General features: G+C 35.1%; 241 protein-coding genes, 3 tRNA genes, 1 other RNA gene and 1 pseudogene (2 of these 246 cut by a window edge). 95 read left to right on the top strand and 151 right to left on the bottom strand.

The features are described 5' to 3' along the window. The 4 genes in view from folD to lpxK are tightly spaced (each overlapping or abutting the next) and all read right to left on the bottom strand, a layout consistent with a single transcriptional unit that may run on beyond the window. On the bottom strand, positions 1-519 hold the 5' portion of the coding sequence (folD, locus tag AC5YGD_RS02295) for a bifunctional methylenetetrahydrofolate dehydrogenase/methenyltetrahydrofolate cyclohydrolase FolD (protein WP_416652795.1). 315 nt of this gene lie to the left of the window's left edge; only the first 519 of its 834 coding nucleotides appear in the window; its start codon is at positions 517-519; the stop codon falls past the left edge of the window. Beyond that, a complete protein-coding gene (gene kdsB / locus AC5YGD_RS02290) occupies positions 516-1,253 on the bottom strand; it encodes a 3-deoxy-manno-octulosonate cytidylyltransferase (RefSeq protein ID WP_496141946.1) in 738 nt (245 codons plus the stop codon). The genes folD and kdsB (AC5YGD_RS02290) overlap by 4 nt, the downstream gene beginning before the upstream one ends. Further along, entirely contained in the window at positions 1,253-1,423 is a 171-nt protein-coding gene (locus AC5YGD_RS02285) for a Trm112 family protein (protein ID WP_416652793.1), read from the bottom strand. The genes kdsB (AC5YGD_RS02290) and AC5YGD_RS02285 overlap by 1 nt, the downstream gene beginning before the upstream one ends. Beyond that, positions 1,420-2,388: a tetraacyldisaccharide 4'-kinase gene (gene lpxK / locus AC5YGD_RS02280; RefSeq protein ID WP_496141945.1), complete on the bottom strand. Its 969-nt coding sequence runs from the start codon at positions 2,386-2,388 to the stop codon at positions 1,420-1,422. The genes AC5YGD_RS02285 and lpxK overlap by 4 nt, the downstream gene beginning before the upstream one ends. 53 nt (positions 2,389-2,441) lie before the next feature. Here lpxK and AC5YGD_RS02275 point away from each other — a divergent pair, with 53 nt between their 5' ends. Next, positions 2,442-3,677, top strand: a complete 1,236-nt coding sequence (locus tag AC5YGD_RS02275) for a lipoprotein-releasing ABC transporter permease subunit (RefSeq protein WP_496141944.1) — start codon at positions 2,442-2,444, stop codon at positions 3,675-3,677. After that, a complete protein-coding gene (locus tag AC5YGD_RS02270; RefSeq protein WP_496141943.1) occupies positions 3,670-4,347 on the top strand; it encodes an ATP-binding cassette domain-containing protein in 678 nt (225 codons plus the stop codon). Before AC5YGD_RS02275 ends, AC5YGD_RS02270 begins: the two co-directional genes overlap by 8 nt. 49 nt (positions 4,348-4,396) lie before the next feature. Here the strand turns inward: AC5YGD_RS02270 and AC5YGD_RS02265 are convergent, their stop codons facing one another. From AC5YGD_RS02265 to AC5YGD_RS02235, 7 genes are all read right to left on the bottom strand, one after another. Then, positions 4,397-5,527: a sodium ion-translocating decarboxylase subunit beta gene (locus tag AC5YGD_RS02265; protein ID WP_416652786.1), complete on the bottom strand. Its 1,131-nt coding sequence runs from the start codon at positions 5,525-5,527 to the stop codon at positions 4,397-4,399. Between the two features lie 2 nt (positions 5,528-5,529). Continuing rightward, a complete protein-coding gene (gene oadA, locus AC5YGD_RS02260; protein WP_496141942.1) occupies positions 5,530-7,326 on the bottom strand; it encodes a sodium-extruding oxaloacetate decarboxylase subunit alpha in 1,797 nt (598 codons plus the stop codon). Between the two features lie 4 nt (positions 7,327-7,330). Then, positions 7,331-7,564 (bottom strand): OadG family protein, encoded by a 234-nt coding sequence (locus AC5YGD_RS02255; protein ID WP_271541590.1) that lies wholly within the window; start codon positions 7,562-7,564, stop codon positions 7,331-7,333. 22 nt (positions 7,565-7,586) lie between these two features. Continuing rightward, positions 7,587-7,673: transfer RNA gene (locus AC5YGD_RS02250), tRNA-Leu, on the bottom strand. Between the two features lie 110 nt (positions 7,674-7,783). Next, on the bottom strand, positions 7,784-8,002 hold the full coding sequence (gene infA / locus AC5YGD_RS02245; RefSeq protein ID WP_018402165.1) for a translation initiation factor IF-1: 219 nt from the start codon (positions 8,000-8,002) through the stop codon (positions 7,784-7,786). 124 nt (positions 8,003-8,126) lie between these two features. Continuing rightward, positions 8,127-8,567, bottom strand: a complete 441-nt coding sequence (locus AC5YGD_RS02240) for a hypothetical protein (protein ID WP_496141941.1) — start codon at positions 8,565-8,567, stop codon at positions 8,127-8,129. A 60-nt stretch (positions 8,568-8,627) separates the two neighbouring features. Beyond that, positions 8,628-9,347 carry a uroporphyrinogen-III synthase gene (locus AC5YGD_RS02235; protein WP_496141940.1) on the bottom strand — a complete coding sequence of 240 codons (720 nt, stop codon included), beginning with the start codon at positions 9,345-9,347 and terminating at the stop codon, positions 8,628-8,630. 147 nt (positions 9,348-9,494) lie between these two features. On the opposite strand from AC5YGD_RS02235, the gene AC5YGD_RS02230 reads away from it, so the two are divergent. From AC5YGD_RS02230 to AC5YGD_RS02220, 3 genes are read left to right on the top strand one after another with little or no spacing between them, the layout of a single operon-like run. Then, the gene (locus AC5YGD_RS02230; protein ID WP_496141939.1) at positions 9,495-10,439 is read left to right on the top strand and encodes a calcium/sodium antiporter; all 945 of its coding nucleotides are present in this window, start codon (positions 9,495-9,497) and stop codon (positions 10,437-10,439) included. Continuing rightward, positions 10,430-10,888, top strand: a complete 459-nt coding sequence (gene tsaE, locus AC5YGD_RS02225) for a tRNA (adenosine(37)-N6)-threonylcarbamoyltransferase complex ATPase subunit type 1 TsaE (protein ID WP_496141937.1) — start codon at positions 10,430-10,432, stop codon at positions 10,886-10,888. The genes AC5YGD_RS02230 and tsaE overlap by 10 nt, the downstream gene beginning before the upstream one ends. Then, complete coding sequence (locus AC5YGD_RS02220; RefSeq protein ID WP_496141936.1) at positions 10,873-12,015, top strand: N-acetylmuramoyl-L-alanine amidase; 1,143 nt, start codon at positions 10,873-10,875, stop codon at positions 12,013-12,015. The genes tsaE and AC5YGD_RS02220 overlap by 16 nt, the downstream gene beginning before the upstream one ends. 18 nt (positions 12,016-12,033) lie before the next feature. On the opposite strand, the gene dsrK is transcribed toward AC5YGD_RS02220, so the two are convergent. From dsrK to AC5YGD_RS02200, 4 genes are read right to left on the bottom strand one after another with little or no spacing between them, the layout of a single operon-like run. Next, on the bottom strand, positions 12,034-13,566 hold the full coding sequence (dsrK, locus tag AC5YGD_RS02215) for a sulfate reduction electron transfer complex DsrMKJOP subunit DsrK (protein ID WP_496141935.1): 1,533 nt from the start codon (positions 13,564-13,566) through the stop codon (positions 12,034-12,036). 2 nt (positions 13,567-13,568) lie between these two features. Then, the gene (locus AC5YGD_RS02210) at positions 13,569-14,342 is read right to left on the bottom strand and encodes a respiratory nitrate reductase subunit gamma (RefSeq protein ID WP_496141934.1); all 774 of its coding nucleotides are present in this window, start codon (positions 14,340-14,342) and stop codon (positions 13,569-13,571) included. Between the two features lie 48 nt (positions 14,343-14,390). Further along, positions 14,391-14,714 carry a TusE/DsrC/DsvC family sulfur relay protein gene (locus tag AC5YGD_RS02205; protein WP_271556437.1) on the bottom strand — a complete coding sequence of 108 codons (324 nt, stop codon included), beginning with the start codon at positions 14,712-14,714 and terminating at the stop codon, positions 14,391-14,393. 16 nt (positions 14,715-14,730) lie between these two features. Beyond that, a complete protein-coding gene (locus tag AC5YGD_RS02200) occupies positions 14,731-16,170 on the bottom strand; it encodes a glutamate synthase small subunit (protein ID WP_496141933.1) in 1,440 nt (479 codons plus the stop codon). Between the two features lie 162 nt (positions 16,171-16,332). Here AC5YGD_RS02200 and rplS point away from each other — a divergent pair, with 162 nt between their 5' ends. Together rplS and xerD are read left to right on the top strand one after the other, a co-directional pair. Beyond that, entirely contained in the window at positions 16,333-16,683 is a 351-nt protein-coding gene (gene rplS, locus AC5YGD_RS02195; protein ID WP_271541566.1) for a 50S ribosomal protein L19, read from the top strand. 83 nt (positions 16,684-16,766) lie between these two features. Next, positions 16,767-17,648: a site-specific tyrosine recombinase XerD gene (xerD, locus tag AC5YGD_RS02190; RefSeq protein ID WP_496141932.1), complete on the top strand. Its 882-nt coding sequence runs from the start codon at positions 16,767-16,769 to the stop codon at positions 17,646-17,648. Between the two features lie 16 nt (positions 17,649-17,664). On the opposite strand, the gene AC5YGD_RS02185 is transcribed toward xerD, so the two are convergent. The 6 genes from AC5YGD_RS02185 to carA all read right to left on the bottom strand — a co-directional run bounded on the left by AC5YGD_RS02185 (position 17,665) and on the right by carA (position 24,921). Further along, the gene (locus AC5YGD_RS02185) at positions 17,665-18,378 is read right to left on the bottom strand and encodes a GNAT family N-acetyltransferase (RefSeq protein WP_496141931.1); all 714 of its coding nucleotides are present in this window, start codon (positions 18,376-18,378) and stop codon (positions 17,665-17,667) included. A gap of 16 nt (positions 18,379-18,394) precedes the next feature. Then, positions 18,395-18,838 (bottom strand): GNAT family N-acetyltransferase, encoded by a 444-nt coding sequence (locus AC5YGD_RS02180; protein WP_496141930.1) that lies wholly within the window; start codon positions 18,836-18,838, stop codon positions 18,395-18,397. Then, positions 18,838-19,968: an aminotransferase class V-fold PLP-dependent enzyme gene (locus AC5YGD_RS02175; RefSeq protein ID WP_496141928.1), complete on the bottom strand. Its 1,131-nt coding sequence runs from the start codon at positions 19,966-19,968 to the stop codon at positions 18,838-18,840. Before AC5YGD_RS02175 ends, AC5YGD_RS02180 begins: the two co-directional genes overlap by 1 nt. A gap of 114 nt (positions 19,969-20,082) precedes the next feature. Then, positions 20,083-20,559, bottom strand: a complete 477-nt coding sequence (gene greA / locus AC5YGD_RS02170; RefSeq protein WP_271541555.1) for a transcription elongation factor GreA — start codon at positions 20,557-20,559, stop codon at positions 20,083-20,085. A gap of 5 nt (positions 20,560-20,564) precedes the next feature. Further along, positions 20,565-23,774, bottom strand: coding sequence for a carbamoyl-phosphate synthase large subunit (gene carB / locus AC5YGD_RS02165; RefSeq protein ID WP_496141927.1), 3,210 nt, complete (start codon positions 23,772-23,774; stop codon positions 20,565-20,567). Between the two features lie 25 nt (positions 23,775-23,799). After that, positions 23,800-24,921 carry a glutamine-hydrolyzing carbamoyl-phosphate synthase small subunit gene (gene carA, locus AC5YGD_RS02160; RefSeq protein WP_496141926.1) on the bottom strand — a complete coding sequence of 374 codons (1,122 nt, stop codon included), beginning with the start codon at positions 24,919-24,921 and terminating at the stop codon, positions 23,800-23,802. Between the two features lie 122 nt (positions 24,922-25,043). Here carA and thiS point away from each other — a divergent pair, with 122 nt between their 5' ends. Further along, positions 25,044-25,244, top strand: a complete 201-nt coding sequence (gene thiS, locus AC5YGD_RS02155; protein WP_271557052.1) for a sulfur carrier protein ThiS — start codon at positions 25,044-25,046, stop codon at positions 25,242-25,244. A 28-nt stretch (positions 25,245-25,272) separates the two neighbouring features. On the opposite strand, the gene prmA is transcribed toward thiS, so the two are convergent. From prmA to AC5YGD_RS01940, 43 genes are all read right to left on the bottom strand, one after another. Further along, positions 25,273-26,151 carry a 50S ribosomal protein L11 methyltransferase gene (prmA, locus tag AC5YGD_RS02150; protein ID WP_496141924.1) on the bottom strand — a complete coding sequence of 293 codons (879 nt, stop codon included), beginning with the start codon at positions 26,149-26,151 and terminating at the stop codon, positions 25,273-25,275. 43 nt (positions 26,152-26,194) lie between these two features. After that, positions 26,195-28,792 carry an alanine--tRNA ligase gene (gene alaS / locus AC5YGD_RS02145; RefSeq protein ID WP_496141923.1) on the bottom strand — a complete coding sequence of 866 codons (2,598 nt, stop codon included), beginning with the start codon at positions 28,790-28,792 and terminating at the stop codon, positions 26,195-26,197. A 48-nt stretch (positions 28,793-28,840) separates the two neighbouring features. Continuing rightward, positions 28,841-29,155 carry a type II toxin-antitoxin system PemK/MazF family toxin gene (locus tag AC5YGD_RS02140; RefSeq protein WP_496141922.1) on the bottom strand — a complete coding sequence of 105 codons (315 nt, stop codon included), beginning with the start codon at positions 29,153-29,155 and terminating at the stop codon, positions 28,841-28,843. Between the two features lie 8 nt (positions 29,156-29,163). Then, positions 29,164-29,364 (bottom strand): AbrB/MazE/SpoVT family DNA-binding domain-containing protein, encoded by a 201-nt coding sequence (locus AC5YGD_RS02135; RefSeq protein WP_496141921.1) that lies wholly within the window; start codon positions 29,362-29,364, stop codon positions 29,164-29,166. A gap of 41 nt (positions 29,365-29,405) precedes the next feature. Continuing rightward, complete coding sequence (locus AC5YGD_RS02130) at positions 29,406-30,020, bottom strand: L-threonylcarbamoyladenylate synthase (RefSeq protein WP_496141920.1); 615 nt, start codon at positions 30,018-30,020, stop codon at positions 29,406-29,408. Further along, complete coding sequence (locus AC5YGD_RS02125; protein WP_496142339.1) at positions 30,020-30,844, bottom strand: PHP domain-containing protein; 825 nt, start codon at positions 30,842-30,844, stop codon at positions 30,020-30,022. Before AC5YGD_RS02125 ends, AC5YGD_RS02130 begins: the two co-directional genes overlap by 1 nt. Before the next feature lie 51 nt (positions 30,845-30,895). Then, positions 30,896-32,770 (bottom strand): polysaccharide biosynthesis protein, encoded by a 1,875-nt coding sequence (locus AC5YGD_RS02120; protein ID WP_496141919.1) that lies wholly within the window; start codon positions 32,768-32,770, stop codon positions 30,896-30,898. Beyond that, entirely contained in the window at positions 32,767-33,327 is a 561-nt protein-coding gene (locus AC5YGD_RS02115; protein WP_496141917.1) for a sugar transferase, read from the bottom strand. The genes AC5YGD_RS02120 and AC5YGD_RS02115 overlap by 4 nt, the downstream gene beginning before the upstream one ends. Continuing rightward, positions 33,324-34,337, bottom strand: coding sequence for a glycosyltransferase (locus AC5YGD_RS02110; RefSeq protein WP_496141916.1), 1,014 nt, complete (start codon positions 34,335-34,337; stop codon positions 33,324-33,326). The genes AC5YGD_RS02115 and AC5YGD_RS02110 overlap by 4 nt, the downstream gene beginning before the upstream one ends. A gap of 113 nt (positions 34,338-34,450) precedes the next feature. After that, on the bottom strand, positions 34,451-35,365 hold the full coding sequence (locus tag AC5YGD_RS02105; protein WP_496141914.1) for an NAD-dependent epimerase/dehydratase family protein: 915 nt from the start codon (positions 35,363-35,365) through the stop codon (positions 34,451-34,453). Further along, complete coding sequence (locus AC5YGD_RS02100) at positions 35,362-36,279, bottom strand: glycosyltransferase (protein WP_496141913.1); 918 nt, start codon at positions 36,277-36,279, stop codon at positions 35,362-35,364. Before AC5YGD_RS02100 ends, AC5YGD_RS02105 begins: the two co-directional genes overlap by 4 nt. Positions 36,280-36,282: 3 nt before the next feature. Beyond that, the gene (locus tag AC5YGD_RS02095) at positions 36,283-36,678 is read right to left on the bottom strand and encodes an SGNH hydrolase domain-containing protein (protein WP_496141912.1); all 396 of its coding nucleotides are present in this window, start codon (positions 36,676-36,678) and stop codon (positions 36,283-36,285) included. Between the two features lie 26 nt (positions 36,679-36,704). Further along, complete coding sequence (locus AC5YGD_RS02090; protein ID WP_496141910.1) at positions 36,705-36,857, bottom strand: hypothetical protein; 153 nt, start codon at positions 36,855-36,857, stop codon at positions 36,705-36,707. Then, entirely contained in the window at positions 36,854-37,801 is a 948-nt protein-coding gene (locus AC5YGD_RS02085) for an NAD-dependent epimerase/dehydratase family protein (RefSeq protein WP_496141909.1), read from the bottom strand. Before AC5YGD_RS02085 ends, AC5YGD_RS02090 begins: the two co-directional genes overlap by 4 nt. Continuing rightward, positions 37,768-38,532 carry a glucose-1-phosphate cytidylyltransferase gene (rfbF, locus tag AC5YGD_RS02080; RefSeq protein ID WP_496141908.1) on the bottom strand — a complete coding sequence of 255 codons (765 nt, stop codon included), beginning with the start codon at positions 38,530-38,532 and terminating at the stop codon, positions 37,768-37,770. The genes AC5YGD_RS02085 and rfbF overlap by 34 nt, the downstream gene beginning before the upstream one ends. Then, positions 38,532-38,963, bottom strand: a complete 432-nt coding sequence (locus AC5YGD_RS02075; RefSeq protein WP_496141907.1) for a dTDP-4-dehydrorhamnose 3,5-epimerase — start codon at positions 38,961-38,963, stop codon at positions 38,532-38,534. The genes rfbF and AC5YGD_RS02075 overlap by 1 nt, the downstream gene beginning before the upstream one ends. Beyond that, the gene (rfbG, locus tag AC5YGD_RS02070) at positions 38,956-40,059 is read right to left on the bottom strand and encodes a CDP-glucose 4,6-dehydratase (RefSeq protein WP_496141906.1); all 1,104 of its coding nucleotides are present in this window, start codon (positions 40,057-40,059) and stop codon (positions 38,956-38,958) included. Before rfbG ends, AC5YGD_RS02075 begins: the two co-directional genes overlap by 8 nt. 10 nt (positions 40,060-40,069) lie before the next feature. Then, positions 40,070-41,296: a glycosyltransferase gene (locus tag AC5YGD_RS02065; protein WP_496141905.1), complete on the bottom strand. Its 1,227-nt coding sequence runs from the start codon at positions 41,294-41,296 to the stop codon at positions 40,070-40,072. Beyond that, the gene (locus AC5YGD_RS02060; protein ID WP_496141903.1) at positions 41,283-42,221 is read right to left on the bottom strand and encodes a class I SAM-dependent methyltransferase; all 939 of its coding nucleotides are present in this window, start codon (positions 42,219-42,221) and stop codon (positions 41,283-41,285) included. Before AC5YGD_RS02060 ends, AC5YGD_RS02065 begins: the two co-directional genes overlap by 14 nt. Continuing rightward, on the bottom strand, positions 42,202-43,311 hold the full coding sequence (locus AC5YGD_RS02055) for a hypothetical protein (protein WP_496141901.1): 1,110 nt from the start codon (positions 43,309-43,311) through the stop codon (positions 42,202-42,204). Before AC5YGD_RS02055 ends, AC5YGD_RS02060 begins: the two co-directional genes overlap by 20 nt. 230 nt (positions 43,312-43,541) lie before the next feature. Then, positions 43,542-44,093 (bottom strand): methyltransferase domain-containing protein, encoded by a 552-nt coding sequence (locus AC5YGD_RS02050; RefSeq protein ID WP_496141899.1) that lies wholly within the window; start codon positions 44,091-44,093, stop codon positions 43,542-43,544. Further along, on the bottom strand, positions 44,080-44,721 hold the full coding sequence (locus AC5YGD_RS02045) for a 4'-phosphopantetheinyl transferase superfamily protein (protein ID WP_496141897.1): 642 nt from the start codon (positions 44,719-44,721) through the stop codon (positions 44,080-44,082). Before AC5YGD_RS02045 ends, AC5YGD_RS02050 begins: the two co-directional genes overlap by 14 nt. After that, on the bottom strand, positions 44,718-45,974 hold the full coding sequence (locus AC5YGD_RS02040) for a 2-oxo acid dehydrogenase subunit E2 (protein WP_502319135.1): 1,257 nt from the start codon (positions 45,972-45,974) through the stop codon (positions 44,718-44,720). Before AC5YGD_RS02040 ends, AC5YGD_RS02045 begins: the two co-directional genes overlap by 4 nt. Beyond that, positions 45,971-47,917 (bottom strand): thiamine pyrophosphate-dependent enzyme, encoded by a 1,947-nt coding sequence (locus AC5YGD_RS02035; protein WP_496141894.1) that lies wholly within the window; start codon positions 47,915-47,917, stop codon positions 45,971-45,973. The genes AC5YGD_RS02040 and AC5YGD_RS02035 overlap by 4 nt, the downstream gene beginning before the upstream one ends. Further along, positions 47,910-48,368 carry an acyltransferase gene (locus AC5YGD_RS02030; protein ID WP_496141893.1) on the bottom strand — a complete coding sequence of 153 codons (459 nt, stop codon included), beginning with the start codon at positions 48,366-48,368 and terminating at the stop codon, positions 47,910-47,912. The genes AC5YGD_RS02035 and AC5YGD_RS02030 overlap by 8 nt, the downstream gene beginning before the upstream one ends. 151 nt (positions 48,369-48,519) lie before the next feature. Further along, a complete protein-coding gene (locus AC5YGD_RS02025) occupies positions 48,520-50,367 on the bottom strand; it encodes a CDP-glycerol glycerophosphotransferase family protein (RefSeq protein WP_496141892.1) in 1,848 nt (615 codons plus the stop codon). A 170-nt stretch (positions 50,368-50,537) separates the two neighbouring features. Further along, positions 50,538-52,385, bottom strand: a complete 1,848-nt coding sequence (locus AC5YGD_RS02020) for a hypothetical protein (RefSeq protein ID WP_496141891.1) — start codon at positions 52,383-52,385, stop codon at positions 50,538-50,540. After that, positions 52,382-53,404 carry a GNAT family N-acetyltransferase gene (locus tag AC5YGD_RS02015; protein ID WP_496141890.1) on the bottom strand — a complete coding sequence of 341 codons (1,023 nt, stop codon included), beginning with the start codon at positions 53,402-53,404 and terminating at the stop codon, positions 52,382-52,384. The genes AC5YGD_RS02020 and AC5YGD_RS02015 overlap by 4 nt, the downstream gene beginning before the upstream one ends. Positions 53,405-53,409: 5 nt before the next feature. Beyond that, positions 53,410-54,630: a DUF4915 domain-containing protein gene (locus AC5YGD_RS02010; protein ID WP_496141888.1), complete on the bottom strand. Its 1,221-nt coding sequence runs from the start codon at positions 54,628-54,630 to the stop codon at positions 53,410-53,412. A gap of 36 nt (positions 54,631-54,666) precedes the next feature. Beyond that, positions 54,667-55,881, bottom strand: coding sequence for an N-acetyl sugar amidotransferase (locus tag AC5YGD_RS02005; RefSeq protein WP_496141887.1), 1,215 nt, complete (start codon positions 55,879-55,881; stop codon positions 54,667-54,669). A gap of 12 nt (positions 55,882-55,893) precedes the next feature. After that, positions 55,894-56,700: a HisA/HisF-related TIM barrel protein gene (gene hisF / locus AC5YGD_RS02000; protein WP_496141886.1), complete on the bottom strand. Its 807-nt coding sequence runs from the start codon at positions 56,698-56,700 to the stop codon at positions 55,894-55,896. Further along, positions 56,697-57,317: an imidazole glycerol phosphate synthase subunit HisH gene (gene hisH, locus AC5YGD_RS01995; protein ID WP_496141885.1), complete on the bottom strand. Its 621-nt coding sequence runs from the start codon at positions 57,315-57,317 to the stop codon at positions 56,697-56,699. Before hisH (AC5YGD_RS01995) ends, hisF begins: the two co-directional genes overlap by 4 nt. Before the next feature lies 1 nt (position 57,318). Next, positions 57,319-58,377, bottom strand: a complete 1,059-nt coding sequence (pseI, locus tag AC5YGD_RS01990) for a pseudaminic acid synthase (RefSeq protein ID WP_496141883.1) — start codon at positions 58,375-58,377, stop codon at positions 57,319-57,321. A gap of 8 nt (positions 58,378-58,385) precedes the next feature. Continuing rightward, positions 58,386-59,126: a WbqC family protein gene (locus tag AC5YGD_RS01985; RefSeq protein WP_496141882.1), complete on the bottom strand. Its 741-nt coding sequence runs from the start codon at positions 59,124-59,126 to the stop codon at positions 58,386-58,388. 23 nt (positions 59,127-59,149) lie between these two features. After that, the gene (locus tag AC5YGD_RS01980) at positions 59,150-60,022 is read right to left on the bottom strand and encodes a hypothetical protein (RefSeq protein WP_496141880.1); all 873 of its coding nucleotides are present in this window, start codon (positions 60,020-60,022) and stop codon (positions 59,150-59,152) included. Next, positions 60,019-61,023: a glycosyltransferase gene (locus tag AC5YGD_RS01975; RefSeq protein ID WP_496141878.1), complete on the bottom strand. Its 1,005-nt coding sequence runs from the start codon at positions 61,021-61,023 to the stop codon at positions 60,019-60,021. The genes AC5YGD_RS01980 and AC5YGD_RS01975 overlap by 4 nt, the downstream gene beginning before the upstream one ends. A gap of 21 nt (positions 61,024-61,044) precedes the next feature. Next, positions 61,045-62,319 (bottom strand): aminotransferase class III-fold pyridoxal phosphate-dependent enzyme, encoded by a 1,275-nt coding sequence (locus AC5YGD_RS01970; RefSeq protein WP_496141876.1) that lies wholly within the window; start codon positions 62,317-62,319, stop codon positions 61,045-61,047. Beyond that, a complete protein-coding gene (locus AC5YGD_RS01965; protein WP_496141874.1) occupies positions 62,312-63,082 on the bottom strand; it encodes a cytidylyltransferase domain-containing protein in 771 nt (256 codons plus the stop codon). Before AC5YGD_RS01965 ends, AC5YGD_RS01970 begins: the two co-directional genes overlap by 8 nt. After that, a complete protein-coding gene (locus AC5YGD_RS01960; protein ID WP_496141873.1) occupies positions 63,070-63,918 on the bottom strand; it encodes an aldo/keto reductase in 849 nt (282 codons plus the stop codon). The genes AC5YGD_RS01965 and AC5YGD_RS01960 overlap by 13 nt, the downstream gene beginning before the upstream one ends. Next, a complete protein-coding gene (gene pseC, locus AC5YGD_RS01955; protein WP_496141871.1) occupies positions 63,915-65,018 on the bottom strand; it encodes a UDP-4-amino-4,6-dideoxy-N-acetyl-beta-L-altrosamine transaminase in 1,104 nt (367 codons plus the stop codon). The genes AC5YGD_RS01960 and pseC overlap by 4 nt, the downstream gene beginning before the upstream one ends. A 2-nt stretch (positions 65,019-65,020) precedes the next feature. Continuing rightward, positions 65,021-66,019, bottom strand: a complete 999-nt coding sequence (gene pseB / locus AC5YGD_RS01950; protein ID WP_496141870.1) for a UDP-N-acetylglucosamine 4,6-dehydratase (inverting) — start codon at positions 66,017-66,019, stop codon at positions 65,021-65,023. Between the two features lie 13 nt (positions 66,020-66,032). After that, on the bottom strand, positions 66,033-67,709 hold the full coding sequence (locus AC5YGD_RS01945; RefSeq protein WP_496141868.1) for an ATP-binding cassette domain-containing protein: 1,677 nt from the start codon (positions 67,707-67,709) through the stop codon (positions 66,033-66,035). Between the two features lie 62 nt (positions 67,710-67,771). Beyond that, positions 67,772-68,437, bottom strand: coding sequence for an HAD hydrolase-like protein (locus tag AC5YGD_RS01940; protein WP_496141867.1), 666 nt, complete (start codon positions 68,435-68,437; stop codon positions 67,772-67,774). Between the two features lie 327 nt (positions 68,438-68,764). Here AC5YGD_RS01940 and glmS point away from each other — a divergent pair, with 327 nt between their 5' ends. Continuing rightward, positions 68,765-70,606, top strand: coding sequence for a glutamine--fructose-6-phosphate transaminase (isomerizing) (gene glmS / locus AC5YGD_RS01935; RefSeq protein WP_496141865.1), 1,842 nt, complete (start codon positions 68,765-68,767; stop codon positions 70,604-70,606). On the opposite strand, the gene AC5YGD_RS01930 is transcribed toward glmS, so the two are convergent. The 3 genes from AC5YGD_RS01930 to AC5YGD_RS01920 all read right to left on the bottom strand — a co-directional run bounded on the left by AC5YGD_RS01930 (position 70,589) and on the right by AC5YGD_RS01920 (position 72,499). Continuing rightward, positions 70,589-70,999, bottom strand: coding sequence for a hypothetical protein (locus tag AC5YGD_RS01930; protein WP_496141863.1), 411 nt, complete (start codon positions 70,997-70,999; stop codon positions 70,589-70,591). The genes glmS and AC5YGD_RS01930 overlap by 18 nt on opposite strands. A 308-nt stretch (positions 71,000-71,307) precedes the next feature. After that, positions 71,308-72,102 (bottom strand): methyltransferase domain-containing protein, encoded by a 795-nt coding sequence (locus tag AC5YGD_RS01925; protein WP_502319134.1) that lies wholly within the window; start codon positions 72,100-72,102, stop codon positions 71,308-71,310. 184 nt (positions 72,103-72,286) lie between these two features. After that, positions 72,287-72,499, bottom strand: a complete 213-nt coding sequence (locus AC5YGD_RS01920) for a recombinase family protein (RefSeq protein WP_496142338.1) — start codon at positions 72,497-72,499, stop codon at positions 72,287-72,289. A gap of 304 nt (positions 72,500-72,803) precedes the next feature. Between AC5YGD_RS01920 and AC5YGD_RS01915 the strand changes: the two genes are divergently transcribed. Continuing rightward, positions 72,804-73,058 (top strand): hypothetical protein, encoded by a 255-nt coding sequence (locus tag AC5YGD_RS01915; RefSeq protein ID WP_496141860.1) that lies wholly within the window; start codon positions 72,804-72,806, stop codon positions 73,056-73,058. 67 nt (positions 73,059-73,125) lie between these two features. Further along, entirely contained in the window at positions 73,126-73,899 is a 774-nt protein-coding gene (locus AC5YGD_RS01910; protein ID WP_496141858.1) for a hypothetical protein, read from the top strand. A gap of 214 nt (positions 73,900-74,113) precedes the next feature. Here the strand turns inward: AC5YGD_RS01910 and AC5YGD_RS01905 are convergent, their stop codons facing one another. From AC5YGD_RS01905 to AC5YGD_RS01855, 11 genes are all read right to left on the bottom strand, one after another. Next, complete coding sequence (locus tag AC5YGD_RS01905; protein WP_496141857.1) at positions 74,114-75,529, bottom strand: hypothetical protein; 1,416 nt, start codon at positions 75,527-75,529, stop codon at positions 74,114-74,116. A gap of 3 nt (positions 75,530-75,532) precedes the next feature. Beyond that, positions 75,533-76,546 (bottom strand): class II aldolase/adducin family protein, encoded by a 1,014-nt coding sequence (locus tag AC5YGD_RS01900; protein WP_496141856.1) that lies wholly within the window; start codon positions 76,544-76,546, stop codon positions 75,533-75,535. Further along, positions 76,543-77,298 (bottom strand): HAD-IA family hydrolase, encoded by a 756-nt coding sequence (locus tag AC5YGD_RS01895; protein ID WP_496141854.1) that lies wholly within the window; start codon positions 77,296-77,298, stop codon positions 76,543-76,545. The genes AC5YGD_RS01900 and AC5YGD_RS01895 overlap by 4 nt, the downstream gene beginning before the upstream one ends. Beyond that, a complete protein-coding gene (locus tag AC5YGD_RS01890; protein WP_496141852.1) occupies positions 77,295-79,346 on the bottom strand; it encodes a uridine kinase in 2,052 nt (683 codons plus the stop codon). The genes AC5YGD_RS01895 and AC5YGD_RS01890 overlap by 4 nt, the downstream gene beginning before the upstream one ends. Continuing rightward, the gene (locus tag AC5YGD_RS01885; RefSeq protein ID WP_496141851.1) at positions 79,343-79,948 is read right to left on the bottom strand and encodes a phosphatidylinositol-specific phospholipase C/glycerophosphodiester phosphodiesterase family protein; all 606 of its coding nucleotides are present in this window, start codon (positions 79,946-79,948) and stop codon (positions 79,343-79,345) included. The genes AC5YGD_RS01890 and AC5YGD_RS01885 overlap by 4 nt, the downstream gene beginning before the upstream one ends. After that, entirely contained in the window at positions 79,945-80,643 is a 699-nt protein-coding gene (locus tag AC5YGD_RS01880; protein WP_496141850.1) for a glycosyltransferase, read from the bottom strand. The genes AC5YGD_RS01885 and AC5YGD_RS01880 overlap by 4 nt, the downstream gene beginning before the upstream one ends. Beyond that, positions 80,640-81,044: a GtrA family protein gene (locus AC5YGD_RS01875; protein ID WP_496141848.1), complete on the bottom strand. Its 405-nt coding sequence runs from the start codon at positions 81,042-81,044 to the stop codon at positions 80,640-80,642. The genes AC5YGD_RS01880 and AC5YGD_RS01875 overlap by 4 nt, the downstream gene beginning before the upstream one ends. Beyond that, the gene (locus AC5YGD_RS01870) at positions 81,041-82,711 is read right to left on the bottom strand and encodes a sugar phosphate nucleotidyltransferase (protein ID WP_496141847.1); all 1,671 of its coding nucleotides are present in this window, start codon (positions 82,709-82,711) and stop codon (positions 81,041-81,043) included. The genes AC5YGD_RS01875 and AC5YGD_RS01870 overlap by 4 nt, the downstream gene beginning before the upstream one ends. A gap of 274 nt (positions 82,712-82,985) precedes the next feature. Continuing rightward, positions 82,986-83,876, bottom strand: coding sequence for an FkbM family methyltransferase (locus tag AC5YGD_RS01865; protein WP_496141845.1), 891 nt, complete (start codon positions 83,874-83,876; stop codon positions 82,986-82,988). Between the two features lie 39 nt (positions 83,877-83,915). Further along, entirely contained in the window at positions 83,916-84,686 is a 771-nt protein-coding gene (locus AC5YGD_RS01860; protein ID WP_496141844.1) for a hypothetical protein, read from the bottom strand. Beyond that, positions 84,670-85,440 carry a hypothetical protein gene (locus tag AC5YGD_RS01855; RefSeq protein WP_496141842.1) on the bottom strand — a complete coding sequence of 257 codons (771 nt, stop codon included), beginning with the start codon at positions 85,438-85,440 and terminating at the stop codon, positions 84,670-84,672. Before AC5YGD_RS01855 ends, AC5YGD_RS01860 begins: the two co-directional genes overlap by 17 nt. A gap of 289 nt (positions 85,441-85,729) precedes the next feature. Between AC5YGD_RS01855 and AC5YGD_RS01850 the strand changes: the two genes are divergently transcribed. The 4 genes from AC5YGD_RS01850 (at position 85,730) to AC5YGD_RS01835 (ending at position 89,123) form a co-directional block, all read left to right on the top strand. Beyond that, complete coding sequence (locus AC5YGD_RS01850) at positions 85,730-87,340, top strand: hydroxymethylglutaryl-CoA lyase-like TIM-barrel protein (protein ID WP_496141841.1); 1,611 nt, start codon at positions 85,730-85,732, stop codon at positions 87,338-87,340. Next, on the top strand, positions 87,341-88,078 hold the full coding sequence (kdsB, locus tag AC5YGD_RS01845) for a 3-deoxy-manno-octulosonate cytidylyltransferase (RefSeq protein ID WP_496141840.1): 738 nt from the start codon (positions 87,341-87,343) through the stop codon (positions 88,076-88,078). Further along, a complete protein-coding gene (galU, locus tag AC5YGD_RS01840) occupies positions 88,071-88,901 on the top strand; it encodes a UTP--glucose-1-phosphate uridylyltransferase GalU (protein WP_496141839.1) in 831 nt (276 codons plus the stop codon). The genes kdsB (AC5YGD_RS01845) and galU overlap by 8 nt, the downstream gene beginning before the upstream one ends. 96 nt (positions 88,902-88,997) lie before the next feature. Then, positions 88,998-89,123, top strand: coding sequence for a hypothetical protein (locus tag AC5YGD_RS01835; protein ID WP_496141838.1), 126 nt, complete (start codon positions 88,998-89,000; stop codon positions 89,121-89,123). Positions 89,124-89,362: 239 nt separating this feature from the next. Here the strand turns inward: AC5YGD_RS01835 and AC5YGD_RS01830 are convergent, their stop codons facing one another. The 4 genes from AC5YGD_RS01830 to AC5YGD_RS01815 form a co-directional block, all read right to left on the bottom strand. After that, positions 89,363-90,601 (bottom strand): O-antigen ligase family protein, encoded by a 1,239-nt coding sequence (locus AC5YGD_RS01830; RefSeq protein ID WP_496141837.1) that lies wholly within the window; start codon positions 90,599-90,601, stop codon positions 89,363-89,365. Positions 90,602-90,665: 64 nt separating this feature from the next. Then, positions 90,666-91,769 carry a GDP-mannose 4,6-dehydratase gene (gmd, locus tag AC5YGD_RS01825; protein ID WP_496142336.1) on the bottom strand — a complete coding sequence of 368 codons (1,104 nt, stop codon included), beginning with the start codon at positions 91,767-91,769 and terminating at the stop codon, positions 90,666-90,668. Positions 91,770-91,796: 27 nt separating this feature from the next. Continuing rightward, positions 91,797-92,780: an NAD-dependent epimerase/dehydratase family protein gene (locus AC5YGD_RS01820; protein WP_496141836.1), complete on the bottom strand. Its 984-nt coding sequence runs from the start codon at positions 92,778-92,780 to the stop codon at positions 91,797-91,799. 42 nt (positions 92,781-92,822) lie between these two features. Next, complete coding sequence (locus tag AC5YGD_RS01815) at positions 92,823-94,217, bottom strand: mannose-1-phosphate guanylyltransferase/mannose-6-phosphate isomerase (protein ID WP_496141835.1); 1,395 nt, start codon at positions 94,215-94,217, stop codon at positions 92,823-92,825. Between the two features lie 204 nt (positions 94,218-94,421). On the opposite strand from AC5YGD_RS01815, the gene AC5YGD_RS01810 reads away from it, so the two are divergent. Next, positions 94,422-96,089, top strand: a complete 1,668-nt coding sequence (locus AC5YGD_RS01810) for a glutamine--tRNA ligase/YqeY domain fusion protein (protein WP_496141833.1) — start codon at positions 94,422-94,424, stop codon at positions 96,087-96,089. On the opposite strand, the gene surE is transcribed toward AC5YGD_RS01810, so the two are convergent. From surE to lptG, 5 genes are all read right to left on the bottom strand, one after another. Further along, complete coding sequence (gene surE, locus AC5YGD_RS01805) at positions 96,083-96,829, bottom strand: 5'/3'-nucleotidase SurE (protein WP_496141832.1); 747 nt, start codon at positions 96,827-96,829, stop codon at positions 96,083-96,085. The two genes, AC5YGD_RS01810 and surE, sit on opposite strands and share 7 nt — an antisense overlap. Continuing rightward, positions 96,829-99,048, bottom strand: a complete 2,220-nt coding sequence (gene clpA / locus AC5YGD_RS01800; RefSeq protein ID WP_496141831.1) for an ATP-dependent Clp protease ATP-binding subunit ClpA — start codon at positions 99,046-99,048, stop codon at positions 96,829-96,831. The genes surE and clpA overlap by 1 nt, the downstream gene beginning before the upstream one ends. 100 nt (positions 99,049-99,148) lie before the next feature. After that, on the bottom strand, positions 99,149-100,252 hold the full coding sequence (locus AC5YGD_RS01795; RefSeq protein ID WP_496141830.1) for a trimethyllysine dioxygenase: 1,104 nt from the start codon (positions 100,250-100,252) through the stop codon (positions 99,149-99,151). 70 nt (positions 100,253-100,322) lie between these two features. Next, complete coding sequence (locus AC5YGD_RS01790; protein ID WP_496141829.1) at positions 100,323-100,622, bottom strand: ATP-dependent Clp protease adaptor ClpS; 300 nt, start codon at positions 100,620-100,622, stop codon at positions 100,323-100,325. 4 nt (positions 100,623-100,626) lie between these two features. Next, positions 100,627-101,709: an LPS export ABC transporter permease LptG gene (gene lptG, locus AC5YGD_RS01785; RefSeq protein ID WP_496141828.1), complete on the bottom strand. Its 1,083-nt coding sequence runs from the start codon at positions 101,707-101,709 to the stop codon at positions 100,627-100,629. 46 nt (positions 101,710-101,755) lie between these two features. Between lptG and guaA the strand changes: the two genes are divergently transcribed. The 4 genes from guaA to tadA are packed head-to-tail and all read left to right on the top strand — an operon-like array spanning position 101,756 to position 104,697. Then, the gene (gene guaA / locus AC5YGD_RS01780) at positions 101,756-103,330 is read left to right on the top strand and encodes a glutamine-hydrolyzing GMP synthase (RefSeq protein WP_496141827.1); all 1,575 of its coding nucleotides are present in this window, start codon (positions 101,756-101,758) and stop codon (positions 103,328-103,330) included. A gap of 39 nt (positions 103,331-103,369) precedes the next feature. After that, positions 103,370-103,573, top strand: a complete 204-nt coding sequence (locus tag AC5YGD_RS01775; RefSeq protein WP_496141825.1) for a hypothetical protein — start codon at positions 103,370-103,372, stop codon at positions 103,571-103,573. 24 nt (positions 103,574-103,597) lie between these two features. After that, the gene (locus tag AC5YGD_RS01770; protein ID WP_496141824.1) at positions 103,598-104,218 is read left to right on the top strand and encodes a LysE family transporter; all 621 of its coding nucleotides are present in this window, start codon (positions 103,598-103,600) and stop codon (positions 104,216-104,218) included. A gap of 29 nt (positions 104,219-104,247) precedes the next feature. Continuing rightward, positions 104,248-104,697, top strand: coding sequence for a tRNA adenosine(34) deaminase TadA (gene tadA, locus AC5YGD_RS01765; RefSeq protein ID WP_496141823.1), 450 nt, complete (start codon positions 104,248-104,250; stop codon positions 104,695-104,697). 36 nt (positions 104,698-104,733) lie between these two features. On the opposite strand, the gene fabG is transcribed toward tadA, so the two are convergent. From fabG to rplU, 4 genes are all read right to left on the bottom strand, one after another. Beyond that, on the bottom strand, positions 104,734-105,474 hold the full coding sequence (gene fabG, locus AC5YGD_RS01760; protein WP_496141822.1) for a 3-oxoacyl-ACP reductase FabG: 741 nt from the start codon (positions 105,472-105,474) through the stop codon (positions 104,734-104,736). After that, a complete protein-coding gene (fabD, locus tag AC5YGD_RS01755) occupies positions 105,467-106,402 on the bottom strand; it encodes an ACP S-malonyltransferase (RefSeq protein ID WP_496141821.1) in 936 nt (311 codons plus the stop codon). The genes fabG and fabD overlap by 8 nt, the downstream gene beginning before the upstream one ends. A 77-nt stretch (positions 106,403-106,479) precedes the next feature. Next, positions 106,480-106,737 (bottom strand): 50S ribosomal protein L27, encoded by a 258-nt coding sequence (gene rpmA / locus AC5YGD_RS01750; protein ID WP_271541775.1) that lies wholly within the window; start codon positions 106,735-106,737, stop codon positions 106,480-106,482. Between the two features lie 10 nt (positions 106,738-106,747). Next, positions 106,748-107,059, bottom strand: a complete 312-nt coding sequence (rplU, locus tag AC5YGD_RS01745; RefSeq protein WP_496141820.1) for a 50S ribosomal protein L21 — start codon at positions 107,057-107,059, stop codon at positions 106,748-106,750. 118 nt (positions 107,060-107,177) lie between these two features. On the opposite strand from rplU, the gene AC5YGD_RS01740 reads away from it, so the two are divergent. After that, positions 107,178-107,666 carry a peptidylprolyl isomerase gene (locus tag AC5YGD_RS01740; RefSeq protein WP_271541773.1) on the top strand — a complete coding sequence of 163 codons (489 nt, stop codon included), beginning with the start codon at positions 107,178-107,180 and terminating at the stop codon, positions 107,664-107,666. A gap of 36 nt (positions 107,667-107,702) precedes the next feature. Beyond that, entirely contained in the window at positions 107,703-108,410 is a 708-nt protein-coding gene (locus AC5YGD_RS01735; protein WP_496141819.1) for a UDP-2,3-diacylglucosamine diphosphatase, read from the top strand. Here the strand turns inward: AC5YGD_RS01735 and AC5YGD_RS01730 are convergent. Genes AC5YGD_RS01730 through AC5YGD_RS01720 form a run of 3 tightly spaced genes read right to left on the bottom strand, consistent with a single transcriptional unit; the run spans position 108,387 to position 111,116 of the window. Then, positions 108,387-110,198 carry an RNB domain-containing ribonuclease gene (locus tag AC5YGD_RS01730; protein ID WP_496141818.1) on the bottom strand — a complete coding sequence of 604 codons (1,812 nt, stop codon included), beginning with the start codon at positions 110,196-110,198 and terminating at the stop codon, positions 108,387-108,389. The genes AC5YGD_RS01735 and AC5YGD_RS01730 overlap by 24 nt on opposite strands. Positions 110,199-110,248: 50 nt before the next feature. Continuing rightward, positions 110,249-110,908, bottom strand: a complete 660-nt coding sequence (locus AC5YGD_RS01725; protein WP_496141816.1) for a septation protein IspZ — start codon at positions 110,906-110,908, stop codon at positions 110,249-110,251. A gap of 4 nt (positions 110,909-110,912) precedes the next feature. Then, on the bottom strand, positions 110,913-111,116 hold the full coding sequence (locus AC5YGD_RS01720) for a PP0621 family protein (RefSeq protein ID WP_496141815.1): 204 nt from the start codon (positions 111,114-111,116) through the stop codon (positions 110,913-110,915). A gap of 172 nt (positions 111,117-111,288) precedes the next feature. On the opposite strand from AC5YGD_RS01720, the gene AC5YGD_RS01715 reads away from it, so the two are divergent. The 13 genes from AC5YGD_RS01715 to AC5YGD_RS01655 all read left to right on the top strand — a co-directional run bounded on the left by AC5YGD_RS01715 (position 111,289) and on the right by AC5YGD_RS01655 (position 121,777). Next, positions 111,289-112,206: an alpha/beta fold hydrolase gene (locus tag AC5YGD_RS01715; RefSeq protein ID WP_496141814.1), complete on the top strand. Its 918-nt coding sequence runs from the start codon at positions 111,289-111,291 to the stop codon at positions 112,204-112,206. 83 nt (positions 112,207-112,289) lie between these two features. Next, positions 112,290-112,377 (top strand) — tRNA-Leu (locus AC5YGD_RS01710). Positions 112,378-112,470: 93 nt separating this feature from the next. Continuing rightward, positions 112,471-113,196, top strand: coding sequence for a glycosyltransferase (locus AC5YGD_RS01705; protein WP_496141813.1), 726 nt, complete (start codon positions 112,471-112,473; stop codon positions 113,194-113,196). A 16-nt stretch (positions 113,197-113,212) separates the two neighbouring features. Further along, positions 113,213-114,094, top strand: a complete 882-nt coding sequence (gene rfbA / locus AC5YGD_RS01700) for a glucose-1-phosphate thymidylyltransferase RfbA (protein ID WP_496142335.1) — start codon at positions 113,213-113,215, stop codon at positions 114,092-114,094. Further along, positions 114,091-114,645, top strand: a complete 555-nt coding sequence (gene rfbC, locus AC5YGD_RS01695; RefSeq protein WP_496141812.1) for a dTDP-4-dehydrorhamnose 3,5-epimerase — start codon at positions 114,091-114,093, stop codon at positions 114,643-114,645. Before rfbA ends, rfbC begins: the two co-directional genes overlap by 4 nt. A 10-nt stretch (positions 114,646-114,655) precedes the next feature. After that, positions 114,656-115,777, top strand: a complete 1,122-nt coding sequence (locus AC5YGD_RS01690; RefSeq protein WP_496141811.1) for an aminotransferase class V-fold PLP-dependent enzyme — start codon at positions 114,656-114,658, stop codon at positions 115,775-115,777. Beyond that, the gene (gene rfbB / locus AC5YGD_RS01685; RefSeq protein WP_496141810.1) at positions 115,774-116,832 is read left to right on the top strand and encodes a dTDP-glucose 4,6-dehydratase; all 1,059 of its coding nucleotides are present in this window, start codon (positions 115,774-115,776) and stop codon (positions 116,830-116,832) included. The genes AC5YGD_RS01690 and rfbB overlap by 4 nt, the downstream gene beginning before the upstream one ends. A 3-nt stretch (positions 116,833-116,835) precedes the next feature. Then, positions 116,836-117,420, top strand: coding sequence for a methyltransferase domain-containing protein (locus tag AC5YGD_RS01680; RefSeq protein WP_496141809.1), 585 nt, complete (start codon positions 116,836-116,838; stop codon positions 117,418-117,420). 116 nt (positions 117,421-117,536) lie between these two features. Further along, positions 117,537-118,517 (top strand): glycosyltransferase, encoded by a 981-nt coding sequence (locus AC5YGD_RS01675; RefSeq protein WP_496141808.1) that lies wholly within the window; start codon positions 117,537-117,539, stop codon positions 118,515-118,517. Beyond that, positions 118,507-119,247, top strand: a complete 741-nt coding sequence (locus tag AC5YGD_RS01670; RefSeq protein WP_496141806.1) for a hypothetical protein — start codon at positions 118,507-118,509, stop codon at positions 119,245-119,247. Before AC5YGD_RS01675 ends, AC5YGD_RS01670 begins: the two co-directional genes overlap by 11 nt. Then, a complete protein-coding gene (locus AC5YGD_RS01665; RefSeq protein WP_496141805.1) occupies positions 119,248-120,033 on the top strand; it encodes a glycosyltransferase family 25 protein in 786 nt (261 codons plus the stop codon). 88 nt (positions 120,034-120,121) lie between these two features. Continuing rightward, positions 120,122-120,985 (top strand): methyltransferase domain-containing protein, encoded by an 864-nt coding sequence (locus AC5YGD_RS01660; protein ID WP_496141804.1) that lies wholly within the window; start codon positions 120,122-120,124, stop codon positions 120,983-120,985. A gap of 18 nt (positions 120,986-121,003) precedes the next feature. Beyond that, a complete protein-coding gene (locus AC5YGD_RS01655) occupies positions 121,004-121,777 on the top strand; it encodes a glycosyltransferase family 25 protein (protein ID WP_496141803.1) in 774 nt (257 codons plus the stop codon). A 76-nt stretch (positions 121,778-121,853) separates the two neighbouring features. Here the strand turns inward: AC5YGD_RS01655 and AC5YGD_RS01650 are convergent, their stop codons facing one another. After that, the gene (locus AC5YGD_RS01650; RefSeq protein WP_496141802.1) at positions 121,854-122,645 is read right to left on the bottom strand and encodes an FkbM family methyltransferase; all 792 of its coding nucleotides are present in this window, start codon (positions 122,643-122,645) and stop codon (positions 121,854-121,856) included. Between the two features lie 430 nt (positions 122,646-123,075). Here AC5YGD_RS01650 and AC5YGD_RS01645 point away from each other — a divergent pair, with 430 nt between their 5' ends. The 15 genes from AC5YGD_RS01645 (at position 123,076) to AC5YGD_RS01575 (ending at position 139,142) form a co-directional block, all read left to right on the top strand. Next, a complete protein-coding gene (locus AC5YGD_RS01645; RefSeq protein ID WP_496141801.1) occupies positions 123,076-124,464 on the top strand; it encodes a solute carrier family 23 protein in 1,389 nt (462 codons plus the stop codon). Positions 124,465-124,821: 357 nt separating this feature from the next. Further along, the gene (locus AC5YGD_RS01640) at positions 124,822-125,910 is read left to right on the top strand and encodes a polyamine ABC transporter ATP-binding protein (protein ID WP_496141800.1); all 1,089 of its coding nucleotides are present in this window, start codon (positions 124,822-124,824) and stop codon (positions 125,908-125,910) included. Positions 125,911-125,938: 28 nt separating this feature from the next. After that, positions 125,939-127,024, top strand: coding sequence for an extracellular solute-binding protein (locus AC5YGD_RS01635; RefSeq protein ID WP_271558765.1), 1,086 nt, complete (start codon positions 125,939-125,941; stop codon positions 127,022-127,024). A 122-nt stretch (positions 127,025-127,146) separates the two neighbouring features. Continuing rightward, positions 127,147-128,541 carry an ABC transporter permease subunit gene (locus AC5YGD_RS01630; protein WP_496141799.1) on the top strand — a complete coding sequence of 465 codons (1,395 nt, stop codon included), beginning with the start codon at positions 127,147-127,149 and terminating at the stop codon, positions 128,539-128,541. A 2-nt stretch (positions 128,542-128,543) separates the two neighbouring features. Next, positions 128,544-129,449, top strand: a complete 906-nt coding sequence (locus tag AC5YGD_RS01625) for an ABC transporter permease (RefSeq protein WP_271558777.1) — start codon at positions 128,544-128,546, stop codon at positions 129,447-129,449. Between the two features lie 49 nt (positions 129,450-129,498). Further along, a complete protein-coding gene (locus AC5YGD_RS01620) occupies positions 129,499-130,683 on the top strand; it encodes an MFS transporter (protein WP_496141798.1) in 1,185 nt (394 codons plus the stop codon). A 73-nt stretch (positions 130,684-130,756) separates the two neighbouring features. Next, positions 130,757-131,164, top strand: coding sequence for a Rid family detoxifying hydrolase (locus tag AC5YGD_RS01615; protein WP_496141797.1), 408 nt, complete (start codon positions 130,757-130,759; stop codon positions 131,162-131,164). Between the two features lie 4 nt (positions 131,165-131,168). After that, positions 131,169-133,235, top strand: a complete 2,067-nt coding sequence (gene recG / locus AC5YGD_RS01610; protein ID WP_496141796.1) for an ATP-dependent DNA helicase RecG — start codon at positions 131,169-131,171, stop codon at positions 133,233-133,235. Between the two features lie 50 nt (positions 133,236-133,285). Further along, positions 133,286-133,762 (top strand): chorismate--pyruvate lyase family protein, encoded by a 477-nt coding sequence (locus AC5YGD_RS01605; RefSeq protein WP_416652511.1) that lies wholly within the window; start codon positions 133,286-133,288, stop codon positions 133,760-133,762. Then, positions 133,755-134,468: a carboxy-S-adenosyl-L-methionine synthase CmoA gene (gene cmoA / locus AC5YGD_RS01600; RefSeq protein ID WP_496141795.1), complete on the top strand. Its 714-nt coding sequence runs from the start codon at positions 133,755-133,757 to the stop codon at positions 134,466-134,468. Before AC5YGD_RS01605 ends, cmoA begins: the two co-directional genes overlap by 8 nt. A 34-nt stretch (positions 134,469-134,502) precedes the next feature. Next, positions 134,503-135,087 carry a glutamine amidotransferase-related protein gene (locus tag AC5YGD_RS01595; protein ID WP_496141794.1) on the top strand — a complete coding sequence of 195 codons (585 nt, stop codon included), beginning with the start codon at positions 134,503-134,505 and terminating at the stop codon, positions 135,085-135,087. Positions 135,088-135,089: 2 nt separating this feature from the next. Next, positions 135,090-135,503, top strand: coding sequence for a rhodanese-like domain-containing protein (locus AC5YGD_RS01590; RefSeq protein ID WP_496141793.1), 414 nt, complete (start codon positions 135,090-135,092; stop codon positions 135,501-135,503). Positions 135,504-135,508: 5 nt separating this feature from the next. Further along, positions 135,509-136,483, top strand: coding sequence for an NAD(P)H-dependent glycerol-3-phosphate dehydrogenase (locus AC5YGD_RS01585; RefSeq protein WP_496141792.1), 975 nt, complete (start codon positions 135,509-135,511; stop codon positions 136,481-136,483). A gap of 37 nt (positions 136,484-136,520) precedes the next feature. Next, positions 136,521-138,290 carry an ABC transporter transmembrane domain-containing protein gene (locus AC5YGD_RS01580; RefSeq protein ID WP_496141791.1) on the top strand — a complete coding sequence of 590 codons (1,770 nt, stop codon included), beginning with the start codon at positions 136,521-136,523 and terminating at the stop codon, positions 138,288-138,290. A gap of 126 nt (positions 138,291-138,416) precedes the next feature. Continuing rightward, positions 138,417-139,142 carry a glucosaminidase domain-containing protein gene (locus AC5YGD_RS01575; protein WP_496141789.1) on the top strand — a complete coding sequence of 242 codons (726 nt, stop codon included), beginning with the start codon at positions 138,417-138,419 and terminating at the stop codon, positions 139,140-139,142. Between the two features lie 73 nt (positions 139,143-139,215). Here the strand turns inward: AC5YGD_RS01575 and rpsI are convergent, their stop codons facing one another. The 3 genes from rpsI to AC5YGD_RS01560 all read right to left on the bottom strand — a co-directional run bounded on the left by rpsI (position 139,216) and on the right by AC5YGD_RS01560 (position 141,768). Beyond that, the gene (gene rpsI, locus AC5YGD_RS01570) at positions 139,216-139,611 is read right to left on the bottom strand and encodes a 30S ribosomal protein S9 (RefSeq protein WP_271541311.1); all 396 of its coding nucleotides are present in this window, start codon (positions 139,609-139,611) and stop codon (positions 139,216-139,218) included. Between the two features lie 11 nt (positions 139,612-139,622). Beyond that, on the bottom strand, positions 139,623-140,051 hold the full coding sequence (gene rplM / locus AC5YGD_RS01565; protein ID WP_271541310.1) for a 50S ribosomal protein L13: 429 nt from the start codon (positions 140,049-140,051) through the stop codon (positions 139,623-139,625). Between the two features lie 124 nt (positions 140,052-140,175). Continuing rightward, entirely contained in the window at positions 140,176-141,768 is a 1,593-nt protein-coding gene (locus tag AC5YGD_RS01560) for a phosphoethanolamine--lipid A transferase (RefSeq protein ID WP_496141788.1), read from the bottom strand. Between the two features lie 56 nt (positions 141,769-141,824). Here AC5YGD_RS01560 and AC5YGD_RS01555 point away from each other — a divergent pair, with 56 nt between their 5' ends. From AC5YGD_RS01555 to AC5YGD_RS01520, 8 genes are all read left to right on the top strand, one after another. Further along, positions 141,825-142,520, top strand: a complete 696-nt coding sequence (locus tag AC5YGD_RS01555; RefSeq protein ID WP_496141786.1) for a TatD family hydrolase — start codon at positions 141,825-141,827, stop codon at positions 142,518-142,520. Beyond that, positions 142,520-143,257: a ThiF family adenylyltransferase gene (locus AC5YGD_RS01550; protein WP_496141785.1), complete on the top strand. Its 738-nt coding sequence runs from the start codon at positions 142,520-142,522 to the stop codon at positions 143,255-143,257. The genes AC5YGD_RS01555 and AC5YGD_RS01550 overlap by 1 nt, the downstream gene beginning before the upstream one ends. 22 nt (positions 143,258-143,279) lie before the next feature. After that, positions 143,280-143,828, top strand: coding sequence for a thioredoxin family protein (locus AC5YGD_RS01545; protein WP_416678478.1), 549 nt, complete (start codon positions 143,280-143,282; stop codon positions 143,826-143,828). A gap of 99 nt (positions 143,829-143,927) precedes the next feature. Continuing rightward, positions 143,928-145,748 carry a DEAD/DEAH box helicase gene (locus AC5YGD_RS01540; RefSeq protein ID WP_496141783.1) on the top strand — a complete coding sequence of 607 codons (1,821 nt, stop codon included), beginning with the start codon at positions 143,928-143,930 and terminating at the stop codon, positions 145,746-145,748. A gap of 176 nt (positions 145,749-145,924) precedes the next feature. Then, a complete protein-coding gene (locus tag AC5YGD_RS01535) occupies positions 145,925-146,131 on the top strand; it encodes a cold-shock protein (protein ID WP_114114942.1) in 207 nt (68 codons plus the stop codon). Between the two features lie 189 nt (positions 146,132-146,320). Continuing rightward, entirely contained in the window at positions 146,321-147,748 is a 1,428-nt protein-coding gene (gene sbcB / locus AC5YGD_RS01530; RefSeq protein ID WP_496141782.1) for an exodeoxyribonuclease I, read from the top strand. 77 nt (positions 147,749-147,825) lie between these two features. Continuing rightward, entirely contained in the window at positions 147,826-148,458 is a 633-nt protein-coding gene (gene nth, locus AC5YGD_RS01525) for an endonuclease III (protein ID WP_416678472.1), read from the top strand. 16 nt (positions 148,459-148,474) lie between these two features. Next, entirely contained in the window at positions 148,475-148,894 is a 420-nt protein-coding gene (locus AC5YGD_RS01520; RefSeq protein ID WP_496141780.1) for a DUF1841 family protein, read from the top strand. A gap of 4 nt (positions 148,895-148,898) precedes the next feature. On the opposite strand, the gene hisH (AC5YGD_RS01515) is transcribed toward AC5YGD_RS01520, so the two are convergent. The 10 genes from hisH (AC5YGD_RS01515) to folB form a co-directional block, all read right to left on the bottom strand. Then, positions 148,899-149,513 carry an imidazole glycerol phosphate synthase subunit HisH gene (gene hisH, locus AC5YGD_RS01515; protein ID WP_496141778.1) on the bottom strand — a complete coding sequence of 205 codons (615 nt, stop codon included), beginning with the start codon at positions 149,511-149,513 and terminating at the stop codon, positions 148,899-148,901. Between the two features lie 21 nt (positions 149,514-149,534). After that, positions 149,535-150,116, bottom strand: coding sequence for an imidazoleglycerol-phosphate dehydratase HisB (gene hisB / locus AC5YGD_RS01510; RefSeq protein ID WP_271541288.1), 582 nt, complete (start codon positions 150,114-150,116; stop codon positions 149,535-149,537). 14 nt (positions 150,117-150,130) lie between these two features. Further along, positions 150,131-151,156, bottom strand: coding sequence for an aspartate-semialdehyde dehydrogenase (locus AC5YGD_RS01505; RefSeq protein ID WP_496141776.1), 1,026 nt, complete (start codon positions 151,154-151,156; stop codon positions 150,131-150,133). 128 nt (positions 151,157-151,284) lie between these two features. Next, positions 151,285-152,190 (bottom strand): aldo/keto reductase, encoded by a 906-nt coding sequence (locus AC5YGD_RS01500; protein WP_496141775.1) that lies wholly within the window; start codon positions 152,188-152,190, stop codon positions 151,285-151,287. A 23-nt stretch (positions 152,191-152,213) separates the two neighbouring features. Next, the gene (locus tag AC5YGD_RS01495) at positions 152,214-152,954 is read right to left on the bottom strand and encodes a Nif3-like dinuclear metal center hexameric protein (RefSeq protein ID WP_496141774.1); all 741 of its coding nucleotides are present in this window, start codon (positions 152,952-152,954) and stop codon (positions 152,214-152,216) included. After that, the gene (gene hisC / locus AC5YGD_RS01490; RefSeq protein ID WP_496141773.1) at positions 152,947-154,008 is read right to left on the bottom strand and encodes a histidinol-phosphate transaminase; all 1,062 of its coding nucleotides are present in this window, start codon (positions 154,006-154,008) and stop codon (positions 152,947-152,949) included. The genes AC5YGD_RS01495 and hisC overlap by 8 nt, the downstream gene beginning before the upstream one ends. Then, positions 154,005-154,784, bottom strand: coding sequence for a hydroxymethylpyrimidine/phosphomethylpyrimidine kinase (gene thiD, locus AC5YGD_RS01485; RefSeq protein WP_271541280.1), 780 nt, complete (start codon positions 154,782-154,784; stop codon positions 154,005-154,007). The genes hisC and thiD overlap by 4 nt, the downstream gene beginning before the upstream one ends. Positions 154,785-154,789: 5 nt before the next feature. Beyond that, positions 154,790-155,416: a DsbA family protein gene (locus AC5YGD_RS01480; protein WP_496141772.1), complete on the bottom strand. Its 627-nt coding sequence runs from the start codon at positions 155,414-155,416 to the stop codon at positions 154,790-154,792. 11 nt (positions 155,417-155,427) lie between these two features. Then, entirely contained in the window at positions 155,428-155,922 is a 495-nt protein-coding gene (folK, locus tag AC5YGD_RS01475; protein ID WP_416687439.1) for a 2-amino-4-hydroxy-6-hydroxymethyldihydropteridine diphosphokinase, read from the bottom strand. Beyond that, complete coding sequence (folB, locus tag AC5YGD_RS01470; protein ID WP_271541275.1) at positions 155,922-156,275, bottom strand: dihydroneopterin aldolase; 354 nt, start codon at positions 156,273-156,275, stop codon at positions 155,922-155,924. The genes folK and folB overlap by 1 nt, the downstream gene beginning before the upstream one ends. Positions 156,276-156,406: 131 nt before the next feature. On the opposite strand from folB, the gene plsY reads away from it, so the two are divergent. Then, positions 156,407-156,988, top strand: coding sequence for a glycerol-3-phosphate 1-O-acyltransferase PlsY (gene plsY / locus AC5YGD_RS01465; protein WP_496141771.1), 582 nt, complete (start codon positions 156,407-156,409; stop codon positions 156,986-156,988). 77 nt (positions 156,989-157,065) lie between these two features. Beyond that, entirely contained in the window at positions 157,066-158,229 is a 1,164-nt protein-coding gene (locus AC5YGD_RS01460; protein WP_496141770.1) for a tetratricopeptide repeat protein, read from the top strand. 32 nt (positions 158,230-158,261) lie between these two features. Here the strand turns inward: AC5YGD_RS01460 and AC5YGD_RS01455 are convergent, their stop codons facing one another. Then, positions 158,262-158,804 carry a lipocalin family protein gene (locus AC5YGD_RS01455; protein ID WP_496141769.1) on the bottom strand — a complete coding sequence of 181 codons (543 nt, stop codon included), beginning with the start codon at positions 158,802-158,804 and terminating at the stop codon, positions 158,262-158,264. 163 nt (positions 158,805-158,967) lie between these two features. On the opposite strand from AC5YGD_RS01455, the gene AC5YGD_RS01450 reads away from it, so the two are divergent. Both AC5YGD_RS01450 and AC5YGD_RS01445 read left to right on the top strand, forming a co-directional pair. Next, positions 158,968-159,213 (top strand): hypothetical protein, encoded by a 246-nt coding sequence (locus tag AC5YGD_RS01450; RefSeq protein ID WP_271541271.1) that lies wholly within the window; start codon positions 158,968-158,970, stop codon positions 159,211-159,213. Between the two features lie 54 nt (positions 159,214-159,267). After that, on the top strand, positions 159,268-159,564 hold the full coding sequence (locus AC5YGD_RS01445) for a transposase (RefSeq protein ID WP_496141767.1): 297 nt from the start codon (positions 159,268-159,270) through the stop codon (positions 159,562-159,564). Between the two features lie 88 nt (positions 159,565-159,652). Here AC5YGD_RS01445 and AC5YGD_RS01440 read toward each other — a convergent pair. The 3 genes and pseudogenes from AC5YGD_RS01440 to AC5YGD_RS01430 all read right to left on the bottom strand — a co-directional run bounded on the left by AC5YGD_RS01440 (position 159,653) and on the right by AC5YGD_RS01430 (position 160,429). Next, positions 159,653-159,835, bottom strand: a pseudogene (locus AC5YGD_RS01440) (DUF3565 domain-containing protein). A gap of 16 nt (positions 159,836-159,851) precedes the next feature. After that, positions 159,852-160,043, bottom strand: coding sequence for a zinc ribbon domain-containing protein (locus AC5YGD_RS01435; protein ID WP_416652466.1), 192 nt, complete (start codon positions 160,041-160,043; stop codon positions 159,852-159,854). A gap of 17 nt (positions 160,044-160,060) precedes the next feature. Beyond that, a complete protein-coding gene (locus AC5YGD_RS01430) occupies positions 160,061-160,429 on the bottom strand; it encodes a DUF2237 family protein (RefSeq protein ID WP_496141766.1) in 369 nt (122 codons plus the stop codon). A gap of 87 nt (positions 160,430-160,516) precedes the next feature. On the opposite strand from AC5YGD_RS01430, the gene AC5YGD_RS01425 reads away from it, so the two are divergent. Further along, entirely contained in the window at positions 160,517-161,656 is a 1,140-nt protein-coding gene (locus AC5YGD_RS01425; protein ID WP_496141764.1) for an agmatine deiminase family protein, read from the top strand. 98 nt (positions 161,657-161,754) lie between these two features. Beyond that, on the top strand, positions 161,755-162,036 hold the full coding sequence (locus tag AC5YGD_RS01420) for a hypothetical protein (protein WP_496141763.1): 282 nt from the start codon (positions 161,755-161,757) through the stop codon (positions 162,034-162,036). 330 nt (positions 162,037-162,366) lie between these two features. Here AC5YGD_RS01420 and AC5YGD_RS01415 read toward each other — a convergent pair whose 3' ends face one another. The 4 genes from AC5YGD_RS01415 to AC5YGD_RS01400 form a co-directional block, all read right to left on the bottom strand. Next, positions 162,367-162,534 (bottom strand): hypothetical protein, encoded by a 168-nt coding sequence (locus AC5YGD_RS01415; protein WP_496141762.1) that lies wholly within the window; start codon positions 162,532-162,534, stop codon positions 162,367-162,369. 28 nt (positions 162,535-162,562) lie between these two features. Continuing rightward, positions 162,563-163,204, bottom strand: coding sequence for a hypothetical protein (locus tag AC5YGD_RS01410; RefSeq protein ID WP_496141761.1), 642 nt, complete (start codon positions 163,202-163,204; stop codon positions 162,563-162,565). Between the two features lie 156 nt (positions 163,205-163,360). After that, positions 163,361-164,122: an ABC transporter permease gene (locus AC5YGD_RS01405; protein WP_496141760.1), complete on the bottom strand. Its 762-nt coding sequence runs from the start codon at positions 164,120-164,122 to the stop codon at positions 163,361-163,363. Between the two features lie 8 nt (positions 164,123-164,130). Continuing rightward, a complete protein-coding gene (locus tag AC5YGD_RS01400) occupies positions 164,131-165,039 on the bottom strand; it encodes an ATP-binding cassette domain-containing protein (RefSeq protein ID WP_496141759.1) in 909 nt (302 codons plus the stop codon). A 155-nt stretch (positions 165,040-165,194) separates the two neighbouring features. Between AC5YGD_RS01400 and AC5YGD_RS01395 the strand changes: the two genes are divergently transcribed. The 10 genes from AC5YGD_RS01395 (at position 165,195) to AC5YGD_RS01350 (ending at position 176,164) form a co-directional block, all read left to right on the top strand. Further along, entirely contained in the window at positions 165,195-166,418 is a 1,224-nt protein-coding gene (locus tag AC5YGD_RS01395; protein WP_496142334.1) for a 2-oxo acid dehydrogenase subunit E2, read from the top strand. Then, on the top strand, positions 166,415-167,821 hold the full coding sequence (lpdA, locus tag AC5YGD_RS01390) for a dihydrolipoyl dehydrogenase (protein ID WP_496141758.1): 1,407 nt from the start codon (positions 166,415-166,417) through the stop codon (positions 167,819-167,821). Before AC5YGD_RS01395 ends, lpdA begins: the two co-directional genes overlap by 4 nt. Before the next feature lie 7 nt (positions 167,822-167,828). After that, positions 167,829-168,482, top strand: a complete 654-nt coding sequence (locus AC5YGD_RS01385; protein ID WP_496141757.1) for a methyltransferase domain-containing protein — start codon at positions 167,829-167,831, stop codon at positions 168,480-168,482. A 16-nt stretch (positions 168,483-168,498) separates the two neighbouring features. Further along, positions 168,499-170,790 carry an MMPL family transporter gene (locus AC5YGD_RS01380; RefSeq protein ID WP_496141756.1) on the top strand — a complete coding sequence of 764 codons (2,292 nt, stop codon included), beginning with the start codon at positions 168,499-168,501 and terminating at the stop codon, positions 170,788-170,790. A 146-nt stretch (positions 170,791-170,936) separates the two neighbouring features. Continuing rightward, entirely contained in the window at positions 170,937-172,496 is a 1,560-nt protein-coding gene (nadB, locus tag AC5YGD_RS01375; RefSeq protein ID WP_496141755.1) for an L-aspartate oxidase, read from the top strand. Continuing rightward, positions 172,493-172,990, top strand: a complete 498-nt coding sequence (gene def, locus AC5YGD_RS01370; RefSeq protein ID WP_496141754.1) for a peptide deformylase — start codon at positions 172,493-172,495, stop codon at positions 172,988-172,990. Before nadB ends, def begins: the two co-directional genes overlap by 4 nt. Before the next feature lie 4 nt (positions 172,991-172,994). Continuing rightward, positions 172,995-173,963 (top strand): tRNA dihydrouridine synthase DusB, encoded by a 969-nt coding sequence (gene dusB / locus AC5YGD_RS01365; RefSeq protein ID WP_496141753.1) that lies wholly within the window; start codon positions 172,995-172,997, stop codon positions 173,961-173,963. 56 nt (positions 173,964-174,019) lie between these two features. After that, positions 174,020-174,190, top strand: a complete 171-nt coding sequence (locus tag AC5YGD_RS01360) for a helix-turn-helix domain-containing protein (protein ID WP_496141752.1) — start codon at positions 174,020-174,022, stop codon at positions 174,188-174,190. A gap of 48 nt (positions 174,191-174,238) precedes the next feature. Continuing rightward, the gene (gene purH, locus AC5YGD_RS01355) at positions 174,239-175,780 is read left to right on the top strand and encodes a bifunctional phosphoribosylaminoimidazolecarboxamide formyltransferase/IMP cyclohydrolase (RefSeq protein WP_496141751.1); all 1,542 of its coding nucleotides are present in this window, start codon (positions 174,239-174,241) and stop codon (positions 175,778-175,780) included. A gap of 33 nt (positions 175,781-175,813) precedes the next feature. After that, positions 175,814-176,164, top strand: a complete 351-nt coding sequence (locus AC5YGD_RS01350; RefSeq protein WP_496141750.1) for a rhodanese-like domain-containing protein — start codon at positions 175,814-175,816, stop codon at positions 176,162-176,164. Positions 176,165-176,197: 33 nt separating this feature from the next. Here AC5YGD_RS01350 and AC5YGD_RS01345 read toward each other — a convergent pair whose 3' ends face one another. Genes AC5YGD_RS01345 through AC5YGD_RS01335 form a run of 3 tightly spaced genes read right to left on the bottom strand, consistent with a single transcriptional unit; the run spans position 176,198 to position 180,698 of the window. Next, positions 176,198-176,962, bottom strand: coding sequence for an arginine deiminase family protein (locus AC5YGD_RS01345; RefSeq protein ID WP_496141749.1), 765 nt, complete (start codon positions 176,960-176,962; stop codon positions 176,198-176,200). A 28-nt stretch (positions 176,963-176,990) separates the two neighbouring features. Next, positions 176,991-178,169 carry an amidohydrolase gene (locus AC5YGD_RS01340; RefSeq protein ID WP_496141748.1) on the bottom strand — a complete coding sequence of 393 codons (1,179 nt, stop codon included), beginning with the start codon at positions 178,167-178,169 and terminating at the stop codon, positions 176,991-176,993. 3 nt (positions 178,170-178,172) lie between these two features. After that, the gene (locus tag AC5YGD_RS01335) at positions 178,173-180,698 is read right to left on the bottom strand and encodes an FAD-dependent oxidoreductase (RefSeq protein ID WP_496141747.1); all 2,526 of its coding nucleotides are present in this window, start codon (positions 180,696-180,698) and stop codon (positions 178,173-178,175) included. Positions 180,699-180,833: 135 nt separating this feature from the next. Between AC5YGD_RS01335 and AC5YGD_RS01330 the strand changes: the two genes are divergently transcribed. Then, entirely contained in the window at positions 180,834-181,133 is a 300-nt protein-coding gene (locus AC5YGD_RS01330; RefSeq protein WP_496141746.1) for a virulence factor, read from the top strand. Between the two features lie 7 nt (positions 181,134-181,140). Here AC5YGD_RS01330 and AC5YGD_RS01325 read toward each other — a convergent pair whose 3' ends face one another. Together AC5YGD_RS01325 and AC5YGD_RS01320 are read right to left on the bottom strand one after the other, a co-directional pair. Then, positions 181,141-182,265, bottom strand: a complete 1,125-nt coding sequence (locus AC5YGD_RS01325) for an amino acid kinase family protein (RefSeq protein ID WP_271537747.1) — start codon at positions 182,263-182,265, stop codon at positions 181,141-181,143. A 105-nt stretch (positions 182,266-182,370) separates the two neighbouring features. Further along, on the bottom strand, positions 182,371-182,958 hold the full coding sequence (locus tag AC5YGD_RS01320; protein WP_271537746.1) for a MarC family protein: 588 nt from the start codon (positions 182,956-182,958) through the stop codon (positions 182,371-182,373). A 124-nt stretch (positions 182,959-183,082) separates the two neighbouring features. On the opposite strand from AC5YGD_RS01320, the gene ssrS reads away from it, so the two are divergent. Together ssrS and AC5YGD_RS01310 are read left to right on the top strand one after the other, a co-directional pair. Next, positions 183,083-183,263: non-coding RNA, 6S RNA (gene ssrS, locus AC5YGD_RS01315), on the top strand. Positions 183,264-183,335: 72 nt separating this feature from the next. Further along, the gene (locus AC5YGD_RS01310) at positions 183,336-183,890 is read left to right on the top strand and encodes a 5-formyltetrahydrofolate cyclo-ligase (protein WP_496141744.1); all 555 of its coding nucleotides are present in this window, start codon (positions 183,336-183,338) and stop codon (positions 183,888-183,890) included. Here AC5YGD_RS01310 and AC5YGD_RS01305 read toward each other — a convergent pair whose 3' ends face one another. The 9 genes from AC5YGD_RS01305 to AC5YGD_RS01265 form a co-directional block, all read right to left on the bottom strand. After that, entirely contained in the window at positions 183,891-185,060 is a 1,170-nt protein-coding gene (locus tag AC5YGD_RS01305) for an FAD-dependent monooxygenase (RefSeq protein ID WP_496141743.1), read from the bottom strand. Further along, positions 185,061-186,377: a metalloprotease PmbA gene (pmbA, locus tag AC5YGD_RS01300; RefSeq protein ID WP_416695774.1), complete on the bottom strand. Its 1,317-nt coding sequence runs from the start codon at positions 186,375-186,377 to the stop codon at positions 185,061-185,063. A 44-nt stretch (positions 186,378-186,421) separates the two neighbouring features. Then, positions 186,422-187,288, bottom strand: a complete 867-nt coding sequence (locus AC5YGD_RS01295; protein WP_496141742.1) for a CBS domain-containing protein — start codon at positions 187,286-187,288, stop codon at positions 186,422-186,424. A gap of 27 nt (positions 187,289-187,315) precedes the next feature. Then, on the bottom strand, positions 187,316-187,627 hold the full coding sequence (locus AC5YGD_RS01290) for an RnfH family protein (RefSeq protein WP_496141740.1): 312 nt from the start codon (positions 187,625-187,627) through the stop codon (positions 187,316-187,318). Next, on the bottom strand, positions 187,617-188,354 hold the full coding sequence (gene hisA, locus AC5YGD_RS01285; RefSeq protein ID WP_496141739.1) for a 1-(5-phosphoribosyl)-5-[(5-phosphoribosylamino)methylideneamino]imidazole-4-carboxamide isomerase: 738 nt from the start codon (positions 188,352-188,354) through the stop codon (positions 187,617-187,619). The genes AC5YGD_RS01290 and hisA overlap by 11 nt, the downstream gene beginning before the upstream one ends. A 97-nt stretch (positions 188,355-188,451) precedes the next feature. Beyond that, positions 188,452-189,474, bottom strand: a complete 1,023-nt coding sequence (gene tsaD / locus AC5YGD_RS01280) for a tRNA (adenosine(37)-N6)-threonylcarbamoyltransferase complex transferase subunit TsaD (protein ID WP_416652421.1) — start codon at positions 189,472-189,474, stop codon at positions 188,452-188,454. Next, positions 189,467-190,198, bottom strand: a complete 732-nt coding sequence (gene lptB / locus AC5YGD_RS01275) for an LPS export ABC transporter ATP-binding protein (protein WP_416652419.1) — start codon at positions 190,196-190,198, stop codon at positions 189,467-189,469. Before lptB ends, tsaD begins: the two co-directional genes overlap by 8 nt. A gap of 37 nt (positions 190,199-190,235) precedes the next feature. Beyond that, positions 190,236-190,991, bottom strand: a complete 756-nt coding sequence (locus AC5YGD_RS01270) for a biotin--[acetyl-CoA-carboxylase] ligase (RefSeq protein ID WP_496141738.1) — start codon at positions 190,989-190,991, stop codon at positions 190,236-190,238. Beyond that, positions 190,970-191,332, bottom strand: coding sequence for a diacylglycerol kinase (locus tag AC5YGD_RS01265; RefSeq protein ID WP_416678378.1), 363 nt, complete (start codon positions 191,330-191,332; stop codon positions 190,970-190,972). The genes AC5YGD_RS01270 and AC5YGD_RS01265 overlap by 22 nt, the downstream gene beginning before the upstream one ends. 98 nt (positions 191,333-191,430) lie before the next feature. Here AC5YGD_RS01265 and truA point away from each other — a divergent pair, with 98 nt between their 5' ends. Both truA and AC5YGD_RS01255 read left to right on the top strand, forming a co-directional pair. Beyond that, complete coding sequence (truA, locus tag AC5YGD_RS01260) at positions 191,431-192,174, top strand: tRNA pseudouridine(38-40) synthase TruA (RefSeq protein ID WP_496141737.1); 744 nt, start codon at positions 191,431-191,433, stop codon at positions 192,172-192,174. 7 nt (positions 192,175-192,181) lie between these two features. Then, the gene (locus AC5YGD_RS01255) at positions 192,182-193,360 is read left to right on the top strand and encodes an SRPBCC family protein (RefSeq protein WP_496141735.1); all 1,179 of its coding nucleotides are present in this window, start codon (positions 192,182-192,184) and stop codon (positions 193,358-193,360) included. A gap of 53 nt (positions 193,361-193,413) precedes the next feature. Here the strand turns inward: AC5YGD_RS01255 and AC5YGD_RS01250 are convergent, their stop codons facing one another. From AC5YGD_RS01250 to purB, 4 genes are all read right to left on the bottom strand, one after another. After that, a complete protein-coding gene (locus AC5YGD_RS01250; protein ID WP_496141734.1) occupies positions 193,414-195,225 on the bottom strand; it encodes a sulfate permease in 1,812 nt (603 codons plus the stop codon). Positions 195,226-195,324: 99 nt separating this feature from the next. After that, a complete protein-coding gene (rimM, locus tag AC5YGD_RS01245) occupies positions 195,325-195,843 on the bottom strand; it encodes a ribosome maturation factor RimM (RefSeq protein WP_416687367.1) in 519 nt (172 codons plus the stop codon). Positions 195,844-195,847: 4 nt separating this feature from the next. Further along, on the bottom strand, positions 195,848-196,462 hold the full coding sequence (rpsP, locus tag AC5YGD_RS01240) for a 30S ribosomal protein S16 (protein WP_496141733.1): 615 nt from the start codon (positions 196,460-196,462) through the stop codon (positions 195,848-195,850). A gap of 56 nt (positions 196,463-196,518) precedes the next feature. Next, entirely contained in the window at positions 196,519-197,883 is a 1,365-nt protein-coding gene (purB, locus tag AC5YGD_RS01235) for an adenylosuccinate lyase (RefSeq protein WP_496141732.1), read from the bottom strand. Between the two features lie 93 nt (positions 197,884-197,976). On the opposite strand from purB, the gene acnB reads away from it, so the two are divergent. Continuing rightward, entirely contained in the window at positions 197,977-200,535 is a 2,559-nt protein-coding gene (gene acnB, locus AC5YGD_RS01230; protein WP_416687360.1) for a bifunctional aconitate hydratase 2/2-methylisocitrate dehydratase, read from the top strand. 61 nt (positions 200,536-200,596) lie between these two features. Here acnB and rpmG read toward each other — a convergent pair whose 3' ends face one another. Together rpmG and rpmB are read right to left on the bottom strand one after the other, a co-directional pair. Beyond that, positions 200,597-200,752: a 50S ribosomal protein L33 gene (gene rpmG, locus AC5YGD_RS01225; protein ID WP_271556915.1), complete on the bottom strand. Its 156-nt coding sequence runs from the start codon at positions 200,750-200,752 to the stop codon at positions 200,597-200,599. Positions 200,753-200,762: 10 nt separating this feature from the next. After that, a complete protein-coding gene (gene rpmB, locus AC5YGD_RS01220) occupies positions 200,763-200,999 on the bottom strand; it encodes a 50S ribosomal protein L28 (RefSeq protein ID WP_271556916.1) in 237 nt (78 codons plus the stop codon). A 113-nt stretch (positions 201,000-201,112) separates the two neighbouring features. Between rpmB and AC5YGD_RS01215 the strand changes: the two genes are divergently transcribed. Continuing rightward, positions 201,113-201,202, top strand: a tRNA-Ser gene (locus AC5YGD_RS01215). A 266-nt stretch (positions 201,203-201,468) separates the two neighbouring features. Here AC5YGD_RS01215 and AC5YGD_RS01210 read toward each other — a convergent pair. Then, a complete protein-coding gene (locus AC5YGD_RS01210) occupies positions 201,469-202,485 on the bottom strand; it encodes a hypothetical protein (protein ID WP_496141731.1) in 1,017 nt (338 codons plus the stop codon). A 253-nt stretch (positions 202,486-202,738) separates the two neighbouring features. Between AC5YGD_RS01210 and AC5YGD_RS01205 the strand changes: the two genes are divergently transcribed. The 4 genes from AC5YGD_RS01205 to AC5YGD_RS01190 all read left to right on the top strand — a co-directional run bounded on the left by AC5YGD_RS01205 (position 202,739) and on the right by AC5YGD_RS01190 (position 207,308). Continuing rightward, positions 202,739-203,470: a phytanoyl-CoA dioxygenase family protein gene (locus AC5YGD_RS01205; protein WP_496141730.1), complete on the top strand. Its 732-nt coding sequence runs from the start codon at positions 202,739-202,741 to the stop codon at positions 203,468-203,470. 121 nt (positions 203,471-203,591) lie between these two features. Next, positions 203,592-204,221: a methyltransferase domain-containing protein gene (locus AC5YGD_RS01200; protein WP_496141729.1), complete on the top strand. Its 630-nt coding sequence runs from the start codon at positions 203,592-203,594 to the stop codon at positions 204,219-204,221. Between the two features lie 52 nt (positions 204,222-204,273). Next, positions 204,274-204,861, top strand: a complete 588-nt coding sequence (locus tag AC5YGD_RS01195) for a CIA30 family protein (protein WP_496141728.1) — start codon at positions 204,274-204,276, stop codon at positions 204,859-204,861. An 11-nt stretch (positions 204,862-204,872) separates the two neighbouring features. Continuing rightward, complete coding sequence (locus AC5YGD_RS01190; RefSeq protein WP_496141726.1) at positions 204,873-207,308, top strand: FAD-dependent oxidoreductase; 2,436 nt, start codon at positions 204,873-204,875, stop codon at positions 207,306-207,308. 53 nt (positions 207,309-207,361) lie between these two features. On the opposite strand, the gene AC5YGD_RS01185 is transcribed toward AC5YGD_RS01190, so the two are convergent. The 5 genes from AC5YGD_RS01185 to AC5YGD_RS01165 all read right to left on the bottom strand — a co-directional run bounded on the left by AC5YGD_RS01185 (position 207,362) and on the right by AC5YGD_RS01165 (position 211,015). Further along, entirely contained in the window at positions 207,362-207,796 is a 435-nt protein-coding gene (locus AC5YGD_RS01185; RefSeq protein ID WP_496141725.1) for a type II 3-dehydroquinate dehydratase, read from the bottom strand. Beyond that, positions 207,797-208,267: a type II 3-dehydroquinate dehydratase gene (locus AC5YGD_RS01180; RefSeq protein WP_496141723.1), complete on the bottom strand. Its 471-nt coding sequence runs from the start codon at positions 208,265-208,267 to the stop codon at positions 207,797-207,799. Between the two features lie 95 nt (positions 208,268-208,362). Continuing rightward, positions 208,363-208,926 carry an HD domain-containing protein gene (locus AC5YGD_RS01175; RefSeq protein WP_496141722.1) on the bottom strand — a complete coding sequence of 188 codons (564 nt, stop codon included), beginning with the start codon at positions 208,924-208,926 and terminating at the stop codon, positions 208,363-208,365. Then, positions 208,919-210,073 carry a gamma-butyrobetaine dioxygenase gene (locus tag AC5YGD_RS01170; protein ID WP_496141721.1) on the bottom strand — a complete coding sequence of 385 codons (1,155 nt, stop codon included), beginning with the start codon at positions 210,071-210,073 and terminating at the stop codon, positions 208,919-208,921. Before AC5YGD_RS01170 ends, AC5YGD_RS01175 begins: the two co-directional genes overlap by 8 nt. Before the next feature lie 51 nt (positions 210,074-210,124). Further along, positions 210,125-211,015, bottom strand: a complete 891-nt coding sequence (locus AC5YGD_RS01165; protein ID WP_496141720.1) for a phytanoyl-CoA dioxygenase family protein — start codon at positions 211,013-211,015, stop codon at positions 210,125-210,127. Between the two features lie 91 nt (positions 211,016-211,106). Between AC5YGD_RS01165 and AC5YGD_RS01160 the strand changes: the two genes are divergently transcribed. Next, positions 211,107-211,544, top strand: coding sequence for an NfeD family protein (locus AC5YGD_RS01160; RefSeq protein WP_496141719.1), 438 nt, complete (start codon positions 211,107-211,109; stop codon positions 211,542-211,544). Between the two features lie 40 nt (positions 211,545-211,584). Here AC5YGD_RS01160 and pyrE read toward each other — a convergent pair whose 3' ends face one another. After that, positions 211,585-212,226 (bottom strand): orotate phosphoribosyltransferase, encoded by a 642-nt coding sequence (pyrE, locus tag AC5YGD_RS01155; protein ID WP_496141718.1) that lies wholly within the window; start codon positions 212,224-212,226, stop codon positions 211,585-211,587. Positions 212,227-212,257: 31 nt separating this feature from the next. Here pyrE and AC5YGD_RS01150 point away from each other — a divergent pair, with 31 nt between their 5' ends. The 9 genes from AC5YGD_RS01150 (at position 212,258) to fabB (ending at position 220,863) form a co-directional block, all read left to right on the top strand. Further along, the gene (locus AC5YGD_RS01150) at positions 212,258-213,022 is read left to right on the top strand and encodes an exodeoxyribonuclease III (RefSeq protein ID WP_496141717.1); all 765 of its coding nucleotides are present in this window, start codon (positions 212,258-212,260) and stop codon (positions 213,020-213,022) included. After that, entirely contained in the window at positions 213,019-213,714 is a 696-nt protein-coding gene (trmB, locus tag AC5YGD_RS01145; RefSeq protein ID WP_496141716.1) for a tRNA (guanosine(46)-N7)-methyltransferase TrmB, read from the top strand. Before AC5YGD_RS01150 ends, trmB begins: the two co-directional genes overlap by 4 nt. Then, complete coding sequence (locus tag AC5YGD_RS01140) at positions 213,715-214,170, top strand: FxsA family protein (RefSeq protein WP_496141715.1); 456 nt, start codon at positions 213,715-213,717, stop codon at positions 214,168-214,170. A 38-nt stretch (positions 214,171-214,208) separates the two neighbouring features. Then, positions 214,209-215,426, top strand: a complete 1,218-nt coding sequence (locus tag AC5YGD_RS01135) for a glutamate ligase domain-containing protein (RefSeq protein ID WP_496141714.1) — start codon at positions 214,209-214,211, stop codon at positions 215,424-215,426. A gap of 52 nt (positions 215,427-215,478) precedes the next feature. Beyond that, positions 215,479-216,375 carry a CvpA family protein gene (locus AC5YGD_RS01130; RefSeq protein ID WP_416687315.1) on the top strand — a complete coding sequence of 299 codons (897 nt, stop codon included), beginning with the start codon at positions 215,479-215,481 and terminating at the stop codon, positions 216,373-216,375. A 3-nt stretch (positions 216,376-216,378) separates the two neighbouring features. Next, positions 216,379-217,896, top strand: a complete 1,518-nt coding sequence (purF, locus tag AC5YGD_RS01125) for an amidophosphoribosyltransferase (RefSeq protein WP_271556940.1) — start codon at positions 216,379-216,381, stop codon at positions 217,894-217,896. A gap of 13 nt (positions 217,897-217,909) precedes the next feature. Further along, positions 217,910-219,067 carry an O-succinylhomoserine sulfhydrylase gene (locus tag AC5YGD_RS01120; RefSeq protein ID WP_496141713.1) on the top strand — a complete coding sequence of 386 codons (1,158 nt, stop codon included), beginning with the start codon at positions 217,910-217,912 and terminating at the stop codon, positions 219,065-219,067. Positions 219,068-219,130: 63 nt separating this feature from the next. Beyond that, positions 219,131-219,643 carry a 3-hydroxyacyl-[acyl-carrier-protein] dehydratase FabA gene (fabA, locus tag AC5YGD_RS01115; RefSeq protein WP_271537339.1) on the top strand — a complete coding sequence of 171 codons (513 nt, stop codon included), beginning with the start codon at positions 219,131-219,133 and terminating at the stop codon, positions 219,641-219,643. Further along, positions 219,643-220,863 carry a beta-ketoacyl-ACP synthase I gene (fabB, locus tag AC5YGD_RS01110; protein ID WP_496141712.1) on the top strand — a complete coding sequence of 407 codons (1,221 nt, stop codon included), beginning with the start codon at positions 219,643-219,645 and terminating at the stop codon, positions 220,861-220,863. Before fabA ends, fabB begins: the two co-directional genes overlap by 1 nt. Positions 220,864-220,871: 8 nt before the next feature. Here the strand turns inward: fabB and secF are convergent, their stop codons facing one another. From secF to AC5YGD_RS01070, 8 genes are all read right to left on the bottom strand, one after another. Next, positions 220,872-221,798 (bottom strand): protein translocase subunit SecF, encoded by a 927-nt coding sequence (secF, locus tag AC5YGD_RS01105; protein ID WP_416695746.1) that lies wholly within the window; start codon positions 221,796-221,798, stop codon positions 220,872-220,874. Then, the gene (gene secD / locus AC5YGD_RS01100; protein ID WP_271537333.1) at positions 221,795-223,642 is read right to left on the bottom strand and encodes a protein translocase subunit SecD; all 1,848 of its coding nucleotides are present in this window, start codon (positions 223,640-223,642) and stop codon (positions 221,795-221,797) included. Before secD ends, secF begins: the two co-directional genes overlap by 4 nt. Before the next feature lie 16 nt (positions 223,643-223,658). Next, positions 223,659-224,012 (bottom strand): preprotein translocase subunit YajC, encoded by a 354-nt coding sequence (gene yajC / locus AC5YGD_RS01095; protein WP_271537331.1) that lies wholly within the window; start codon positions 224,010-224,012, stop codon positions 223,659-223,661. Positions 224,013-224,037: 25 nt separating this feature from the next. Next, on the bottom strand, positions 224,038-225,327 hold the full coding sequence (gene serS, locus AC5YGD_RS01090; RefSeq protein WP_496141710.1) for a serine--tRNA ligase: 1,290 nt from the start codon (positions 225,325-225,327) through the stop codon (positions 224,038-224,040). A gap of 107 nt (positions 225,328-225,434) precedes the next feature. Next, positions 225,435-226,706: a Tat pathway signal protein gene (locus tag AC5YGD_RS01085; RefSeq protein ID WP_496141709.1), complete on the bottom strand. Its 1,272-nt coding sequence runs from the start codon at positions 226,704-226,706 to the stop codon at positions 225,435-225,437. A gap of 9 nt (positions 226,707-226,715) precedes the next feature. After that, positions 226,716-227,636 carry an outer membrane lipoprotein-sorting protein gene (locus AC5YGD_RS01080; RefSeq protein WP_496141707.1) on the bottom strand — a complete coding sequence of 307 codons (921 nt, stop codon included), beginning with the start codon at positions 227,634-227,636 and terminating at the stop codon, positions 226,716-226,718. Next, on the bottom strand, positions 227,633-230,221 hold the full coding sequence (locus tag AC5YGD_RS01075; RefSeq protein ID WP_496142333.1) for an efflux RND transporter permease subunit: 2,589 nt from the start codon (positions 230,219-230,221) through the stop codon (positions 227,633-227,635). Before AC5YGD_RS01075 ends, AC5YGD_RS01080 begins: the two co-directional genes overlap by 4 nt. Positions 230,222-230,398: 177 nt before the next feature. Further along, a protein-coding gene (locus AC5YGD_RS01070) for an MBL fold metallo-hydrolase (protein WP_496141706.1) crosses the window boundary here: on the bottom strand, positions 230,399-230,686 show its 3' end. It continues 657 nt past the right edge of the window; the window shows 288 of its 945 coding nt (coding positions 658-945); its start codon lies beyond the right edge, outside the window; it ends in the stop codon at positions 230,399-230,401.

Below are 230,686 nucleotides of genomic sequence, written 5' to 3'. Positions count from 1 at the left end.
AAGCTCCATTGCCATTGGCCTACCGACAATATTTGAAGCACCAATAACTACACAATTCATACCTTCCACCTTACAATCAACTGATGCCAACATAGTCATAACGCCCTTTGGAGTGCATGGCCTTAAATGGGATTTATTTTGCATTAACTTTCCAATATTTTCACTGTGGAATCCATCAACATCCTTATATGGTGAGATGTGCTCAATAACTTTATTTGCATCTATATGTTTAGGCAACGGAAGCTGCACTAAAATGCCATCTATATAAGGATTATTGTTAAGTCTCTCCACCTCTTCTAATAACTGTTCTTCTGTAATATTCTCTGATTTAATAATCTTATCTGAAAAAAATCCTGCCTGCTTACATGCTAGCTCTTTATTTCTTACATAGACTGCTGAGGCAGGGTCTTCACCTACTAAAATTACAGCAAGACCAGGAGGTCGTTCAAGCATTTTTACTTCTTCAGCAATTTTTAAACGCAGATTTTTTGCAATCTCTTTTCCATCAATAATATTCATTTTTTTAATTCCTCTTTAACTTTTTTCAAATCAAATTCTGTATCAATACCATAGCCAGTTGGAGCGCAAGAAATATCAACATTAATATCGATTCCTTGGTTTAATATAGTTAACTGCTCCAATTTCTCAGCGAGTTCTAACTCAGATTTACCCATTTGTAAATATTGCTTTAAAAAACTAACTCGATATGCATATAAGCCAACATGGCGAAAACAAAAATCCAAATTAATCTCACTACTATTCCTAAAAGCAGGAATCGGTGATCTTGAGAAGTACAATGCGTTGCCGCGCGAATTATATACGACTTTAACGCAATTTAAATCAAAGTAAGACTCTTCACTTTCAATTTTTTCGCACAACGTTGCAACACTCATTCCACTTTTAATCAAGTTAGAAGCAACTTGATTTATTGCATTAGGACTCATCATGGGCTCATCACCCTGAACATTAACAACCACTTCATCCTCATTAAAATCTAGCGAGGTGACTGCCTCTGATAAGCGAGAAGTACCAGATGTGTGACTTGAGTCAGTCATACAAACTTCAGCACCAAAATCCTTAGCAACCTTGCTTATTCTTTCATCATCCGTTGCAATAATTACACGCTTAGCAGAACTCATAACTGCATTTGAATAAGTATGTTCAATAAGTGTTTTGCCATTTATTTTTTCTAGTAGCTTTGCCGGTAAACGGCTTGAGGCATATCGAGCAGGAATAATTACTGAAAAATCCATTACTTTTCAGAATTAGTTTTTCGAGCCTCTTCTAAAAGCAGAATCGGAATGCCATCGATGATAGGATAGGCTAACTGACTTTTTTCACACACTAATTCTTCACCAACTAACTTAAGAGGCGCTTTACTTTCTGGGCAAACTAACATTTTTAATAAATTTTCGTCAATCATAATTTAGACTCGAGTTGCTGATAAAAGTCAGAACTAATTTTTGCATCCACAGACAAATACCACATTTGGCTTCTTGCAAACTGTTTACATTTTACACAATCCTTGGCTGTCATTAAGATTGGATAATCACCCTTAAATTCGAAATCCTTCTCAATAAATTTATGATGATCTGCAAATGTTTTAGTAATTAAATTAACTCCAAGCTCCTCAAGTAATGAATAAAAATTATCTGGATTTCCAATTCCAGCGATAGCAAAGCATTTTTTACTTTTAAAAAAATCAAGATCTTTTTTTTCATTAGTAGCTAGATTAATATAACAGTTTGCTTCAATTTTGCTTGATATCTCTCCTTCCATATGCGAACCATTATTGATAATAAAATCAACTGACTTGAGCCTTTTTTTTGATTCTCTTAGAGGTCCTGCTGGAAGAAGCCAGCCATTTCCTAATCGCTTGTGTCCATCTATAACTACAATTTCAATATTGCGTCCCATAGCATAATGCTGAAGACCATCATCACTAATAATTAAATCTACTGAATAGTTTTCAGTTAAAAATTTTACTGCATTGCTTCTTTTTTTAGCCACTACAACAAAAGCTTCAGTTTGTTGCTTTATTAACAAAGGCTCATCACCGCAATCAATTGGATCACTTTTCGAAGTAACCTCTAATGATTCTTGAGCGTACTCTCCACCATAGCCCCTGGAAACAACTCCTACCATTTTATTGCGAGATGCAAAATAATTAGCGACTGCAATTACAATTGGCGTCTTTCCAGTTCCACCTGCTGTTATATTGCCTATAACAATAACTGGAACTGATGACACGCTTACTTTTAATAACCTTACTTTGTAAAGACAAAGACGTATATAACTAAAAATGAAAAAAATAACGGAAAAAGGCAAAAGCAAAAAATTAACCAGGCCAAACTTACTGTGATTGATAAAACTTGTAATACTTAGCATTTTGATAATTTTAATCACTTTTAAAACATTAATTATGACAAAATATTCCGACCATGAGTGTTGAATTTCATATTTCTAACCAATATTTAAGATCCAATCGAAAAAAAGGCTTTGTTTCTTTTATTTCTGGCGTTTCTATGGTTGGTCTTGTTCTAGCTGTTATGTCTCTTATTACTGTCTTGTCAGTAATGAACGGCTTTCATGAAGAGTTAACAAATCGAGTTTTAAACACGATTTCTCACTCCTACATAACAGAAACTGATGATACTCTCGATAATTGGCAAGATCTTAGAAAAAAAATTGACACACAGGACCAGATTATTGCATCCTCGCCTTTTGTTGAAGACTTTGCCTTAATGACTTCAAAAAATGCCTCACAAGGCATTAGTGTTAGAGGCATCCTTATAGATTTAGAATCAACAACCTCTGCCTTATTAGATGATATTAAATATGGAAGCCTTAGCCTTAATGAAGACGATTCATCAATATTAATTGGTGTTGGCCTTGCAACACTAATGGGAACAGGGATTGGGGATAAGCTTACTCTGATAGCCCCCTCTAGAAATTCAATTGGTAAACTAGTCCCCCAGTCACAAGCTTATACAGTGAGTGGTATATTTAATGCTGGCGTAAATGATTTTAACAATAATCTTGCATTTATACACCTTTATGACGCTCAAGATTTATTTGCTCTTGGAAATCAAGTATCTGGAATTCGCCTTAAAGTAGACGACTTATTTGAAGCTAATAAAATTACAGCTAGTGTAATTAAATCGCTCGGGAATGGTTATTATGGGGTTGATTGGATGCAACAACAGCGAAACTTTATTAGAGCTTTAAATCTTGAAAAGCAAATGATTGCAATTATTCTTTCTTTGATAATTGCTATTGCTGCTTTTAATATAGTAACTATGATGGTTATGGTGGTTAATGACAAAAAGTCTGACATTGCAATTCTAAGAACCATCGGAATGACTCCAAAAAGAATTGTTAGAATATTCTTCTACCAAGGCCTCAGTATTGGTTTTATTGGTATTACTATAGGAACAATTCTTGGGTTACTATTGGCTCTTAATATCGAGTCTGTAATTTCTGGAATTGAAAGTATTATTGGCTTCCAATTTTTCCCTAAAGATTTATTTTATATTAGCCGATTTCCATCAAAAATTCTACTAAGTGATGTGGTTAGTATTGTTCTGGGAGCTTTTATATTAGTAATTATTGCTGCTATTTATCCAGCAAAACGTGCTGGAAAGGTTAATATTTCAGAGGTTTTAAGACATGAGTAATATAATTGAATGTCGCTCTGTTAGCTTTTCATATAATGAGGGTAATAATCAAACATCTGTTTTAAAAAATTTAAATTTTGAAATTAAGTCTGGAGAAACAACTGCAATTATTGGTCAATCAGGATGTGGAAAATCAACGCTACTTAATTTAATGGCTGGCCTTGATTCTCCTACTGATGGTGATGTGCTCATCGCTAATACCAATATTTCAAAAATTAGCGAAAAAGATAGGACAGAGTTGCGAGCGAAAAATCTTGGCTTTGTTTATCAATTTCATCACTTACTAAATGATTTTTCATCATTATATAACGTTGCCTTGCCTTTGTTAATCATGGGTGTTGATAAAGGCGGTGCACTCTTAAAATCTAAAAAAATATTAACAAAGGTTGGGCTAGAAAATCGATTGAATCATAAGCCATCAGAGCTGTCAGGTGGAGAAAGGCAAAGGGTTGCAATTGCAAGAGCTATGATAACTGAACCAACTTGTCTCTTGGCAGATGAGCCAACAGGTAACCTAGATGCGGCAAATGCAAAGGACGTCTTAGAACTTATCATAGAGCTAAACACAGATAAAACTTCCGCACTGTTAATTGTTACTCATGACCTGTCTATTGCAAATAAAATGAGTAGAAAGCTTACCTTAACTAATGGCGAAATAAACGAAACGTAAAGCTAGTTTGTTTTATGGGGTTAAAAACGTAAGGGTTCTAAATTTTTTACTAACCTAGAAATTGAATCATTATGCCTGCAGCGATTGCTGACCCTATAACACCTGCAACATTAGGCCCCATTGCATGCATAAGAAGGAAATTATTTGAATCAGCTTCAAGGCCAACTTTGTTAGAGACACGTGCAGCCATTGGAACTGCTGAAACTCCTGCAGAGCCAATTAATGGGTTAATTTTATTTTTACTAAATACGTTCATTAGTTTCGCCATGAGAAGTCCGCACATAGTACCAATAGAGAAGGCAACTAAGCCAAGCAATAAAATTCCTAAAGTATCAAGTTGAAGAAACTTATCTGCCATTAGCTTTGACCCTACTGCAAGGCCAAGAAAAATCGTTACTATATTAATCAAAGCATTCTGAGTAGTATCGCTCAAGCGATCAACAACTCCAGATTCTTTCATTAAATTACCAAAAGCAAACATACCTAATAGAGGAGCTGCTGCAGGCAGAAGAAGAGCAACAAGTAATAACAAAATAATTGGGAATATAATTTTTTCAACCTTAGAGACCTCACGTAACTGAACCATCTTAATTTTTCTTTCTTTTTCAGTAGTCATCGCTCTCATAATTGGCGGTTGAATTAGAGGAACTAATGCCATATATGAATACGAAGCAACAGCAATTGCTCCGAGTAATTCTGGTGCAAGAATTGAAGCAACATAAATAGATGTTGGACCATCAGCACCCCCAATAATTCCAATTGCAGCAGCTTGCTTCAAGCTAAAGTCAAATACACCAATTACTGATAATCCTACTGCCCCTAAAAGTGTCGCAAAAATTCCAAACTGAGCAGCAGCTCCAAGTAAAAGAGTTTTAGGATTTGCAAGAAGTGGGCCAAAATCTGTTAAAGCGCCAACACCCATAAAAATGATCAAAGGAAACGCGCCAGACTCAATACCAACAACGTAGAATAGATGCAAAATTCCACCATCAATAGCTAAATTAGCGCCTGGAATATTGCTTAAAAGAGCGCCAAACCCAATAGGCAGAAGTAAAAGAGGTTCGAATTTTTTTACAATTGCTAGATAGATTAACAGGATGCCCACAAGAAGCATAAGACCTTGGCCCCAATCCATCTGATAAAGGCCTGTATTAACCCAAAGTAGCTTTAGTTGTTCCATAGTTAACCTAAAGAAAGAAGGAGTTGACCAACAGTTACCGCATCACCCTCTTTAACGCCAACATTTAAAACAACACCAGATTGTGTTGCTTTGATCTCAGTTTCCATCTTCATAGCCTCTAAAATAAGCAAAGTATCGCCTTTTTTAACATTCTGATTAGGACTAACTAAGATTTTCCAAATAGTGCCCGATAGTGGCGCTGAAATATCCTCTTTTCCATTCACCAAAGGCTCTGAACTGACTTGTGAGTCTTCGGAACTTAATTCTGAAGTATCTGAGGAAGTGCCCACAGATTTTATCGTGCCGCCTGCTGAAACGTTAACTGTGTAAGACTGCCCTTTAAATGAAACAGTATATATTCCTTCATCTTCCTCGGAAGTTGAAGAACTGATTGGCGCCTGTGGAACTGGCTCAAAGAAATCTGGATTATCTCTATTTTCTAAGAACTTAATTCCCACCTGAGGAAATAGAGCATAAGTCAATAAATCATCAATTTTCTCATCTGCTACTCTAATACCCTTCTCTAAAACAAGCTTATCAAACTCAGATTCAAGAACATCCAGCTCAGGCTCAATATTATCTGCAGGCCTACAAGTAATTGCTTCTGCGCCCTCCAAGACTCTCTCCTGAAGTTCTTTGTTTACTGGGGCAGGAGCAGAACCATACTCACCTTTAAGTATTCCAGCTGATTCTCTGGTAATAGTTTTATAGCGCTCACCAGTTAGAACATTGAGCACGGATTGAGTACCTACAATCTGAGAAGTAGGAGTTACTAAAGGTATGTAACCTAAATCTTTTCGAACTCGAGGTATCTCCAACAAAACTTCGTCCATTTTATCAAGTGCATTTTGCTCTTTTAATTGGCTTTCCATATTAGTCAGCATACCGCCTGGAACTTGAGATGTAAGAATTCTTGAATCGACACCCTTAAGTGACCCCTCAAACTTAGCATATTTAGCTCTGATTGGCTTAAAGTACTGATCAATTTCTTCAAGTTTTTTTAAGTCTAGGCCAGTTTTACGTGGGCTCGCCTCTAAAATAGAAACAACAGAGTTAGTTGCAGAATGGCTGTAAGTCATACTCATCGAACCAATACAGGTATCAACTCGATCAATCCCAGCTTCAACTGCTTTGATAATGCAAGCAGTAGAGAGACCAGTAGTTGCATGAGCATGCAGCTGAATAGGAATATCAATCGCTTTTTTTAATTTTTTAACTAAATCATATGCAACATAAGGCTGTAATAAGCCAGCCATATCCTTAATGCACAATGAATGTGCACCCATATCTTCAATTTTTTTAGCCATCTCAATCCATAATTCAGTTGTATGGACTGGACTCACTGTATATGAAATCGTACCTTGAGCATGCTGGCCAACTTTAACTGTTTGATCAATGGCAATTTTAAGATTGCGCGTATCATTCATCGCGTCAAATATTCTTAAGACACCAACACCATTATCGGCGCATCGATCAACAAATTTTCTAACTACATCGTCACTATAGTGACGGTAACCCAACAAATTTTGGGCCCTAAGAAGCATTTGTTGAGGAGTGTTAGGCATAACTTTTTTGATTTCACGTATTCTCTCCCAAGGATCTTCTCCAAGAAAACGAATACAAGCATCAAAAGTAGCACCACCCCAAGACTCCATTGACCAATAACCTATTTTGTCTAATTTTTCTGCAATAGGAAGCATGTCATCAATTCGCATTCTAGTTGCAAAAAGTGATTGATGTCCATCCCTAAGAACTAGCTCAGTTATTTGGACTGGTTTATTATTTTCTTTGTTAGACATATAGTTATCTCTGTGTATGCATTTTTATTGCTGCCTCAATAATTGCTCTTGTTTTTTCATCAATCTCAATTATTGGATCAGAATCCAATGCTGAAGCATCGTTAGTTGCGGGTTGAATTTTTGCAACAAGCAAGGACATTACATTTGTGACGAAAACCATCAAAGCAAGAAAAACAAAAACGAATCCCATCCCAAACATGGTTAAATTCAGCGCTTCACTTACAAAGTTGTTGTCCATTTTATTTAGTCCTAAACAAGTTTGGTACCAGTGGCCGGGCTCGAACCGGCACTCCCGTGAAGGAACCGGATTTTGAATCCGGCGTGTCTACCAATTCCACCACACTGGCTTATCTATGGCTTGAAAATATTATCTCAGAATTTCTGAAACTATTTTTTTAATAAAATTCATATCAAATTGAGATTATATATAGTCAAAAACCTCAATGTTAGAAAACATTTATTTGTGTCTGAAGGTAATTCTTCCTTTAGTTAGGTCATAAGGAGTCATTTCAACAGTTACCTTGTCGCCAGGTAGTATGCGTATGTAGTGCTTACGAATCTTTCCAGAAATATGAGCAAGAACGCTGTGTCCATTTTCTAATTCAACTTTAAAAGTTGTATTAGGTAATTTTTCTTTTACGACGCCTTCTAACTCAATGTAATCACTTTTTGACATATTTATTTAATAAGAATATTAATTTAAAAACCAAGTAGCATTATACCTAATTACTTTTCATTTTTACAAAATGAATCAAGTCGAGAGCGACTCATCAATAGTAATAAAAACTAAAGATTAAAGATTAATGGAAGTGTCTTTTTGAATGAACCCAGCCCTGGAGCTTTTGAAAGTCAGTTTTCTTACCAGGCTGTACGATTTTTTCTAACTCAACTAACCTCTCATTTAACTCATTAAAAGCATTCGTGTAATGCTTGCTTTTGATAGACTCTTGATATAATTTTGATTTCAAAGTAGCAATTACAGATACTAGATCTTGACCATTAGTGGCATCACTAACTTGCTCTCCATGACTTAATTTGACCTGAGTATCTTGAAAGCGCCTTAAGTGACGTGTAGCTTCTGAATCATCAAAATCATGAACAGCTAAATTGCTAGGATTAAAGGGAATAATCCTTTCAGAAATATTTAAATCTTGGAGGGAGCCACGAGTTGTTGGTTGTTGGACGGTAAAACCACTGACGCCTAGTAAGCGTGCTACCCATGAAATACCGAATCTAATCACTTGAACTCCAGATATAGTTTAATGTATGTTACCCAATCATTTTCTACTTGTGAGTTTTTTTTAAATTATTAATTCATTTATTAGATCTTGGTCAGAAGGATTTAGTGTGACTTTTATATTTTCAAAACCTAGACTCTCTGCCAGAACCTTAATTTTTTGACTAAAAACAATAAGTTTTCTAGTCTTAAATTTATTAAAAGTATCAGATGAATCAAAATTCAGTAGGCGAACAATGTTGGAAAGGCTTTCATTACTGCCTGCCATTAGCACACCATTTGTAGAATCTAAAAATACCTTAATCGACTCAGCATGAAGTGATGAAAACTCACAAGGCACTCGCTCATAAACTTCAAGATAATCAACCTGATTAAATTTTCCCAAATTATCCTTTAAAGTTTCTGACCCACCCTTTCCTCTAACAATTAGAATTCTCTTATCAATCAACTCTGAGCACTTTTGCATTGCCAATAACTCCATACTTGAAGCATTAAATTTAGGAAAACAATCAACTTTAATATCTTTATCAATTAATCTTTTAGCAGTAATGGGGCCCACTGCAAATACCTTATGTGCCCCAGTAAAGATTTTATTAAAGTAATCTTCGGCAAAGCTAACCGCATTAACACTTATAAAAATAATGACGTCATAATGCTGCTTTAAAACTTCAGATCTTATTTTTTTTACTTCAAAAGTGGGGAAAAACGCATACTCAATATCAGATGCTTCTAAAAGCATTTTAAGATTTGCAGTCTGAGCTAATGGTCGAGTTATAAGTATCATTGACTCATTATAAATACATGCTTTTGAGATTGTCTTTAATGTTTATTAAAAAACATTAATCTATTATTACTAAATTAGAAGTTCTGTTTTCTAAATTCTAACTTAGATAACTTTATAATAGACACCATAATCATTCTATATAACTAAATGTTACTACCAATTTTATCTCTGCTAGCGGGCTTTATCTTACTAATGTGGAGCGCAGATACTTTCACTGATAATGGCGCCAAAATTGCACGAATATTTAACATCTCGCCTCTAGTCATTGGCCTACTCATTTTTGGATTTGGCACGTCAGCTCCTGAAATGTTAGTCTCTGGCCTTGCAGCATATGATGGTCACCCTGAGATGAGTATAGGAAATGCATTTGGTTCAAACATTTTAAATATAGGCTTAGTTCTTGGAGTTACAGCAATTATCCTTCCAATTACAGTTGAAAAATCTGTATTAAAAAAGGAATGGTTATTCTTATTTTTATCAACTCTAATTGTAGGTTTTTTATTATTAGACGGTTTTTTAAGTTTTACCGATAGCTTGATACTCATATCCTTATTAACACTATTCCTTATTAATGTATTTAGAGAATCTAAGAAAAATAACCTAACTGATAGTGATAATGATAGTCTCGAAAATAACTCGCAGAAAAATGATAAGGGAAGAACTTGGCTCCTCTTAATTGTGTCTCTTATTATATTAGTTTCTAGTGCACGTCTTGTAGTCTGGGGCGGAACTAGTCTTGCACTATCCTTTGGTGTTAGTGACCTAATTATTGGCCTAACCGTTGTAGCTCTTGGAACAAGCCTTCCTGAACTTGCAGTTTCTATAAGTAGCGCATTGAAAAAGCAACATCAAATGGTTATTGGAAATATTATTGGATCAAATCTTTTTAATACTCTTGGAGTCCTTGCAATTCCAGGTTTAATTCTGCCTTTTCAAATTCCAACAGAAGTAATGAGTCGTGACTACCTCTTTATGCTAATGTTTACTCTTCTAGTTCTCATTCTCTCGATGAGACTTAAAATTAGTCGTTTTGGTGGCTTCATTCTATTAACTGCATTGGCTATTTATTTGTATCAATTGTTTTGGATTTAGTTCTTAAAAATCTTCAAGAAACCCAAGAGCTTGCTAAAAAGCTTGCTCAATGCTGCTCTGACTTACAAAACTCATGCGTAATATACTTAATTGGTGATCTTGGGGCTGGAAAAACTACGCTAGCGCAAAGTTTTATTGGGCACTTTGGGTTTGATAAAGTTAAAAGCCCCACTTATACTTTAGTTGAAAGTTATCAAAATGAATCAATAGATATTCACCATTTTGATTGCTACCGACTTAGTGATCCTGAGGAATTAGAGTACATTGGTATTCGTGAATACCTTAAACCAAAAAGCCTTCAACTGATCGAGTGGCCAGAGTTAGGCAAAGGTGCTATTGCACACTCTGATTTATCTATCAATATTAGTGGAAATGGCGACATAAGAACAGTAAATATCACGTTTCAAACTAAAATAGGAAAATTAATTTTAGAATGCGCTATTGGATAAGTTTGATTATTGCTGTATTTGCTACCTCTTCATTTAGTGAAGAAAAGACTACACTCTATGATTTTAGATACTGGACAGCGCCGGATCAAACTCGAATTGTTATTGATAAAGAGCAGGACACTCTCTTTAATATAACCAACACTGACAAGGTAGTGATTATCAGTTTTGATGATGCTGAAGTATTGTCTGAAACTTTTTCAAATATTTTTTTTAAGGATGACAGGATAAAAAAAGTTCTTATAAAACGTGATAAAAAAACTATTAAGTTAATCGTGCATATTAATAAAAAATTCAGAGTAAAGCACTTCACCCTTAAGCCTAACACAAAATATAAGTTTCATCGACTCGTAGTAGATATTATTGACCTCGAGTCTCAGGAAAAAACACAAGACATAAAAGTTACAAAAGCAGTAAAAAATATAGAAAAATCAGCTCAAATAAGTCAAAAAATTATCTTAGTTGATCCTGGTCATGGCGGTGAAGATTCAGGAGCTATTGGTAAAAATAAATCACAAGAAAAGTCTGTAAATTTAGCAATTGCCAAAAAACTTGTAGCAATTATTAATAAAAATAGCGATCTAAAAGCTATTCTGACTAGGAGTGGAGACTACTATATACCGCTGACTAAAAGAATAACAATAGCGCAAAAAGAAAATGCTACCATGTTTATTTCTATTCACGCAGATTCTGTAGAAAGTACAACTGCGAAAGGTGCTTCTATCTACACCTTAAGTGAGAAAGGAAATAACAGCAAACTAGCTAAACAGTTAGAACAATCTCAAAATCTAGTGGATCAGTTTGGAGGCGTTGAAACTGTAATTGATAATGATCAATTTTTGAAAAATATTTTGACAGATTTTTCAAGAAAAGATCGAGACATGCAATCATTTAACCTTGCCAAGGAGATAATCGGTGAACTTGAAAAAATTGGGCCAATCCATAAAAAAGTACCTCAAAAGGCTAACTTTGTAGTTCTAAAATCTCCCGCTATACCTTCAGTTTTAGTTGAAACTGCCTTCATATCAAACCCAACTCAAGAGAAACGTTTAACCAATAACAAGCAGCAGCAAAAGATTGCGGCCTCAATATATCAAGGAATACTTAATTACTACCAAAAACTAGAATAGTTATTTATAGCTTCTAGCTCAAGTTTCTGAATCTTTAGTTAAAATAATTGCATCACTTACTAATTGATGAACACTTACAATCATGTATGGATCAAAATCATAATTAGGTAGTACCTTAGAAAACTGTGATTTACATATAGCGCAGATTGCAGCCAATGTGTTTACGCCATTGTCTTGTTCACTTTGCTTTAGGGCATGCATTCTTGGTTTTGCTCCCTTTATTCTTAAATCAATAAGATCATCGGTAAGAAGTCCGCCGCCGCCGCCACAACAAAAGGTAGCAGACTTTATTGTGGATTTATGCATATCTGAAAAGTTATTACATGCGGCCTTAATGACCTCTCTTGGAAGAATAAACTGGCCATTTTCAATATCGCCCATATTACTTCCACGCGCAACATTACATGAGTCATGAAAAGTTACAACTCGATGATCATTTTTGGACTTGTCAAATGACAATTTATCTCTTTGGATTAAATCATACGTAAATTCAATCATATGTTGTGGCTGAGGATAATTACTATCTAATTGGTTTTGAAGTTTTAATGAATATTCATCACTCCCTCCACTACCCAAGCCAGTAAGGGTATTCCAAAAACTGTAAGCTACTCGCCATGCATGTCCACACTCACCAACCACAACACGTTTAACATTCAAGTCAAGTGCTGCCTTACGAATTCTCAATGCTCCCTGCCTCATAACATCATAGTTACCAATAAACATCCCAAAATTTGCAGCCTCAGAGGCATAAGAACTTAATGTCCAGCTTACACCACTTTGATGAAAAACTTTAGCATAACCAATAAGCCCATCAATATGGGGTTCAGCAAAGAAGTCTGCTGAAGGAGTGACCATTAAAACTACAGAATTTTTAATATCAAGAGGCAACTTAACACTGACACCAGTCTCCTCTTCAATCTCCTCCTCTAAGTCAGCTAAAGTATCTCTAAGAGCTGGCTCTGGCATCCCTAAATTATTGCCAATTTTATTAATTTTTCCTAAAATTTGATTCGGGTATTTTTGTCCCACACCAATTGCATTCATTACCTCACGAGCTGCCATTGAAATTTCAGCAGTATCAATTCCAATCGGGCAGAATACCGCACATCTTCGACATTGTGAGCACTGGTGAAAATAGTTATACCAATCATCTAGCATATTCTCATCAAAGTCTTTAGCACCTACTAGTTTTGGAAAATACTTCCCAGCAAAAGTAAAGTGCCTCCTATAAACACTTCTAAATAAATCTTGCCTAGCAACTGGCATATTTTTAGGATCAGCCGTTCCTAAATAATAGTGGCACTTATCAGTACAAACACCACACTTCATGCAGGAATCCAAAAATACTTGTACAGACCGATATTTGGATTTAGTTTCCGCAATTTTATTGATTGCTACTTGCTGCCAGTTATCTATTTTTTCGCCTGGAAATCCTAGGTCTTTTTGAATATCTATACTCGCCTTAAAAGGCCCTTTACCAGCCATTGAGTCTTTTTTTAATGGCGGAATCGCAAGATAGGTAGGAAGTTTTTCAATACTATTTTTAGACATAATTAGCTCCCTTTATCCTTAGTGTGCTCGAGATCAATTTTGGTATTTTTTTCTTTTTGCATAGCCCAATGGGAGATATGCCTCTTTTTACGTGCATCATCTACTTGATTAAGCGTTGGGGCAAAAAATATACCTGGGCCATGTAATAATTTTGATATTGGGAAAATAGCTATAAGAAAGAAGACTGGAGCAATATGAGCTAAGAAAATCGCTTCTGATGGCAATTCAGACCACTTAAAAGTAATTAAACCTTCTGCAAAATTTTTCACAAGGAGCATGTTTGGATGATTATTTGCAAAGGTCATTATCATTCCACTTGCACCAATAAAAATTATTAATAGCAACATAAGATAATCTGATGGTGCTGAAATATATCTAATCCTATCCACAAAAATCCTTCTACCTAGTAATCCAAGTAAACCAAAAATAAGAGGATAAGCAGCGTATTTTAATGGTTCAGTTTTAAGCAATATTAATGGAATTTCACCAGGCCAAAAATAAACCAAATGACGAAAAAAAAGAAGGACTAGAGCAAGATGAAAACTCCAACCAAAAAGCCAAGTCCACTTACTTGATTTAAAAAGAGTTGCAAATAAAAAAACTTCTTTAATAAGTCTTAAAAATACTCCAGATTTTGTTAATGGAGCAGGCGCAATAGGTATTTTAAGCGGTGCAGGGGTATTCCAATATTGAACAATCTTATAAGAAAGTCCTGTAATAAAGATTAATACAGAAAAGTAGAAAAAGAGTGTAAAAAAAATGCTGATTGATGACATATGACTTATTTTTTATCTCAAAATGAAAGTCAAGATTAATTTTTCATGCTAAACACAGCCTGTTGGTTTAGGGAGGCCAGCGAATCGACATCCCTGCTTCGCAGGACCATATGGAAAAAGCGAGTAGAGGTAACGAGAATTTCCTTTATCATTACCCAGTTTCTTAGCTATTGCCTTTGTAAGAACTCTTACTGCAGGGGCAAACTCATATTCTTTATAATACGCCTGAAGAAAATTAATAACTTCCCAATGCTCAGTGGAGAGATTTATACCATCCTCATCAGACATCGCATTTGCAATCTCAACACTCCAATCTGAAACATTTAATAAGTAGCCCTCTTCATCTACTTCCGCGCCTAGTATTTCAGCCATAGTATTTCTCAATCCTTTAAGAGTTTAATAGAAAATTATTTACACTATTTGCAACGCCACGGCCTTCATTGATTGCCCAAACCACTAGTGACTGACCTCTTCGGCAGTCTCCAGCAGAGAAGATTCCTTTTTGGGAAGTAGTATACTCACCATGCTCAGCTTTATAATTTCCACGTTCATCAATATCAATATTTGCATCATCACTTAGATAGTGCTCGGGAGAAAGAAAGCCCATTGACAGAAGAACCAGCTCAGCATCCCAGGTTTTTTCAGTTCCATCTATTTCATTTAATTTACCATCTACAAGTTCAACATTAACTGTTTTAATTCCACTCACATGTCCATCCTTATCTTTAATGAAAGACTTTGTGAGTAGTTGATATTGCCTTGGATCTTTACCAAAAACTTTGTTAGACTCTTCATGACCATAATCAACACGAAAAATTACTGGCCACTCTGGCCAAGGATTAGTTTCAGAGCGAACCTCTGGGGGCTGACTCATTAATTCAAAATTGGTTATAGACTTAGCACCCTGGCGAAGAGAGGTGCCTATGCAGTCAGTTCCTGTATCGCCGCCACCAATTACAATTACATTTTTGCCTTTAGCAGAGAGCTCACTGTTGTCTGCATAGCCATTATCCAAAAGACTTTTAGTATTGGAAGTCAAGTACTCCATAGCAGGATAAATCCCAATAGCATTTCGATTTTCAGCTGGCAAGTCTCTTGCCTTTGTTGCGCCAGTTGTAAAAACAACAGCATCAAATGATTTTTTCAAATCTTTCGTTGAAATATCTTTACCAATATCAGTATTAGTAATAAACTCAACGCCCTCTTGTCTTAATAAATCTACGCGGCGATCAACAACATCTTTGCCTAGCTTCATATTAGGAATGCCATACATTAGAAGGCCGCCAATTCGGTCACTTCGCTCATAAACAGTTACAGAGTAACCTATTTGATTAAGCTCATCTGCAGCTGCTAAGCCTGCTGGCCCAGAACCTACTAGAGCCACTTTTTTTTCAATTCGAGAATTAACTGGTCTAGGCTTTATCCACCCCTCTTCAAATCCTTTGTCAACTATAGCTAACTCAATATTTTTGATTGTAACCGCTGGATTATTTAATCCAAGAACACATGAACCCTCACAGGGAGCAGGACAAACTCTTCCTGTAAACTCTGGAAAGTTATTTGTCTTTTCTAATCGCTGTAATGCCTCTTCCCATTCATTATTGTAAACAAGGTCATTCCATTCAGGAATCAAATTATCTATTGGGCATCCACTTGAAGACTGGCAGAATGGAACTCCGCAATCCATACAACGAGCCCCTTGCTCTTTAAGCTGATCTAAATTATGGGTATCAGCAAATATCTCACCAAAATCCTTTATACGAATTTCTACCTCACGATAGGATTCAACTTGCCTATCTAGCTCTAAAAATCCCGTTACTTTGCCCATTATTTGTTTTTTAAAAATATTATTTTCATTATCTCATATTATGGTTAAAGCATTTAAAAAATAATATGATTAATATCTATTTAATACCCCTTAGCTTCTTGTGTAGGATAGAAAAAATATGTATAATTACGGCTTTTTCAGAAACCCTTAAAAGGTAGAAACGTGAATTTAATTGATCAAATCGAAAGTGAGCAACTAAGATCAGACATTCCTGAATTTTCTTCAGGAGATACTGTAGTAGTTCAGGTAAAGGTCCGAGAAGGAACTCGTGAGAGATTACAGGCCTTTGAAGGTGTTGTTATTGCAATAAAAAACCGTGGTATAAGCTCTGCGTTTACTGTACGGAAAATATCTCATGGTGAAGGAGTTGAAAGAGTCTTTCAAACTCATTCCACTATGATTGATAGCGTAACAGTTAAACGAAGTGGTAAAGTTCGCCAAGCAAAATTGTATTATCTTAGAGGACTTACAGGTAAAGCTGCCCGTATTAAAGAAAAACTTAAAAAGAAATAATCATTTTATTTAAGTTCTAAATGCCAGTTTTACTGGCATTTTTTTTGCCCCATTTACAAAATACTCACGTAGAATAATCCTCAATGAATAGTGATCTGATAGACCAATTTATTGATTTCTACTGGCTAACAACTGGCGCCAGTAAAAATACCTTAAGTGCGTATCGCTCTGATCTTAAAATTTTTAGTAAGTGGCTTAATAATAATTCGCTTATAGATGTTGACAAGAAACAGATACAAGATTATTTTTCATATAGAAAAGATTCAAATATAAGTGCCTCAACCCAGTCTAGAATGCTAACTTGTCTTCATTCTTTCTATCAATTTTTATCTGATAAAAAGAACTTAGCAGTTGACCCAACTGAACAATTAGATTATCCAAAATTAGAAAAAAAATTACCTATATTTTTAAATGTTCAAGAAGTTGAACGCTTGCTAGAGGCGCCAAATAGTAAATCATTATTTGGTCAGAGGGATCGAGCAATGCTTGAATTGCTATACTCTTGCGGGCTCCGCGTCTCTGAGCTAATTAATTTAAGTTATCATAACATTAATCTAAAAGATGAATTTATACGCATTCATGGGAAAGGAAATAAAGAAAGATTACTGCCAATGGGCGAAATTGCAATTGATTATTTAACAAAATATGAGCTCAATTCAAGGCCAGCACTATTAAAAAATGGTCAGAGCGATAGCTACTTTTTATCAAATAGAGGCAAGGCAATGTCTCGACAAAATTTCTTCTATATTATTAAAGATTATGCATCAAAAGCAGGAATAGATAAGCCACTCTCACCTCACTCTCTAAGGCATGCCTTTGCCACTCACCTTGTTCAAAAAGGTGCTGACCTTCGCTCTGTTCAATTGATGCTTGGACATAGCGATATTTCAAGCACTCAACTCTATACACATATTCAAAATGCACAGCTTAAGGCGCAGCATCAAAAGCATCACCCAAGAGGATAAAACACCAGACTAAAGTTTACGAGCAATCAAGATTGTCTAACTTGTATAGCAGGGGCTTTGTTAAAGCTGAAAGTGAGACTATTGGCCGCCCTTCTTTATCAAAATTGCTACTGGATAGGAACTTCTTAAAGCAATCTTCAACTTTTTCCCAATCCTTATCTATAAGTGCAAACCAAGCCGTATCACGATTTTGACCCTTTACGATAGCCATTTGCCTAAAAACGCCTTCATATGAAAAACCGAGTCTTTGAGCTGAGTTACGTGATCTTAGATTAAGAGCATTACACTTCCACTCATATCTTCTATAGCCATTATCAAATGCCCACTTCATCATTAAAAACATTGCTTCAGTTGCTTCAGTCGTTCTTTGAAGAAGTGGGGAATAGTTTATATGACCCACTTCAATTAAACCATCAGCTGGATTAATTCTTAAATAACTTGCAATACCAATCGCTTTATTGAGTTTTTTACTTATAATTGCAAAAAAGACAGGATCGTCTTTTTTTTCAAATGATTCTATCCATTTATGATATTCAGGCTCAGCTTTGAAGGGTCCATAGGGAAGATAAGCCCAGTTAATATTCTCCTTATCTAATGCATTAGACAAAAAAAGCTCTTTAGAAAACTTGTCTGCAACCAAAGGCTTTAAACTAACCAATTTTCCTTCAATTGAGATGCCTCTTGGATGTGGAGGCTCTGAAAAATTATTTACAATTTCACCAAATTTCATAAATAAGTCCTTGAAACTATTTTGACTGCATTTGATAAGTTACAAAATCGATTGTTCCTGAAATCTTATCATAAACTGCTCGCGCTCTATGATTATCACTTGCAGTAATCCACCTAACATACGGCCAATCTTTCTTTTCAGCAAGTGATTTAAGTTCTTTAAATAAAGACTGAACTACGCCAGACCCCCTGTGATCTGGATGAACATATAAGTCATCTAAAAAACCAATTAATGAGCCTCTTAATGGAGATGGCATTTCTCTAAAATGCATAAAACCAACTAAATTTCCCTGGGAAGATCTAGCGCCAATAGCATAAAACTTATTTTCTTCATCAAATATCCATGACCAGACTGTATCAAGAATATCATCATTCATTGGCATTTTATAAAAGTCAGCATAACCTTGATAAAGTTCGCACCATTGCTTTTTATCATTTATTTTTAGACTCTCTACTCTCATTATGCCATTAATTGTTTAAAGGCAACCTCAAGCCTGACCACAGCAGCATCAACATCTTTAAGTTTATCTAGTCCAAACAAACCAAGTCTGAATGTTTGATAATCATCTCCTTCATCACACTTTAGAGGAACGCCAGCTGCAATTTGCATGCCCATATCTTTAAATTTTGCACCATTGTGTATTTCTTTATCAGAGGTATAACTCACAACAACTCCTGGAGCAAGAAAGCCATCAGCTGCAACGCTAATAAAATTATATTTACTTACTAGCCCTCTTACTCTATCTCCAAGCTCTTGTTGTTTTTGACGCGCATTATCAAAACCAAATTCAGCAGTTTCATTAATGGTATCTCGAAAGTGCTTAATTGCATCTGTAGGCATTGTCGCATGATATGCATGCCCACCATTTTCATAGGCCTGCATAATCTGAAGCCACTTAAGAAGGTCACATGAGTAGCTTGTACTTTGTGTCTCATGTATCTTTTTAGAGGCATTTGATGAAAGCATTACCATTCCAAATGATGGCGATGCACTCCAACCTTTTTGAGGGGCACTCACTAAAATATCAACTCCAAGTTTCTCCATATCGATCCATATAGCGCCTGAAGCAATGCAGTCTAGAACAAACATTCCACCAACTGAGTGAACCGCTTCTGCAACAGTTTGAATATAGTCATCAGGAAGAATAATTCCGGCTGATGTTTCTACATGAGGCGCAAAAACCATAGCTGGTTTTTGACTTTTAATTTGATTTACAACTTCATTAACATCTACAGGAGCAAATGGAGCTTGAGATCCATCACTGATTTTGCTAGCTTTTAAGACTACTTGCTCAGAAGGAATATCGCCCATTTCAAGAATCTGTGACCAGCGATAGCTAAACCATCCGTTTCTCAAAACTAAACAACTTTTATCAGTTGCAAATTGTCGAGCTACAGCTTCCATTGCATAGGTGCCTCCGCCAGGAACTAAAACAACTGCTTCAGCGCTGTAGACCTTCTTTAGTGATGCAGAAACCTCATTCATTACGCTTTGGAATGAATTAGACATGTGATTAAGCGATCTATCCGTATAGACTACTGAGTATTCTAAGAGTCCATCAGGATCAATATTTGGTAATAAACCTGGCATTTTATAACTCCATTAATTGTAATTAAATAAAAGAATACAACAATTCTACACAGAATTGAAAAAAAAATATGAGGAAAAAACTGAAATAACTAGAGAGCTAAAAGATGAATTAAACTATATATAAAGAACTTCAAGAATTTCATAAAGAATGTCACCTTTAGGAGCCTTAACAGTGACCTCATCGCCTTCTTCATTTCCCAATAGAGCATTAGCTATTGGTGAATGACAAGAAATTTTACCAAGCTCAATATCAGCCTCATCTTCTCCAACAATTTGATAAGTAGTTTCAGTATCATCAGAAAGATTCAAAAGCTTAACTGTGGTTCCAAATACACATCGGCCATCCTGGTTAAGCTGCCTAACATCAATGACTTGTAATCGAGATAACTTAGACCCAATATCTTGAATTCTTCCCTCAATGAAGCCTTGCTCTTCTTTAGCAGCGTGATATTCAGCATTCTCTTTTAAATCACCATGCTCTCTGGCCGTAGCAATGTCACTTACTATTCTTGGACGCTCTTCATCTTTAAGTCTTAATAACTCAACTTCAAGAGCTTTTGCCCCACTAACGGTTATAGGTATTGTATCCATAAAAATTATTTGTGTATAGATTGTAAAGATCTAACAACTAGCTTATCAGGACTCATTAGTCCATCAAGCATAGCAAATGCAGCTGCAACAGTTGTTGTGCATGGAACCTTATGAATTAATGCTTGGCACCGAATCGCTGTAGCATCTTCTTGGCCCTGAGTATCTTCAGTTGAATTAATAATTAAACTGATTTCATCATTTTTAATCGCATCAACAATGTGCGGCGAACCCTCTGAAACTTTATTAACCATTGTACATTCAAGGCCAGCTTGTTTGAGAATTTCTTGGTTCGTGCGTGTTGCAACAATTTCAAAGCCATGACTAGTGAGTCTTTGGCCTAACTCCACAAGCCTGTCCCTATCTAAAGTTCGAAGACTTACTAACACTTTGCCACTATTAGGAATTATATCGCCCGCAGCAAGGAGAGCCTTATCAAATGCTGAAGGAAAATCAGGACCAACTCCCATGACTTCACCAGTTGATCTCATTTCTGGACCTAAAAATGGATCAACTCCTAGAAATTTATTGAATGGAAAAACTGATTCTTTAACTGAGTAATGCTTAGGAATGATCTCTAATGTAAAGTTTTGCTCTTCCAAGGATATTCCAGCCATTACGCGCGCCGCAATATTTGCAATTGGAGCGCCAGTTGCTTTAGAGACGAATGGAACAGTTCTAGAAGCTCTTGGGTTTACTTCAATTACGTAAATCTCACCATCTTGATATGCAAGCTGAGTATTCATTAAACCAACTACATTAAGCTCCTTAGCCATTAGCTTAACTTGCCTTCTCATCTCATCAAGAACGTCTCCAGGAAGTGAATGCGGCGGTAATGAGCATGCAGAGTCTCCAGAATGAATTCCCGCCTGCTCAATATGCTCCATAATTCCGCCAATAACAATATCTTTGCCGTCACTTATTACGTCAATATCGACCTCAATTGCATGATCTAAAAATGAATCTAACAATACTGGAGAGTCGTTAGAAACCTGAACCGCAGTTTTCATATAACGCTCTAAATTTTCCTTGTTATACACAATCTCCATTGCGCGGCCACCTAGAACGTATGAAGGCCTTACAACCAGAGGAAATCCAATAGAATCTGCAATCTTAACCGCCTCTTCTTGTGATCGAGCAGTGCCATTTACAGGCTGCTTAAGATTAAGATTTTGAATCATTTTTTGAAAGCGTTCTCTATCTTCAGCCAGATCAATCGAGTCTGGGCTCGTTCCTATAATTTTTGCCCCACTTTTTTCCAGAGCTGCAGCAAGCTTGAGCGGCGTTTGTCCACCATAATGAACAATAATACCTTCAGGCTTTTCAACGTCAATTACTGCCAAAACGTCTTCAAGTGTTAGTGGCTCGAAATATAACCGATCCGAAACATCATAATCCGTAGATACAGTTTCAGGATTACAGTTAACCATAATAGTTTCAAATCCATCTTTTTGAAGGGCTAGGGAGGCATGAACGCAGCAATAATCGAACTCTATGCCTTGTCCAATTCTATTTGGACCACCACCTAAAATGATAATCTTTTTATTATTTGTTGGCTTTGCCTCACACTCAGACTGATAGGTGGAATATAGATAAGCCGTTTGTGTATCAAACTCTGCAGCACAACTATCCACTCTCTTAAAAACTGGCTTGATATCTAAAGATAATCTTTTATCTCTAAAAACTTCTTCAGTGCAATTTAGAAGCTCCGATAATCGTTTATCCGAAAAACCTTTTTGCTTTAATTTATATATTGTTTCAGAGCTAAGTTTGCCTAAATCAGAGCCTTCGATTTTTTTTTCTGATAGGACAAGATCTTCTACTTGGGATAAAAACCAAGGGTCAATTTTAGAAAGATCAAATGCATCTTTTAAGCTCATACCCATCCTGAATGCATCAGCTAAATAAAATATTCTATCTGCTCCAGCAGATAAAAGCTCGCTCCTAATTTTTCCCTTAGCATCTTCAGCATTAATATCTACAATTGGGTCTAAACCTGATTTGTCTGTCTCAAGACCTCTTATGGCTTTTTGAAAAGACTCCTGAAAAGTTGAGCCCATTGCCATCACCTCGCCTACAGACTTCATTTGAGTTGTAAGTCGGTCATCGGCTTGAGGAAATTTTTCAAAAGCAAATCTTGGGATTTTTGTAACAACATAATCAATAGATGGCTCAAATGATGCAGGTGTTTTACCGCCTGTAATATCATTATCCAGTTCATCAAGCGTGTACCCAATTGCTAGTTTAGCAGCTACTTTTGCAATAGGAAATCCAGTTGCCTTTGATGCAAGCGCTGATGACCTTGAAACTCTTGGGTTCATCTCAATAATTGTTAACCTTCCATTCTCAGGATTTACAGCAAACTGAACATTAGAGCCTCCTGTGTCAACTCCAATTTCCCTAAGAACCATAAGTGAAGCGTTTCTCATTACTTGGTATTCTTTATCAGTCAAAGTTTGAGCTGGAGCAACTGTGATTGAGTCACCTGTATGGATTCCCATTGGGTCAAAATTTTCAATAGCGCAAATGATAATACAGTTATCCTTACTATCTCTAACAACCTCCATTTCAAACTCTTTCCAACCTAAGATTGATTCTTCAATTAAGAGTTCATTAGTGGGTGATAAATCAAGTCCTCGCTGACATATTTCTATAAATTGCTCTTTATTATAAGCAATTCCGCCACCAGAGCCGCCCATTGTAAATGACGGCCTAATAATGGTTGGATAGCCAACTTGCTCTTGAACTTTAAGCGCCTCATCAATAGTATGCGCAATGGCTGCCTTTGGCATATCAAGGCCAATTTTTAACATGGCTTGGCGAAATAATTCTCTATCTTCTGCCTTATCAATGGCCTCTTTATTTGCACCAATCATCTCAACATTATGCTTTTCTAATACGCCATGACGATCCAGATCTAGGGCGCAATTAAGTGCTGTCTGGCCACCCATAGTTGGTAGCAAGGCATCAGGCTTTTCTTTTTCAATAATTTTTTCAACTGTCCTCCACTCGATTGGCTCAATATAAGTCGCGTCAGCCATTTTAGGATCAGTCATAATGGTTGCAGGATTTGAATTTACCAAAATTACTCGATATCCCTCTTCTCGAAGAGCCTTACATGCTTGTGCGCCAGAGTAGTCAAACTCACAGGCTTGACCAATAACAATTGGCCCTGCTCCAATAATTAAAATACTTTTAATGTCGTGTCTTTTTGGCATGTTTATTCAAATGTAAGATTTAATTTCATTTTGCCATGAGTCCTATAAATTCATCGAACAGGTAACTTACGTCATGGGGCCCAGGTGATGCTTCGGGATGACCTTGAAAGCTATAGGCAGGTTTATTCTTTACCCTTATGCCTTGAATGCTTTTATCAAACAATGATCTATGACTTACTTCAATATTATCTGGAATGCCCTTTTCTGAAACCGCAAAGCCATGGTTTTGGGAGGTGATCATCACTTTTTTTGATTTAAGGTCTTGGACTGGGTGGTTTGCGCCATGATGACCGAATTTCATTTTCTCTGTTTTAGCGCCAGACGCAATTGATAAGAGTTGGTGACCAAGGCATATTCCAAAAATTGGAATATTTTTTTCTAATAATTGTTTAATACTTGTAATCGCATAATCGCATGGCTCAGGATCTCCAGGACCATTTGAAAGAAAAACACCATCAGGATTTATTGCTAGTAAGTCGTCAAGAGGAGCCTTTGCATTAAAGACTGTAAGCTCACAACCTCTATCAACCAACATTCTTAAAATATTTTTCTTGACTCCATAGTCATAGACTGCAACTTTAAACTTTGGAAGTGTCTTGTTAAAAGTAGAATTTTTTATGTTGAAAGATCCTTGATTAAAGGAGTAAGTTTTAGGAGTGGATACTACTTTGGCCAAATCCATATTTTTAAGCCCCGAAAAATCTTTTGCTTTTTGAATGGCCTTATTCGAATCTATTTTATTAGAGGCCATTATGCAGCCTTTAAGGGCGCCATGTGTTCTTAGGTGGCGAGTCAATGCCCTTGTATCAATGTTTGAAATTGCAACTATATTATTACTCGATAGGTAGTTATCAAGACTCATCTCAGAGCGCCAGTTGCTATAAGCAAGTGGTAAGTTTCTAATAATTAATCCAGAGGCATAAACGCTTGATGATTCTTCATCAACTATATTTATTCCAGTATTGCCGATATGAGGATAAGTGAGTGCAACGATTTGCTGATTGTAAGATGGGTCAGTTAGTATTTCTTGATACCCCGTCATTGCAGTATTAAAGACCACCTCGCCAACTGTTTCGCCAATAGATCCAATAGATTCTCCCCAGAAAACAGTACCATCTTCTAGAGCTAATATGGCAGTTTGAGGCAAAACTTTACTCCTAATAGGGGTCAAAAAACTTCGCAAATTTTACCATGTGTTTAAGCTTAACTTATCCTGAATTTTGTAATCCAATGTTATAATTAGCTTGCCTATAACAACTTAATGCATTTGTGGAAATTTTAGTAAACGGTGAAAAAATATCACTCCCTGAAGATTCAAATATTGAAGATCTAATTGTTCATCTAGGTTATCAAAATCAGCGAATTGCAATCGAAATCAATGAATCAATTATTCCAAAATCTAATCATTCTTCTTTTCTACTTAAAGACCTAGACAAGGTTGAAGTGATTAATGCAGTTGGTGGTGGCTAGGCAGACGTGATAAATTTAACGATGGTTTTTATTTTCTTTTTCCATAAATTCTAAACCATTCACCCTTATTGGCAACTTCAATATTAGAAAAATTGATTGAATAGCATTTAACCACCCTATCAACTTGTTCTTTTAAAATTCCAGATAGTAGAAGCATTCCATTAGTATGAACTAAATCTGAAAATAATGACTCCAACTCAACCAATGGATTGGCCAAAATATTAGCTATTAATAAATCACATTTCCTATCACTCCCCTGGTTTATTGAATGAATTGTTGTAATTGTATTTTCACACTTATTTTTAGCTACATTTTCTTTGCTTGAAAGTACTGCTTGAGGGTCGTTATCAATAGCGATAACACTTTTAGCACCGAACTTTGCAGCTGCTATTGCCAATATTCCAGTACCGCAACCAAAATCAATAACATGAAGATTTTTTGGTGGATTTGAATCTAAGTATTCGAGGCATAGACTGGTTGTTTGATGTGTTCCAGTTCCAAAAGCCAGCCCTGGATCCATATGAATTACAATGGAGTCATTTGAAAGGATAGATTCAGTATCCCATGAAGGGCAAACCCAAAGTCTTTTACCAAAGCGCATTGAAGGAAAATCTTTTTGGCACTCCTCTTCCCAAACTCTATCTTTAAGCGTTACAGTATCTATAACAACAATATTACAGATGTCTGAAATTGAAGTTTCAATAGATTTTTGATTTACCTCTGAAGAAAATAAAGCATTTACTTTAACGTTATCCCACAAAGGCGTTTGCCCAACTGGAGGCTCATAAATTGCATCATCAAGAGCATCAGAGTAGGTTATTGATACACTTCCCAAACCCATCAAAACCTCTGAAACAAGATCTGTTTCAGATTTTTTAACTTCAAAAGATATTTGTTTCCAAATCATAAAAAAATTATATCTAGCATTATGTTTGGCTTAATTAATCCGCTTAGAGTAAATCTTTAATTGAACTTAATGCCATTGGCAATTTTTCAGGCTCTGTGCCCCCGCCTTGAGCCATATCCGCTCGGCCCCCACCTTTACCGCCAACCTGAGTAGCAACATGGTTCAAAATATTACCCGCTTGGTATTTATCCATCAGGTTCTTTGTAACCGCTGCAACAAGAGACACTTTTTTGTCAGAAACAACTGCCAATACAACTATAGCTGAGCCAAGCTTATCTTTTAGTTTATCTGCCAAATCTCTTAAATCTTTTGCAGGAACGCCTTTCACTTCAGTCGCTAAAATCTTAACACCTCTAACTTCTGTAGCTTTGGATAAAAGTGAGTCACCTTGATCACTTGCTAATTGTTTCTGAAAAACTGCTATCTGCTTCTCAAGGTTTTTTTGATTACTAATTAACTGCTTTACTTTATCTAAAGCCATTGAATTACTTGATTTTGTAAGACTTGCAATCATACTAAGAGTATTTTCATTTTTTTTATCAAGCTGATAAGCGTCAATCCCTGTAACTGCCTCTATTCTTCTAACTCCTGCAGCAATGCCGCTCTCAGAAATAACTTTAAACCTACCAATAGCTCCTAGCCTTTGAACATGGGTACCCCCACAAAGCTCAACAGAAAAATTATCATCTCCCATTGAAAGAACTCTAACCATATCCCCATATTTTTCACCAAAGAGAGCCATTGCGCCTTTCTTCTTAGCGGTCTTGATATCAGTCTCTTCAGTTATCACTTGTGTGTTGCCTAAAATTTGCTGATTAACTATCACCTCAACTTTGTCTAAATTAGCTCTTGATACGACCTCATCATGTGAGAAATCAAATCGTAGTTTTTCAGATTCAACCAGAGAGCCTTTTTGGTTTACTTGATCACCAAGGACTTGCCTTAAAGCTTCATGTAAAAGGTGAGTTGCTGAGTGATTATTCATGATTTTTTTGCGTCTATCTTGATCAATTGATGCTTCAACCTTGTCCCCAACTTGGAGCGCGCCTTTTGCTTGGATACCATGATGTTCAAATGCATTTGAAGCCTGCTTTTGAGTATCAGTAACTTTAAACTGTGCACCATTTTTTGACAAAGTTCCATGGTCACCACTTTGACCTCCCGATTCGCCATAGAAGCTACTTTTATCGATAACTACAATGGCCTGTTCACCTTCCTTAAGAGAATCTACAGATTTATTGTCTTTAATAATAGCACTAATAATTGCGCTATTTTTGAATTGCTCATAACCTAAAAACTCAGTTGAATTTTCGATGGTTATAGTGGATTTTTTAGAGTCAAAATCACCCGCTTTACGGGCACGCTCTTTCTGGAGTGTCATTTCAGTCTCAAAGCCGTCCATATCGACAGTAAGGCCTCGCTCTCTTGCTACGTCTGCCGTTAAGTCAACTGGGAAGCCATACGTGTCGTAAAGTTTGAAGGCCATGATTCCACTTATTTCTTTTCCAGAAATTCCCTCGATTGCGGTCTCAAGAATTCCCATGCCCGTGTCTAAAGTCTGTATAAATCTGTCTTCTTCCTTTTTGAGAACTTTTTCAACATGAGATTGATTAGCACTCAATTCTGGATAGGCATTCTTATTTTGACTTGCTAAGAATGAAGCGAGTTTGTAAAAAAATATTTCTTCAATTCCTAATTTATGACCATGCCTTATCGCCCTTCGAATTATTCTTCGAAGTACGTAGCCTCTGCCTTCGTTAGAAGGAATGATGCCATCAACAATCATAAATGCAGTAGAGCGGATATGATCAGCTATTACTCTAACGGATGCATGGCTAGCTTGGATTTTTTGAGCCTTGGGTATAAGATTTACAATCACGCTTGTTAGCTCTTTAAAAATATCAATATCATAGTTATTATTTTCGTGTTGCAAAACAGCAGCTAGTCTTTCAAGACCCATTCCTGTATCAACTCCTGTTGACTTCAGGGGCACCAATTCTCCGTCTTGCTGGCGATTAAACTGCATAAAGACCAAATTCCAAATCTCAATAAATCTGTCACCATCTTCCTCAGTTGTGCCTGGGGGGCCGCCCTGTATATGCTCACCATGGTCATAAAAAATTTCACTGCATGGACCGCATGGACCTGTATCGCCCATCTGCCAAAAATTATCTTTAGCACCGCAGCGTGAAATTCTCTCTATAGGGAAGCCTATCTCGTTGACCCAGATATCAGCTGCCTCATCATCATCCTCAAAGACGCTAACCCAAAGCTTATCTTTTGGGAGTCCAAGTTCTACTGTTAAAAAGTCCCAGGCAAAGCGAATCGCCTCACTTTTGAAATAGTCACCAAAGCTAAAATTACCAAGCATTTCAAAAAATGTGTGGTGGCGAGCTGTATAGCCAACATTATCTAAATCATTGTGCTTTCCACCTGCCCTAACGCACCTTTGAGATGATACCGCGCGATTGAATGAGCTTTTTGTCGCACCAGTAAAAATGTCTTTAAAGGGCACCATCCCAGCATTAACAAATAACAAAGTGTTATCGTTATGCGGCACCAACGAAGCGCTCTGCTGAATTGAATGGCCATGACTCTCAAAGTAGCTTAAAAATTTCTGTCTTATTTCATCAGTTTTCATTTCAAAATTGATTTATTAAAAATAAATATTATTATACTCATGGGTCAATTAGAGGGCAAAAAACTCTTGAAGACAGTCACATAGATTTACCTGAACACCTAATTCAAGCTTGCCTAATTTCTTGATGAAGCAAAATTTTTCTACAGATCTAATCTGGTCAACCATGATATACCCTTTTGAGCCTTCAAATTGGCATTCAACTCTACTTGGAAGCTCTTCACTCGAAGTCGTCATTGGGGCAATAATAAGGCTTGGTAAGTCTTTTAATTCATCAGGAGTGACAATGGCGCATAAGCCGAGATTATCTACCACTCTGCCATGTTCAGGATTTTTCATGACTAGCCAAACATCAAAACGTTTCATTGGTTTTTTCACCACTCCCAAGTGGCAGTTAACTGATCTTGTTTAATGTTATTTTTCCACCCTACACGTGCTTTCTTATCAGGAGTAATAAGTAACCCACTGTCCAAAACAACAAAATCTAACTCTATGTTTTCAAGATTAGCTAACGCAATTATTGGCTTAGGAATCCTTATTCCCTGTGAGTTGCCTATTTTAATTATTTTTGGCATAATGTAATTATATTGTAATTACATTACAAAAACAAGTTAAATTAATTTAAAAAATCAGTAGTGCCGGCGCCTTCTCTTAAAATTACAATTCCATCACCTGTCAAGTCAATTACAGTAGAAGGCTCTGGCGGGCAATGGCCTGCATCAATTATAAGATCGGTCGAGCCATTAAGCGCAACCTTAACATCATTACAATTATAAAACTCATAGCCCTTAATTATTAATGAAACACTCATCATAGGCTCCGTTAAATTTTCGAGTATTGCCTGAACTATAGGGTTGTTTGCTACTCGGATGCCAATAGTTTTACTTTTTCCATTGAGTAAACGATTAGGAATATCTTTTGATCCTTCCAAAATAAACGTATAAGCGCCTGGTAATATTTTTTTTAATAGTCTATAACCTGCATTATTTAATTTTGCAAATTCGCCAACGTGAGACAAGTCTTTTAGCATCAAAGTAAAGTGGTGGTGCTTACTCAACTTTCGAATATTAACAATTTGATCCATAGCATTTTTATTTCCAAGGGTGCAGCCCAAGGCGTAACCTGAATCTGTTGGATAAGCTATAACGCCTCCCCCTTCTAAAACATCAATAACCTGCTTAATGAATCGTGACTGAGGATTTTCAGAGTGAATACTAATAACAGCTGACATTAGATGTGTCTCCAAATAGCCTTTTCAGGGTCCGGTAAATCTTTTACATGTCCTATCCGAACTCTTTGATTTGGCCATCCATGAAAGTCAGATCCACAAGATGCTAGCAAATTATAGTCTTTTGCCCATTGATTACTCAATTTAACCTCTTCTTCAGTACTTGTACCAGTAACAACTTCTAGACCATCGCCCAGTCCCCCTTTGAAATCAATTAACAACTTTTTAATCTTAGTATTTGTCATTCTATACCTTAAGGGATGAGCAATAAGGGCTTTGCCACCAGCAGCATGAATCCAATGAACAACCTCATTAATACTTTTCCACTCAACGCCAACTCCTCCAGGTTTTTTACCCGTTAAATAGCCCCTAAATACTGCCTTCATGTCTTTGCAATAACCCTCACTAATTAACATCTGTGCAAAATGCGTTCGAGTTAACATATCCGTTTTACTAAAGCATTGCGTTTTTTCTAGTGCATCTTTAATTCCAGAACGCCAAAGGCTAAGAGCTATTTTTTCTGCTCTTTCTTTTCGTAATTTTTGATTATGCTCTAAGCCAGTTTGTAAGATATCATTATTAATGTCTATTCCGAGCCCTAAAACATGAATGGCCATATTTTGCCAAAGTGCTGATATTTCAACACCATTAACAAGATTTAAGCTTAATGAATCCGCCTCTAATTGAGCTTCTGCAATTCCATCAGTAGTATCATGATCTGTTAATGAAAATAAATCACACTCAGCTTCTTTTGCAAGGTTGATTACCTCAGTAGGAGAGAGTAAACCATCTGAATAATACGAATGACTATGAAGATCAGCCTTCATAACATTTTTATTCTCTAGGTTTTTCAATTCACCACTCAATCATTAAATTAGTTAATGGTTATTATGCAAAATATCACTAATTTCACTTTGAGGTTGGAAGCCTGGTACTATTTGAATTAAAAGTTTACGTAATTTCTCTTGTTCACAGCTTTCAATCACATTAATCATTGCATCTAAAACTGGCTTTAACTCATCCCAATCTATCATTTCTTCTTGTGCGCTCATAATAAGTGGATTTTCTGTTGTACTAACTTTATCACCTATAAGGAGCTCTTCATAAAGCTTCTCACCAGGTCGTAAACCCGTATATATAATTTCAATATCTCCATTAGGATGAAACTCATCTTTTACCTTTAGCCCACTTAACCGAATCATCTTATGAGCTAAATCTTTAATACTTACTGGCTTTCCCATATTTAACACAAATACATCGCCACCTTTACCCATAGCACCCGCCTGAATTACCAACTCTACTGCTTCAGGTATAGTCATAAAATAACGAATAATATCTTTATCTGTTACAGTTATTGGTCCACCTTCTTTTATCTGTTGTTTAAAGAGCGGAATAACAGATCCACTAGAGCCAAGCACATTACCAAAACGAACTATACTAAACGTTGTTTCACCTTGCATACAAGACAAGGCTTGTAATACTAACTCTGCACTGCGCTTAGTTGCACCCATAGTATTTGTTGGGCGAACTGCTTTATCCGTTGATATCAGAACAAAGGTTTTTACACCACAATCAATTGCAACTTGCGCACAATTTAAAGTGCCAAATATATTATTTTCTACACCTTCACTAACATTAAACTCTACCATTGGAACATGCTTATAAGCAGCCGTATGATAAATAGTATCAACAGCAAAACAATTAAATACACTAGCAAGTCGATTTTTGCTAATAACACTTCCTAGAATTGGATAAATATTTATAGAATCTATACCAATACTAGACAGATTTTTCTCAATGTTGTAAAGAGCTAACTCATTTCTTTCATACAAAATCAACGCTTTAGGTTTTAGAAAAATTATTTGCTTACAAAGCTCTGAACCAATCGAGCCTCCAGCACCAGTAACCAATACAACTTTATTGGTAATATTTTTCCCCAATAAGTCTTTATTAGCTATTACTGACTCTCTTTCAAGTAAATCCTTAATATTCACTTCACGTAAGTCAGAAATATTTACTTCATTACTTGTCAGATTTGCCAAATCTGGCAAGATACGAACACGCACTGGAAAAGGCTCCAATTTTTCAATAATAGCAAGACGTCTCTTACGAGAAGCTGATGGCATTGCAATTAATACTTCATCTAGTTTAAAGCTGTAAATTAAAGCTTTAACCTCGCTCCCTGGATAAACCTTTATTCCATTGACATTACGACCTTGTAATTCAATTCTATCATCCACTATTCCGACTATATTGTAATCTTTAGATTGAGTCAGTGCTGATATCAACTGAATTCCAGCTTCCCCTGCTCCATAAACTAATATTTGCTTTCTATTATTATGATTTTTTATACTAAGTAAGCTCCGCGCAAAAAACCTAACCCCGCCAATCGCTAATATTGATAACATCCAATTAATTAGTATTACTGAGCGAGGAATTCCTTTAATTTCCATCATAATACAAAAAAGACCCCACAATAATGCATAAAACGATACTCCCCTAATAATAATCAATAAAGCTTTGATCTCAATATAACGAATAATTGCACGGTACATGCCAAAAAAGGCAAAGATAGGTAATGCAATAATTGGTAAGCCAAATACAACTAGGAATTGAGCATTGGTTGGAAAATACCAATAATCCAAACGAATTGAAAATGAGCCTAACAACATCAACACAAGCAAAACATAATCCACAACTAAAATAATCAGCTGTTTATTGATTCTTGATAAAGACAGCAAATAATTAATCAATGTGAAACTCCATCCCTTTGAATCACTTTTAAAAATGTCATCGATAAAATTTTTATATCAAAAAAAAATGATTGACGATTCATATATTCCACATCCAGTGCAACTTTTTCAGCGATTGATAAATCATCTCTACCATTAATCTGGGCCCAGCCTGTAATACCAGGCAATAATTTATCCACGCCCTTATTGCTTCGCAGAGTGATTAAGTCATCTTGATTATAAAGTGCAGGACGTGGTCCTACAAAACTCATACCACCTTTTAAAATTGAAAATAACTGTGGAAGTTCATCTAAACTTGTATTACGTAAAAAACCTCCAATTAACGATAAATACGAATCCGGATCTTTTAATAGATGAGTTGCAAGATCTGGTGTACCAAGCTTCATAGACCTAAATTTAGGCATTTGGTAAATTACATTATCTTTTCCAATTCTACTGGACCAAAATAAAACATCCCCTTTAGATGATACTTTCACCAAAATACTTATAATAATCATTGGGACCAAAAAAATTATTAACAACAACAAAGCTAGCAAAATATCAAAAAATCTTTTCATTCACTAATTGACCTTTTATAAAATTGTAAAATTTTTAATGTTATGCTCTCTTGTGCAAAATAAGATGTTGCACGACTTCTAGCTTTTAATCCCATTTCTTTGCGTAATTTATCATGATTAAGTAATTTCAACATTGCTATTTCTAGTAGTTTACTGGATTTTACTGGAACTAATAACCCTGTCTCACCTTCTTCAATAGCATCAATTAATCCATAAATATTTGAGCCAATAGATGGTACTCCACATGAACCCGCTTCGATTATTACACTGCCAAAACCCTCTCTATAACTTGGCATTACAAAAATATCAGAAGCAGCCATATACTTTTCTGGTGTTTTAGTAAAATCAACAAACCTTACCAATCTATTGCATGTCTCTAAAAATAAAGTTAATTCCTGCTTTAACCCCTCCTCATCTGGACCAACTACTAGAAGCACACAATTATCATGCTTTTCACTAACATTTTTAAATGCCTCAACAAGCTCAAACACTCCTTTTTCCTTTTTAAGTCTACCCAAAAATAAAAATATTACGCAATCATCTTTGATCTTTAATTGCTTACGAATTAGATTTCTATATATTTTTGAAGGCTGAAACTGATCCACATCTACTCCAGAAATGGAGCCTCTTCCAAAAACAACAGAACTGCCTTTGGACAGGACATGCTCTTTTATCAAAAAATCTTGCTGGGAAAAACTATCTACTAAGATGTCAGTATTAAGCGCAACAATAATTTTATCTAAAAATTTTAAAAAACAACGATTCACTCCTTTTTTAGTCAACCATACTTGACCTGTAAATGTATGAAAGCGACTTGGCACACGAACAATCCATGCAGCTATTGACGTCAATAACCCGGCTTTAGGAGACACCGAATGAACTAAAGAAAATTTATTTTTATAAAATATTGAGATTAATTTAAGCAAAGCTCTTAAATCTGAAAATAAGTTTATATTTCTTTCTACAGGAAGGTTGATAAGTTTAACTTTATTAGATATATTGCTCAACATAGAGTTATTATCTTTCAAATTGGTAATAATAGTAACGTCATATAATCCAACCAATGAATTAACTTGGTGCGCAAGAAATACTCTCGCAACCATTGGTGTTGTAACAATAAGAGCTATTTTTGCTTGGCGAATAATAAAAACCCCTCTTCTAAAGTCATTGAATATTTAAACCTTAGTATTTTTTGTACTTTGGTAGAATTGTAAACACATCTAGAAGTTAGCGCATCAATCCTAGAAGGTGATAATGGGAACTTAGGGATTCGCCAAAAAATACTCACAAGTACTCTAACAATAGACTCTGGTAGTCTTAATATTTTTTTATCAGCCTCTATTTCGGATATAAAAGAAGCAACCATTTTTTCTACTGTAGTTGTCTGAGATAAGTTAAACACCTCTCCCAAAGCTTTGTCATTAGAGCCACAGCATACTAATGCATTAGTAACATCACTAACATGAACATAATTCATTAAAGATTCATTTTCTTTGCCTATAAAAAAAAATAAACTACTATGCACACTTCGCAACAAAGCCCTTAGAGACTGGTTAGGCATATCGGTACCAAAAACATTAGAAGGTCGAAGAATTGAATAAGGGATGCCGCTATTTTTTACAATCTTATCGGATTCAATTTTAGTCTGTTCATAAATTTTAAGAGACTGCTCTTTTGAGTTTTCGGTTATTATGCCATCTCGACATGCACCATATGCTCCAATACTGCTTAATTGGACCCATCTACCAATTTTCCCTTGTGCAGCATAAACCAACCTTTGAGTTCCTTTAACATGCAATTCTTGCATTAAAGATTCATTATTGATCTCACCAGCACAATGATAGAGAATATCAACATTATCCAAAAAACTAGATAGATCTACGTTTGGATTAGATAAATCTCCAAAAAAATACTGCGCACTTGATTCCCTTAATGGGGGCTTTCTTGATAATAATCGAACTTGATCACCCTGATCAATATATTGCTTCATAAGGTGTTTACCAATAAACCCACTTCCACCTGTAATTGCAATTATCATCTTCCTAGTAACCTCAATATAAGCTTATTTGATATTGGCATCAATAACAATAAATACAGTAAAAAATATTCTATTTTTAAAAGGTAGATTGCTTTTAATTTATTACGAGACTGCTCCTTATTATTGTGGTAAATATCAGCTACAACCTCATAATATTTAGCTTTGTTATATGCACAATTAAATTCAATAGATAATCGCTTTCGCATTATGGGGTTATCCTTTGATATTTTATCAAGTGTAAGACGGTACTCTTTTGGAGCTATATCTATAGTTTTTATAGACAATGAATTACCCACTACTCTGTATTTTGCAACAACATCAGTAATTACTCCAACATTCACTTTGGATGCAATAATCATGAATAAATTATGATCAGGGCAAAATGACATGTTAGTATTAAAAGACAACTGATTATTAACAAGAAACTCTTTTTTTAACATTACTGTTGGCATGCTAATCTCGTAATGCCTTAACAAACCTGGAAAAACGTTGCCACTTATATTTTTAACAATACCTTTTTTAATTTCCTTTCCACTCTCATCAATAATTGCAAAGCTTGCATAGCTCATTACAAAGCCTGAATCTTGCATCAGATTAACTTGGCGCTCTAATTTATTAGGTAAATAAATATCATCAGTATCTAAAAATACTATATATTCTCCATTAGCCCTTTCAAGGGCAAAATTTCTAGCCTCTCCTAGCGGAGTATTTGTAGGGGCTATATAATATTTTATATGCTCATCATAAGATTTTGCAATGTTGGCACTTCCATCAGTTGAAGCATTATCCCAAAATATAATTTCCCACTCTTTATATGTTTGTGCATAGATAGAATCTATTGCTTCACGCAAATATTTCTCACCATTGTAACAATTCATTACGATACTTACTAATGGCGCGATAGACTTACTCATATTTTATTTATTAATATTATCTAAAAATGGAATAATGCTATTATGCATCCTCTTTCCAAAATATTTAGCTCCAGCATTAGTAAAGTGTGCATTTGCATCTAAATACAATAGCTTCCCATCTCTATCAAATACTTCGCATTTTTGCCCTTCTTCTGTGCACTGAAAATTATAAAAATGATAACACAAGATGTTACTCTCTAAACAGATTGCAGCCAATATAGTATTCATATTTTCGATTGAACCAGCAAGATACTTTCTATCTGCAAAGTAGTCTCTTATCGTCTTATGTTCTAACAAAGACGGCGCCTTAATGACATAGATCATTTTGGTTGCATGGTAAAACTCAGTTCTCCTTGAAACGATAATCATTTTTTTATTATTTGATATGTAATCATACATAATCACTTTGACTCTTAATTAATGATTCAGTTATCAAATAACCACTTAATAAGAAAAATATATCTAATCCAACAACCCCCCTCTAGTCCAGGCACCTTTAAATTATAAAGTAATACAGAAATGACAGCAATTGCTCTTAAACCATCAAAAGTTAAATTCCTATACTTGCTATCATTCATAACAGATTATTATATGAATCAATAGTCTTTTTCAAACCCTCTTCAACCAACACCTTTGACTCCCAGCCAAGGAGCTTTTTTGATTTATTTACATTTGCATACAAACTCTGACTTTCACCAGCCCTATATGGTAACTCACCAAAAATAGGAGATCCTTTAGCAATAATTCCTTGCACTTCTTTAATCACACTTTTAATTGAGATCGGTTTTCCAGAAGCAATATTAATAACGTGGCCATTTATATTATCTGTAAATAATGCTTTAATGATTGCATCAACAGTATCGTCTATATAACAAAAATCTCTTATTTGCTCTCCTGCTGATACTGGAAATCTTTCATTATTAAGACAACCTCTAATAATTTGTGGTAGAAACCTACTTGAAGATTGGCCTGGACCATAAGTCAAAAAGAGCCTTAAGATAACAGATGGAAATTTTTCTGTACGATAGAGCATCTGCAAGAAATGTGTACTTGCGACTTTAGCCAATGAATATGGGGAGATAGGCTGCTCTCTCAAATTTTCATTTTGTGGTGAATCTGAATTACCATATTCATCACTACTTCCAATTTGTACAAAACGTCTAAGCTCATCTCGGGGGAGTAGCTCTATAATATTTTGTAGTGCAATAAAATGAGACTCAATCAAACCTCGCCCATCGTCTTTAAATAACCTATGATCTATGTAACCACCTAAGTTCACCACATAATGAAAGTTACTATTCAAAATATCACTACAACTTTTTGGCACATTAATATCAACGGTATAATATTTCACACCATCAACAAATCTTTGTTTTGTTGGTTTATTTAGAGAAATACTAGATACAGAAAAATCTTTTAGTATTAACGCTTTAATAAGATGGTGACCAATAAACCCTGTGCCACCAATTATTAATATTCTAGGTTGTATTATGTTTTCCAAGGCGCTTTGCCAGTATCCCATAGCTCTTCTAAATGATCACGATCTCTTTTCGTATCCATACACTGCCAATAACCATTATGATGATAAGCCATTAACTCACCCATTTGCACAACTTTTTCCAAAGGTAATTTTTCCATGATAGTGCTATCCCCCTCAATCAAATCAAAAAACTCAGGCTCGATAACAAAATAACCACCATTAATCCAGCCTTGATTTACTTGTGGCTTTTCTTTAAATGAGTTAACAATATTATCATTCATATCCAAAGCACCAAAACGCGCGCCTGGATGAACTGCAGTTACTGTGACCATCTTTCCATGACTTTTGTGGAATTTAACCAGCGCATCAATGTTGATATCTGCAACACCATCACCATAGGTAATCAAAAAAGTCTCCTTACCAATAAAACTTTCCATTCTTTTAACTCTTCCACCAGTCATGGAATTCATGCCTGTGTCTACTAATGTTACTTTCCAGTCTACTATATCTTTCTGATGTTCAGCAATATCACCATTAGATAAATCGACGGTGAAGTCAGAATTGAGTGCTCTATAATTTAGAAAATACTCTTTAACAACCTCGGATTTATAGCCCAAGGCAACATAAAAATCTTTATGGTCGAACTTGGCATAAGTATTCATGATATGCCATAAAATAGGCTTACCGCCAATGGCAACCATTGGCTTTGGAATAGATTCTGTGTACTCACTCAGCCGAGTTCCGAATCCTCCTGCTAAAATTATTACTTTCATTAATTCATACTCCAATCATAATTTATTTTCTCAATCTTTAAACGGTCAGCCTCATTAGGGCTATGTTCAATATTAGCAATATTAAGCAACATCGCACCACCAACTGAAAGCCCTTGAAATCCGAGCCATATCATTGGTGGGACAGTAAGCCTATAATAATTTTCTTTTGACATTGTAACTTCTTGAAATTGAGTATTTGAAGTATCCCTATCATCAAACATTACAAATTTTATTTTGCCTAGTGGAACTACTAAATTAAGTGTCATTTTAGTATGGCGCTTCCAAGCTTTTATAGCGCCCTTATCAATCTGAGAAAAATACGCTTCTCCAAAACCCACATACCCAGAACTGCTATCTTTCATTGCATGCATGACATTGCCACCCAGTGTTTCAATAACTTTCAATTCATTAATAAGCACACCTTTAATCATTGCAAGCCCAGGTTATTTGATTTAATCTCGCAATTTTAATATACGCTTCAATTTGATTAATTGAAAAGTCATGCATTGATTTCTCTTTATTTTGGTAATACGTCTTATACCATTCAACTGTCATTTTAACTGTATCTTCAAATTGAAGGGCAGAACGCCAATCCAAGTCAAACAAAGCTTTATCACAATTAAGCTTTAACAAGCCTGCTTCATGAAAATGATCTTGGTTTTTAGAAATATCATTCCACTTAATTTGATCCCAATATTCTGCCATCTGATCAATTAATTTATAGACTGGATAATTTTGGAATGCTGATGGGCCAAAGTTATAAGCCTCTCCATGATTATCAGTGCCCAAATATAGATTTTCTGCTAAACATAAATAACCACTTAGTGGTTCTAACACATGTTGCCAAGGCCTTGTTGCTTGAGGACTACGAATGTCCACATTTATTCCATTTGCCCATGCCGCCATACAATCTGGAACAATACGATCAAGCGCCCAGTCACCTCCACCAATTACATTACCAGCACGCGCTATCCCAATTCTAACATTTGAATCTGGATTATTGAAAAATGAATCTATATAGCTCCTAATCGCTAATTCAGCCATACCTTTAGATGCACTATAAGGATCTTTACCACCTAGGCGGTCAGTTTCACGATAACCCCATACCCATTCAACATTGTCATAAGCTTTATCGCTAGTAATCATTAGAGCAACAACTTTTTTATCAAGAGTTTTTAACGCTTCCAAAACATTAGCTGAGCCAATAGCATTAGTTGTCATAGTTTCAATTGGATCTTTATATGAATGGCGAACTAAGGCTTGTGCTGCTAGGTGAAATACAAAGTCAGGCTGCACTTTATTAAAAATTGATTTAACAGCCTCGAGATCCTTAATATCTGCACGATAGTCCTTAACAACAGCTCCAAGAGATGATGCAAGAAAATTAGATGGAACGCTTGGAACATCTAAAGAAATACCAACAACTTTAGCACCAAGATTTACTAGCCATAAAGAGAGCCAACTACCCTTAAAGCCAGTATGGCCTGTAATGAGGACAGTCTTATTTTTAAAAGTTTTATTAAACAATATTAGTCTCCTAAGGCTCAAGTACTAAAATTCTATAATATTTATTTGCCATTTCTTTTGCGCCTAGATTTTTTATATGAGCTGATGATTTTTTTGATTTATCTATAAAAATACTTGGAGAATTATTATACAATAGAATTACATCAGCTATAGAGGACGGATCTTCGGGCGGTACAATCCAAGCTACATTATCATTAACAAACTCTGAAACCGCGCCAACATTAGTACAAATTACTGGCGTTCCGCAAATCATCGCCTCGCCAATTGTCAGACCAAATCCTTCAAAATCTTTCGTAACCATGGCCAATATATCGAGCTGAGACATTAAGGAGTTTGTATCTGCATCAAGATAACCAGTAAAGGTTATTAAGTTTTTGACTTTTAGCCTTGTAGATAGCAATTCTAGTCTTTCAAGCTCACTATCAGAAACTGCCTTTCCAACTATTAACAAATGGAATTTAGTGCGAATTTCAACGGGAATTTCTGATAAGGCAATAATTAAATCCTCGTGGCCTTTGTACCTATCAACCCTCCCGACTATTCCAATAATGCTAACATCAGAATCTATGTTGAATAACTCTCTAATATTTAGACCTTTATCATCAATATTGGAATTAATATCAAAACCATTGTGAATTACACGTATAGGATTTCTTGCAGGATTCCAGCCACGATGATCGATAAGAGTTTGTCTTGTGGCCCTAGAAACTGTAATTATATCCGTAGTCCAATTGCTAATTTTATAATCAACTATTTTCTCTCCAACTCTTCTAATTATATTATTGTGCAAAGAGCCATGATGAATCAATAACACTCTTTTCAATATTCCTAATTTTTGAGCTGCCCAGAGAGAAGCCAATGATTTCCAGGAGCCTGGATAGCCACCATTATCAACAAATAATATATCTATATTTTTATTTTTTAATTCATTTGAGGCAGCAATTTTAAGAAAGTAAAAATATATTGGAAAAAAGAAAAATTCAAGAAACTTAAAAAACTTAAAAAACATATTTTTATTATTAAACCAGCCAGATTTAACCTTTATAACTTCTAAATTTATATCTTTAGGTATTTTATCTTTAATTGATAAATATCCATTATTATCATAATTAGTATATAAACAAAAATTATCGTTTTTATTTGGCCAGTTATTTAAAAGAGTTAACAGATGTGTATCAACACCTCCATAGTCTTTTTGAATCCAATAGATAGCAATATTCTTATTATAATTGGCCATACCGTCTTCTTATTTTCATCCACTCATCCACATCTAATGTTTTCTTAGGTCTTTCAATAGATTGAATAGAAAAGTCAACTTTTTTCTTAAAATGAAATATGTGATGCTCTTTTAAATGAGGAAGTATCATTTTTATTAAGCCTCTGATAACTCTTGAAATTAAGTAGAATTTTGAATTATAAGTGATTTTACCCTCCATATTAAGAGAGTAATCACCTTGCTCTCTATCAAAATACTGATGTGAAACTAGCTCAAACCCACAATAATCTAAATAAAATTTTAACTCATCTTTTGAATATTCTCTGTGGTGTGGTCTCCATAATCCTTGAAATATTAAAGAAGATCTTATTGGATGAATATTTGGACTACGTCCATTATAAATCATATGGGCCAAGTAGCCCAAGGAGGTAATATTATCAGTTGTAATAATTAAATCTCCACCAGTAATCATTTTTGAATTAATTAAATCTAGAGAAAATACTGGATCTGTTAAGTGCTCTATGATGTCTAAAAAGAGAACGCATTCAATATCATTAAATTTAGATAAATTCTTTGTACCCAGATCTTCAACTGAGTGAATTTGGCAAAAATTTGGATCAATCTCTGCTTCTGCTAACTCAACATCTAGTGCCTTCATTGTTGATCTATACTCTTCATTAAATCCCAGACCTACGCCTATATACTTAACTTTATTTCCAAAAAAATTCATTAATAATTTGAGCATACCGCCAGGATAGGCACCAATATCCATAACTGTCACTTTGTCTTTATTTGAAAAAATGCTTTTTAATAATTTGTATACATAAAAAAATCTTATATAAGAAACTATTACGCTATGTGTATTTACATTTTCCCAATCAAATGGCTGATAGCTTTTAACAAATTTAATATAATCTTTACATACTTTAGTTCTGATAAAGCTCATATTGCATCCTATTCTTTGTTAAAATACCTAGTATAAATAGCATTAAAAATCCATGAGTTGATCCAAACCCATAATCTTGGTATGACATCATCATTAACAACGATGAATACACAAGAGAAAATCCTACTTTTTCCTTGAAATTATATATTTGTAATTTATGCAATCTAGTTGTTAGCAAATAGTAGATATAGACTATTAAACCTAAGGCTATTATCCCTGACCTAACTGCTGAAGATACAACTAAAGAGCCTAATATATAAAGATTAATATTGCCATCTCTAACAAAACCAAGAAATGGTGATTGTACAAATTCATTAATGCCACGTCCCATAATAGCCAGCCGCGACATAGCAGAAGATCCACGTAAAACAAAGTTGTCAGTGTAAGCATAGCCTGGAGATATAGCAAAATCATAATAAAAAGCTATTGAGTAAGATAGGATAATCAATAAAATAATGCAAAATCCTGGAATGAGAAATTTATATTTTCTAATATTATTATGGAAAATATAGATGGCAAATGCACTAACAAAAAGATAGTAAACTGAACCACTTAAACTTAATAAAGAAAAAATAGCTATCGCAAAAAAATATTTCCAATTTACATTAAAAAACAACATCCCAATTCCAAGTGGAAAAATAAAATATGCTGGTATTAATGAAACTTGTTGTAAGTGCGCTGAAATTCTTGGCACGAGCATGCCAAAAACCTCTATAAAAGAATCATGATGTAATATCATATAATTAACTGACATATCAGGAAATTCTGGAAAATCTATTACACTTAAGCGCACTAATACGTTAATAATAACTGCATATATTGCAATTCCAGATATAATAAAAATATAGGTTTTGAAAAAAATACGAATTGCAGTGATATCGCAATTTTTAATTACCACAATAGTTGCAAGCAACACTCCCCACCCAATTGCACCAAATGAATCAAATCTATATAAATCAGAAATTGAAAACAAAGTTACTAAAGAAATAAAAGAAATATCAAAATCATCATTCGTGAAAACTTTATACTTCTTAAAATCAACAAGAAGAATTACAGACAATCCAAATAGCATAAATACATTAATCAGCATCCATATTTCGTAATTAGAGGTTCTAAGAGAAAAATGGACTATAGTATGAGGTGAGTACAAATAGAAAACAACAAAATAAAATGCGATTATTGTGTTTTTTATTTGATTAGGATAATAACGCATTTATAGAGTCCTTTCTGCTGTATAAAAAAACCCTAAAAAATGCTTTTTAATTAGTTTAGACAAAATTTGATTTTTTTAATTATTAAGGAGTTATATTTTTACTACCATTAGCTCTTTTTCATCTCAACTTGCACATCAGAAATTATATTGCCTACATGATTTCCGATCCAGCCTACAACTCTCCTAATACTTTTTCTTCTAACACTAACAGAGTTTACAAATGGAATTCTCATATAGGGGTAGCCTGGAGTTAAAATAAGCGTTGTAGAAATAGATAGAAATTTAGCTTTAGTGTAGTACCCTCTTTGAATATATATTTTTGATTTTATATCAAAAAAATCAAATGTTTGCTCATGAAACCCTCTCTTATGTGTTGGGTCGATATAGGCACATGAATGATTCCAATAAGGTACTCGAATAAGGACAATGCCTCCAGGTTTTAGTATGCGATGTATTTCCTCCATCGCTCGAACAAAATTATCAAGGTGCTCTAATACATCTAAAATTTCAATGTTATCTGAACTGTTATCTTTCCAGGGCCAAGGGTATTGATTAAGGTCGTGAACAACATCAATGCCTGGCAATTTAACTACATCATGATTAATAAATTTATCTCTAATATCAGTTCCTGCACCTATGTTCAAATTAATTATTTTCATGATTTGAAATTTTTATTGCTATAGCAGTAGATAATTCAATTTCATTAATTTTTGTATTTGAAATTGATATCTCCATTCCTTTAAACAAAGGTTCACCATTTTTACCAACAGAAATCTCAATATCTGAAAATTTAGTATTAAGATAATTATTATTTGCCTTAACTATTGCCTCTTTAGCAGCAAACCTTCCAGTAAAACAGCTTTTTGGATTGTCTTTTGAGGAGCAATATGATATTTCAGACTTTGAAAAGTTATCAATATAAAATTGATCCTCAATAAAATCATCAACATCAGGTAAGTTAGCAGAAGACTCTAGATCAATACCAACGTTGTTTGAATTTATAGAGTTATTAGGCATTTGGTTTTTTGGTTTTTTAAATTGATCTTCTACTAACTTTTCATTGTCAGAATTATCTATACCTAACAATTCTTTTTTCAAGTCTCCAAAAGTTTTAACTTCAGCTGGATTATTTACTTCATAACCATTTTTTCTTAACTCTGAATACATTCTATGTATTAAAACTGAACCTTTAATTGCCTGTTTATCAATTCGAGTATTAGAATCAACATCTTGAATATTTACTTTCAAAAAAGTCGCAATAATTTCTTTAATAATAATATAGCTCATGTCCATCCCTCAAAACATATATTACATACTAGAATACTGTCTCCATCATGGTTAATCATATTTAACAGGCCAAGGCCATTCAAACTTTTATCTTCAGTTAGGGTCTTGAAACAGAAACTACATTTTGCTTCACTTTTATCATTCTCACTTTTACTATAAATTTTTAAATACGACTCTACTCGATCTTTTAGCTCCAAAAGGAATTGACTAGCTATCTTTCCTTCAGTTACGCGATGATCAAATGAGAGACTAATATTTACTCTATTTAACTTCTCATCAATACAAGAAATTCCTAGGATAGCAGATTGATTAAAGTTTATTAAAGGTACAAAATTAATTGCACCAAATGATGAAAGATCAGTAATAGTGAATGTTGAACCACTAATCTGTTGAGTAGTTAGAGATTTATTTAAATAATCATCAACACCAGCAGATATATTTTTCTCAATATTAGACATGGATAGTTGGTCTGTATTTTTTATTGTATAAACTTTCAAGCCATTGTCAATATCAAGTGCAACGCCTACATTAATATCATTATAGACCCTAATATTATTATTTTCAAAATAAGCATTTAAAACAGGATATTTTTTTAAAAGTTTAGATGCTTCAAACACCATAAGGGGAAGAAGAGAATCTGAACCAGCAAAAAGTGGTTCTTTATATGCTTTAATTTTTTCAATAGATTCTATCGATATAAAAATAGTACTAACAATGCAAGCAGATTGGACACTAGTCAAAGCTTTAATTTCATTAATCTTAGCTAAACTAATTTTAGAACTAGAAGTTCCAATAATTTCCTTCTCTCCCCCTGTTTTAAGTTTTTGATTATTTACAGAATCTTCACTATAAACGTCTTCCAGAGTTATAAAGTTTTTTTCAATAGAGGTAATATCTATATTATTATCCTTTATATATTTTCTTGCATTTTCTGAAATAAGTTTTTTATTAAATACAGCATTGTCTTCACTTATATCTTTATTTTTTATAGCAATAGAATTATCAACACTTTCTTTAGAATCATGAATTTTGATTATTTCTTCACCAACTTTTATATATTCATCCTCTGAAACACAATATTCAATATATCCATCACTCTCTGATTCAATACTTATAGATGTTTTTGAGGTTTCAAGCTCTACTAACTCATCTTTTTTTTGAACTTTTTGACCGTTAGAGAAATATAATTTACTAATAAGAACTTCGTCATCTGCATTATCTTTGGGGACAGTAATTTTATTTAAAATTGTCATAAAGAAAGCTCCTTAAGGATATTTTCAACTATTCGATTATTAGGTAACACCCAATCTTCAGTAGAACGTGCAGAAGGAATTGGAACAGGTTTTGCCGCAATGCGCCTAGCTAGAATTACTTGGGATCCAAGATTTTCAAAAGTTTGTGTGATTATTTCCGCACCTATTCCAAACTCCTTACTGCCCTCTTCAATTGTAATAATTCTTCGTGTTATTCTAACACTCTCTAACACTGGATTTATATTTAAAGGGCTAATTTTAGACAATACAATCAACTCAGGAATTAATCCAGTGAGTTGAAAAATATCATGAAGAGCCTCGAGAACATTTGATGAAATACCTCCATATGTAACAATTGTAAGTGAAGGCGTTTCAGAAGCTGGGGAACACATTACTATAGGATACAAGTCTAAGCTTCGCTTAATATTATAAAAATCTAACTTTTGAGCACCAACAAATCGACCATAATCAAGTTTATTTTCTATTACAAGTACAGGATGGATTTCATTGTTATGAATACTCTCATATATTAACTTAGGATCAATAAAACTATTAAGAGCAATCACACTGAAATTATCTATTCCTACTAAAAATTTATCTAATGTTTGAGAGTGTGTTGGCCCATAACCCCTCCCTCCTCCCATAGGTGTTCTAATTACAATTGGGCAATTAATCTGCCTGTTATACATATGATGAAACTTTGAAGCATGGTTAATAATTTGATCCATTGATAAAGTTAGAAAGTCACCAAACATTATTTCAAGATATGGCCTGAAACCTCCGAGTGCAAGCCCATTTGAAAGTCCAGTTATAGCCGCTTCACTAATTGGAGTCCCAATAACTTTTTCTGGATATTTCAAAGACAAATCTTTTGATACTTTAAATGCGCCTCCATAAGGGGACAATATATCTTCTCCAATAAAAAGTGCATTTGCATCTGTATTTAAAATATTATCAAAAAATAGGTTTATCCTACTAACAACTCTCTCATTCAAAGCTTCTAAATTTTCATATTTCCCACTATGATTTAATTTAGCATCAGTAAAATATTCGTATCCTTCAAGCTCATTATTTTTTTCAGCATCCTTAGTAATTTTAAAAATCTCTTTATCAATGTCTTTCAACATAGATTTATAAATATCTGGTTCATTTTTTTTAAAAATATTTAATGGATCTTTTTGGGTGTATTTTAAAACCTCTTTAACATCTCTATTATCATCACTCTTAGAATGATGGTTTAACCTATATGTATCAACTAAATGAAACGCAGGCTTACCACTTCTAACAAAATCTATAGAATCTTTAGCGTCCGAAAATAAATTATCTAAATCCCAAGTATTAGAATGAAATGTCTTAATCCCAAATGATTTTGGTCTAGACAAAATATCTCCTGCTAAACTATCTTCTACCTTGGTAGATTGGGCATATCTATTATTTTCACATACTATAAGTAATGGTAAATTTAATAAAGATATAAGATTAAAAGTCTCATAAACTACTCCTTCACCAAGCGTTCCATCACCAATAAACACAATTCCTATTTTTCCTTTATTATTTTTTTTTGCTGCAAGAGCCATTCCTGCAGCAACAGGAACAATCCCACCTTGGATTCCATTTGAAAAAAAATTATCATTAAAAAGATGCTGACTAGAACCTATACCAGAACAAGTTCCAGTTTTTTTTCCCATTAACTCAGATATTAAACCAGAAACATCTCCAGTATGGGCAATATAATGACCATGGCATCTATGACTTGAAAAAATAAAATCATCCTTCCCAAGAGCAGAGCTGAAAGCTACCGCTGAGAATTCTTGGCCATTACAAGTATGAACTGTTCCATTCATTTTTCCTTGGTCAAATAATTCAAGAAATTTATCTTCCGAACGCCTTATTGTCAACGCTAATTTAATAAATTTTTTGCTAATATTTAAAGTTTTATTCATCAAATTTCATATCCAAATACTCATCTCTGATTTTAATTAGTCGTGCAGGATTTCCGCCATAAACCCCACCAGGTTTAGTTTCTCCACTAATTACTGCTCCAGCAGAAATATTAACACCATGCTCAAGAATAGAGCCTGGAAGAATAATTGCATTAGCATAAATAGAGCAATTATCTTTTATAATGACAGGCTCATAGTGATCAATAACATCTCTACCAGATCCAGAATGACTTATATTAATAATTCTTACTCCAAATGCAATTCTAACATTATTGCCAATAGTAATATTGTCATTAGAGCAAAAATAAACATCTCTGTTTATCACCACATTCTTCCCTATATGGACATTGCGTGGAAATTCTGCAAAAAAGTTTTTTCTAATAGAACTTGTTCCAGGCTTTTCAATCTTAAAGCCTACAATAAATAATATGTATGCTCTTAGTCTAGCCAAAATAAACCAATCTGGAAATAAATTAAATATGTCCAAAAAAAAGCATGATAAAAATCTACCTTTTTCTAACTTTATTAGAAAGAATGCATCATACAATTGCTTAGAAATCCCATACAAATAGATTTTTTTTAAAGTACTCTCAATCCTTAATTTATTTTTCAACTGCATCCATCTTTTTTATTTTTGAAATAAAGTCCCATAACCTAACATTTGATTGGCCATCAATTTTATAGAAATATTTTTGTGATAATAAACTCAATTGATGACGATTCATCTCATTATCAGTAAAATTTTTATACCAATCAATAAAATCTTCAGAACTATAAAAACATGGAATTAAATTATCATCATCAAAAAGAGGCACTTCTCCTAATGGCAATGCCCGTACTGACTGTACTCCAAAAAATGAAGCCTCTAAAGCCACTGAAGAATAGCCACAAACCACAATTGAAGCAACAGTCAGCAATTCCTCAGTTTTTTCTTCTGTAACAAATTTTATCTTGAGTTCTGGGCATATAGAATTATTTGAGTCTTTCATTTTATTAATATCAATAGCTGGATGCGGTGAAAGAAGAATTTCAACATTGGAATGATTCTTTAATGATGAAACAATACGAAAAATACTATCAATGTCATTAACAGATGGAGCTAACAAAATAACTCTTTTATTCTCTAACTTATATTTATGGATTATTCTTTTTTTTATTTCAAAGGCATTACTTTGAGTATTATTAAAATTATCATACTTCAAACAACCAATAACTTTAATCCTATCTTTATCATAGAAACTTTCTAATAAAAATTTATATTGAGATCCTTGTATTAAGTAATAATCAGGCGCCGGCATTCTTAAATTTTCATCATCGCAATTCAACTCTTTAAAACGATAATAAAAAGACATTTTACTTTTGCAATTGTACGCATGCTGTAATGCTATAAAAATATTTCCTTTAGGTAAATCCTTAGATTTAAAATATGCATACCTTATATGAGGCAAAAATTCTTCATACGTAACTATAACTTTATCATTATTGTACTTTTCTGAGAATCGCACTATTGACAAACTTATCAATTTATTATTCTGCATTATCGAAAAATAACTTTCATTCCACATATCAATTAATATGTCAGACATGTCCAAATTATCAATATCAAAAAACTTTAAAAAAATAGGGTTTTTTTTCAACCTACCAAACTTTAAGTACTCTATAAAAGTACTATAATACACTTCAATATAATCTGTTAGTTTTAAATACACCTCTGGGTAAGCTACAGTTCGATTAGATTTTTTACTCAACAAGCGCAATTCTTCCCATGAAGATATCAAGCTAGTTTTTTTATACCAAATTAAGGATGTTAAATAACCTGACGTTTGATTGAAATCTTGATCAAAAAGTGGTGCACTTGTTAGATGCCTATCTTCAAATTTCCCATCTTGGCTAACTATCCAATTAGCTGGATAGATGCTTCTAAACCAAACTGTGGGCTTACTCTTTTTGATTAAATCTTCTTGAAACTTCTTCATTCCAATTAAAAGTAAAGAAACCTTAACACACTTCCAAATTGAGTAAAAAAGTCTCACTAGGCGTATACTCCCTAAAAACCTATCTTTAAAGTATCTTGACCTGTAAATAACATATGAATTTAATTCTTTAGAGTTCTTATTTAGGCTATCTATTAATACTTTATCATTTGTATATATTTCACAATTAAACTCTCTACATATGTAAAGTACCATTATCCTGTTGATCCATACATTATTAATTTCAACATCTTTTGTTGTAATTTGATTTAACCACCAAGTGGTCATTCCCTTCCACTCTAAAGCCTCTAAAATGCTTCTGTCATTTATTGCAGAATCTAATTTGAAGTTAGCAACCCAATCAGAATAATCTTCACGCACATCAGTCCAAAGCCTTTTTATTAAGGTATGATCAGTAGGTGTAACATTATGAAAACTTAACTTATTATCATAATAGTCTATTTTTATTTTATTCAAGAGATAACTTCATAGTTTTTTTTTGAATCCTAGTAAAAAACTTATTTTTGAGCCCATTAAATATATTTAATTCTTTGTTAGAATTGAATGAATCTATAAATCACACTATAAAAATTCATAATAGCATTGATTCTGAATATGAGCATCATAAATGAATGATACTTCACTCATTACAAATTCCTTTCATTATTATTGTTTACAATTTCTTCAACTGAAATATTAAATTTCTTAAACAAATCTGCTTTATTGATAACTTTTGATAAATCTACAAAATCACCAACTGAAAAGCCTTTTTTGAATACTCTATTTTTTTCTATATTTTCTCTTAATTGATCAATATTTTGTGACATATAAATATGTTGAGCAACAAATGGTAGTTGGGTTGAATCAATTTCAGAGATTAGATTTTTATTATCAATATAAACAAAATAATCTTTACCCATAAGGGCGGACTCAATCATTGCAGTACTTGGAGGGCCAATTATTAAATCAGCATTTTGAGCATGCTCTTTAAATGAAGAATATCCAGATAATAAGGGAATGTATTTTCCATTGATTTCAACTTGGTTTTTATCAGCATCAGCCCCTTCAACGATAAATATATCATGTCGGTACTTTATTGCCAGCAAATTTATTTCAAGTCCATCTAGTAAATTTAAAATATCTTGATAGTAATTAAACGATTTACCAATTTTATCTGTGTAATCATTGCAAAAATCTTCAGCAAGCACAATGGCATTTATATATTTTTTATTTTTAGTTGAACTCTTAATAGGCAAAAATTTCTCAAAGTAAGGGAACGAACTTATCTTAATATTATCTTTTTTCACTCCTAAGTATTGATAGTGTAAGACATCTACATTGCCAAATGCTAGTGCATATTCAAACACCCCAAACCGCCCAGCTTTATTTTCCATATATCCTGCAGAAGACAATCCATGTGCCATGATAATATTTTTAATGGCATTGTTTTTTCCTGCTTGGGCAACTAAGATACTTAGCTCATGAAATTCTGAAGAAAAAATTATTGCATTTAACTGTAATAATTTAATTTTATTATATGCACATAGATAATAACCATAGGCCTCATGAAAAACATTAAATATATAACGACTCATAACTTTGATTAATAAATCTGAATCTAAATATTTTTTTTTGTTAATATTTTTTTTCAAAAGACTGATAATATCATTGATACTAACCGAATCTTTTTCAGAAAGTACCATTGAATAAAACCGATAAAAAAGTGATTTTCTTTTTAAAAGGTTAACAAAAGTATCATATATATTTGTAGATGGCATTACCCATTGAATCCCGCTAGCTTCATTACTAGAGTGCTTAATAAAGTTTTCCATTTTTCCTGCATTCATAAATAATACTCGATTATCTTTAGCACTTAATTTTGCATTAAACATGTCAAATATAGACGCTACAAAAAAAGACTTAAATTTGGACTTTTTAAATATGTTAAATAGATCTCTTGCTCTTCCATCTAAGTCAATATTAATATTTCTATATACTATTTTTTTGTTTTTTTTATGATCAATTGAAACAAGATTAAAACCTATTTTTTTATGCAAAAAATTAATGACATCAATAAAAATATCCTCTGTATTAGATAAAAAATAAACATTATCTTTTTCCATTAAGATCTTTCCAAAACCAGCTTTATACCTTAAAACACTATTCAATAATATTCCAAGTGATGCAGCAAAAGAGCTGCCTAAGGAGCAACCATTAATTTGACTTAAATCTCTACCATCCTCATCTAAAAACCAATCCCATAAAAAATCATTTTTTTTATTAAGAACTTCTTTTGCGTTGGCAGAATCAATAAATTCATCAAACCAACATGCCTCATAGGAATCATATAAAGACTTAACTTCAGAAAGAGTGAAATTTCTAGATAATAAAATCACAAATACATTTTTCAAGTCTGGATACGAACTAGTAATTGATAATAATTCGGAATAACTATCCACAATTACGACAGATCTTTTTTCCTCTAAAGGTATCATTTTTTTCCTAACTTCTTACTTAGCTTAATATCAATAAATGTTTTTATAGTTCCACCAAATCCAGCCTTGAATTGTGATATTCCAATTTCTTTTTGGGTTGGATTTCCAATTTCTGGATATAGCTGCTCACCAACTTCAAACCACTTACAACCTATTGATTTTGCATGCAATATTGCTATCCACATTAACGAATGAAAAATAGGCTTCTCAAACAAATCCCTTTTTGATGCTGATGCTCCGTAATAACAACTATCTTTTGAATTAGTAAAAAATCCAGCAGACACAAGATTATTATCAAATTTTCCAATAACAATAAAAGCTTCTCCAGCTAGGACCATTTCATATTGTCTCCTCCAACTTCTTTCTGAACGAGTATTTCTTCCAGAGACCTTAGTGTGTAAATCTCGGAATGACTTCATATCACTCCAAGAAAAGTTAGTATCCTTCGAATAAACAAATGGCTTTAATTCTCTCAATCCCCAGTTAATGAGGCTCATATAACTTTTTCTAATATCTCTCTTAAGTATTTCAACACTTTGTTCTAAATCAATAACATAGGTAAAGTGATTTTGAGTATGAGCGCCTATAGAAAGAAGGTGTCTAGACAAAGGTGAAATATTACCGTGTAACAAAAAATCGCGGTAATGGAGCTTAATATTATCTTCTGAAGTAAATTCGTTTAACTTATCATAAAGAAGATTTAAACTTTTTTTTGTTAACAGCTTTTCATTAAAAAATAAAGCACATGGTCTTCCACTATATGCATTAATATTTAAATCAAGTTGTTTTATAGTTTTAATCCCAATAAATACAAATACTATTTTATGATCTATCTTAATTACAAATGATTCATCTTTACAATGTATATCATCATCTCTACAAATCCTCTCCCTGTATAGAAGACTGGAATTTGTATAGGCACTACATTGTTGATAGTATTTTCTATAAGCCAGAGAAACAAAAGACGACGACACCGACAAAAGTTGATTATGGTTTAGTGGCTCAATAGTTAAAGACACACTAACTAACTCATTAGAACAATAGAATGAACCTCTGACAGCTTAGGTGGAAGCTGGAGAAACCTTGAGACTTTAGTTATATCATCAAAAATTATTACACCTGCATCAATTGAAATATTCTTTGAGAGACCAATATTCTTTGAATAGTTTCTATTTCTGCTCTGACCAACATAATAATATTGACCATCAAAATCTAAACCGCGAGTAAAAGCTGGAAATTTACCTGATATCTGAACATTATTAGTTAGTAAATGTCCTTTTAAAGAATCTAAAAGAGTCAAACTTCCATCAATTATCTTAACATTATGTGGCATCCATAAATCTGTCACCACAGTGCCAACTCTTTTTTTTGTAGCTATGTCAAACTCAAGAATGCCGCCATCAAAAACATCTAATTTCCAGTTACCAGTTAGAGAAAACATAGAGATAAATAAACTATCTCCCCATACACAGCAATCATTTGAATGATGTGCAGGTTTTCCATATTTTTTTTGTTTATCTGAAATATTTATCTCATCAACTACTTCAAAATCAGTATTAAGAAATAGAACAGTATCTAAATATGAGCAGTTTACAAAAAATAATTGCTTTTCTTTAGAAAAATCAATGCCATGAGCACGACTACCAATTGGCATCTGAACCTGTCTCAAAATATTAAAATCTTTATCAAATTCAATTATTCCTCTATCAGTATCTAAGGCAACATAATTTTCATTAAATTTAACGATGCCATAACAATTCCCATCAATTTTCTTTTCATGATTCCAAGCATCTCTTTCAACAGTTAATTTATAAATTCCACCCCCATAGCAAGGATGGTCTTGTTTTGGAGCTCCACTTGAAAACATCAATGTTCTTTCTACAGATTCCAATTCTTCAACGACCCTTAGATCATTTAGCACTGGACTTACAATAAAATCAATAGAAGGAATAAAACCTAATTCTTCTAATTGCTCTGAAACGTCAGAAAAGGATGTTGTAGTAATTATTATTAATGATTTTTTTCCCTCGTCTGTCTTCAAAAAACTTGGGGAATATATTTTAACTCCAAATTGAATCTCCCCTAAAAGGTTTGTTGAGTTGTCAATAATTGCACAAAGTTTATTTTGAGGAATTATTCGTGTTGTTTTTTCTGCAATATTACCTGCTCCAAATAAAATAATATTTTTATCTGAGCTCAGTCTATTTATTTCTTGCTTTGTTGTAAAGGGTATTTTTCTTTTCATTTTTTTTCAATTTTTATGGCTCAATATTTCACCTTATTACTTAAATTCAGCTTGTTTTTTATTAAATAAATTAATTTGTTTATCATTTAAATGAACTACTCCATAAGAAGAAGAGCCTCCCCAGATATTTGCCTTCCACCACATATTATCCTTTATCCACCAAACTCTTGGATCTCGGAATGTATCAGCAATAATCCAGAACTCATCTTCAGTCATATCCACATAATCAAGCCAATAATATAAATCACTAGAGACAACATGGTCATATTTTTTAATCATCTCAATCCCCTCTTCGCGACTCATGTATCCAGTCCTGATATCCTTAGAAGCATGATCTGAGCATCGACCATAACCAAACTTAACAAATTTCATTAAATCATGAATACCATTTTCATATCGATCGTCTAAATTTGACATGCGACGATATGTTCTTTCAAAAGGCTGTCTTGCCTCTTCCCAGCCATATTTATCTTGCATCATTTTAGTATGCTCGTTAGGGTCCCACTTAAAGAAATTACCAATATATAAACCTCTCACTCCAACCTCTAAAATCTCTTCATCAGAAGGGTATTTTGCCCAGATCATATCTTTTTCAATAAGTTTATCATCCTTGTCTCCAATAAAGTCATACCACTCATAGCCTCTGAGATCATGCTCATGTCTAACCCTTGCACTAAACTCCATAAAGTCATTAGGATCAAACATTCCAGATATGTCCCAATTAATTTCACCCCATATAATCAATGGTATTTTAAATTTTACTGCTACTTGTATTGGAGAAGAAAATATACCGCAATGGTTTTGCCAATTCATGTCTCCCATTCTCTTAAATCCCAACCTATTTAACTTTTTCAATACCTCAATATTAGGACCCCAAATAATATGATCGGCATCAAAAACATGCCTCATTCTGTCACGATTAGCGTCCCCTTCTGGCAAAAAATTATTTCCATGGTATGTCATTAAAAGAGGTTTTAAGCCCAATTCTTTTGTGATTATATGTGCTTGATAATAGCTATCTTTTCCTCCACTTACTGGTATTAAGCAGTCATATTCTGAATCATTATTATCAGACGACTCTTTAATAAGTTTTTTTAACCTCTCTTTTCTCTTTTCCCAGAAATGATCTGGAATTTCTTCAAAAGCCTCGAATGTTTTGCAACTAGAACAAATTCCATCATCATCAACATGCAAGTTAACAGTTGCAAAGGGATAAACACATTTTTTGCAATAATTCATTTCATTTTTCATATTTATTTAGTTTTATATTTTTAATAAATCGGGTTTTCGAACATTACAACCATTTTTAGACAGGTATTTTTTAGCCATGTATACGCTTTGATCAGTATATTGGAAGATGTTAGCTGCAGCAACAGAATCAACATTAGTCTTATCAAGTGCTTCTTTAAAATGCTCCCATTCCCCTACACCACCACACGCAATAATGGGACAACTACACTCTGAAGACACTTGATCTAACAACTCAATATCATAACCAGTTCCAGCTCCATCTCGATCTATTGAGTTTAATAAAATCTCTCCAGCACCATAATCTTCCAGTATTTTAGACCAATACAAGGGACCATGGCCTGTATTCTCTTTTCCAAATTTCGTAAAAACTCTATTACCTAATTCAGTTCTTTTAATGTCCATAGAAACAACAATGCATTGCGAACCAAATTCTTTTGCAGCATCTTTAATCAATTTATTATTATTATAAGCCTCAGTATTTATTGAAACTTTATCAGCGCCTAGTAACAATCTATCTTCAATATCATTAAGATTTTTTATCTTCCCCCCAATTGTCATAGGCATAAAAACCTCCTTAGATATATTCTCGATAATACCTAGAAAGGAGGAAATATTTTTATATCCCTGATCATCTCTTCTAGTATCGTACACATTATCACGAGATATATCTAGATATATTAATTCATCAGAAGCCCATTTACTTAGTCTTTTTACAGCGTCAATTGGATTACCTAAATTTTGATGCCTGGAAAAACCCCTGCTTTGAACGAGCCAGCCATTTTTTAATAGCAAAACTGGTATTACACGTTTTTTTTTCATTTATATTCTAAAAAATTTCTAATTATTTTTTGTCCTGCGCCTTGACTCTTTTCTGGATGGAATTGAACCCCAAGTATATTATCTCTTCCAATGACTGATGCAAAATTTTCGTGATATATTGTTTCAGCAATAACATCGGCATTATTTTGAGCTTTAAAGCAATAACTATTAACAAAATAAAAATCATTTATTTCTTCTAAGCCCATCATAAGTTTAGATTCTTTTACTGAGGTAGCGTTATTCCAACCAATATGTGGTAATGGATTATCTCCAGAGTCAATTATGTCAACATTCCCCTCAATCCAGCCAAGTCCATGATGTTTTCCAAATTCAAAGCCATAACTTGCCAAAACTTGCATCCCTATACAAATTCCAAGAAAAGGCTTTTTTTTACAAACAACATCGTCTTCAATTAGTGTCATTGGGAGGTTTTTCCTAATCTTTTCCATAGCAGAACCAAAAGACCCAACACCTGGCAAAATTAAGTGGGTACATTTTTGAATTTCTTTCTCTTTATTAGAAACTGTAGTTTTTATTCCCAAATGTTGTAATAAATTAGATACAGACCCTACGTTTCCACTACCATAATCTAAAATACAAACTCGCTTATCTACCATATCAGTTACTTAAATCAGTAACTGTAACAATATTAGCCCAGGTTAATGGGGAGCCATACTCAATATCTTGTGCAGCAATGCCCCCTAATACCTTTTCATAATACTTAGGTGGCAACCCAAAACTGGGACGTATAGATCTAATATTCTTCTCAGTAAATTGTTCCCCTTTTTGTATGTCTTTAACAGCATACAATGAACGACGAAAATTAAGTCCAGTTTTTTCTGCATCTTTCAACTCATAACCTGCATTACCCAAAGATAAAAATGCAACTTTAGTCTCTTTACATAAATTTTTTAGCTCATGTGGCTCTAATGAGAACTCACTATCTGGCCCCTTATCATTTCGACTTAAAGTAAAGTGTTTTTCAATGACACTTGCTCCTAGCGCAACACTTGCAAGTGCTACAGTTGTCCCCATTGTATGATCTGACAAGCCTGATAAAACTTCAAATCGCTCGCTTAGATCTGGAATAGTTTTTAAATTGGATTGCTCTGGTGGCGCGGGATAAGAGCTAATACAATGCAGTAAAACTAAATCCTTACAGCCATTATCACTGGCAATCTCAACTGCAGTACTAATTTCATCTAAGTTTGCCATGCCAGTTGATATTATCATGGGCTTTTTAGTTTGAGCAATATACTTAATCAATGGCAAGTCTGTTATTTCAAAAGAGGCCACTTTATAAGCAGGGACGTTCAAATCCTCTAATAAATCAACTGCTGTTTTATCAAAAGGGGAACTAAAGATAGTAATACCAATCTCTTTGGCATAATCAAACAGAGGTTTGTGCCACTCATAAGGTGTTTCTGCCCACTTATAAAGACTATGTAAATCATAGCCATCCCACAAGCCACCCTTAATTTGAAATTCGCTCCTATCACTTTTAATTGTAATAGTATCTGCAGTATAAGTTTGAATTTTAACTGCATCAGCACCAGCTTCCTTAGCTGCCTTTATACTTTTAAAAGCACGCTCAATACTCCCATTATGATTAGCAGATAACTCTGCAATGATATAAGGGGAATGTTTATTTGAAATAATTCGATTATCTATTTTCATAGTATTTTTTATTTAAGTTCTGAAATATTATGCCCTTCTTCAAGAACGTTTTTTGTCCCCTCTACTCCACAATACATCAAAGCATCTAGAATGCTCATATAAGGTATAAAACCTGATTTTTTTTGAGCATAAGGGATTAAATCAAAATTTTGAAAAAAAACATCAATTTTATTAGAGCTAAATTTCGCTTTATTTTCTATTGTATCTATGTAGTCCAAAGATCCAGCTGGAGAGAAATAAGTAGTACATTCTTGCATTTGACAAAATTTAACTAACTTTTCTACTTTGTCTTGCGCTAAATTCTCTAAATGACTTGCTCTGTGAAACTTAGTTTTCAATGAAAGAATTGAAGAAAATAATTTAATAATTTTAATATTTAAGTCACATAACTTAATTAAATCACTAGAAATAATATCTTCAATATGATGATATATTTCACCAAAGTGTGGTGCTTTTTTATAAGATTGCTCAATAGACATTAAATGTTTTTTTTTCCAATTTCCAGAATTATCTATGTCAATATCTTTAATCATTGAACCCATTCTTCCCTGATTAGAGCGTGTTGGGACACTCAATAAAATAATACCATTTGCTCCAAGTATTCTATTTTGATGATGATATGAACTCTTATTAAATTTAACATCGTCCAAAAAAATAAAATCGCTTACATTAGCTACTAAATCAAAATATCCCAGCCAAGGTAAATATGTAGGTTGCATAATTGCACAAGTATTGATCTTTAAGTTCATATTTTTTATAATGTTATTAAGAGCTAGCAATTTTTTGTATAATCATAAAAATTAGTTATAAGTTCTGCAGTTCTTATTGCTTTTTCCTCTGTAAATCGATAATCATTAAAAAGATTAATAATTCTAGAAGATATTATATAAGTTCTTGAGCCTTGGACTGAGTTTCCTATAAATCTACTATCAATAGGGGCATAATGACTACTTGCAAATAAACCCTCTTCTTTAAATATTTCCTCTAATAGGTCATCTTTATTATCAATTAAAATTGAAAACCGCCAATTTTCAAAAGCCCTGCCTAAATGCAATTCAGAGGGTATTCCTTCTTGATAGATTGCGTTCAATTTTGCCTTATGCTTTTTCATTAAAGGAATTTTATTTTTAATATTAATCTGATATTCCAAGAAAACTTGACTCTTGCTATCGTCATCAAAAATATCCTCAAATTCACTATTTTTTAAGAAGCCAAACCCACCATAACCAATATCCACATACTTAGAGTATCCAGTGCTAAAAAGTGATAATGAAGCGGAAGATTTATCAATATCAAAATCAAAATTCTGCAATGAAAGACATTGATCATCAATAATAAAAATATTACTATTAATATGTTTTATCTTTTGATAAAAAGCTTCACTTTCTAATTCAATGCCAAAAGTTTTAACAAATAAGACACCGCTAATAGAGCTATCATTTTTTATAGCTTCTAATACTAAATTTTCATCCATACATAAAGTATCAATATTAATATCTATAAAATCAAATTTAATTCCAGCTTTTAAAAAAGTTTCAGGAATAATATGACAAATATTTAACGGCATTAAAAATTTACTACTCTTATTTAAAGTTACGAGTACTTCATACAAAATAGTTGAGGCTCTGTCTCTAAATAATATCATTTGGAATCTTTCATTACAGCATCTAAAATTAATTTACCACCATTAAGTCCCATAAAATTACTACTATTTTGCATTTTTTGTCTATTTTCTTGCTTTTTTAACATCTTCATTGATACTAATAATTTCCGCAACAAATCTTCGTCATCAAAATTACCAATGTAATCAATGGATCCTACCTTTGCCCAGCCTTCAGTATCATCTCTAGCATTTTCAACTAATAATATTGCAATTGTAGGAACACCCAAACTTACTAGCTCATACAAAGTTTGCCCACCACTTGAAATTGCAATATCACTATTATTCATCAAAGAAGACATTTCTTCTGCATGCGCATTATAAATTAAGGTTGTATTTTTATCTTGGAACAACTTAATACTTTTAGTATTTGTAAAACCATTACCTATAACAACTATTTTCTTTAAGCTTGGAAAATTTTTACTTAGAAATTCTAAAACTTTAGCGGTCAAATTTCGCACATCTGACCCACCAAATGAAATAAAAACTTTTTTTATTTCACTATTTATTAAGATTCTATTACTTCTAGAAAATGCCTCTCTTAGAGGCGTATATTTGCTTCCCAAAAGATAAGTAACATTTTCTTTTTTTGGTAAAAAGTAATTCTTTTTATCAACTAAGATTGTCCAATCCAAGACAAATCCCTTTTCTAGAAAATTTTGACGCTTTTCATCATCAATATAAATAATGATGGCATCTAATTTCTGTATATCATCAATCTGGTCATTTGACATCCTTAAAGAGTCAATTAGTACAAAAGAACTTTCTTGTAATTTTTGCAGTAGAGGTTTTTTATCTAGCCAGTTCATTAAAATTAATGGTTGATTTTTTAATATTGGCAAGATACTATCATCACCATCAACAATAAACTCTACCATCACCCCAAAATCTTCAAAATATCTACTAATAGAAAGGCAACGAGTGATGTGGCCAAAGCCAAAAACCCTTCCTCCCTCAGTTAATACAGTTAACTTTTTAGCTTGCATATAATAATCTTTCGCTTTTCTTTACCTTACTTTAAATAAAGGCTCTAATATTTTTCCATGTATATTTTCTAATAAACTCTGATTTTTAACATGTCCTTTAATCATTGGTAATACTTTTGAATATACTTTAATTAACCTGTCAATTTCTTCCTTATTATGAGAGAAGCTTAGATTGTGTGACCCTAAAGTCATAACTCCTCTCTTAAGAGATTCTTGCATAAAAAAGGTTTTTATTTCAAAACTATTATATTTTTCTTGATCTTTAATATGAAGAAAACTCCAAGAAGGATGGCCAGAAGTCCAAAAAATATCCTCTAAATTTTCATCATCAATAAGCTGATTTAATTGCTCTAAAAGATAAGTACCAATTTCATTAAAATGGCCAATAACATCCTCTTTCTTATACTTATTAATAACTTCATCAGCAGCAGCAAGAGACAATGTCTCACCTCCAAAAGTACCTGAGAAAAAGATATCTTCGACTTTTTGCATTATTTTATTACTTCCTACCACTGCAGATAATGGATAGCCATTTGCCATACCTTTACCAAAAGTGGCTAAATCTGGAATCACATTAAATAATTCTTGAGCGCCACCTAAAGAGAATCTGAATCCCGTAATAGTTTCATCAAAAATTAATAATGCATTATTTTTATGCGCTAATTCCTTTACTCTTTCTAAAAAATTATTCTCTGGATATTCAACATTCATCGGCTCCATAATGACACAAGCTAGTTCATGAGATTGAAATAGCTGTTCAAGTGAATTCATGTCATTATATGCAAATTTATGTGTCAACTCTTTAACACCTTGAGGGACACCTAAATTTCTAGCAGTTGAGCCAATGTACCAATCTTGCCAACCATGATAACCACATACTGCAATATGCTCTTTACCAGTAAAAGCTCTAGCAATACGAATGGAGGCACTTGTTGCATCTGTTCCATTTTTTGCAAATCTGACTTTTTCAGCACAAGGGATAATTTCAATCAATTTCTCTGCAACTTTCATTTCTAAAGTATGGGGCAAAGAAAAAGTAACTCCATTTTTCATTTGTTCTTGCACCGCTTTGTCAACATCTTTATCACAATAACCCAAAGTCACTGCAGCTAATGAATTAACAAAATCAATATAATCATTACCGTCAACATCTACTACTTTTGCCCCTTTGCCCCTCTCAATAAAGAAAGGCGAAACGCCTCTGGGATATTGAGTCAAACTCTTACTAAAAGTTTGAGATGCTAAAGGGATAGACTTTAAAGCTTTTTCCAGTAATTTTTCTGATTTTTTATACATTTTTTAAAAATTCCTTATCTGCTCTTAATGATATTTCTAAGCCTTCATTTCTAATAAATTTACTATTAATAGATACAAGACCTGGCATCTCTTGAAATAAATTTAAAATATCACTAGTTAAAAAAAATGGATTTTCTTTATACAAAGCTTGGTATATTTTCTCAACTAAAACAAAATCTTCAGGCTCATCAACTGTCCAGCGAAAATGAGATAAATCTTGACTAAGTTCGAATATTTTATTATTAAACTCTTCTGGTCTATTTACAATATATTGCGTCACATGCTCAATTTCTGAAGGTAAAGTAGCCTTTCTCTTTGTTTCAATCAAAGCTTCCATTGTTATAATTTCTGCATCTAACCCATCTGGAAATTTTAAAGATGTTACAACATAATCAAAACTACCTTCTAAGCAATACTGAATCATTTCATCTATAACCTGCCAGTCAGTTAAAGGACAATCACCTGTCAAACGAACGATATACTTAGGATTATAAAATTTAGCACATTGATAAACTCTGTCTAAGACATTATCTAAATCTCCTCTAAATATCTCAATATTATTATCCATACACATTTCCTCAATAATATCATCTGAAACATCTACTGAAGTTGCCACAACTATCTTGTCAATCAATGTGGAATGTTGCAACCTTTCAATTTGATGGAGCAACATTGGCTTATTTAATATAGGCTTTAAGACCTTCATTGGCAATCTTGATGAGGAATAACGTGCTTGTAATATTGCTAATATCATATTTTCCATAAACTTGGATTTAATAGATTTATATCGTTAATAGGGAAAGAATCAATACTTTCTGATTTTTTTACAGATTGTAAAATTTCATTTAACTGAATATCACTATTAACCCCTACCAGAACTTTATCTATTTCTTGGGTATTTAATGCAAAATTCAGCGCATATTCCAGTAAAGACATGCCACTATCTTTAACTAGTACTTGATACTTTTTAAATTGATTTTGCCAAGTTAAAAAATAACTTGAATAGTGATAAAAATCTAATAGAATGCCTTGTAAAAATATACTTCTAGCATGAATCTCTAAACCTCTACTTTTCAAAGCCTTAAGTTGCCCACCTTCGATAAGGCGCGCATCAAAAATGTTAAATGGTAATTGAATTATATCAAAATCAAAGTTTTCTAATAAAAAGTTAATTTGCTCAGGCATGTAAGTAGAAAAACCAATTTTTTTAACTAAACCATCTTTTTTCAATTGATTTAATCTTTCAAATAAAAGGTCAAAATTTTTATTTTTTACATCATCAATATTATGAATTAATAGGCCTTCTACTTTGTCTATATTAAGTTTATTTAAAGATTGATAGAAACCATCTATAACCTCTTTAACTTCACCTTTAAGAGGTATAGTTTTAGTAATAATTTGATAATTATGAATGCCAATTTCACCCAGTACTTCCTCACTATTTCCATAATCAGCAGCTGTATCCAGTGAGGTAATATCGTTATATTTAGCTAAACCCAAGATATTCTTTACCTCTCTTTTTGTTACCTGGCCGTTCTGATTAGTAACACCATAATTTAAACCAAATTGAGCAGTTCCTAGTACCAGTTTGTTTCTCATAAGTTGTTAATAACTTTTAGTTGCTGTTGATTTGTTAAATCTGCATAAATTGGCAAACTTAAACAATGCTGATAAAAGTTATTACTATTTTTAAGAGGCTTTCGATTAAAAAAAGGTTGTTGGCTTACAGGAATATAATGAACTTGCGTCATAATCCCCTGCAATTTTAGTTGTTTATAAATCTCATTTCTATCTTTAATTTTTACTACAAACAAATGCCACGATGAATTGGTGTCAGGGTGTTGATAAGGCAAAGTTATATTTTTTAATTCAGTTAAATAATGCTTTGCAATCTCTCGTCTTTTTTCTACAAAACTATCCAACCTTTTTAGCTGACTTATTCCCAATGCTGCCTGTATATCAGTCAAACGATAGTTAAAACCTAGCACTTGTTGTTCATAATACCAATCACCATCACTTTTATTATTAAACAGGGTTAAATTTTTAGTAATACCATGACTTCTGAATAACTCAACTCTTTCATCAAGCTTCTTATCATTTGTCATAATTGCACCACCTTCGCCCGTGGTTATCATCTTGACCGGATGAAAACTAAATACTGCCATATGCGAATAATCACAACCCCCTATTTTTTTGCCAAGATATTCACCACCTATAGCATGACTTGCATCTTCAATAACCTTGAAGCCATATTCTTTTGCTAATTTCCAGATCTCTTTCATCTGGCAACTCTGGCCCGAAAAATGCACTGGCACGATCAATTTAGGTAGTTTATTTTCTTTTTTTGCAAGTATTAGTTTTTCTTTTAAGCACTCAATAGATAAGTTATATGTTTTTGGATCTATATCAACAAAATCAACAGTTGCACCGCAATATAAAGCTGCATTTGCTGTTGCAACAAAGGTGTTAGGTGTTGTCCAAACAATATCATTTTTTCCTAATCCAATAGCTAAATAAGCTAAATGCAAAGCAGCGGTAGCATTAGTTACTGACTTAGCATATTTTGCTCCACAATAGCTAGCTAAATCGCTTTCAAATTCAGTTAATTTCGGCCCCTGAGTTAGAAAGTCTGATTTTAAAACATTAACAACCGCATCAATATCATCCTGATTAATACTCTGTTTTCCATAAGGAATCATTCTTATATATTTCCAATTTTATTTTTATGTTTCTCAATCCACTCTTGGAGTTCAGAAATTTCCATCCACACTTTATTATTATTAGAACAATACGTGAACTCTGGGTGTACTTTTTTACCAGTTCCTATTCTTTTAGCATCGATATTCCAGTCATTAATAGAAGGTAATATTTTAAAATTATCAGAGTATTCATAAGTATAAAGCGCATCTTCCAGACCTATCATCTGTTCATGTAGTTTTTCACCTGGCCTAATACCAACTTCTTCTTGCTTAGCGCTATTATTAACTGCTAATGCAATATCAGTAACTTTCATAGAAGGAATTTTTTTAACATAAATTTCACCTCCGTTCATATCATCAAAAGCATGCCAGACCAATGTAACTCCCTCTTCTAAGGAAATCATAAATCTAGTCATACGATTATCTGTAATTGGTAAGACATCACCTTCAGAAAGAGACATAAAAAATGGAATGACAGAGCCGCGTGAGCCCATAACATTTCCATACCTTACAACTGAAAAGCTAGTACTATGGCTGCCACTATAGGAATTACCAGATACAAATAACCTATCAGAAGTAAGTTTAGTCGCTCCATATAAATTTGCAGGGCTACTTGCTTTATCAGTTGACAAGGCAACAATACGTTTAACGCCCTTGTCTATACATGCATCAATAAGATTCATAGCACCTATCACATTAGTTTTAACACATTCAAATGGGTCATACTCCGCAGTTGGAACAATCTTAGTAGCTGCGGCATGAACAACATAATCAATACCATCTAACGCCCTATAAAGTCTATCCTTATCTCTTACATCTCCTATCATAAAACGAACACGATCATCACCTTTAAACAATTTAGCCATTTCCCATTGCTTCATTTCATCGCGAGAAAAAATTACTATTTTTTTAGGATTATATTTATTTAGTGTCATTGGGACGAATGAATTACCAAACGATCCAGTACCTCCAGTAATCAAAATTGATGAATTTTTTAACATATTTTTAACACCTCTATAGCAATTTAGATTTAAAATAATTTTCTTTATCTATAATTTTAATACTACCACTCTTATTAATCTCCACGATACGGTCGCATGACTTTAATGTCGATATTCTATGTGCGATTATAAGAATTGTGTGATTTTTATTTAAAATTTCGATTTCACGCATTATATCCCCCTCTGTTTTACTATCAAGAGAGCTAGTTGCTTCATCAAGAATCAATACTTCTGTATTTTTATACAATGCCCTAGCAATTCCTATTCTTTGTCTTTGTCCTCCAGACAATCGAGCACCTCTCTCACCAACAATTGTATTATATTTTTGTTTCCAAGTTTTCACTAGTTCAAAAATTTGGGCCTGTTTTGCGGCCTTACCAATCAAATCTGAATCAATTTCATTGCTAGCAACTCCAAAAGCAATATTCGCCTCTATTGTTCCATCTGAAAGGAAAATATTTTGGGGAACATGAGAAATTTTCTTCTGCCATAAAGCTTTATTATTGTCAACAATTATTTGATTATCAACTATTAGCTGGCCCTTTGTTGGAGGTAATAATCCCATAATAATATCAATAAGAGTGCTTTTTCCACTTCCAGTGGGCCCTATAAAGCCTATACATTCACCTTTTCTAATCTTTAGATTGATATTTTTTAATACCCATGGTGAGTCTTCAGCATATTGAAAATCCAAATTATTTAAACATATTTCTTTTTCAAATCTTAAAGAGTCTTGGTTACTTTGAACTTTGAAATTAGAAAGTGGCTGATCTAAAAGCTTCAAAACATCATCAAAAGACGATTTTGCACCTTTAATAGTTGCATATGTACTGAATGATTGTTGCAGTAAAGGGAGAATCCGCTGGGCACCAAGTGCAAAAACTCCTAAAACTGGAATGAATACCCCTCCTTCTTGCATCAAGAAATAAGCAACTACTGAAATAATAGTTATCCCAATTCCTTCCATTATAAATCTAGGTGAACCGGCAATAAATTGATTATTGCCAGAAGCGTGGCGAAAAGGAATATCTGACTTCCTATAAAGCTTACAATAAAATTCCTGACTACCATCAATTATCACATCACGAATTCCCCCTAAACCCTCTTGAAGGGATTTAATCATTAGAGTGGATTGTCCAGCTATGCTTTCACTGTTTGATCTAAGGCGATTTCGAGTATAAAAAATAACAATTCCATAGAGCGCTCCAAAGCCTATAAAAATAGCAGAAGCAACTTTTGTATCTATCAAAAAAAGTGCAATCATTATCCCTGTCAATATTACAATTGAACTAATTAAAGTTAGAACTGGGTTCAGAATTCCACCAATAACCGTGTTTGTTTTGTTAATAATTCCATTAATAATTTCACTACTATTTCGTGAAAGATGGACTTGATAGTCTTGGTAAAGAGTCCGCCGATAAATATTAATACTTATATCTGCACCAGCCGCGTATGAAAGTCTTGTGACTGAATATAGTAAAGTAAGTCTAACAAGAGCTGAAAACACCACTGCAGTAATAAAAATTACAGTGAAAGGAAGGATAATTTGATCTGGCTGTGTGAATCCCAATTTATAGACTAAGGGTTGTACAATTGGATGGTAGTAGATTAAATCTGGATTAGTTAGTGCCGCTAAAAATGGAAATACTGCGCCTATACTAATAACCTCAACTATAGAGGATAACAACATTAGAATAAGTAAGAGAGAAAATTGCTTTTTTCTTAATTTAGAAAAATGATTCCAAAGTTTTTTTATTGAATACATTGTTCCCTAAGCTCTGACAAATCCATAAATACATTAATATTAGAGAATTTTCTTTTCCAATCACTTTCCTCTGTCCATTTACTTAAAAAGACAAAGTCTATATCTGCATTTTTCGCAGCTTGATAATCATACATACTATCGCCTATAAATAGACTTTTTCCCACGATATTACCCTTATAAATTTCATTCTTTAAAATCTGATTTTTATCATCTGGGCTTCCAAATATACCAGCATCAAAATGGCTATCTAGCTTTCTTTTACGAAACAATTCTCTAAGTTCAACCTGATCTCCTCCAGATACTATTAACCATTTAGAATTCTTAGTTAAGTCTCTAAATTCTTTAATATTTTCAGCCACTTCACAAATCAATAAAGCCTTCTTTATTTCTTTAGAAAAACTGAATAAAAGCATATTTAACTCTTGCATTTCAATTCTTTTTTTTAAGATTTTTGTAAGTAAGTATTCAAACTTTTGATAGCGTGATATGCCACCATTTAAGATATGATAGTCTTTTAATGCTTGTGCAGGCTGATGACCATATATTTTAGCGACGTTATAAAATGCTTTTGTCTTAACTTGATTAGAGTTAAGAATAACCCCATCGCAATCAAAGATTAAAGTTTGATATTTGGAAAAGTCTATTTTAGACAATGTTTATCCTAGTGTTTATTTTGTATAAATTGTAAAAACAAAACATTTCTATAAAAGCTTGAATTATGGATGATTTTAAACTAATATGTTTGCTAATAATTATATTTATAAGCAGTACATTTTAAAATGTAATATATTATTAAACAAGAAAGTTTTAAAGACATAACAATAATAATTTCAGCTCATTACTATGTGATTATTTATCATGCTTCGTAAAAACTTGCAAACTATATGTAGAAGGGAAAAAAATTAAATTCCCTATTATTGACATAACTTACTATTCATTTATATATAATATTCCCCCTTAAAATCAATTTAAATCAATTTATGTGTGGCATTGTTGGTGGTATAACAAATTCGGATATTACTCCTATTCTATTGGAGGGTTTAAAGAGATTAGAATACCGAGGATATGACTCTTCTGGGCTTGTCACTCTATCCAAAAATCACAAACTAGTCCGAGAGCGAGAAGTTGGAAAAGTTTGTAATCTTAAAAAAAAATTAAATACTAGTAAAATGCAAGGAACAACTGGATTAGCTCATACTCGGTGGGCTACTCATGGTGAACCTTCGAATAAAAATGCGCACCCTCACATCTCCAATAATTCCATTAGTATAGTACATAATGGAATTATTGAAAATTACATTGATATAAAAGAGTTACAACAAGAACAAGGCTATAAGTTTTCTTCTGATACTGATAGCGAGGTTATTGCTCATGCAATTCACCTCACTCTTCAGTCATCTAATTCTTTTATAGAGGCAGTACAAAACGCACTAAAAACCCTTGAAGGTTCTTACGGGCTTGGGATTATTTCTTCAAAATATCCAAATACATTAATTGCTGCACGAAAAGGATCACCTCTCTTAATTGGTATTGGTAATAATGGAAACTATATTGCATCTGATCAAATGGCACTATTGTCAGTTACTAAGAAGTTTATTTTTCTAGAAGATGGAGATATTGCTGAACTGACTTTAAGAAAAGTTACTATTTTTAACAAGGAAGGGCATAAAGTTGAACGACCAATTAAAATTTCAAATTTAAATGATAGTCAGCTTGATATAGGTACTTATGATCACTTTATGCAAAAAGAGATCTTTGAGCAGCCACAAGCTATACAAGACACATTAGAGTCACGCATTACAGAAGATAAAGTTGTAATTGCTACTTTTGGTGATACGGCTAACAAAATTTTTAAAAAAATCAAAAGAGTTCAAATTATAGCTTGTGGCTCAAGCTATAATGCTGCATTAGTTGCAAAATACTGGCTTGAAGACATCGCAAAAATAGCTTGTAATGTTGAAGTCGCAAGTGAATACCGCTACCGACGACCAATCATTCTTGATAAAACTCTTTTGGTAGCTATTTCACAGAGTGGTGAAACTGCAGATATTCTTGAAGCATTAAAAATCGTAAAAAAAATTAACAAACAAATCACCATTCTTTGCATCTCCAATTCTGCAGAGTCCAGTATTACTAGAATCTCTGATTTAACATTTTTAACTAAGGCTGGGCCTGAAATTGGAGTTGCAAGCACAAAGGCGTTTACCACTCAACTAGTTGGCCTCGCTCTTCTTACATGTTCTATAGGTGTAGTAAAAAAATCTATTAAAAGAGAGCAGGAAAAAGCCATCATTAATGGTTTAAAACAATTACCAGGTCTTGTCAATGATGCCCTATTGCAAAGAAATAAAATTAAAAAAATAGCCACTGAATTTAAAAATAAAAAGAATGCATTGTTTTTAGGACGAGGGACAATGTATGGCATAGCCCTTGAAGGAGCACTTAAGTTAAAAGAAATTAGCTATATCCATGCTGAAGCATATCCAGCAGGAGAACTAAAGCATGGTCCAATCGCTCTTATCGATGATAATATTCCTGTTATTGCTATTGCCCCTAACGATGAACTACTTAATAAACTCAAGTCTAATTTACAAGAGGTCAAATCTAGAGGATCACAAATGTTAGTATTTGAGGATAGAGATTCAAAAGTAATACCAATGAAAGGAATGAAAATAATCCCAATCATCTCTAATATAGGTCGTATAACTGCCCCAATTATTTTTACCATACCACTTCAATTGTTAAGTTATTATGTCGCTATTGTTAAGGGCACAGATATTGATAAACCAAGAAATTTAGCTAAATCAGTTACCGTTGAATGAATTTGTATTGTACCCTGTCAAGTCAACTTTTTTTTTAGAATCATCTTCAACATAGACATGGTTATACCTATTACCATTATTGACTTTTAGTTCGTTTGTCTTGGTAGATTTCTTCCCATCCTTCAAAGAATAACCATCTGACTTCTTCTTATCATTCTTATATTCAATACCATCATTGACTATTGGTAGTTTGAATTTGATATTAAAGATATGACCTCTTTGTGTTTCTTTACCATCCCTAGTTTCACCCATGACTGGTGAAACGACTATCTTACTTACTATCCCTTCTATTAAATCAATAGTGGGTTTTTCAAATCTTTTACTAAAATCTTCACCATATTTAGAAATCCAATCCACCCATTCTTTTTGATTATGTTGAAAAACAACATCCATTAGATGTACAAAGGATTGTTGAGAACTGGAAAGTACCATCTTACAATCTTGTAAAGGGATTAAATACCTTAGGTATTGGTGGTGATAAAAGATGTCATTATTCTGTAAAGATTGACAGAGATGGTTTTGTCAATTCAATAGTGATTATGACTGAAAGGAATTGTAGATATGTATTAGATTGGGTATTGGAAATGGTTACTCAATCAAAATGATAATATCTCAATTTCATCTTTATTGCTTGGTTTTGGGTTGTTCTTTCTAACAAATAGATGCAAAAAAAAACATCACTAATTTAAACCTAATGTTTCTTAATACAGAGGTAATCCAATCTTCCCCCCCACTTCATCTGATTCATTAACCTCACGATTATTATGACTTGAGTAGATTTTAACTACTTCATACCCAAAAGAGTTTAGTAAATTAATAAAGTTTATTTTTTCACAAAAAAATATGTTGCATGGTTGTATGGTATATAACCAATTAGACGAAAAAAAACATCTCAAATATTTAACTAACTCTTTTAGTGCTGTTAATAAACCTCTATTATTAACTACCCAAACTAAGTATTTCAAAAACGATGTTCCATAATTTCTACCTTCCATCTCATTAGTTTCAGGGATTTCACCAATATAAAGAACACTGTCTTTACTTTGAACTCGTGAGAACTCAGAAATAGACTTCCTTACAAGTTCCATATTAAATCCAACACTATGAAGAACACTATTACAAAGCAGTAAGTCAATACTGTTATTTGAAAATGGTAGGTTATTTGAAAGACCTTGTTGTATAGATACCTTTGAACTCGATTCATTTGCTTTTAGTAAATTAGTGACAACATCAACCTCCTCCTCTGTAGGTAGTATTCCAAAATTAATTTCACTTAACTTAGACAATGCCAAAATGAATGAACCATCTCCACACCCAATATCGGAAAAGGAACAAAACTTTCTATTTAAAGATGAAATATTTTTTTTTATAAAAGATACTCTTGTTTGAGTTTCCTTTATATTGTCTCCTCTTCCAGAGAGTTCATTTCTGTGCGATAGGTTCTTTGCAATTGCTTGATATTTTTCAGTTGAGTTAAGGACTTTTACAATTGGCATTTCTTATACTTTCAAATAATTAATCTAGAGATTATATAAGAACACCTAACCCTATAATGTTAAGAATGATGTTACTTTTAGTGGTTTTCCTATTACAGTAACGACATACCGTTGCAGAAGATAGAATTTCTTCTGAACAATGGGGACACTTTTTCATTTTCATAGAATGAATTGTACTTATGGATTAGTCAAAAGTATAGTATTTCAATTCCATCTTAGAAACTTTAGATGGGTAATGTTTATTTCTTAGATTGTCTACTAGATCATCCCTTTCATGTTTCCTTTTCAAGACAGAAGACACAGAAGTATTAAACCATTCTTTACCTCTATGAGTTTTGATTCCCCATTGGTTTAACTTCTTACTAATTCTTCTATATCCTAACCCCTCCTCTCTCATCAACAGGATAAGACAATAAATCATCTGTTGACGAATACTGTATCCTTTATCGTATATTAATGAATTGGTTTGAAATTGGATAGAAAATTCTATAACTGGGGTTGTACTGGTAAACAGGGTACAATACAAATTCATTCGGTCACGGTCGAGTAGTATTCAACACATTATAGAATTAAAACCTCCATTTCCAATCAAACAAAATTTAGACTGTTTCTACATTACTGGTAAAATTTTAAATTGTTTATAATCCACATTAAAGAAAAAATAATATTCAATCTAATATATTTATGGAGCAAAACTAACAATGAATAATGTTGATTACGTTTTAAATTATATTTATCTAAAATCTCCTTTTCAAAAAAAGAAAATTGAATCTTTTATTGATATGAGAGATTCTAATTTTAACCAAGAGTTTAATAATTTTTTGGAATTATACATTGGATATCTTGAAAATAACCAACTCACTATCGAGTATGGAATTGATGCATATTTAAAAATGATAAGTGATATGTTTAGATGTCAAGTTAAATTTATGAAAACGGGTAAATATATTAGCTGACAAAAATTTAAATACAATTAGAATCGTTGTCTGTGGAGGTTCAACAGTTGAGCAAAATGATTTAGATATGGAGCCACTTTTTAATCAAGAGCTCACTTGGCCAAAAGCGATGGAAAGTGCCCTAAATAAGGCTGACAAAGAAGAAAGTTATGAAGTTTTAAATGCGGGTTGTAGTGGTTACACTATTCTAGAATCAACAATACATTTATTAACTAAATGTGTGCCTTATAAACCTGACTATGCTATTCTTTATCAGGGTATAAATGACGCATGGTGTATCCAAGCAGTTCCAAATTTTACTCCAGATTATACTCACGCACGTCGACCTCCATCCTTTCCATCATCTGATAACTTTTTAAACCTTTTACCAAATATTAGAATTTCTTTTATATATCAATATTCTTTGCTTTATTTAAGAAGCTTTTTTGTAAAACCATCTAGTCTATTGTCGTATATATCTTGTCAAGATAAATATAATATGACATTTGACCAAATACAAACTTCTGTTAAAACATACGAAGACTACTTACGTTCATTTTGTTATATTGCTCTTGCTCACAACATTACTCCAATTCTAATTCCCTGGATTTTTAATAAAGAATTGATAAAAAAGCCATTCAATGTAATCAATTGGGATAAAGAAAAATTCATAGAATTATTAGAGATGAATCGTGATTCTACCCATCGAATTTCAAGTGAGATTGATGGAGCAATCCTGTTGGAATTATCAGATAATAAAAAAGATAATTTTAGGAAAAATGATTGGATTCATTTTTCAAAAGCGGGTTTAGAAAAAACTGGTAAAAATGCTGTGATTGAATTTTTAAAAATAAATAATTAAAGAAAAATATGAAAATCTTATTTTGGATACTTTAATTTATATTTTTAATACTATGCATTTATATTGCTTTTAAGATTATTAGTAAAAAGGATGAAAAAAATCAGGATGATGATATTTACCCTATGTGGTAAAAAAATCAATAAATCCACTATCAAAAAACCATTCCACTTTGGCAGAGTAGTTTTTAATTTCACTTATGAGGTTAGTTCATTATCTAATTCTTAATAGCAATTATTCCAAGGTCATTTTCAAAATATATAGCATACAAACTTGAAGTAGTTAAAGGCTGCCTATTTTGGGAGTTATTTGAAAGAACAATAACATCAAAGGTTTTTTTTTCTAACAAACTAGATAGAATATTATCATCTTTAGTTATCTCCCAATAAGTCCATAGACTATGAATAGGATTAAGTGTATTTAATTTTCGCGCTGCGCCATAAACTCCTGAGCCAGATAAAACTAAAGAGTTACTATCTAAGATAAGTGACGTAGCAGCTTTATTTAACTGTGTTGAGTTATTGATTTTTATAGCACTCTTGTAGAGATCGGGAGCCATTCCTAAAAAAACTACCCAGGAAATAATAATCAAAAGCATTTTGTCAAACTTCTGTATTAGGAAATAAAATAGTGGGAACAGTAGTATTAATCCTAACTCAGAATTGCCTTGATTTCCACCAGTTTTCCAAGAGCTGGCGAATGCAGCCATTGCCGATAAAACAACAAGAGTTGGCCAGGGCGTCTTAAGTAGATTTTTGAGAGAGATAAAATTAGTAATGGAGTCTATATTGACATATCCATATATTTGTAATGCGTACAATATAATAATTAATTGAACAATAGATATTACAAACTGAGCATGTACTAATGCCCATTGAGTTATTGGAATAAAACCATCATCTGATAAATTTGTTAAATTCCAAAAAAATAAAAATTCTTGTTGATAAAAAAGAAATAATACTAGTAATGAGAAGCATAGAGAGAGTGCTGTAAATTTTTGAAACTTAGAATTTCTACTAATTAGAGAATAAAATATCATTCCAATAGGAAAAATAATATACTGTTGTTTAAAAATTAAAGCACAGCCTGTAATGATAGCCCCAAAAACATAGGGCAAGTATTTAATCCTAGTATTATCGTCAGCTCTAGCAATAATAATCCCCAAAGAACCTAGTAAAAATGCAATTGTATCTGGTTTAAATGCGAGAGCATAAAACAGATAATGCTTACATAATACTAAGGAAAAAATCATTATTCCAATATAAAAGTTGTTAATATTTATATCTTTATAGACACTAGAAGTAATTCTTTTTTGCACCATAAAAAAAGACATAACAACTACAACTGTAATTATATGCATAGAATAAATAAGCAAATTATTAGGAACGATATTTTTAACCATTAAGGCAAGAAAAGCTACTCCAGGGAAATATGGACTATAGTCCGTTGGTATTGCAAGATTTGTATCAGGGTAAAGACTACCTAACAAACTGTATCTATCAGACATAGCAATTTGCTGAAGAAGCTCCCATCTAGCAATCTGTCCAAAGGATATAGTAGTTAAAATCAACGCTAAAACTAATAATAGAATTAAAGTTTGTGCGTTATTTTTTTTATTTGAATGATTTTCCATACTTTACTTTTCTATTGATTTTCTATATTTTTCAGCTTCCCAATTTAACAACTCTGAAATTTCTTGTTCATTAAGCACCTTAAGACGGATATCATATTTTTGGCGAACTAAAACATCATGGTAGCACTTTAACTGCAACTGTTTAGCCTTACTGAAGCCAGGTAAAGAAAAAACCCCCAGGTCTTTTAAAAAGACCAACTCAGGAGACGCACCCTTTTCTAAATGCTCTAAGAATGTTTCAACCGTATCATAACAATTTGGTTTTGGACCCAGAAAAACAACATGGTCAGGGTATAAAGCCCAATCTGCATTAAGTCGATTAAAAAGCTCAGGAATTAATGCTAAATTATGAGTCTCAAGATTATCAACGGGGATGTATTTCAGTGAAATTGGATTAGGGATCTTAATTAAAGTTTTATTAAATGTTGGCTCAATACTTAGCTCTGAAACTAAATTAAATAAAATATTGTTTACTTCACTAACGTTAGAACCTCCAATTACAATTCCATGATTTTGAAGAAAAATAATTTGCACCCCTAAATTATCATTAATTTTATTTGAAATTGCCCTTGCTAAATCAAATCCAGGTTTTTTATAGTCAACAAGAACCCAAGGAATATTATTTTTTAGTTTTTTACTAATTTCTTCGATTGGATCATTTCTAACTAGTAAAGTGAGGGCCTCAATTGCATGAACATGGACTACAACTCGAAAATCTAGAAGAGCATGTAATAATGTTTCAATTGATGGTCGTAATAAAGTCTCCCCTATAACTTTCGGAATAATGTTGAAGTTTCCTTCTTTTATTGCAGCTTTAAGATCATTCAATTCAACAGGTACAAAGATATTATCTGCTTTAGAGTCCGAAAGCCATGTTCCAGATGCTTTTACCCACAGCGTATTATCATCTTTCCATGAAATATTTCCTCCAGCTCCTTGAACAAGCATTGGATCAGCGCCAATAATAGAACAAAATTTAATAACTTCATTTCTGATGGCATCTGAATCTGAAATCAACTCTCACCTCCCTTTAATTTACTTATCAAACTCCTTACTTCAGAATACTCACTAAATGCAGCATCCGGTGCATTTTCTCGAATACCAAGGTCGACTCCCTTGTGAATTTTTTGTAACGTTATAGCATTAATTTGTTCACGAGCGCCTCTAATATCATTAACTGGATTATCTCCAATCATCCAAATACATTTGCCTTTTGGAGACATTTTTTGTAGTGCAATTTTAAATGGGGCTTTATGAGGCTTATCAAATCCAGCCTCTTCACTTGTCACAATATAATCAAAATAGTGGTCGAGGCCAAAATACACTATTTTACGAAATTGAAGCTGGGCTGTCATATCTGTAACGATAGCAGTTGGTATTCCATATAATCGTAAATCATCTAACAGTTCTTTGACATCTTCAAATAATATGGCATTACTTAAAAATGTTCGCCAATAAGTTTGCTCTAAATCTAGAGCAAGCAGAACCTGTGAACCAAGGCCCATGATTTCGAGCATTCGCTGCAAATACAAAAGTCGGCTATGCGATGACGCTGTTTGTTTGAGTCGAGATTTAACCTGAATTCTGGCTTCTTTAAAGGACTTATCAAACTCCTCTGGCTTGATTGAAAAATTATTAACTACTTTTTCTCTTACTGCTTGCATTGCTTTAAAATGAGCTGGATCATAGGGATACAATGTATTATCAGTATCAAAAAGAATAGCATCTGGAAGTTGGGTGAACTGCTTTTTAGAATAAAATTTAATCATATGAATCGTTTAATAAGAGCCTGGTTTATATGAGATAAAGTTATTAACTGCATTAATCCAATAACACCATCTTGCCATTTTGGATGAATGTCCAGAAAATCGAAAATACGTGGGCAGATCATTTGTGCTGCCAACGCAATATCTTCTGCACCAGTTTCTCCTTCGATCTTAAGTTCAACTTCTGAGCCATCACTGCTTGTTACCATATCTACGTGCAACCCACATACACCAATGAGTACTCTTGTTAAAGAGAGCTCATTAAGTCCATGGCAAGAACGAACAGTTAGTTTATATCGCAACTGCTGGATACTAGTTAGATCTTCAAGAATACGTGGATGAATTGGCTGAAGTGATAACACTAGATCTGCATGAGAAGCTTGCGGCCTAATAAAGCGCTTAGAATCATGCTCTCTTTTTTTGAATTCATTGAGAACTTGTTCAACTGAATAACCACGCTTATTAACATCTCTTTGAATTTTAAAGTATCGACGAAGATCTTCATCAATATCTAAGTAAACACTAAGATTGAAACACTCACGAAGAATTGGCAAGAATAATGCGTGCAGTCCACTTGCAAAAATAAAATCATTACTCTTAATAATAGACGGGCGACTCATGCGTCCAGTTTTGTGATTATAGTGTTTAGATTGGACGCTTTTTCCATCTGTTAAAGCAACTAAATCATTAGCAAATCCTTCAAGATCGTTTGCAATAGGATTTAAATGGGTCATGACCTGCCACATCGGCTTTTCCCTGTCCCATAAGTGATAATCATCTCCAGATAACGTTGCGACTGAATGATTACCAAATAACCCTTTAATAGCATCAGAAAAGGTATCTTTACCTGAGCCTGAATCACCAGCAATACCAATTATAAAAGGCTTTCGACTTAGACGAAAATAGTCATTACGACTAACTGTTTCATACCATATGCGTATCCCTAGTACAATCCCTATAGAGACCATAGCTGTATACACTAAAGATATTACATTACTACCAAGTTGCTCCATAGTATTGAAAAAACCAATATTAGCTAACTGCAACATGGCTCCAATATCTAAATTATTATTTAAAATACTACTCACAGCATATAGAACTGAAAATATTGCTGTCAGAAAAATAGCAACTCTGTCACTTGAAGCCTGATAGGATACGAGCAATGGAATAGTCCAAATAAACCAACCTGGTGAAGATGGTGTTAGAAGAACAACTAAGAGGAACGCCATTCCCAGCATGGCATAGAAGAGTTGAAAATTAAGTCGTCTTACTCGCCATGCTGCATAAAGCATTAGAAGATAAACTAATGGAACAAAATAAATTAGAGTATTAGCATCGAGGTTAATAGCTAGTCGATATATCTTTCCCATCTCTGGATTGTTAAAAAGCATACTCATACCTGAACTCGAAAAAAGGAATGGAAGTATTGTGGCAGTCGCACCAATAATTAGACCTTTAAGAAATTGTAATAAAAATTGCCGTAGTGAACGATTATGTAAAAGATAAATTATGAAGAAAGGCAATACTAACACCATACTAAATTTAGCTGAAATCGCTAAAATACAAGCAAATCCAGAATAGACTAATTGATTATGCTTAATAAAATAGAGCGACATAACTAAAAAAAGAATTGGAATAATATCGTTATATCCAAGAAGATAGCTTGCAACAATAACGATTGGTGAAAGCCAGTATGTTGCCAATAGAAGCCGGTCATGGCCAGAATGCATTTTTCGGAGTAAAAGTAAAAGTGAAAAATCAGCTGCAATCAAAGTAGCGCCATAACCATAAATTAGTGGCATTCCTACTAGCTTACAAAATGATATAAGTGGAACAAAAACCAACCAAATTACGTAGCCATATGGAAATGCTTCAGGCTGACCTCCTTGTTCTATCCAGACTTTCCAGGGATCAAGATTAAAATTCATAATACTTAAATCCAAAAATGGGATGTACCATTCAATAACAGGTAATGGTAATGCAATAAATACTAGTAATAATCGAACAATTAATCCAAGCAAGAAAAGAGGGTCTTTGAGTATTATTTTCATGTACAAAAACCCATTTTTTCCCATATATCAGGCCGCTTCGTACAAATAGCATCTGCAAGTATGCCTTTCTCATTTAGAGCTTTAGCTAAAAGAGGTATTGCTATCTCAGCATCTTTGCCCTGAAGCTCAGGAGAAACCAAGCATAGATTAAATCCACTTTTTTTTAAACGATAGCTTTCCCTTCGACTCAATGGAAAGTGTGTAAAACAATCTACCCATACCCAATCAACTTTACCTGCTAAAGATAATGCAGTTTCAATAAACTCAAATTCTGAAACTCTAACAGCACACCTATGCTCGTCTTGATTTGCCCATTTAATTAGAAAAGGGAATGATTGATCTAGAAAAAAATAGTTTTCAATTCCATATTTTTTCATCATAGAAATTAATCTTTCCTCAAGCCCCTCCTCTTTAACATTTAATATCAGCATCCCATGTTGATAGTTTGATATCCACTCTTCAAAGAGTTCTCCAGATAAAAAAGGCTCATGATGAATAATTAACTGCTCACCAAGGCTTCGAATATCAACCTCTACACCATATTTTATTGGCGTAGCCTTAAGACTTTCTATAGTATTACATCGATGTGAAATTAGTTTCATTGTTTTAAATTTTTACTTAGTTTAAAACTAAAATCAATGGTGCGTTTAATGAATTTTATTTTACTAGACCAGTTGACATTCCAGTTCGAAACTCCATGTACACGCCTATCAAACTTAACTGGAAAGCGATATATCTTCATATTTTTGCATCTAGCATGGTAATAAACATAAAGATCAAGTGAGAAGTCTGAGGGTGGTTCAATCCAAGTTTCAAAAAAATCAAGTGAAAAAATAGTTGGCTGAGCATTTATATCCCACATTGGCTTTCTTAGAAATATTGTTTCAAAAAAACTCATACCTAACGTAAATACTACATCTGTTAATGGGCGTCCAAAACGTCGGCCTTTAACAAATACTCCAGATCCATACTTATTAAATAGTTCAAAACCTCTGAGTGCATCCTTAGGATCTGTTTGCATATCAGCGTGAGTCCAGCCCAGAACGCTCCCTTTTGCCGCCTTAAGTCCAGTAAGAATACCCAAACCATAACCCTGATTTTTTTTAACGTGAACACTTCGACATCCTGGATAGTGAGGAAGAAGTTTTTTAAGAACTTCAGAACTATTATCTGTTGATCCATTATCAACTAAAATAACTTCAATATTAGAAACACTAGTCAGCTCCTTACAACGATCTAATAACAAAGGCAGATTTGCTGCTTCATTGAAACAAGGAATGACAAGAGAAAATTTCATAAAACTTCCTTAACAGATCTGGACTCGAATACAAAAAGCTTCATACCCATAAAGTTCAAAATAGCTGAAATCGCAGTAGCTATTATGAAAGCAATTTCAATAACCAACAATGAATCAATAAATAGATCCAAAACAAGTGAATTGATGAACACATTGGCACTCAAGGTTGCTGCGTATAAAATAACAAATCGCCAAGCACTTCCTGATAAATGAGCTTTGTGTCCAAAAGTCCAAAAACGGTTAGTAAAGTAGGCAAATACCGAGCCAGTTAGAAAACCTATTGCTTTTGAAATATCAATACCAACTATATCCATCCAAACTAAGCTACGATATGCCAGAAAATCAATCATTACGGTCAATGAGCCTACAACAACAAATATGGCTACCTCTCGTCTTATCATATATAGTCACCTGGTAACTCATCCAAAGAAACTTTGTATCTCTCTTTCAAATCATGAAGAGCATCATTCGAAACTCTAGAGTCTAGCTCCAAACGATAGGGATGATTAGTCCATTTATGAAAACAACTCTGCCAATATTCAAAAGTGCGTAAGTCATTTGGAGTTCCCCATGAAAGGAAATGATCTACCTCAAACAAATGACAGTTTAAACCAAGCTTAATAGCATCATTGATACATGAATCTATATAAAATTCTCCATTAATTCGACCATCTCGAGAAATTAAATTTTCGACAACCATATGAAAATCTTCAGCTCTTCGGAATGTAAAAGTACCAATAACTATCGGGTCAGTTGCTGGAGATTTAAGTGGTTTTTTAACTGATATTTCACTAATACTATCATTATCAGAATTGATCCAGCCAAACATTTTAGGACTTCGAACAGCATTAGCATGGCCACGATAGCCCCAGACAATAACATCTACATTAGGATTATCAGTAAAGAGTTGAAAAGCCTCAGAGTCATATAACACACCATTATCACATGCACCAAATGTAATTGGCCCAGGTATATTTCCAATGACCCCCTCAAGGGCTTTAAGTCCAATTGCAGCTGAACAAGCCTGGCCTTCTGTTATAGACGATACATTTTCAATTACTGCTTCTGGGTAAATAAATTTTAGTTCGTCAGAGATTTCTTGATATCCAGGCATATCACTCCTCAATACGAAAACATGATGACTTGCTGAAGGTAAATCATGAGTGGCTTGAGCAACCATAGGTTTCCCAGAAATAGAAATCAGTGGCTTAGTTGCAGAATATCCTTCATTCTTAAAGCGTTGCCCTAATCCTGCCATTGGGATTATTAATGACCCTTTTGGAGAAGTAAATTCAATTTCTTTATTTACCAAGCACTTAAATGCTGAAGACCATTCATTATATTCAGCAACATCATCAGGGGTCCCCCACTGCATAAAATGTTGAAGTGGATAAACTGCAACTGGATACTTATCTGAAATCAGGGTCTTGAAAGCAAGGCTTACATAGTACTCCCCAGCAATATTCAAATCCTGCTCCATAGTTCGACTGAAAGAATCACTCATAATCGCTCCTGAAGCAAAATAGTAGGTTCCACTTGAGGCAAACTCTTCCATGCGATTATCTGTAAATGGTTGCTTTTCCTGGATATCTAAAAGCAAACCATTGTTTTCACGCATATATGCATAATTAGTATTACCAAGCGTATGAGGATGAAAACCTTTATATGCAGGAATAGCACCTTTACAACCTGTTTTCGACACAAAATTCTTAAAATGAAGCCAGTCCCAATAGCAGGTAAAATCGCAATAATTGACAACAACTGGCCGCTCAAGATCAATTAAATGCTCAACTTGCCTTACTGCGTGAATTGGACCAAGTTTATGCGGAGGAATACCAAAGACTTGCCCTGAAGGACAGTATTTTTGAAGAATTGACTCCATATGCCAATCAGGGTTTGCAAGATGATCTTCATTGCATATAAAAATAAATTCTTGCTCACCAGGAAACATATCTATTATATGAGCAATGATAGGCTTTTGATCAATTTCAATTAGTGGCTTAGGAACTTCAAACCCCGCCCTTCGAAACCTTTCTCCATAACCAGACATTGGAATTACAATTTGCACAAAATTCTCATTTAATTTTCAAAACTATCCATTTTTTTTATTAAAGTTTAACAGCCTTCAATTAATAGTTGGTATTATAAATTAATGGTCGAATTTATTAGAAGCATTGAACTCCTAAATAATTAGTCTCAAAATTCACCTACCCTAAATCTTATTATAATTTTAATCTTAGGAAGCCTTTAAGAACGTTATAGGATCTTATTGATGAATATTTAATCCAAAAAATTAATCTTCCACAGAATGATTATTAATTGTTTCAATACACAAAAATAATTCAAATTTTTACCCATATTTGATTATAAGTACTTCCATGAGGCTCAAAATTATTAAACATGTCTCCATGAAGCTTATCTCTCAAAGTGAATCCATAACTGGTTAATAAATATTCTACTTTATTTGCTTGCTCATCAAAATTATCATTAACTTCTACTAATATGCTCTTACACGCCGGGTGTGTTAATGTCTTTTGTCCTCCCTCTATTATTAAGTGCTCAATACCATCTACATCCAACTTAACTAGATTAGGAACCGAAGTGATAAGCTTATCACTTAGCAATCGGTCTAAAGAAAATCCGACAACATCTATATCTATATTATTATCAATTTTCTTACCATCAAAACCAAATTCAACTCCAAATGATGACATTGAACCCCCCTCATCACCACTCCCATATTTAAAATTACTCAAACCAGTGATATTTGACAGTGGGTTAGTAACGACGCTAGTTAAGCCTTGACACTTATTAATATTTACATTCTTTAGTAGGAGCTTTAAATTTAAGAAAGAAGGCTCAAAAGCCACACATCTGCCATTGTTTAATTTATTATGATAAATAGAATATAAGCCTATATTTGAACCAATATCAAAAAGTACAGCCTCGTCTTGTCCAAACTCTTCAATCCATAATAACGTTTCTGGCTCTTTAATTGAAAAAGTTTTTGCACGAAATAAACACAAAGAATTGGGAGTATAAAAACTCATTTTTATATCTTTTCCATTATTTGCAGTGTGCTTCACAACTTCAATTAACCCATCTAAATGAGCTAGTTGAAAATCATTACTAAGGCCTCTAATACGACTACTTAATAAAGATAGTATTTTTATCCAATAATTAAAAATATAGATAGGAAGTAAAACACAAAATTTAATGATGCTTATTATCATAGCTTTTTTTTATTTTGAAAAATTCAATCTTACTTAATTTCATGAGTGATGAACATCTAAAAAATCATCTTTATAATTAAATACAATTGGCCTTATAAAAACACATCTAGATAGAATCGAAATATCCTCTATATTACTAATATTAATTATAATTGAACACCCTTGCTCCAAACTATACTGATTTTTATCTATTGAAAAATTAACTTTTTTAGACGTGGGATTTACAAAAAATAATTCAGTTTTCTTGAACTCTAAAAATGAATTTTGTATTCTATATCGATTTTTAAAAAAAGAACTTAACACCATACCTGAGCCATTAAACTTACCATCTATACTTTGATATTTAACAAAGCTATTACCATGTACAAATGAACTTAAGCTATTTTTAATTGAAAACCCTACATAACATCTATTCGATATAACTATATCTTTGATATTATCATTGTCACTTCGATGAAATATATAAAAAACGCCATATCCTTCCGTTCCATTTAAAAAATCCTTATCTATTAATAACTCATTAGAATAATTCAGTTGAGTAAATATTATTTTCTTTATTAATTCATTTTCATTAGAGTAGAAAATTAACTCAACAAAAGAACTTTCGATTTTAAAAAAAAGCCCTAAAATATCAGAATAATTAAACTTCGTTTTATATCCATTATCAGTTCTCCATGGAAAAGCATCACTAATTGAAACGCCTCCAACATCATTATATTTGTTATCTAAAATAACTTTACGATAACCAATAAAATTCCTTAATTTAACACCTGCAGCTGATCGCCCTATAGTTTTAATTAATGATTTCATAAAATTCTTGCTTGATCTTAGAGACCAATTGAAATTTGTCTTCGCTCATAATGTATTCATGAGGCGGGTGTGTGTGCTCTAAAGAAACATAATTTCCTTGTAAGGAGCAAAAAATTGGAACACCAATATACTTATCTGTAAATAGAAAAACTTCAGGCTTAATAAACTCTGGCTCCACGATAATCTCATTAAGAAAGTTAGTTAGTACTACTTCTCTTTTCAATACTTTTTTTGTTTTTAAATTCACAAAAAAAAACTCAAATTCTTCTTGGATAGGTAACTCATAAACATTTTTTAAAAAAAGAATATTTTTATCAGCCTCTTTATTAAGCAAAGAACTGAGAGGGCTTAAAATACTACCTTTTTTTGTTACCATAGAAAATGGGTATTCTGATTGATATGATGAAAACCCACCACCTTTAATAGAAACTTGAAGGTTTGCCCTATAAGCTGGACTAGTATCTGTGTAATTATTAAAATTGATTAATTTTGAATAATGATTATTTTTTAGTTGTAGAATTTCTTCTGGCGTTGCTAAACAAAAAATACTTCCGTTATCAATTAGATTGCTATCAATTTTGTAATAATCTCTATACAGCTCCATATCGGACAACTTATTTATGGCCCATTTTTGATTACTAATCTTTAATTGGAAAACCTTATACTTTTTATTAGAAGGATGAAAATTTTGAAAACGAGGAATAGTTAATTTCGAGTCTACATTAAAGCTTTTTATACCAAAAAAAAAATTCATGATTTACGCCTACTTTTCATATATAGTTCTGATAATGAAAATGATTTTAACAGATTAAATTTACTTAAGCCCTATTTTCCTGAATTGTGAAAAAAACCTCAATTCAGCTAACTCATGGAGTATTCCAATAATATTCAATATATAATCTACTGCCTGACTTTATAATTGTAAATGATGACCTTGAATATGCCAACATCAGCAAGAAATTCAACGAATGAGAGGTAATTAGTTTTTAACAAAAATTAAGATTAAGATTTATACTTAAAAAAATTTAAATTGGAGAAATATCATGCATCAACTAATTTTATTGGATTGCACTTTGCGAGATGGTGGCTACTATAATGCTTGGAATTTTGATCATAACCTTATACAAGAATATATTTATGCAGTTAATGATGCTGGTGTAGATATTGTTGAGCTTGGCTTTAGAACTTTAAACAAGCAAGGATTTAAAGGTGCTTGTGCATATACATCTGATTCCTTTATTGAGTCACTAGAGATTCCTAAAGATTTATCGCTATGTGTTATGATTAATGCGTCTGAGATTATTCATGATGGAAAATATAATGAGCAAAAATTAGCGCAGTTATTTCCCAATAATTCAGTTTCATCTAACATATCTATAGTTCGCATAGCCTCCCATACTTATGAGTTTGTCGAAGCCCTTCTTGCTGTTAACTTCTTAAGTGAAAAAGGATTTAAAGTTGGCTTTAATTTAATGCAAGTAAGTGAATCTTTGCCAAATGATCTAATCACTCTCTCTAAGGAGGCATCTAAATACCCAATTGATGTCCTATATTTTGCAGATAGTTTGGGTAATATGAATTCTGATAAAGTGAAGAGTGTAATTGACTTATTGAGAACACACTGGAAAGGCGAATTGGGCATTCATGCGCATGATAATATGGCAATGGGCCTCTCGAACAGCTTATTTGCTTTAACACAAGGAGCTACATGGGTTGATTCGACTGTTACAGGAATGGGAAGGGGCGCTGGCAATGTCAAGACTGAGCTTTTAGCAATTGAGATTTCTGATTTACGCAATAAAAAACTTAATATTAAACCTCTTATTTCTCTTGTTAATAAAAGATTTAAACGCTTAAAAGATAAGTACTCCTGGGGAACTAATCCATTTTATTATCTCTCAGGAAAAAATAGCGTTCATCCTACATATGTTCAGGAAATGATGTCAGATTCTAGATACAAAGCAGAGGATATTATTTCTGTCATAGAACATTTGGGTTCTAAAGGAGGAAAAAAATATTCAAAAAATATTTTAGGAGAATCTCGTAATTACTATTCTAAATCTCCTAAAGGAACTTGGTCTCCAGTTAAATTATTTCATGATAGGGAGGTTATGTTAATAGGCTCAGGCCCCGAAGCCTCCAATCATAAGAGAGCAATTGAAAAATATATAAAAGAAAAAAAACCTTTGGTACTTGCTCTTAACTCTCAGTCACCAATTATTAATGATCTAATTGATTTGCGAATAGCTTGCCACCCTTTACGTTTATTAACAGAATTTGAAAAGCTAATAAACTTATCTAAGCCTTTGATAGCACCCTTATCTTCGTTTCCAGATGATTTTTTAAAGCCTAACAATACTTTAAATATATTAGATTATGGACTTGGAGTTCAAAAAAATATAAACATATATAGTGAAAACTTTTGTATTTTAGCTAATCCACTTGTACTAAGCTATGCTCTTGCAGTAATAAGTAGTGGTAAAGCTAAAAATATTCTCTTAGCAGGTTTTGATGGGTACACTGCCGATGACCCAAGACGTATTGAAAATGATAAAATCTTTCAAGCCCATAAAATCACCGATCTTGCAGTAAGTTTGTTGGCAGTTACACCTTCATTATATAATATTGATTCAACGTCTATTTACGCTCTTTAAATGAAAACTGTTATAATTATTCCTGCGCGTTATAAGTCTTCTCGCTTCCCAGGTAAGCCACTAACTTCAATATTAGGTAAACCTATGATACTATGGGTGGCTGAGATATGTGCCCAAGCCTTACCTATTGAATTTGTATATATAGCAACTGATGACTTAAGAATTAAAAAGGTAGTAGAAGAGGCTGGTTTTAAGGTTGTAATGACTAGTGATAAAGCTCTTACTGGAACAGATCGTATTGCAGATGCAGCAACTCAAATAGATGCAGATATATATATTAATGTTCAAGGCGACGAACCCCTTCTTGATCCTAATGATATTTTGTCAATTATTGATGCAAAAAAGAAGCATCCAAATGATATCATTAATGGTTATTGCAAGATTGCTGAGAATGAAGATCTTGAAAGTTTAAATATCCCTAAGGTTGTTTTTAATGAAAAAAACCAAATGATTTATATGTCTCGACATTTGATACCAGGAACAAAATCGAAAAAAATTAAACCTCCAAGCTACTTTAAACAAGTCTGTATTTATGCATTTAATAAGAATGAATTATCAGATTTTGTAAACTTTGGAAGAAAGGGAACAATTGAGCTTTATGAAGATATTGAAATACTTAGATTTTTAGATATTGGATCAAAAATAAGGGTAGTTGAGACTAAAAGTTCTAGTTTGGCAGTTGATATACCTGAAGATGTTAAAAAAGTTGAAGAAGTACTATTGAAAAAAAATGATTAAAAAATGCCTTTTCCCAGCAGCTGGCTACGGAACTCGCTTTTTACCTGCCACCAAAGCAGTGCCCAAAGAAATGCTTCCAATTCTTACTAAGCCTTTATTGCAATATGGGGTGGAAGAAGCAATATCTGCTGGCATAACTAATATGGCAATAGTTACAGGCAGAGGTAAAAGGGCAATTGAAGATCACTTTGATAATTCATTTGAGCTTGAAGCTCAATTAAGTGGTACTCCAAAAGATCACTATCTAAAGAAAATAAAGGGAATAATTAACGGGTCTACCTTTACTTATGTTCGCCAGAAATATATGCTTGGATTGGGTCATGCCATCCTTGCAGGTGAGCCGCTTATTGGAAACGAGCCTTTTGCTGTAATTCTGGCAGATGACCTATGTAATTGCAATAAAAATGGAGTTACTTCACAATTACTTGAAATATATGCCCGATATAAATGCTCAGTTGTGGCTATTGAAGAAGTCCCAATGGACCAAACTAGCAATTATGGAATTATTACTGGCAATCTAATCGATAATTCAAATAACATATATAAAGTTACAAAAATGATTGAAAAACCTGATGAAAAGAATGCTCCAAGCAATATGGCAATTATTGGCCGCTACATTCTAACTCCTGATATTTTTAATATTCTTAAAAATATCAAGCCAGGCAAAAATGGAGAAATACAAATTACTGATGCCCTTAACATTCAAGCAAAAAAAGGCAAGGTTATTGCGTATAAATTCGAAGGAAAGCGCTTTGACTGTGGAAGCATAAAAGGATATGTAGAAGCCACTAACTTCCTTGCTAGAAAAAAAGGAATTATTTAATAAAAGAGTACTATGAATGTTATTTATATAAGATGGGTAAAAAGTTCTCAGCAGAATATGTAAAGCGTATATTTGCAAAGTTATTTCGAAATACAAATGTTTAGATTTGTATGCTTTAATGAAAATAGTAGTGTTTTTAGACCAGAAGTTGAGATACAAAGTCTTCCAGAGCTTGAGATTACAGCTGGATTTCAAGAGCATGAACGGATGAAACTCACTTAGGCTATTCTGGCACAACACTTTTTCTTGAATTATATGTCGTAATTGTTGGAAACCTAGATGTATTTTTCAGTCAGCCTGATGAATTTCTAATTGCACATGGCAAAAAAACCCAAATAAACTAAAAGGAAACTTTTTAGTATTTTCGATTTGAGATAGGAAAATACTCGAATACTTTGAACAAAACTCTATGTAAATAAAAAATTCATTCATTTAACAACATTAAAGATAGTCTGTTACATTTATGGTGAAGCTAAGACTTTATTAGTTTGTATTAAAAAAATAATCAAGAAAAATATATAAAATCCATTCATGTAAGTGTCGCCAAATAATATATTAACCATACCATGGGCTATATAACCAAAAATTAGAAAAGAACCCGCAGTAAATAAAGGGTTTTTACGATCCTGGCGATTTGATTTTATGAATATAGTAAGTGGGACAAATAGTATTACAAAAAGTGCGCCTAGTAAAACTAGGCCACCATTATAATAAGTAGTTAAAAAAATATTATGCAGATGGTTAAATCTCGATGAAATTCTTCCACTAATAGTTGAATCATTTTTAAATAAATTAATATTTGAGGTTCGAAGTCCATAACCAAAAAAAGGAACGTCTTCAATATTATTAATTGCTTTCTTGTACATTTCCAATCTTAGGCCAACAGAATTTATAGAAGAGCCTTCCTCTCCAGACATCCAATTTGAAGTTTGTGTGTATGCAAGACTCGCTCTATCCTTAACCCCTTGATTCGAACTAACTAAAGAAATTACAACAGAAATAATTATTACTGTAATAATTTTTGACCTCATGCTTAATTTGGGTGTTTGTTTATAAAAAAAATAAATATACACTCCTGATAATGTTAAAAATGATAACCAGGCACCGCGAGTACCTGAAGCTATGATTGCTAAAAGTCCAAATGATAATGTTAAGAGGGTGAATACTTTATGCTTGAATGATTCATTTGAAAGAAAAGCAAGCACAATAAAAAATAAGGATACTGAAAGATTACCAAATACACCAGCATTTATAACACCTATATTGCCAGGTCCTCTGTTAACTCCAGATGATAAATGATCATATGCAATTAATCCTAAAACCAATAATGAGACTTTAACGCCCATTAATAAATAATTAATATTTATATCTGCCTTGTATATTGTGAGCGCAATGAATGGGGCACATAAAAAATAAAAATCTCTGGGAATATAATGAGCTATTTCTAATGGGTATCCTGAAAAAACTACTGATAAACAAATAGCTATGAAGTATCCAATAGTTATATAAGACAAGACTTTGGTCTCTTTAATCCGAAATGGAGATAATTTTTGCGAAAAGGCAATAAACATCCCAATCATTGCTAGGATAGATAAAACTATATCGCCCACAACCTGCAATGAATTAATAACGATTGGAAAAATAAAGATCAGTACATTTACTACTCGAGAGTAGTTTTGACCTAATGATTGTTCTATCATGGAAAGCTAATATTTAATGATTTGAATTTCAAACTATTTTACATGCAAAATATATTTTTGAAACCTATGATGAAAAACCATTTTCTAATAGTAGCGAGGCCTTCTGAGCTAACTGTAGATCTGATGCCACCATTTCAGAACACATCTCTTGGGCTGAAACTTGCGGTTTCCACCCAAGAACCTTTCCTGCCTTTGTCGGGTCCCCAAGCAAAGTCTCAACTTCAAGAGGCCTAAAATATCTCTCATCGATTTTTATAATTACGTCTCCGACTGATAATGATGGACATTTATCACCTAGAATTTTTCTAACAACTCCTAACTCATTTAAGCCTTGGCCTTCAAACTCTATTATCAATCCTAATTCTTTTGCAGACCAAAGTATAAAGTCACGAACACTATATTGAACGCCCGTTGCAATTACAAAATCTTCAGGATAATCCTGTTGCAACATCATCCATTGCATACGAACATAATCACGCGCATGACCCCAATCACGAAGTGCATCTAAGTTACCCATATACAAGCACTTTTCCAACCCTACTGCAATATTTGTTAGCCCGCGAGTTATCTTTCTTGTAACAAAAGTTTCACCTCGCCTAGGGCTTTCATGATTAAAAAGAATTCCATTACATGCAAAGATTCCATAGGCCTTTCTATAGTTTTCAACAATCCAATAGGCGTAGAGTTTAGCAACTGCATATGGACTTTGAGGATTAAAAGGTGTTTTTTCTGTTTGAGGAGATTCTTGAGCGTTACCATATAGTTCAGAGGTTGAAGCTTGATAATATCTTGTCTTTTTTTCAAGACCGAGGATTCTAATAGCCTCCAAAATTCTAAGCGCACCCAAAGCATCTACATCTGCTGTATATTCTGGGCTATCAAAGCTAACAGCAACATGACTCTGAGCACCTAGATTATATATTTCATCAGGCTTTATTTCTTGAATAATACGAATCAGATTACTTGAATCTGTTAGGTCTCCATAATGTAAATTTAAATTTAAATTATCTTCATGTGGATCCTGATAAATGTGATCGAGGCGTTGAGTATTGAATGAACTTGAGCGGCGTTTTATACCATGCACTTCATACCCCTTCTCCAAGAGTAGCTCTGCCAAATAAGATCCATCTTGTCCAGTAATTCCAGTAATCAATGCAATTTTCTTTATACTATTCATAACCTCTAATTTTATAAACTAATCTGATCTCAATATGTTCTTATTTTTTAAATAATCATTATAAGTAAGGGTAAGTCCATCTTCTAAGCTAACAGTTGCTCTCCAGCCAAGAGATTCAATGAGCGAGCTGTCCATTAATTTACGGGACACGCCATCAGGCTTTTTCAAATCAAAGATTATTTTACCTTCATACCCTACTATTTTTACCAGTTGTTTAGCAAGCTTTTTAATAGTCACATCACTCCCAAATCCAATATTAATATGGCTCATCATTTCCTCTGTATGTTCAATGTATTGAGCTAAATCTAGATTCATAACATGAATAATGGCTTCTGACATATCATCAATATATACAAACTCCCTTCTAGGCCGCCCAGAACCCCACACTACAACTTCAGAAATTTGATTAGCCTTAGCATCATGAATTTTACGAATTAAAGCTGGGATTACATGACTGTTTTTCAAGTGGTAATTGTCACCAGGCCCATAAAGACTTGCAGGTATGACAGTGCGATAATCAGTTCCATGACTTTTTCTGTATTGGCGATTATAACTTTCGCACAATTTGATGCCTGCAATCTTGGCAATCGCATAAGGCTCATTAGTTGCTTCCACTTGGCCACTTAACATTGCATTTTCTTTAATTAATTGATTGGGAAGTACTGGATAGATGCAGCTTGAACCTAATAATATAAGTTTTTTAACTCCAACCTTCCAAGCATTATGAATAACATTGGACTCTATCATTAAATTATCATATATAAAATCAGCAGGAAAAGTATTGTTTGCATGAACGCCGCCAACTTTTGCCGCGCATAAATAAACCTGGTCTGGCTTCTCAACTTCAAAAAATTTTTGAACTTGACTCTGATTTTTTAGGTCTAATTCGTCATGTGAACGAGTTAATATATTATTGTATCCAAGACTTTTAAGCTTTCGAACAATGGCTGAACCAATCATACCTCGGTGTCCAGCGACATAAATTTTTGTATTTTCGATCATTTAGTTTCCAATAAAAATAGTTTTAATTAATTTAGTTTACTTTTAAGAGCGCCCATAAACATCCTCAAAGCGAACAATATCATCCTCACCAAGATAACTGCCCGACTGAACTTCTATTAATTCAAGCTCTACTTTTCCAGGATTTTCAAGTGCATGAACAACCCCAACTGGTATGTATGTAGATTCATTTTCAGAAAGTAAAAAGGTTTTATCACCATTAGTCACCTTAGCCTCACCAGACACTACAATCCAATGCTCAGCTCGATGATTATGCATTTGAACACTTAGTTTCGCGCCAGGCTTTACTGTAATTCGTTTAGCTTGGTAATTCTCACCAGTATCAATTAAATCATACTTACCCCATGGACGATAAACTTCTCGGTGCAGCTCCCATTCATTGCGTGAACTGTTTTTTACTTTATCCACTATAACCTTTATATCCTGGACACTATCTTTGTGGGAGACCATTAGGACATCTTTGGTAGAAACAATCACTAAATCATCTACGCCAATAACAGCAACTAATTTACCATCAGTTCTTACATAGGAATTATTTGCGCTATGAAGCATAACGTCACCATGAGTGACATTTCCATTAACATCCTTTTTACTAATACCCCAAAGTGATGACCAAGAGCCTATATCACTCCAACCTGCATCCAATGGAACGACCACAGCATCTTTAGTTTTTTCCATAACAGCATAATCAGCGGATTCACTGGGGCATGATTCAAACTTTACTTTATTAACCCTCAAAAAATCTAAATCTGTTTGCATGTCCACTATTGAAGATTTGCAGGCTTGATAGATATCAGGACGAAAGTTCTTTAACTCTTCTAAATACTTACTGGTTTTAAATAGAAAGATTCCACTATTCCAGTAATAGCCTCCCGAGCTGACATAATCTTGGGCCAATTCAGTAGATGGCTTCTCTACAAACTGATCTACAGCAAAACCGGCATTGTTCTTTTCACCTTTTTTAATGTAACCATAACCAGTATGCGCTTCATTTGGTTCTATTCCAAAGGTTACAAGTTTTCCAGACTCAGCCAACGGAACAGCATCACATACCGCCCTAGTAAATGCAGCTTCATCTTTAATCACATGGTCAGCAGCAAGCACTAATAGTAAAGGGTCATCTTCGACTGAAAAAGCCGCAAGAGCAATCGCTGGAGCAGTATTACGGCCTATGGGTTCTAAAATAATAGATCCTAGTTTATCTATTTCACGGAGCTGCTCTGCAACAAAGAATCGATGCTCTTCATTGCATATTGTTACAGACGAGTGAACATCTAACTTCGCAAGTCTCTTTACGGTGGCTTGAAGCATAGTATCTTCACCATGAAGTGGCAAAAACTGCTTAGGATGGGAAGCCCTGGATAATGGCCACAATCTAGTGCCAGATCCGCCTGCCATAATCACTGCGCAAATACTCAAACTATTTTCCTCATTGTTAATAGATTTGCCATCTATATTAGAACATAATAAACACTGGGAATTTTATTTTTTAGATACAAATAAGAAATAAAAATCAGTACATTTATAAATCGACAGCATTCTTTTCCAATTTTTGCTCAACCATAGATTGCCAAAGTTTAATGATATAATGTTGCGATTATTTTACAGGTAAAAGTTGTAGCAATGAGTGACACCATTCCAGTAATAAAACCTAAGAATTTTATTCGAAATCAAATTAATATTGATTTAGATTCTGGGCTTCACAGCTCTGTCCTCACACGCTTCCCTCCAGAACCAAATGGATACCTTCACATTGGTCACGCTAAATCGATATACCTCAACTTTGGAACAGCCAAAGATTATGATGGCTTATGCAATCTTAGGTTTGATGATACTAACCCTTCTAAAGAAGATATTGAGTATGTTAAATCAATAAAAAAAGATATACAGTGGCTTGGGTTTGAATGGAATGGAGAGGTTAAATACAGCTCTAGTTACTTTGATATCTTTTATAAATGCGCTGAAGAACTTATTTCCAAGGGGCTTGCATATGTCTGCTTTTTGAGTGCTGATGAAACTCGAGAATATAGGGGTACACTAAAGAATTCTGGAAAAAATAGCCCATATCGTGATACTAGTATTGAACATAATCAAAAACTCTTTAATAGAATGAAAGCAGGTGAGTTAAAAGAAGGTGAATGCGTATTAAGAGCTAAAATTGATATGTCATCTAGCTTTATGTGTATGCGTGATCCAACCCTTTATCGTATCCGTTTTGAAACACATCATCAGACACATGATGCCTGGTGTATTTATCCTATGTATGATTTTGCCCATTGCCTTGGTGACGCTATTGAGGGTGTCACTCATTCACTTTGTACTTTAGAATTTCAAGACAACCGAAGAATTTATGATTGGACCCTTGAAAATATAGATCAGTTTAATGTTCCAAATCGACCGCACCAGTATGAATTTTCTCGCCTAAATCTGGAGTACGCATCAACATCGAAAAGAAAACTAAAGCTCTTAGTTGATAATAATCATGTCTCTGGCTGGAATGACCCTAGAATGCCTACAATTTCAGGACTGCGCCGAAGAGGCTATTCTCCCGCATCAATAAAAGACTTTTCAGAGCGCGTTGGAGTTTCAAAAGTTGACAGCTTGACGGATATTTCAATTTTAGAATCTTCCATTAGAGATAATCTAAATATAACTTCTCCTCGAACAATGGCAGTAATTAATCCAATAAAACTGGTGATTGAAAACTACCCCGTAGGCGAAATTGAATCTCTTAAAGCTCCAGTCCATCCTCAAAATAAGGCTATGGGGACTAGGGAGATTTTCTTTAGTCGTGAGATATACATTGATAAATATGACTTTTTAGAAGAAGCGCCAAGCAATAAATACAAGCGACTAGCAATCAATAAAGAGGTGCGCCTTAGAAACGCCTATGTTGTCAAAGCAACTCATTTTGATAGTGATAAAGATGGTAATATTAAAACCGTCTACTGCAGTTATGATTCTCATACTTTAGGCAAGAACCCAGCAGATGGAAGGAAGGTCAAGGGCGTAATTCATTTTGTTGAGTTGAGGAAGGCTGTTAGCGCTGAATTTAGAATTTATGATCGCCTTTTTTTAGATCCAAATCCAACTAATTTTGACGATTTATCATCTTCAATTAATCCCAACTCCCTTGAGATAAAAAATGGATTTGTTGAGCCAAGCTTAGCAAGTGCAGAAGTCGAAATGGCATACCAGTTTGAGCGAGAAGGATACTTTTGCAGAGACAGTGAGTCTGAAGGACTAGTTTTTAATAAAACAGTTGGGCTCAGAGATACCTGGAATCAATAATCTATTTTTTGAAGCCAGTCATTCACTCGCTTTACTTCTGAGTGTCTAGTTGTATCAATCTGAAGAGGGGTTACTGAAACAAAGTTATTGGAAATTGCATGAAAATCTGTGCCCTCTAAATTGTCAGCCTCCTTTCCATTTTCACCAATCCAATATATAGACGGATCTTTTTTATCCTTTATACTTGGTTCAGATTTATGCCTACTTCCTAAACGAGTACTCTTAATACCTTTAATTTCTCTAAGATGAATATCTGGGACATTAACATTAAGTATAGTGTTGTAAGATAGTTCAGATTTATCAATTTGAGTAACTAACTTCTTTGCAATCTCACCCGCTGTTTCAAAGTGATTACACTGCCAACTAGCTAACGACATTGCAATTGATGGAAGTCCTAAAAAGCGCCCTTCTATAGCACCAGCAACGGTTCCAGAATAGATGGTATCATCCCCCAGGTTTGCACCAAAGTTAATACCAGTTACCACCAAATCAATTGACTCCTTTATAAAACCACATAACGCTAAATGAACGCAATCAGTTGGCGTTGCATCTACGGCATAAATATTTTTTTCAATTTGGATTGGTTTTAATGGCCTTCCAAGAGTTAATGAGCTACTTGCTGCAGACTTGTTCTCACTTGGAGCGACAACAATTACTTCTGCAATTTCACTCAGAGATTTTGTAAGCTGTTTGATGCCCTTGGCCTGGTAGCCATCATCATTACTTATAAGAATTCTCATTAACTGATTGTTAAGGCAATCTTATCTTTACTAACACCTACTTTAACAGTTCCGCCATGGCTTAGCTTACCAAAAAGAAGCTCGTCAGCGAGAGGTTTACGAATCTCTCTTTCTATTAGCCTCATCATTGGGCGGGCACCCATCATAGAGTCATAGCCATTTTCTGCAAGCCATTTTCGAGCTGCATCTGAGACGATTAGTGAAACATTTTTTTTCTCAAGGACGTCTTCAAGCTCAAAAAGAAATTTATTGACTACAAAGACAACAACCTCTTCATTAAGCTTATTAAAGTAAATAATTTCTGAGAGGCGGTTTCTGAATTCTGGCGTAAATATCTTTTTAAGTTCGCCTTCATAATCAAGTGAGTGATCTTGTTCATTAAAACCTATGGAAGCTCTTTGAACATTTTGAGCGCCTACATTAGAAGTCATAACAAGTATTACATTACTGAAGTCAACTTCACGGCCATTAGCATCAGTAAGCTTCCCATGATCCATCACTTGCAGTAGGATATTGAAGATATCAGGATGAGCTTTTTCTATCTCATCCAACAAAAGCACCGCATAAGGATTACTATTAACTGCCTCAGTTAACAGCCCTCCCTCGTCATAACCTACATAACCTGGAGGAGAGCCAATAAGTTTAGATATAGCATGCCTCTCCATATACTCAGACATATCAAATCTCAATAATTTGACGCCCATAATCCTTGATAGCTGCTTACAAATTTCAGTTTTGCCAACGCCTGTAGGGCCAGCAAATAAAAAAGAGCCCATTGGCTGCTCAACCGGAGAAAGTCCAGAGCGAGAAAGCTTTATAGCAGTTGATAAAGACTCTACAGCATTATCTTGGCCAAATACGCCGAGTTTAAGATCACTCTCAAGGCTTTTAAGTAAAGACTTGTCGTCACTAGTAACTTGGCGAGAAGGAATGCGGGCAAGCTTTGCAACAATATTTTCGATATCCGGCACGCCAATATTGACCTTTCGCTTTGATTTAGGAAGTATCTGCTGAAGGGCGCCAACCTCATCAATGACGTCTATCGCTTTATCTGGAAGGCGCCTGTCTCCAATATGTCGATGCGTTAACTCTGCTGCAGAAACTAAAGATGCAGCTGAATATTTAACCTTGTGATGTGCTTGATAATATTTTTTTAGTCCATGCAAAATTTTAATTGTATCTTCAACGGAAGGCTCCTCAATATCCACTTTTTGAAAACGCCTTGTGAGCGCATGATCTTTTTCAAAAATCTTACGATATTCATCATAAGTTGTAGACCCTATACACTTAAGAGATCCATCTGCCAGAGCCGGCTTAAGAAGGTTAGATGCATCCAAGGAGCCACCAGAAACGCTTCCAGCGCCAATCAAGGTATGAATTTCATCAATAAAAAGCACTGAATTTTTATCTTTTTCTAGATCTGTAAGTACTGACTTTAATCGCTTTTCAAAGTCACCCCTATACTTTGTGCCCGCAATTAGTACCCCAACATCTAAAGAATATATGGTTGTATTCTTTAATATTTCGGGAACCTGTCCATCCACTATCCTTTTAGCTAGACCTTGAGCTATGGCAGTCTTACCAACACCAGCCTGCCCTACAAGTAACGGGTTATTTTTGCGCCGTCTTGATAAAATTTGTACCGTTCTAAGAACCTCTTCTTCTCTACCAAGAAGGGGATCAATTTCACCAAGCCTGGCTTTTTCACATAAATTAGTTGTAAAAGACTCCAGAGAAGACGGCTTAGCTTGCTTATCACCTTCAACTTTTTTTGTTTCTTCAACTGGATTGTCAGCTAGATGAGAAGAAATCCCCTCCATAACATCCAACCTGGAAATGTTATTTAATTTCAGCATGTAGACAGCGTGCGATTCTTTTTCAGAAAAAATACTTACAAAGACATTCATGGCGTTAACAGAATTTTTTTGCGCAGACTGTGCCTGATAAACACTCCTTTGTAGGACTCTTTGAAACCCAACTGTTGGAACTATATCTATTTCAGCATCTTCAGAAATAATTGGTGTATGTGAGTCAATATATTGGTCAAGTTCAGCGCGAAGTTCATCGATGTTGACTCGCTTCCCGCGAAGAAATGCAATAACCTCATCCATATTAAGAAGGGCTAGCAATAAATGTTCTACCGTTACGAACTCAAGGCGACGATTTCTAGCCTCAGTCATCACCATATTAATCTCTTGCTGTAATCCTTGTTCAATCATAAAATACTGTTTTTGTTATTAACTTAATTAATACTCAATTTTAACACCACTATAGGCAATTTGAATCAAAATAAAATTCAAATTAATCTTAAATAAATAGTTAGACAGACCTCAACTTACTTTCAAAATCTTCTCGGTTATGATAACCTCCACAAAGCTGGCGATAACCGGTCAGAGATGAGCGCGCATGAAGGAGCCTCCAATTATCAAACGTTAAAACTTTTCCTGGATCCAGCATAAACTCAAATTGGCGGCTCCTGTCGTTTGCTAGATTATGAAATATCTTGTAAGCATCATAAAAATTAGCCATTTGTTCATTTTCAAGCCTAAAAGGCGCGCGGTCATGATTATTAAAACTGACTTGAATCACATCGCCATGATCATTGATCCGAAATAAAGGTCGGTGCGCCTCTAAATAAGTATCTGGCTTGATATAGCGCCCAGGTATATTTACCTTACACAAAATGTCGAAAGCATCGGAATATTCATGTCTCATTTTTTCAGCAATAGCAAGGCCATCAATTAATTGATTTTCACCTCCAATAGAGTCTCTCTTTAAGCAGTGCAATGTTTGAAGTCCTGGCGCATCATGAACATACGTTCCATCTGTATGTGGCTCAATAGCTAGTGATGTAAAAGCCGTATCGTCAGGATTTTCTAACTTATTATCCCAAACAGAAAACCCCCCAAAAATAGAATTTCTAACGTAAGCCATTCTCTCCATAAGCGCTTCTGTCGAATCCGAATTTGCCGGCGCTCCATTTACAAGAACAAAACCAATTCTTTGGATATGAGCCAGCCAGGTTTTTATTCCACCATCACCCATAACCTCTTCAAAGGACATTTCAGGAAACGCACTAATCTCTGAAGGCGTATTCCAAATTTTTGCCAAATTTATTGCATTTGTTTGAGGAGGGCTAGGGTCTGCCATAGATTTTAGAAGACTAAAAGAAAGGCAGCTTTGCGATTGATTCGTCCATTTAACATAGACACTTTCCAATGCTTCATCAACCCAAACTTTACTAACATTATTATTAAGGGGCTTACTGAACGAATCAATCTGGCGCTGCTTGGTATCTGGATGAAGGTCTTCCTCACTTTCACTGTGATCTCTAAGCCAAAACCAAGGATAACAGCTGGATGAGTTATCACTCCAAAAAATATTTAGCCCTTCGTCTAATGAATCAATTGCCTTAATAAACATAATAAATTATTAATTTGAATATAAATAATAGAGAAATTTTATTACTTGACTATGCCTAAACCTTAAACATTTATAAAATCACTTCCCGTAAAACAGACATCAGCGGTTGATCATTCTTTCTAGAATATTCAATGACTTGTGAAACTTTTGATTGAGCAACGTCGTATGAATAAGTTCCGCATACTGCCTCTCCATCAATATGAATTTTAAGCATAATTGCCTCAGCAGCTAAAAACTCTTTTTGAAAGAATCGCCTCAACACATCTACTACAAACTCCATAGAAGTATAGTCATCATTAAGAAGAATAACATCAAATCTATTTGGTATTTTCAGTTTTTGCTTTGCGATTTTTGAGTCGGCCTGAGTCATATAATTAGCTCATGGATTTTTGAATTAAAAATACTAATGAGACAACCATTACAATTATAGAGGGAAATATAGAGCTCATAAGAGGATTAAGGTCAAAGCTCAATGCCATTGCGCTCGCAATTCTTGACAGCATTTCAAATGATAGGCCAAGCGTAACCCCAAAAAATATTTTTCGACCCAAGGTTACATCCCTTGTAGATCCAAAGATGAATAACATTGCAAGCAAGATCATAGCAATAAGAGTAACAGGTTGAATTAAACGCTTGTACAGCTCCACCTCGAAAACCCCTGAGCGTAATTTATTATCAGACAAAAATCGAATCTGCTTAAGAAGGGTCCATGTTGAAAGGTCTTCAGGCTCTTTCTCTAAACTCTCTAACAAATCCTGATCAAATGAAACTGTTTTATTATAAGAATTACGATCTTTTAAAGAAATACCATCAAAAAAACTTGAGCCATCAATAGAAAAAATCTCACTGTCACTCATATCTAAAGAATTGCCATCAAATAGAGCATTTTCGGACTTAATAACTCTCTCAATCTTATTCGACGAGTTAACCTCAATTACTGTAATTCCACTAAACAATGTGCCATCGATATTTTTTTTAACATTAATAAAGTTATCGCCGTCCCTAATCCAAAAACCCTTTTGGCTGATAGACGCACCAGAATTTCCCAAAGCATTAGACCGACTACTTTCAGCAAAACTACTTGAAGTTGGAGCTAAAAACTCTCCTATAAAGATGAAAAAAAGGACAAAAATTAGAGAATTTTTTAAAGTCATTAATGTAATTTTTAATATAGAAGCTCCGGATACCCGGAAAATAAGAAGCTGCCCCGTTGTTGCTAAATGCCCCATACCTAAAATACAGCCCAACAATATTATTGGTGACGCCTGCCTGTATGCAACCTCAGGCAACTTAAGAACAATATAAGTAAAAGCTGACAGGATTGAATACTCGGCCTTTCCCACACTATTTAGCTCTGCTAAAAAGTTAAAAAAACTGTAGATACTAATCCAAACCACAAGAACAATTATTGTGTAGGTTAAAAGTGTTTTAGCAATGTAGCGATCTCTTATTTTCATTAAAATATAACTAATTATTTAGTTGGTTTTTTCAAATACACATTTTATGCCAAACATTCATCATAATAAAATCTTAATACTTGATTTTGGATCACAATATACTCAACTCATTGCAAGACGAGTGAGAGAAATTGGCGTTTATTGCGAATTAGTTCCGTACGATGTCAACCCCCATTTTATTGAAAAATTTAACCCGAATGGTATTATTCTCTCGGGCGGCCCCGATACAGTCAGCAAAATTGATTCAGCCAGAGCCCCTAATATTGTATTTGACTTAAATATACCAATTCTGGGAATCTGTTATGGCATGCAGACTATGGCAGTCCAGCTTGGAGGTGAGGCCAGAAGCGCTAAAAAAGCAGAATTTGGTTTTGCAAAGATTCGCGCCAGAAATCATTCTAAACTTTTAGTTGATATTGAGGATGAAATTAATTCTGAAGGTCATGGCCTTCTAGATGTTTGGATGAGTCATGGAATAGAAGTTACAAAATTACCAGAAAGTTTCGAGTTAATTGCATCAACTGAAAATTGTCCTATTGCTGGCTTTGCAAACAACAACAAAAGCTACTTCGGACTTCAATTTCACCCTGAGGTAACCCATACAAAGCAAGGAACTCAAATTCTAGAAAGGTTTATTACAACGATTTGTCAATGCGAAAAAAAATGGACAACAGATAACATTATTGATGATTTGTTGAAAAAAATAAAATCTCAAGTTGGAAACAAAAAGGTTCTACTAGGACTTTCTGGAGGAGTCGATTCTTCAGTTGTTGCGATGCTTCTCGATATGGCTATCGGTGACCAGTTGACTTGTGTGTTTGTCGATAATGGCTTGTTAAGGCTCAATGAGGGTAATGAAGTCATGAAAACTTTCTCTCAAAATCTTGGTGTCAAGGTTATTAGGGCTGATGCACAAGAATATTTCTATGATCAACTCTGTGATGAAAGTGACCCGGAATTAAAAAGAAAAATTATAGGAAGAGCCTTTATTGAAATATTCAATCACGAATCACAGAAATTAAAAGACATTAAATTCTTAGCGCAAGGCACCATTTATCCTGATGTAATTGAATCGGCAGGTGCAGCTTCAGGGAAGGCGAAAGTTATTAAATCTCATCATAATGTTGGCGGATTACCAGATGATATGAAGTTTGAATTGGTTGAGCCACTAAAAGAGTTATTTAAAGATGAAGTGAGAGAGATTGGAGTAAGACTTGGGCTTGCAAAAAAAATGCTCTACCGCCACCCATTTCCAGGCCCTGGTCTTGGCGTTAGAATTCTTGGCCATGTAAAAAAAGAGTACGCTGATATCTTAAGGCAAGCTGACTATATTTTCATGGAGGAGCTTAATAATCATGATTTATACGATAAAGTTGATCAGGCTTTTGCAGTTTTCCTTCCAGTTAAATCAGTAGGCGTTACTGGTGATGAAAGAAGATACGATTATGTCATAGCACTTCGCGCTGTTGAGACAATTGACTTTATGACCGCACGCTGGGCAAGACTTCCTTACGATTTCTTAGACCACGTCTCCAATCGAATTATAAATGAAATTTCTAGAGTCTCTAGGGTTGTATATGACATTTCAGGAAAACCACCTGCCACAATTGAGTGGGAATAACCTTAAAAGTATATTAAAATCAATTACTTATATAAAATTATGATTTGTATCAAAATAGAAATTCCTCAGGAAATATGTGATATTGATGATGAATTAAAAGCGATTTATCACAGTAAGGATAGTATTTGTATATGGTTATTCATATCAAGAATAGACAGAAATAAATTTATGGACGAAACTGCTGGAATGCTAAAAAATGACAGAGAAATGCATTTTGAATCTTTTTACAAAGCCAAGTCTTAATTCTATCAAAACTAATTAGCCATTATGTTGACAGCTTTTTTAACAGGTTTTTTTCTTGGACTCTCTTTAATTGTTGCTATAGGAGCCCAAAATTCTTTTGTTTTAAGGCAGGGCATTCTTGGACAGCATGTTTTTTATGTGGCTTTGTTTTGTGCGCTTGCTGATGCATTACTCATTAGTATTGGGGTAGCTGGGGTATCATTTTTCCTAAATAATATCATTAACCAGATATCGAATTTCCTCTTTGGATTTTCTGCTCTTTGGTTGACTGGTTATGGAATTCTCAGATTAAAGGCAGTTTTTAAAGCTGACATAATGGTTGAAATTGAATCGTCAAAATCAGAAGGACTAATACCGACTTTATCAATTGCTGCAATATTAACTTTTGCAAACCCACATGTATATCTTGACACCATGGTTCTTATTGGATCTATATCTCAACAGTTTTTTGGATATTATAGAATTGCATTTGCTCTAGGCGCCTGCTTATCTAGCTTTGTTTTTTTCTTCAGCCTTGCTTATGGCGCGAAGCTATTAGAGCCAATAATGTGGCGCCCATCGTCTTGGAGAATTTTGGACGGCCTAATAGCATTAATTATGTTTGCTATTGCCTTCAAGCTAGCCTCAGCAGGAAACTGGCTATAAGGCAATTAACTCTTTGTTAAAATCGACCTATGAATGAAGATGAAAAATGGATGGCTCTTGCACTCGAACAAGCCAAAAAAGCTGAAGAGCATGGTGAGGTTCCGGTAGGAGCAGTCTTAGTTAAAGACGAGCTTCTTGTTGCAAAAGCCCACAACCAACCGATATCAACAAATGACCCCACGGCTCACGCTGAAATTCAATTGTTAAGGATTGCAGGAAAAAAACTAGCAAACTATCGACTAACTAACACCTCACTGTATGTAACATTAGAGCCATGTGCAATGTGTTTTGGAGCGATGGTACATGCTAGAATTGAGCGTATTGTCTATGGAGCTCATGACCCCAAAACAGGAGTATGTGGATCATCCACAGATTTAAGAAACTTAAATTGTTTTAAACATCAAATAAATATTACTGGAGGCATCTTACAACATGATTGTAGTCAGATACTTCATACATTTTTTAAATTACGAAGATAATTTTTTAACTTATAAGAAAAACTTTCTTTGAATTTATTAAACTGTATACATGCCGCCGTTAACATGCAATGTTTGGGCTGTGATATACGAGCCGCCCTCACCAGCAAGAAACAATACAGACTGTGCTATTTCGTCAACTGTTCCCAATCTGGCCATGGGAATCTGAGAGGCTAGAGCTACTTTTTGGTCTTCAGGAAGCTTGTCGGTCATATCTGTTTGAATAAAACCAGGGGCTATTGCATTAACGGTAATGCCTCTAACGCCAACTTCTCTCGCCAAAGATTTAGTAAAGCCCATAATCCCAGCCTTTGCAGCAGCATAGTTTGACTGGCCTGCGTTACCCATAGCACCGACAACTGAAGTAATAGAGATAATTCGCCCAGACCTTTTTTTAATCATACCTCGCAGCACAGCCTTTGACATCTTATAGACAGAAGAAAGGTTGGTATTAATAATATCATCCCACTCATCCTCCTTCATTCGAACTAAGATATTGTCTCTCGTAATTCCAGCATTATTAACTAAAATATCTACAGATCCGTATTCTGCGGTAATACTCTTTAAAAGCTCAGAAATTTGCTCATTATCGGTTACATTAAGCATCATGCCTTTACCAAGGATATTGTTTTCAGTAAATATTTTAGATATCTTATTGGCACCCTCTTCACTCGTTGCCGTTCCAATAACTGTAGCACCAGATTTACCTAAAGTTAAAGCTATTGCTTGGCCTATGCCCCTACTTGCGCCCGTTACAAGGACTAATTTTTCGTTAAGCATTTGATATCTCCTCAATTGTAGATCTTAATGAAGTTGTGTCTATTATAGCTGAACCAGAAAGAGACTTATCAATGCGCCTTGTCAGCCCAGCCAATACTTTCCCAGGGCCAGCTTCAATTAGCTTTTCTACGCCTGACTCTTTCATTTTTTGAACTGTTGATGTCCAAAGAACTGGCTTATAAAGCTGTTCAACTAATTTTGATTTTATCTCATCAATATTACTTGAATAATCCGCATCAACATTATGGAGGACTTTCTCACTCCCCATTTGAAAATTAATACTATCAACTGAGTACTTATATTCCATTGCGGCGTCTTTCATAAGTGAGCAGTGTGATGGAACGCTTACCGGGAGAACCAGTGCCCTTTTTGCTCCAGCCTCTTTCATTAACTCGCATGCATGGGCTACTGCGTCTTTTTCACCAGCAATGACAACTTGTCCTGGTGAATTAAAGTTCACAGCTTCAACAACGCCTTTATCGCTCACTTTAAGACATATCTCAATCACTCTTGTATCATCAAGTCCTAGTATAGCGGCCATAGAACCTGAGCCGCTTGGCACTGCCAATTGCATGAGTTCAGCCCTTTTTCTGACTAATTGAGCTGCCTCAAAAAAACTTAAAGAACCAGAGGCTACAAGAGCCGTATATTCACCTAGGCTGTGCCCAGCAATAGAGATAGGCGTTAAATTAACTTCGCCTGCTAAAACTTTATAGGTCGCATAGCCGGCTGCCAGCATTACTGGCTGAGTGTTCTCAGTAAGGTTTAATAGCTCTTGATCTTCATTAACAATCTTCCATAGATCTAAATTGATTGCGTCACTTGCTTCTTGAAAAATCTCATTGACAACTGAGAAATTACTTCGAAGATCAGACAGCATGCCTAGAGATTGAGAGCCTTGGCCTGGAAAAACGATTGAATATTTCATATAAATACTAATTATAAATGAGATTAATAATAAAAAAGCGCCAGAAGGCGCTTTTTAAAATAAGTAACAGTAAATTACTAAGCTGTCTGGATTGAAACGTATTGACGATTAAATTTACCCTTCTTTTCAAACTGAACCTTTCCGTCAGCAACTGCAAACAAAGTATCGTCTTTACCTTTTTTAACGTTAGTGCCTGGATGAAATTTAGTGCCTCTCTGACGGACTAGAATATTTCCAGCTAACACCACTTGGCCGCCAAAACGTTTGACTCCAAGTCTTTTAGACTCTGAATCTCTACCGTTATTAGTACTACCGCCTGCTTTTTTATGTGCCATAGATTACCCCTTATGCCTTAATTTTATCAATTTGAATTTCAGTAAACAGCTGTCGATGTCCTTGCTGCTTCATAGAGTGCTTACGACGTCTGAATTTTAAAATGTGTACTTTTTTACCTTTGCCTTGAGAGATTACTTTCGCTTCAACGCTTGCTTTAGCAACATGCGGCGCCCCTACTTTCACTTTATCTCCGTCAGCCACCATTAGGACTTCATCAAAGGTAACCTTCTTTCCAGGCTCTATTTCAAGCTTCTCAATTTTTAGAGTCTCACCTTCTGTAACTCTGTATTGTTTTCCACCTGTTTTAATGACTGCGTACATAACAAAACCTAATCTGATTGCTAAAAAGGAAGGAATTATACTTGAACGTTGCTCTTAATGAAAGCACTGTTAATGAAATAAGTTATAATTCTCTGTTTTAAATAAACAGAGACAAAACATGATTATTTTAGAGACGAACATGGGTGAAATTCATATCAATGTTGACGCGGATAAAGCGCCAATTTCAGCTAAGAACTTCACTGATTATGTAGAAGACGGTTTTTTTGATGGAACCATCTTCCATAGAGTTATTCCTGGCTTCATGGTGCAAGGCGGAGGCATGACTGAAGATATGCAGCAAAAACCCACGAAAGCTAATATTGAAAACGAAGCTAAAAATGGCCTAAAGAACGTTAAGTATAGTCTTGCTATGGCAAGAACTGCCGCGCCACATTCAGCCAGTTCGCAGTTTTTTATTAATGTTAATGACAATCAATTTTTAGATTTTCCTGGACAAGATGGATGGGGCTACTGTGTTTTCGGTGAAGTCGTGGCAGGCAAAGATGTTGTTGATAAAATTGAAAAAGTTGAAACAATAAATTTAGGCGGTCATTCCGACGTCCCTGGTGAGGCTGTAATGATTATCAAAGCCTCTATTAAAGATTAATTTTATGGGGCCAGATTAATTCTGACCAATAAAAGTATGTTAACTTCATTAATAATCTCTGATTTACACCTTACAAACGTTGAGGGTGATAAGGTTAATTTTTTTAATAAGTTCTGTGAGGATTATGCATCTGAAGTAGATCAGCTATTTATTTTAGGAGACTTATTTAACACTTGGCTAGGCGATGACGTCTCACTTAAAAGCTACAAAGCTATTATTTCCACGTTAAAGGAATTAACAAAAGAAACTAAAGTCTTTGTAATGGTTGGGAATCGTGATTTTCTGCTCTCACATAATTTTGAAACTGAAACTGGCTGCATGTTAATCAAAGAGCCTTACGAGCTTAACCACAATACAAAGAAGTTTCTTCTTATCCATGGAGATAGTCTTTGCACTGATGATATCAACTATCAAAAATTAAAAAGGGTTCTCAGAAATCCACTCGTTCAATTTATTTTTCTGCATTTACCAAAAAATATTCGCCTCAAGTTAACAGGCCAGCTTCGCAAAAAAAGTGTTGAAGCTCAGAGCTATAAATCCTCAAAGATTATGGATGTAAACCAGCAGACTACTGACCTCTTAATGTCAAAGTATCCAGGCTATGAATTAATTCATGGACACACCCATCGTCAAAAAACTCATACTATGAAAAATTACACGCGCTATGTCCTTGGTGACTGGTCTCAAAATAAAGGTAACGCAATTAAATTAAGTGAAAGCCTAGAGTGGCTTAAAATTAACTGAGCGCTCAAAAAGATTAATTGAGCTGACCTTTAATTTCACTCTATCTTCAATAGTAACGTTTGATTTGAATTTAATTTGAGTCATCATCGCAAGAGATGGAATATTTATTAGAGCCTTCTCGCCATTTACTTTAACAACAATGCCCTCCCCTTCCCAAGTATTATTTTGCTTAAGGTATAAACACTTGAAGTGCTCAATACTTTGACGAATTGCTTTGTTTACTTTAGGCATCGATGAGTTCATTGCTTTAATCCTTTCTGTAATAGCATTGTCATCTAAAGTTAGTTGTTTGCTGACAAACCTTACCAATTGCTGCTGAACTAATAAATCTAGATAGCGCCTCATTGGACTCGTTGCTCTTGTGTATGCTGAGAGTCCTAAGCCTGAATGCATAGAGGGCTTTACTGTAATCTTAGATCTTTTAAATCCTCTAGAGGCTTCGAACGCTTTTGCAATAGTTAATTTTTGTATATTATCAATAACGTCTTTGCTGAAATCTCCAGCCTCTTGAGTAAGATAAGGCATTGAAATATTATTTTCAATTGAAAATTGGGAAATAGCTCTCCCAGCAATCACCATCATTTCAGCCACTAATTCTCTGCTATTAGTATCTTCTTGAGGCCTAATAAAAACCTTTTCATCTTTAACCTTAACATCAACACTTGGAAGGTTTAATTTGATTGCGCCATTATCATTCCTAAATGTCTTATGAGAAATTGCAATATTGTTTAACTTTGACAAAATTTCATTTTCATTTATGACTCTATCAGCATACTCATAACTCATATTTGTAACTTTTATTTCACTCAAGTGTATCTCGATATCACTTATTTCTGAGCTATCAAGCCTTAAGCCAATTGAGATGGCATGTGAAATCTCATTTCCACCCAAAGAGCAAACAGAAGATAGCTCTGGGGGCAGCATATGAAGAATTTGATCAGGGAGGTATAAATTTGAAGCTCTTTTTTGGGCAAAAATATCAAGCTCGCAGTCAATCTCTACATAACTTGCAACATCTGCAATATGAATCCATAGCTTATCTCCATCTATGCTAATAGCGTCATCTGCATCACTAGAATCGCTATTATCTATGGCAAGGCAGGTTAGGTGAGTTAGATCTTTTCTTGAAAGTTCTTTTGATTGAATTTTAATTTCTTCATCAGAATATATTTTATGTCTCTGTGGATAGGGATTCGTTAACTCAGACCAGTACTTAAGCTTAACAAGAAGTTCGTGAGCATTTTCTGGAGTATTTTCAATAGATAAAGCCCTCATTACCTTACTATGCTTTGATTGATTAAGAGCAACCTGCTCTATTTCATTGATCCAAACAATGTCATCATTATCAAATATATTATTATTTAAATTAACAACACACCTTTCCAAGCTTTCTGCTGCTAAAGCTTTTTCATTTCTTTGTTTTTGAATTATTTTGACTTGCTCGATTGGGCGAAGCATTAAAGCATCTTTAGCCCAATAGAAATATAATCCATCTTCAGACATTAAGTAAGTGCACCAAGCATTTTGGCTAGTAAAGTCATCAAAAATCCACTCAGTTATTTCTTGAAGCGATAACGAGTCTTCTTGAAGATCATTGAGGATACTCATATCTGCCTCACTGCATTGGTCGGTTACATTGGAGAAGTCAGGATGGATATAACGAAAATCTTTTTCTCTCACTTTTTGTGAAGATCCATCAGAAAAACTGACCTCATACTTATGGGTAGTTGAGGCAACAATCTTTGCCGGCTTCCCTTTGTATGCAACGAGTGCGCCAATTATTGACAAGAATTACTCCAATGTAAAGAATTTGATTACTGAAGACAGTAGATTTTCTATTAGGACTCTGCCTGCTTTTCTTTAATATGCTTGCTAATTGACAGCACAGTAATAACTATTAAGATTAAAGTAAGGCCTAGAGTTCCAAATAATTTAAAGTTTACCCAGGCTTCTTCAGTTCTTTGAGCAGATAAGCAAAGATTTTCTAGAGGCGTTTGAGCGCAGTCAAAATTACTCAGATCTATCTTTGGATCAACTAGTATTCCGCTGTCTAAAAATTTCTGCCTGGCCAAAAGTGCAGTATTTACAAAATAACCATTAACAATTGCAATACCTACAAAACCAAAACCCCAAAACCAAGTTAAGCGAGTCCAAATATCTCTAGGAAGATCAAGCTCTTTACCCATCATTCTTTCGAGCAGCGTCTTACTTCCAATCCAGTTACTGGCGATAAGTGCAACTGCAAATATCACATATAGCACACTCACTTTCCACATAACGAATGCAGGATCTCTTAATGCAATACTGATTCCGCCAAAAACTATCAGCAAAATAAAAGTAAGGACCTGAGAGGTCACAAACTTTCCAGTTGTTATTCTGGCATACATCATTTGTGCAAAAGTTGACGCAATCATTGCATAGATAGCAGCGTAAAGTCCGAAGAATTTATACACAACAAAGAAAAGGATTATGGGACCAAAATCAAATAGAAACTTCATTTATTTACTCCGAATGCTCTTTAGAGCAAAAAATTTTACCATTTTTAATAATAGCATCCTGCTCTGGAATGTAAGTTTCACAAACTGAACATGCAAGCATTTTTTGCCCAGTTTTTTTCTTTGAAGAACTAACTGAGCCTTGACTTATGAATCTCTTAATAAGAGAAAATCCAACCCAACCCAAAAGTAATGCTAATACATAACTCATTATAGAAAAAACCTCAAGAAATTAGAACTTATAAAAGATAAATTTTACATAAATAATTTATCTTTCTGAGTTAAAGGTTTAATCACCCCATTAATATTTATTATTTGTACGTATTTATTAAATGGGCTACTATATTATTCGTAAGTAATTAAAGAATAAAATTATTAATTTTATGCAAACCGAAATTCATCAAAGCCCAACAGGCTCAAAAATTAATCTACATAGTCTTTTACCTTTAGGTGAAGCTAGGGCTGTGGTCCATATAACTCACGGAATGGCTGAGCACTCTAAGAGGTACTTTCGATTTGCATTGGAGTTAACAGCCGCTGGCTTTGCAGTTTTTGCTCATGACATGAGAGGTCATGGACGAACTATAGCCGATGATGCGCCTCAAGGAGTGTTTGCTAAATCTGATGGACTCAATAAAGTATTAGAAGATCAAAATGAAATTATAAATCTAATTAAAGAAAGGCTTCCTAATAGGCCAGTAATTTGCTTTGGACACTCTCTTGGCTCAATCATTAATTTAAACTTTGCATTAAAGTATCCAAATCAAGTCAATGCTCTTGCATGCTGGAATAGTGGAATTGAAACAGGGCTATTACCTAAGGCCTCAAGAATAATATTAGCAATAGAAGGTTTTTTTCGTAATCAAAACCTTCCAAGCTTAATTGCCTGGAAACTTTCATTTGAGGCTTGGAACTCAAAATTTAAACCGAACCGAACTAAATCTGATTGGCTATCTCGGGATGAAAATGAAGTGGACCTATATGTCAACGACCCTTATTGTGGGTTTGAAGTATCAATATCTATGTGGAGAGAGGTGCTGGGTGGCATTTTCTATGCAGGCAATAAAAAAAACATACAAAAATTACCTAAAGAGCTTCCAGTTCATATTGTTGGCGGAGCTGAAGATCCATGCACTCAAAATGGAAGTGACATGAAAAAACTAGCAACAAAACTTCAAAACAGTAGACTCTCTGATGTCACCTGCACGATTTTAGAGAGAACTCGTCATGAAAGTTTAAATGAAATTAATCGCGATCAAACAACCAAGCAGTTTATTAAATGGCTTGAGGAAAGGTTTTAATAATTCTTTAGCTTTTCTTAATGAGTAATTGATAAAAAAAATATTATCGATAGTATATAATTTCTCGTTCTTCATCCCTCTTCGCCCGGATGGTGAAATTGGTAGACACACAGGACTTAAAATCCTGCGCCTTTAACGGGCGTGCCGGTTCGATTCCGGCTCCGGGCACCACATAAAATAAAGCAAACAGTCTGACATTACAAGTTTTTTTTAATACTTAGTTATGCTCTATAATTAACTATAGCTTTCAATTTTGATCTACCTATGAATATAATTTGCATGAAATGGGGCAGTAAATTCTCTCCAGAATATGTAAACCGTCTATACGCAATGGTATCTCGAAATATAAATTCCAAGTTCAGATTTGTATGCTTCACTGAAAATAGTAAAGGCATTCGACCCGAAGTAGAGATACAAGAACTCCCCGAGCTAGGACTTCCAACTGGATCACCCGAGCGCGGCTGGAGGAAGCTCACTGTATTTAAAAAAAACTTTGGCGGTCTTTCTGGGTCAACGCTGTTCCTTGACCTGGACATCGTAATTGTCGGAAAATTAGATGCATTCTTTAGTCAACCGGGTGACTTTTTAATTGCACATGACAAAAAAAAACCAAAGAAGAGAGAGGGGAACTCCTCAGTATTTAGGTTCGAGATTGGAAAATACGCGCACATACTTAACTACTTTGAGAAGAACTCTGAACAAATAAAAAATGAGGTGCGCCACGAGCAGGCCTATCTGTCACGCGAAATTAATAAACTAGGTAAACTAGAATATTGGCCAGATGAGTGGGTCCCTAGCTTTAAGTATAAATGCTGCCCTTCATGGTTTAAATCTTGGTTCGTTGCCCCTTCAATACCTTTAGGGGCTAAAATTATCCTGTTCCATGGTTTGCCAAATCCCCCTGAAGCTATTGCAGGACGGAGTGGAAAATGGTATCGGCACATTCAACCGTCTCCATGGATTAAAGACTACTGGACAACTAATGAATAAAAACAAAAAAACAAAAATGAAAGGAATTATTCTGGCTGGGGGTTCAGGCACTAGGTTATACCCTATTACCAAAACCATCTCAAAACAATTAATGCCCATTTACGATAAGCCGATGATTTATTACCCATTGTCGGTTTTAATGCTGGCTGGCATTCAGGAGGTGCTTATTATCTCTACCCCTGAAGACCTGCCAAGGTTTGAACATCTTCTAGGTGATGGCTCTGACATCGGTATGAAGTTTGAATACATTTTACAACCCTCTCCTGAAGGATTAGCTCAAGCATTTATCTTGGGTAAAGATTTTATTGGTGGTAATGATGCCTGTTTAATCCTAGGAGACAACATTTATTACGGACAAGGTATGACTGATCTGCTAGCTAATGCTGTATCAACTGCCAAAAATCAAAGCATGGCAACCGTGTTTGGTTATCACGTGAATGATCCTGAGCGCTATGGGGTTGTTGATTTTGATGCCACCGGCAAAGCACTTAGCATTGAAGAGAAGCCAAAAAAACCTAAAAGTAACTTCGCAGTAACTGGCCTTTACTTCTATCCTAATGATGTGGTTAAAAAAGTTGTTGAAGTTATGCCATCTGATAGAGGCGAGTTAGAAATTACCACTATTAATCAAATGTATCTGAGTGAAGAGCGCCTAAGTGTTGAGCTTATGGGTAGAGGCTATGCTTGGCTCGATACTGGAACACACGAGAGCCTATTAGAGGCCTCAACCTTTATAGAAATCATTGAGAGGAGACAAGGCTTAAAAGTAGCCTGCATCGAAGAGATTGCCTTTGAAAAAGGCTATATAAATAAAGCACAACTCATTGAATTAGCCAAACCCATAGCTAAGAATCAATACGGTCAATACATACTTAAGCGTGCAGAGGAAGTGATTTGAAGTTCATTCCTCAGTCAATTGCAGATGTAATACTCATTGAACCCACAATGCACGGTGATAGTAGAGGCTACTTTGCAGAAACCTTTAGACAAGATCTTCTTGAAGAAGCTATCGAATATAAGGTTAACTTTGTACAGGACAATGAATCCAAGTCTACTAAAGGTGTTCTAAGAGGGTTACATTATCAATTACCGCCTTATACTCAAGCTAAACTCGTCAGAGTGATTGAGGGGAGCATAATGGATGTAGCGGTTGATATACGTAAATCAAGCCCTACCTTCGGCAAGTACGTATCTGTAGAGCTAACAGCACAGAACAAGTATCAGTTATTTATACCTCACGGCTTTGCGCACGGCTTTATTGTATTAAGTAATAGCGCAACCTTTGCTTATAAAGTTGATAATTACTATGCGCCTAAGCATGAAATGGGCATCTCTTTTGATGATGAGCAGCTGAATATTAATTGGGGTATGCCTAATGAAATATTACAAATTTCAGAAAAAGACCGCCAATTACCTTCGTTAAATATGACAGAAAAAATTTTTAATTAAAAAATATTATATGAAAAATATTCAAGTTTTAAAGCCAAAATACCGAGTTGAAGAATGCTTGTCTGAAATAAAAGAATGTTTAGACATTGGCTGGACAGGTATGGGCTATAAAACTATTGAGTTTGAAGATCGGTGGAAAACTTATACTAGCTTAAATCATGCTCATTTCTTAAACTCCGCTACAGTTGGCTTGCATCTTGCAGTTAAAATATTAAAAGAGAAATATAATTGGCATGACGGTAATGAAGTTATAACTTCACCATTTACTTTTGTTTCTACCAATCATTCAATTCTCTATGAAAACCTAAAGCCTTGTTTTGCGGATATTGATGATTCTCTTAATCTAGACCCACAATCTGTCAAAGATAAAATCAATAAAAATACTAAGGCAATTATCTTCGTTGGTATAGGTGGTAATACTAAAAATCTAATTGAAATTATACAAATTGGCAAAAATAATAATATAAAAGTCATTCTAGATGCCGCCCATATGGCTGGTAGTAAGATTAATGGGCAACATGTTGGTTTTGATGTTGATGTAAGTGTTTTCTCTTTTCAAGCTGTCAAAAACTTGCCAACTGCTGATGGCGGCATGATTTGTTTTAATAACGCGGAAGATGACAAGAAAGCAAGGGAGCTTGCCTGGCTTGGCATTAACAAAGATACTTTTAGTAGGAGTAGTGAAGGATCATATAAATGGGACTATAGCGTCGATCAAGTAGGCTACAAATACCATGGAAACTCAATAATGGCAGCTCTTGGAATAGTTGGGCTAAAGTATTTAGATGAGGATAATCAATATAGAAGAGATTTGGCAAGTCGTTACATAGATAACTTAAAAGGCAAAGTTAATTGTATTGAGCATGAGTCAGGCCAAACATCAAGACATATCTTTCAAGTAGTAGTTGATTGTAGAGAAGAACTGATAGATTATTTGTCTGCTAACAAGATCTTTCCAGGTGTCCACTATCGTCAAAATACTGACTATGAAACTTTCTATTCTGAATCAAAGTTACCAAAATCTGAATATTTTTCTAAAAATATACTGTCTTTACCACTTCACTTAGGCTTGAGTTCTGAAGATATTGATAAAATATCTAAAACTTTACTACAAGGTATAAATTCAAAATGAAGAAGTTTTTAATAACTGGTGGTGCAGGTTTTATTGGATCAGCCTTAATCCGTCATATTATTAATAATACTAATCACCATGTTATTAATGTCGACAAATTAACCTATGCAGGAAACTTAGAATCTTTATCAGATATAGAAGGAAATGAAAGATACTCATTCGAACAAACAGATATTTGTAAAATTGAAGAAATAAAAAAAATATTTGAAAAATATCATCCTGATATAGTTATCCATCTTGCAGCTTCGACTCATGTTGATAAATCAATTGATGCGCCAGATGAGTTTATTCAAACTAATATTTTTGGGACCTACATTTTGCTTGAAGAAGCTAGAAATTACTGGTCTAGATTAAAAAATGGCATTAAAAAAGATAACTTTCGTTTTCACCATGTATCTACTGATGAAGTTTATGGTGATTTAAATCAATCAGATGAACTCTTTACTGAAAAAACATCTTATGCACCTAGCTCCCCTTATTCAGCATCTAAAGCCAGCTCAGATCATCTGGTTCGTGCATGGCATCGAACCTTTAAACTCCCTACACTGATTACCAACTGCTCTAATAATTATGGACCTTTTCAATTTCCTGAAAAGCTCATACCACTTACTATTTTGAATGCACTGGAAGGAAAGCCTATCCCAATATATGGGGATGGAAGACAAATAAGAGATTGGCTTTATGTTGATGACCATGCTAGAGCAATTCTTCTAGTAGCGCTTTCAGGAAGTCCGGGAGAAACTTACAATATTGGTGGTCATAATGCATTGGAGAATATCGATGTTATAAAGACTGTCTGTCAAATATTAGACGAAGTTCAGCCAAGTAAAATTAAAAGTATAGATAAATATGAAAATCTAATTACTTTTGTTAATGATAGGCCAGGACACGATTTAAAATATGCAATTGATGCCTCCAAAATATTTAAGACATTGGGATGGAGTCCTGATGAAAACTTTAATTCTGGCATTTTAAAAACAGTCAAATGGTATCTAAATAATAAAGAATGGTGGGAAAAATTTCAGGACGATAGAATTATAGGAATGGTTGAATAAATTATGCAGCAAACAAGTCATTTAGATATTGGGTGTAACTCAAATCCCAGAAACCCTTTTGATGCCTCCAAACTTTATGGAGTAGACATAATTGATTTAGAAACAAATGATTTCAATTATCATAAATGTAACGTAATATTTGATGCACTCCCCTTTCCTGATTCAAGTTTTGAATCAGTATCAGCATTCGATTTTTTAGAGCACATACCAAGAACAGCCACTATTGACAATACCGGTGTATTTCCATTTATCCATGTAATGAATGAAATTTATAGGGTATTAAAGCCTGGCGGAATATTCTATGCGATTACCCCTGGATACCCAAGAAACGAGGCCTTTGTAGACCCAACCCATGTTAATTTTATAACCAAAAAGACTCACACTTACTTCACCAGTCCAAAGTACAAAGCCCGTATGTATGGCTTTCAAGGGAAATTTAAAATTGTTAGAAAGGTTAAGTGGATAAAATTAACTCAAGAAACTAGAAATGATAGGTGGCTTTTAAAAGCCCTGAAAAATATTTTTTATACTATTTACTTTATTAAAAAATCCCACTTGATTTGGGAGTTTCAAGCAATCAAAAATTAATTAGATCATGATTAATTTACCTACTCCATAAAATATATAAGTTAGTTTACTTTGCCAATAAGTGGGCTTATGGTTTTTGTATAAATACTACCAGTGATTATTTAAGGAAGATTCAGTTGAATAGAATAGATGTATCAATAATTATTGTCAACTACAAGTGCTGGAAGGTTCTAGCTAAATGTATTGAGTCATTTAATACATACAAACCAAACATAAGTTATGAAATTATAGTTGTAGATAATGACTCTCAAGATGGAAAATTTAATACCTTTCAGCTGCAATTTCATGAAATAAAGCTTATTGCCAATAAGGGTAATTATGGTTTTTCTAGTGGCTGTAATCTTGGAGCTGATAATGCTAATGGCAAGTTTTTACTATTCTTAAATCCAGATGTAATTCTTACTAGCAGCCCTGCAATAGATGATATGTTCAGTTTTGCAGTGGCCAACCCTGATGTAGGAATAACTTCATGTAGAACACTCGGTCCAAATGGTAAAAGAGAAAGAGAGGTCGCGTTCCTTAGCCCATGGCTGACAATAAGTTGGCTTCGTGCACTCTATAAATTAGCCTTGTCACGTCAGATAACTAATAAGTTTCCAGACCATAAAAATATTTGGTATCCAGAATGGGTTGCGGGCTCAGTAATTTTAATACAAAAAGATTTTTTCAAGAAAATCGGAAAATGGAGTGAAAATATATTTTGGATGTACTCAGAAGATCCTGATCTATGTCTTAGGGTAACAAAAAATGGAAAAAAAATTGCCCTACTCCGAAATGTTGAACTCAAACATTCACATGGTGGATCATCTAGAAGAAATCCTAAAACCACTGCTATTACGAAATCAGAAGTAGTTACATCTAGTCATGTTTTTATTCATGAACATACTCGAGGTCTTAATAGGTTTGCCTTACATCTACTAATTATGATTAATACTTTAGCATCATGGCTGTTGCGCACAATAATTACTTTTCCTTTCTTTTGGAGGGGCTTTTTTAGAGCAAACCTATTCACTCTTGTTGCAATTATTAAGTATTATTTAAGCGTGATGATTCGACAGACTTGGAAAAGCAAAAGGTTGAAAAAAAATGAGTCGTAGAGACAAAACTAGATTTGAAAGATGGCTCTCATTAAGTAGGCATAAAAGACGTTCTGGGGCAATAGAACTCTCAGAGAAAATATCATCTGACTTTTCCAGACAGAAGCAAATAATCATCGATGGTGATGAAATTCAATACACTCATGGCAGCTCCAATAATTTAGAAGAACATTTTGTTGCACTAAGAGATGAATTTATACATCAAAGCGAGCTTTGCTATACGCATGCAAAAATTATTGTACTTATTAGGCGGGATTTTGAGTCAAAAAAACACTTTGCTATCTTTGAGAATCTCTGGAAAGAAGAAAAAGACTACTTATTAAAACACTTAAACACGCGCTGGCTTATATCTGCAGCCGACACCTTTGCTGATTTTTCAGATGACGACTCTATCAAGAGCCTCTCTGTTGCCTGCTCCTGTCTTCTCAATACGGTCAAGATGCAAGAGTCTGAACGCTTTATCACGAATGCACATAGTTTCATCGATGATAAAGGAAAAATGAACAGATTAGATAATGAAGAGAGAATTTCTCTTTTTGATGGGATATCTGTCTTTAAAGTTGGAACAGACGATACCCTTAGAAATATGAGATGGAGGATCGATAAGGTGGCAAAAATAAATATTGCTGGTACGATACTACTTGAAATATTCCTTCGATTACAGGAGCATGACACCGTATTCAAGCGGCTTAGGGATAGACACAGAAGAAGCAAAACGGGCTGGTGGTAGATGCAAATATTTGTTATTAATCTACCTGATGCCGTTGAGCGTCGTAAGCTTCAAAAAGACCAGCTTACCAAACTAGGACTAGAATATACAATTCTGGATGCTACATCTGTTGAGGATATAAGCGAGGCTACTTATAAAAAACATTATTTTGACTGGCAAAGGCCTCTAAGAAAAACTGAGGTTGCTTGCTACTACTCTCATAGGTCAGCCTGGAATAGGGTAATCAAAAGTCGAATGCCCGCACTCATACTAGAAGATGACGCGATATTGTCGATATTTCTTCCAGAGCTGTTAGGCAGCCTTAATAAAATTAAAAGTACAGACCTGATTAACCTAGAAAATAGAGGTAGAAAAAAATTTGTCTCAAAGTCATATATGAAGATTGAATGCAGTTCAAAATTACGGAGGCTTTACCAAGACAGAACGGGCGCAGCTGGCTATATATTGTGGCCATCAGGGGCGAATAAACTTATTCAACTCGAAAAAAATAGTGGCATTGGACTAGCCGATGCTCATATAACTTCCTGCTATACCCTAAAAGCATATCAAGTTGAGCCGTCCCCTATAATTCAGCTAGACCAATGTAAGGAATATGGCATTTCCAACACCTATTCACAAAAAGTTTCAAAATCTACAGTTAGTAACCCTGATAATTACAGGGGCGGCGCCTACTTTATTTTAAAGAGATTACTCTTCCAACTAAAACTTGCTTTGAGGCAGCTATTCATATTAACTAAATCACAAAGGCGCTATATATCCATTAGAAATAATGATTTTAAAGTCTGATAAAGTATTGAAACATTTTAGATTTGGACCAGCCTTTGCTAGGGTCAATCGCACTCTGCGTAGCCGGCGTAAAGCAATCAATAAGATTATGGCTCTTTATAAAAAGTTCGGCCTAGTGAGTGATGGTTGTAGCCTCTGTAAAAGCAATAATTTCAGCCTTATTAGTGAAGGCGATCGCTATGGATTTGACCTTAAAAAACAGTTCTGTAATGAATGTGGCCTAATCCAAACTTACCCATCAGTCTCAAGAGAGTTTCATGAGGAGTTCTATAGTTATCACTACCGCCCGCTTTACCTTAAAAGTGAAACAGTAGACTATGAGGATGTTATTAAAGAGCAAAGTGATAAGGCAAAAAAATACCTAGATTATTTTCTTAATAACGGACTTTCAGAAAAACTAGCTGACTTATCTATCATTGAAGTAGGCTGCAGTTCAGGTGGAACTATTGACGCACTAAAAACAGCTGCAAAATCAGTGCAGGGTTGTGACCTAGATGTTGAAGCAATTAAATTTGCACAGGGCAACTTAAAACTAGATGTTGAAGTTGGCATGTACCCTTCATCAATCCCCGATGGACCTAAACTATTTATCCTATCTCATATGCTAGAGCACGTATTTAATCCACTTAAAACTCTTAAAGAGATAAGATTATTAATGAATACTGGTGACTATCTTTTTATTGCGGTCCCAGGAATTAATGGTGTAGCCAAGGGGGATTACAAAAACGATCTAAGGAGATACTTTCATATAGCTCACGTGACCGATTTCTCCAGTAGCACCCTAGTGAATGTGGCTAATTATGCAGGATTCAAAGTAACCAATATAGACCAGGAAATTAATGGCCTATTTGTCGCTGATGAAGTGTCAAATTGGAGAAAAAACAAGCAAGATTCAATTGACAACATTTTATCTATTGAAAAGACATACAAGGGAATCTTCCCACACTTGTAACATGCCTAAGGCACTAGAATGAAAATTATTATATATATCATGAACCCAGACAAAAATTTCGAAAGAAGAAAAGTGCTGACTAAACTCCTAGGAAAAACGCCATTTCAATTTCAATTTATGTCTATTAATGACGATATTGAGTTAACACCTACAGCAATTGCGAATAATCACGATTCAAAAAGAGCGATAGATGCTTTGGGAAGAGATCTAACTCGAGGAGAGTTAGCAAGTACATTAAATCACATGCTTTGTTATGAAAAGTTTTTAGACTCTGAAAATGATATTGCAATTATTTTGGAAGATGATGCTGATTTTATTATTGATGAATTTAATCGTGTCATCAATCTAATTACAAAAATAATTGATAGAAATAAACCCCAAGTATATTTATTAACCCCAGTAATTTCATACTTAAATAAAAATTTAATAAATTTGAATGCTGACTATAAAGTTGTGCAAGTCGTTCAATCTTGGGATAGTTCGGGCTATATTATTAACCGAAAAACGGCCAAAAAATTGATTGATGCAAACTCTAGAGCATGGTTTATTGCTGATGATTGGGTAAGATATAAAAGACATGCAAACGTTGATATTTTTAGTGTCATTCCAACAATAATCAGGCAAAATTTAAACGTATTTGAATCAAATTTGATGGGTGCTAGAAATAAAGCAATCAAGAATAGAAGCTTAAAGTATGTATTCTCTAGGCTGTGTTATAAAATTATTGCTGACGTTAAAAAGTATTGCTGGTTAATTCCATTTAAGGGTTACGTTAGGAATAAAGATGTGTAAAAAAATTGCTTGGGAACGAAGCCAACTTAAGGCGTTTAAATAATTTTACTCCACCATTATTTAGAATTTAACAAGACTAACTCCACCAACATTTTGGTAAATGCCTAGGTGGGCGATGAGGCGCACACTTTTCATCTAATGCATGTGGAAACTGTAATTTTTCGTCATTTAACTCAACCCGATCATTTCGCAAGAAAGTAAATTCAAGTAACTCTGGAATATCAATTGAGTTTTTATTAATAATTGGACGTGAGTTATTTGGGTGAATATGGACCACAGTAAAGTCACTACTAAGCTTATCAAATACTGCCTCAACCATCTTAAAAGCATTTTTGTTAAAAATCATATCAAGTGAGTGAAATTCTATCGCCATGATTCGAAATTTTTTGAATACTTCTCGAGGTGTATCAATAATTACCTCATATTCTGCCCCCTCAATGTCCATTTGCAAAATAAGATCTGAATTATCATTGGTATTGCTCTTAACCCAATCCTCAAGCCTTATAAACTTTTCATCATTTTTATTACCTAAGAATTTTTTATCAAAATGAAATAATTTATTTGCAACGGGTGGTTTATCAACAGAAAAATCAGCCATAAATGACTTTATACTATATTTCTCAGCCAGCTCTTCTTCAAATGTAGACGTAACATCAACTCCTGGAGAGAAGCATGCACTAATATGAGAAAGATCATCAGGTAATAAATACCCTCCATCTCCATTACCACCAATACGAATGAGTTTTTTTCCTACTGATTTAGGTCGAAATTTTTTAATAAAACGCTCAAGATCTTTTACATCTGTAGCCCCAGTAATAGACTTTCCCGAGCTTAGAAGTAACTGCCTTACTAAATCCCTTAGATTCATTATATTACCATTCTCTAAATTAAAACTAGCTACTAAAAATTGAGCATATTTTTTTTGATTAAGCTCAAATAATATTTAATCAAAAGGTGTAATTTCCTTTAATACAAATGTTACTACAATATGTATTTTATTTTGATTATTCATAAATTAATTTTTTAATGCTCTTCAAAATATAGGCAACCATTTAAATGAGCCATTTTAACAAGGCTTCAATTCTGTCCTCCAAATGTTTGATCTTAAAAAAATTTCTTCATACTTAGTTATTTTAAGAAGATTCTTTTTTTGTAGATCAAATTTAACTATAAAAAATATTATTTAATGGTAATATGCTATTTGTTAAGAATTGTTGTTGACAATTAAAATATCTTTAATATGACTTCATAAAGTAGGATAAATATAAATAGTATTAATCAATAAAAGGAGAATGGATATGAGCGATAGAGAGACTCAAGATTCAGAATTAATTTACGAGCTAGAAGCGAATCCGCCAACCGCTGAAAAATTCTTTGCAGCACTGCAACACGTGCTCGCAAGCTTTGTAGGCGTAATAACCCCAACCTTAATCATTGGTGGCGCACTTGGACTAGGTGAACAGATACCTTATCTTATAAGTATGGCACTTATGGTTTCAGGTGTTGGAACAATTATTCAAGCAAAAAAACCAATGAATATTGGTGCTGGAATGATCTGCGTTCAAGGAACAAGTTTTGCGTTTCTTAGCTCTGTTCTTGCGGCTGGCTTTCTTGCGAAAGCTCAAGGCGGCGGGCCAGATGAAATTCTTGCCATGATAATGGGTGTGTGTTTCTTAGGAGCATTTATAGAGATTGGCTTAAGTCAGTTTTTACCACAACTAAGAAAACTGATCACTCCGATTGTAACGGGTACTGTAATTACTATTATTGGCATTAGCCTTATTAAGGTTGGTTTAACGGATCTTGGTGGTGGACAGTGGTTGCTAGATAATAAGCCACAGTTTTGGGGTTCTTTAACTAATATAGCTCTCGGATTCATAGTGATGATTTCAATCATTATATTGAATCGCTCTAACAATCAGTGGATACGTTTATCATCGATCGTTATTGGACTAGTTATAGGATTTGTTGTAGCAGCAGTTTTGGGTAAGATTAGTTTCAGCTCATTGTTCGCAGTTCAACAAGTTATAAGCATACCTATACCTTTTAAGTATGGCTTTGATTTTGATATTATTGCCTTTATACCTATTGCGTTAATTTACATAATTACCACAATAGAATCTTCTGGCGATATTACTGCTAACTGCATGATATCAAAACAAGAGATCAAGGGCGAAGGTTACTTAACTCGAATCAAAAACGGTGTTCTTGGTGATGGCGTTAATTCAGCAATTGCTGCTGCTTTTAATACGTTCCCTAATACAACGTTTAGCCAAAACAATGGCGTAATTCAGTTAACTGGTATTGCAAGTAGGCATGTAGGAGTTTGGATTGGAATAATTCTTGTTATTATGGGCCTATTCCCTCATGTAGGATCAATCCTTAGAGCGCTGCCAGCTTCTGTTTTAGGTGGCGCTACAATCGTAATGTTCGGAACTGTTGCGGTAGCAGGAATCAAGATCCTTTCAACAGTAAATATGAATCGTCGTAATATGCTTATATTAGCTGTATCTTTTGGTATGGGTCTAGGTGTTTTACTAGTCCCTCAGTTTGCAGGAGCTCTAGCAAGTAATATAGGCGGTACATTTGGAAAGCTTATGGGAAGTATTTTTAGTTCAGCAATCACCACTGGTGGTATAACTGTTCTTATTATGACTGCTCTTATGGGCGAAAAAGTAGAAGACTAGTATAGTTTTCTTAATAAAAAAAAGGCAGCTTAAGCTGCCTTTTTTGTATGGCTGCAATCAAACTTATTAATACATTTAATTAGACCTCTTTTGACACTTTAATATAACTGAATAAGTAGAATTCATAATGTAATTTGTAACAATATTAGAAACACTCACTTAATTATGTATGGTATATTTCGTTTTGTTATATAAAATTTTATTGAATTAAGCTCAATTTAAGCTTTATACAAAGCCTTCAATAGGCAGTTTGTATAAAACCTAAAAGTTTAATATAATGTAATTATTTAGTAACTAAAACAGACGGTTAAAAACCGCCTTTTGGTGTTTATTTTTGTTTAAAAAAAGTGTTTATCTATGAGTAATAAAGAACCGCTAGTAAAGTTTGAAAATGTGCAAAAAAGTTATGATGGTGAAATACTTGTTGTTAAAGACTTCAATTTAGACGTTGCGCCAGGCGAGTTTGTCACAATGCTTGGGCCATCTGGCTCTGGAAAAACGACCTGCCTAATGATGCTAGCAGGATTTGAGCCAACAACTAATGGCACAATCTATTTAAAAGGAAAGCCAATTAACAATGTACCTCCTCACAAACGAGGCATTGGTATGGTATTTCAAAACTATGCCCTCTTCCCGCACATGACGGTTGCTGAAAATTTATCATTCCCTCTTGAAGTTCGCAAATTTGGCAAAGCTGAAAGAGAAGCCAAAGTTAACCGTGCTCTGGATATGGTTCAGCTCGGTGAATTTGGCCAAAGACGCCCAATGCAATTATCGGGTGGTCAGCAGCAGCGCGTTGCTGTAGCAAGATCACTTGTTTTTGACCCTGATTTAGTTTTAATGGATGAACCCTTAGGTGCACTTGATAAAAACTTAAGAGAGCAAATGCAGTATGAAATCAAACACCTTCATGAAAGCCTTGGATTAACAGTGGTCTACGTAACGCATGACCAAACTGAAGCGCTAACAATGTCGAACCGAATTGCAGTTTTTAATGATGGTGTGGTTCTTCAGTGCTCTTCACCAGAAGATCTTTATGAAAAGCCTGAAAACTCATTCGTTGCAAACTTCATTGGTGAAAATAATCGCCTTATGGGAACTGTCGAGGCCATTAAAGGTAATATAGCCACAGTAAAAACAGACTCTGGAGATATCGTTGTTGCCACCAAGGTTAATGTTGGCAAGGTTGGTGATCGCGCCACATTATCATTAAGACCAGAGCGCATTATGGTTGCACCAAAGAAAGGAAAAACGCCAAACACATATTCAGCCAAGGTAGAAGAACTTATCTATCATGGCGACCATATTCGCACACGCTTTAGTGTGTGTGGACACGACGATTTTATCGTCAAAATTCCTAATTCAATCGATAATGTTGACCTCAAAAAAGGTAAACAAGTTGATATTGGTTGGATGTCGGAAGATTGTCTTGCTTTAGATGGTTAGAGCTTAGACTTAACTTTAGGAGAAATATATGAAAAATGTAATAACAAAAACTCTGGTTGCCGGTGCTATTTCAACAGCGATGTTGGCTGGTGCAGTCCAAGCAGAAGTAACTTTTGTTTCTTGGGGTGGTGGCTACTCAGCTTCACAACAAAAAGCTTACGTTGACACTTACTCAAGTGGAGATGTAAATATGATTAGTTACAATGGTGGATTGGGTGAGGTTCGTGCTCAAGTTGAATCTGGCAGTGTTCAGTGGGATATCGTAGACGTACTTGCATCGGATGCTCGTATTGGTTGTGATGAGGGTCTTTTCGAAGAGCTAGATCGCAGCATGTTCCTACCTTCACCAACTGGCGTTGCAATGGATGATGATACTATGGTGCCTGTTCCAAATGATTGCGTAGTTCCGCAAATTTGGTGGTCGTACGTACCTTTCCACAAGGCTGACACCTTCTCAGGTGAACAACCATCAACTATACAAGACTTCTTTGACGTAGAAAAATTCCCAGGAAAGCGTGGTATTCACACTTGGGCTTCTGCAATAACAGAGATGGCATTGTATGCTGACGGTGTTGCTATTGATGATATCTATGATGTATTAGGCACTCAAGCAGGACAAGATCGTGCTTTTGCTAAACTTGACACAATCAAAGATCACGTAGTATTTTGGTCTTCAGGTGCTAAACCACTTGATCTAGTTAATTCTGGTGAGGTTTCTATGTCACTAGCGTATAACGGCCGTATCGGTGGTGCTGTTCTTAATGACGGCGCTGACTATGTTACTGTATGGGATGGACAAGTACTTGAAGAGGAATGGTTAGTTCTTCTTAAAGGTGCTCCAAACCGTGCTGCAGCTATGCACTTCTTAGTTCATGCTTCTAGCTCTCAGGCGCAAGCAGATCAAGCTAAATGGATCAACTATGGTCCTATGCGCACATCTGGTCTTGATATTATGCAAGCGGGTGAGCCATGGTTCAATACTGGTGTAGCAATCATGGAGCATATGCCTAATACTGATGAGCATATGGCAGGTGGCATTATGGCCAATCCTGATTTCTGGGCAGATAGTGGTCAAGCAATAAATGATCGTTATGCAGCTTGGATGGCTCAATAAGTAGCTAACCTAAAACGAGCTTATTTATTTAACCTCGTTTAATAAAACAGGTCGGTTCTTATAACGACCTGTTTTTATTTTTTAAAAACTAACAAACAAGTTATAGATTTAATGAATATTTTATGAGTGATACTTCGATAACAAATTCTCAAGAACCACTTCTAACAAATGATGGTGTACCACTTAAAGTAAGCTTACGCAAATCTTTGCGTAGAACAAAAATTCGCTCTTTTCTGTTAATTCTACCCCCACTATTATTCTTATTATTAATGTTTGTAACGCCTATAGGCTCGCTTCTATCAAGAAGTATTGATGACATCCAAATTAATAATGTATTTCCACAGACATTTGCTCAGTACGAATTATGGGAAGATAAATCCCAACTCCCTAGTGAAGAAATGTTTGCCGCAGTTGTAAACGATATTAGAGTCACAATCAAAGTTAAAGATGGTGAAGGAAAAGTTATTGGTAAGAATTTACTCGGTAGATCTGGCACTCGAATGACTTATGAGTTCTCTGGATGGAAAAGTTTAATAAATAAAACAGTTAAAGAAGCTCTAAAGGTTGATAAAAAATCAAAGGAAGAAGTTAAACCTTTTAAGTGGGAAGCGCCCTACAAAGAAAAGATGATTAAAAGAGATAAGCGCTGGGCTAAGGTTGAATTCTGGCAGTCATTAGGGGCAATGAAAGATCCCTACACGATGGGCTATTATCTGAATGCTGTTGACTTAAAGTATGACGCCAATAAAAATATCATTCAGAAGGCAGAGTATTTAAAAATTTATAACACAATTTGGATTAGAACTCTCCAAGTAAGCCTGATGGTGACTATTTTCTGTTTACTGCTTGCCTATCCAGTTGCTTATTTACTAGCAACACTTCCAATGAAAACCTCAAATCTATTAATGATATGCGTATTGATGCCATTTTGGACGTCGCTCCTAGTAAGAATTGTTGCTTGGATGATTATGCTTCAGCAAAATGGTGTTGTTAATGACACCTTAATGTACATTCTGCCTTGCTTTGAAGGAATGGTGAACCTGCCATTTTTTGGTGCTACCAATATTGACCTTTGTTTTAGTGATGAAGATCGACTTCCTATGATGTACAACTTTACTGGAACCATTATTGTAATGACGCAGGTACTTCTGCCATTTATGATTTTGCCAATCTATAGCGTCATGAAGGGAATACCTCCAAGCTACATGAAGGCAGCTCAAAATCTGGGTGCCACTCCTACGCGAGCATTTATTCGTGTTTATATGCCTCAATCAGTTCCAGGTATTGGCGCTGGATGCATATTAGTATTTATTGTTGCCATTGGCTACTACATCACGCCAGAATTGGTTGGCGGAAAAGATGGAATAATGATCGGTAACTTTGTTGCGCGTGAAATGCAGAGAACATTAAATTGGGGTCTTGCTGCTGCTATGGGAGCAATTCTTCTAGCTGCAGTTTTGGTTCTATATTGGGCATATGACAGACTTATTGGCCTTGATAACTTAAAAATGGGATAGTCATGAAATTTCCTACTTACACAACACCTCGAGAGAAACTATGGCACTATACTTATAGGATATTTTGTGGGCTTGTATTATTTTTCTTAGTTGCCCCGCTGATTGTTGTTATCCCACTATCATTTACTAATTCTGTTTTCTTGCAATTTAGCCCTGAAATGAAATTCTTTAGCTTTGAGACTTGGTCTTTTAACTTTGATGGCTATGGAACTCGCTGGTACAAAGAAATGTTTGGTATTTGTTCTGAAAATTCAGGAACAACAGTGTGCACAGATAGATGGATGATTGGCTTTAAAAATAGCGCTATCATTGCAATTTTTGCCACTTTCTTTGCAAGTGTCTTAGGCACATTAGCAGCACTTGGTTTGTCTAATAGACATATGCCGTTTAACCGTTTAATAATGGCGCTTATGATTTCTCCAATGATTGTCCCGCTTATCATTACTGCTGCTGGAATGTTTTTCTTTTTTGCTAAAGTCAACCTTGTTGCAACCTTACCAGGCCTTATTATTGCCCATACTATTTTAGGGATACCATTTGTTGTCATAACAGTCTCTGCTTCACTCTCTGGATTTGATAGTAACTTACTGCGCGCTGCTTCAAGTTTAGGCGGAACACCGCTAAGAAATTTTTTCAAAGTTCAAGCGCCACTAATAGCACCAGGGGTTATAGCAGGCGGACTATTTGCATTTATTACCTCATTTGATGAGGTCGTTATTGTTCTCTTTGTTGGTGGCCCTGATCAATACACCCTGCCAAGACAGATGTGGTCTGGAATTCGCAATGAGATAAGTCCAACGATTCTAGCTGCTGCCACTCTTCTTGTGATTTTCTCGATTGTATTACTTTCCACACTTGAATGGCTTCGCCGTCGCTCTGAAAAGATCCGAGGCATAACCCCTCACTAAAGCTTTTAATTTTTATCATATTGATGATTCTTAATGTATAGTCTCATTAATGGAAAAACGTACCCCTTTAGATAAGAATAAACAATCCTTAGTTATCATTTCGTGCCTTTTAATTACTTTTTGTATGGGCACTATTCATGCATTTAGTACTTTAATTGAAGGCATTGAACTGCAAATCAATGCAGGCAGGATGGCATCAAGTCTTATCTATTCAACTGGGTTAATCAGCGTAACAGTTGCTGTATTTTTTGGATCCACCCTATATCGTAAACTGTCTCCATCTTTGATCATCGTTTTAATAGCAATATTGCCCTTAATTGGCGTCCTTATATCAAATACAGGTAGTTGGATTGGATGGATAGTTGGCTATGGCTTTTGCTTTGGGTTTGCAAGTGGGCTAGGATATGGATTTTCACTGTATGCAGCCTCCTCTGTAACCTCAAGCCAAAAGCTCGGCTTGGTGCTTGGCGCTGTGTCAGCATCCTATGCGTTTGGTGCTGTTATTTTCTCGATGCTTTACCCACTACTTTTTAGTTATTTTGACTTTAAAGCTGGCTACATGATTGGCGTTTCAATACTATCCATTGTTATTATTATTAGTTTAATTCTTTTTCGATTAGCAAAAAAAGACTTATCTGCAAAAACAAAATCCATTGGCAAAAATCAAAGCGTTAAAGGAAAAATTATTAAGCTATGGCTGGCCTTTTTCCTTGGTGTTTTTGCTGGCCTTATGACAATAGGTCATGCAGTGCCAATTATTAAAGCATCAGGAGGGTCATCTGAAATTGCAATAACTGCTATTTCCCTAATGGCTCTTGGAAGTGGAATTGCAGGTATATATGCTGGCTGGCTTGCAGATCGATTTGGTTGCAAGCGCCCTATTTTAGTAATTTTGACTATAAGCTCTCTCGCCCTATTAAGCCTTTCAACATTTACAAGTATTAATCTAATGTTAATATTTTTGACTCTTATTGCTTCTCTTTATGGCGCCTTAATTGCAATTTATCCAACCTTAGTTAATCACGTATTTGGATCTGATTACTCAGCTTGGGCCTATGGAAGAATTTTTACCGCATGGGGAGCAGCGGGCTTAGTGTCGCCTTCTCTTGCCGGCTGGTTATTTGATCAATATAATAACTACAATTCATCATTATTTTTTGCCTTCATTTTATCCATTTTTGCTGGATTAATCATTTGGAGTCTCAAGTATGACGTTAATGGTGCAACACATTAACTATTAAAGAGTTCTCCAAAAAAATGACGATCCAGAATATAATAAAACATATTTATTACTTAAATCTATCATCATGAAAAAACATATTATTTCCACCATTAAGGCCCCTGCTGCAGTAGGAACATACTCACAAGCGGTTGCTGTTACAGGCGGAACTACGATCTATCTTTCAGGGCAAATTCCTTTGGTTCCTGAAACAATGGAAGTAGTGGAAGGCGGCATTGAAGAGCAAATTCACCAAGTGTTTAAGAATTTATTAGTCATGTGTCAAGAATCAAAAGGCAGCTTAAGCGATATCGTTAAACTTAACATTTTCTTAACAGACCTAAGTAATTTTGCTACATTAAATGAAATTATGGCTACCTACTTTACAGAGCCATATCCAGCCAGAGCAGCTATTGGTGTAAACGAACTCCCAAAAGGTGTGAGCGTTGAAATGGATGGCGTGATGGTAACTGACTCAGACTCCTACAGTTTCTAATTTTATGCCTTCACTCTCTGATCCAATTATTTCGATTAGTGGATTAGGACAGAAGACTTCAGATAGGTTAAACCAACTAGGGATTCATACGCTTGAACACTTACTGTTTCACTTACCAAGTCGTTATCAAGACAAAACAACTATAACATCGCTTTCCAGAGCAAGTGTTGAAGATGAAATCCTAATTGAAGTAACGATTGATAGAATTGAAGTCATTCCTGCAAGGCAGAGACAGCTTCTTTGTTACTTATCGGACAATCAAAACCAAAGAGTTCTATTACGATTTTTTCATTTTACGCACTACCAAAAGCAAGCACTTATTCGTGGTGAGACTATACAGTGCTTTGGTGAAATAAAAATCGGCCGCCAAGGTCTTGAAATGCACCATCCTGAATATCGAATTATTTCGCAAGATCAAAAGCCACTCCTTGAGTCAACCTTAACTCCGGTTTATCCTCTTTGCGCCGGCGTTAGTCAAAATAAGATGAAACAATGGGTAAATAATGCTTTAGACGTCTTAAAAGCGAGCGTAATTGATGATTATTTTGAAAAGATAACACAAAGTACGATGCCAAGCTTAAAAGACTCTTTATTCTTGCTTCATCACCCTAATAAAAATGAAGATTTATCAAAAATTGAAGCCTTTACTCACATTTCTCAGCAGAGATTAATTATTGAAGAGCTGGCAGCCCACCAACTCAGTCTTCTGAAAATTAAAGAAGCAAGAAAAAGTAAAGAATCAAAAAAAATTTCTATTAAAAATGCATTGAGCAATAAACTTCTTAGCTCACTGGAGTTTGATCTCACTTCCGCTCAATCTCGATGCATTAGCCAAATTAATGAGGATCTATCAACCTCTGAGCCAATGCATAGATTACTTCAGGGTGATGTAGGTTCTGGAAAAACAATCGTAGCAGTGTTTGCACTTCTTCAAGCAGCTGAAAATAATTTCCAAACTGCCGTAATGGCGCCAACTGAAATTCTAGCTCGACAGCATCTTCAAAATTTTAGTAACTACCTCACCCCACTTGGTATTCAAATTGCTTTTCTCTCAGGCTCTCAAAATACTCAAGAAAGAAAAGATAACTTAAGTCTTATAGAAAATGGAAAAGCAAAAGTTATTATTGGAACTCATGCATTATTTCAAGAAAATGTTTACTTTGAGGATTTAGCATTAGTGATCATTGATGAGCAGCACAAGTTTGGAGTTCATCAGAGACTATCACTTTCTAAGAAAGCCATCTTAACACCTCATCAATTAGTCATGACCGCTACGCCAATCCCCAGATCATTAACGATGAGCGCTTATGCTGACTTAGATACTTCAATTATTGATGAGTTACCTCCAGGTCGCCAAACAATTGAAACTGTTGCACTAAGTAACGCTCGAAGGGATGAATTAATTACCAAAATTAAACAAATTTCAAAGGAAGGTCGCCAAATTTATTGGGTGTGTACTTTAATTGAAGAGTCAGAAGCTCTTCGAGCGGAGTCCGCTGAAAAAACATATACATATCTCACAGATAACCTTAGAGATCTAAAAGTTGTAATGATTCATGGGCGCTTAACAAAGTCAGAAAAAGAAATTATTATGTCAGACTTTTCTAAAGGAGAAACCAACCTTCTCGTTGCTACAACTGTAATTGAGGTTGGTGTCAATGTCCCTAATGCAAGCCTTATGATTGTTGAGAATGCAGAGCGCCTTGGACTGGCTCAACTTCATCAACTAAGGGGCCGGGTTGGAAGAGGCTCTGAAAAAAGTGCTTGTGTTTTACTGTATCAATCACCCCTTAGCCAAACAGCCAAAGAAAGGCTTGATATTCTTCGTCAGAGTAATGATGGATTTTTGATTGCTCAAAAAGATTTAGAGCTGCGTGGTCCGGGTGAAATTTTAGGGACACAGCAAACGGGTATTGCATCAATGAAAATTGCAGATATTGTTAGAGATTCTTACCTACTCAAGCAGGTGGGATACTACTCATCAAAAATGCTAGAAGCAGAGCATACTAGTCAAAATGCTCTAATGACGCGCTGGATTGATGAAGAGAAAACTCACTATTTCGATGCCTAATGTCTTCTAGAACTCATTAAAATTAAAGACTCTTGTAAAATACCTAACCTATGTTCAATCCAGATAAGTTTCAATGGCGAATTTTTAATCCTCAAGAAGGGGTTCCTGAGCACGTCTGCAACTGGCTACTGGATGGCCAATCTTTAACTGCTAAACTTAGAGATAAATATGAAGATTTCAAAGTTAATGTCCTCTCTCAAGAGCAAGATAATCCCTATGATTGCGAATTAAAGCTTCTCGCAGCTAGTAATAATCAGACTTTTATTGTAAGAGAAGTTGAGCTTATTGGATCTCAAAGACCCGTTGTTATTGCACGCTCATTAATCCCGTTGACAGCAGATACAAGTGAAATTCTAAAAATTGGAGCCAAGCCATTGGGAGAAATTTTATTTAATGATCCTGAGATTAAACGTGGTCATCTTGAAGTTGGAAGTTTCAATAAATCATGGGCCAGGCGTTCAACTTTTAAAATTGGGAAAACCAAATTACTCGTTTCTGAAATTTTTTTGGAGTCACTTTATGCGTGATAAATTGTTTAACAGTATTGTTGATATAGCTGATTTTCGTTTCGATGCAGATGTGGTTAAGGTATTTGATGATATGGTTAGAAGATCTGTTCCTGGATATGACTCTATGATTCAAATGGTTGGCCTTGTCGCCAGAATGTATGGGCAAGATAATACTAACTATTATGATCTTGGCTCGTCGACAGGAGCAATATCACTTGCGCTAGCACTAAATAATAAAAATAAAAATAACAAATTTATTGCTATTGATAACTCAGCTGAAATGGTAAAAAAATGTCAAGCAAACTTATCTAATAAAATTGATAACTTGCAGGTGCTTTGTTCAGACATTACTGACACCGAGATCAATGATGCTTCTATTGTTGTTTTGAACTTAACGCTTCAGTTTATTGATGTTGGAGCAAGAGCTGCGCTCTTAAAAAAAATATATGATGGCCTAAACCCTGGAGGCGTATTAATAATTAGTGAAAAGATACACTTTGAGGATCCTGAAACACAAGATCATATTACAAAGCTTCACTTAGATTTTAAAAGGGAAAATGGCTATAGCGAGCTTGAAATTGCAAACAAACGACAAGCGATTGAAAACGTGATGATTACTGAAACTAAAAAAACTCACATTGACCGACTAAGAGATTGTGGCTTTAGGGAGACTAGCTGCTACTTTCAGTGCCTCAACTTTGTATCATTTTTATCTGTAAAATAAGCATCGTTTAATCGGCTTTAAATTAGGTTTTTTTATGTTACTAATGATCGACAACTACGATTCATTTACTTATAACTTGGTTCAGTATTTTGGTGAACTTGGTCAAGAAGTTGTCGTCTATAGAAATGATGAAATCTCTATTAATGAGATTGAGAGTTTAAACCCTAACTACATCGTAATATCGCCAGGCCCATGCACTCCAAATGAGGCTGGAATTTCTTTAGAACTAATAAAAAAGTTTGCTGGAAAGTTTCCTATACTAGGCGTATGTTTAGGCTTTCAGGCAATTGTTCAATCATTTGGTGGAAATATTATTGGCGCCCAGAAGATTATGCATGGTAAAGTTTCACCTATTCATCACACCTCTAAGAGCGTTTTTAAAGGCCTTAAAAATCCTCTTAATGCAACTCGTTACCACTCACTAGTAGCCGAAAAGACGACCTTACCAGATTGCTTTGAGGTAACCGCTTGGACCAATACAGAGTCTGGAGATATTGAAGAAATAATGGGTGTTCGTCATAACTCTTACCCAATTGAAGGTGTCCAATTTCATCCTGAATCTATTCTCACAGAACATGGACATCAAATGCTTAATACTTTTTTACAGGACAATCAATAATCATGGAATTAATTCAATTTTTACAAGGTGAGCTTTTACTCACTGGAACCTTACTTGCTCTTATTATTCTTCTTATAGTAAACATCTATGGAGACACGTTTAAAAAATATGCAGTAGTTGATACCCATGCTGCAGTTTCTTTGATGGATGATGATGAGCTGATCATTCTAGATGTGCGTGAAGAAAAAGAACGCTCTTCTGGATTTATTAATAATGATATTAATATCCCTATGAGCCAAGTTAAAAATAAAATAGACTCACTTGATAAATCAAAAAATATACTTGTCTATTGTAAAAGTGGCACTCGATCTGATCAAATTTCAGGCTTTCTCTCTAAAAATGAATTTCAAAATGTATCTAGCCTAAAAGGCGGCTTTAATGCTTGGCAAAAAGCTGAATTACCAATTCAAAAATAACTAGTATGAAAAAATCTTTAGCGATTATTGGAGCTGGTGCATGGGGAAGTGCTCTTGCAATTGCTCTTAGTAAAGAATTTGAAAAAATTTTTCTAATTACAAAAGATAAAGCAAACACTAAGGGACTAGGTAATCAGCATGAAGCACTATCCGTCCCGTTTAACTCTAACATCTGCATAGGCAATAGCTTTGAGGTTATCGAGGAATCGCAAGCCGTTCTTATTGCAACCCCAAGCTCATCATTTAATAGCGTACTTAAAAACCTCAGCCCTCATGTAAAAAGTAAACCGATTGCTTGGGTAACAAAAGGGTTTGATCCAGACAATGGACAACTCCTTCACGAATCGTTTAGTCAAAAATTTCCTAGTCATCATCCCTGCGCAATATCTGGGCCAACTTTTGCTGCAGAAATTGTTGAAAAAAAACCTGCAGCCATAGTTGTTGCCTCTCAAGATAAAATAACAAGAGATTTTTGGGCTGAAACAATACAAACTAGCAATTTACGGGCTTATACAAATTCTGATATAGTTGGTGTTCAAGTTGGTGGCTCTGTAAAAAATATTCTAGCAATTGCTGCCGGAATTGCAAATGGACTTGGTTTTGGTGCAAATACACAAGCCGCTCTGATTACAAGAGGCTTGGCAGAAATGACGCGCCTAGGCGTAGCTCTTGGAGCAGATAAGGTTACTTTCCAAGGACTCTCTGGAATGGGTGATTTAGTTCTCACCTGCTCGGATGATTTATCTAGAAATCGTCGTTTTGGTAAAGAACTGGCTAATAATATACCTACCGATAAAGCTCTAAAAAATATCAATGCTACAGTTGAAGGGTTTAAAGCTTTAGATCTGGTAATTATGATTGCAAATAATCATCAAATCGAAATGCCAATTTGCGAACAAGTTCTTGCAGTAACCGAAGGTAGGACCACTCCCAGGGAGGCTGTTAATGAGCTCCTTTTAAGAAAGCCTAGCGAAGAGTAACCCAATTCAAATAAAACCCTTAAGGCGTGCCTAAAAAATGAGCCTAATTAACAGAAAAATTTCTAGTACTGAAAATATTCAGAAGCAAGACTTACGTCTCCTGCTTCGATTAGCGCCCTTTTTAAGACCCTATAAAAAAATTGCCTTAATTGCTATTATTGCGCTCATTTTTAGCTCATTGGCATTTTTATTATTTGGACAAGGCATTAAATTATTTATAGATGAGGGGATTTATACGCTTGATAATAAGGCAATGCTACTCATTGCAGTAGTTTTAATCACCATGGTAATAGCAACCTTTATACGCTTTTACTTCGTCTCATGGATTGGCGAAAGAGTCAGTAATGATGTTCGCCTAGCAGTATTTAATCACTTACTTACTCTACACCCTCATTATTTTGAAGTAAACCGAAGCGGAGAAATAAATGCGCGATTAACAACTGATACCACTTTGCTTCAATCTATTTTTGGTTTCTCAATATCAATGGCCCTGAGTAGCGTCCTTCTATTTTTTGGTGGACTCACAATGATGATTATTACCAATTTAAAACTTGCTATTATTGTTCTTGTTAGTGTCCCCATTATCCTTCTCCCTATGGCAATATATGGTCGACGCTTAAGATCGCTTTCAAGAAAGAGCCAAGACACTGTCGCAGATATTGGAACCTATGCTGGAGAAATAGTACAAAACATTAAAGTTGTCCAAAGCTTTACTCGTGAGCCTGAAGAATCTCAAGCATTCAGCGAGGAAGTTGAAAAAGCTTTTGCAGTTGCAAAAAAGCGAATAATGCAGAGCTCCCTTCTAATTGCAGCGGCAATGATTCTAGTTTTTACAGGACTAGGCTCTATGATATGGGCTGGCGCTAAAGATGTTGCAAATGGACAAATCACAGCCGGCGAACTAGCTGCGTTTGTTTTTTATGCAATCATGGTTGCAAGGTCCGTAGCTGTTATTTCAGAAATTTATGGACAGCTGCAAAGAGCAGCTGGTGCAACAGAACGACTGCTTGAATTACTCGCAGAAAAATCACAGATTTTTGCCCCAGCTGCGCCTAGAAAATTAGATAATGGCGCCCTCTCTCTAAGCTTTAACAATGTTCACTTTAGCTACCCATCAAGACCAGAACAGTCAGCCCTTGAAGAACTTACGTTTAAAGTTAAGGAAGGTGAAACAGTAGCAATTGTTGGCCTCTCAGGTGCAGGAAAGACAACTATTTTTGAGCTACTACAAAGATTTTATGATCCCTCTAAAGGCAGTATTGATGTTAGTGATATTAACCTAGTTGATCTGGATCCTAAGACTCTTCGTTCTAGTATTGGAGTAGTGCCGCAACAACCAACATTGTTCTCAGCTGATGTCACGCATAATATTGGATATGGCAACCCAGCTGCAAATATAAACCAAATAAAGGATGCTGCAAAAGAAGCCTATGCGTTAGAGTTTATAGAGCAGCTTCCTGATGGCTTTGATAGCTATCTTGGTGAGCAAGGTGTTCGCTTATCAGGGGGCCAGCGTCAACGTATTGCTATAGCGAGAGCAATTCTCAAAGACCCATCGATTCTTCTTCTAGATGAAGCCACCAGCGCCCTAGATGCAGATAGTGAACAAAAAGTGCAGGACGCTTTAAAAGTCTTAATGGAGGGCAGAACTACATTGATAATTGCTCATAGACTTGCAACAATTATGCATGCAGATCGTATTTTACTGATCGATAAGGGTCGATTAATTGCTGAAGGGAGTCATCAAGATTTATTATCCAGCTCAAAGCTCTACAAGAAGCTTTGTGAGCTCCAATTTAACTTCTAGCACAGTCATATAATTTGAAGATCTATTAGGATATTAAAGACTAGTTATTATTTTTAAAATTAGAAAGATAAAACTTTGTTTTTACTGGATAATAACTTTAAATTTCAACTGTGAATTGATTAATTAATGGTCAATAAATATAGAAATATCAAAAAAATTCTAAAAAACCTCTGTCTTTTAGTTACGCTATTTTCAGTAAGTACTCTTGTCTCTTCAGCATCACTTTCATCGTTTAAACCTAGTTTTGATTCCATTGAAAACACTATTGTAAGAAAAGAAGTTTTTTTTAATTACCTTCTTCCAGCAATTCATCAAAAAAATGCTGAGATAATTGAGCTTAGAGATTCTATATTAAATAATGAATTAAGCGTCAATGAACTTGAAAAATTAGCATCAAGGTATCGGGTCAAACATCCAGCTACCCAAGAAGAGTTATTAAAAGTTATTGATATCCTCCCCCCTTCCCTTGTTCTTGCTCAAGCGGCAAATGAGTCAAATTGGGGAAGATCAAGATTTGCCAAGGATTTTAATAATTATTTTGGAATCTGGTGTTTTTCTGAAGGTTGTGGAATAATTCCTAAAGAAAGAGATCTGAGCGCAACGCATGAGGTTGCGAGCTTTAATTCCTTAGAAGAGTGCATAGATTACTATGTACTTAATATTAATCGAAGCTATGCCTATGAAGAGCTTCGACAGATAAGAGAAAAACAGCGCAATGATATGCAGCCCATTAAAGGAATCGTTCTAGCAGAAGGTCTAGGTAATTATGCATTTCCTGGCATTGAATATATTGATTCAATTAAATCAGTTATCCAATTCAACCAACTGGGTCGTTACGACTATACAAACTAAGTCAATAGAAATTTAGATATAAAAAAAACCCGCGATTAGCGGGTTTTTTTTGAAGTAGATTTTATTCGCAAGATTAACGTTTTGAGTACTGCTCACTCTTACGCGCCTTCTTCCTACCAACCTTCTTACGCTCAACTACACGTGCATCACGAGTCACTAGTCCAGCACTTCGTAATCCAGGACGAGTCGCTTCATCATAAGCCATCAAGGCTCTAGTAACTCCAAGTCTAATAGCACCAGCTTGACCTGTATCACCACCACCTTTAACCATGATAGTAAAATCAAACTTGTTATGCATTTCAACCACATCTAGCGGTTGGTTGATAATCATTGAAGATGTCTCTCTACCGAAATATTCAGCCATAGGCTTTTTATTAACTGTAAAAACACCCTTACCTTTAGTCATGTAAACACGGGCAACTGATGTCTTTCTTCTTCCAGTTGCGTAAAAAACTTCTTTATCTGCCATAATAATATGCCTTAAATATCCAATACTTGTGGTTGTTGAGATTGATGGGTATGTTCACTACCAGCAAAAACCTTCATTTTTCTAAACATTTCTCTGCCTAATGGGCCTTTTGGCAACATTCCTTTAACAGCTTTTTGAATAACTTCCTCAGGCTTTTTAGCAAGAAGATCTTTAAATGGAACTGATTTCAGATTACCAACATATCCAGTATGATGATGATACATTTTGTCATTAAATTTATTTCCAGTCACGGTTATTTTAGCCGCATTAACGATAACAATATAATCACCTGTATCCACATGAGGCGTAAATTCAGGCTTATGCTTACCACGAAGACGAGATGCAACTTCAGTTGCTAGACGCCCAAGAGTCTTGCCATCTGCATCTACTAAAAACCACTCTCTTTTTACTTCTTCAGCTTTCGCACTAAATGTTTTCATAACTTGCTTCTATATGTCGGATCAGAATAATCGGACTATTATAATCACTTTTTATTCTTGATGTAAGTTTTCATATGGCAAAAACATGAAATATCCATACATAAAATGATAAAAAATTTCCAGACTATTTTGCCATTAAATCAAGACTCTTATCATAAAGCTTAGTTTCAACGTCCATTAATCCCAATAAAGTGTGAAACAAATTATCATGGGAAAGAGGAAGGTCTTCTTTATTCTTTATTGACTCAACATCAAAAACCTTAGACATAGAATCATTAAGCCACATCAATGCTGGAACATCAATCTGCTCATCTGGGGCCATAAAATATGGCATTCCATGCAAATAAAGACCGTTTTCTCCTAAAGACTCGCCGTGATCACTAACATAAAACATTGCTGTATCTGACTCTTGTGAATTTCTCTTTAAAAGCCCTATAACTTTTGAAAGAAAATAATCTGCATAAAGAATTGTATTGTCGTAGGCATTACTTATTTCTTGATCATTACACTCGTTTAACTGGCTTGTTTTACATACAGGAACAAATACTTCAAATTCCTCTGGGTACCTCTTGTAATATGCTGGACCATGACTCCCCATAGTGTGCAGAATAATCAAAATATCTTTATCATTTTGATCGTCAATATAGCTTTGTAAATTAACCAGCATCCCTTCATCTCTGCACTCAGGATTGCATATAGAATTTTGCCCTGATGTTCGATAGTCTTCAAAAGTAATTCGATCTGCGACACTCTTTGAACTGGAGTTGTTTTCATACCAAATAACACTGGCACCTGCATGGCTTATTAGATCGAGAATATTACTCATATTTTTTCCCTTTTCATGAGAGTATTTATCACGACCTAGTAAAGAAAACATACATGGAACAGACCAAGCAGTATCTGTTCCACACGAAGTCAAATTCTTGAATGAGATGATATCCTCTTTTTCCAAATAAGGATTAGTTTGAAGGCTATAACCATTAATTGACATATGATCCCTTCTCACAGTCTCTCCTATGACAAAAATCACCAAACGCCTTTTGTCAGATTTCTTATTAATTTGTGCATCGAGACCAATCACCTTAAAAGGAGTTGAAGAAGTCACCATCTTTGAATCAATAAACTTAGCTGCAGAATATAAGTAATATGTAGGATTGATATAGAGTCTTAAATCACGATTTTCTCTTGCAAAAGATGTGTAGTGCTTTGAAAATGACAAGACAACCACTACAAAAACAACTACCAAAACTATGAAATATTTAAGCCTCTGAAGAAATTGTGCATTTAACTTTAATTTTTTTAACTCAACTTTTAATACAATAAAGGAAGGTAGAAGCCCCAACACTAGAAAATATAAAATTGATTTATAATTTACCAAGTCAAGAAATTCACTAGTGTCAGTTTCAAATGTATTGGTTATCATGTTATGGTCAAATACAATGCCATAATTATTTGTACTGTAACTAACTAGTGATGAAGTTAATAGTAATAGAATTAAAATTGGCTTGGTTGATCTTCTATAGCAAATCAAAAGCAGTAAAGCAGCCAAGAAAGTAAATAAAAATAAAAATAAAGACCCTAAAAAAAACAAGTTCTCAAAAAGAGGATAAACCAGCAATGTTTTTTCGAAAAATGTAAAATTACCAGTTAATGTTAAAAAACCTGCAATAAGCAAAACTAGATGAATCTGAGATAATTTATAAGAAAAAAGTTTCATTTGTTTTGTTTACAAAAAAATATTATTATATTATCCATTAGATTAAAAAGGAAGTAATGCTTAACTCTCATATACACTTAGATTTTGATAATGTTAACTCCCCTTCTAGCTCTACAACTGGGGTTATTGTTCCATCAACTGGGAAAGATAACTGGGATAGCGTTATTGCTTGCTGCTCAGCAGACAATAATAGTCACTTTGCACTTGGAATTCATCCTTGGTTTATTGAAAATCATCAAATGATCGATTTATACAATCTTGAAGTTCGTATCGAGGAAGAAAAGCCAGTTGCGGTTGGTGAGTGTGGCCTTGATTATGTTAAAGTTAAAGATCAGAATACGCAGAGATTTATGTTTGATGAGCAGATATCTTTGGCAACTCGCTTTGATCTGCCTTTAATAATTCATTCAGTCCAAGCAACTGAAGATGTGACTGACTTACTCAAATCGTACTCTAAATCTCGAGGTGTAATTCACGCATATTCAGGCAGTATTCAACAAGCTGAAAATTTACTGAAAATTAATTTTTCGTTTGGTTTTGGTAATACATTAACCAATCCTCAAGCTTACAAACTGCATGATATTGTGAAGTTTTTACCAATTGAGTCTATTGTGATTGAAACTGATGACCATAAAAACCCTGATGAATTAATTCAGGTAGCTGAGAGGGTTGCAAGAATTAAAAAGCTCACTGTTGATGAGGTAATTGATCAGTGTGACCAAAATACACGCAATATTTTTAATATAGATTAATGTCAGGAAGTTGTGCACGTACTGAAATATTAGTTGGCCAACTAGGCCTAGCTCAATTAGCAGAATCACATGTTGTCATTGCTGGATTAGGGGGTGTTGGAGGAGCATGCGCTGAATCACTCTGCAGGGCAGGAATTGGAGAGTTGACTTTAATTGACTACGATACTATTTCAAATACGGATCTTAATCGTCAGGTAATTGCTCTGCATTCAACTTTAGGTGGCTCAAAAGTCAAAGTTCTTGCGCAGAGACTTAGAGATATTAACCCTGATACTGTAATCAATGAAAAAAACCTTTTTATTGATAGTAAGGAAGCAGAATCAATTGCCAAGAATGAAGATTTAAATTTTGTTGCGGACTGTATTGATGCAATTGCCTGTAAGACAAATTTAATTGATGCCTGTAATCGCTCAGGCAAACCAATAATTTCTAGCATGGGAGCTGGGGGTAGACTAGACCCAACTAAAGTTACAATCTCTAGAATGGATAAAACAGAATATTGTGGTCTTGCTAGAGAGCTAAGAAGACAACTCAGAAGTAAACACGCATCTTTAAAATTTCCAGTTATTCATTCCACAGAGGTTCAAATAAAAGCCCTTCCACATGAAGATTTGGATAAAAACGAATTGTGCCCTCCAGGAAGACCAAGAGCGGTGAATGGAGCAATATCATATATGCCTAATATTTTTGGATTAATGATGGCAGGACACATCATCCAAACTATATTAAAATCATAGTCATTAGGATATTGAGAAAATTATGGTAAGGACTGAAAGCCCAATTTGTGATTTTAATTTACCCGCAATTGAATTTGAACTGAAGGGGGTTGATGGGAAGCTTTATGACCTAAATAGTCTTAAAGGATCTAATGGCTTACTAGTAATGTTTATCTGTAACCACTGCCCTTATGTCAAATCAATTATTGATCAAATAATTCTTGACACAAAAGAGCTTTCTGAATTAGGCATAAATAGTGTCGGCATAATGTCAAATGACCCTAATGAATATGAAGAAGATTCATTTGAAAATATGAAAAAAATTTCTTCCGATTTAAATTTTCCTTTTCCATATCTAATTGATGAGACGCAGGAAGTGGCAAAAGCATTTGGCGCTGTATGTACACCAGATTTTTTTGGTTATAACAAAAACCTTGGACTCCAATATCGTGGGAGACTTAATGAGTCAAGAAAAGAGTCAGTTGATGGAGCAAAAAGAGAGTTATTTGAAGCCATGAAAGAGATTGCAATTTCAGGAAATGGTCCTAGCCATCAGACTCCCTCAATGGGCTGCTCAATCAAATGGTTTTAATTTATTTTTATGAGCTTCATGCTAGTGATAAATACTGGTTATAGATGTAAAATTCCAAATTAAGGTATAATACGCACCTTTTTACTCCCCCCACTTCACATGTCTGAACATGAATCAAGCGTAAATTTTAAAAGTTTTGGTCTTTCCGAGGCCTTAATAAAGGTGCTTGATGAAGTTGGTTATGAAACGCCTTCAGCAATTCAAGAGCAGTGTATACCTTACTTGCTAAATGGTCACGATGTTATTGGACAGGCTCAAACTGGTACTGGCAAAACAGCAGCATTTTCACTCCCATTAATTGATAGAATTGATATTAGTACTAATCAAGTTCAGCTTTTAGTGCTAACCCCGACAAGGGAGCTAGCAATCCAAGTTTCAGAGGCCATTCAAACCTATGCTAGGCATCTTAAAGGACTGCATGTGCTTCCTATATATGGTGGACAGTCTTATGATATTCAGCTAAGGCCATTAAAAAGAGGCGTCCATGTTGTTGTAGGAACTCCTGGAAGAGTAATGGACCATATAAAAAAAGGCACCCTTAAGCTTGGCTCACTAAAAGCATTAGTGCTTGACGAGGCTGATGAAATGTTAAGAATGGGCTTTATTGATGATGTAAAGTGGGTAATGGAAAAGCTGCCGAAAGAACGTCAAATTGCACTTTTTTCAGCAACAATGCCTGACGTAATAAGAAGAGTTGCAGAAAAATTCTTAAACGATCCAAAAATAGTTAAGATAAAAACAAAAACCGCTACAGCGCAAACAATTAGTCAAAGATATTGGCTGGTTAGTGGTGTTAATAAGCTAGATGCGTTGACTCGAATCTTAGAAGTAGAAACATTTGATGCACTTTTAATATTTGTAAGAACAAAAACAGCAACAGTAGATTTGGCAGAAAAATTATCTGCAAGAGGTTTTTCATCTGAAGCGATTAATGGTGATATTGCTCAAAATCAAAGAGAGCGAACAATCCAGCAACTTAAAAAAGGGAAAATTGATATTCTAATTGCCACCGATGTAGCTGCTAGGGGATTAGATGTTGAACGAATTTCTCATGTTGTGAATTATGATATTCCTCAAGACCCAGAGTCTTATGTTCACAGAATTGGAAGAACAGGTAGAGCAGGTAGGGAAGGAAAAGCAATACTATTTGTAGCGCCAAGAGAAAGAAGAATGCTTCAGACAATTGAAAGAATTACACGTCAACCAATCACACCAATGCAGCTTCCTTCTGCCAAAATTATTAATGAGCAAAGGGTAACAAATTTTAAACAAAGAATAAGTGATACTCTTAATAATCAAGAGTTGGGAATCTTTGAAGAACTCATCCTAAGTTTCCAAAAAGAGCATGAAGTTGATGCTTTTAAAATAGCATCAGCATTAGCATTGATGGCGCAAGGTACAGAACCATTACTTCTTAGTGAAAAGGAGTTAAGCCAAGGTTCGTTTAAGGAAGGCAGTAAGGCTAAAATTTCTATTTCAGTTCATGCAGATCCGCTAAAAAACAACCCTTCAATTAAAATGCGAAGGTATAGGCTAGCTGTTGGTCATAAAGATAACATTAAGCCGGGTAACGTCTTGGGTGCAATAGCTAATGAGGCTGAAATTAGTAGTGAGTTTATTGGAGCGATCCAAATATTTCAAGACTTTACCACAATTGATCTACCCGATGAAATGACAAAAGAAACGCTTGCTATTTTGAAAAAAACTAGGGTTTTTGATAAAAAACTTAATATTGAAGAGCTATCAGAGAAAAATAATACGACCTCTCCTCATCAAAAGAGTGATGATTTTAAAAGAAATTCTTCAAGAAGGGGTGGTGAAAGGAAGTTTGAGAGAAAGCCAAGAGGCAAAGGTGGAGATAGGCCTAATAGACATAAAGATAAGAAATTCTCACGAGGTAAGCCAAAAAGAAAAGATTAATTGCTACTAATTACAAGCAAATAGGCGTATTTAGGGCAAAAATATAGGTTAAAATCACATTGCTGGTTAAAATACAGCTAATTTAATAGTGTGTTGTTGCTTCGTAGTAAGTCGGTTTCACAGTAATTTGGGTTGGTTGCGTCTTTTCCATGTTTTATTTATTTTTAGGAGACGGAATGTCTACAACAACAGGACGCGTTAAATGGTTTGACGCAAAAAAAGGTTTTGGTTTTATTGAGCAAGAAAGTGGTGACGATGTGTTCGTTCACTTCAGAGCAATCCAAGGTGATGGTTACAAATCACTAGAAGAAGGTCAAGAAGTTGAATTTGAACTTGAAGATGGCGCCAAAGGACCTCAAGCTGCCAACGTAGTACCAAAATAATTTAAGAATTATTTAATGAAAACCCAGCCTAAGTGCTGGGTTTTTTATTGCCTGTCTTAAATCAAATTGCTTTCATTTAATCTTGTATCGTTTAAAACCTCTAGGACCTCATTTTTTTAGTCAAAATAATATCTCTTTCAATTAATTACAAGTATTTGTTACATATATAATTAATCCAAAAAACAATCTATGAAAACATTCTATTGGTACGATTATGAAACTTTTGGATTATCGCCAAAAGTTCAAAGAATTGCACAGTTTGCTGGCATTAGAACTGATGAAAATCTTAATATTCTTGAAGAACATATGTTCTACTGTAAACCAACCCATGATTCCTTGCCTGCGCCTGAAGCATGTGCAGTCACAGGCATAACGCCACAATTATGTGAGAAAAAAGGATTAATAGAGCATGAGTTTATCAAAAAGATACATCAAGAATTTTCAAAACCTGAGACATGCATTGTTGGTTACAACTCTATAGCATTTGATGATGAATTTACAAGGCACACTCTATTTAGAAATTTCATAGACCCATATTCTTGGCATTGGCAAAATGGTAACGCAAGATGGGACATTCTCAATGTTGCACGTTTCTGTTATGCTCACAAAGAAGAGGGAAGCCTTAAGTGGGTTAAAAATGATAAGAATAGGCCAATTTTCAAACTGGATACACTTGCGCCTGCAAATAACATTGAGCATACTAATGCGCATGATGCTATGGCTGATGTTCGAGCCACAATTGGGATTGCAGCTATTATTAAAAAAAGTCAGCCCAAGTTTTTTGATTATGCCCTTAGCTTAAACGATAAAAAAGAAGTTAGCAGACAAGTTCGTCTGCTTCATCCAATGCTTTTAACAAGCTCACCCTTTGGCTATAAATCATCTTTTACACGATTAGTAACTGCAATATGTTATCACCCCGATTATTCAGATCGCGCAATCGTCTTTAATCTTAATCAGGATCCTGAAATTCTAATGGAGCTTGAAATTGATGAATTGAAAACACTCACATTTTCTAAAAAAACAGACCTCCCAAAAGGGGTCAATAAATTAGAGCTAAATGAACTAGTTTTTAATAAAAGTCCGATGTTTGTATGTAGTCCAAATTCAACTAGTTTTAAGTTGTCTCCAGCCCTTGTTACGAAGTTTAATTTAAATATGGAGAATTGTTTAAAAAATTTACTTTATATTCAAAACAACATAAAAAAAATTGAAGAAAAGGTCCAATCAATTTATAATGATAAAGGGGAAAGAGAGCCAAGTAATGATGTTGATCAATCTCTATATGATGGCTTTATTAGTAATAATGATAGAGCTATATGCAATCAAATTCAAAGCCTTTCAGAAGAGGAAATAAAACACTTTGAACCAAATTTTGAAGATAGGAGGCTCACAAAATTATTCCTGAACTTTAAAGCTAGAAACTATCCCCAGTTATTAAATGAATTTGAACAGGAGCAGTGGTTTGAAATTGTTCAATCACGAGTGCAAAATGGTGAGAATGGCTTCTTATCAATAGATAGTTTCGAACGCAGCTTATTTAACTTAAAAGAAAAATCTCCTGAGAAACAAAATTTATGGAGAGATCTTGAGAACTATGCACAGACATTTCTTTAATCAAAATACCTTACTATTGAAAAATAAGTAAAGTTTAAGTATAATATTCGACCTTAGTTTAACGAAAAAAGGTTCAAATGAACGCAGAAACTAGAAGTGAAATGTTTGCTAGGCTTTTAAAGCAGATTCCAAACCCGACAACTGAACTGAACTACTCAACATCATTTGAATTGTTAGTGGCTGTGACATTATCAGCGCAAGCAACTGATAAAAGTGTAAATCAAGTTACTGATATCTTATTCCCTCTTGCAAATACTCCTGAAAGCATTTTTGAGCTAGGTGAAGATACGCTCAGAGACACAATTAAGTCGATTGGCTTATTTAATTCAAAAGCAAAACACATTATTCAAACTTGCAGGATACTAATAGATAAATATAGCTCAAATGTTCCTGAAACTCGAAAAGAATTAGAGGCGCTTCCTGGCGTGGGCCGCAAGACTGCAAATGTAGTTCTTAATACAGCATTTGGACAACCAACTATTGCAGTTGATACTCACATATATAGAGTAGCCAATAGAACAGCAATAGCCTCAGGAAAAACAGTTCTAGAAGTTGAAAAGAAGCTAATTAAGTTCATACCTGATGAATTTAAAGTCCCAGCTCATCATTTAATGATTCTTCATGGAAGATACGTCTGTAAGGCGAGATCACCACATTGCACAGAGTGTAAGCTTTTAGACTTATGTGAGTATGAAGAGAAAAACCTTTAAAATCTAACGAACTATAGTGTTCTCACAAGATAGATCGAAACAAAGAGAATTTCTAGCCAGCTCATGGCAAAAACATATCAATGGCGAAATACTAGAGCCTCTTGAGCTTCAGCTTGCGTTAATAGTTCAGAAGCATCCAGAGTATCACGCCCTCATTAATGACATAAATTTAGAATATTTCCCAGAGCAAGGAAAAACAAATCCATTCCTTCACATAAATCTTCATTTAGCTCTTCAAGATCAGCTCACACTTGATCAGCCAATTGGAATTAATGATATACACAAAAAACTTATTGCAAAGCATAGTGACATGCATGAAGTTGAACATCTGATGATGGAATGTATAGCCGAAATGATATTCAATTCTCAAAAGAATAACACTACTTTAGATCAAGGTAATTATTTAGTCAATCTTAAAAAACTAATCAAAAGCTAATTTACTATGTCCAATTAGTAAAGTTTTTAAGTAGTTGCAGCCCATCACTTTGTGACTTTTCTGGATGGAATTGCACGGCAAAGAGTTGATCGATTGCAATTGCAGATGTAAAAGTATGTCCATAATCTGTCGTTGCGGCAACACAACTTTCATCGACCTCTTCTACATAATAACTGTGCACACTATAAAAGCGACTGTTATTGTCAATTTTATGCCATAGTGGGTGATTCTTTACTTGATTTACTCTATTCCAACCCATATGTGGTATTTTAAGATCACTATTTTGAAATTTTATGACTTTTCCTGGAACTATTGAAAGCCCTTGAGTTATATTATTTTCTTCACTATAGTCAAATAATAATTGCAAACCAAGGCATATTCCAAGAAATGGTTTTGATTTCGAAGCTAATTTAACTTCATCAATTAGTTCATTTGAAGCAAGAGCGCTCATGCACGAACCCATCGCCCCTTGTCCTGGAAAAACAACACGGTCAGAATCTCTTATGACTTTTGGATTATTAGTAAGAAGGCACTTATCATTTGGCGCTACATGCTCAATAGCTTTTTGAACAGAACGTACATTTCCCATTCCATAGTCAACAATTGCAATTGTTTGCATGTTGCTCTTCCTAATTGTCTTCTAAAGAGAGCCCTTGGTCGAAGGGATTGTATTTGCTTGCCTCTCATCTGGAGTCACAGCCATTCGAAGCGCTCTTCCAAAAGCTTTGAAAACAGTTTCTGCTTGGTGATGAGAATTTATGCCTTTCAAATTATCAATATGGAGAGTAACTAGGGCATGATTTACAAAACCCTGGAAGAATTCTCTAATTAAATCTAAATCAAATGTACCTACCCTATCTCTTGTAAATTTAACCCCAAGATCAAGCCCAGGTCGGCCAGATAAATCTATAACTACTCTTGATAATGCCTCATCTAAAGGAACATAGGCATGGCCATAACGCGTCAATCCTTTTTTATCACCTACAGCATCAAAGAACGCTTGTCCAAAAGTTATTCCAACATCTTCAACCGTATGATGATCGTCTATTTCATTATCACCATCACATTTAATTGAAATATCCATTAACCCATGGCGAGCAATTTGATCTAGCATGTGATCTAAAAATGGAACGCCTGTTTCAATCTCAGCTTTTCCACTTCCATATAGCTCTAGACTAACGGCTATATCAGTTTCATTTGTCTTGCGTTCTTTAGTAATCATAATTTGATTTTATCTTAAGCAATATAGTCTCTGATGAGTATTTCAGCTATTTGAATACTATTAAGAGCAGCCCCTTTTCTAATATTATCTGACACAACCCATAAATTTAAACCTTTATCATGACTGATATCTTCCCTAATTCTGCTTACATATGTAGCGTCAGTATTGGTTGCTTCAACAAAAGGTGTTGCATATCCACCATCTTTTCTTTCGTCCATAACAATGACACCTTCTGCTTTTTCAAGTAAATTTCGAGCATCAGTCGCAGTAATTTTTTCTTTAGTCTCGATATGAACAGCTTCTGAATGACCATATACAACTGGAATCCTAACTGCAGTAGGGTTAACAAGAAGGTTATCATCCTCAAATATTTTTTGAGTCTCCCAAACCATTTTCATTTCCTCTCTTGTATATCCATTATCTTGAAATGTATCAATATGTGGAATAGCATTAAAAGCAATTTGTTTGGTATAAACATCTACCTCTACATCATTACCGTTTAATAAATTAGCAGTTTGATTAGTAAGCTCAGTAATCGCTTCTTTTCCACTTCCAGAGACCGCTTGGTATGTTGCAACATTAATTCTAGAGATTCCAACAGCATCATATATCGGCTTTAAAGCAACGAGCATCTGAATTGTTGAACAGTTTGGATTAGAAATAATATTTCGATTAGTGTAATTAGCTATCGCGTGAGGATTAACCTCTGGAACAACCAGCGGAATGTCATCATCCCTTCTAAAGTGAGATGTGTTATCAATTACAATGCACCCTTGTGCAGCAGCAATTGGCGCATATTTTTCTGAAATATCGCCGCCAGCAGAAAATATACCTATTTGAACTTTAGAAAAATCAAAAGTATCTAGATCCCCAACAATCCATGACTTTCCTTGGCATGAAACCTTGCTTCCAGCCGAGCGTTTGGATGCTAGTGGGTACAAATTTTCAATAGGAAATTTTCTTTGATCGAGAATTGAGATCAATGTTTCCCCAACTGCACCAGTTGCGCCAACGATAGCAATATTATATTTTTTGCTCATAATAATTTGAAGAAACTAAAAAAACTATAGATTATACGAAGGACTGGGACTAATATTCATAAATATATTCAATACTTTAGGATATTTATTTCATTCAGCCAAGTCAAAGTATTGTTATTTTAAATAAATTAAGGAAGGCGCCATGGCAGAACACCATCATTAAATGATGCAGTATAAAGCTCAAACCAAGTCTCACGATCCATCTTAACCTTCATTGCATCAGAAATTTTTGCAATCCTATCTAAATTATTTGTACCCATTACAGGGCAAATTTTGGCTGGATGAGCTAATATCCACGCAACGGCAACAGCTGCCATATCAACATTTTGATTAGCTGCAACCTTTGCGAGTGCCTTGCCAAGTAATCCATTATTACTCATCAATTTCCCGCCACCAAGTGGTGACCAAGCCATTACAGTTGTTTTTTGCTCTTGATGAAAAGCAAGATCTCCATTTGTAAACGCATCAGTTGCAGCTAAAGACATCTCAATTTGATTTGTTATCAATGGGCTTTTCATGCCAGACTGCAACAACCTATAATCCCAAGGCTTAAAGTTTGAGACGCCCACTTCCTTTACTTTTCCAGACAAAACAAGATCATCTAACGCGTTTCCAGTCTCAAGATGATCCATATAAGGATCTTGTCGATGGATTAATAATAGGTCTAGATAATCTGTAGACATATTCTTTAAAGATGCATCAACAGAGTCAAAGATATGCCCTCTTGAAGTGTCATAATGACTAAATGTTGCACTAGAGTATCTATCAGAGGGATTTACTATGCCGCATTTTGATACGATTTCAATCTTATGCCTTAAGGATGGAGTTTCCTTCAAAACACTCCCAAATAAGCCCTCTCCAGTATACAAACCATATACTGCAGCCTGATCAAACGTTGTGATTCCCTGATCTAAGCATAAATTAACTTTGTTACTAATATGTTTGGTTGATGTATTAGCGTCATTAGCTAAACGCCACATCCCATAAATGATTCGACTAAAGTTAGAAGAACTAGAAAAATTTAACCGCTCCATACTAACTCCAAATAGTAATAAGATTAAACAGAATTATCAACTTCAATATAGTGGTGTTGCAATTTGAATTGAGAGCAAAGATGTTTGCATAGAGCCTGCACCCCATATCTTTCTGTCGCATGATGGCCAGCAGAAATAAATGTAATATTGTTTTCTTTAGCAACTGCAGGGGTCTTTTCTGACACCTCTCCACTCAAATACAAATCGACGTTAAGATTGATTGCATCCTCAATAAAACCTTGAGCAGCTCCAGTGCACCACGAAATTTTTTTAATCTTCCCACTCTGTTTGCCAAATACTTGAGGCGCCCTATCTAGTTTTTCTTCAATCAATTTTGAAAAATCACTTATATTAGTATTTAGCTCCCCTTGCCATAGCAAACCCCCTGCAACAGGTTCCATATTTTTTATCCCTAAGCGCCTTCCAAGCTCAACATTATTTCCAACCTCATCGTGGTCATCAAGGGGAAGGTGAAAACCAAAAAGATTGATATTGTGTTTAAGTAATAAAGCAATCTTAGCTCTCTTTGCGCCAGATATTATTTTTGATTCGTTATCCCAAAAAACACCATGATGAACAAAAATAGCATCTGCTTTTTCTTCAATAGCTCTCTCGATAAGCTCTAGATTAGCACTAACACCACTTACAATTTTAGTGATATTTAATGAACCTTCAATCTGAAGTCCATTAGGGCAATAATCCTTAAATTTATAAATATCAAGATAGGTATTACAGTAATTTTTTAACTCTTCACGATTAACCATAGTAATCCTTGATGCACTTTAAAAGAACATTATTCTCTTTTGCTTCACTAACACTGATGCGTATGAAATTTTCTAATTGCGTACCAATTGCAAAACCCTTTATAAGAATTCCACTTTCTTTTAATGATTCTAATAAAGATTTTGCATTGTCAGACTTTACTAAAAGAAAGTTAGTTTGAGATGGATAGACAGTAAGTCCTGGAATTAAAGAAAGCTCGTCATAAAGTCGGCCCCTTTCATTCATAATTATTTTGGCATTACTTACAATACGCTGGCTATCTTTAAGTAAAAAATTTGCACTCACCTGAGTCAAAATATTTATATTATATGGAAGCCGTAATTTGTTTAATTGTTCAATAGTTTTTTCGCTTCCGACTAATAAACCAAGTCTTAAGCCAGCAAAACCAATTTTTGAAATGGTTCTAAGTACCACTAGGTTTGAAAAATTGTCAATTTCAGTCAAAAAACTTCGCTCCGAATATGCATAGTAAGCTTCATCAAGAACCACTAAGGCATCAGTAGACTGAATAATTTCTCTAATCACATCATAATCAAAAGCATTTCCGGTTGGATTGTTTGGATAAGCTATAAAAATTAACTTTGGTTTATTAGTTTTAATAGCAAATAACGTAGCGTTTAAATCAATATCAAAATTCTCATCCAATGGAATTCCATGATAATTTAATTGTGCAAATTTTGAAACCAGTTCGTACATCACGAAACTTGGCTCAAAGCTCATTATCGAGTCACCACTGCTGCAGGCTAGTGACAATAGTTGAATTAACTCATCTGAGCCATTTCCAAGAAGCACGCCAAAATCTTTTGGGATGCCCATTAAGTTTCTTAGAGTAGCTTGAAGTTCTTCAGCACTTGCATCTGGATAGCGATTTACTTCTGATCTTGATATATACTCTAAGAATTCATCTTTTAATTCTTCAGGAACACCAAATGGACTTTCCATTGCATCCATCTTGAGCATATTCTTTGCAGAAGGAACATGGTAAGCATTAATATTTCTAATATCAGATCTTAGCCATTGATCAATAAAGGTCATAATTGTTTAGGAAAAGTTCTATTTGGATGATACTGCATTTTACCAACCTTTTTAGCGCTTAATAAAGATTGATAGGTATAGTCAAGAGCCTTTTTACAGGCATCTTCAACAGGTACATTATCTGCCAGCAAAGCTGCAATGGCACTAGATAATGTGCATCCAGAACCATGATACTGGCCTGTCAATTTCTTATAGGTAAATTTACTTACCAAATTAGCATTATGATATAAACGATGTTCAACTTGAATTTCAGAGCTATCAGAAGTCGTTAAAAGTACCCAAGGGCAATTTAAACTAGATATTGCTGATTCTTCATTGAGTCCAGGAGCCAGAGCATTTAATTCAGCTAAATTAGGTGTCACTATTAAGCACAAAGGGATGAGCTCATTCTTCATGGCATCAATCATCTCTTTGCTGCTTAGAATATCATCTGTACTCGAACTTATTATTGGATCAAGAACGATATTTAGTCCCTGCTTGTTAGATAGCAATTTTGAAATAGTTTTAACTTGTGACGATGTGCCTAGTAGTCCTATTTTGACTGTATTAAAACTAATATCCTCATCAATTAACTTAAACTGCAATTCTAAAAGGCTATTTTTTGTTGGCTCAAGAGATAGAACTCGCTGAGTATTTTGAGCAGTAAGCGTAGTGATTATTGGAAGTGGAGTCACTCCAAATTGATTTATTGTTTCAATATCTGCTGAAACCCCTGCTGCTCCAGATGGGTCTAGCCCCGAAAATAATAAAACTGAATCGGCTTCAAGCCTAACCATATTTATTATTGAGATTCTTTTTGAATTAGATAGTCAATTACTTCAAAAATTTTCTCAGAACTTCCCGCACTGGTTCCATTAACCATATACTTGCCATTTACAATAAAAGCTGGAACTCCAGGAATACGATATTTATAAGTATTAGCCTTTGCCTTATTAACAGCAATTTTTACTGGGAAGGAGTTATAAACTTTATTTGCCCTCTCTTCATCTACTCCATTAAAAGCGAGCCATGCAACAAAGTCTTGTTGTGTTTTAAACTGTAATTTTTGAATATGGATTGCATTAAATAGGGCTCCGTGTAATCGATCCACTTCGCCTAATTCCTCAAGAATATAGTAAAAACTAGCTCCATACTCCCAACCTGGAAAAACTGCTGGCTGAAGAATAAATTGAGCAGAACTATCCATTGTTTTTAACCAATTATCTAGCAAAGGATGAACAGTGAAACAATGAGGACAAAAATACCAAAAAAGTTCTCTAACTTCCACTTGACTGCCAGTCTCAGTTTCAATTGCCTTATCTAAGACAATATAATTTTTACCGGCAACAAATTCTGCTTGAGTGGTGTTTGTAAAAAACACAAAAACTGAAAGAATGATCAGAGAAGACAGTGCTGTTATTTTTTTCATATTTGTACTCATTAATCAAAAAGTTTATCAATATTATACTGGTTTAAGTCAAATTCCTTGCTTGATTGGAACTCCTTCCAAAGATCCAAATAGGAAATTCTTTCCTGAGGATGAATGCCATTTGGATTAAGCTCTGCAAGAGGTGCTAAAACAAAAGCATACTTTAAAATATCGCGTCGAGGAATATTTAATTTATCGTCAATGACATCATCATATAAAACAAGATCTAAATCTATTATTCTAGAAGAAAACTTTGGTAAGTTACGATCCCTACCTAAGGTATTTTCAATATCATGCAAAATATTTACAACATCATTAATATTTTTATCTGTCTCAACATTAACGCCAATATTATAAAATTTACTCCCAACGAAGCCCTCGGAGGGACTCTCAAAGAGTGATGACATAGTAATTTCTGTAAAGTTTGATTCAAGACTATCCAATGCTAAACGAATATTTTTTCGTCTATCTTGGTTTGAGCCAATGTTAAAGTGCAGTAAGCTCATTAGCCAGCTGACCTCTCAATAATTACACCAACACCTTCAGCGCCAGTAATTGCCTCACCTTTATTTAGTTTTAATTTAACCCAGCTAACGTCAAACTCATTAAGGATAATCTGGCAAATTTTCTCTGCCAAGGTTTCAACTAGTTGAAATTCAGACTCTTTCACAAAACCTATAATACGCTTACAAATATTTTTATAGTTTAAAGCCTGATCAATATGATCAGTAGCTGCTGCTTTAGCAATATCTGAAGACATCTCTATATCTAATATTATGTCTTGGCGAATTTTTCTTTCCCAATCATAAATGCCTATAACTGTATCTACTTTAAGACCCTGAACAAAAACAATATCCATATTTAATCTACCTTAAAAAAAACTATTATGATACCTTTGAGAAATCCTTTGATTGCTACAATAAAATGTTTTCATTGATATAATTTATAAATAGTCCTAAAATTCATTAGGGTCAAAATCAGGAGAACTACTTGTTTTACTTTCTAATTGCTAGCTACTTGCTTGGTTCAATCTCGAGCGCTATTATTATTTGTAAGATTGTGGGCCTCCCAGACCCAAGAACTAAAGGCTCTAAAAACCCTGGTGCTACCAATGTTCTTCGTATAGGGGGTAAAAAAATAGCCGCGTTCGTTCTGTTGTTTGATGGCTTAAAGGGAGCTTTACCGGTAATTCTGGCTAATTATTTGGGCTTTAGTTTATTTGAGCTGACAATTATCTTGCTTTGTGCGTTTCTTGGGCATGTATTTCCAATTTTTTATGGCTTCAAAGGCGGAAAAGGAGTTGCAACTTACCTTGGAGGGTTGATAGGTTTAAACTTCTTTGTAGGATTAACATTTTCAATTATCTGGCTTCTCGTTGCCAAAGTAGTAAAGATTTCATCTATTGCAGCATTAACTGCTACATTACTTTCCCCTATATATTTTTATTTTATTACTACTCATAACTTAAAAGCCACTCTGGTAATTTTCCTTATAAATCTTTTTATTTATTTTACTCATCGCGAAAATATTAAAAGAATTATGAGTGGAGATGAAGGCGTTATTGGGTCCTAATTAAAGTCCCTTCTGATTTCTGCAAGAGAGCTATACAATAGTTATTCATATTTACTGCATTAATGTATATTGTTGCCATGTCTCAACGAAAACCTTCGCAAGAAAAAATTGACCATATCCTTAATCTTTTTAAGAGTAATAAAATACAACAAGCTCTTGATTTTATTGATAGTTTGTCTAAAGATTATCCTGATAATTCACTTCTCTTCAATATCCGTGGTGCCTGCTATGCAGGACTTGGACAGCTAGAAATTGCTGTTAAAAATTATGAAAGAGCACTATCAATAAGGCCAGAATATGCCAAAGCTCATTATAATCTTGGAAGTGTATTACAGGAACTAGGTAAACTGCATGACTCTGTTAAGAGCTACGAGAATTCAATAGCTTTTGAACCTGAGAATGCTCAAGCTCATAACAATCTTGCAATTGTGCTTAGAGAGCTTGGTCAATTAGAAGAGGCTGAAGTAAACTGCAGAAAAGCAATAGTCTTGGACCCAGAATATGCTGAGGGTTATTGCAGCCTAAGCGTCATTTTATATGCTAATGGAGATCTTAATTCTGCATTAGAAAGTATTCAAATAGCATATTCTATCAATCCAAAATCAAAGCTTATTAAACTATTATTTGCAGTTCTGAAAGCAAGAAAGAATCGAAATACTAACGATGTCAGTGATGGCAATATAAATAAATCAAACTTTGTTACAAAATTAACTTCCAATCCACTCATTTTAAATAGGGCAGTAGAACAAGAACTGATTGCTAAACTCTATGAGATGAAATCTTTAGAACATTATCCACAAACAGATACTATTTACGGGAATGCTAGAGGTTCAGGATATCAATTATTTCAAGATGATTACTCTTCCATTATAAGAACTGTAAGAGATGATTTAGTAAGAATATTAACAAAGGCAATTAACACTGATATTTATATTAAAGATTCTTTTTTTCATATCATGGGTGCTGGAGGCGCAGGGGTAAATCGTCACAACCATATTGGTGATTTAGACTTAGATTCTAGTCTTAACTTAATTAAACAAAAGTTTAGTCTAGTCTATTACCTATCTATAGGAGATCAAGATTGCAGCGAACCAGGCACTTTAAGGCTTTATGATCCTAGCGAGAATATTCTGCCTAGCGAAGGTAAGATAGTTATCTTTCCAGCTGATAGATATCATTCTGTGACTTATAATGGGGGAAAAGATAGGATTATGATTAGTATTAATTTTTATAGTCTTTAATCTTTTCTGACCTATATTAATAAGAAAGAAAGTTATTTGGTATGAGTTGCTTTTTGCAGATCATCTAGGTCATATCCAAGAGAATCTACCTTATTAACCAAGTTTGAGTAGTCTTGTTGAGAAATAGTTGACGTTCGCGCCATAATCCATACATAGTCTCGACTTGTTCGACCAATAATGGTTTGTTGGTAGCTATCATCTAAATACACAATTCTGTAATCCGCCTTTATTGGCCAGACAAACTGCATGCCCCAAATCGCATTAGTGCGATTATCTTTTATAAATCCACGGGGTCGATATATCTTAGTTGGACCCTTCAAACTACCCTTATTGAAAGTGAAAGTCGTTGCAATACTTCCATCATTATCACGCTGATAGGTTTCAATGGGATTGTATGCGTCCCTTTCAAGAAACGTTGGAATAGTGGCAATTACGTACCAATCGCCCATGAACCGATCAAGGTCAACATAGTCTACCACTGGCATTGGCTCTGGTGAACTGCCAACAAAAATTTGGTTACTAGTGCACCCAATTAAACCAAGAGATATCAATAAGATTAAGAGTAGTTTTTTCATTCTATTATTTTATATCAACTTGAACTGAGGTAGTGCATTCTAGTTCTCGTTATTAAACAATTTTTAAAAAAATATTTCATAATAAACCCTATTATGAAAGGCTTTATATTAAATAATTTTATTGTAGACTATCCTTTCTTTAAATTAACTTAGGAATGATTACATGAAAAAAATACTCTCTCTTACTTTTATAGTTTTACTTTTACCTTCTATGGCTTTTGCTGGAGCATGCCCAATGCTAACATCACAAGTTGAAGATAAAATTGCAACATTAGATCAAGCAAAGTATGCAACTTTAATTACGGCTGCACTTATGCTTCATGAAGAAGGTGTCAAAGCACATGGCTCTGGAGATCATGGGATGTCTGAAGTTTATCTTAATGGCGCTCTAAGACTGCTAGATGTCTAAACTATAATTTTAAATGTGCCCTAATTTATTTGGGCACATTGCTAAAGACTTTTTATGCAAAAACTCATTTCAATTTTATTTATTACTAGCTTGTTAAATGTTTCATATGCTGGTTATCTTGATGATTGGTCTAATGATGATCTTTGTGGATGGATGGAATCATCCTCAACCCCAAAAAATATTCTAGATGAAGTAGCTAATAGAGAAATATTATGTTATGGGGGCATTGAGGTTTCAACTTTGCCAGAATCTGATTCTTATGAGGATGAAAATGGAACCGTCTTTCCTTCACCTGATCCATCATTAATTCCAGAAGCGATAGCTGATAAGATGTCAGACTACTCATACTAAAGCCTTAACTTAGTTATATATTTGCGATAATATGACTGAGGAAGGTTAATTATTAATCTATATGCTTTCAGTCTTATTGTAAGTCATGCTAATCCTTGCAAGACTTACATTCAAGTTCAAATCCTATAAAATCATTACGTCCGCTATCTGACAAAACCCATTCTCTTTGATACCAGGGCAGGTTATGCCTGACATGCTGAGTGTGGCCACAAGATCAATTCGCCACCCAGTGATTATCTTCGTCTAGATGAAAGCCAGTTATTTTTTCCATATAAGGTTAGATGGATTTATTCATTTCCATCACCAACATTATTTATGTTTATTTCACCATCATAAACTTCATATTCGAGTTTATTTGGATTACAACATATCTCACAGTCATAAATCTCAACATCATTCCCAATAAAAGATGGGCCGATTTCTAATGAAACTTCAAACTGCTCAAAACAAAAAAAACAGGTAATCACTTTATGTGTCATTTTTTAAATTCTCCATTTTAATCATCTACTGCATATTTTTTGAGAAGCTCCATTGGAATTATTTCCAATGCTCTTATATGTGTACTTTGTAAATTCAGTCTTGGCGCCATGCCACTTTTCTCTGCTTCTAACCAACGCTCAGCACATACACACCAACTATCACCTGGCTCTAAGCCTTCAAAGCCATAAGCCAGCATAGGAGTAGATAAATCATTTCCTTGCGATTTTGTGTAGTCTAAAAATTTCTGCGAAGTTTCAATACAAACTGTATGAGAGCCAGAGTCATCTTTACAGGTATTACACTCACCATCTCGGTAGAATCCAGTAACTGGATCCATGCCACAGATTTCTAATTTTTCACCAAACACGTTAATTGATTCATCCATTGTTAAAAATATTTAAAAACAAAGTCTGCATTATATTTAAAATTTCGTTTGATATGTGTGAGGCATCATTCTTTATTTAAAATGGGAATGGTGGACAACATTAATAACATAAAAAGAAAAAGTAGAATTTGGTTTATCTCAATAGTACTTCTACTTTCTGCGATAAGCATTAATACACTCGCAAATGAAGTTAGCAATATATCAAAACGTGTTCCAGCTGAATGGGAAACTCAAGAAGCAATTTGGATGCAATGGCCTGGCTATTGGGAAAAAGAATATGAGCCAACCTTTGCGAAGATATCTGCAATTATTTCTCGTTACGAAACACTACACATTTTATATCATTCTGAAAAAATTTATGCAGAGGCATATAAAGCGATAAATAACATAGGAGCAGGCCCTCAAAATAAAAATATCCGATGGCACAAAGTGCCTAATGACAATGCTTGGATGCGAGATAATGGGCCTATTTATGTTTTAGAAGATAATGAGTTAAGAATTCAAAATTGGGATTTTAATGCTTGGGGTGGCGCTTTTGGCTCAGACATTCCTTTTAACCTCGACAACATGGTCCCAGATGAAGTTGGAGCGATACTTGATATGTCTGTTGATTCCATAAATATAGTTCATGAACGTGGCAACTTAGAGTTTAACGGATTAGATACAGTTATTACAAATTGGAGCGCCCTAGGTGATCCAAGTCGAAATTTGAACTACAATAAACAACAGGCAGAAAGTGACCTGAAGATACACTTTGGTGTAACAAATGTTATTTTCATTGAGGGTATTCCGGATGGAGACTTTACCAAAGGACACATTGATGGTATTGCCCGGTTTATTGGAGTAGAAACTGTAGTTGTAGTTCAATGTACATCTCGATCTTTATGTCGACCAGATAGTAAAGATGCTGAGATTTATGATAATGCTGCAAAAATAATTGAGAAAGCAGGGCTTAAAGTTATAAGAGAGCCCATTGAGGGTTTTGTAAAATATAATGATCAAAAGTTTGATACAAATTACATGAACTGGTTAGTTGGTAACGGATTTGTAATTGTGCCTGGCTTTGGGAATCCTGAAACAGATACCTCAGCTAAATCTCGTATCGAAAATTATTTTCCAAATCGTGATGTATATTTAATTGAAATGTTAAGTTCATGGGCGGCTGGTGGCGGAGTTCATTGCCATACAAATGATCAGCCTGCTAATCCAATTAAAAATAATCTTTAACTTTATTTTAAAATAAAGTCCAAACTTCGTTTCATCTGAGAGTGAGTTCTTTTTTGCACTATAATTAATTTTCTTTAAAAACAATACTAGGAGTAGTAATGTCAGTAGCAAGAATTACAACAGTAACCTTTGAATCAAATGAAGCGGCAGATATTGCTTCTGCAGCCTACGTTCCAAATGCACCAAGTGACTTTCCAGAAGCAGAGCAATTGATAGCAGTTAAGTCTGAAGGCAACGTCAACATATCTGTAACTTTATATGAGAATAATGAAGCAATGGAAAGAGCAACTGCTGCAAAAAATAAAGTAATGGATGCTATTCAAGGGATTGTTTCTGTAGATACTAAAGTTGGCTCTGTAACACTAAACCATAGCAACTAACTAAAGTACAAAACTACTAAATCCAATTTCATTTGATATATGTGAAAAATGACTAGTTTTTTAATTCATATTTAATACACATATACTTTAAAACCCTATTGGAGTAAGAGTTGTAGAGGCATAAAAAAGATGGAATTACTCTGTTTTAATGTTCACTTCCTTACTAAGTCGCATAGGTACAACAAATCTTCGATACACACCCCATACACACTCTTACATTTTCCCTTTTAGGTAGTGGTTGCAGTTTCTCGCTCATACACACTTTGATACACACTTTTTATTTAAAAGTAAGTCAGAACTGACCTAGGTTAATTGAGTAGTTTTTTGATTCTATTCCTTCTTTTTTCCAATATAGACATAAAGAAAAAGTCCACCAAACAAAAAACCACCACCAATTATTGTCCATTGTTGACCAACTTCAGCATATTGTGGAGTAAACGAACCATAGTAGACTAAAAATCCACCAAATATTGCAATGAGTATTGATATAAATCTCATACTATTTATAAGTTTCCATAATTAAGAACTAGAAACTTCTTCTTACAAAAATTCCTGTTTCAGTCCAGTCTGATTTATACGAACTTGCTGGCTTGGCATCGTGACGCAAAACTCTTCCACCAATTGCAAGAGTATCGCTGAAATGTTTCATTACTTCTAATTCAATTTCATTAGATTTTGACTTTGCTTTTCCTCCACGCCAAAAGTTTAATTTTAGATTCGTTTGTATACCAGAATCACTCAGATTTCTAACGCCTACACTAGCAAAGTAAGAATCAGTTTTCGAGGATGTGTTTGTTATTGTTGATGAGCCATTTGCTTGTCTAGTTTTCTTTATATCATAATCAAGATAAGATAATGATGAGGTAATGTCAGTATTAGTATCAATTTCAAAAGTTTTACCAATTCCAATTCTAGTTCTAGTATATGTTGAAGTTTCATACTCTCCAGGGTCTCTCCAATCTCCTGTTTCCCGGGCATATCTTCCTAGAATTGAAAAGTCATTTCCAATTTCTACCGAACCTTTTAACTCCATAATTTCATCCACAAACTTAAAATTATTTGTTGAGTAACCCACTTGAAAATAATTATCATTAAATCCCTCTGCTGATATGTTCGAAGAAAACAGCATAGGTAGACTAATCAAAGTCATAGTTATTAGCTTTTTCATTTTGTACTCCCTTTAAATATTAAATCTATTGTAGTTCAATTTAATACTAAAGTACAAATTTCGTTTTTGTGTGTGATGAAATAACTGATGTATTGATACACACTCGATACACATTTATTAAAAACCCTTTCGTAATAGGGTCTGTAGAGCATCTGCTTATTCTGTCTTTATACTAACGCCTCGACTTAAAAGCCTATTAGCGATTAATGCCAAAATAATAATCATAATACAAGGCACTAAAAAAGCCTTCCATAATTCAACAGAGCCAATACCTAAAAATCCCATTCTAAAAGCATCCATCATATAATAAATTGGATTAAAAATTGATACGCTCCTCCAGAAGCTAGGCAATATATCAATACTATAAAACATACCACCAAGATACGTTAATGGAAGCAAAACGAAATTTGGAACGATTGAAATGTCATCAAAAGTCTTTGCAAAAACTGCATTTATAAAGCCAGCTAAAGCGAACATAACAGACGTTATAAGAAAGGTGATACCTATTACTACAAAACTATGAATTTGAATTTCAACAAAAAATGATATTGTAAAGGTTACTGCAAGACCAATAGTTAAACCCCTACAAACACCGCCACTCACAAATCCTAATAAAATCACCCAATTAGGAGTTGTAGAAACTAATAACTCTTCAAAGCTATTATTATATTTAGTCATAAAGAATGAGGAAACTGTATTCGCATAAGATTGCATAATTACTGTCATAAGAATGATTCCAGGAACTATAAAATCCAGATAATCAACGCCCTGCATTTGACCAATTCTCCCACCCATTAAACCACCAAATATTAGTAAATAGAGTGAGGTTGTAATAACTGGAGGAATTATCGTTTGAATCCAAATTCTTACAAATCTTAGTATCTCTTTTGTAACAATGGTTTTATAAGCAATCCACATAATAATATTTAACTAGTAATTGATAAAAATAAAGCTTCTAAGCGATTTTGTGAACTACGAAGGTGAGACACATTAATATTTTGAGCTGACAAACTTAAAATTACATCTGAGATTGAAGTATTTTCTCCTTGTGCAACCTGTAACGTAGTGTCATCTATTACTACACAATCACAATTAGGGATAGAAACATTGTTTGTTAATTTTTCGATAGTGTCTAGAATTAGTACTTGCCTCTTCGCTTTTAAAAGAAGCTTCTTCATATTAGTCTGCTCAACAAGATCACCATCATTAAGAATTGCTATATTCCTGCATAAAGATTCTGCCTCTTCCAAATAATGAGTAGTTAATATAATTGTCATGCCCTCTTTATTAAGCTGAGTTAAGTAATCCCACATTGATTTACGAATTTCAACGTCAACTCCTGCAGTTGGCTCGTCTAGAATTAATATGCTTGGTTTATGCATTAATGCTCGAGCCAGCATAAGTCGCCTTTTCATACCACCAGATAGGGATTGAGCAACATCAAATCGTCTATCCCATAACTCCATCTTTTTCAAAAGAACTTCAGCTTGAATTTTAGCTTCTGCGCGAGAAATTCCAAAGTAACCAGCTTGGTTCATAAGAATTTCCATATTGGGCTCATGGGGATTAAAGTTAAACTCCTGAGGCATTAAGCCAATCATTTTTTTTACTTCATTTGCATGTTTATTTTGATCTAGACCATTTATCTTTACCTCACCAGAGGTGCTCTTTAGCAAGCCTGAAATAATTCCAATTGCCGTAGTTTTTCCAGCGCCATTAGAGCCTAAAAGTGCAAAAAAATCACCCTTTTCTACCCTTAGATTTACACCCTTCAGTGCCTCAAGATTATTAGAATATATTTTGGTTAGATTATCTGTGGAAAGTGCTAATGTCATAAAATTATCTTACTTAGATTATAAAAAAATAATTAACTTATTATATAAAAATAAATTAGTTTTGACATGTAAATTTATTTTCATATTTATCCCACTTCACAAGCTAAATTTGGGATAATTACATGCTTAAAATACAAAGCTATTTAATAGTCTATATGCCAACCCAAAAAAATGTCGAGTTACCAGATATAGGTGATTTTGACTCTGTTGATGTTATTGAAGTTTTAGTGAAAGTTGGAGATACTGTCAATGAAAATGACAGTCTTATTACATTAGAAACTGACAAAGCTACAATGGAAATCCCTGCGCCCTTTCCAGGAAAGGTAGCCAGTCTTAAAGTAAAAGTTGGAGATAAAATAGCTAAAGGTGAGCTCATTCTCACCATTGAGAGTGATTCTGAACCTGAAGAAGAAGCTTCAAATAAAACAGCTGCTCCTAGCAATTCAGAAGCAACGGGTAGTTCACATATTGAGACTGAAGAACCAAGTGTTTCAAGCTCAATAACTGAAGACCCTAAAGAAGAAATTTCTTTAAATACTGATTCAGATTCTCACGCATCTCCTTCCATACGAAAGTTAGCAAGAGAACTTGGAGTTAGCTTATCAAAGATTAAAGGTACAGGTAAAAAAGGCAGGATCTTAGAGGAAGATTTAAAGTCTTTTGTAAAACAAATAGTTATTAATGGAGATACTGATAATGAAGTAGAGGTAGTTCCATTATCTAGAATTAAGAAAATATCTGGAAAACACCTCTCAAGTAGTTGGAGCTCAATACCTCATGTCACTCAATTTGATGAAGTCAATATTGAGCAATTAGAGAAATTTCGCAAACATCAAAAAGAAAGAAATATTAAATTAAGTCCCCTAATTTTCATTATGAAGGCTGTCGTTCAAGTTTTAAAACGTCATCCAAACTTTAATGCTTCTTTAGATGAGAGTGGTGAAAATTTAATAGTAAAAAAATACTTTAATCTTGGTATTGCAGTTGATACGCCAAATGGCTTGCTGGTTCCAGTTGTAAAAGATGTGGGTAAAAAATCATTAGTTGAACTCGCTGAAGAACTTGCTGATATTTCTTCACGAGCTAGAGAGGGTCAATTACAGGCAAGCGAAATGAAAGGTGCGGGCTTTACGATTTCAAGCTTAGGTGGAATTGGTGGGACCCAATTTACGCCAATTATTAATTCACCTGAAGTTGCAATTTTAGGAGTCTCTAGAACACAAATAAAGCCAGTTTGGAATGGGACTTCTTTTGAGCCTACGGCAATGATTCCACTCGCACTTTCATATGATCACAGAGTTATAGATGGTGCAGAGGGAGCGAAGTTTATGGCTGAACTAAATCAAGTTCTTAGCAATATTATGGAGATGTTATTATGATTAGAACTAAAGTTTTAGTTATTGGATCTGGTCCAGGAGGTTACACAGCTGCTTTTCGTGCGGCTGACTTAGGTAATGAAGTTACCTTAATTGAAAGTCATAAAACTCTTGGTGGGGTTTGTTTAAATGTGGGCTGTATTCCTTCTAAAACACTTCTTCATACTGCTGAAGTAATCAACGAAGCCAAGCATGCAAATGAACTTGGAGTTACCTTTAAAAGTCCTAAAATAGATATTGATGGTGTTAGAAAAAATAAAGAAGCTATAGTAAGTAAGCTTACTGGTGGCATTCAAGCCCTTGCTAAAGCAAGAAAAGTCAAAGTAATTTCGGGTTATGCAAAATTTCTTTCAAAGAATCAAGTGGCACTTGACGGGACTGATGAAGTCATTGAATTTGAGCAATGTATTATTGCAACAGGCTCAAGAGTAACGAAATTTCCAATGTTTCCATTCGAGGACAAGCGAGTAATGGACTCCACAGATGCCCTGATGTTGGATGACATACCTAAAAGAATGCTGGTTGTTGGTGGTGGCATTATTGGCCTCGAAATGGCTACAATTTATGATGCCCTTGGAAGTGAAATTACTATGGTTGAGCTTGGCAATCAAATTATTCCTGTGGCAGACAAAGATATTGTTACTCCATTATTTAAAAAAATAAAAAAGACTTATGCTAATGTCTTTTTAAACACTAAAGTTACCAAAATGACTGCAGAAAAAAAAGGAATAAAAGTTAAGTTTGAAGGTAAAGATGCTCCAGAGTCAGACACATTTGACAAGGTTTTAGTTGCTGTTGGTCGAACCCCTAATGGCCTATTAATTGATGCTGAAAAAGCTGGCGTTAATATTGATAAAAGTGGATTTATTGCTACAAATAATCAAATGAAAACTAATATTGATAACATATTTGCTATAGGAGATATTGTTGGACAACCAATGCTTGCTCATAAAGCCACTCATGAAGCTAAAGTTGCAGCTGAAGTAATTAGTGGCAAAAAAACTGGATTTAATGCTCTTACAATTCCCTCAGTTGCTTATACAGATCCAGAGGTAGCATGGACTGGCAAAACTGAAAAAGAACTCATAGAAGCTGGAGTTAAGTTTGATAAAGGTTTGTTTCCATGGGCTGCATCTGGAAGAAGCTTGAGTATTGGAAGAAGTGAAGGTGTATCAAAGGCTTTATTTGATGCTGAGTCAGGTAAGATTCTAGGAATGGGTATCTGTGGAAATCATGCTGGTGATTTAATTTCTGAGGCTACTTTAGCAATTGAAATGGGTTGTGATATGAGCGATATTGCTTTAACGATTCATGCACACCCTACTCTTTCAGAAACGACTGCATTTGCAGCTGAAATGGCTGAAGGTACAATTACAGATTTGATGCCGCCAAGAAAGAAAAAATAGGTGAAATATGGATATTAAACAAGCTAGAAAAAATGTTATTGAACAGCAAGTAAGGCCTTGGGGTGGTCTCAATGTGAAAGCAAATCAAGCATTAACAGATACCCCACGTGAAAACTTTGTTCCAGAAGAATATCAGAAGTTAGTATTTGCTGATATTGAAATACCTCTTAGTAAGGTAGGCAAAATGCTTTCACCAAAGATTGAGGGTAGGATTCTAGATAGCCTTGACCTGAAAGGCCATGAAAATGTTCTTGAAGTTGGTACTGGAAGCGGTTACTTTACCTCCGTACTATCTTTACTATCAAATTCAGTTATAAGTATTGATGCTGATAAAGACTTACATGCTTTAGCAAAAAGTAAGATTAATAAACTTAATTTAAGCAATATAACCCTTAAGCATGAAAGCTTTCTAACTTCTAATTTTGAGAATGGGCAGTTTGATGCAATTGTTCTAGGATGTGCTCTTCCTGAAATTAATAAAGACTTAAAAAAACTTCTAAATTTAGGTGGAAAATTATTTGTAGTTGTTGGATCAAAAAACCAAATGCATGCAACTCTTGTTACTCGTCTAAATGAAAATGAATGGCACTCCAAATCCCTTTTTGAAACGCATTTAGACATCATGAGAGGTTCTGAGCCATCTGTCAAATTTACCTTTTAACTTGAACTAGTCAGATATGCTTAATTCTTTATTGAATTTCTTAATTAAGAAGCCAGCATGGTCTTTAGCTCTGTTTTTAATTGTTATTGGAACAACATTTCTACAAATTCAAAATTTCTCACTTGATGCCTCCTCAGAGTCATTATCACTAGAGGGTGATAACAACCTAGAACTTTATTTCGATACCCAAAAAACTTTTGGCTCTGATGAATCGTTAGTAATTAGCTACACGGCTAATGAAGAAACTATACTTGGCACTAAACAGATATCTCACCTGCGCTCCTTAAGAGATGACTTACTCAATATTGAAGGTATTAATTCAGTAATATCAATACTTGACGTTTCTCTATTTCAATCCCCTCCTCTTTCTCTTATTGAACTTGCGAGTGATATTTATACAATTGACAATGGCAAGGCAGAACTGTCTTACATTGAAAATGAATTTAAAAATAGCCCACTTTATGCTAATAACCTAGTTAGCACAGACTTAAAAACAACGGCGTTGTTAATTCCACTTGCTACTGACAATCCAGAAATATTAATTAATCAAGAAACTTTGAAAGTAATAATCGAAGACATACGTTTAACGATGAATGAATATCGAAATGAAGCAAGCTTATTCTTGGGTGGAGTTCCAATGATAAGAAATGATGCAATTGCATATATCAAAAGTGATTTAATTGTATTTAGTCTTGCTGTTATTTTGGCAATGTCCATAATGCTAGCATTCTTTTTTCATAAAATTCGATGGGTTGCAGTTCCAATAATGATTAGTATTATTGGCGCTCTTTTCATGACTGGAGTAATAAGCGCTATTGGCTGGAAAGTTACCGTTATTTCAGCAAATTTTTTCTCTCTTCTTCTTGTTATGACCCTATCTGTAACTATTCACTTAGTGGTTCGCTATAGAGAATTATCGAGCAATAATCCTGATGCGACGTCTTCAGAGTTAACAAAGCAGACTTTGACAGAAATGATTAAACCATGCACCTTCACCGTAATTACAACTATAGCTGCATTTGTTTCTTTAACCACAAGTAATGTTAAGCCTGTAATTGACTTTGGCTTAATGATGAGTATAGGAGTAATGATAGCTTTTGTATTATCATTTATTAGTTTTGCAATATTTACGATGCTTCTACCAAAACCTATAACTGCAAGTCATCCAGATCAATTCTTAGTATTAGAAAAATTTGCAATTATTACAGATAAGTTTGGTAAGCGAATACTAGTAACTCTCATTGTAACTATGATTATTGCTTTTATTGGCGTAAGTAAACTTTCAGTAGAGAATAGCTTTATAAACTACTTTAAAAAAGATACAGAGATTTATCAAGGGCTTTACTTAATTGATAAAGAGCTAGGTGGGACAGTTCCATTGGAAATTGTTTTTAATGATATTGCAAATGCGTATTGGGCAGATTCAAGCTTAAGGGATGACTTCCATGAGGTTCATAAGTACCTTGACGGAATACCCAGCGTTGGAAAGGTTTTGTCAATTGATACATTCATGCAGGTCCTTAAAAAATCAAATAATGGAAAAACACCTAATGGATTTTTGTTAACTTTAGGTAAAAATAATATGCCTGAATTTGCTAAAGAACAGATTTTAAAGCCACATATATCAGATGATAGTGACCAAATAAGAATAGTGGCAAGAATTAAAGAAACAACAATAGGGTTAAATAGAAACCAACTCATTAATGACATCAATAATGAGTTGATTAAAAACTTTAACTTTAATCAAGAAGATTTTTATTTCACAGGGACATTTTCACTCTACAACAATCTTCTACAAAGTTTATTTGAATCTCAAATAAAGACTATAACTAGCGTCTTTGTAATTATCTTTATACTTTTTTTATTCATATTTAGATCAGCATCAGTTGCACTTATAGCTGTGTTGCCAAATGTAATTCCATCGCTATTAATCTTAGGGGTTATGGGTTTAGCAAATATACCGCTAGATATTATGACAATAACTATAGCAGCCATTGCTATTGGAATCGGAATTGATAATGCAGTCCATTACATCAGTAGATTTCAAAATGAGGTTTTAAAGGATGGTGACTACTTATCTTCGATGTATAGAACGCATAGCACTATTGGTATCTCAATGTTTTATACTGCTGCCACAGTTGCAATTGGGTTCTTAGTTCTAATATTATCGCACTTTACTCCGAGTATTTATTTTGGTATTTTTATGGCGATTGCTATGTTGAGTGCTGTAATTGTTAATCTAACATTACTTCCCAAGTTGCTAATAATTTTTAAACCCAAAATGAATAACCAAAGGCTTATAAAATAAAAAACCCCACCTCGAATAAGAGAGTGGGGTTAGTCTACTATTAAAAGGAGAAATAAGTTAAATATAGTAGTTTTTAACTTACGCGAAATTATATATAAAAATTAATTTAATAGTTTTTATTTTGTGTCTTTTTGTATCAATAAATTATGGCAAACAATTATCAATTTGATGTTCTTATTATAGGCTCTGGAGCTGCAGGCTTGATGAGTGCGATTCAGCTGTCTGAAAAACTATCAATAGCTGTGATAGCGAAAGATAAAGTATTAGAAGGCTCTTCTTATTACGCACAAGGTGGCATATCTGCAGTGCTTGACCCAGAAGATAACTTTGAGTCACATATTTTGGACACAATAAATACTGGACTTAACTTAGGTAGTGAAAAAAGTATTAGGTTTATGGTGGAGCAAGCTCCTTCAGCAATTTCAGACCTTGAAAATACTGGTGTAATATTTTCACATGTCAATAACAGCTACGACCTAACTACTGAAGGTGGTCATAGTTCAAAAAGAGTAGCTCATGTTGCAGATAAAACAGGTCAATCAATCCAAGTTAACTTACTAGCAAAAGTTAAACAAAAAAATAATATTACACTTTTTGAGCAATATGTAGCAGTTGACTTGCTAGTTGATGATGGAAACTGCAATGGAGCATATGTTTTCAATAAGAGTACAAAAGAGGTTAGTACTTTTTCCTCCCATAAAACTATATTAGCCACTGGAGGAGCATCAAAATCCTACCTTTATACTTCAAACCCAGATACCTCAACTGGCGATGGAATTGCCATGGCCTATCGAGCTGGTTGTCATATTACTAATATGGAATTTACACAGTTTCACCCAACGTGTCTTTTTCATCCACATGCTAAATCATTTCTAATTTCTGAAGCATTAAGAGGTGAAGGAGCAAAACTACTTCTAACGAATGGTAAAGAATTCATGCACAAGTATGACAGTAGACTTGAACTTGCTCCCAGAGATATTGTGGCAAGAGCTATCGATAATGAGATGAAGGTTAATGGGTATGACTGCGTTTATCTTGATATCTCATTCAAAGATGCCAAATGGATCAAGTCGCGCTTCCCAGCTATTTCACAGCGATGCAATGAGCTAGGCATTGATATATGCAATGAAGCCTTGCCAGTTGTCCCAGCTGCTCATTACACCTGCGGTGGAGTTGATACAAATTTAGATGCACAAAGTAATATTAAAAACCTTTATGCGATTGGAGAAGTAGCTCATACTGGTGTGCATGGTGCCAACAGATTAGCAAGTAACTCTTTACTTGAATGCATTGTTTTTGCAAAATCTTGCGCCAAGCATATTAATGAAAGTGTCTTCGAAGAAGTATTCCCTTCTATTACAAAATGGGATGCTTCTAGAGTGGCCCCTTCAAAAGAGAAAGTAGTTATCTCCCACTTATGGCTTGAAATCAGACTCATTATGTGGAACTTTGTAGGCATAGTCAGAAGTGATAATCGACTTAATTCAGCCTATTTAAAAATTCAACAAATAAACAAAGAAGTTGATGAATATTACCGCATTTATACTATAACTGATGACTTAATTGAACTAAGAAACTTAGCTCAAACATCAAAAATTATTGTAGAATCAGCCATCTCAAGAAAAGAAAGCAGAGGCTTGCACTATAACCAAGATTATCCAAATCAACTTAACGAAATACATAACACTGTTATGATTAAAATATGATTTTAGAAATTTTAAAGTACCCTGATAGTCGCTTAAGGACAGTTGCAAAAGAAGTAGACGTAGTTAATACAGAGATCAAGAAGCAAGTTAAAGACATGTTTGAAACTATGTATGATGCTCCTGGAATTGGTTTAGCCGCAACCCAAGTTAATTTTCATAAGCGCATCATTGTCATTGATATTTCAGATGAATGCAACCAGCCACTATGTCTAATAAACCCAAAAATAATTGAAAAAAATGGTGAAATTGAATGGGAGGAAGGATGCCTTTCAGTTCCAAATTACTATGAAAGTGTTAAAAGATCCAATGAAATAAAAGTTAGTGCGCTTAATCAGCTTGGTGAGTTTTGTGAAATTGATGCAAGTGAGATGCTGGCAGTTTGTATACAACATGAAATGGATCACTTAAATGGCATATTATTTGTAGATCATTTATCTAAATTGAAACAAAAACGCCTAAAAAAGAAAGCCGAAAAAAATACCTTAAAGTTTTAATTTTATGAATATTGGCCCTTACTCTCTTCCATCACAAGTTTTACTTGCGCCAATGGCAGGTACGAGTGATAAACCCTTTAGAATGATATGCAGAGCACAAGGTGCTGGCCTAACAACTTCTGAGATGGTCGTGATGCAAAACCACCTTCTTAATTCAAATAAATCCAAACACCGTTTAGACTTTACCTCAGAACAATCTCCTATTAGTATTCAAATAGCAGGCTCAGAGGCAGAAGAATTAGCAGAATCTGCCAGAAAAGCGGTTGATTTTGGGGCAGATATTATAGATATCAATATGGGCTGTCCTGCAAAAAAGGTCTGCAATAAAGCTGCCGGTTCAGCTTTAATGCAAAACGAAAAACTTGTGGAAGACATTATTAAGTCTGTCGTCAATGCAGTTGATATTCCTGTTACTCTTAAAATGCGCACAGGATGGAATGAAGAAAATAAAAATGCCCCTACTATCGCAAAAATTGCTGAAGATTTTGGCATACAAATGCTGGCAATTCATGGGAGAACTAGGTCACAAAAATATAACGGTGAAGCTGAATTTAATACAGTAAAAAAAATTACCAAAATGGTATCAATTCCTGTTGTTGCAAATGGCGATATCACCTCCCCAGAAAAAGCTAAAGATGTATTAGAATTTACTGGTGCGGATGCCATCATGCTTGGTCGAGCAACACAAGGAAATCCTTGGCTGGTTGGTCAGGTTAACCATTTCTTAAAGACTGGAAACAAAGCAGAAGAGACTTCTTTAGATAAAAAAATTCCCCTTATCTTGAGCCATATTCTTCAAATTCATGATTTTTATGGACATAAAATGGGAACACAGTTATCCAGAAAGCATATTTTTTGGTATTCTATGCACCTTGACCAAGAAAAAGGGACAGCATTTTGGCCAAACATTAATAGAGTGTCTGATCACTCTGAACAATATTCAATTTTTCATGATTTTTTGTATTCAATATGACACAAAGGGGTTTACAGGATTGTATCAAAAATAGTCTCGAGAAGTATTTCTCGGACTTGAATGGTGAAACATCAAATGGAGTTTTTAAGATGGTTACCCAGCAAACTGAGTCAGCTACTATTAAGTTTGTCCTCGATAAAGTCAATCAAAATCAAAGCGAAGCTGCCAGAATCCTTGGCATAAACAGAGCGACCCTAAAGAAAAAAGTAAGCCTTTATAACCTGTAAGAGTTTATAATCAATTCCTTAAAATATCTAAATTTTAATTCTTAAAAGATGTCTATTAAGCGAGCTTTAATTAGCGTTTCTGACAAAGCTGGAGTAGTTGAATTTGCTCTAGGACTTTCTTCACTAGATATCGAAATTATTTCCACGGGTGGAACTGCCAAACTTCTAAAAGATAATAATATCCCTGTAATTGAAGTATCAGATTTCACAGGCTATCCAGAAATGATGTCAGGCCGTGTTAAGACTCTCAATCCAATGATCCATGGTGGAATTTTGGCTCGAAGAGGTAAAGATGAAGCTGTAATGTTTGAAAATAACATCAGTCCAATTGACTTAGTCGTAGTAAATTTATATCCTTTTCAACAAACTATTTTAAAACCAAACTGTACCCACGATGATGCCATTGAAAATATTGATATTGGTGGGCCTGCAATGCTACGTTCAAGTGCAAAAAATCATGAATCAGTAACTGTAATAGTTGATAGTGCTGATTATCAATTTATTCTAGATGAATTAAATAACAATGGTGATACTGCATTGGATACTAGAAAAGCTCTAGCGCTAAAAACCTTTGAACACACTTCACAATATGATGGCGCTATAGCTAATTATTTAGGACGAGAACAAGATGGGTTTTCAAATACCCTAAATTTGCAATATATTAAGTCTCAAACCATGCGTTATGGAGAAAACCCTCATCAGAGTGCTGCATTTTATAAGGAGACTAACCTTACTGAGGCATCTATTTCTTCCAGTAAACAAATCCAAGGAAAACCTCTTTCCTTCAATAATTTGGCAGATGCTGATGCAGCATTGGAATGCGTTCGAGATTTTGAAGAGCCTTGCTGCGTTATTATTAAACATGCGAACCCATGCGGAGTAGCAACAAGGGAAAATATTCACTTGGCCTATCTTAGTGCTTATCAAACGGACCCAACATCAGCATTTGGTGGAATTATTGCGTTTAATCGTGAACTTAATGAAGAGACTGCTCAATCTATTACTAAGCAACAATTTGTTGAAGTAATTATTGCCCCAAGAATTAGCTCTAAAGCTAAATCTATACTATCTAAAAAAGAAAACATAAGGGTTCTTGAGTGTGGTGATCTTCAAAAGGCTAAACATGCTTTTGACTATAAGAAAATATCTGGAGGCCTTCTTATTCAGGATAAAGACTTAGTTATTTTAAAATCTTCTGATCTCAAATGCGTATCTTTAATTCAGCCTACTAGTAAACAAATGCTCGACTTATTGTTTGCTTGGAAAGTTGCTAAATATGTAAAGTCTAATGCAATTATCTACGCAAAAAATCAAATGACAATCGGGGTTGGAGCAGGTCAAATGTCAAGGATCTACTCTGCTAAAATTGCTGGCATTAAAGCTGCCGATGAAAACCTTGAAGTCAAGGGCTCAGTAATGGCATCAGACGCTTTTTTTCCTTTTCGAGATGGAATAGATGCTGCTGCGGAAGCTGGAATTAGTGCTATTATTCATCCTGGTGGGTCTATGCGTGATGAGGAAGTAATTGCTGCTGCTGATGAACATGGAATAGCAATGGTATTTACGGGTATTCGTCACTTCAAACATTAAAACACAACTTTATTAACTATTAAGGGATTCTCAATGATCAAAAGTGCAGGTGAATTAATATCAGATGCTCAAACAAAAATTAATTGTGTTGATGCAAACGCAGCAAAACTTCTCCATCAAAATTCAAATAATTCTGTAATTATTGATGTTCGTGAAGTAAATAATTATGAAGAATTGAGTCTCAATGACTCGATAAATATTTCTAGAGGATTAATTGAAATGAAAATTGGTAAACATTGTCCCAATCCTGAAACTTTAATATTGACTCACTGTGCTGGCGGCGGCCGTGCCTCACTTGCAGCTCTAACAATTCAACAAATGGGTTACTCAAATGTTCATGCTATAACCGCAACGTTTGAAGAAATTAAAGAAATATTTGATTAAATTAAAACCTTAATCATTAAAATTAAGAATTTCCTAGTACCTTAAAGACAAACAGCTTAAACCTCCATCAAGCTTTTTGAATTCTGAAACATCAACTTCAATTATTTGAAAACCTGCATCTGAAATCCTCCCTTTTGATATTGGATATCCAGATGGAATAATTACAAATTCATTGACCCAAATACAGTTTGCCGCATAACTTTCCTCTTGAGGTATTTCTATAAAATCATAATTTTCAAAAATTGGATTACTCAGGAACTCTCCACATACAACTAACTTATTATTTTCTAGATAAGAAAGCCCAGTCTTAAGGTGAAGAACATCATTTAGCTCAACAGTTGAACCTGTTAAACCATATTTTTGCAGCAGTTTAATTGCTTGCTCAGCACCATCGATATTAGTTCGATCTGACAAACCAATATAGTAATGACTGCCCACCATCATAATATCTCCAGCCTCTATTGTTCCTGGCGCTTCAATATATTCAATGTGCATAAATTCTTTTCTTAATACAGAATCTATTTGACTCACCTCATCTCTCCTGGTTGGAGCTCCTGGGCGCGTAATTATTACGCACTCTGGAGTTACTAGAGCTACGTCTTCAATAAATGTTGAATCTGGGTATTGTTCACAAGGCTCAAGAACATTAACTTCAACACCACAAGATTTTAGCGCCTCTATATAAGACTTATGCTGAATAATTGCATTATCATAATTTGGCAATCCTAGATCCTTTGAATCGCTTAATCCATTAATTAGACTCTTTCCAGGAACCCTAACAATCGCATGAGAAAACATAAATTAAACCTTAAAATCAAAAAAATACTTACTTGAGAATGCCTTGGACTAGTTGCACCCAATAGCTACTTCCAAGCGGAAGAATCTCATCATTAAAATCATATTCTGTATTGTGGAGCATGCAGCCGCCCTCAGGACCATCCTCAGGAACTAGCCCGTTCCCAATCCAAATATAAGCACCCTCTGAGGCGTTAAGCAAAAAAGAAAAATCTTCAGAGCCCATACTTGGCTTCTCATTTCTCAAAACATTGCTACTTCCTACAACCTCTGCTGCAGCATTTGCACAAAGCTCAGCATGTTTTGGAGTATTAACTGTTGCTGGATAATTTGGCGTTGAACTGAAGGTTGCTGTCGCTCCCATTGAGTGACTTATACCCTCAACAATTTTCTTAATTTTTGCTTTTACTTCATTCCCTACATCTGTTGAAAAGTATCTTAAAGAGCCAGTTAGGTTCATGTCATTTGGAATAACATTAGAGACAAAGCCTGCATCAATCATTGTAATACTTACGACAGCAGAATCAAGAGGGGCAACATTTCTTGAAACCACACTTTGAAGTGCAGTAATAATTTGAGCTCCAATTACTACAGGGTCAACGCACTGATCTGGCATTGCTGCATGGCCACCCTTGCCTTTGATAGAAATTTTGAGTGTTTCATTAGCAGCCATTACAGCCGTATCATGAACAGCAAATTGCCCTTCAGCCATTCCTGGCCAGTTATGCATCCCATATACAGCTTCACAAGGAAACTTTTCAAATATACCCTCTTCAACCATCACACGACCGCCACCACCGCCTTCTTCAGCTGGTTGAAAAATAAAATGAACTGTTCCTGAAAAATTATTATTTTCTTTTAAGTGAACAGCAGCACCAAGTAGCATTGTTGAGTGACCATCATGACCACATGCATGCATCTTTCCATCATGAACTGATTTATGACTAAAATCATTTTTTTCCTGAATAGGAAGAGCATCCATATCTGCTCGTAGACCAATAACACGTCCTTCTTTTTTTCCATGAATAGTGGCTACTATTCCTGTAACTGCCAAGCCGCGATGCATTTCGATATCATTGGCCTCAAGAACTGAAGCTATATAGTCACTAGTTAGATCTTCTTTAAAGCTAAGCTCAGGATGTTTATGAATGTGATGACGCCATGTCACCATGTCTTCGTGTAACTCAGATTGTTTTTTAATAATAGACATTTTTTAGCTCCTTAGGCACTCATTCGTTGAGTCAAAAGGTGACTCTTCTATCACTATAGCTTTATACCTTTCACCCAATATCTCAATTTCAAGTTCTGTTCCAAGAGTTGCAAGTTCAAGCCTTACAAGGCCTAGAGCAAGTGACTTTTCACAGCGCCACCCATATCCTCCAGATGTAGCTCTTCCAACAACCTCGCCATCTTTATAGATCGCCTCTGAACCGCGTGCATCTGCATCAACTACTCCTAAAACCTCCAAAGTGACAAATCCATTTGAAGGCCCACGATCCTGCCACTCTTTAAGAACAGACTTACCTATGAAATCATTTTCTTTGTCAAGCTTTACAAAACGATCAAGACCAGACTCATAAGCGGAATATTCAATTGACATCTCTCTTGGAATTAAACGGTAAGATTTTTCAAGGCGCATACTATCCATTGCACGTATGCCGAATGGTTTAATTTCAAACTCAGCTCCAGTCTGCATTAGCTGATCAAATATGTAATTCTGCATTTCAATTGGATGATGAAGTTCCCAACCAAGCTCACCAACAAAGTTAACTCTCAGGGCTTCTGCAGTTGCGTAGCCTACATTAATTTTTTTACCTGTTAGCCACTTAAAGTTATCGTTTGATAAATCAGTATCAGTCAGTTTTTGAAGGACATCACGAGACCTTGGGCCAGCTAAAACAAGCACACCAGTTTGTGTTGTAACTCGCTGGATATTCACACTCCCATCTTTTGGTGCGAGCTTAAATAAATAGTCATGATCATGCGTTTCAAATGCACCTGCTGAAACTAAATAATAACTTTGAGGACCGGTTTTATAGACTGTAAATTCCGCTCGAACCCCGCCATTTAAAGAGAGCATATGAACTAGACTAATTCTACCAATAGCTTTAGGCATCTTGTTTGCAAAGATATATTCTAGCCATTCCTCTGCTCCAGGTCCTTTAACTATACATTTTGCAAAAGCAGACATATCTAGTAGTCCAACTTTATCATTAACATGCTTGCATTCATTTCCAACATGTTCAAAATAATTAGAGCGCCTAAATGAATTTTTTTCTACAATTCGTCCATCCTCTAGAGCTGTCGCATGGTTTTTATTCATCAATACTTTTGCTGGATCTTCTTGATTTAATTCCTCTACACTCAGAGAATAATCAGCACTAGGCATGAACCAATTTGGACGCTCCCAACCATATACACTTCCAAATACAGCCCCCAAAGCTTTCATGCGATCATAACAGGGTGCGGTTTTCAAGGGTCTTGCAGCACTTCTCTCTTCATCGGGATAGTGAGTTGTAAAAACATTTGCGTACGCCTCTTCATTTTTTTCTTTCAAATATCCTCGAGTAGCATAAGGACCAAAACGACGAGGATCAACGCCCATCATGTCAACTGTAGGCTCTCCATCAACAATCCACTCGGCGAGCTGCCATCCAGCTCCGCCCGCAGCAGTTATACCAAAACTATGGCCTTCATTTAGCCAAAAGTTTTTTAGTCCTGGCGCAGGACCAACAATTGGATTTCCATCAGGAGTGTATGCAATAGCTCCGTTATACACGTCCTTAATTCCTACTTCACCAAACGCAGGAACACGATTTATACAGCGATCAATATGCGGCATTATGCGATCAAGTTCACCATTAAATAACTCATATTGACAGTCGTCTTTAGGGCCATCAACGTAGCATACAGGTGCGCCTTTTTCGTAAATTCCTAAGATCATTCCACCAGCCTCTTCTCGCAAATAATAGGCTGCATCAGATTCACGTAGAACGGCCATTTCAGGAAGTCCTTGTTTTTTTCTTTCTAAAATTTCTGGATGAGGCTCTGTTACTAGAAACTGATGTTCAACAGGAATTACTGGAACATCTAAACCAACCATTTCACCAGTTTTTCTGGCAAAACTACCTGTACAAGAGACAACATGCTCGCAGGCAATGTCGCCTTTATCGGTGGATACAATCCAGCTCTGGTCTTTTTGTTGTGTAATTCCTTCTACTAGTGTGTGCTCATAAATCTCAGCACCACGATTTCTAGCACCTTTACATAATGCTTGAGTTAAGTCTGCTGGCTGTATATATCCATCATCAGGATGCTGAATAGCGCCCAACAAGCCTTCCGTATTACATAAAGGCCAAACTTCTTTAATTTCTTCTGGCGTTAAAAAATTTACATTAACACCTACAGTGCTTCCAACACCAGCATAATATTTATACTCGTCCATTCGGTCTTGAGAATTTGCAAGGCGGATATTTGATACAACACTAAAGCCAACGTTCATCCCAGTCTCTTTTTCTAGCTCATGATAGAAGTCGACTGAATATTGATGTAGTTTTCCAACTGAATAACTCATATTAAAGAGTGGCAATAAGCCAGCTGCATGCCATGTTGAGCCAGAAGTTAAATCTTTGCGCTCAACCAATACGACATCAGTCCAACCTTTTTTTGCTAGATGGTATAGTGTCCCTGCGCCAACAACTCCGCCTCCAATAACCACCACTTGTGTTTTATTTTTCATCAAATCCTCAATGTAAACTCTAACCAAAAAAAGCGAATTATATACCTAAATTATAGCAATTACATCAATTAGTTAATGGTAGAATTTTTCAAAATTTATTCCGGCTATAATTTACTATATTTTTTGGAGAATTAGATGAATTTAACAATAAAGAAATGGCGCGATATACCAACAATGGTTGTGATTAAAAAAAGCAGAAGAGAAGTTGAAAAAGTTCAGCTAGATAATCGCTTTATGGAGGCTGTTGACTCTGCAGCGTCAGTTGCAGATGCTACAGATGCTGACTCATACCTTACTGATTGGAATGATGAAATAATTAAAATAGCTGATGGCGACCTAAGAGAGCCGGTAGAAAAAAAAGCAGCGGAACTAGAAATAGAATTTTCTGATGAAGTATTATTAAGTTACGTCAATAACGGCGGTTACAAGCCTTAGCCTTTATTTATGTATATCTTCCATGCAGAAACTTTAATGTTTCCCTAACCTTTGTTTCTTTAAGAAGATAGCTGATAATGTTTTTAGGTGAATCTAAAAGCTCGGCATAATCAAGATCAGCTGGTTTTTTAGACACCTTATTATTGAAGACAACAGAAATCGTAGCCCAATGCCTGCTCAACTTATAGAAACCTAGTTTTTCTTCAAGTTGTGCTAATTTATCACTTAAATAAACATCATCATTAAGCAACAATCTTCTTGAGTCAATATACACAACGCCATCGACATGACTTGAGGCTTTATGCTCAAGCGCAAATTCTATTAACACCATATTATCTCGATGAGCAATAGCAACAACCTCTTTTTCAGATGCTTCTTTATGATGAATAGTCGTTCCAATTGAATTATTAAAAGTGTTTCTTGCAACAATTGGTGTTTTAGTTTTAATCGAGGCCTCAATTGCTCGAGGGTGAATAACTCTTGACCCTTCATCAGCCATAGCTAACATTTGCTGAACACTGATTGATTCAAGATAACTAGAGGCTTCCACCTGTCTTGGATCACAATTTGCAATACCATCAACATCAGAAAATATTTCAACCTTCTCTGCACCTAAAGCTGCCGCTAATGCTACTGCAGAAGTGTCACTTCCGCCCCTTCCAAGTGTGCGAATATCACCTCGTTCATTAACCCCTTGAAAACCTGCTACTACTGCAATATCTCCTTGATCAAGCGCCTCAACAATGCGAGATGGATTAACATCTAATATTTCAGCATTCCCAGCATTATCATCTGTCAAAATTCCTGACTGTCTTCCATTAAATGAAACTGCAGGCATTCCGTTACAACTTAAAAGATGAGCACAGAAAGCTGAGCATAGCGTTTCACCAACGCTCATAACGAGATCTAGTTCTCTTGGATTAATATTATGACCCACATCTTTTAATAGAGCTACAAGTGTATCCGTTGCATATGGTTCACCCTTCCGACCCATTGCAGAAACTACAACCACAACTCTTTCACCAGAATCAGCATAATGTTTGATATGATTTAAGACATGGGAACGAGAAATCTCATCCCTAAGACTTGTCCCACCAAATTTCATTACTATAGGTGCAGAACTTTTTGACATTTCAATCTTCAAAAAAAAGAGGCAATTATAGCTTGTGACTTACAACATAGCAAATCAGTGCTTTATAGTTAAATTGCAAATTTACTAAACTGGAAGGTTAAAATATTAAATACCAAATGTTTGTTTAATTCCATCTAATATAAAGTCAACCGAGACCATCACCAATATTATGCCCATTAATCGTTCAATTGCGATTAATGCCCTATTACCAAGTTTTCTTCCTAGTGTTTCTGAAGAGACTAATATGACACCTGATATTAAGCAAGCAACAAATACAACAAAGGTCCATTCAACCCATCTATTTGGCTCTTGAGCCATAAATAATATAACTGCTGCAATAGCTGAAGGTCCAGCAAGCATAGGAACAGCTAGAGGAACAATAAGAGGTTCTGTTGTTTCATTGTGACCAAATAGAGGTTTAGTACCTGGAAAAATCATTCTTATAGCAATGATGAACAATATAATTCCTCCTGTAACCCCAAGTGAAGATTGTTCTATTTCTAGCATCTGAAGCAAATATCTACCAACAAACATAAAAAACAATAAAATTATGAAAGCGATTAACAGCTCACGAATAATTATTATTCTTCGTCTTTCGAGTGGTATATTTTTGAGAATACTTAAAAATACAGGGACATTCCCAATAGGGTCCATAATGATAACTAATAATAAAATTGCAGCTAATATAGTCACTTAGTAAACTTGTAGGAAATAATGAATCGGGTGATTTTATACGAACAACCTTCTAAAAATTAAGTATATTTTTAAATATCAAGAAGAAACTGTATTGCAATTAGATTAGTCAGAGGTGATAATTAATTATCTGTTGTGTTCGTGCTTTGATTTATTTCCCTGAGCCGATTAAGTATAGAAAAGGAGATGAGATTGGTTACTATTGTGTAAGCCCACCTTGAAGTGGGAAACCTGCGGTAAACATCGAACTTCCGCCTTGAACCAGAAAGGTTCAGGACAATTCAACACGGCACAATGGACCTATCTAAAGAATATTAAACCTCACTCTATTACATTACTTTACTAATTAAACAGCTTTTCTCTTAAAATCTTCATTAATGATAGAACTAAGAAGACAACTCAGACAACTCCGCAAATCCATTGATGAAAAAACCCGCAAGGAAGATGGTCAAAAAATCCTGCACCAATGTCAAAAAAATGGCCTTTTCGAAAATGCCAAACATATTGCAATTTTCATTCCTAATGATGGAGAAATTGAGACAGAAGATACTATTAAATTCTTAAAAAATAATGGCTGTTTTGTTTATCTCCCAATTCTGGTTGAAGAAAAGCTTAAATTTGCTGAAATGGGAGAGCACTTTAGAAAAAATAGATTTGGAATCGATGAGCCAATCCATACCCCTGTAATGGGCGCTAAACAAATGGACCTTATCTTTATGCCACTTGTTGGATTTGATAAAAATAAAAACCGTTTAGGAATGGGTGGTGGTTTTTATGATAAGACATTAAGTTTCAAACTGAAAAGTAAGAATTACCAAGCACTAAAACTCTTTGGTCTTGCATTTGACTGTCAAGAAGTTGACCATTTGGACTCAAAGCCATGGGATATTCCAGTTGATGGCATAGTCACTCCAACCCGCTTCATCGAGTAGCTAGTCGTTTTTAGCCTTACCGAGAGCTTGTTTTTGGAAAAATGATTTGAGGATTGGGGTCTCATCAATAATGTTCATGCCAAAACCCCTAAGCCATCGAAATGACTCATTATTTTCTTTATACACCCAATCAAGTCCTGTCATTGTTTTTGACATTAATTCATTATCTAATCGGCGTGCTCTTGCATACTTCCTTAAAACTAGGGAATCGCCCAATGATTTATCAGTATTTTCAACTATCTGCTTACTAAGCTCCATTGCATCTGAAAAACCTAAGTTAGCGCCCTGGCCAGCTAATGGATGAATACTATGAGCCGCGTCACCTATTAAAGCAAGATTTGAAAGCGTATAGTCCTTAGCACTCCTTGAGACTAAGGGAAAAATATTCCTTGAGCTTTGTAGCCTTAATTCACCAAATCGATATTCAACTGCTTCTGATAAAGATTGGTTAAAGCTAGTAACATCCATCTCTTCGAGATTATCAGCAAACTTATCTTTACAAGACCATACAATTGAAGCCTGATTTTCTGAAAGAGGCAATAGAGCAATAATACTATCTGATAAGAACCTCTGCCAAGTTGTATTCTCTAGTGACTTTTCACTAACTACATTAGCAATAATAGCTTTTTGCTTATAGTCATGGGAAGATACTTCAATATTAGCAAGACTTCTTACTTTGGAATTAGCTCCATCAGCGCCAATCACCAACTTACAAAATAAGCTTTTTTTATTATCAAGGGCAACCTCATAGCCAAATTCATTTTTTATTAACTCGTCGAGTCTTGCATGAATAATTTCAACCTTGGTTTGAGCGATTGCATGATATAAAGCAGATTGTATTAAATCATTCTCTACAATGAATCCAAGATGCTCAATACCTTCATCTTTTGCATAGAAGTTCAGGTGACCATGAGAGTTTTGATCCCATACCCGTGTTGACACAAAACCTTGTTTTCTATTAATGTCATCCCAAACATTAATAGAACTAAGAAAATTTTTTGTTGATGGAGTAATTGCACTGACTCTGGTGTGGAATGAACTGCTGATCTCTGGGTTGCATTCATTTGGATCAATAATTGCAATTTTAAAGTTTTTTTTTCTTGAGAGCGCTAAAGTAAATGCAAGGCCAATCATACCGCCACCAATAACGATGACATCAAATTCTTTCAATTACCCTTCCCCAGCAATAGTCATTTCACTTACCAAAGTTGAGCCCACTTTTAGATTACTTCTATTATCAAAATCATTTCCTATAGAAATCACATTCTTCAACATATCTTTTAGATTTCCAGCAATAGTAATTCCAGAAACTGGATACTGAATTTCACCCTTTTCTACCCAAAAACCACTTGCACCACGAGAATAATCGCCCGTTGTTGCATTAATACCCTGTCCCATTAAGTCAGTTACAATAAGGCCTTTATCCATGTTTTTAGTTAATTCTTCAATTCCACCATCATAATTAGAGCTAACTCGGCAGTTGCTGACGCCGCCAGCATTCGCGGTTGACTTCAATCCAAGTTGGTTTGCAGAGTATTGGCCCATTAGGTAAGTGGTCACCCTTCCATCTTCGACAAAAAACTGTTTTGATTTTAATACCCCATCTAAATCAAATGCCCTTGAGCCAAGAGTTTTTAATTGAAGTGGATCTTCATAAATATTAATAGACCCTGGTAGAACTTTTTTACCTAACGAGTCTAACAAGAAGGATGTTTTTTTATACTGCCTCGAGCCGCTCAGAGCTCCTAGTAATTGCGAAAATAAACCGGATGATTGTCGCGCAGTAAATATAATAGGACATTTTTGAGATTCCAAGTTACGAGAACCAAGTTTTTGTTGGGCCATTTTTGCAGCTTCAAGACCAATTATAGATGGGCTCGTTAAATCTCTAGAGTCAAGAGCAATTGCATATTCATAGCCCGTTTGCATTTCAGAGTCTCTTTTTGCTATCAAAGAGCAGTAGAGCGAATGCTTACTATTTTTTGACTTAGTGATCAGTCCATTTGAATTAGCATAATAGCTTTCGCCCTCAAAACTTGATAACTCAGCGCCATCTGAATTATCAATTTCAGTCTGCTCTAATGCAATCTGCTCACACTCTTTAGCAATCTCAATGCTTTCTTTAGCGTCCAGAGTCCAAGGATGGTAAAGGTCTAAATCAGGTGCATCCCACGCCATTCTGTCCTTTGGAGCCAGTCCATTAAAGGGGTCTTCTTGGGTATATTTAGCAATTAAGCATGCAGAATCAATAGCCTTCTTTAGGCTCTCTTTACTGAGGTCAACACTTGCAGCCTGGCCTTTATTTTTCCCAATATAAACGCTCACATCAAAACTAGTGTCTAGGCTATATTGTAATGTTTCAACATTTGATAATCTGACTGCAGTAGAAATACCTGAGCTTTTCCCAACAGAGAACTCAAAATCTGTCACTTTATTTTTTTTAATTAGGTCAATTGCTAACTGCGTTGTTTGTTCGAGTGAATTCATAATGTTGGATTATACTAATTGATTGATAACTTTTGACAAAACAATTAAGAACTAACTTTATCTTTTGAGGACTTAATGTCTATTATTTTGCGTTGCACTTCAAGTAGCAGGAGTCTACGAGTATCAGTTTTTAGAACCTTAAACTCAAAGCCATGAAGGCTAATTTCACTCATTTGCTCTGGGAGATAGCTAAAACCTGAAATGACTAAACCAGCTACAGTGTCGTAATTATCACTTATGATACTAGATTCAAAAAACTCATTAAACTCTACTAGAGGTGTATTGGCTTGAAGTAAATAGCGTCCATCTCCATAATCAATAATATTATCTTCTTCCTTGTCATGTTCGTCTTCAATTTCACCAACAATCTGCTCAATCACATCTTCTAGAGTTACTAATCCAGCAATCTCTCCATACTCGTCAAGAACAACTGCCATATGAGATTTATTTTGTTGAAATTCTCTCAGCAAAACGCCTAAAGGCTTACTTTCAGGAACAGATAAAGCATCTCTAAGGTACTCTCTGTAGTTAAACTCGTCCTTATTGTCTTGAGCAAAGTGAGCTAGCAAATCTTTAGCTAATACGATACCCAGTATTGAGTCCTGCTCAACATTGTGAATTGGAAAGCGGGAATGTGATGAACTGACCATGATTTGAACCAAGTCCTCAGTGGATGACTCTGAATTTATCATAATCATTTTTGATCGAGGAACCATTACGTCTCGCACTTTTAGGCTTTCGACTTGCAACGCGCCTTCAATAACAGACCTGCTATATGGATCAATAACTAGGTTTTCTTCAGCCTCTTCTAAGGCCTGCATTAACTGTGCTCGGGGCTTTAAAGTTTGAGGGAAAACCTTATCAAATAACCTATTAAATAATGGCCAACTGGGAGGTTTTTCTGCGTTCATAATTATAATGAATGGATTGTATGTTGCTTATTTTACCTTGGATTGGTTTTTTTTATTGCTTCGCATTGCTTTTCCATTAGCTGCCCTCTCCTTACGAGCTTTTTTAGGATCAGCAACAAGAGGTCTATAAATTTCAACTCGGTCCATTTCACGAAGGATAGTATCAAGGGTTGCAAACTTTGAAAAAATACCAACCCTATCCTTTGTAAGATCAATCTGCTCAAAAACTTCAAGAATCCCAGAAGCCTCTATAGCTTCTTTTAATGTAGATCCACTTTCAACCTCAATGCTTATGAGGCTTTGCTTATTGGGCAGAGCGTAAGCAACTTCAACTATCATAAATATCGCTCATCGTTTGTGCATCATGAAAGTCAAGTCTTCCCTCATAAATGGCTCTTCCAGTTATAGCGCCCATGATGCCGTGATGCGCATTTTTCAAAAGTGCAGCAATATCATCAAGATTAGTTATACCACCAGACGCAATTATTGGAATGGAAGTGTGCTTTGCAAGATTAGCTGTTGCCTCAACATTAACGCCCTGCATCATTCCATCTCTAGCAATATCAGTATAAATAATTGAACTAACGCCATACTGCTCATATTTTTTTGACAAATCTACGACATTTAAATCTGTCTGTTTAGCCCATCCCTCTGTCGCCACAAGTCCATTATTTGCATCAAGTCCAACAATAATTTTATCTGGGAATTCTCTACATAAATTAGACACAAACTCAGGCTTTGTTACAGCCATGGTTCCAATAATAAGATAGCTTATTCCAGCTTCAATATAGGCACTAGCAGTTTTTAAATCACGAATCCCTCCACCAATTTGGACAGGTAAATTTGGAAATTTTTTTGTGATTTCATTAACGCACTTTGCATTAACTGGCTTACCTTCAAACGCACCATTAAGGTCAACTAAGTGAAGTCTCCTTGCGCCCTCATCAACCCATTTAGCTGCCATCTCTGTTGGGTTATTAGAAAAAACCGTACTATCTTCCATCAACCCTTTTCTAAGGCGAACACATTGACCATCTTTTAAATCGATTGCAGGAATTATGAGCATAGAATTTTTAATTTAATTGACAACTATATTATATGCACCTTAATCCGCCAAATGATTTCTTTAAATAGCGATACAGGCAAATTTATCGAGCACAAATCTAAACTGGTTGAAGCTCTTCAAGACTCCAGCGAGGCTTAATTGATATTTCGTAATGGTCATTAGTCTGCCCAGCAAGAAAGCGGTAGTGGCCAGCTAAAGCAATCATAGCACCATTATCTGTACAAAAATCAAGTGCTGGATAAAAGACATTAGAACCAAGTTTCTCAGTCATTTCATTTAAGGATTTACGTAGTGAAAGATTAGCACTAACTCCTCCAGCCACAACCAAAGTTTTAAACCCAGTGTATTTGAGTGCACGGCTGCATTTAATTGTTAGCGTTTCAGTTGCAGCAACTTCAAAAGCTTTTGCAATATCTTCTTTTTCATTTGGAAACTCAATAAATGTATTTTTAGCAAATGTCTTTAAACCGCTAAAACTAAAATCAAGGCCTGGCCTATCTGTCATTGGTCTAGGAAAGATAAATCTATCTTTAACACCTTTCGTTGCAAGTTTAGCAAGGGCAGGGCCGCCAGGATATCCTAGACCAAGTATTTTTGCAGTTTTATCAAAAGCCTCACCAACTGCATCATCTAATGATTCGCCTAGGATTTTATATTCACCTATTCTGGTAACCTCGACAAGTAAAGTATGGCCACCCGAAACCAGAAGCGCTACAAATGGAAACTGTGGCTTATCAACCTCCAATAAAGGAGCTAAAAGATGGCCCTCCATGTGATGAACTCCAAGTGCTGGAATTCCAAGCCCCCAAGCTAGGCTCTGAGCAATAGAACCTCCAACCAATAAAGCTCCGGACAATCCTGGTCCAGCGGTATAGGCTATGCCTGTAAGGTCCTTTAATTGAATGTGACTATCACTAAGCGCTTCCTTAATCAAAGGAAGGGCTCTTTGAATATGGTCTCTCGAAGCTAGTTCTGGAACCACACCCCCATATTCAGCATGTAAATCAACTTGAGAAAAAAGTTTGTGCGAAATAAGGCCTTTTTTACTGCTGTAAATTCCTATTCCTGTTTCATCACATGAGGACTCAATCCCCAATGTAATTAAATTTTTATTAGCCACCTGCCGTTTCACCTAAATAAACCTTCTTTACCTCTTCATTTGCCAAAATAGAATCCTTTCCACCTTGTGCAATTATCTTTCCAGCGCTTAAAACATAAGAATGATTACAAGTATCAAGCATTTCTCTATAGTTATGATCAGTAATCAGAATACCAATTCCCTTATCTCTGAGCTGATAAATAATTTCTTGTATATCACCAACAGATATTGGATCTATTCCAGCAAAAGGCTCATCAAGCAAAATAAACTTTGGATCCATCGCTAAGGCTCTAGCAATTTCTACCCTTCTCCTCTCACCACCAGACAAAGTAATACCTTTAATATGACGAACATGTTCAACCTTAAATTCAGACAAAAGCTCTTCGAGTCGGCGAGCTCTATCCTTTGGTAAGATTGATTTATTCATTTCAAGAACAGCCATGATGTTATCTTGGACGCTTAATTTTCTAAAAATTGAAGGCTCTTGTGGAAGGTAACCAATACCAAGATTAGCTCTCTTATGAATTGGCATATGGCCTATACTTTTATTGTCAAGAATAACCTCGCCTTTACTCGATCTGACTAACCCACACGCAATATAAAAACATGTAGTTTTTCCTGCGCCATTAGGGCCCAAAAGGCCAACAATTTCTCCAGCACTAACCGAAAATGAGACGTCATTAACGACTACTCGTCTTGCGTATTTTTTGTAAAGATTTTTTACTTCTAATTTATGTTGTGACATTCTATTTCAATGCGTTAATACTGTTAACTATCTTACCCTAAATGTATTCAATATTCTTTGAGCTATAGAGCTCCTTGGTGCCATTTTCTGTTAAAACTTTTAATGCGCCTTGGTTGGAAATTCCTACCACCTCTCCCTCAAAAGATTTGCCAAATTCTATTGATTTTAGCTTCACACCTTTAAGCATATCGTATTGATCCCATTGAGAAAGGAGATCTGATAAACCATTTAATTTAAAATAAGCTGACATGGATAAGATATTATTAATAATTGATGCTGTAAGTTCATGAATATCTGGCAATTTCTTGGCAATTTTTGAAAGATCAATCCAAGGAATATCGCAGGACATTTCTTGCTCTAAATGATAGTTAAGACCTACTCCAATAATGACAGATTGAGACCCTGCGTGAATACTGTTTTCCAACAAAATTCCTGCTAATTTTGCTTCCCTAAAATAAATATCATTAGGCCACTTAATTTTAAACCCATCAATTCTACATTCTTTCTCTAAAGCCTTAATAATTGCCAAACCAACAACTAAACTTAAGCCGTTTAAATTAATATCAATTCCAAATGTTTGACGAATTGAGAGAAGAATACTGCCATCTTTCTGAGATAACCATTCTCTACCATGCTGGCCCTTTCCCTGAGTTTGCTCTCGCGTGACACATAGCTGCGTTATATTAGAGCTTGGCAAACTATTTAGAAAGGAGCTAGTACTCTCTAGAGAATCAAAATAATGACACTCTAGATCATCTCCAATAAGGCTTTTTAGAGAAGAATAATGATCCATGTAAATATGAAAATAATTAAAGAGATTGAAACTGCTGCTGATGCAACGTCCTTAGCAAAGCCTGATAACTCATGCTGCTCAAGACTAATCCTATCAACAACAGCCTCAATTGCTGAGTTTAACATTTCAACAATCAAAACTAAAAATATAGGCGTAATAAGAAGTACTTTTTCAACTGGTGATTCGCCAAGCCAGTAACCAAGAGGAGTCAGCACAACTGCCAACCACACCTCAAGTCTAAATGCATATTCAGACTGATAGCAAGCCTTAAAGCCTTTTGCAGAATAGATTGAAGCAGACCAAAGTTTTTTAATGCCCGTAGGCTTGTTATTTTCTTTCATAAAGTTCGTATTATCCAGAATAGACTCATTTAGATAGTTACAATAGTTTGTTAAAATATTATTATCGATTTTACAATAAAAAAAATTAGCGGTTGCTTATGAAAATTGCACTTGGTGTTGAATATTTAGGTACGGATTTTCATGGATGGCAAATCCAGAAATCTGACCTAAGAACAGTCCAAGGTGTTGTTGAGCCTGCTTTATCTAAGATAGCAAATCACCCTGTAAGAGTATTTTGTAGTGGCAGAACCGATGCTGGCGTTCATGCACAAGAGCAAGTCATTCATTTTGAAACTCAAACGAGTAGGACCGATGGAGCGTGGCTCTTTGGTGGGAACGCGAACCTACCAAGTGATGTAAATTTTAAATGGGCTAAGGAAGTTAATGATGATTTTCATGCAAGATTTAATGCATACGCACGTTCTTATGAATACAAAATTCACCATCATCCTGTTAGGTCATCACTAAAGACTGGCTATTATTTATGGGAGCCTAGGTCCCTTAACATTGATGACATGAAGAAAGCAGCGACTTTTTTGGTCGGTGAGCATGACTTTTCATGCTTTAGAGGAAGCATGTGCCAAGCAAAATCTCCTATTAAGACAATCGAATACCTTCAAATTGATGAAATAGGTGACGATCTAATTATTAAGGTTAAAGCAAATGCTTTTCTGCATCATATGGTTCGCAACTTGGTAGGAACACTTTTAAAGGTTGGTAGGGGAGAGGAAAGTACTGAATGGATGCTATCAGTATTAGACAGTAAAGATCGAAAAGAAGCAGGGCCAACTGCAGAACCACAAGGCCTCTACTTTGTAAAAGCTCACTATCAAAATATATAATTATCATATGTCAATAGAAATTTACCTGAACCATTACTCTAATTCTCCGCTTAAAAGCGTCATCAAGGCTATAGATGAATCCGCTAAAAAATCATTTGAAGAAGCATCACCGATTCCAGCTGCAGCAAACCACTCTGTCGAATTTTATAATCATGAACAAGAGCAGATTTTCAATCAGGAATGGATTTGTATTGCTCGTACTGATGAGGTTCCAAATACTGGCGACTTCCTTACCCATGACATAGCCGGCACTCCTGTGGTAATTATTCGACAAGAATCTAATGAGATTCTGGGATTTGTAAATGCCTGTGCCCACCGATTTACTTGTCTTGTACCAAAATTAGCTGGCAATGCTTTTGCTTTTACCTGCCCTAATCATGCATGGACATATGGGCTAGATGGGTCCTTAAAGCATGCACCATTTATTGAGATGAAGACTAATTTTGATATTGAAAAGCATCATTTAAAAGCTCTTCATACCGAGATCTGGGAAGGATTTATATACATATCGTTAGCAAAAAATCCCAATAAAAAAGTTTCCTCTGCACTCGAGGGTTTACGTAAAAATATTGTTGGGCAATATGACATGGGTAGCTATCAAACTATAATGCGTGAGAGCATGTCCTGGGATGCAAACTGGAAAAACTTAATTGAAAATTTTACTGAGAGCTACCATGTTCCAATTGCGCATCAAAAAACATTTGCTAATCACAAAAAACCAATAGAAGACTATATCTGTGGTGAGGATAGTGATCATTATTGCTATCATTACGCCCCCCAAGAGACAGAAAGTGGTCCTGGCTCTGCCCACCCGAATAATACCAAGCTGAAAGATAAATGGCGTCGTACGATGGTTGATTTTTGTATTTTTCCTAACCACTTGGTTACCCTTATGCCAGATTATTTATGGTGGGTTTCAGTTATGCCAGATGGCATTGGACGCTTTAAAGCAACTTGGGGGGTGGCCGTTCCACCAGAAATATTAGCAGAAGTTCCAACAGCAGAATATGGCGCTTGGGTGTTGCAAATGGCTGACTACATGAATACTGCAAATAGTGAGGATAAAGCTCTTGTTCAAGGCCTTTATCGTGGCTCAAGCTCTCAATTATTACCCAAGGGAACTCTTCATCCAATTGAGAAAAATCTTTGGCAGTTCACTAAGTATCTTTCAAGAATATCCAGTTAATGCATCACTAAAAAACGAATCTAATATTGAAAATTTAACTAAAGTAAAAACACTTATTGTTGCTCAACCTCATTATTATTATCTTCTAGCTCTTGCCAAACATATTTCAAGGCATCCGCTCTTAAATCAAAAAATCGATTATCGCCAAATCGCTTTTTGAAGCCAGAGCGAAACAACTCTGCTTCTAATCTTTCAGTTCTAGCAAAAAGAATTTCAACTCCTGAATTTGAACATGTTTCAATTAAGCCAGATAAAACTTGCTCACCAGATGCATCAACCTGAACAATTGAAGCCACATCAACAATAATGTATTTTAATTCTTCATTATTTTTAGCAATTAATTCAAGCAACTTAGTTTCAAAATATGCTGCATTAGCAAAATAAAGAGACCCACTCCATTTTGCAACTTTAACAACATTGCTAGCTTCATTTGAGTCATCCGCAAACCTTGAGGCAATAATCGAGCCGTGTTCAACTGATAATTCAGAAAAATTTGGCTCCATAGTTCTATATAAAAATAATCCTAGAGACATAATCACCCCAAAAGCGATACCGTTTTCTAAATTCGGTGCAAAAACTAGAGTCATCACAAACGTTAATAAGCCAACCAGTCCATCATGCTTCTCAACCTTCCATGCATGCTTAAGCGGAGCAAAATGAATCAAACTTGCTACTGACATTAAAATAATAGCAGCAAGAGTAGCGAGGGGAAGATGATAAAGCAAAGGTGTCAGATAAAGAATAGTTATACCAACAATAGCTGCTGTTACTACGGATGAGAAGCCAGTAACTGCACCTGCAGTTAAATTAACCGCTGAACGCGAAAAAGAACCTGAGACAGGGTAACCCTGAAAGAAGCTTGCAGTAACATTTGATAGTCCTTGACCTATAAGTTCCTGATTCACATCTAGGCGCTGCTTCGTCGAAGCTGCCATAGACTTAGCAACCGATATTGCCTCCATAAAGCCAATTAATGAGATTGTAATTGCATAGACAAATAATGTTCCCATAACATTAAAGTCGAATCGAGGTATCTTAAAGCTAAACAAACCATTTATGTTTATTGAATTTACAATGGCCCCTCCCATCCCTTGATAATCAATCAAGAATGAAGCTGCTGTTGACAGAACAGCTACCGTAAGAATCGCAGGCAGTCTAGGGAAAAAACGCTGCAATATTAAAATTCCAACTACGCCCATTAACGCCATACCTAATGTAGGAAGATGGGTGAAATAAAATGCAGCTTCAAGAAGTCTGGCAATAGTTTCATAGCTTTGGTCTGCGTTACAAATCGTATGAAGGCCTCCAACATCTACACTCTCAACTCTTTCAGGAATAGAAAGTGCTTGGCAAGCACTTACCCAATCCGAATCATTTGAACTTATAACCCTTATACCAAAAACTTTAGGTAGCTGAGATGCTCCAATAATAATTGCAGCTGCACTTGTAAATCCAGTTACTACAGGGTGTGACAAAAAATTAACTACAAAACCCAGCCTAAGAACGCCTAATAAAAACTGAAATAATCCCACAATGAGCGCCAGTAATGCAGCATAAATTGCGTAGCTCGATGGATCTGTAACTATTTCCCCAAGTGCGGCCGCCGTTAACAAAGATACAACCGCAACTGGTCCTGTAGACAGCTGCCTGGATGACCCCATAACTGCAGCAACTAAGACTGGCAAAAACGCAGCATAAAGACCATATTGAGGGCCTAATCCAGCTAACTGTGCGTATGCCATTGATTGAGGAACGATTACAAAACCAACAGTAAGGCCGGCTAAAATATCCGCTTTTAAAGTTTTGGGATTGCTTAAATCTTTAATCCATAACAAAAATGGAAAGAGTTTTGTTATCCAGCTCATGAAATATGTTTCTGAAGTTTAGTATTTAAAATTTAAGTCTACCAAACTAAAACAGTCAGACAAGAGATTTTTAATTAAACTTATGAAAATTACACTATATTAAAAATCTTCATCCCAATCAACAATAATTTGCTTAGTTTCTGCATTAGTAGAAATTAAAAATGGTTCAATATAGGGAATCCAATATTCTTTTTTGCCTTTGGTGACCAGAACATTGTTTGATCCTGTCTCAACAAAGTAATCAACTACGCCTAATTTTTCATTGTGCTGGTTAATTACCTCAAAACCAATCATTTCATACCAATAATGCTTACCTGGATTGAGCTTAGGCAGTTGTTCTTTATCAATATATATATCTTTTCCAATAAATACCTGAGACTGTTCTCGATTATCAACATCCTTAATATGGGCAACAATGGTTTTGGACTGCTCGCGGCCATTCGTTACCTCAATTTTTTCATAGACACCGTCACTCAAGAAGTACCATGGTTGATAGCTTAGAATATTCTTTCTTGGATCAGTATAAGACAAGAGCTTTACCCAGCCCTGTAAACCAAAAAAGCCATTAATCTTTCCAACTAATAGCTTTTTATCGTCTAAATGAGGCGCTTTTGACACCAAATTATTTTTCTGCAGGCTTCTCTTCAGCTGCTGGAGCTTCTGCTGCGGCTTCTTCTACTGGAGCTTCTGCTGCGGCTTCTTCTACTGGAGCTTCTGCTGCGGCTTCTTCTACTGGAGCTTCTGCTGCGGCCTCTTCTACTGGAGCTTCTGCTGCGGCTTCTTCTACTGGAGCTTCTGCTGCGGCCTCTTCTACTGGAGCTTCTGCTGCGGCCTCTTCTACTGGAGCTTCTGCTGCGGCTTTAGCTGCTGCTGAAGCCGCTTCTGCCGCTTCTTTAGCCTCTGAATCTGCTTTAACTTTTTCTTCAGCTGCAATTTTTTTAGCTTTATCATCAGCTTTAGCTGCATGTTTGGCTAATTGTTTTTCACGAATTGAAGGATCTCTGTATTCTTTCACAAGCTGTTTTACGCGATCAGAAATCTGTGCGCCTTGTGAAATCCAATGTGACAGTCTGTCTTCTTCTAGTTGAAGCCTGACTTCTTGTCCGCGAGCAACTGGATTAAAGAATCCAATACGCTCAATGTAACCACTATCTCTTCTCTTTCTAGAGTCAGTTGCTACAATCGAATAAAAAGGGTTTTTCTTGGCTCCACCTCGGGCTAGTCTAATCTTAACCATGGGTTTTTTGCTCCTTTTAGATTGTTGAAATATTAAGGCGAGAAATTATATCAGTTTTAAATGTCACGTGCCAAATTAATCGCATTACCAATATAATTCATTGGGGTTAGCTTACGAAGCTCTTCTTTAGCCTCTGCGGGGATTTCCAATGTATTTATAAAGTCATCTATTATTTTGGAATCAATTTGCTTGCCGCGAGTCAAGTCCTTAAGTTTTTCATAAGGATTTTCAACACCATACCTTCGCATAACTGTTTGAATTGGCTCCGCTAAAACTTCCCAAGCTTTATCCAAGTCCTCAGTTAACTTGCTCTCGTTAATTTCTAACTTTCCAATGCCCTTACATATCGATGCATATGAAATTAAACTATGGGCGCAGCTAACACCTAAGTTTCTTAATACAGTAGAGTCTGTTAAATCTCTCTGCCACCTTGAAATTGGAAGTTTTGTTGCAAAGTGATCGCCAACTGCAATAGCTAAACCTAGATTTCCTTCAGCATTCTCAAAATCAATTGGATTAACTTTATGCGGCATAGTCGATGAACCTATCTCTCCCTCAGTTGTTTTCTGAGTAAAGTAGCCTAACGAAATATAGCCCCAGATATCGCGACAAAAGTCAATTAGAATTGTATTAAAGCGATTTAATGCATGAAAATACTCAGCAATATAGTCATGCGACTCAATTTGAGAACTATAAGGCGCAAAATTTATACCGAGCTTTTCAATAAAATCCTTTGAAACATTTTGCCAATCAATTTCTGGGTACGCGCTTACATGGGCATTAAAATTTCCAACAGCGCCATTAAACTTGCCCATTATCTGAACTGCACTAAGCTGGTCAATTTGCCTGCTTAGTCGATAAGAAAAATTTGCCATCTCTTTACCAAGAGTGGTTGGTGATGCGGTTTGACCATGAGTCCTAGAAAGCATTGCAACTTCTGCATTATCTTTTGCTAGTTTTGTTATTAAACTTAGCGTGGCATTCATTTCTTCAAGAAGGACAAGCCTTCCATTTTCTAGCATTAGGGCATGAGACAGATTATTTATATCTTCTGAAGTGCAGGCAAAATGAATAAATTCACTTACTTTTTGAAGCTCAGGGATTGAAGAGACTTTTTCTTTAAGGAAGTATTCAACAGCCTTAACGTCATGATTGGTGGTTCTTTCAATTTCTTTTATTGATTTAGCATCTTCTAATGTAAAGTTATCTGTAATAGCCAATAGAGCTGCATTAGATTGAGGGCTAAATTTTGGAACTTCTGAAATATGAGGGTTGTTTGACATTGCTTCTAACCATCGCACCTCAACAAGAAGTCTATACTTTATTAGCCCAAATTCACTAAAAATTGCTTTAAGTGGGCTTGTTTTATCGCTGTAACGACCGTCAATGGGTGAAATGGAAGTGAGGTTATTAAATGTCATAATACGAACTATTGCTTTAAAAAATTTAAGCTTTCATATTAAAAAGGATAAAATTATACTCTTTTATTTAAACATCTAATAGTCAGTATTATTATGAAAGAAACCTACTTAAAGCATTGCGATGAAAGAAAATCAGAAAACCTTCCTCCCCTAGTACTTAATGCAAAACAAACCAAGTCAGTAGTTGAAGGCCTCATTTCAGGCTCAGATGATGACTTTTATCTAGATTTATTAACACATAGAATTCCGCCTGGCGTTGATGAGGCGGCCTATGTAAAGGCTGGATTTTTAACAAGTATTGCCAAAGGTGATGAGTCTTGTAAGGCTATTTCACAAAAACATGCCACATTTTTATTAGGAACAATGCTTGGCGGTTACAGCATTACTTCATTAATTGACTTACTTGATATTGATGAAACTGCTGAGGAAGCATGCAAAGCACTTTCTCACACCATCCTTATCTATGAAGCACACCAGAGTATTTTAGAAAAATCAACTCGCAACGAGCATGCTAAAAAAATAGTTGACTCTTGGGCCTCGGCTGACTGGTTTACGTCGAAAGAGCCTCTTCCTGAAAGCATAAAAGCGGTAGTTTTTCGCGTAGATGGTGAAACAAATACAGATGATCTCTCGCCTGCAACTGAAGCTTGGTCTCGCCCTGATATTCCTCTTCATGCAAAAGCAATGCTTATCAAAAAAATGGATAAGCCGCTTGAAAAAATTGAGCAGCTTAAAGAAAAAGGACTTCCTTTAGCCTATGTTGGTGACGTAGTTGGAACGGGATCTTCGCGTAAATCTGCAATCAATTCAGTTTTATGGCATATGGGTAAGTCCATAGACTTCATCCCTAATAAAAATAGTGGCGGCATAGTTCTAGGAGGGAAAATTGCACCAATATTTTTTAATACCGCAGAGGATTCTGGAGCACTTCCGATTGAATGTGACGTTTCGAAGCTTCAGATGGGTGATGAAATTACAATTTATCCTTATGAAGGAATTATTAAAGATGCATCAGGTGATACGGTCTCTACTTTTAACCTGTCGCCCAGCACAATGCCAGATGAAGTCCGTGCAGGAGGAAGAATTCCCCTTATTATTGGACGAGGACTTACTGACAAAACAAGATCTGAGCTTGGCTTAAATGTAAGTGATGTTTTTCTGCGTCCAGTTGATCCAAAAAATAGTTCTGCAGGATTTACTTTAGCTCAAAAAATTGTAGGCAAGGCTTGCGGAGTTAAGGGCATTAGGCCAGGGACTTATTGTGAGCCTCGAATGAGCACTGTTGGCTCTCAGGACACTACTGGCGCTATGACTCGTGATGAATTAAAAGAGTTAGCTTGTTTAGGTTTTTCTGCAGACCTTGTAATGCAAAGTTTCTGCCATACCGCGGCCTATCCTAAACCTATCGACCTTGAGCTTCAGCACACTCTTCCAGATTTTATGCATTCTCGAGGTGGAGTTTCGCTAAAACCAGGAGATGGCATTATTCACTCTTGGCTAAACCGTATGCTTTTGCCTGACTCTGTTGGAACTGGTGGAGATTCACACACACGCTTCCCAATCGGCATTAGCTTTCCCGCGGGCTCTGGGTTAGTTGCTTTTGGAGCTTCTATTGGAGTTTTGCCACTGGATATGCCAGAGTCAGTTTTAGTTCGATTTAAGGGAAATATGCAGCCTGGAATCACCTTAAGAGATCTAGTCAATGCCATACCTTATGTTGCAATTCAAAAAGGTCTGCTCACTGTAGATAAATCTAATAAAAAGAATGTATTTTCTGGTCGTGTCTTAGAAATTGAAGGGTTAGGAGATCTTAAAGTTGAACAAGCATTTGAACTTGCTGATGCTACTGCTGAAAGATCTGCAAATGGCTGCACTGTTCAGCTTAACAAGGAGCCAATCGCAGAATACTTAACTTCAAATATTACTCTTCTAGGCTCAATGATTGATGCTGGTTACGATGATAAAAAAACCATTGCCAAAAGAATCCAAGATATGAAAAAGTGGCTTGATAATCCGGAGCTTCTTAAGGCCGATAAAGACTGTGAGTATGCTGAAGTAATTGAAATAAATCTAGACGAAATAAAAGAACCAATTCTAGCTTGTCCAAATGATCCAGATGATGTCAGACTTCTTTCATCGGTTGCCAAAACTTCAATTGATGAGGTTTTTATTGGCTCTTGTATGACTAATATTGGACACTTTAGAGCTGCAGCTCAGCTACTAAAAGATAAAACTGAGTTAAATACAGTCTTATGGGTAGTCCCTCCAACACGAATGGATGAAAAACAACTAAGGGCTGAAGGCATTTATGAAACATTTGAAAGGTTAACAGATCGAACCGAAGTTCCTGGATGCTCACTTTGCATGGGGAACCAGGCAAGAGTGGAAGAAGGTGCTTCAGTCGTTTCAACCTCAACAAGAAACTTTCCAAATCGACTTGGTGATAATAGTAATGTTTTCTTAGCCTCTGCTGAGGTTGCTGCAATATCAGCAAAACTAGGTTATATTCCAACTCCTGAAGAATATCTATCTTTAATGAAAGATATAGAGCCTATGTCTGGTGAGATCTATCAATACCTGAACTTTGATAAGATTGCTGACTACCAAAAATCAGCTTCAAAGGTCCCGCTTGAAAATATTCTTCAAAGCTAAATAGATTAGACGTTAAAAAAGCCGCTAAAAAGCGGCTTTTTTAATAATATTTTATAAAGAATTACTTAATCTTAGCTTCTTTATACATCACGTGCTTTCTTACCACGGGATCAAACTTCTTAACTTCTACCTTTTCAGGATGAATACGCTTATTTTTAGTAGTCGTATAAAAATGACCTGTTTCTGCTGAAGATACTAATTTAATTTTTTCTCTCATAAGTTACTCCCTATACCTTTTCGCCGCGTCCACGGATTTCTGCTAAAACTTCATCGATCCCTTTCTTATCGATGATACGAAGACCCCTAGCACATAGCTTTAACTTAACAAAGCGGTTTTCAGCTTCGACCCAAAAACGGTGTGTGTGAAGATTTGGATAAAAACGACGACGCGTTCTATTGTTAGCATGTGAAACGTTATTTCCACTTATTGGTCGCTTACCAGTTACTTGACATACTTTTGCCATAACGACTACCTTAACAAAATTCTAAAAAAGGGAAATTATACGCAAAAATTTGCGGTTTTTTTATATAAATTTGATTTACTTTATTGATAAAAACTGTATCATACCCATCTTCTGGAGGGATGGCAGAGTGGTCGAATGCACTGGTCTTGAAAACCAGCAAGGGTTAATCCCCTTCCAGGGTTCGAATCCCTGTCCCTCCACCATCTAAAACCCTATACTAAAGCACCCCAAAAAAATTGTTGCCTTAAAATGTGTCTAAATAGGGTTATTTTTATCTAATTAGAGCAACATTAGGGCAATATTTTCAATATTAAAATTGAAAGATTATTTTGCATTTAATTCTTGTCTTCACTTAATTAACAAAATTTGGACTTTGGTTCAAGTCACAATAAACAAAAACAATTCATGATTTTAATAGTGGCAAGTTTGGTTACTTAGAAAAATTTGTATTAAAAATATAATCTGTTACTTATGGCTCAGAAACACTCAAATACAATTTTGGTATATCAATTCCTATCTTCCATAAAAAAGGATCAGGATAAGCAGCTTCATCCTCCCGAGATAGAAACTCAATAAAATTGATATTATCTTGTTGAAAATTAAGCTGGTACAGAGTTTTATTTGTGACACTGAAAGTCTCATCTAAAGCAGTGGTCATAAGTAATTTTGCAGAATTTTCACAAGCTGTTGCGAATGAATTATCCATCTTTAAAAGGTTCACAAAAAAATTACCATTTTTAATGAAGCCGTAATCCTGCCTATCACCTTCTGCATCCGTTTGATTTGCATTAGTATCAGGGTGGTGGCACATACTAAGCTTCCAATCCTCTTCTCGCGAAAGGTCATTCAAAATCTCATAGGTCCATTGAGGCGTTCCTGGTGAAGTGTTACATTCCATCAGGAGTGCATCTGCACCTACTACTGCTTGAGCATGATCTAAAAACAGCGTGTCATTATTATTTATAGTGGTTGGCCCAGGGAGACTTGACCAGCAATATTTGCCTAGATTAAAGCCTGTATTTGGGTTACCACTTTCGATTGTATTAGTGGTTTCAAAGGAAATCTTAGAGCCGAACTTATTACTAATAACAACCGCTACATAATCATAACTACCTGGCTTAATTGTTAATATATCAGTATTAATGGGGCTAGAAGTAAACTTTTTAATAGTGTGCTCTATGCCCTCAGTTGAATTCACAATAAATTGACAAGAACTTAAATCATTATGAGAAGTATCTTGTTTACATAAACCTATCTTATAAATTTTAATCCAGGTTTCTAGAGGGTCTTCATTACAGGAACGTTCGAGAGAGCCCCCATCCTCATTTCTGACAACTTCTCCGTTAACATCTCCCGGAGCATCAAGGGTTATAATTTTACCAGAGGCATCCTTTACACAACCCCATTGATCATGAGACGCATTTGCAACTGTTGAGGTGAGAGTTAAGATTAAAAAAATACTAGATACTAATAGCCTTGGATACATGATTTTTATGTTAAAAAAAAAGGCATTCTAATCTATAGCTAGGGAAAGATAAACATCATAATGAACTACATATGTATAAATAATAATTTATAGCTATACATACCACCTTCAGAGAAACCATCCCTCGCATATATATAAAGACTTTGAAGGTATGGGTAGGCAGGCTCATGGAACTCGGCTAACTATTAATAATACCTCCCTCACAGATGAAACGAAGTTTGGACTTTAATTCAATCTGGAATATAATTCTATCATGCAAAAATTAACACAACAAAAAGTCAATGAATTCAAATCTCACGGCTTTCTCGTATTAGAAGATTTTGTTAGCTCAGGAGTATTGCTGGAGCTTAAAGAATCACTCAATGACATCTTTAAAGAAATTGATAAAGAATCGAATAGAGTTAAGCAATCATATAACAATAAGCATTATGGTGATATTTCAAAAGCTGGTCGAAAGTTTATTAAAAATCAAAGTAGCTATTATCCTGCAATTCAGAAATATCTTAAAAGCAAACCTATAAAGGAAGTTGTTACAAAGTTACTTGATGGCGATGCATTTATTTTCAATGAACAATTCGTAATGAAAGAGCCTAACACGCAGTCGAGTTTTAATTGGCATCAAGATTCAGGATACATAAATTTTGACCACAAGCCCTATTTGACAACTTGGCTGGCGCTTGATGATACCCATTCATTGAATGGACCTTTATCGGTTATCCCTACAAATATAGGGACCACTGCAGAAGTATTAACTCACCAATGGTCAGACAAATCAAAAGACCTATTTATTGAGGTCGATGAGGCCAAAGCAAAGACTTTACATGTTGCTGCAGGGGCTCTTGTGGTATTTTCTAGTCTTACGCCTCATGCCTCTGGAGCAAATCAATCATCCAAAACAAGAACAGCTTATCTAGCTCAATATTCATCGGAGCCAATTATCGATCCTAATACAGGTTTAAATAGAAATCAAGCGATTCAAATTTAAATTAATTACTAACTTGAAGTTATTGAAGGCCCTCTATTGAACTTAGCCAACTATTAATAATCCCTTCATCACACATCAAACGAAATTTGGACTTTAGTTAAAGTTGATATACAATCTTAGGATGACTGAAAAAAAAGGTTTAAAAGATGCGTATTCATTGAAGACTCCTGAGGATTCAATAAATTTATATAAAACTTGGGCATCTACATATGATGATGATTTTGCCAAGCAAAATGACTACCGCTCTCCGATAGAAATAGCCAAATATTATGCTAAATATTCCAATGATACAGATACTCCAATCCTTGATGTTGGCGCAGGAACAGGTCTGATTGGAGAATGTTTAAACCAGAGTGCAAGCGAAATAGATGCTATTGATATTTCTCCTGAAATGCTAGAAATTGCTAGAGCAAAAAATTGTTATTCAAAAATAATCGAGGCAGACTTAACGAAAAGATTATTGATAAATGATAATCATTATGGAGCAATTGTAAGTGCAGGAACTTTTACTCATGGGCATGTTGGACCAAATGTATTAGATGAGCTTTTAAGGGTTACTCGCTCTGGTGGTCTTTTTGTTTTTACGATTCACTATAAGTTATTTAAAAAGGCTGGTTTTGATAAAAAATTTATAGAAATTAAAAAAAATATTACTAAGCCAATTTTCCATGAAGTAGATGTTTATGGAAATAATCCAGATAAAGACCATGGAAGTGACCATGTAATTATCACAGTATTTAGAAAAAAATAAGTATTGAATCCCCATATAATATAGTTTTTATATGATCTGACTATTATCTTATATGCTGATAAATTCATTAAAAATTTCAAAAATAAGTTATTTTTTATTCCTAATAGTTATGATTACTATTAGCTCAAAAGCGATTGCTGTTGAAGACCTATCGTTCCCATTTAATGCTGATAGTGGTAAGTACTGGCAGTACACAAGTGATCGAGTAATGGGCGGGGTATCCGATGGCCAAGTAACACTTGAACAAGATGGAGAAACCTATTATGCAAGGCTTACAGGCAATGTTAGTACAGCAAACAATGGTGGCTTTATTCAGTTTCGCTCTGGGGTCTCATTTGCAAGTTCTGAAAAGGAAGGTAAAAACCTTCAAGGTGTTCGACTCAATGTAAGAGGCAATGGGGAAACTTACTATATTCACATTCGAACCAATGAAAGCTGGTCTCCATCAGACTATTATGCTACAACTTTCATAGCGAATGAACAGTGGCAAATGATTGACCTGCCCTTTAATAAATTCGAACGAAGATGGTCAAAAAACTCAGCCCTGGATCCAAAAAAAATTAGAAGATTTGGTATTGTGGCCTACGGCAAAGATTTCATAGCTGATGTCTCAGTTTCAACAATAGAGTTTTACTATTAGAGAATAAATATATGAAGACAAAAGCGAAAGTTGTAGTTATTGGGGGAGGAATTGCGGGCTGCTCCACCTTATATCACCTTACTCAAGAGGGCTGGTCTGATGTTGTTCTTGTCGAACGTAATGATCTAACTAGTGGAACAACTTGGCACTCTGCGGCACAGGTTACGAATTTTGGCATGAACCAAACAATGGTTGGCTTAAAAACACATTCAATTAAATTATACAAAGAATTATCTGAAGATCCAGATCACCCAATCAACTACAATTACGGTGATGGAGGAATAAGACTTGCGAGTACAAAAGAACAAATACAGGGCTACCATCACTTCGCTTCAATGGCTCGAGGTATGGATGTTGATTTTGAAGTAATTGATGCAAAGGAGTGTCAACGACGTCATCCATTGATCTCAACAAAAAATTTAATTGGTGGATTATGGGACCCACTAGATGGAGATATAGATCCATATCAATTGTGTCACGCATTAACCCGAAAAGCGCGTCAAGCTGGTGCAGAAGTTTATACAAATACCCCTGTCATTGGTCTAAAGCAATATAAAGATGGCACTTGGAAAGTAACCACTGAAAATGGTGATATTGATTGCGATATTATTGTTAATGCCTGCGGCTATAGAGTCAATGAAGTCGGCGCAATGATGGGAGTTCATCATCCTGTAGCGTCGATGGAGCATCAATATTTTTTAACAGAAGATATTCCTGAAATAGCTGAGGCAGGTCACCGCATGCCCCTACTTCGTTGCCCAATATCTGACTATTATTGTCGACAAGATAAGGGTGGGCTTTTGATTGGTTTTTATGAACAAAAATGTAAGACATGGGGAATGGATGGCATTGATCCAAACTTTGTAAATGCTCTCTGTCCAGATGATTTAGAGAGAGTGAATGATGTTTTGGATGGAGCATTTGAGCGCATGCCAGCTCTTATGAATGCTGGAATCAGAAGCATCATTAATGGCCCAATTACCTACACAATTGATGGCGCTCCACTGGTTGGAAAAATTCCAGGCAAGGAGAATGCTTTTTGCATTATTGGTCTTCGTGCAGGACTAGGTGAAGGTGGTGGACATGGCTGGCTTCTCGCTCAGCAGATTGTGCATGGTGAAGCTTGCTATGATACCTGGTGCCTTGATCCTCGAAGATTTACAACTCATGCTAATGTTGAGATGACCTCTCTAAAGGCCATTGAAGACTACCAAAACGAATTCCGTTTTCACTTTCCGCATGAGCATCGCCCAGCTGCTCGCAATGCGAAAACTACTCCTCTTACCCCAGTAATGGCAAAAGAAAATGCAGAATTCACAGTCATTAATGGATGGGAGCGTGTGGAATACATAAAACCATCTGAGGACTTTCATCCTTCGCTTTCATTTCACTTTGATGAAGCATTTGATATTGTCGCAAATGAAGTAAAAAATGTCCAAAATAATGTGGGGCTGACCGAAGTTAATGGCTTTAACCGTTTTGAAATAAGTGGCTCAGATGCCGAGAGTTTTATTGATCGAATGTTTTGTGGCAATATTACTCACAAGATAGGTCGGGTTGGATTAGGTTACCTTCTTAATGACTTTGGAATGATAAAAAGTGAAGCAACAATTTCTAATCTTCCATCCTCAGATCGAGGTCCAAAAAGAATCTGGTATGGCTCAGCTGCAGCATCTGAGTTTCATGACATGGATTGGCTAAAACAACACTTAAAAGCCGATGAAGAGGTTGAAATTAAAAGTTTAACGAACGACCAAACTATTCTTCTTTTAGCAGGGCCAAATGCCAGAGAAGTTCTATCTAGTTGCAGTCGTGAAGATTGGAGTAAGGAGGCCTTTCCATGGCTTAGTGTCAGGGAATGTTTCATAGGCTTTTCTCCAGCCACCGTAATGTCAGTAAGTTTTTCAGGTGAGCTTGCTTATGAAGTGCATGTCCCAAATGCATTTCTGTATGCAGCTTATCTATCAATCTCTAATGCAGGAAAAGGTTTTGGAATGAAGCTGTTTGGGTCTAGAGCTGTAGAGTCCATGAGAATGGAAAAAGGATTTTTAGCTTGGAAGTCTGATTTATTGACTGAGTTTGATCCCTTTGAAAGCGGTCTTGATCGCTTTGTTAACCTAAAAAAAGATAACTTTATTGGTAAAGATGCATTAAAAAATCGCATTAAAAATAGCCCAAAACAAAAACTTGTGTGTTTAAAAGTATCTTGCAAGCACGCTCCTGCTTATGGTGGAGCCTCGCTTATGGAGGATGGTAAGGTCATTGGAACAATAACTTCAGGTGATTGGGGACACAGAGTAAACCTCAACCTAGCATACGCATTTGTAAATCCAGAAAAATCAGAGCTGGGAACTCAAATGCTGCTAGATTTATTAGGAGAAATGATCTCAGTGGAGGTTATTCCATTTGGACCATATGATAGCAACTTCAGTAGAATCTTATCTTAATAAAAAATACTCATCTTAGAATACCTACTAGGGTATATCTACGCTTTGTTATATTATTTTTTTAGCTCTGTTAATAATTGAATAACATGGCTATACCCACTTGGACCTAAACCAGCAACTACAGCATCTACCACAGGTGAGATATAGGAAACATGGCGAAAAGATTCTCGTAAATGTGGGTTGGAAATATGCAACTCTATTTTGAAACCTGAAAAAGATTTTAATGCGTCATGAATTGCAATCGAAGTGTGGGTGTAAGCTGCTGCATTAATAACAATAGCATCGATTTTTTCTTTGATTGCATGCTGAATCCATTCGACTATTTCGCCCTCATAATTTGACTGCATAAATTTAACAGAATGGTTATCTTTTAAGCCTTGTTCTATACATTTTTTTTCAATATCACCCAATGTTTCGCTACCATAAATTTCTGGCTCCCGCGTTCCAAGAAGGTTTATATTAGGTCCATTGATTACGTAAATATTCATCTAATTATGGTTTAGTTTTTCATGAATTGCTCTAATGGCTAGTTCATAGCTATGAACGCCAAGGCCACATATAAATCCGACTCCACTTTTTGAAACTATTACAGGCTCAGAGATGCCCTCGTTATCATGGAAAATATTTGTAATATGCACCTCAATCACGGGTTTATTTTTAAGAGTATCAGACTTTATATTTGAAGCATAGGCATCTAAATCAAAAGTTGATTCATGCGAGTACCCAACAGGGTTGATAATTAATGCATCACACTCTGTTATTCCTTCAACTATTTTTTTTGTCAAAGAAGCCTGATCATCAGTTTGAAAAAAATCTAGCTCCATGCCTAATGATTTGCACGTCTCCAAACATTTTTTTTGCAACTTTTCCAAGGTCAGATGCTCATAACCATACTCATTAAAGTTACTTAAATCGGAAAGCCCAGGGCCATTGATTATTAGTAATTTATTGTTATTCATTAACTGGTTAAATTTAATTTGTTAGACTAATATTATACTTTCCCAATGAAGACATGTATGACGATTAAAAATAGAGAGTATTTTTAAGTTAAATACTAATATTGAACTAATGACTCTACTAAAGGCCTGAAGTATGAAAATTGTGGATGAGACTTTGAAGGATCTTTAGCTTCCTCATCCCAGTAACGCAGTTTTATGCAATCATCCAAATAAATATTTTTTTCAAACTCTTTAACTTCATCTTTACTCATTAGGCCACCTTGCAAATTAAGAGTGTGTATTGAGGCTTGTGTAAGACGTTCAAAATAGTCTGACTTAACAGAGCATAGATAGCGCTTTGCAGAAACATGTTGACGTATTGGCTCAACAACTGATGTTGGAAAGTAGTCTTCTAAAAAATTAGCACCCGCTTCTTCATGAAAATTGTTCATACCCTTGGCTAGTACTGACTCAGGTATTTCATTTTTATAGTGCCCTATATCATGAAGGAGCGCTGCAACAATTAGACTGGCATCTGCACCAGATTGCTCAGCGCACTGTGCAGCTTGAAGCATATGCTGGGCCATTGTTACGTCTTCACCTAAATAGGATTCAGCACCACGCCTCTTAAAAACATCTTCGATATGATTTACAATATTATCACTATTAATCTTAGTCATTATTTCGATTTTCTAGAATATTAAGAAGACTATAAAGGCCATCTAAATCTGTATAAGCACCCTGTAAATGGCGCTTACCTTTATCAGAAAAAGCGGTCCTTGCATGCATCACTCTAGTGTTGTCAAATATAATTATTTCCCCAGGTACTAACTGAAATATAACCTTTAACTCATCTCTCTCTATTACCTCTCCCCAGTGCCGATATGCCAAATAAAATGGGCGAATCTTCTCTGAAGGCAGGTTAATTGTATCGATAGATCGATTGTTATATCTCACCTTGATAATTTCATGATTATCATTAACTTCTATCATTGGCACTCTAGACCTAAGATCTGTTTTATCATCAGAAAAACGAAAATTAATCCAGTTATTTGTTAAATTTTTAAAATTTTCACTGCTTTCTTCTCTCAGTTTTTTTGCCGCATTAAAGCCATCCACCAAAACTGACTCTCCACCCTGTGTTGAGCTTTCAAGGCAATGTAAAAGCTGTACTGTTGGAACAGGGTCTCGATACGGATTATCAGTATGGGAGCCAAGACCCATATTAGTATAAGCAAGATTATTTGGTTTTACTTCAGTTCGAACTTCAAATAATTTTCCATAATTTGTCTCTCTAGTAAATCCTAGTTGAGAAATTACAGATTGAACGAGCCCTTCTTTGATAGAAGCATCTTCGATAATGCAAAAACCCATATCTCGAACTGCGCGTAAAACCTCTAACCTGCCTTTATCGGTTTCTTGAAAATTTTTATACTTAGTCCTAGGCAGGCCATCTTTAAAGCTAGTTTTTTGCCATAAATGTTTGTTTTTTTCACTTCTATCATCGAAATGATTATTAAGGTTATAACAGTTTAACCATAGCCAGTTCTGAGAAAAGATAGACCAATAATTTTCAGGCATAAACCGAATATGTAGATCACCTCTTTCATCTTGCTTAACCTCTTCAATAGAGGTATTTTTGGGTATGTTGATAACACTAAATAATCGCTGCCCATTATTAGCATTTCTTGATTGAGGCATTTGGCAATGATCTCTTAGCCAATGACTATAGAGATTACTTTGACTGCCATCTTGCCAATCAATCACTAGCTCATCATTAGCAAGATGAATCTTTTTAATCTGATTAATAGAATTATCACTTTTCATTAGAATAAGGCTATTCAACTAAAGGAATTATAATTACGAACAGTAAAATTATTACATCATTGAGCTCTTAGTTTTATCCTGCTGCCCAAAAAAAGAGACCTCTTTTGGGTACTCTGGTAACTCCACACTATAACTTGAGCACCTTACTGTATCGGTCTTTATACCTCTAACTATCATTCCATCTAAGTCACTTGGCAATGGGTTTTCAGTTAACGGTATTGCATCTTCTGCAGTATAGCTAACAATATATAAAGATCGTGGAAATTTTGTTCGATTCGAACTAGAGCCATGCAATAGTTTAGAGTGCATCAAGCACGCTGAGCCCGCCCTCCCAGTGCAACTTACGGCTTCACCTTTATTAGCTAACTCAATTTCAGAACCCACCGCCCCAGTAAAAACTCCATCATGCCACAAAGAATAAAGAGGCCCATTGTGTGAACCTGGAACAACTTCAAGTGGCCCATTTTCAAGTGTAACGTCGTCTAGAAAAAAAAGAACTGTCATGATATCTTCGTTTGAATGGGGCTCGAAAGGAAAATCTTGATGAAACTTAACTTCTGTCCCTGAGCTGGGTAATTTGAGATTTAGTTTATTCGTCCAGTGCTTAATATTAGGCCCAAATATATCAGCAACAAGATCTAATGCACTGTTGTCTTTAACAACATCAAGGCAAGAATCTGATATTTCTGCTGGTGATGTAATTCTTCTTAAGGCCGGCGTATCTGCGCTATGGCTTTTTGTATCAACATCAAAACGTGGCCTACCATCCTTAATCTTACCAAAAGACTCTGAATGAAGTTTGCTTTCATCAACCCAAGATAATAATTGATTATTAACTGCTAATAATTGAGGCTCTGTAAGAGCTTTTTCAAGAAATATATATCCATCTCTATGAAATTGATCAATTAAATCTTGGTTTTTTAAAGGATTTTTAGTTTGCATTTAACGCCTCCAAGTCGAATTATGTACTAAATTTAAGAAAAAATAAAGAAAAATTTAATACAACTTAAGAAAGAATATAAAATCTTATGTCATGGAATTCTTATTTGAAAATTTAAACTTTATCCACTGGCTGATTCTTGGCATTGCTTTAATAATTTTAGAGCTATTTGTCTGGACAGTATTTCTACTTTGGATTGGCTCATCAGCAATTACTGTTGGTATAATTTTCTTTCTTCTTCCTAATGTTTCTGGTTTATTACAGCTGCTGATTTTTATAGTTCTTGCAGTTGTGGCAACTCTTTTATCAAAAAAATACTACCCTGTAAAAACAGTAGATGAGCAGCTGCATGATAAGGCAAAGAAACATATTGGGAAAGAATGCATCATAGTATCTATCGAGGATGAAGTCGCTAAAGTCCAGATAGGAGAGTCTCTTTGGTTTGCTAAAGGTTCAAATCTTAGCGCTGGACAATCAGTAAAAATTATTGGTGTCGAGTCTTCAACCTTTATTGTTGAACTGTCGAAATAACGACTTACATAAATAAATATTACGTTTCATAATAACTGGATTAGTTGATGCCATATTGAGATCTATAGTGCTCAATTCTTAGAACAGTGCCTTCATCTTTTGAATCCTTTAAATAGTCAACAATGTGAGATAAGTTAATAATACTTAGAACCATAATTCCAAAAATTTCTTCAACCTCTTGAATCGCTGAAAGCTCTCCATTTCCTTTTTCTTGACGATCTAATGCAACTATGACTCCTTTTGTTTTAGCGCCATTGGCGGTGATAATATCTTGCGCTTCTCGGATTGCAGTGCCAGCTGTAATAACATCATCAATGATGAGAATATCGCCCTCTAATGAATGCCCAACGATAGTTCCTCCCTCACCATGATCCTTGACTTCTTTGCGATTAAAGCAATAAGGAATATTCCTTCCAAGGCTATCATTAAGGGCAATTGCTGTTGCTGTTGCTAATGGAATTCCTTTGTAAGCAGGTCCAAAAAGTACATCAAACTCCAGGCCACTTGCTTCAATAGCTTGAGCATAAAACTTTCCTAACTGAGATAAGTGACTGCCTTTATTAAAAAGCCCCGCATTAAAAAAGTAAGGACTAATTCGCCCCGATTTAAGAGTGAATTCACCAAACTTGAGTACCCCAGTTTCTAACGTAAAATCTACAAAATCCTTTTGATACTGTTCCATTGGTTAATCCTAAACTATTAAAATAAGTGCAATGAGAATTATAACAATTAATGTTAACGGTATTAGAGCTGCTGAGCGAAAAGGTCTGTTTAGCTGGCTCAAGACAAAAAATGCTGATGTTGTTTGCCTTCAAGAAATTAAAGCGCAAGAGGATCAGCTAGATGAAAAGTTCTACCCAGAAGGAATGAATACCTATTACCATAGCGCTGAGAGAAAGGGTTATAGTGGGACTGGGCTATACTGCAAAACTAAGCCTGATAAGATCTCTTATAGCCCCTGGGAAGATATGAATTCAGAAGGAAGGATTATTCAAGCTGATTTTGGAGATTTAAGTGTTCTCTCAATTTATCTTCCATCAGGGTCGTCAAAAGAAGAGAGGCAAGCATTCAAAATGGAATTTATTACCAAACGCTTTATGCCTCATTTAAAAAAACTTCAAAAAGATGGCAGAAAATATATTATCTGTGGTGATTGGAATATTGCGCATAAAAAAATTGACCTAAAAAACTGGCGACCTAACCAAAAAAATTCTGGCTTTCTCCCAGAAGAGAGAGAATGGCTTGATACACTTTATGATGATGTTGGCTTCATCGACTCTTTTAGAGAAATCAACCAAGAAGAATATCAATACACTTGGTGGTCAAATAGAGGACAGGCATGGGCCAATAATACAGGCTGGCGACTTGACTACCAGGTAGTCAGTAGCAATTTAGCTGGCCTTGCCAAATCATGCGAAATATATAAAGAGCAGCGTTTTTCTGATCATGCTCCGCTAATCATTGATTACCAACTATGACAGAAGTAAAATATTTACGAAAAATACAGAGCTTTGTAAGGCGCTCAGGAAGAATCTCCAAGGCTCAATCTATTGGTCTTAATGAGCTATGGCATGATTATGGCGTTAATCTTAATGAAAAAAAACTTGATTTTAATAAACTTTTTCTATCAAAAAATAACGTCACACTTGAAGTTGGATTTGGAAATGGTGACAGCCTACTTGAGATGGCAATCGATCAGCCTAATCAAAACTTTTTAGGGGTAGAGGTTTATGAGGCTGGTGTTGGAAGGCTTATTAATGAGGCTAATAAGAATAAACTTAGCAACCTCAAAATTATCAAGGATGATGCGGTAGAGGTTCTAACAAACAATATTTTAGATAACAGTATTTCACATTTTCAGCTATTCTTTCCTGATCCTTGGCACAAAAAGAAACATCATAAGCGTAGAATTGTTCAAATAAGCTTTTTGGACCTTCTATCCAACAAACTTAAAAAAGATGGTATTGTTCATATAGCTACCGACTGGGAGAACTATGCTGAGCATATTATGGAGTTGCTAGAATCACATTCACACTTTAAAAACTGTGCTGGTGACCATATGTATTCTTTAAGACCAAAAAATAGGCCTTTAACTAAATTCGAAAATCGAGGTCAAAAATTAGGCCATGGGGTTTGGGACATAATTTTTACAAACATAAAAGGAGGTTAAATGTTATTTCCTATATTTGTTGTTGTCACACTTGCTGAAATCTATGTTCTGGTAACTGTAGGTCAAGCTATTGGTGGACTTTCAACAGTACTACTTGTGATTGTTACTGCATTTATTGGCTCTCGTCTTCTGAAACAACAGGGCTGGTCAACGATGGCAAAGGCTCAACAAAGTATTGCTGAAGGAAGGACTCCTGCAGTAGAGATGTTTGAGGGGGTTGTCATTTTAGTATCTGGTGTTTTGTTATTAACACCTGGGTTTATTACTGATATTCTGGGCTTGCTTGGCTTAATGCCCTGGAGTAGAAGCTATTTCATAAACCACTTTTTAGAAAAAAATGCAGAGCGCGTCTTTAGTAAAAAAAATTCCGCCTTTATCAATAGAGGCGAAAGTAGTGAAACAAAAAAAAATAACAAAGATGAGACTATTGAAGGTGAGTTTTGGGAAGATAAATAATTTAAACCTTTTTTGATTTAGTAAAACTACTCTTCAATATGCAAAATAAAAGAACTCTCGATGATTGGCTGAATTGGCAAGAAACATTAATGGAGGAAACCATTGTTTTAGGCCTTGATAGAGTTCAAATTGTCTATGATCTGCTGTTTCCAAATGGAGTTCCATATGCAGTTATTACAGTAGCGGGAACAAATGGGAAAGGCTCTACCGTTTCTTTTATTGATAGTATTTATCATGAATCAAAATACAAGGTTGGCCGATCTACCTCGCCTCACCTATTAAAGTATAACGAACGCTTTGCGATTGATGGCAAGGAAGTTACTGATGAATTAATCATAAAAGCGTTTGAATTAATTGAGACAAAAAGGGAAAGTGTAACGCTTACGTATTTTGAATTTTCAACTCTCGCTGCACTAATTATTTTTGCAGAGGCTAATGTGGATCTTGCAATTCTAGAAGTTGGTCTTGGCGGGAGACTTGACTCTGTGAATGTGGTTGATAGTGATGTAAGCATTATCACAAATATTGCAATTGATCACACAGACTACCTGGGTGATACAAGGGAGGCTATTGGCAGAGAAAAAGCAGGGGTGATGCGAACCGCAAAACCATGTATTTGTGGTGATCAAGATCCACCTCAAAGTTTATTGTCATACGCAAAAGAAATCAACACTCCTCTTACTCTTATCTCTGAAAGTTATAAAAATGAAATAGGTCTAGAAGGAGCACATCAAAAACTTAATGCTGCAGTCGCAGTTAAGGCCATTGAAAGTCTTGCAGATCAGTTTCCAGTATCCATCTCTATGATTACTGAAGGGATTAAAAAAGCTAGAGTCGCAGCGCGATTTGAAAAAATAACTATAGGCGATAAAACAGTAGTTCTTGACGTAGCACACAATCCAGCAGCAGTAGAGGCTCTTATAAATACATTGTCAGAAAACCCAATGGAAACCGTCGCCATTTTTTCAGCGCTGGCTGATAAAAACATTGTTGATATGATTGAACTCGCCTCTGGAACCATTAAACATTGGTTTTTAGTTCCAATTTCAGCGGAGCGCTCAATCGATTTAGACGCTCTAAAAAATAAGTTTGATAAGCCTGAATCGACTACTATCTGCCTTAATATGAATAGTGCGATTAGCCAATCACTTGAACTTAATGAAATTAAACGAATTGTTATTTTTGGCTCTTTTTATACAATTACTGATGCATTCAAAATCATAAAAAAGTTTAACGTTAATAGTTTCTGGAGTTAACGACAAACCATAAGAAACTGTTGTAAAATTACACCTATCTATCAGGGAGCTCATGGGCAATTTTTTTGACAATGTTTGGAGTGCTATAAGTTTACTGGCTTGGTCAGACTGGCTTACCTTGATTATTCTAATTATTTTTGTAGTTAGGGGCTTTATTCAAGGACTTGCTAGGGAAATCATTAGCTTTATTTTTGTTATATTTGCAATTATCTTAGCTTGGCTATATTACGACTCGTTTGCAAAGACTTTCCTAAGTAGCTGGATTAGCCCAGATAACCAATCTATTTTTGCCTTATCTTTTGGTGGTATATTCCTTAGTATTTGGCTTATCAAAAAAGGTTTTTATAGGCTTACTGAAGCCTCTTCAAATAATGATAATCCAAACGCTCTAAATCGACCTTTTGCGGTTACAACAATATTAGCAATTACTGCAGTAATAAGCTTTAACTATCGAGGGGCTGTAGCTGAATTTCAAACAATTGAATCACTAATAGCGAACGACTCATTGCGAAATTTTATTACATTTGCTGTAGTTTTTGCAATTTTAGTAATTGCGCTAATTGCCTTATCAAAACTCCTTAACATTAAAATTGACTCAGAAAACCCCTCTCTTATGGCACCAGTTTATGACAGCATTATAAGAGTCTTGAGCTCACTTGATACTCTCATCAATGCTAGAAATGTTGGTGGAATAACTAATAATTTCCTTGGTGCATTTTTAGGGTTATTTAAAGGTGGCATTTTTGTTCTAATCATTGTATTAATCCTTCAAAGCATGACTTGGGTCACTCAAAACCATGCATGGGTTGAAACTAGTGGCGCACTAAGAACATTTCAAGATTGGTCGGTTGATGTAAAGCCTGTATTGTCTAAACATTTATTATTTATTGAACTTGAGCCCGGCGATAAAATTGTCGAGTTCATAGAAAGTGAAATTACAGGGGATTAACTTATGTGCGGCATTGTTGGAATACTATCAACCACAAAAAAAGATGTGAGTCTTTATATTTATGATGCTCTCACAATTATTCAGCACCGCGGTCAAGATGCTGCTGGAATAACAACTGCCAGTAAGGGTCGTTTTTATATGCGCAAAGGTAACGGCCTTGTTCGTAATGTTTTTAGAACAAAACATATGGAAAAATTAATTGGTGATATGGGAATTGGTCATGTCCGTTATCCTACAGCTGGGAGTTCTTCTGAAGCAGAGGCACAGCCTTTTTATGTAAATTCACCTTATGGAATAGCATTTGCACATAATGGAAATCTGACCAATGCAGAGTCATTAGCAAGTGAACTTTTTGAACAAGATCTTCGTCATATTAATACAAATTCAGACTCAGAAATATTACTCAACATACTCGCGAGCGAAATAGCTGAAGAGCAAAAACATCGAATTAATGAAAATGATATTTTTAATGCAGTAACAAAACTTCATAAAAGAGTAAAGGGAGCTTATGCGGCTATTGGAATGATTCCAGGCTATGGTATCTTTGGATTTAGAGATCCTCATGGAATAAGGCCTTTAATCCTTGGAGAAAGAACTACAAGAAATGGCACTAAGTATATGTTGGCCTCAGAAAGTGTCGGCCTTACAGCACTTGGCTTCAAAATTACCCGAGATGTAGAACCTGGTGAGGCCATTGTGATTGACCGTAAAGGTAATGTTCATTCTCAGCAGTGCTCAGATAATTCAATATTATCACCTTGCATATTTGAATTTGTTTATTTTGCAAGACCTGATTCAATTATCGACAAAATTTCAGTTTATAAAGCACGTCTCAGGATGGGCGAAAGACTTGCGATTAAAATTAAGTCTGAGTGGCAATATGAAGAAATTGATGTTGTAATGCCTATTCCTGATACCTCGAGAACATCCGCTCTTCAAGTCGCTAATGAGTTAAATTTAAAATATCGAGAAGGCTTTATAAGAAACCGTTATATTGCTAGAACCTTTATTATGCCTGGACAAAAACAAAGAAAAAAATCTGTTCGTCAAAAACTAAGTGCGATTGAACTCGAATTTAAAGACAAGAATGTACTTTTAGTTGACGACTCTATTGTTCGCGGAACAACAAGCCAGGAAATCGTTCAAATGGCAAGAGCTGCTGGCGCGAAAAAAGTTTTCTTTGCGTCTGCCGCGCCTCCAGTTAGATATCCAAATGTTTATGGAATTGATATGGCTAGTAAAAATGAGTTTGTCGCCCACAATAAAACAACAGAAGAAGTATGTAAAACTATTGGCGCTGATAAATTAATTTATCAAAATCTTGATGACTTAATTTGGTCAGTTCAACAGGGAAACCCTGATATTAAAAGTTTTGACTGCTCATGTTTTGATGGCAACTACCTCACCAAAGACATAGATGAGCCTTATCTTAATAACCTTGAAGCTCAAAGATCCGACAATGCCAAACTGGGTAATATTTCCAATGAAAGCTCAGAATTAATCTACAATGATGCTGACTAATTGAGCATAAATTATGAAAGACCTTAATTTTCAAACAAAAGCAGTTCGCGAAGGACATCATGCAACAGAGGAGCAAGAGCATTCTGAAGCTATCTTTTTGACTTCGAGTTATAGATTTAAGAGCGCTGAACAAGCTGCTGATCGCTTTGAAAACAAACAAAAAGGTAATGTTTACTCGAGGTTTACTAACCCAACAGTTGACGCCTTTCAAAATAAATTAGCTGCTTTAGAAGGTGCAGAAAAGTGCCAGGCAACTGCTAGCGGTATGTCTGCCATCTTTGCAACAATTATGACTCTTCTTAAGCCCGGAGAGCACATGGTGGCCTCTCGATGTATGTTTGGAACAACCATAGTTCTTCTAAATAGTATTATTGAAAAGCTTGATATTCAAATTACTTTTGTTGATTTAGGGGATTTAGATGGATGGAAAAAAAGTGTTCAAAAAAATACCAAATTATTTTTATTAGAAACACCATCAAACCCACTTGGTGAAGTTGTTGATATAGAAAAGCTTGCAGCTATATCAAAGAAAAACAATATTGTATTAGCTGTTGACAACTGCGTCATGACCCCCGCTCTTCAAAAGCCACTGACTTTAGGAGCTGACCTGGTCATTCACTCTGCCACTAAATATATTGATGGGCAAGGTAGGTGTCTTGCAGGAGCTGTTGTGGGAAACGGGTCAATAATTGATCAAATAAGTGCGTTTACTCGAAGCACTGGTCCAACCTTAAGTGCATTCAATGCCTGGATTGTCCTAAAAGGTTTAGAAACACTCAAGATAAGAATGGATGCACACTGTAGAAGTGCAAAGAAATTAGCTGTTTGGCTTAGTGAACAGTCTTTCATTAAAAAAGTTCACTACATTGGCCTTGAAAACCATCCAAATCATGAAATTGCAAAAAAGCAGCAAACAGGCTTTGGTGGAATAGTTTCATTTGAGGTTAGTGGTGGTAGAGCCGAAGCTTTTCGTCTAATAAATAATACTAAGATGATTTCAATTACTGCAAATCTTGGTGACACTAAAACTACCATTACGCATCCCTCTTCTACAACTCATGTTCGACTCTCAGATGAAGAGAAACGACAAACTGATATCACTGAAAACCTTATTCGTATATCAGTAGGGCTAGAAGATATTGGTGACATTATTGATGACATTAGGCCATAAGTTGAATTTCAATAGTAATTTAACTATGATAAAATTCTATCAGTACTTGATTTATTGGACTTTATGAAGCAAAACAACTTTTCTTATGAGGATTTAATTACCTGTGGTAAGGGCGAACTTTTTGGCCCTGGCAATGCCCAGCTTCCCAAACCACCTATGCTGATGTTTGATCGCATTACCAATATTACTGAAACTGGTGGAGAATATGGTAAAGGTGGAATGACTGCAGAACTCGACATTAATCCAGATTTATGGTTTTTTGATTGTCACTTTAATGAAGATCCAGTAATGCCTGGTTGTCTCGGTGTAGACGCAATGTGGCAGTTAGTGGGTTTTTATTTAGGCTGGCTTGGCGGACCAGGAAGAGGTCGAGCACTTGGTTCTGGACAAATTAAGTTTACTGGCCAAGTCTTACCAACAAGTAAAAAGGTTACTTACAATATAAGTCTGTCTCGAGTTATTGCGAGAAAACTCTATATGGGTATTGCAGATGCAACCATGGAAGTAGATGGGAAAACTATCTACGAAGCAACAAACCTTAGGGTAGGATTATTTACTGATACATCTTCCTTCTGATGAACAGAGTAGTCATTACAGGAATGGGTATTGTTAGCAGCTTAGGCTCCAACAAATCAGAAGTTCTTAAATCCTTAAAGTCTGCTAAATCTGGAATAGTATTTAGTGAAAAATATTCAGAAATGGGTCTTAGGTCTCATGTTCATGGTGCAATTGCAGAGGTCGATACTAGTGATGTTATTGATCGAAAAATGCTGCGATTTATGGCTGATGCGGCGATATTTAATGCAATCGCACTCCATGAGGCAATCAAAGAATCTGGATTAAGTGAAGAAATGATTTCGAATGAAAGAACTGGTTTAATTATGGGTTCTGGTGGAGCTTCAAATCAAAATATTGTTGAAGCTGCTGACATTTTAAGAGAAAAAGGCATCAAAAGAGTTGGCCCATACCGCGTTCCAAGAACTATGGGCTCTACTACTTCTGCCTGCCTTTCCACACTCTTTAAAATAAAGGGAATAAATTACTCGATCAGTTCTGCTTGCTCTACCAGTGCGCACTGTATTGGTAACGCTATGGAGCAAATTCAACTTGGCAAACAAGATGTTGTGTTTGCTGGAGGGGGAGAAGAGCTTGATTGGTCTTTAACTATGTTATTTGACGCTATGGGTGCCCTTTCTTCAAAATATAATGACACTCCTGATAAGGCATCACGTGCATTTGATACAGATCGAGACGGATTTGTAATATCTGGAGGTGGCGGAGCCCTTGTGCTTGAGTCTTTAGACCATGCAGAGGCTCGAGGGGCAACTATCATTGCAGAGTTAGTTGGCTATGGCGCTACTTCTGATGGTTATGACATGGTCGCACCATCAGGTGAAGGTGCTAAACGCTGCATGCAGATTGCTACTGATGGGCTTAATGGTTCAATTGATTATATTAATGCTCATGGAACATCAACACCAGTTGGCGATGTTAAAGAGTTAGGTGCAATCAAGGAGGTATTTGGTACTACCTCAACGCCTCTTATTGGTTCAACTAAATCTCTTTCGGGTCATGCGCTGGGAGCAGCTGGAGTTAACGAATCTATTTATTCACTTTTGATGCTTCAAAATGATTTTGTTGCCGAATCTGTGAATATAGAAAATCTTGATGACGCAGCAACAGGCTTACCAATTGTTAGGAAAACCAAAAGCATTAAACTAAATCGCATCCTCTCAAATAGTTTTGGTTTTGGTGGGACCAATGCGTGTCTTGTTTTCGAAAGATTTAGCAAATAAAGTTATTTTTACGGTCTAGCGTCAATCTCTTTTTTCTCTTTTTCCGAAGGCAGCATGTCTTCTTTGGAAATTCCCATCGCAAGAATAGTTGAACTCGCAACATAGATTGAAGAGTAGGTACCAATTACCACACCGATAAGAAGTGCACCAGCAAAACTATGAATCACCTCTCCCCCTAGATAAAATAGAGCAAAAAGAACAAGTAAAGTTGTGAGGGATGTCATTAATGTTCGTGATAAAGTTTGATTAAGAGCCTCATTAATAATTGATCCAGGCTCCACTTGGCGACTTGCAAGAAAGTTTTCTCGAATTCTATCAAAAACTACGATCGTATCATTAAGAGAATAACCAATTACTGCAAGAATAGCAGCCAATACTGTCAAATCAAATTCAATTTGCAGTAATGAAAACACTCCTAACGTAATAATCACGTCATGAATAAGGGCCGCAATGGAGCCTAGAGCAAAGCGATACTCAAATCTAAAGGCAACATAAATTAAAATTCCAATAAGTGCATAAAGCATTGCCAGGCCGCCATCATTGGTTAGCTCTTCACCAACCTTTGGCCCAACAAATTCAACTCTGCGAACATCAATTCCCTCACCAAGCATTCTAATAATTGATGAACTGAGTTTTGCACTTGAAGTGGCTTGTGGCTCCAACTGAATAAGAACTTCAGTATCTGATCCAAAATATTGAACATTGGCACCTTTGAAATCCGCAGCAGCAAGCTTTGAACGAATACCTTCAAGATCAGCTGATTTTTCATAGCCTAATTCGATTAATGTACCACCAGTGAAGTCAATACCAAATTTGAGACCTTGAAATCCTATTGAAGCTATAGAGACAATTAATAAAATTGCAGAAAAAATCATCGCATATTTGCGTCTACCTACAAAGTCAATAACTGGAATATTTAATGATCTAAGACTCATATTGCCAACTCCTTATCCTTCTTTCCACCGTAAATAAGGTTGATCATTGCCCTAGAGACAATAATTGCTGTAAACATAGAGGTAATAATTCCAATTGAAAGCGTAACAGCAAAACCTTTAATTGCTCCTGTGCCAAAACTAAATAACACCAAGGATGCTATAAGGGTTGTAATGTTCGCATCAGCAATAGTCAACAGTGCTTTCTCATAACCTGCAGAAATTGCTTTTTGAATATCTTTAGCTGAGCGCATTTCCTCTTTGATGCGTTCAAAGATTAAGACATTAGCATCAACCGCCATACCAACTGTCAAAACTATACCTGCTATTCCTGGTAAGGTTAAAGTTGCCTGAAGCATAGATAGTATTGAAACTATAGTGATTAAATTTAATGTTAAAGCCACATTTGCAACCAAGCCAAATACGCGATATCGCCACGCCATAAATACCAACACTAAGGCAAAACCAACTAAAACAGAAATGAATCCTTTTTGAATATTATCAGCACCCAAGCTTGGACCAATTGTTCGCTCTTCAATAATTTCAACCGGAGCTGAAAGCGAACCTGCTCTTAATAGTAACGCTAAGTTTCGCGCCTCTCTAGAGCTGTCTAGGCCAGTTATCTGGAAACGATTAGAGAAGGTTCCTTGAATTGTTGCTGCATTAATAATATCTTGCGTCTTACTGCGCTTCTTCACCGCAACACCATCCTCAATAATTGTTTCTACTTGATTTTCAATAAAAACAACAGCCATTCTATAGCCTATAAATTCTTTAGTAGTTTCCAGCATGGTTCTTCCACCAGAACTATCTAAAACAATACTAACTTGTGGCTGATTATCTTGATCAACACTAGAAGATGCATCTACTATATTTTCACCCGTTGCTATAACAGTTGTTTTGAGTAGTAAAGGTCTTCCATCTTTAAACTTATAAAGCTTTGAGCCCGATGGTGTTTTTCCTGATTGGATGGCAGTTTGAACATCATTTTGCTCGTCAACTAACCTAAACTCAACGGTTGCTACAGCTCCTAATATTTCTTTGGCTCTGGCCGTATCCTGAACTCCAGGCAATTGAACAACAATTCTTTCTGTGCCCTGTTGCTGAATTATCGGCTCAGCAACACCTAGCTCATTTACTCGATTACGAAGGGTAGTAATATTTTGTTTTAGTGCGCTAGATTTTGCTGTAGATTGAGCGCTTGATGAAACTTCAAGACCAAACTCTAGCTCTAACTCACTACCTTCAACAATTACCAAATCAGGCAAATCATTTTTTAAAACCTTTTTTGCCTTGTTCTTAAGATCTTCACTCTTGAAGCTTACAACTAACCTATTATCTTCTTTGCGAATTTTTTTATACAGCTTATCCTTACGTAAAGCAGTTCTTAGCTCATTGTAATAACGATCTAAAGAGGTTGAAACTACTGCCTCCATATCTACTTCAAGTAAAAAATGAACGCCTCCTCTGAGATCAAGCCCTAAAGACATTGCCTTACCACCAAGATTCCCAAGCCATTGTGGAATTGACGGAGCAAGATTAAGAGCAACCACATAATTTCTGCTTAGTGAGTTCTTTAAAAGTGTCTTAGAAGAAAGCTGTGATTGGGAGTTGTTAAAACGAACTAGAATATTATTGCTATCAATCTTTATAGACTTAAAGTCAACATTATTTTCTGTCAGTGTACTACTTATAGACTCTAAATCACTATCTTCAACAATATAGTCGCCCGTTCCCGTAATCTGAATCGCCAAATCTGAACCATACAGATTTGGCAATGCATATAGAGTTGAGAGGAATAAGAAAAATACAATAAGTGCATTTTTCCAAGCTGCGTAATGATTCATATTGAGTTTTTATATATTATTTTTCTATCTCTTTTTTGCCGATTGCTTTTGTTTTTTTAGCTTTGGGGATTGCTTTTTCCTTAGAGCCTGACTTAGTCATAGATTTTGCGCTTCCCTTTGGCATCTTTTGATTAATGCCCTGTTTTTGTAATTTAACTATAACTCCTGAAGCAATCTCTACTTCTGCAAAAGACTCATCAACTGCAGTAATTTTCCCAATGACACCGCCATTAGTAACAACTTCATCGCCTTTTTTTAAGGCTTTTAATAGGGTTTTGTGATCTTTAGCTCTTTTTTGTTGTGGTCTGATTAATAAAAAATACATCAGTACAAACATTGCTATCAGAAATAGTTCTGGTGGTAAATTCATTTCTCACTCCAAATTAATAAAGGGGTTATTTTATCTTAGTTGAGCCGCCCATGTAGCCCTGTAAGACTTTTGGTATTGTAATACTGCCATCCGCATTTTGATAGTTTTCTATCACCGCAACCAAAGTTCTGCCAACTGCAAGTCCTGAGCCATTTAAAGTATGTAAAAACTCTGACTCTTTGGTGTCTGAGTTTTTCCAACGAAGCTGCATTCTTCTCGCTTGAAAAGCTTCAAAACACGAACATGATGAAATTTCGCGATATGCAGACTGGCCAGGAAGCCACACCTCTAAATCATAGGTTTTGGCTGAAGAAAAACCTAAATCACCAGTACACAATGATACTTTTCGGTAGGGTAACTCTAGTAGCTTTAGTATGCCCTCTGCATGCGCTGTAAGCTCCTCAAGAACATCGTAAGCATCAATAGGTTTAGAGATTTGAACTAATTCAACTTTTTCAAACTGATGCTGACGTATTAATCCCCTAGTATCTCTTCCATATGAACCTGCTTCAGATCTAAAACATGGCGTGTGCGCTACAAACTTTAGAGGCAAATCAGACTCTTTTATAATTGAGTCGCGCACAATGTTGGTTACTGGAACTTCAGCAGTTGGAATTAAGTAAAGTGATTTCGCATCACCCTCTTCTCCATGGAGATGCGTTTTAAATAAGTCGGCTTCAAATTTTGGTAATTGACCAGTGCCCATCAGAGAGTCTGCATTTACCAGGTAAGGAACATACGTCTCGGTGTAACCATTAACCTCCGTATGATGGTCAAGCATGAACTGAGTGAGTGCTCTTTGAAGTTTTGCAATCTTACCAGTCATAACAACAAATCTAGCACCTGAAATCTTCGTGGCAGCAGCAAAGTCGATGCCATGCATTTCGCCTAAATCCACATGATCCTTTGGCTCAAAGTCGAATTTTTTGGGCTCCCCCCACTTAAGAACTTCAAGGTTGTCATCCTCACTAAAACCTTCAGGAACTGAAGGATGAGGTAAATTAGGAATTGCCATGGCAATCTCATCAATCTTAAATTGGAGTGCATTTAATTCGGATTTAGCACCATCAAGGCTCTCTCCAAGACTAGAAACTTCATCTAATAAAGGCTTAATGTCTTCTCCAGAAGCTTTCGCTTGACCTATTGCTTTTGATTTAGTATTACGTAAATTTTGCAGCTCTTGTGTTTGAACCTGGATCACTTTCCTTTGATCCTCAAGCTTATTAAACTCATCAACATCAAACGTAAAATTACGCCTTTTAAGTTGCTCAACAACAAAATCAATATTTCCTCTTAAAAGCTTGCTTTCTAACATTATATAAACCTAAATTATTTTAGCTAAATTATACAATATCCTATGCTATAAGAGGGATTGATGCTTTAAGTTGACTTAAAAATGCAACACCTTAACTAACTGAGTCATTAATACTGGTACTTAACTTCCAAGTTAACTCTTTGGTACTGGTCAAACAAACTTAGCGCACGGTTTGGTTTAGCATCAGCATATGTGACGCCCAATGAAGCTTTCCAGTGATCATTAATATCCCAGTCAAGTCCAGCTGAAGTTAGTGAAAGATCATTGTTTGATAATATTATATGGGAGGTATTCCAGCTCCAGTCTGAATCACCAAACTTGTCATTTACTCTTGCCATATATGTCGTACTATTTTTATCTGCACTGACACTTCCTGTTAAAGTCGGTGTTAGATAATCACTGTAGAAATCTAATAGGTACTGAGAGTTAACTGAAATCAAGATCGTTCTATCATTTTTTTGAATATCAAAAGCCAAGTCCCAATCAATTCTATCTACCTTTACAAATTGTCCTGAACGGTTTTGCTGCAAGTTATGTTTATAGGCAACATCAAATTTAAGCAAATAATCATCAAAGGCTTTATTCATTCCAAGCCCTAATAATTGATATGGTGTTGCATAAACCAACCCATCTGTTAGGTTAATGATTGCATCATTAGGAACTAGCTGACCAGCATAAAAAGCCATATCACTTCCTTCCCCACTTATTCCATAGCGCAATCCAAATTCATCATAGCTATCATTTTTAAGTGTCATTAATGTGCTTTTTGCAATTCTAGGATTTGTATTATAAAAAAAACTTAAATCACTATCTACAAAGTAACGAGTAGAGCTCAAAATCCATTGGGAAATCATGGATGGGTCTGTAAGCCCTCCTGAAGGATTAATTACGTCAAGTGCGCCGCCCTCAAGCTCACCCCAGCCAATAGTATATCGACCTAGCTTAGCACTCCAGTCATCAAAACTAAATTGCAAAAATGCCTTCTCTACCTCAATATCACTGGCCTCAATTACGTTGTTGCTATCACTCGGCCAATATTTTATTGCTTTAATTTCTACTTCGCCATAACCTGAGTCAAAAACAGAGCCACTTGTTCCTAACCTCAACTCAGTTCTTTCCATAGCAGTGCTATAACTACTTGCAGGATTAACACCATACTTCTGCGAAACACTTAAGTCCAGCCAAGAAAAAGATTTTTCTAGATTTATGTCATTATCACCAAAGACATCACTGTCATCATCCCACTCACCAAACTCTTCATCAGAATCGTCAAATACTAGTTCATCGTCAAATAATAACTCATCCTCAGCAATAGAAATGGAGTTAATTCCAAAGCTAATAATTAAAGCAATAATTCCTTTATAGATAAAATTTAACATACTCAGAATTTATTTAGCTTGTTTACGTAAATCCTTCAGAAATTTCTCTCTAAATGCTTGGTCAGTCAATGCTCTTTGAGTTAAAAAATCTTCTTTAATATCCATATCAAAGTTTATCGCCTCAAGTTTCATATTTGTTAGCCTATTGCTTACCGTATTAAAAAATGTCAGACTTCTTCCCATCCAAACATCATTAATTTTTTCAACTTTGCCAACCTCGAGCTTCTTGATAGGATTGTTGTATTTATCGAACATTTGTACCTTAAGAGTTATAAACCTTTCAGTATCAATCCAATTTTGCGTTTTCCCATAACTGCTTTTGCTAATTCGATGTTTTTTTGGTGTCGCCTCAACAACTGCAACCTCTCTTCCTCTAAAAGTTCCGAACTCTAGTAATTCGTATGTATAGTCATCAAGCTTTCCTGTCTCTTGATCTTCAGTGGTCATCTCAGTTCCAAAAATACTTGCAGATTCAGTTTCCTCATCATCACTGTTCCTAACACTAATTCTCTTTACTTTTCCAAGAGCAGAAAGATATAACCAGGTCTCATTATCTCGGTCACTGTCATCATAACTATATGAGAGCATTCCAATTCCTTTTTCACTTGCTGGCTCAAGGATTATGGCAATACTCTTAGTATCTTGGCTACCCTCTCCAGTATTAATTTGTGCATTTTCTATTAACTTAACTCGGGCTTTTTCAGCGCACTTTACCTTACCGCCGCTAAGACCATACTTGCACGTAGTCAGCTTCATACGGGTGAATGCTGAGTCAGTAGACTTCCTGCTCTCAACATCAACTCTCTCCATAATCTCTCGTGCACTTAAATTAGTTTCAGCATATACATTTGGCGCTTGTAGATTTAAAAATGCACCAAGTACAACACTAAGCAAAGTAGATTTTGAGTAAGTAAGTATTAATTTATTCATTTTGTAGCCTCTATAAAATTTAAATTATCTTCAACATCTTTCTGACCAAACTTCGGCTTGAAAATCATAATCAATGCTGGGAAAAACAATAAGTCGCATAGTAGTGCAACAAATATAGCTAAAGAACCAAAAGTCCCAATCTTTGCTAATCCCAAATAGTCACTAAATGTAAGCATCAAAAACCCACAGCCTAGGATGAGAGTTGTAAATGTTACAGCTTGGCCCACCTCTTTTATAGTTTCCACGAGCGCAAGCTTCATATTGTGATTTTGTGCAAGTGACATTCTATAGTGACTAATAAAGTGAATCGTATCATCCACTGCAATACCAATAATTAAAGGAGCAATCATTAATGTGTCTGTATCAAGCGGAACTCCAAGAAGACCCATTAATCCAAATGCTAATGATGCGGGTATTAGGTTAGGAATAATCGACATAACGCCTGCCTGAAAAGAACCTAGCGTTATCATCAATAACAGACTAATAACCACAGCTGCTATTGCCAAACTCTTAAACTGATTATTACTAATGTCATCAGCAAGCCTCATCATTAAAGCGAATGATCCAGTAATTTGAACTTTTATATTAGGATATCGATCTTTTAATCCATTAAACTCATTATTTATATCACGCTGAATATCTTTAAAAAAATCCTTGTATTCGTTAGAGCCTGCATTTTTTAATTGAACACTTATGTGACTCTTACTATAATCATCACTGACAAGGGCTCTTCTCTCTTCAGGATTTGAACTATTAAACAAGTAAAGCAATTGGGATACCGCAATTTGACTATCAGGAATATTTCGATAATCTTCTGAGTCTTGCATAATAGCATGAGTGTCTATTACTAGATCTGCCAAAGAATTTGTTCGGATAATAAATTCACTATAATTTTCCTCAATTGTATTTTGAAGTCTATTCATAGCATTTAATACGTCAGGATCCATTATTCCATCTGAAATTGCTGTGGCTACAACGATTTCCATATTTCCTGTGCCCATCATGTGTTCATCAACAATTTCATAGGCCTGACCAATAGGAACATCATCAGAATAAAGTTCAACTAGATTAGAGTCAATTTTGACTTGAGTTGCGCCATATATACAAATTACAAATACACTCACAAAAATAATAGCTATAGAGTATCGGAAGCGCTCCACAAAAGCTGGAATTCTATTTAATAAAGGTTGAAGCCATTCTGCGCCTAAGAGCCAATTCAAACCCATTCTCTTTGAAAGTTTTGCTATTGGATTTACAAAGAAACATAAAAAACTCAACATTTTTGATTTCAATAAAGACACTATCGACCTTACTCCAGTTTTTCTACTTGCACTAATTGCCTGGGTCTTTTTAATTTGCATTGGGTGCCAATAATTGAGTAACACTGGCAGTAAATATATTGTGTATAAGAAAGCAAAAAAGACGCCAGCAGCTGAAGAGAAACCAAATTGCACAAACATTGGCATCCCAGTTACCGCTAATGATGACATTCCCGCCATCGTGGTAATTGTTGTTAATAAGATAGGAACGCCTGTCTTACCATAGGCCTTTGATAACGCCTCATCATGTTCTTTGCCGTCACGTCTGAAAAACAAATAAGAACTCATCACATGAACGCAGTCAGCTACGCCAACCGCAATAATAAGCATCACTGTTAATGCAATAAGAGTTGTTGATGCTAAATTGAGCCAGCTCAGGCTTCCAATAACAAAGAGAATACTGAGGCCAATCGCTAATTGAGGAAGAACGACTGCACTTACAGAGCGAAACAATGACCAAAGCAACAGGTTAATGATTGCCACCATGCCTACTAGTAGAAACGCAGCTTGAATAAGCGTGTCCATAGCTAAGGAAATCATTGCAGAATTGCCAATTGGATAAAAATTAAAATGCTCTGACATCTTTTGCTGTTCAGTTATCGCCGTTATAGCCTTCATAAATGGAATATAAAGTCCTGGCTCATCTGGCTGATATTCAATTTTTTGAATAACAGCATTATCATCCATACCTTCATCAAAATCATCACTCCACGCATCATCATCAAACAAAGAGAACTGGTCATTTAATTCTTGAATTACTGGGATTGCTCCAAAGTCTGTTTGAATGGAAATTGCCCCAAAACGATGATCTTTTGAGAACATAAAGAGCGGCAAACTTGGCTGATTATCTGCCTCAGAACTAATTTCACTTAAAACCAAGGCGTCACTTGGAATTTTTTTAGGAACTAAACGAGGCGAACTTAAAACATCATCTTCATTTTTTTGAATTCTAATATTAGATAGTGACTGAACACGCTTAATATGAGTTAATGACTCAACAATTTCAGGAGTTAGTCCATATTTTTCAAGCCAAACATCATCACTTATCTGTCTATAGTTATCTAAAACCTCTGTTATTTCAGAGATTAGTGTTAGAGATTTATTTGAGAATACATCGCCATCTTTAGCCTCATAAACAATAAATAAACCATCGTCACTCCCAAACTGGTCACGAAAATCATCCAAAGCTTCAATTGCAGGATCAGACTCACTAAACCAAACATCAAATGAAGTATCTAAAACAAAGCGAGAAGCACCATACCCCATAAAAATAGTGGATAGCAATGCTAATGCAAGAACTGTTTTACGGTAAGGTATAAGCTGCCCTGGAACCTTCGCAAAATAATGGTTTAGATATAGTAAAAGATTTTTCATAGTTAAGTTTAGAAAGCAGAGCTATATGATACTTATTTAATATTTAATTAATGAAATTCAAGTCTCAATTTATACTATTTTTTGCCAATAAATTAAACCTTGAGTATTTATTTTGATATCAAGCTCTAACCTTTCTCTGCAAAAATCAAAGTCTTTGAAACCAATCTTTTCAATTCCTTCTAAAAAATAATTCATCATCTTTTCTTGAATTACTTTTTCAGCATCACCCTCAGTTGCATATTTTTTTGCCAAATTGCTAACAAAATGGATACCAGCTATCAACTGTTCAACTACTTTTTGAGTTGGTCTAATTGCAGCAAAATGTGTTAAGCAGACTCGCTTAGGCTTGTACTTCAT

This window comes from Candidatus Pseudothioglobus sp. uisw_070, assembly GCF_059512545.2.
The sequence above is the reverse complement of the archived record's forward strand: the minus strand, read 5'-3'. Positions and strand labels throughout refer to the sequence as shown.

Excerpts from the sequence above, each read along its gene's own strand:
- kdsB (WP_496141946.1), bottom strand. The coding sequence starts at position 1,253 with ATGGATTTTTCAGTAATTATTCCTGCTCGATATGCCTCAAGCCGTTTA.
- AC5YGD_RS02285 (WP_416652793.1), bottom strand. The coding sequence starts at position 1,423 with ATGATTGACGAAAATTTATTAAAAATGTTAGTTTGCCCAGAAAGTAAA.
- lpxK (WP_496141945.1), bottom strand. The coding sequence starts at position 2,388 with ATGCTAAGTATTACAAGTTTTATCAATCACAGTAAGTTTGGCCTGGTT.
- AC5YGD_RS02275 (WP_496141944.1), top strand. The coding sequence starts at position 2,442 with ATGAGTGTTGAATTTCATATTTCTAACCAATATTTAAGATCCAATCGA.
- AC5YGD_RS02270 (WP_496141943.1), top strand. The coding sequence starts at position 3,670 with ATGAGTAATATAATTGAATGTCGCTCTGTTAGCTTTTCATATAATGAG.
- AC5YGD_RS02265 (WP_416652786.1), bottom strand. The coding sequence starts at position 5,527 with ATGGAACAACTAAAGCTACTTTGGGTTAATACAGGCCTTTATCAGATG.
- oadA (WP_496141942.1), bottom strand. The coding sequence starts at position 7,326 with ATGTCTAACAAAGAAAATAATAAACCAGTCCAAATAACTGAGCTAGTT.
- AC5YGD_RS02255 (WP_271541590.1), bottom strand. The coding sequence starts at position 7,564 with ATGGACAACAACTTTGTAAGTGAAGCGCTGAATTTAACCATGTTTGGG.
- infA (WP_018402165.1), bottom strand. The coding sequence starts at position 8,002 with ATGTCAAAAAGTGATTACATTGAGTTAGAAGGCGTCGTAAAAGAAAAA.
- AC5YGD_RS02235 (WP_496141940.1), bottom strand. The coding sequence starts at position 9,347 with ATGATACTTATAACTCGACCATTAGCTCAGACTGCAAATCTTAAAATG.
- AC5YGD_RS02230 (WP_496141939.1), top strand. The coding sequence starts at position 9,495 with ATGTTACTACCAATTTTATCTCTGCTAGCGGGCTTTATCTTACTAATG.
- AC5YGD_RS02220 (WP_496141936.1), top strand. The coding sequence starts at position 10,873 with ATGCGCTATTGGATAAGTTTGATTATTGCTGTATTTGCTACCTCTTCA.
- dsrK (WP_496141935.1), bottom strand. The coding sequence starts at position 13,566 with ATGTCTAAAAATAGTATTGAAAAACTTCCTACCTATCTTGCGATTCCG.
- AC5YGD_RS02210 (WP_496141934.1), bottom strand. The coding sequence starts at position 14,342 with ATGTCATCAATCAGCATTTTTTTTACACTCTTTTTCTACTTTTCTGTA.
- AC5YGD_RS02205 (WP_271556437.1), bottom strand. The coding sequence starts at position 14,714 with ATGGCTGAAATACTAGGCGCGGAAGTAGATGAAGAGGGCTACTTATTA.
- AC5YGD_RS02200 (WP_496141933.1), bottom strand. The coding sequence starts at position 16,170 with ATGGGCAAAGTAACGGGATTTTTAGAGCTAGATAGGCAAGTTGAATCC.
- xerD (WP_496141932.1), top strand. The coding sequence starts at position 16,767 with ATGAATAGTGATCTGATAGACCAATTTATTGATTTCTACTGGCTAACA.
- AC5YGD_RS02185 (WP_496141931.1), bottom strand. The coding sequence starts at position 18,378 with ATGAAATTTGGTGAAATTGTAAATAATTTTTCAGAGCCTCCACATCCA.
- AC5YGD_RS02180 (WP_496141930.1), bottom strand. The coding sequence starts at position 18,838 with ATGAGAGTAGAGAGTCTAAAAATAAATGATAAAAAGCAATGGTGCGAA.
- AC5YGD_RS02175 (WP_496141928.1), bottom strand. The coding sequence starts at position 19,968 with ATGCCAGGTTTATTACCAAATATTGATCCTGATGGACTCTTAGAATAC.
- greA (WP_271541555.1), bottom strand. The coding sequence starts at position 20,559 with ATGGATACAATACCTATAACCGTTAGTGGGGCAAAAGCTCTTGAAGTT.
- carB (WP_496141927.1), bottom strand. The coding sequence starts at position 23,774 with ATGCCAAAAAGACACGACATTAAAAGTATTTTAATTATTGGAGCAGGG.
- prmA (WP_496141924.1), bottom strand. The coding sequence starts at position 26,151 with ATGATTTGGAAACAAATATCTTTTGAAGTTAAAAAATCTGAAACAGAT.
- alaS (WP_496141923.1), bottom strand. The coding sequence starts at position 28,792 with ATGAAAACTGATGAAATAAGACAGAAATTTTTAAGCTACTTTGAGAGT.
- AC5YGD_RS02140 (WP_496141922.1), bottom strand. The coding sequence starts at position 29,155 with ATGAAACGTTTTGATGTTTGGCTAGTCATGAAAAATCCTGAACATGGC.
- AC5YGD_RS02135 (WP_496141921.1), bottom strand. The coding sequence starts at position 29,364 with ATGCCAAAAATAATTAAAATAGGCAACTCACAGGGAATAAGGATTCCT.
- AC5YGD_RS02130 (WP_496141920.1), bottom strand. The coding sequence starts at position 30,020 with ATGTCAGCTGTTATTAGTATTCACTCTGAAAATCCTCAGTCACGATTC.
- AC5YGD_RS02125 (WP_496142339.1), bottom strand. The coding sequence starts at position 30,844 with ATGAAGGCTGATCTTCATAGTCATTCGTATTATTCAGATGGTTTACTC.
- AC5YGD_RS02115 (WP_496141917.1), bottom strand. The coding sequence starts at position 33,327 with ATGAAAAGATTTTTTGATATTTTGCTAGCTTTGTTGTTGTTAATAATT.
- AC5YGD_RS02110 (WP_496141916.1), bottom strand. The coding sequence starts at position 34,337 with ATGTTGAGCAATATATCTAATAAAGTTAAACTTATCAACCTTCCTGTA.
- AC5YGD_RS02105 (WP_496141914.1), bottom strand. The coding sequence starts at position 35,365 with ATGATAATTGCAATTACAGGTGGAAGTGGGTTTATTGGTAAACACCTT.
- AC5YGD_RS02100 (WP_496141913.1), bottom strand. The coding sequence starts at position 36,279 with ATGAGTAAGTCTATCGCGCCATTAGTAAGTATCGTAATGAATTGTTAC.
- AC5YGD_RS02095 (WP_496141912.1), bottom strand. The coding sequence starts at position 36,678 with ATGTATGATTACATATCAAATAATAAAAAAATGATTATCGTTTCAAGG.
- AC5YGD_RS02090 (WP_496141910.1), bottom strand. The coding sequence starts at position 36,857 with ATGAATGATAGCAAGTATAGGAATTTAACTTTTGATGGTTTAAGAGCA.
- AC5YGD_RS02085 (WP_496141909.1), bottom strand. The coding sequence starts at position 37,801 with ATGGGATACTGGCAAAGCGCCTTGGAAAACATAATACAACCTAGAATA.
- rfbF (WP_496141908.1), bottom strand. The coding sequence starts at position 38,532 with ATGAAAGTAATAATTTTAGCAGGAGGATTCGGAACTCGGCTGAGTGAG.
- AC5YGD_RS02075 (WP_496141907.1), bottom strand. The coding sequence starts at position 38,963 with ATGATTAAAGGTGTGCTTATTAATGAATTGAAAGTTATTGAAACACTG.
- AC5YGD_RS02065 (WP_496141905.1), bottom strand. The coding sequence starts at position 41,296 with ATGGCCAATTATAATAAGAATATTGCTATCTATTGGATTCAAAAAGAC.
- AC5YGD_RS02060 (WP_496141903.1), bottom strand. The coding sequence starts at position 42,221 with ATGAGCTTTATCAGAACTAAAGTATGTAAAGATTATATTAAATTTGTT.
- AC5YGD_RS02055 (WP_496141901.1), bottom strand. The coding sequence starts at position 43,311 with ATGCTGATTAATGTATTTATGCTATTTGGATTGTCTGTAATTCTTCTT.
- AC5YGD_RS02050 (WP_496141899.1), bottom strand. The coding sequence starts at position 44,093 with ATGAAAATAATTAATTTGAACATAGGTGCAGGAACTGATATTAGAGAT.
- AC5YGD_RS02045 (WP_496141897.1), bottom strand. The coding sequence starts at position 44,721 with ATGAGCTATATTATTATTAAAGAAATTATTGCGACTTTTTTGAAAGTA.
- AC5YGD_RS02040 (WP_502319135.1), bottom strand. The coding sequence starts at position 45,974 with ATGACAATTTTAAATAAAATTACTGTCCCCAAAGATAATGCAGATGAC.
- AC5YGD_RS02035 (WP_496141894.1), bottom strand. The coding sequence starts at position 47,917 with ATGAATAAAACTTTAAATATTAGCAAAAAATTTATTAAATTAGCGTTG.
- AC5YGD_RS02020 (WP_496141891.1), bottom strand. The coding sequence starts at position 52,385 with ATGATACCTTTAGAGGAAAAAAGATCTGTCGTAATTGTGGATAGTTAT.
- AC5YGD_RS02010 (WP_496141888.1), bottom strand. The coding sequence starts at position 54,630 with ATGAAAAGAAAAATACCCTTTACAACAAAGCAAGAAATAAATAGACTG.
- AC5YGD_RS02005 (WP_496141887.1), bottom strand. The coding sequence starts at position 55,881 with ATGAAAAATGAAATGAATTATTGCAAAAAATGTGTTTATCCCTTTGCA.
- hisF (WP_496141886.1), bottom strand. The coding sequence starts at position 56,700 with ATGAAAAAAAAACGTGTAATACCAGTTTTGCTATTAAAAAATGGCTGG.
- hisH (WP_496141885.1), bottom strand. The coding sequence starts at position 57,317 with ATGGTAGATAAGCGAGTTTGTATTTTAGATTATGGTAGTGGAAACGTA.
- pseI (WP_496141883.1), bottom strand. The coding sequence starts at position 58,377 with ATGAAAATAGATAATCGAATTATTTCAAATAAACATTCCCCTTATATC.
- AC5YGD_RS01985 (WP_496141882.1), bottom strand. The coding sequence starts at position 59,126 with ATGAACTTAAAGATCAATACTTGTGCAATTATGCAACCTACATATTTA.
- AC5YGD_RS01980 (WP_496141880.1), bottom strand. The coding sequence starts at position 60,022 with ATGATATTATTTAGAGACAGAGCCTCAACTATTTTGTATGAAGTACTC.
- AC5YGD_RS01975 (WP_496141878.1), bottom strand. The coding sequence starts at position 61,023 with ATGCAAGCTAAAAAGTTAACTGTATTAACTGAGGGAGGAAGGGTTTTT.
- AC5YGD_RS01970 (WP_496141876.1), bottom strand. The coding sequence starts at position 62,319 with ATGTATAAAAAATCAGAAAAATTACTGGAAAAAGCTTTAAAGTCTATC.
- AC5YGD_RS01965 (WP_496141874.1), bottom strand. The coding sequence starts at position 63,082 with ATGGAAAATATGATATTAGCAATATTACAAGCACGTTATTCCTCATCA.
- AC5YGD_RS01960 (WP_496141873.1), bottom strand. The coding sequence starts at position 63,918 with ATGAGAAACAAACTGGTACTAGGAACTGCTCAATTTGGTTTAAATTAT.
- pseC (WP_496141871.1), bottom strand. The coding sequence starts at position 65,018 with ATGATTCCTTATGGAAAACAGAGTATTAATCAGGATGATATTGATGCG.
- pseB (WP_496141870.1), bottom strand. The coding sequence starts at position 66,019 with ATGTTAAAAAATTCATCAATTTTGATTACTGGAGGTACTGGATCGTTT.
- AC5YGD_RS01945 (WP_496141868.1), bottom strand. The coding sequence starts at position 67,709 with ATGTTGTTATCCTCTATAGTTGAGGTTATTAGTATAGGCGCAGTATTT.
- glmS (WP_496141865.1), top strand. The coding sequence starts at position 68,765 with ATGTGTGGCATTGTTGGTGGTATAACAAATTCGGATATTACTCCTATT.
- AC5YGD_RS01930 (WP_496141863.1), bottom strand. The coding sequence starts at position 70,999 with ATGGATGTTGTTTTTCAACATAATCAAAAAGAATGGGTGGATTGGATT.
- AC5YGD_RS01925 (WP_502319134.1), bottom strand. The coding sequence starts at position 72,102 with ATGCCAATTGTAAAAGTCCTTAACTCAACTGAAAAATATCAAGCAATT.
- AC5YGD_RS01920 (WP_496142338.1), bottom strand. The coding sequence starts at position 72,499 with ATGAGAGAGGAGGGGTTAGGATATAGAAGAATTAGTAAGAAGTTAAAC.
- AC5YGD_RS01915 (WP_496141860.1), top strand. The coding sequence starts at position 72,804 with ATGAATAATGTTGATTACGTTTTAAATTATATTTATCTAAAATCTCCT.
- AC5YGD_RS01910 (WP_496141858.1), top strand. The coding sequence starts at position 73,126 with ATGGAGCCACTTTTTAATCAAGAGCTCACTTGGCCAAAAGCGATGGAA.
- AC5YGD_RS01905 (WP_496141857.1), bottom strand. The coding sequence starts at position 75,529 with ATGGAAAATCATTCAAATAAAAAAAATAACGCACAAACTTTAATTCTA.
- AC5YGD_RS01895 (WP_496141854.1), bottom strand. The coding sequence starts at position 77,298 with ATGATTAAATTTTATTCTAAAAAGCAGTTCACCCAACTTCCAGATGCT.
- AC5YGD_RS01890 (WP_496141852.1), bottom strand. The coding sequence starts at position 79,346 with ATGAAAATAATACTCAAAGACCCTCTTTTCTTGCTTGGATTAATTGTT.
- AC5YGD_RS01885 (WP_496141851.1), bottom strand. The coding sequence starts at position 79,948 with ATGAAACTAATTTCACATCGATGTAATACTATAGAAAGTCTTAAGGCT.
- AC5YGD_RS01880 (WP_496141850.1), bottom strand. The coding sequence starts at position 80,643 with ATGAAATTTTCTCTTGTCATTCCTTGTTTCAATGAAGCAGCAAATCTG.
- AC5YGD_RS01875 (WP_496141848.1), bottom strand. The coding sequence starts at position 81,044 with ATGATAAGACGAGAGGTAGCCATATTTGTTGTTGTAGGCTCATTGACC.
- AC5YGD_RS01865 (WP_496141845.1), bottom strand. The coding sequence starts at position 83,876 with ATGATAATAAGCATCATTAAATTTTGTGTTTTACTTCCTATCTATATT.
- AC5YGD_RS01860 (WP_496141844.1), bottom strand. The coding sequence starts at position 84,686 with ATGAAATCATTAATTAAAACTATAGGGCGATCAGCTGCAGGTGTTAAA.
- AC5YGD_RS01855 (WP_496141842.1), bottom strand. The coding sequence starts at position 85,440 with ATGAATTTTTTTTTTGGTATAAAAAGCTTTAATGTAGACTCGAAATTA.
- AC5YGD_RS01850 (WP_496141841.1), top strand. The coding sequence starts at position 85,730 with ATGCATCAACTAATTTTATTGGATTGCACTTTGCGAGATGGTGGCTAC.
- kdsB (WP_496141840.1), top strand. The coding sequence starts at position 87,341 with ATGAAAACTGTTATAATTATTCCTGCGCGTTATAAGTCTTCTCGCTTC.
- galU (WP_496141839.1), top strand. The coding sequence starts at position 88,071 with ATGATTAAAAAATGCCTTTTCCCAGCAGCTGGCTACGGAACTCGCTTT.
- AC5YGD_RS01835 (WP_496141838.1), top strand. The coding sequence starts at position 88,998 with ATGTTTAGATTTGTATGCTTTAATGAAAATAGTAGTGTTTTTAGACCA.
- AC5YGD_RS01830 (WP_496141837.1), bottom strand. The coding sequence starts at position 90,601 with ATGATAGAACAATCATTAGGTCAAAACTACTCTCGAGTAGTAAATGTA.
- AC5YGD_RS01820 (WP_496141836.1), bottom strand. The coding sequence starts at position 92,780 with ATGATCGAAAATACAAAAATTTATGTCGCTGGACACCGAGGTATGATT.
- AC5YGD_RS01810 (WP_496141833.1), top strand. The coding sequence starts at position 94,422 with ATGAGTGACACCATTCCAGTAATAAAACCTAAGAATTTTATTCGAAAT.
- surE (WP_496141832.1), bottom strand. The coding sequence starts at position 96,829 with ATGAGAATTCTTATAAGTAATGATGATGGCTACCAGGCCAAGGGCATC.
- clpA (WP_496141831.1), bottom strand. The coding sequence starts at position 99,048 with ATGATTGAACAAGGATTACAGCAAGAGATTAATATGGTGATGACTGAG.
- AC5YGD_RS01795 (WP_496141830.1), bottom strand. The coding sequence starts at position 100,252 with ATGTTTATTAAGGCAATTGATTCATTAGACGAAGGGCTAAATATTTTT.
- AC5YGD_RS01790 (WP_496141829.1), bottom strand. The coding sequence starts at position 100,622 with ATGACTCAGGCCGACTCAAAAATCGCAAAGCAAAAACTGAAAATACCA.
- lptG (WP_496141828.1), bottom strand. The coding sequence starts at position 101,709 with ATGAAAATAAGAGATCGCTACATTGCTAAAACACTTTTAACCTACACA.
- guaA (WP_496141827.1), top strand. The coding sequence starts at position 101,756 with ATGCCAAACATTCATCATAATAAAATCTTAATACTTGATTTTGGATCA.
- AC5YGD_RS01775 (WP_496141825.1), top strand. The coding sequence starts at position 103,370 with ATGATTTGTATCAAAATAGAAATTCCTCAGGAAATATGTGATATTGAT.
- AC5YGD_RS01770 (WP_496141824.1), top strand. The coding sequence starts at position 103,598 with ATGTTGACAGCTTTTTTAACAGGTTTTTTTCTTGGACTCTCTTTAATT.
- tadA (WP_496141823.1), top strand. The coding sequence starts at position 104,248 with ATGAATGAAGATGAAAAATGGATGGCTCTTGCACTCGAACAAGCCAAA.
- fabG (WP_496141822.1), bottom strand. The coding sequence starts at position 105,474 with ATGCTTAACGAAAAATTAGTCCTTGTAACGGGCGCAAGTAGGGGCATA.
- fabD (WP_496141821.1), bottom strand. The coding sequence starts at position 106,402 with ATGAAATATTCAATCGTTTTTCCAGGCCAAGGCTCTCAATCTCTAGGC.
- rpmA (WP_271541775.1), bottom strand. The coding sequence starts at position 106,737 with ATGGCACATAAAAAAGCAGGCGGTAGTACTAATAACGGTAGAGATTCA.
- rplU (WP_496141820.1), bottom strand. The coding sequence starts at position 107,059 with ATGTACGCAGTCATTAAAACAGGTGGAAAACAATACAGAGTTACAGAA.
- AC5YGD_RS01740 (WP_271541773.1), top strand. The coding sequence starts at position 107,178 with ATGATTATTTTAGAGACGAACATGGGTGAAATTCATATCAATGTTGAC.
- AC5YGD_RS01735 (WP_496141819.1), top strand. The coding sequence starts at position 107,703 with ATGTTAACTTCATTAATAATCTCTGATTTACACCTTACAAACGTTGAG.
- AC5YGD_RS01725 (WP_496141816.1), bottom strand. The coding sequence starts at position 110,908 with ATGAAGTTTCTATTTGATTTTGGTCCCATAATCCTTTTCTTTGTTGTG.
- AC5YGD_RS01720 (WP_496141815.1), bottom strand. The coding sequence starts at position 111,116 with ATGAGTTATGTATTAGCATTACTTTTGGGTTGGGTTGGATTTTCTCTT.
- AC5YGD_RS01715 (WP_496141814.1), top strand. The coding sequence starts at position 111,289 with ATGCAAACCGAAATTCATCAAAGCCCAACAGGCTCAAAAATTAATCTA.
- AC5YGD_RS01705 (WP_496141813.1), top strand. The coding sequence starts at position 112,471 with ATGAATATAATTTGCATGAAATGGGGCAGTAAATTCTCTCCAGAATAT.
- rfbA (WP_496142335.1), top strand. The coding sequence starts at position 113,213 with ATGAAAGGAATTATTCTGGCTGGGGGTTCAGGCACTAGGTTATACCCT.
- AC5YGD_RS01690 (WP_496141811.1), top strand. The coding sequence starts at position 114,656 with ATGAAAAATATTCAAGTTTTAAAGCCAAAATACCGAGTTGAAGAATGC.
- rfbB (WP_496141810.1), top strand. The coding sequence starts at position 115,774 with ATGAAGAAGTTTTTAATAACTGGTGGTGCAGGTTTTATTGGATCAGCC.
- AC5YGD_RS01680 (WP_496141809.1), top strand. The coding sequence starts at position 116,836 with ATGCAGCAAACAAGTCATTTAGATATTGGGTGTAACTCAAATCCCAGA.
- AC5YGD_RS01670 (WP_496141806.1), top strand. The coding sequence starts at position 118,507 with ATGAGTCGTAGAGACAAAACTAGATTTGAAAGATGGCTCTCATTAAGT.
- AC5YGD_RS01665 (WP_496141805.1), top strand. The coding sequence starts at position 119,248 with ATGCAAATATTTGTTATTAATCTACCTGATGCCGTTGAGCGTCGTAAG.
- AC5YGD_RS01660 (WP_496141804.1), top strand. The coding sequence starts at position 120,122 with ATGGCTCTTTATAAAAAGTTCGGCCTAGTGAGTGATGGTTGTAGCCTC.
- AC5YGD_RS01655 (WP_496141803.1), top strand. The coding sequence starts at position 121,004 with ATGAAAATTATTATATATATCATGAACCCAGACAAAAATTTCGAAAGA.
- AC5YGD_RS01650 (WP_496141802.1), bottom strand. The coding sequence starts at position 122,645 with ATGAATCTAAGGGATTTAGTAAGGCAGTTACTTCTAAGCTCGGGAAAG.
- AC5YGD_RS01645 (WP_496141801.1), top strand. The coding sequence starts at position 123,076 with ATGAGCGATAGAGAGACTCAAGATTCAGAATTAATTTACGAGCTAGAA.
- AC5YGD_RS01640 (WP_496141800.1), top strand. The coding sequence starts at position 124,822 with ATGAGTAATAAAGAACCGCTAGTAAAGTTTGAAAATGTGCAAAAAAGT.
- AC5YGD_RS01635 (WP_271558765.1), top strand. The coding sequence starts at position 125,939 with ATGAAAAATGTAATAACAAAAACTCTGGTTGCCGGTGCTATTTCAACA.
- AC5YGD_RS01630 (WP_496141799.1), top strand. The coding sequence starts at position 127,147 with ATGAGTGATACTTCGATAACAAATTCTCAAGAACCACTTCTAACAAAT.
- AC5YGD_RS01625 (WP_271558777.1), top strand. The coding sequence starts at position 128,544 with ATGAAATTTCCTACTTACACAACACCTCGAGAGAAACTATGGCACTAT.
- AC5YGD_RS01620 (WP_496141798.1), top strand. The coding sequence starts at position 129,499 with ATGGAAAAACGTACCCCTTTAGATAAGAATAAACAATCCTTAGTTATC.
- AC5YGD_RS01615 (WP_496141797.1), top strand. The coding sequence starts at position 130,757 with ATGAAAAAACATATTATTTCCACCATTAAGGCCCCTGCTGCAGTAGGA.
- recG (WP_496141796.1), top strand. The coding sequence starts at position 131,169 with ATGCCTTCACTCTCTGATCCAATTATTTCGATTAGTGGATTAGGACAG.
- AC5YGD_RS01605 (WP_416652511.1), top strand. The coding sequence starts at position 133,286 with ATGTTCAATCCAGATAAGTTTCAATGGCGAATTTTTAATCCTCAAGAA.
- cmoA (WP_496141795.1), top strand. The coding sequence starts at position 133,755 with ATGCGTGATAAATTGTTTAACAGTATTGTTGATATAGCTGATTTTCGT.
- AC5YGD_RS01595 (WP_496141794.1), top strand. The coding sequence starts at position 134,503 with ATGTTACTAATGATCGACAACTACGATTCATTTACTTATAACTTGGTT.
- AC5YGD_RS01590 (WP_496141793.1), top strand. The coding sequence starts at position 135,090 with ATGGAATTAATTCAATTTTTACAAGGTGAGCTTTTACTCACTGGAACC.
- AC5YGD_RS01585 (WP_496141792.1), top strand. The coding sequence starts at position 135,509 with ATGAAAAAATCTTTAGCGATTATTGGAGCTGGTGCATGGGGAAGTGCT.
- AC5YGD_RS01580 (WP_496141791.1), top strand. The coding sequence starts at position 136,521 with ATGAGCCTAATTAACAGAAAAATTTCTAGTACTGAAAATATTCAGAAG.
- AC5YGD_RS01575 (WP_496141789.1), top strand. The coding sequence starts at position 138,417 with ATGGTCAATAAATATAGAAATATCAAAAAAATTCTAAAAAACCTCTGT.
- rpsI (WP_271541311.1), bottom strand. The coding sequence starts at position 139,611 with ATGGCAGATAAAGAAGTTTTTTACGCAACTGGAAGAAGAAAGACATCA.
- rplM (WP_271541310.1), bottom strand. The coding sequence starts at position 140,051 with ATGAAAACATTTAGTGCGAAAGCTGAAGAAGTAAAAAGAGAGTGGTTT.
- AC5YGD_RS01560 (WP_496141788.1), bottom strand. The coding sequence starts at position 141,768 with ATGAAACTTTTTTCTTATAAATTATCTCAGATTCATCTAGTTTTGCTT.
- AC5YGD_RS01555 (WP_496141786.1), top strand. The coding sequence starts at position 141,825 with ATGCTTAACTCTCATATACACTTAGATTTTGATAATGTTAACTCCCCT.
- AC5YGD_RS01550 (WP_496141785.1), top strand. The coding sequence starts at position 142,520 with ATGTCAGGAAGTTGTGCACGTACTGAAATATTAGTTGGCCAACTAGGC.
- AC5YGD_RS01545 (WP_416678478.1), top strand. The coding sequence starts at position 143,280 with ATGGTAAGGACTGAAAGCCCAATTTGTGATTTTAATTTACCCGCAATT.
- AC5YGD_RS01540 (WP_496141783.1), top strand. The coding sequence starts at position 143,928 with ATGTCTGAACATGAATCAAGCGTAAATTTTAAAAGTTTTGGTCTTTCC.
- AC5YGD_RS01535 (WP_114114942.1), top strand. The coding sequence starts at position 145,925 with ATGTCTACAACAACAGGACGCGTTAAATGGTTTGACGCAAAAAAAGGT.
- sbcB (WP_496141782.1), top strand. The coding sequence starts at position 146,321 with ATGAAAACATTCTATTGGTACGATTATGAAACTTTTGGATTATCGCCA.
- nth (WP_416678472.1), top strand. The coding sequence starts at position 147,826 with ATGAACGCAGAAACTAGAAGTGAAATGTTTGCTAGGCTTTTAAAGCAG.
- hisH (WP_496141778.1), bottom strand. The coding sequence starts at position 149,513 with ATGCAAACAATTGCAATTGTTGACTATGGAATGGGAAATGTACGTTCT.
- hisB (WP_271541288.1), bottom strand. The coding sequence starts at position 150,116 with ATGATTACTAAAGAACGCAAGACAAATGAAACTGATATAGCCGTTAGT.
- AC5YGD_RS01505 (WP_496141776.1), bottom strand. The coding sequence starts at position 151,156 with ATGAGCAAAAAATATAATATTGCTATCGTTGGCGCAACTGGTGCAGTT.
- AC5YGD_RS01500 (WP_496141775.1), bottom strand. The coding sequence starts at position 152,190 with ATGGAGCGGTTAAATTTTTCTAGTTCTTCTAACTTTAGTCGAATCATT.
- AC5YGD_RS01495 (WP_496141774.1), bottom strand. The coding sequence starts at position 152,954 with ATGGTTAATCGTGAAGAGTTAAAAAATTACTGTAATACCTATCTTGAT.
- hisC (WP_496141773.1), bottom strand. The coding sequence starts at position 154,008 with ATGACCTTTATTGATCAATGGCTAAGATCTGATATTAGAAATATTAAT.
- thiD (WP_271541280.1), bottom strand. The coding sequence starts at position 154,784 with ATGGTTAGGCTTGAAGCCGATTCAGTTTTATTATTTTCGGGGCTAGAC.
- AC5YGD_RS01480 (WP_496141772.1), bottom strand. The coding sequence starts at position 155,416 with ATGAAAAAAATAACAGCACTGTCTTCTCTGATCATTCTTTCAGTTTTT.
- folK (WP_416687439.1), bottom strand. The coding sequence starts at position 155,922 with ATGAGCTTACTGCACTTTAACATTGGCTCAAACCAAGATAGACGAAAA.
- folB (WP_271541275.1), bottom strand. The coding sequence starts at position 156,275 with ATGGATATTGTTTTTGTTCAGGGTCTTAAAGTAGATACAGTTATAGGC.
- AC5YGD_RS01460 (WP_496141770.1), top strand. The coding sequence starts at position 157,066 with ATGTCTCAACGAAAACCTTCGCAAGAAAAAATTGACCATATCCTTAAT.
- AC5YGD_RS01455 (WP_496141769.1), bottom strand. The coding sequence starts at position 158,804 with ATGAAAAAACTACTCTTAATCTTATTGATATCTCTTGGTTTAATTGGG.
- AC5YGD_RS01450 (WP_271541271.1), top strand. The coding sequence starts at position 158,968 with ATGAAAAAAATACTCTCTCTTACTTTTATAGTTTTACTTTTACCTTCT.
- AC5YGD_RS01445 (WP_496141767.1), top strand. The coding sequence starts at position 159,268 with ATGCAAAAACTCATTTCAATTTTATTTATTACTAGCTTGTTAAATGTT.
- AC5YGD_RS01435 (WP_416652466.1), bottom strand. The coding sequence starts at position 160,043 with ATGACACATAAAGTGATTACCTGTTTTTTTTGTTTTGAGCAGTTTGAA.
- AC5YGD_RS01430 (WP_496141766.1), bottom strand. The coding sequence starts at position 160,429 with ATGGATGAATCAATTAACGTGTTTGGTGAAAAATTAGAAATCTGTGGC.
- AC5YGD_RS01425 (WP_496141764.1), top strand. The coding sequence starts at position 160,517 with ATGGTGGACAACATTAATAACATAAAAAGAAAAAGTAGAATTTGGTTT.
- AC5YGD_RS01420 (WP_496141763.1), top strand. The coding sequence starts at position 161,755 with ATGTCAGTAGCAAGAATTACAACAGTAACCTTTGAATCAAATGAAGCG.
- AC5YGD_RS01415 (WP_496141762.1), bottom strand. The coding sequence starts at position 162,534 with ATGAGATTTATATCAATACTCATTGCAATATTTGGTGGATTTTTAGTC.
- AC5YGD_RS01410 (WP_496141761.1), bottom strand. The coding sequence starts at position 163,204 with ATGAAAAAGCTAATAACTATGACTTTGATTAGTCTACCTATGCTGTTT.
- AC5YGD_RS01405 (WP_496141760.1), bottom strand. The coding sequence starts at position 164,122 with ATGTGGATTGCTTATAAAACCATTGTTACAAAAGAGATACTAAGATTT.
- AC5YGD_RS01400 (WP_496141759.1), bottom strand. The coding sequence starts at position 165,039 with ATGACATTAGCACTTTCCACAGATAATCTAACCAAAATATATTCTAAT.
- AC5YGD_RS01395 (WP_496142334.1), top strand. The coding sequence starts at position 165,195 with ATGCCAACCCAAAAAAATGTCGAGTTACCAGATATAGGTGATTTTGAC.
- lpdA (WP_496141758.1), top strand. The coding sequence starts at position 166,415 with ATGATTAGAACTAAAGTTTTAGTTATTGGATCTGGTCCAGGAGGTTAC.
- AC5YGD_RS01385 (WP_496141757.1), top strand. The coding sequence starts at position 167,829 with ATGGATATTAAACAAGCTAGAAAAAATGTTATTGAACAGCAAGTAAGG.
- AC5YGD_RS01380 (WP_496141756.1), top strand. The coding sequence starts at position 168,499 with ATGCTTAATTCTTTATTGAATTTCTTAATTAAGAAGCCAGCATGGTCT.
- nadB (WP_496141755.1), top strand. The coding sequence starts at position 170,937 with ATGGCAAACAATTATCAATTTGATGTTCTTATTATAGGCTCTGGAGCT.
- def (WP_496141754.1), top strand. The coding sequence starts at position 172,493 with ATGATTTTAGAAATTTTAAAGTACCCTGATAGTCGCTTAAGGACAGTT.
- dusB (WP_496141753.1), top strand. The coding sequence starts at position 172,995 with ATGAATATTGGCCCTTACTCTCTTCCATCACAAGTTTTACTTGCGCCA.
- purH (WP_496141751.1), top strand. The coding sequence starts at position 174,239 with ATGTCTATTAAGCGAGCTTTAATTAGCGTTTCTGACAAAGCTGGAGTA.
- AC5YGD_RS01350 (WP_496141750.1), top strand. The coding sequence starts at position 175,814 with ATGATCAAAAGTGCAGGTGAATTAATATCAGATGCTCAAACAAAAATT.
- AC5YGD_RS01345 (WP_496141749.1), bottom strand. The coding sequence starts at position 176,962 with ATGTTTTCTCATGCGATTGTTAGGGTTCCTGGAAAGAGTCTAATTAAT.
- AC5YGD_RS01340 (WP_496141748.1), bottom strand. The coding sequence starts at position 178,169 with ATGTCTATTATTAAAAAACAATCTGAGTTACACGAAGACATGGTGACA.
- AC5YGD_RS01335 (WP_496141747.1), bottom strand. The coding sequence starts at position 180,698 with ATGAAAAATAAAACACAAGTGGTGGTTATTGGAGGCGGAGTTGTTGGC.
- AC5YGD_RS01330 (WP_496141746.1), top strand. The coding sequence starts at position 180,834 with ATGAATTTAACAATAAAGAAATGGCGCGATATACCAACAATGGTTGTG.
- AC5YGD_RS01325 (WP_271537747.1), bottom strand. The coding sequence starts at position 182,265 with ATGTCAAAAAGTTCTGCACCTATAGTAATGAAATTTGGTGGGACAAGT.
- AC5YGD_RS01310 (WP_496141744.1), top strand. The coding sequence starts at position 183,336 with ATGATAGAACTAAGAAGACAACTCAGACAACTCCGCAAATCCATTGAT.
- pmbA (WP_416695774.1), bottom strand. The coding sequence starts at position 186,377 with ATGAATTCACTCGAACAAACAACGCAGTTAGCAATTGACCTAATTAAA.
- AC5YGD_RS01295 (WP_496141742.1), bottom strand. The coding sequence starts at position 187,288 with ATGAACGCAGAAAAACCTCCCAGTTGGCCATTATTTAATAGGTTATTT.
- AC5YGD_RS01290 (WP_496141740.1), bottom strand. The coding sequence starts at position 187,627 with ATGATAGTTGAAGTTGCTTACGCTCTGCCCAATAAGCAAAGCCTCATA.
- hisA (WP_496141739.1), bottom strand. The coding sequence starts at position 188,354 with ATGCTCATAATTCCTGCAATCGATTTAAAAGATGGTCAATGTGTTCGC.
- lptB (WP_416652419.1), bottom strand. The coding sequence starts at position 190,198 with ATGTCACAACATAAATTAGAAGTAAAAAATCTTTACAAAAAATACGCA.
- AC5YGD_RS01270 (WP_496141738.1), bottom strand. The coding sequence starts at position 190,991 with ATGGATCATTATTCTTCTCTAAAAAGCCTTATTGGAGATGATCTAGAG.
- AC5YGD_RS01265 (WP_416678378.1), bottom strand. The coding sequence starts at position 191,332 with ATGAAAGAAAATAACAAGCCTACGGGCATTAAAAAACTTTGGTCTGCT.
- truA (WP_496141737.1), top strand. The coding sequence starts at position 191,431 with ATGAAAATTGCACTTGGTGTTGAATATTTAGGTACGGATTTTCATGGA.
- AC5YGD_RS01255 (WP_496141735.1), top strand. The coding sequence starts at position 192,182 with ATGTCAATAGAAATTTACCTGAACCATTACTCTAATTCTCCGCTTAAA.
- AC5YGD_RS01250 (WP_496141734.1), bottom strand. The coding sequence starts at position 195,225 with ATGAGCTGGATAACAAAACTCTTTCCATTTTTGTTATGGATTAAAGAT.
- rpsP (WP_496141733.1), bottom strand. The coding sequence starts at position 196,462 with ATGGTTAAGATTAGACTAGCCCGAGGTGGAGCCAAGAAAAACCCTTTT.
- purB (WP_496141732.1), bottom strand. The coding sequence starts at position 197,883 with ATGACATTTAATAACCTCACTTCCATTTCACCCATTGACGGTCGTTAC.
- acnB (WP_416687360.1), top strand. The coding sequence starts at position 197,977 with ATGAAAGAAACCTACTTAAAGCATTGCGATGAAAGAAAATCAGAAAAC.
- rpmG (WP_271556915.1), bottom strand. The coding sequence starts at position 200,752 with ATGAGAGAAAAAATTAAATTAGTATCTTCAGCAGAAACAGGTCATTTT.
- rpmB (WP_271556916.1), bottom strand. The coding sequence starts at position 200,999 with ATGGCAAAAGTATGTCAAGTAACTGGTAAGCGACCAATAAGTGGAAAT.
- AC5YGD_RS01210 (WP_496141731.1), bottom strand. The coding sequence starts at position 202,485 with ATGTATCCAAGGCTATTAGTATCTAGTATTTTTTTAATCTTAACTCTC.
- AC5YGD_RS01205 (WP_496141730.1), top strand. The coding sequence starts at position 202,739 with ATGCAAAAATTAACACAACAAAAAGTCAATGAATTCAAATCTCACGGC.
- AC5YGD_RS01200 (WP_496141729.1), top strand. The coding sequence starts at position 203,592 with ATGACTGAAAAAAAAGGTTTAAAAGATGCGTATTCATTGAAGACTCCT.
- AC5YGD_RS01195 (WP_496141728.1), top strand. The coding sequence starts at position 204,274 with ATGCTGATAAATTCATTAAAAATTTCAAAAATAAGTTATTTTTTATTC.
- AC5YGD_RS01190 (WP_496141726.1), top strand. The coding sequence starts at position 204,873 with ATGAAGACAAAAGCGAAAGTTGTAGTTATTGGGGGAGGAATTGCGGGC.
- AC5YGD_RS01185 (WP_496141725.1), bottom strand. The coding sequence starts at position 207,796 with ATGAATATTTACGTAATCAATGGACCTAATATAAACCTTCTTGGAACG.
- AC5YGD_RS01180 (WP_496141723.1), bottom strand. The coding sequence starts at position 208,267 with ATGAATAACAATAAATTACTAATAATCAATGGCCCTGGGCTTTCCGAT.
- AC5YGD_RS01175 (WP_496141722.1), bottom strand. The coding sequence starts at position 208,926 with ATGACTAAGATTAATAGTGATAATATTGTAAATCATATCGAAGATGTT.
- AC5YGD_RS01170 (WP_496141721.1), bottom strand. The coding sequence starts at position 210,073 with ATGAAAAGTGATAATTCTATTAATCAGATTAAAAAGATTCATCTTGCT.
- AC5YGD_RS01165 (WP_496141720.1), bottom strand. The coding sequence starts at position 211,015 with ATGCAAACTAAAAATCCTTTAAAAAACCAAGATTTAATTGATCAATTT.
- AC5YGD_RS01160 (WP_496141719.1), top strand. The coding sequence starts at position 211,107 with ATGGAATTCTTATTTGAAAATTTAAACTTTATCCACTGGCTGATTCTT.
- pyrE (WP_496141718.1), bottom strand. The coding sequence starts at position 212,226 with ATGGAACAGTATCAAAAGGATTTTGTAGATTTTACGTTAGAAACTGGG.
- AC5YGD_RS01150 (WP_496141717.1), top strand. The coding sequence starts at position 212,258 with ATGAGAATTATAACAATTAATGTTAACGGTATTAGAGCTGCTGAGCGA.
- trmB (WP_496141716.1), top strand. The coding sequence starts at position 213,019 with ATGACAGAAGTAAAATATTTACGAAAAATACAGAGCTTTGTAAGGCGC.
- AC5YGD_RS01140 (WP_496141715.1), top strand. The coding sequence starts at position 213,715 with ATGTTATTTCCTATATTTGTTGTTGTCACACTTGCTGAAATCTATGTT.
- AC5YGD_RS01135 (WP_496141714.1), top strand. The coding sequence starts at position 214,209 with ATGCAAAATAAAAGAACTCTCGATGATTGGCTGAATTGGCAAGAAACA.
- AC5YGD_RS01130 (WP_416687315.1), top strand. The coding sequence starts at position 215,479 with ATGGGCAATTTTTTTGACAATGTTTGGAGTGCTATAAGTTTACTGGCT.
- purF (WP_271556940.1), top strand. The coding sequence starts at position 216,379 with ATGTGCGGCATTGTTGGAATACTATCAACCACAAAAAAAGATGTGAGT.
- AC5YGD_RS01120 (WP_496141713.1), top strand. The coding sequence starts at position 217,910 with ATGAAAGACCTTAATTTTCAAACAAAAGCAGTTCGCGAAGGACATCAT.
- fabA (WP_271537339.1), top strand. The coding sequence starts at position 219,131 with ATGAAGCAAAACAACTTTTCTTATGAGGATTTAATTACCTGTGGTAAG.
- fabB (WP_496141712.1), top strand. The coding sequence starts at position 219,643 with ATGAACAGAGTAGTCATTACAGGAATGGGTATTGTTAGCAGCTTAGGC.
- secF (WP_416695746.1), bottom strand. The coding sequence starts at position 221,798 with ATGAGTCTTAGATCATTAAATATTCCAGTTATTGACTTTGTAGGTAGA.
- secD (WP_271537333.1), bottom strand. The coding sequence starts at position 223,642 with ATGAATCATTACGCAGCTTGGAAAAATGCACTTATTGTATTTTTCTTA.
- yajC (WP_271537331.1), bottom strand. The coding sequence starts at position 224,012 with ATGAATTTACCACCAGAACTATTTCTGATAGCAATGTTTGTACTGATG.
- serS (WP_496141710.1), bottom strand. The coding sequence starts at position 225,327 with ATGTTAGAAAGCAAGCTTTTAAGAGGAAATATTGATTTTGTTGTTGAG.
- AC5YGD_RS01085 (WP_496141709.1), bottom strand. The coding sequence starts at position 226,706 with ATGTTAAATTTTATCTATAAAGGAATTATTGCTTTAATTATTAGCTTT.
- AC5YGD_RS01080 (WP_496141707.1), bottom strand. The coding sequence starts at position 227,636 with ATGAATAAATTAATACTTACTTACTCAAAATCTACTTTGCTTAGTGTT.
- AC5YGD_RS01075 (WP_496142333.1), bottom strand. The coding sequence starts at position 230,221 with ATGGGGTATGGTGCTTCTCGCTTTGTTTTAGATACTTCATTTGATGTT.